The sequence below is a fragment of the Paenibacillus jamilae genome (assembly GCF_050482105.1).
In the GTDB taxonomy this organism is placed as follows: Bacteria; Bacillota; Bacilli; order Paenibacillales; family Paenibacillaceae; genus Paenibacillus; species Paenibacillus jamilae_B.
The window spans coordinates 1-216,037 of sequence record NZ_JBCNHI010000001.1; the positions used below are offsets into that span (position 1 = coordinate 1).

A 216,037-nucleotide genomic window follows, 5' to 3' on the forward strand; every position below is an offset into this window, starting at 1 on the left:
ACCAACCGAAGCTGGTTTATAGAAAGAGCGATTAGCTCATTTTTAATGCTAGCGATTCTTCTTTATAAAAGAAGTAATCTTTATTTCATCATCCATTTGTTCAGTTTTCAAAGAACTTGTCTGACTTCGTTTTGTTTAACAAGCCAGGAATTAGATCATATCATGTTAGTTGCTTTCTTGTCAAATCTTTTTTTGATCATCTCTTCTGCAACCTCGCTTCAAGAAATGTCATTCTCAAAGCAACGTCTAATAATATATCACGCCTAAAGTTATTTAGCAAGCACTTTTTTATATTATTGTTCGTTACTACATAACAGATAATAAGGCAGCCACTCCGCTCTGGAACGGAATGGCTGCCCTCATTGCACAAACTATTATTCTTGTTCTAACAGTCTGATGAATTCATCCTCATCTTCTATGGTGTCGATTCCTAGCTGTTGTGCCTTGGCCAGCTTGCTCCCAGCCTTTTCACCAGCTATGACTAGATCCGTCTTCTTCGATACAGATCCGGCAACTTTGGCTCCCAGCGCCTCCAGCCTCGATGCAGCTTCATCACGCGTAAGCTGATGCAAGGTACCTGTAAGCACAACCGTTTTGCCACTGAAAAAGCTGTCGGTCTTTTTCGCCTGTGGAGCTTCGGGAGCCTGAGCTTTCACCCCTAGGGACAGCATCTTTTCAATCCCTGCTTGAGTAAATGGATCGGCAAAGAATGCAACAATGCTTTCAGCTACAATCCCACCTACATCCGGCAGTTCTATCAATTCATCCACCGTAGCGGACATCGTCTTGTGCAAATCACGATAGTGCTCAGCCAACATGCGTGTCGTCGCTTTGCCGGTATTCGGTATGCCAAGTGCATAAAGGAAAGAAGCCAGGTCACTCTCCTTACTCTTTTCAAGTGCCGCCAAGAGGTTATTGGCCTTTTTCTCACCAAAGCGCTCCAGCTTCACAAGATCATCATATTGCAGTGTATACAGATCCGCAGGTTCACGAACTCCCAGTTCATCATGCAATTGGATGGCTGTTTTGTCACTGAACGTCTCAATGTCCATAGCATCACGTGAAGCAAAATGGGAAATGCGGGCCACAATTTGTGGCTTACAACCTAGCTTATTGTCACAAAATAAATGGGCGCCTCGCTGCTGCAGCGGAAACCCACAGGCTGGACAATGATCTGGAACAACAATTTCCTCCCCGTCATTCTCAGATGTAACTTTTCCCAAAATCTCTGGAATAACATCGTTCGAGCGACGAATAAACACACGTGTCCCCAAAGCAAACTTCAGGTTTTTACGCTCGATATCGCCAGCATTGTTCAGCGTACAATTTTGCACAGTGACTCCCGCCAGCTCTACCGGTTCTACCCTAGCCAGTGGAGTGATCTTCCCGGTTCTTCCTACATTCCACTCGACCGAGTTAAGCACTGTAGTCGTTTCCTCTGCTTCGAACTTATAGGCCACCGCCCAGCGTGGGAATTTATCGGTATATCCGAGAACCTCACGTATGCGCATATCTGTAATTTTCAATACTGCCCCATCAATAAGATAATCCAATCCAGCACGGGATTCTTCAATCTCAATCAGCTGATCCATCACATCATCAAAATTATCAAAGTAAGTCAGGTATGGGTTTACCTTGAAATGATTTTCACGCAGGAAGGCCATCATCTCCTGATGACTGTTAAACTGAATACGGTCCGCATAACCCACATTGTAGAAAAAAGCATTCAATCGCCGTTCTGCTGTTACTTTGGGATTCAGGTTACGCAAAGCCCCAGCCGCGGCGTTCCGTGCATTTTTAAGAGGATCCGTAGCAGTCTCATTATATTTAGACAGTACAGAGAGATTCATGATCCCTTCTCCCTGCACCTCAATAGTTCCATTTTGAAAAGGAATTTTAAGTGGGACGGATTTAATCGTCTTGACCTGTGCCAGTATCCCCTCACCTACTACACCATTACCGCGGGTGGAAGCCTGCACCAGCTGTCCATCCGTATACGTCAGGTTTAGTGTCAGTCCATCAAATTTTAATTCTATTGCATAGCCTGGAGACGGCAATGGCTGCTCCGGGTTCTTGGTATTATAATCATTGATCAGCTTCACGACACGCGCATTCCATGCACGCAGTTGCTCCATATTCTGAGCTTTATCAAGGCTCCATAATGGGGCGAGATGGCGATGCGGTGTGAAACCCTTGAGGATCTCCCCGCCCACACGTTGTGTTGGCGAATCCGGCAGCACAAGACCGCTTGTCTGCTCAAGCGCTACCAGTTCGTCATAAAGCACATCATATTCCCTGTCGCTGATTTGGGGCTCATCCAATGTATAGTAGTGATAGTTACATGTGTTCAGATCAGCAACAAGCTGCTCCATCCTGTGCATTGGGTTCATGCAGGCGTATCCCTCCGGGAACTTCATTAGAGCAGAGGCCTAGCCAAGCTGCCCTATGAGGTTCGAGATTTAATGACTTTTTAGGTTTATTCTACTTTTGTAATCGGCGCAAAGCCAGCCAACAGTCGTTTAACTCCTACAGGAGCCGGGAAAGCAATTTGAAGTTCCATATCATTGCCTGTACCTTTTACAGCTACAATAGTTCCAATTCCCCATTTGCCATGCTGCACCTTATCTCCAGCAGCAAAAATGGATGAACCTCCTGTCGAAGCAGTCGTAGTTGGTTTTGCCGGTGAAGAAGTGGTTACTGTGACGCGAGGCGACGCGGAAGCAGACGAACCACTACGACTCATCGTATCGAACGAGCGCTCTCCGCCAAAGTTGCTGCCGCCGCCTTTACCCAGTCCGCGACCACCATAAGAACCGCCTACATTGCCTGAACGACGGTAGCGGTCGCGCTTGATGACCGTATCCTCTTTTAACTCATCCGGAATCTCTTCGAGAAAGCGGGAAGGCGGGTTAGCTGTGGTACGTCCAAACAGAGTGCGCATCTGAGCGCATGTGAGGAACAACTGCTCCTCAGCACGGGTAATCCCGACATACGCCAATCTACGCTCTTCCTCCAGCTCTTCATTATCCAAAAAGGCCCTGCTGTGAGGGAATACCCCTTCCTCCATACCAACGATAAATACGATAGGAAACTCCAGTCCTTTGGCGCTATGCATGGTCATTAATACAACCGCATCACTCTGCTCCTCTTCATCGTCATTCATGGAATCAATATCGGCAATGAGAGCAAGATCAGTCAGGAAGGAGACGAGCGATTTGTCTTCGGTCCCTTTTTCAAATTCCATAGTTACTGACAGAAACTCATCAATATTCTCCAAACGCGAGCGTGACTCAAGTGTATTTTCGTTTTGCAATTCCAATCGATATTGGGTGGTTTCCAGCATTTTTTCGGTCAACTCAGTAACTGACAGGTAATCCACCATCCGACTTAAACCTTCAATCATATCGTAAAACTCTACAAGCGCATTGCGCGTGCGTCCAGCAAAGCCCAAATCATCAACCACTTGAAGCACACGGAAAATCGAAACCCCACGTTCCGCCGCGGCTGCCTGTAATTTGCCAACCGTTGTGTCGCCGATGCTTCGTTTGGGTACATTAATGATTCGGATCAGGCTGATATCGTCGTCAGGATTGGACAGTAGGCGAAGATACGCCAGCAAATCCTTAATCTCTTTACGATCATAGAACTTGATTCCGCCCACGATTTGGTAAGGAATATCCGATTTGATCAAAATTTCCTCGACCACCCGAGACTGGGCATTCGTACGGTACAAAATGGCATGATGGCTATAGGTTTTGCCCGCCTTAATATTCTTATGAATTTCTGAGGCGATAAAATAGCCTTCGTCATGTTCGGAGTCAGCACGATAAACCTTAATCTTGGCGCCGCCTTCTTTGTCGGTCCATAGTTTTTTTGGCTTGCGGCCTGTGTTTTGGCCAATGACTTCGTTAGCTGCATTAAGAATATTTGAAGTTGAGCGATAGTTCTGCTCCAGCAAAATCGTGCGTGCTTCCGGGTAATCCTCTTCAAAGTTCAAAATGTTGCTAATATCCGCACCCCGCCACCGATAGATGGATTGGTCGCTATCACCTACAACACATAGCCGATGATGCTTGTCGGCCAGCATTTTGCACAGCATGTACTGCGCACGGTTCGTATCCTGATATTCATCAACATGAATGTATTGAAATTTCTTCTGATAGAAATCAAGTACCTCAGGTACTTCTTTAAAGAGCTGAATCGTTGCCATGATCAAATCATCAAAATCAAGAGAGTTGTTGTTTCTGAGCCGTTGTTGGTACTTGGTATATACCTTCGCCACAATTCCTTCAAAATAATCGCCAATCTTGCGCTCATACATTTCGGGTGTGACCAGTTCATTTTTAGCCGTACTCATCATAGACTGAACCGCTTTGGGTTCAAACTTTTTGGTATCTATATTCAGGTCCTTCATACAGCTCCGAATGACAGACAATTGATCCGTAGAATCCAAGATGCTGAAATTGGAGGTAAATCCGATTCGCTCGATATCGCGGCGTAAAATACGCACACACATGGAGTGAAAGGTGGATACCCACACATCTTTCCCCTGCGGGCCAATCAGCTTGGATACGCGATCCTGCATTTCACGCGCAGCCTTGTTCGTAAAGGTAATCGCCAAAATCCCCCATGGGGCCGTTTTGCGGGTTGCGATGAGGTAAGCTATTCGGTGCGTAAGCACCCGTGTCTTACCACTGCCCGCGCCAGCCATAATCAGCAACGGACCATCTACCGCCTCCACGGCCTGCCGCTGAGGCTGATTAAGGCGAGCTACCGCCTCGTGTATATCTATTGATTGCATGCGTGCATGCTCCTTTCCCTAAACTTTCATAAAATTCACGTTCTATCCTTCACAACTACCGTCTCCAGTGCTTTCGCCAAGTCACGATAAATAATGTTTCCTACTACAATGGTGTCACAAACAGCTGCTGCTTGTAACGCGGTAGATTTATCCACGATCCCTCCTCCGTATAGGACACGAGATCGCTCTGTAGCACGATGTATTTTTTGCACCAGCTCCATATCTCCAAAGACACCGCTGTATTCCACATATATGATCGGCAGATGCATAAGCTTGTCAGCAATCTGTGCATATGAGGCGGCAGCAGAGGCACTCAGCAAAGTATCCGCACTGGTAAGCTTAGCGACGGTAGAATCACCGTTCAAAACAATATATCCTTCCGTCACAAGTAAATCCCACGGAATCATATAACCAAATTGCTCAATCGCACGTTGGTGCTGCCCCGTAATCCAATTACTGTCAGCGGTATTCAGCACCATGGGAATCATATATAGATCAAACCCCGGCACCACAGCTTCCAGATCGGATACCTCAAGCACACACGGCACCTCATAACGCCGAACCCGTGACAGCAAATCCACCGTATTTTCATAGGTTACGCCCGAAGAACCTCCCACCATAATGGCGTCCGTACCTGACATGCACACAGCATCCAGCACCTCATCATTCAGTTCCTTGTCAGGATCAAGCTTAAATACATGCCTCCATGATTGAATTGAATCTGCCAACACACATTCCTCCAGCATCCATTGCTTTTGTCATCATCCAGACGAGCCGAATTCCAATATCCAAAAGCGTTCTATGCTAAGTCTATGACAGTGCTTAAAAGGTGTCAATGTTCGTATCAAATGGGAACACCGAGTTCAGACAGCTCATGGTTTTAGCGCATACAACCAACTGCGTCTACTAAGTTCTTTTTCCGTTAAAACATCTGTATAGAAACCTCTTACACCCATCTGTTCGTACTCCGTAGCATCCTGCAACTCGTTAATCGTATTTACGTAGCACACCGCCCCCGCCTGACGCAAACTTTCCACTAAGGCACCACTTACGCGATTTTCTGGTAAAGTCACTGCCGTTATATCATATTGTTGGACAAATTGAATGATCTGGTCATCCGTATCTTCTGTAGCATAGAGCGTATAAATAATGGATGTATAAGGATAGATACTCCGCAACGTTTGCAGCATTTCTTCATTATAAATTTGAGGGACAATACGAGACAAAAGTTCGGGATTTTTCTCTTGGGTCTGACGGGTCAGTTGCGCAAACAACTGCTTGATTCGAGCAGGGTCCTGCTCTTTCGTATCGGTCACAATATAGGCATCCGGGTAGTTTTCCAATAAATCCAATACATCCTTCCAATCTATCGGAGTATAGGAACCGTGTATGGGAGTGTTTTTAAATTGATGATAGCTCCAAGGCTTTCCGCCCTGCTCTGTAGCAACAGCGTATTCCTGTTGCATTTGTTTTGTAAACGATTCTGTCCATTCATGGCGCGCCACCAAATGTCCATCCGAAGTAAACATCAGGTCGACCTCGAATACACGGCTGCCTTTTTTATAATTTTCCACAAACGCTTCACGCGCATTGGTATAGGCCAAACCATCAACGGCCCCCATGGCATGCGAAATCACACGGTGTGTGGTAAAGCCAGTATGTTCTTCTGTAGATTGTCCTTTGTAAGCCAGTAAAAATGTGCCACATAACATTAAAAGAATAATCGCAGCAATCCATCGTTTCATAGGGTGTCACATCCTTTTCGTACAGGACAATACCCTACATACACCTACTCAAAACAGTTCTATATCAACTGAATTAAAAAATCAGCTATATAGACACAAAAACACCCTCCGACTAAGCCGAAGGGTGACGCGGATTAATATGCGTTTTTGAAACCATTGCGAATCGTACGGAAAATAATTTTAATATCGAATAAGAGCGACCAGTTCTCAATATAGAAAATGTCATGCTTAATTCGTTCCTCAATAGATGTATCTCCACGCAAACCGTTACTCTGTGCCCAGCCTGTAATCCCGGGACGAACATGATGCTTCACCATGTATTTGGGAATTTCCTCACGGAACTGATCCACATAATAGGGCCGTTCCGGACGTGGACCAACGACACTCATATCACCCAACAGTACGTTGAAAAACTGTGGCAGCTCGTCGAGACTCGTTTTTCGAATAAAAGTACCAAAACGCGTGCGCCTTGGGTCATTAGCAGTCGTCCAGCCCGTATCTTCAGTTCCTGGCGGCAGTACCTTCATGGAGCGAAATTTGTACATCCGGAAGGTGCGACGGTTCAAGCCTACCCGCTCCTGCTTAAAAATAACGGGGCCTCTCGACGTGGCCTTCACACCAATCGCCACGGCCAGCATAATCGGAGAGGTTAGAATAATCGCAAATAAAGAAAATAAAATATCGAACAGGCGCTTAAACAAACGATTCCCTGCTACATCCAGTGGGATATCCCGCACATTGATCATCGGCATACCTGCAAAGTTATCAAAGTAAGGCCGTGCAGGCAAATAATCAAAGAAGTCGGGAATAATAAGCGTACGTACTCCAGCCTTTTCACACATGTTGATAATCTTGGGGTACTTATCATGGGCATCCAGCGGCAACGCCAGAATGACTTCATCAATCATCAGGCGCGACAGCGTTGCCTCCAACTGGTCTAACCCTCCAAGAATTGGGCGAAAATGAGCTTCTTCCTCTTCACTCCAATGCCGTTTATCATCCAGAAATCCCACCACTTCATAGCCTAAATCAGGGTACTGTTCAAGATTATGATAAAATCGTTGGCCCAAAGAACCTGCTCCAAGAATGAGCATGAATTGCTTATTGTATCCTTTTTGACGGAGGACTTTAAGAACTTGCTTCAAAAAATATCGATAAAACAAAATAATCAGTACATTACCAACCATATAGATCGCCAGGTAGGACCGAGAGATGTCGATTTGCTTTACGAAGAACATCACACTCAACAGCACAAACAGGCCAACAATGTGAATCTGGGTAACGCGAAATACATCATCTGCAAACCGTTTTTTTCGTTTTGGTGAATAGAGTGAAAATAACATCCCCAGCACTACGGCAATGAGACCATAAATTAAGCTCCATCCTCCATATACTTGAATAGGAAGCGGCTCTTTATAAGTAATCCATTCACTTTCAAATTTGAAAAACCAAGCGATCAGAAAGGATAACTGAATGACCGCGAAATCCGCCACAATATATAATTGGGTTAAAAAACGCTGATTTCTGCGTATCATGCTTTCACCTCAGTACGAGATTGTTCCCCGCTGTCCGGCTTAACCGGTGCAGACAACTTATTTTTAAGAAAAGCCATTCCAAACTTCACCGTAATTCCCGCATATACAGCCATGTTGGTGAACCAGCTGTACTGCTGCTTATAATGCTTACGATGAAATACCCACATAGCTCTATGAAACTCATAAATAATTTTCAAAGGACGACGGCGAGCGCTGCCTCCTTTGATATGAATAATATATGTGCGTGGGTAGTAGTAAATGCCCCAACCCGCTTGTTTAATCCGGTAACACCAGTCTATATCCTCACCATACATAAAAAAGGTTTCGTCCAATCCGCCAACCTGGTCAATCGTCTCCCGACGCACCAGCATAAAAGCCCCTACCAGTACATCTACAGGATACTCATCATCCGGGCTTAGATGCCCAAGCTGATATTGGTTGTACTTTGGGTTATCCGGGTAACGCTTCGACCAACCGAAAGCATAGTAAAAAGACGCAGACGGCGTTGGAAACCCTCGCTTACAAGCCTTGTCTAGTGAGCCATCTGGCAGGATGACCTTACAGCCCGATGCCCCCATCTCCGGGTGCGTATCCATAAACTGAATCATTGTATCCAGCGTATCCGGCTGCACCAACGTATCGGAGTTCAATAGCAATACATAACGCCCACTAGCTACTTCCATGCCCTGATTGTTCGCCTTGGCGAAGCCTGTATTATCCTGATTAGCTATCAATGTAATCTCTGGGTATGCAGCACGAATAGCCTCAACAGACCCGTCACTGGAGTGATTATCAATGACAATCACTTCATACCGATACTGCGTCTCTGACGCATACACTGACTGCAAACAATCCAGCGTCAATCGACACGTATTATAGTTGACGACCAGTATGCTTACATCCATATTTAAAACGCTCCTGACAAATTCAGTAATCTATTCTACTATCGCCTATTATAGCATACCCCGTACGCCACGGGGCGCAAAAATGCACATAACTTGTAACCTTGCATAGTTAGTGGAATTTCACAAAATTCGATTCTAGTCGCTCCAAAGTGCAAATATAGACAAACGAAACCATCTGAATCTATATATTGTTCATTGGAAGTCGATTATTGGATTTTTGTAAAATCCTCGGTTGAGGTCTAAATTTCATCGTGGTAAGATATACATGGAAAAAGGGCTGGTGCCAGCCAGCCCCGCGCAACCAACGCTCCAAGAGCGGACGGTTTTGGAACAATCAGGCCGAAAATAGACCCTTCCTTGCGGGGGCGGTCTATTTTCGTTTGCTAAACTCTAACAGTGTGACGATTAACGCCCCGAACGTCAGCATTAAACTGAGCGCCTCAAACACTGTCACAGGCTTCACCCCCCTCCTCGGGAGAGTTAGCCGACCGCCCTTGCCAGCTCTATCGGTTGCACGTTTCAATTATACTATATATTTCCAAAAAGGAACATGCATTCGATGGGTTTTTATCTAGCATTCATTTGCACCTTTGATTATTTGACGCTCCTAAATGGAAAAAAGTTTCAGTATTTTTCTTCCCATCTTCTATAATTTCCCCAGTATAAAGACTAACTTATAAATCCAGTTGTCCAACCGTGACTGCCTATAAAATGGAGACTGCCCAATGTATTTTATACGGGAAAGCACACTCTTTTGGTAGCTATCTAGGAATCGATCCGCGTCTTTATACAATGGTGAGGCGATGTCTTGTCCATATAGTTGAAGAAATTGCCGAGCTTGCCTACTTAAAATATAGCGATTTTTCCCTTCCACAAATCTACTTAGTCTTTTTCTCCACTTGCTGATCCAGCCATCCGTTGAACCTCCAAGCACATTGTTTTGATGCTGCCGATACCAAATGGACGGCTCAGGATCAAAAACGACTTCGCCAAAAGAGGCTGTGCATAGGTAAATCCACCAGTCATGCATGATAATGTTCTCCAAAGTATCCGGCATTTTCTTTTTCACGAGCTGGAGTGTTTGTTTATTGAACACCATGGTGCAACCTACACACACATTCTCGATGAGAGCATTATATAAGGATAAAGGTCTGGGAATATCAGCTGGCCATACCTTGAGAGGCTCCAAGTTTTGAGAAACCATTTGGGTAGCAGAACAGTACATCAGCGGCCGGCTCTCGTCCCTCTCCCTGAGCTGAGCTACAGCCCGAGCAAGCTTGTTCGGCATCCACACATCATCCTGATCACAAAAAGCGTAATAGTCGAATGTATCAGACGATCTTTGGATCAGATCAAAAAAGCTCGCAATAACGCCTACATTACTTTTGAGGCATAATCTAATCTGTTCAGGATAACGCTGTGCCACTGTAATCAACTTGGATACTGTATCATCTGTCGATCCGTCGTCGCGGATTAGAATCTGTACTTCTACGTCTTTTTGGTTGATGAGACTTTCTATCTGCTCGTCTAAGTAAGTTGCTCCATTATATGTAGACAATAATACTTGTATGTTAGGTCTGTTCAGAGTAATGCCCTCCTTCTTTGATAATATGGGCTACAGGACATGGATGTCCCCACCTGCCTATACATTATAATGCTCTTCGTCCTTAATCAACATAGTCTTAAATATAATAAAATCTCCCAATCGTGAAATGATGGGAGATTGTTGATAGCTATGATAAGGTTTTAATTATTCAGATTCATTAAAATACTCCTGCAAAAAGTCACGCAATCCCTTGCGCCAATCCTGTAAATCGTGAAATCCGTTGGTCCGGATCGCAATATGCTCCATCACGGAATTACGTGGCCGCGCCGCGGGTCTGGGAAACTGCTCTGTGCTGCATGGCTCTAATTTTGCAGTGATCTTTACAGCAGATAGCTCTGTGGCATCCTGCAAAATAGCTTGTGTGAACTCGTACCAGGTACAGGAACCGCTATTGGATGCATGATATACGCCATACTTCTCCGTTTTAATCAATTCCGCCAAAAAACGTGCCAAATCCACCGTATAGGTAGGTGACCCTTTCTGATCATTCACCACCTGGAGGAGCGGCTTCTCCTGTCCAAGCTTCAGCATCGTTTTGACAAAATTGTTCCCGTGCAATCCATATACCCAAGACGTACGAACAATAAAATACTTAGAGGAAAGCGTCTCGGTTAATATTTCTCCCGCACGTTTGGACTTTCCATAGATACTCTGCGGATTCGTATTATCATATTCGTGATAGGGCTGCTCGGCTGTTCCATCGAACACATAATCTGTGCTGATATAAACCAGCTTGGCTCCAACCTTTTCCGTAGCCAGCGCCATATTACGCGTTCCAGCTGCATTTACTTGATAAGCTGTATCCACATCAGTCTCCGCCGCATCCACCGCTGTATACGCTGCACAGTGGATTACAGCTTCAGGCTGATATTGACCTACTATTTTCATCGCTTGGTCCAAATCTGTAATATCCAGCTGTTCCCGGTCGTAACCCAGGACATTATGTCCCTGCTCTTGGAAGACCTTTACCACATCCTTGCCAAGTTGACCGGATGCTCCAGTAACCAATATTCTCATTTTACACATCCCCTAAGCGGGAACCATACTGCTTGGCATAATATTGCTGATATTCACCGGATTGAATGCGGGCCCACCATTCCTCATTGTCCAAGTACCAGCGAATCGTTTCTTTAATGCCAGTCTCAAAAGAGTGTTTGGGCTTCCAGCCCAGCTCGTTCATGGTTTTAGTTGGATCAATACCGTAACGGCGGTCATGGCCCGGACGATCCTGTACATACGAGATTAGAGATTCTGGCTTGCCCAGCTCCTCCAGTACCGTTTTGACGATGTGCACATTCGTCCGCTCGTTATTCCCCCCAATATTATACACTTCACCCAGCTTGCCCTGATGAATGACCAGATCAATTGCGCTGCAGTGATCCTCCACATACAACCAGTCGCGAATGTTCAAGCCATCCCCGTATACAGGAAGCTGTTGATCGCTCAATGCACGTGAGATCATTAACGGAATCAGTTTTTCTGGAAATTGGTAGGGACCGTAGTTATTAGAGCAACGTGTGATATTTACCGGCAAACCGAAGGTTTCATGATATGCACGAACTAACAGATCACCGCCTGCCTTGGAGGCAGAATAGGGACTATTAGGCTGCAACGGAGTGTCCTCTGTGAACAATCCGGTTTCACCCAGTGAACCATATACTTCATCTGTTGACACCTGTACAAATTTGGCCACATTATATTTTTTGGCGGCATCCAATAATACCTGTGTGCCCAATACGTTTGTTTTTACAAACACTTCCGGCTCCAAAATACTTCGATCCACATGCGACTCTGCCGCAAAATTCACCACCACATCAATTCCCTGTTGCATCAGCTGATCCATCACTTGTGCATCAGTAATATCCGCTTTGACAAAGGTATGCTTGGGATGGTCTTCGATCGATTTCAAATTCTCCAAGTTGCCTGCATAAGTGAGTGCATCCACATTCACAATTTCATAGTCTGGATGCTGCTTTAACATATACAATACAAAGTTACTGCCAATAAATCCGGCACCGCCGGTGACAAGAAGTTTCATAAATACCTCCTAAACGTGCATTAATACAAATCACATAGGCTTTTGAAACAGAACGACAAAACAGTCGCCTATTATCACTCTAGTCAAAGTTAATGTCTGCATCACTTAATGTTGGATGCCTCTGATCCTTCTCTGAAAGAATAGCCTGAGAAGTTGGCCAATCAATCCCCAGCGCAGGGTCATTCCACAGAATTCCCCGATCATTTTCGGGGGAGTAATACTCGTCTACCTTATACAACACTTGAGTATTTGGAACAAGCGTACAGAACCCATGAGCAAACCCTTTAGGCACCAGTAGCTGACGTCTATTGTGCTCGCTTAAGATTACCCCAACCCATTGACCGAATGTTGGAGAACTTTTGCGAATATCCACAATAACATCATAGATAGCTCCAGAGAGCACTCGAATGAGTTTGGTCTGGGCCTTGGGATTAAGCTGGTAATGCAACCCTCGGATCACGCCAGCTTCTGCCGATAAGGACTGATTATCCTGAATAAAAACATGATTGATTCCATGCTGCTTCATAATTTGCTCATTGTAGCTTTCCATAAAAAAACCACGGTGATCACCATGGACCACGGGTTCAATGATTTTTGCACCTGCAAGTACTTCCTTTGTTATCATTCACGAAACCTCCAACATCTTCTGTATATACTTTCATTTATGATTACTATAAAATTAATAAGCACACTATTTTGGGAGGGAATATGCTTTTGAATTTATCGAGAGTTAATAAAAATTTTGTTTGGTCCTATTTGATTTTGATGTGGCTACTTATCCCGATTTTCATATTGCTTAAAGTTGATTCTTACTATATTTCCATATTATTTAGCCTAAATATCGCTCAGTCGTTTGTCATAGGTGCTACATACATTTTACACATCAGTGGTATCTTAACATATGCAAAGAAAGAAATAATGGTGCAATACCTAGCTTTTGGCGGCTATCTCGTTGGGATTATATTCATTTACGCTTTCCTCCAAAGGGAACATTTTATTTATTATTGGGACTTTTCGGCCTATTGGAATACTTCCATACAATTTAATAATCTTTTAAGTACAGATTTTATAGCAGCATCTAAACAAATCTATGCAAGTATTTTAAGAGACGATTATTCCGTGTTCCCAACAGTCTTTCTTGCTCTACCCTTAAAGTTCTTAGGTACAAGCTACATGAGCTATGTGTTAGCAATCTATACCTGTTTCTTGTATCCTTCTTGTTTGATACTGTTCTTATTATGTATCAAGATTGCTGATCAAATCCAGCTAAACACAAAATTGAACGTTCTTATCATCTTTGTACTTACATTTACTTTCCCAATTATGATAGCTCCTATGTTAGGTGGATACCTGGATTCTATAGGACTTATTTTTATCTGCTTGTCCTTAGTTATTTTATTTAATAATGATTTTGAACGCTTAAATGTAAAAGCGATTTTACTTTTAGCTGCTTGCCTGGTATTGCTTACATTCACAAGAAGATGGTATGGATTTTGGATTGTATCTTTTTTTGGGTCAATCGGTATCGCTTTTATATTCAAATGGATCTTAGAAAAAGAGTTTCGCTTTAAGCAGCTTTTACAGGTTATTTTGAATTTTTTCATTATAGGAGCTTCAAGCGCATTATTTCTTATCATATTCTTCAATGAATTTATTCAAAGAGCTCTGACCAATAATTTTAAGAACGCCTACTCTGCTTATTATTTTGGTGACGTCTTAAGTAACTTGCAAAATTTATTTTATCATTATGGGGCCTTTATTTTTATCATAGCTCTTGTTGGTTTCGTAGGCTTGCTATTTATGAGTAAAACAAGGTATATATCAATCTTTTTACTTACGAACTTATTCATTACGTACTTTCTATTTACAAGAATCCAAAGCTTAGCATCTCAGCATTATTATCTGCTTACAGTGAACGTGTTAATTCTTTTTATTAGTGGCGTTATTCTTATACTAAACTATTTATCCAAGATAAAATATGCAAAAAGTATTGGCTTAGTTATTCTGGCTTATTTAGTGCTCTGTAATTTCTTAGTAACCTTTACAAATACAAATGCACGGCCGGTTACCTATTTCTCTTCTTTATTCAGTGACTTTAAACAAACACCTAGAGTAAGAACAGATATACCTGTGTTGAAGCAATTGACGGCTGATCTTAAGGAAATTTCATCAGAACAGCATAAAATATATGTCCTATCGAGCTCTGGAATCCTTAATGATGATATACTCAGACAGATCGAAATGCCTGACAATAGCAACGCTCTTCCGTTTATGAATTTGACCCATCATGTTGATTTAAGAGATGGCTTCCCAGTGTCGTTTTTTGAATCCGATTATGTCGTGATTGCAATACCTACGCAATACCATTTAGGTGAAAGTGGTCAAAAAGTTATAGGTATACTCGCAGAAGAGGTCATGAACGGATCTCTTAAAAATAACTTTAAACCTTTAAAAAGCTACACCCTTGATAATAACGTAAAAGCTATCGTATTGAAAAAGACATCATCCATCTCAAAAGAAAAAATTGATCTTATACGTTCACAATTTAAAGAAATATATCCTGATAATCCCGATCTTTTCTAATCCAATCCAGATGTCCGACGCATATAAAAAAGCCCTCGAATAAATCGGGGGCTTTTTTTAGTTAATCATTAAACATTTTTATTAGGAATTGTAGTTATTTTAGAATTACCAAAACTAAATTTTTTGCCAATCAGGAAGGGTAAAAACCTATTAAATAATTCAATAAAGAGAACACAACTTAAGAAGACAAGTAAGGTAGAAATGACAACAAATGAAATTCCATCTAAATACATATTTGTTTTAACAGAAAACATCTCGTAAAAATTCACATTCTCCCAGAAGCTAAGTATTAATCCATGCAGACCAAATATAATTAGAGAATTTTTACCGAAATAGGACAGTAAGCTAGATGACTCAATTTTCTTGGACAAGTATATATAGAACATTAGACTACATAGTACTGATAGATAAAATAAAATGTAATGATGTCCATAGTAATTCCCTGACATGCCTGGTTTATCATTGATTAGAAATAACAAAAGACCGAGGAAGCCACCAGCGTAAGCAAAGTATGGTTTATTAATTTTGATTTTGTCGATAAAAAATTGTTCATTCAATTTAAATAAATAACCACAAATAATTAAGGATGCTGCATTAATGGACGTACCAAATGACCAGGGAAGTGCATGTGTGTCAAGTTTACTTAAAAATGCCCCTAGAATGGTGAGCAATATCCAAAATACATACATATAACTTTTCTTTGAGGAAATCTTCAAAACTAAGTACGAAATAATTTGGGCCAAGAAAAGACAAGGTAGGAACCATAGAGACATATTAAGAATACCCAAGTGATTCCCATCTGCATATAAAAAGGTTTCAATAACAACCATTGGATCAAGTGTTCCGACAATTCCCATCCAATGCATCCAACCAAAGTACAATAAGGAACATATATAAAGAGTCGTATACGGTAAAAGAATTGTTTTGATTTTAGACCACAGAAAGCTACTAAACTTATACTTCTGAAAATTAGAAGTAAACCCAGAAGCAAAAAAGAAAAGAGGCATATGAAAGGAATAAAAATACCCTATTATAAAGCTTTTATCCATCGACTCGTTCCCTTTAAAACCATGGGGCACTAAATGTGAGAAGACTAAAAAAATAATTGCCAGTCCTTTTAATACATCTACCCACTTTATTCTAGCTGGAGCATGCACAATTTGCATTTATACAGTCTCACTTTCGTTATGTCATTATTGATTTTTAACCCCGCGCATCCTAAGAAAACAGTTCATAATCCATTTCACTCACTAATTTGTTAGCCAGCATCAATGAAGCATGTGTTCCTGCATCAGTCCACCAATTTTCTAAAATATCAAATGTAAGTTGGTTTCGTTGAATATAAGCGTTATTAACATCAGTGATTTCATATTCTCCTCTTGCTGAAGGGGTCAAAGTCTTGATAATACCAAACACTGAATGGTTAAACATATAAATGCCCGTTACTGCATAATCACTTTTAGGGTTCTTAGGCTTTTCTTCAATATTTACAATGTTATCACCTTGTAATTCTGGTACTCCATAGCGATTAGCATCAGGAACTTTATGAAGTAGCAACTTCGCTCCCGATTCTTGAAGCTTGAATTTTTCGACAAACGATGATATATCATCTTTAAAAACGTTATCCCCCAAAATTACAACCATCTTGTCATTACCAACAAAGTGCTCAGCTAAAAGCAAAGCCTGTGCAATCCCCCCAGCTTCATCTTGTACTTTGTAAGTCAGTGTAACTCCAAGGTCGACTCCACTTCCTAAGAGATTAACTACATCTCCCATATGTTCCTTTCCAGTAACGATCAAAATATCGTTTATGTTCGCCTTTTTAAGCTTGTCAATAGAGTAATAAATCATCGGAAATTTACCAATTGGTAGCAAATGTTTGTTTGTGACTTTAGTAAGTGGGTATAATCTAGACCCAGTCCCTCCAGCTAATATAATTCCCTTCATATCTAATTTCCTCCTATTGAAGCTCTTCTATAACAGCTCCATAATGGTTTTTGCACGAGCTTCCCAATTGTTGTGGACTATGAAGTGTTCTAGTTGCTCCTGATCATAAAAGGGCCGTGCCAGGGTGTCTATACTCGCCAAATACTCCCTTATTTCTTCTAAACTGCGATATAGATAGAGCCCTCTCTGATCTAATAGCTTTGTTTCTTCACTCTGTATGGCTAAAGTCACTTTATTTAGGCTCAAATACTCATAAACTTTAACTGGATTAATCGTGTCAATTCTATCTGAATTCCTCAAAAAAGGGTATAAACAGACATCAAAAGCGTCAATAATTGCACCAATTTCCGATTTGGGAACTGGATCATAGTATTTGATCCCATTATGCTGCTCAAAATTATAGGCCAGGTTATTTCTCCCTACCATACATACAACAAACTTCTCATCAAATTCTGTGATAGTCTTAACCGCTTCCACATCAAACCAGTGATCAATCGCTCCTACATATCCAAAAATATAGTAGCCTTCGTGCTTTAACCGTTTTAATTCACTTACAACCAAGCTAGGTACATTTATATTCAGTATAGCTGTATCTACAGCATTTTTCACCAAATAAGATTGTCTATTCAATGTTTGAGAATGCTTATGCAGATGGTTACTTGTAGAAATAACAAGATCCGCCTTGGCAAGTAATTCAAGTTCCCACTTTTTGAGTAACTTCTTCATCAATACATTATTAGTTAGAAATACATAGTCGTCCATGCGATCAAACACAATCTTCTTCTTATCTTGATTAATAAGAGGATAAAAAACGGGACTCCCCAACCAAATGATATCCGCACTGGAAACTAAATCTTTCAATTGTCTTTTCTCAAACCATTGATTTAAATGAAATATATCTAAGCTTTCAAAGCTTCTAGGTAGCCTCAGACTGCCCGAAGGCCTGAATATTTGAAGACTATCATTAATGGTTTGTTTCCTTTGTTTATAATCTGAGTTCTGCCTTGCAATACTATTGAGTATGCTAATGGAAGGTTCTACAAAGGTGATGTGAACCCCCGGCAGCTTGGCGAGCTCTTCAGCCAAATGTTGCGGACGTTGTTTTAAATCATCCCAATAGATCGGAGAGAAATATAAAATGTTCAATTTAACCGCTCCATACTAATAAAGGCGCCCCTTATTTTTATAAAAGAGGCGCCTTTAAAGTTTTATTAATTATCTATACGCTCCTGCCAACTGTCTTCGTGAGTTCATATCATTTTCCTTCATTTGTATTAGCTCTTCATACGCTTCAATTGTGTACTGTTTATACAAGATATCAATTTCAACATCTCGATTTTTAGCTGGAGTCTTTTGCAAATGATCTAATTCAGCTTTAACAATTTCAAGGTGATTCTTATCCGCCTCAATATCGGATTCCATTGGCGCATACAGATCCTTTTGCAATTGGTAATTAGTTAAAATACTATTTCGCATTGTTTTTCTAACATGCTCCACCGTATATCGGGAGGAATCCACATCATGAATGACTTTCATCTTCGGATTAAGTCCAACCTTATAACCAATTTCTCTCATAGCAAAGGATACAACAATTTCTTCACCTCCAGCGTAATTGTTTCCTTTACGCCCATAAGCGCTTCTAAAGCCCCCAATTCGCATTAGTGCAGCATGTCTAACCGCAAAGTTGGCTCCATAAGGGAACTCCCACTGAAAATTAGAATCGATAATTTCTTCGCCATCCACTATAAGCTGACTCCAGTACGCTTCAGTACCTGGTTTAACCACTTCAGGCCGTTCCTCATATAAATTGAGTATGATATTCCCACCCATAACTCCGATATCAGGCCGTTCTGAGAAGCCTCTGACGGTCTCTTCAAGCAAGTTGGAGTTTGCGATAGCATCGTCATCAATATAGAGTATGATTTCCCCCTCTGCTCCAAATAAACCAACATTACGCGCAAAGGAGAGACCTTTTAACGGAGCTTCCATGTACCGTAGGAAGGACTCATCAATATTATAGGTTGCTCTGAACTCACGAACCAAATGATGAATCTCATCATTCTGATAATCATTATTGACAACAATAATTTCATAGCTCGCTTTATCCAACGACTGCTCTATGACAGATTTAATCGCATTGGATAGTTTCTCACTCCGCTGGTAAGTGCAAATAATAACAGATAGTTCCTTTTTATAGACGGGTTCACTTTCAATTACCGCCTCAATGCGATATAAGTGATCGTTTTTAATTTTCGTATTTATAAGAGAGAACAGAACTTCCGTATCCTGTGCAAAAAAGTCATAGTTGCTATCCATCTCACCGTTCATTTTATCCTTTATTTTCAGATCCCAAGGATAATCAGCTACGAATGTATCTGTGGTATGCTCTGATTTATCTATAAGCAGTGCATACATAGACGATGAAGCATTAGAATTCATAAATTCGAAATTATGGACTTCACCTGTTTTGATATATAAATAGCAAACAGGCGTTGCCAAATTAAGGCCAATAATCGTATTTAGTTCATCTCTTCCAACCACGGTATGGCCCTTAGCCAGAACATATTTCTTAAAATCACTAACTTCAGCAGCGTCTCCCTCAATGATCCAAACTAAAGGGGTCAGATAAAAATCTCTTCTAAAATCATCGAGTACCATGAGTTTATATCTGTTGGATGTGATGCCGAGTTCTTGATCTGAAGCAGTCAATGATTTGTCATGCCAGCGATAATCATATATAGGCTCATCGAACGTCACATGTTTGAGCTCAAATAAAGAGTTTACTCTCATCCAGTAATCATAATCTTCAAGGGTATGCTTATAGCTAGAATAGTCACCTAATAAGTGAGTTACCTTGGCCCTATACATAAAGGCCGCACCAATCGTATTGTTAGGATATACATTTAGCTCTAATGCAGACTTAGGCAGCATAACATTGCCACTGAACTGTGGCTCTTCATACCAACCATGGTTGGAAATCACTTGACCGTCAGAGTCAATTAACCTCATATTCGCATAAACCATGCCAATATTTTCATCACGTTTAAGGTCAGTGACCATCTTCTCCAAGAAATGTTCAGGAAGAATGTTATCTGCACTGGTCCAGGTATGATACTCACCCTTAGCTAGTTTAAAACCTCTGGATAATGTTCTTGGTATTTTGCGATTTTCCTGATGGACGACTCTAATACGATGATCTGCTTTCGCATATGCATCAATAATTTCTGCCGTTTTATCTTTTGAACCATCGTTAATAATGATGAGCTCAAAATACTTATAAGATTGCTGCAAAATACTATCAATAGCTTTTGATACATAATCCTCACCGTTATATACAGGAAGAACGATTGATATCAGATCTTTCTCAAATTCAACCTCGAACTTATTAAGCGCCAGAGAAAATGAATTGTCTTTAGCTACTTTATAATTATAAAATTTATACTCGTACCAAGTTAATAACTGATTGTAATTTCCTTCATCTTTGCGTAGATCAACAGGCTGATTCCCTGCGTTGGTCCGTTTAAGCTTATGCGACACTTTAGATTTAATCTTTTTCAGTAAGATCGTAGTGCCATAGTTTTTCCATACTCTATATCCCTTAAGAACATATATCATTTTGGACTTGTGTAAGATATGTTTAAGTTTATTCGCCATTTTCCACCTTTTAGAGTTATAAATATTATGAAGCTCTGTGGATAGTCTTCCATTATATTCTTGCAACTCACTGAACTGGGTGTTCAGTTCATTATATTGACCAAATAATTGTCTATATTGATGATTTAAAATATCTAAGTTGTTTTTTTCATCATTATAATCCTGTGTGAGTTGAGCGTGTTGTTGTTCTAATTCATCTTTCTCTTCAGACAGAGCTTTAAAATCTGCTGACATACTGTTTATTACATTCTCCTGATGGTTACGCGTTTGAATCAATGTGTCAATCTGATCCGTATGCTCAGCTATTTGTTGTTTTTGCTGTTCTATTTCTTGGCTTTGATTTTGGTTATGAGTTTGTAATGCATTAAATTCATTTGTTAGACGTGCATGCCCTGCTCTATAAGCATGGTCTACGTCATCTTTTAAAAATCTATCAATTACATCCATACACTTATCTATCGTCTCTCTTCCTTTGACCGGAAACATCTCTAAAGTAAATTTCCTTCTTTGTTGTATTAGTTGTTCATCTAAGATTGCATTAAGTAAAGTTTGCTTAATATTGCCGTTATCGCTCACAAAAGGAACAATATTTTGCTGAACTATTTGTTCTTCCAAAGGCAAAATTCCCTCGAACGATTCCGTTTGGGGATGCTGGAATATTACAATCGGAGTGTCCGTAAACAGCGCATCAAATATAGCCCCAGAGCCGTCTGACAATATTACATCTGCTTCCTCTATTAAATTAACAAGAGAAGCTTTGTGATCAAGTACTTCAGGAACATGAGATTTAACTAGATTAACCCGATCATGCTCCAAAAAGGAAGTGCCATGATGCAATTTCACCTTCACATTAAAGGTACCTGAAATCTCTTCAATATGGTTCATAACAAGCTCAATAGACGACTCATTCCCATACGTAGGCAAATAAAGCAAATTATATTTATCTGTTTCACGCTTCATCCGTTGAAATTTAGCGTATTTAATCATACCTACGATTTCAGTCTGAGTGTAGGCTGCCAGAACCGAGGAATCATATAGCCCATTACAAAAGATGAAATCAAAATTCCGACTCCATGTATCTAAATTCCAGTTTGGTTTAGCCATTCCATACTGATATCTAAACTTATAATCAGATTTAACTTCCAAATAATAGGGTAGATAAGGATAGAAGGCTATTTTATATGTTTTGTCAGGCACAGCGCTTGTTAGTGTCACCTTTATACCGTTGTTCTTCAAATAATGATAGGTATCTAAGGACATGTCTCCCCAATCATCTTCTTCAATGTGAGGGACATAAATATCACAAACGATCTGCTTTTTTTCACATTCCTCAATTAAAGGCTTAATCGTTTCATATAAAACAAGATTGTGAATGACAAAAGCTATAGATCTGTTCATATTCACTGCAAAACCTCTTCCTTTCAGGCAAAAATCCACTTATTTTCTTAATTTCAGTAATGTCTCATTCAGTAAAGTTGATGATGTGCTCTTCGTATAAGGGAAATATATAATTTTTACTCCAACTTCCTTAAACTGCAACTCATACTGCTCCCAACGTTCATTCTGAAACCAATCATCACCAACGAACATTACGTCATACTTTAATTTTTGCCAAACCTCAAATTTATCCATTGAGTCCTGAGGAATTACAGTATCAACAAATTTGATATTTCTAACAATCTCAATTCTTTCCTCAAAAGGAATTACTGCTTTTTTGTACTTATATGAAACCAACTCATCTGTTGTCACACCCACAACGAGCTTGTCACAGAGTGACTTAGCATTTCTCAACAAATTCAAATGTCCAATATGAAATAAATCGAAGACTCCGGAAGTATAGCCGATAATCATAAGATTTCTCCTAACGTATTTAAATTGAAGTTAAACCATTTGTCGAATGTCGTCTTCCCTTCAATTTTTTTAGAAGATAGGACTCTTTCAAGTTGAACAGGAAAACCCACCTTTTTTCTGTTTATAATCTCAGCAGGAACAATATCTTTAAAAATTCTCTTGAGCGGAGCCTTAACGATGCCATCCTTCATCTTATACTGAGCGTCTACACCTGCAAGTCTTTCAATTAATCTGTAGTCCAAGAAAGGAGATCTTGCTTCTACCGAATTTAACATCGAGGCACTATCCAGTCTTTTAAGCAACCCTCGTAAATGGGCTTGTTGAAAAAATGCAGCTACGATTTTTTGAGGGTTTTTTAGCTTCATGAAAGGCGCTAATGCATCTTCTACAATCTCTAAATCCTCTTCCGATCCATAGGTGTAGTGATCACTAAAGGCTTGGATATCAAAGTCTGTGGCGCTACTAGCCCATCTAAAAATACGGTCATACCCAAAGAAAAGTTCATCAGCGCCTTCTCCACTTAATATGACTGTGTTTTTAGCAGATGCTTGTTTTGTCATATGATACAACAACACTTCGTTAGGCACAGACAGGGGCTCTTTTTTTACAGCCACAAGCTCTCGGGCTAACGATAAAAAGCGATCAGGATCAAACAATATCGGATGATGAATAGTATTATATCTTGTTGCTGCGATTTCAGACCACTGGAACTCATTATAATCTTCAAAGCCAACAGTCCAAGTATGCTCTACTCCGGCAAGTGCGGTAATAATTGTGCTATCCAAGCCTCCGCTTAGGTAACTTCCAATTTCAACATCTGCGATCTTGCGGTACTCTACTGCAGAACGAATTAAAAACTCAAGTTCCTCATCAGAAGGCGGCTCTTTCTCCGAATAATCAAGTTCCCAATATTTAATAAATTCGCCATTCTCAAAGTAATATCCTGGCGGAAACTCTTTTATTTCATTATAGACAGTTCGATTATTAAAAAAACATCTCATTTTTTTATACTGTCTTACAGCTGATTGATCTAAAGAAACATTGTGAATTAATGGGAGCAATGGAGCAATTTCAGAGCTAAAAATGTACTCTTCACCATTCCTGTTATAGTACAGCGGTTTTACCCCCATACGATCTCGCGCTACAAAAAATGATTTCTGCTGGACGTCTAAAACAATAAAACTGAACATTCCATTAAGCCAATTCAACATTCGGGGACCATATTGAATGTAAAGCTTCAATAAAAGTTCAGTATCTGAGTTTGTTCTCATTTGAATTGAATACGCAGAAGCTAATTCTTTATAATTATAAATTTCTCCATTAAATATAATCGCATATCTTCCATCATCAGAAAAAAAGGGCTGATCACTTCTCTGATCCAGGTCTAAAATACTCAATCTGTTGTGACCAAGCATAAAATTTTCATGCTGATATACACAAAGTGGGGCCGTAGGCCCCCGATGTTTCATTATATCTAATGAATTAAGAAATGCTTCCTTATTTATAGCTACATTAGAAAACAAAATCCCACACATTTTATCACCAGCCTTAATTAATGACTTGCAAATCTATTGTATTATCTACAAATATTAAACCTGGTACGTAATTATTCTCTGGCTTAGGAACTTCAAAAACAGCTGCTATACTTACGCTATCCAAATAAAGAGGCTCAAACGGCTTAGGCTTCAAGCCAATAGAAATGGTGTATTTACCACTTTCAGACAATAGATTGCGGAAGTTAAAGTTAACCTCAAGGATGCCCCCTGCTTGCATTTTTGGGACTAATTTTGCTTTGTTATAAATATTCATGCCAAACACATCTACACCTGTATGGTTTCTAACCATGTAGCCAATAGTTCCCTCGGAATCAATATCTTTATAATATTGTGCCAGCAAACGCAAAGTAACCATTTCGCCAAAAGGGACCTGGTTTACAACTTCTCCATTGACTAACAAGTCTGCTCTTATAAAACGGGCATCTCCCGTTCCGGAGCGAAACTCATTGGCACGTTTTGCAAAAGCAGGGTCCTCTTCTAACAACAACAATGTACTCTTATTATCCGTTTCAGAATTCACAAATACATCCAAAGATTGGACGCGTTTCATATCTGCAATTTCCTGATTAACAATATTTTCATAAATTTGTGCTACGCGTTTCACTGGGCCAATCTCGACCATATTCCCCTTATCAATAAGCAATGCTGTATCACAAAAACTCTTAATGGTATCCATGGAATGAGAGACAAATAAAACAGTGCTCTTTTTGGAGAGCTCTTTCATTTTGGTGATACACTTAGCCTGGAAATAAATATCTCCAACAGACAAGGCTTCATCCACAATTAAAATGTCCGGATCAACATTGATGGCTACTGCAAAGGCTAATCGGGCAAACATACCGCTGGAGTACATTTTGACTGGTTGATTAATGAAGTCCCCAATATCCGCAAAGGAGGTGATATCTTCTACCTTCTCATCCATTTCTGTTTTGCTATAACCCATAAGTGTACCGTTTAAGTAAATATTCTCCATGCCAGTTAAGTCCGGGTTAAAGCCAGCCCCGAGTTCCAGCAGAGCTGCAATTTTTCCATTCACTTTAATACTTCCACTGGTAGGCGTAATTACACCTGTAATCATTTTTAAAAGAGTAGATTTACCCGAGCCATTTTTACCGATAATACCAATTGCTTGTCCTTTCTTAATAGAGAAGGTAAGGTCATTGATGGCTTTAAAATCAGAATGATATTTCTTTTTAAAAGGATGAATAGCCTCTTTTAAACGCTCATTGGGATTATCATATATTTTATATATTTTAGTGACATTGTTAACTTCTACAGCAACTGATTCCGTTTGAGTCATACTTTTCTCCTCACAATACATCAGCAAAATGAGATTTCATTTTTTTGAAAATTTTGATTCCAATCGTACCTGCGATGATCACAATAGCCCAAAAGTAGATCGTCATGGATGGATGCTCCCAGAACCATTTGTGATTAATAAAAGTATCCCGATATCCTTCAACGATATAAAAAACAGGGTTTAGTTTAAAGAAAAATTGATACTTATCCTCAACAATATTTAAATTCCAGAAGATCGGCGTAAGCCAAAAAAATAGCTGAATAAATACCGCAACAACTTGACCAACATCCTTTACAAAAACAACCAATGTCGCTGTTATGTAAGAAATGGACAAGGAAAGAAAAATCGTGGCTAATAAATAATAAAGTATTTGAATGTTATAAAGCGAAAATTCAACATTGTATATTTTGAACATAACGAAAAGAACGATGATGAAAAACACATGGACAAAAAGAGCAGCCAAAATTTTCACCATGGGTAGCAAGCCTACTCGGAAAACAATTTTCTTTACCAGATAATTATTTTCAATAATACTATTGGTTGCAGTTGACAAGCTTTCCGAAAAGAATAACCACGGCACCATGCCTGTTAGTAACCAAAGTATAAAGGGAGTATCACCAATAGGTACGTTTTTGAACCCAACCTGAAATACGACCCAATAAACAAGTATAGATACCATGGGATGTATAAAAGCCCAGAGTACCCCCATAAACGAACCAAGATACCTTGATTGAATATCCTTTTTAGACAATTCCCAAAGTAACTTTAAATTTTTTGAAAAGTTTTGATTTAAATTCATACGAGTGTGTCACGACCTTAAACATGGTTTGGTAATTCTCTTACAATACAATAATGTAATTTTGTGGAAAGTATATTGTTGCGATATGGCTCTGACAGCTACTATATGCTAAAATGTTGACGTATCTACAAGAAAAGGAGATTGTAAACCTTGTCGAATCCAGTATACGGGAAACAGGCCAAAACGTCGACCCGTGACGATAAAAGGCCGGCTATGTTTTGGGTGTTAATTGTTGGCATGATTCTGTTTTTTGCTTGGTCTCCCTTCCAAGCTGCACTCTTTAATGGGCAAATGCTCGATTTTGAAAAACCGCTCTATTGGGCTGTCATCTTCGCCTCGATTCTATTGATCCTGGCAATCGTATCTTATTATAAGAAATTCAAGCTGGAAGAGCAAAGGGATTGGCTGGCTCTACTAGTATTACTGCTTCCCCTGTCTTATGTGCTTTCACTGACTACAGCAGCTTCACATTACCTGGCCATGAACATGGTCGTGGTACAGTGCATCTATGCCGCTCTGTTTATTATCTCAATCTATCTACTACAGGATCGCTTAGGCAATAAGATTATTCACAACCTGATTATGACTATTGCTTATATCATCGTAGGCTTTGGCTTCATTAACTGGTTTGGACAGTGGGTGCTTGCCGGCAAAATGGTAGGCTGGTTTACCCAATATGTGTATCAATATCGCTATACCAATGCGGTTATGACAGATACAAATGGTCTCCGGCTGACATCAGTGTTTCAATACGCGAATACATATGCGGCCTTTCTAATGGCTTTCCTATTCGCTGCCGTTTTCTGTCTGATGAAATCAAAACTATGGTATGGCAAGGCTATTCACGGCTTCATGTTGGTGCCTATTCTGGTCTCGTTATTCCTAACCTTATCACGGGGCGGTCTGGTTATGCTGCCTGTCGTGTTCGTGCTGCTTTTGCTTTTCTTTAAACCAGCTCGTCAAATTATATGGATTTTGCATTGCGCCATTGCTGGTGTAGCGTCAATATCTATCCTGGCGCCGATTACAAATATGGGTTTGCAACTCAATAAGACCTACAACGGCGGAGAGGCTGCCAAGGCTTGGGGGTTACTTATTGGTGTCTCCCTGGCTGTAGCTGTTGTACTGTGGCTTGTTGAACGTTATCTGGCACCAAAGCTGGAAAATGTCCTCAAAGGGTGGACCTCCCGCAAGTTATCCAACCTGTGGCTACCTGTTGGATCAGTTGTGGTGATTGGCTTGTTGGCTTTTCTGTTCATAGGAACTGGCCTGCGCAGCATACTGCCGGACAACGTTCAGGTCCGGTTAGAAAATATCAATTTCCGTCAGCATAGTGTACTGGAACGACTGGTATTCTATCAGGATGCTGCCAAATTGATTAAGGATTACCCTGTAATCGGTACTGGTGGCGGCGGTTGGGCTACTTTGTACGAAAAATACCAGGATTATCCATATACCAGCCGTCAGGCCCATAACTTTTTCATGCAGTATTTAGTTGAAGTGGGCATTCTCGGCTTCGTAATTTTCATGTCATTTATCTTATTTATTTTTTACAAATATATCCGTAGCTATATTAGACAAGATGATGAAGAACGGGATTCTCATTTCCTGTATCTCATTTTGGCACTCTCAATCTTACTTCATAGCTTACTGGACTTTAATATGAGTTACGTGTTCATGGGCATATTGGTATTTGTGAGTCTTGGCGGTATGGCCGCTACTATGGACAGCAAGCCGCTTAAACGTCTGTCCATGGGTGCTTCCGGATTCCGAATCATGTATAGTGCAGTCATCGGCATTTTAAGCATTGTGGTGCTTTTTGCAGGTCTCCGTTTCGTGCAATCGGCCAATGCTGCCACAACTGCCAAACAAGTTATGGCGGTAAGTACATCATTTGAGGAAATGCAAAGTGCCATTAATAAGGATCTTGAGCTTCGTCCTACGCACCCGGATTCAGTTATAAGATTGGCTGCACTGTACAAGAACGTGTATGATCAAACGAAAAAAGAGGAATTTTATAACGCTGCAATAGAGGTACTTAACACGGGTCTGAAGGCAGAACCGTATAATAAAATCATGTATAACACCAAAGTTAACCTTTTAAAAGCAAAAGGTGAAAATGAGCAGGCCTTCAGCATTTTGGAAAATAACATTTCCAACTTCAACTGGGACAATGACTGGTACAACATGTTGATTACTCAAGCCTACACTATTGGTAATAAGGCGCGCGAGCAGAAGGACACCGCCAAGGAACAGAAGTATTTCCAAGCAGGTCTTACTGCTTATCAGAAGGTTCTGGATGGGGTAGCTCATCTTAAGACGGTTCCACCTGAAATCGAGTTGACACGTACTTTTGAAGTAACTCCAGGTATTGCGCTCAGTACGGGCAAAATTGAGTTCATGTCAGGTAAGCCTGCTGAGGCTGCAAGCATCCTCAAAAGCGGCTTGAAGGACGACCTGAGTGATGCTACAAATCGTGAGGTCGCTCGCTATTACATTGCTGCCCTACAACAGCAGGGCCAAAACGATGAAGCATTGTACGAAAAGCTGATTAAGGCTGATCCAAAAGAAAAAGAGCAAATTGCTCAGTTAAAATCGGAGAAATAATTAATAAAAAGAGACTATCAGATGACGTTACATCATACTGATAGTCTCTTTTTTTATATTGAGAAAGCATAGTTCGATTTAGTGAGATGTTTATTTTTGTTGGTCAATCTCTTCAATAACCTGTCTCATATAAGCCAATACTTCATCTTTAATCTCGTTATGCTGTAGAGCATAATGAATAGTCGTTTCAATGAATCCCAGCTTCTCGCCAACATCGTGGCGATTGCCATCAAATTCATAAGCCAGAATAGGGTTCTTTTCTCCCAGTTTAGACAATGCGTCCGTCAGTTGAATTTCCCCGCCTACTCCTGCGGATTGCTGACCCAGGATATCAAAAATATCAGGTGTCAAGATATAACGTCCCATGATCGCCAAGTTGGATTTGGCTTCTACCTTCTTTGGTTTTTCCACTAATCGTTCCGCCTCGGAGATTTTGGAAGTGAGTGCATGGCCTTCCACAATTCCGTAACGATGCACCTCGTTCCAATCGACTTGCTTTACACCTACTACAGAACGCTGATACTCATCGAACACGTCAATCATCTGTTTGAGACATGGATTCTCAGATTCAACGATGTCATCTCCTAAAAGTACGGCGAATGGTTCATCACCAATAAACTTACGTGCACACCAGATGGCATGCCCCAAGCCTTTAGGTTCCTTTTGACGAATATAGTGGATATCTGCCATCTCTGATGGTTTGCGTACTTCATTGAGCAGGTTCCATTTTTCCTTCGAAGTCAAATTATGCTCCAACTCAAAGGAGTAGTCAAAATGATCCTCTATCGCCCTTTTGCCTTTACCAGTAACGATAATGATATCTTCTATACCAGATGCAACAGCTTCTTCAATGATATATTGAATGGTTGGTTTGTCTACAATGGGAAGCATCTCTTTAGGCATGGCTTTCGTCGCAGGAAGGAACCGAGTTCCTAGTCCCGCAGCAGGAATAATTGCTTTACGGATTTTCATAGGTAAAACTCCTTTTCGACAAATCTTACTAAATTATTCAATAGTTTGAGTAACGTTTGGAAATTGCTAATAGTTTATTATAGCACTTAGTCATTGCATTGTTATATAATTTAAGTAAATCATATTATAGACCAAAAAAGATAGAAATTTGAGTACCAGATAAGCCAAAATTTGAGGAGAGAGTTCTTTGGATTCAATAATCAGTAACCCTGTTTTAACGTTAGTTATTCCCTGTTATAACGAAGAAGAAGTACTGCCTGAAACCATAAGCAGACTTACAGTCATTCTGGAAGAGTTGGCTGAGAGCGAGCTCATTTCTAAACATAGTAAAATGTTGTTTGTTGATGATGGTAGCCGTGATCAAACATGGGACATCATCGCATCATATAATCAAAAAAATCCTTTTGTCAGTGGCCTCAAATTGGCGAAAAATGCGGGCCATCAAAATGCTTTATTATCTGGGTTAATGGAAGCTAAAGAAACCTCAGATTGTGTGATATCTGTTGACGCTGACCTGCAGGATGATCTCAACGCTATCCGAGAATTCATAATAAAATTCAAAGAAGGCAATGACATCGTATATGGGGTTCGGAAGAGTAGAACCACCGATACATTTTTCAAGCGTTCAACGGCCCAAGGTTTCTATCGTGTGATGAGTAAAATGGGCGTTAATATCGTATACAATCATGCGGACTACCGTTTGATGAGCAAGAGAGTTCTCCAGGAATTAAGCAACTTTAAAGAGGTAAATCTCTTTTTACGCGGTCTAGTTCCATTAATAGGTTATAAGTCTACTGAAGTATATTACGATCGGCATGAACGCTTTGCTGGAGAGTCCAAATATCCTTTAAAGAAAATGCTCGCTTTTGCTTTCGATGGAATCACCTCGTTTAGCGTAACCCCGATACGGCTTATTTCGGCTGTGGGCTTTGGAATGTTTGGCATCAGCGTATTAATAGCTGCCTATACCCTTATTAGTAAGTTCCTCGGTACCACGGTTTGGGGCTGGTCTTCTCTAATGTTGTCCATCTGGTTTATAGGTGGTCTACAACTCGTCGCACTCGGACTCATCGGTGAGTATATCGGTAAAATATATAAGGAAGTAAAACAAAGACCTAAATATATTATTGAGACTATATTGGAGTCCCAAAGCACCTTAGACACTGAAAACACAAAAAAAGTGAATAATAGTGAAAGGGAAGCTGTCGCGGTCCAATAACAGATGCGAACAGGTGAATAATTTGACTATATTTCAGAATAGTTTTTTCCGTTTTCTTGTCGTAGGTGTTCTAAATACAATATGCGGCATGTCCGTCATGTTCTTGCTATTTAATATTTTAGAGACTAACTACTGGTTATCGACCTTTATTGGTAATTCTGTAGGCGCCACTGTAAGCTATTTCTTAAATAAAAGATTTACCTTCAAAAATGATGAGAACCATGGACAAACCATTTGGAAGTTCATCTCTATTATATTGATATGCTATATACTGTCGTATTGTCTCAGCTATCTAATCAGTCACTACCTGATCTCAAGTTTGAGTATTAAAAATAATGAGATTCTTGGCAACGTGTCTATTCTAATCGGGAATGTTTTCTATACTTTGATTAATTATATTGGACAAAAATTTATTGTTTTTTCTAAAAAAACAAGTGCCCAAAAAGTATAGCAATAAGAGGCTCAATGGTAATTGTCTGGATAAACTAACAATTAAAAAAGGGTATGTGCTGTCAAAGCACATACCCTTTTCGCTTTTTCTATAGCAGCCTTGTTACTTCACCAGTTGCCCACGTGTAACCCCTAGCTGATTCGTCGCTTTCAGCGTCTTCCATACTTGTGTTCCGCTGATTTCTCCGCGCAAGGCACGGTTATAGAGATCAATAACCTCATGAACTTGCTCTGGTGTCTCCTCCAAAAATTCCACGCGGTAACGGGACACGCCTAGTTCCAGGAAGTTAGACAGGTATTCCGCGCCTGATTGCTCAATCGCGTTGTACACCGTATTACGGCATCCTTCATCCACGCGAACCGGGTGAGACATCCCAATACGATCACGCAGGGATGCGCGATGATCCTCACATGGACGACCACAGTTGGTGTAGTCTGTGCCTTCACTCATAAAAGTACAATACACGCAGTGTTCGGTATGGAACATCGGCAAATGCTGCTGGATGACGATCTCCAGCTTGTCGGTACGTGTACGTCCCAGCATATCGACCATCTGTTGAATGTTCAAATCATATGACGGTGTCACCAGGTCACAGCCGGAATCCAGGAACAGGTCAGCCGCTTTATGGTTGGCGATATTCAGCGAAAAGTCGCCAATTAATTGCGGATGATGTGCATCCGGGTTCTCCAAGCGATGACGCATGTAGAAATACAATGCACCCGGATTGCGTACCAGCACAGCATCCGGTTGCAGGCGTAGGATATTGTTGTGATATCCGTTTTCACCCGGCATGTGAATACGCGGAGTCACCAGCGCAATTCGGCGCCCAGCGCCGTGCACAGCCTCTACAGCTGCCGGGAATTGCTTGATGAACTCGAAGTCGGCGTAGATGAACTCCACGCCGGCCTCAAGCGCAGCCTCCACCTGAGGGAGGCTGCGGCACAGCGCGGTCAGCTCTGCCTGACCGCGTGCCACAGACGATGCCGGAGTCGCTGCATCGCCATACACCTCTACCGCCCGCTTCGTGTATACGGGTGGTTTGGGGCGCTCACCCGCGAGCAGTTCCACCGCCTGACGGCGGATACTGTTCAGCTCGCGCATAGGCACGATGACGTCCCCATGCAGATGGACGTCCAGCTCTTCCAGCTGGAACACCGTTCCGCCCAGTCGGCCGAATTGCTCTTCGAGCAGTTCATGCGTCATCGGACGCTTCTGGGCGATTTCAAGTTCCAGCTCGGAGTCCACGCGGACCGTTGTGCCTTTCTGCACGTCGGTCCACCATGTCGACAGCGGCTGTCCTGGGGAGCCGCTGACCCGCACATGTACCGGGAAGACACGGTACGGCTTTTCGGTTTCGTACGACTGGCGCAGACGCTTGTCTAGCGCCGGGTCGTTGGTCTTCCAAATACGGTCGCCCACGTGCACACGGCGCAGATCCACATCGTTGCGTCCTGCTACGATGTCAACGATCCAGCCTTCTCCGGCCTCGCCTTCAATCTTCACGCCCTTGCGGCGGATATCGTATACACGTCCGCCTTCTTCTTTTTGCGTAGGATCCCCTGCATCGAATACAATACCATCGCCACGCTTGAGCGGTGCATCGATACGGCACACTACGCCGTCACGTAGAATTTGCTCTACTCGGCCCAGATACACGCCCCGGCTTTTCGGGAACGTACCGTCCACCAGTTTTTTGTTATTCGTTCCTTCCAGAAACCCGTGCGTAAAGCCGCGTGAAAAGCTCTGCTGCAGCTCGCGGATATCTTCTTTGCTCGTTTTAGACGTATCGCCGTCAAAATACTTGTCAATGGCCTTGCGATATTTGCTGACCACATTTGCTACATATTCAGGCGTTTTCAGCCGCCCTTCGATTTTAAAGGAAACCACACCTGCCTCAATCAGTTCTGGCATTAAATCAATGGCTGCCAGATCCTTGGGAGATAGCAGGTATGTCACATCGGCCATCGGCTTTTGCTCTCCATCCACCATCAGATCGTAAGGCAAACGGCATGCCTGTGCACACTCACCACGATTTGCAGAGCGTCCGCCCCACATTTCTGAAGTCAGGCATTGGCCTGAGTAAGATACGCATAGCGCTCCATGCACGAATACTTCCATCGGGAGTCTTGCTTGATCGCCAATTTTTTGAATCTGTTTCAGATTATTTTCACGCCCCAGCACAACCCGTTCCATATTGTACGGCTTGGTGAATTCTACAGCCTCTGGCGAGGTAATCGTCATTTGGGTAGAACCATGAATCGGGAAATCCGGTGAAATGTCGCGAATCATTTTCACCAAGCCCATGTCCTGAACAATTAGGGCATCGACTCCGGCGTCAATACAGGCATCAACCAGCTCTTTAGCGTCCTCCAGCTCGTTTTCAAATACCAGTATATTGAATGTCAAAAAGCCCTTAACCCCGTAGCTATGCAAAAACGCCATAATTTCGGGTAGTTCCTCCATGCGAAAATTGTTTGCCCGTGCTCGTGCGTTGAACTTTTCCACCCCGAAAAAGATCGCATCGGCTCCGTTCGCTACCGCCGCACGCATACAATCCCAGTCACCCGCTGGTGCCAGAAGCTCGACATCTTCTCTTCGTACTGCTGATTTCATTATTGCCCTCCCTATATGCTGAAAACGAATGGTCCCTCATTGGATCTCGTTGTTTTCAGGGCAGCTATGCTGCTTATTTGGTAATCTCACGAGTGTTCCATCCTCTCATTCCAAAGCTGATCATGTTCAGTCAGGGGAATGGAAACCTACTAAGATTCGTATTTTTGAATCCTATCTTTTTCTATCATCTTGTCCGATCATTCACACGCTGAACCATCGGTCCCTTGTATGAATCGCATCCAACTCAAAAAATCCGCATTACAAACATCTGCGGCAGAAATTATTCTTATCTTGTAACTAATCTAGTGTACCAGACTGCGCCCCAAGCTTCTACACTTTCCAAGCGATTCCTTTAAAAATATAATACTAAAAACACAAAAACACCCCCAATCCCGGTCAGCGGTGTATTGGAGGTGCATCATCATACCATTAATTAGGCAAAGCTATACTTCGCAAGCATTTCTCCCCAGGGTGATATTCCTTCCTCCCTGAAACCAGATTTTCTGTATAGTTTTCTAGCTAGTTCATTGTCTGGTTTATATCCAATCATGATCATATCAGTCCGATTACTGGCTTTCCTTATTTCGTCGATAACTAGCAACATTGCATGGTAACCATGACCTTGGCCTTGAAATCTTTCGTCAATCATAAATCGGTAAATCCAGTAATTTCCGTCATCCGGGTCTAAACCAAACATCGTAAAACCAATCAATACGTCATTATTATAAATCGCTCTAGATAAAAACCCATCTAAAAACTGACATTCCGCAATTGAGTAAAGGTTAGATACCATAAACCTTTGTTGCTCAGGGCTCGGTTCAAGTTCAGCACATTCTTCCCAATTACTTTTGTCGACTGCCTTTAGCGTAATTATTTTCGGATTCCTCCTATATATCGCCTTCCATTTTTTATATTACCAAAGCTTACTGACCTTGCCGTAAGAAAAAGCTCAATGTTGAAGCTTGGTGTTCGTGTTATAGCAAAAAGGCGAAATAAGGCCTCGTAAAAGTATGCAGCCTTCGCACTTCCCTGCTTACTTCACTCTCTAAAAGATTAGGAATATTTGGCGGTGGCCAGCGAAGCGGGCCATTTGAATCCGAAGAAGCGCCAGCGCTCGCCTTTGACCTGGGATTCTTACTATTTAATCCTTACACAATCCAAGAATCCCGGGTCAACAGCGATCGTAGGATCAAATGGCATGCGTAGCCTCTACCCACTACAGTTCACTAATCTTTTATCCTCACCCTTTACTTCACAAAACTAAACGAATTCAGCGTCGAATCTAGTGCGTTGGACTGTACGCCAGTGTTGTTCGCATCGTTCAATGTCGTTGTCACGGTATATGTTTTACCGTTATGCTCCAGCACGATTTGGCGACCTGTATAACCGATGCCTTCCTCCACACGGTGGAATGTAAAGGACACTGCCGGAACTCCAGCAAACGTTACGTCCTTAACTTCCTCCACTTTGAGGTTTTTATAGTTTTTGGCTTGTTTATCATAGAAGTCTTTAAGCTGGGACACCGTTAATTCAAAGGTTTGGTCGTTGTCGATTTTGATAGAAAAACGTCCTCCGGTAAATTGATACTCTATATCGCCCAATTCAAATTGATCGCTAACCGCGGTCCAATACCGTGGGATATTTACAGTATATTCATATGCTTTAGACGTCTTTTTGATTGTTTTCGTTTTGTCCGCCAGGTAGTCATCCTCTTCCAGTTGTCCAAAGTTATTCGCTACCGTTGGGAAATCGATCTGAAGCGAGGAGATGAGCGCATTAAACTGGTCATTTCCCTTGCTTACCTTTTCAGGCACTGCGTATTCAGCCAGGTAGCGGTATCCATTTTGCTGAATCAGCACATTGTACTCCTTAACCCATTCATCCCCAAAATTATAGCGGTACTCCTGCACCAATCCCTGAACGCCTGCAACCTCCAGCGGATACGTCTTTTGTGCCTCATAAGCGGTGGACACAAATGAATCACTCAGCCATTTTTGCAGCTGCTGACCCCAGTTCTCCAATTTTCCATCCGCTGGAGCTGAGGTGACTTTCATTTGGAAGCTTGATCCGTCATTGCTTTCATATTGCATTCGCTGGTCGTCCATTTTCCAGCCTGCAGGTATTTTGAGAAACACACCATAGTCCGGGTTCCCGGCCTCGCGTGTGCCTCCTACAACAGTGGACAAGTCTTTAATACTCTTATCCTGTGCGTTAAAAGAGGTTTTAAAGGAGTTCAACAGTCCAGCATACTGGGCCAGATCTTTATAGTTCGTTGCTTTAGCATCGGAAAAATAAACGACATACAGTCGTCCGTTGTCATAGTACTGGCGATTTTCCCATAATACGCCGTCCCCATCCTTCGTAATAACGCGAGCATAGGGCACTTTGGCTTTCGGGAAGGATTTTCGGTCCACCACAGTTTCTCCCGTTTCCTTGGCTGCTTGCACCAATTGTTGCAATAGATCGTCCGCATTCAGTGGAACGGGCTGTGACGCTGTGTGTACTTCCATATAGTATGCACTGTTCTCGTCCATAAATGTGGAAATGCTCTCATCCCCACCTCCCTGACCGATGACGAGTCCTGTTGGATAGTTCATGGACCAATCGTAGTAACTATTCCCGATTTGCGTCTTTCCCTCATCGTTATCAATGTTCGGTGTATCTTCAGCTACCGTGCCCGCCTCTTCTTGGGCTTGCATCCGAATGATGATTCCTGCTCCATTCTTCTCCAGCTTACCGCCAAGCCCTTCTGCTACTTGACGCAATGGCACCATGAGAATCCCCGATGACATTTCCGGCGGAGCCGGAAGTGTCACCTTGTGCCCCCTCACCCAGGCTGTACGACTACCGATCGTCAGCGATACGACATGAGTGCCACTGGTGATCTTGACCACATTATCTTCAGCCAGACGAATTTTACTGTTAAATGCCTTTTTAAATACACCAGCCGGAACCATCAACGCTCCACTTTTGGAGTAGGGCTTCGTAATATTTGCATTTTGGCCGTTTACAATGGCTGTATTGCTGCCGCTTTGCAGACGCAATTCCAACATGTTTTTATCTTGATCTGCTGCAACTGCTGGCAAAGCGGTAAGCAGAAGGGACAATGCGACAGCGCCGACCCCCAGCTTACGCATCATTTTTCTTTGAATATGCTTCACAGTAAATCTCCCTTTAGCTTTATTTTATAGATTCATGAGTTGTTATCGTTCACTTTCCAGTAGCTGGCTCTGATACTTCCTTCAAAGGCGCTATACTGTCATCTGCAACAGTCCCCGATTCATTCGAATCTTCAAGATCTTCTCCAGACTGAATGGAATCATAGATTTCACCTGTGTCCTGTGTCAGTGCCAGCTTGCGCTTTACAATATCACCGTCCGATTGCATAAGTACACTGACCGTTTGACCTGGTTGATAGTTTTTAAGCAGCTCATTCACATCAATGGCAGAAGCTACACGCTTGCCGTTAATGCTATACAGCTCATCGCCTTCCTTGATTTTGGCCTGTACGGCACTGGCTGAGGTGACTTTGGTGACTTTCAATGGGTCCTCGGTAGGCAGCCCTACGATCGCCGACCAGCTCTCTTCAAGCCCTAGGCCAAGACTAGCACGCCGAACCTCACCATATTTGAAAAATTGATTGATAACATATTTCACTGTATCCGCCGGAATCGAAAAGCCCATATTTTCAATCCCGACCGCTGAGAATTTCATTGTATTGATCCCGATGACCTCGCCCTTGAGGTTGACCAGCGGACCACCGCTGTTACCAGGATTAATTGCAGTATCACTTTGAATCAGACGATAAGCAGCATTGACACCACGGTTTAGCCCACTAACAACACCTGAGGTTGCCGAGTTACGAAGTGAAAAGGAGATCGGCGTACCGATAGCTACTACCTGCTCGCCTACCTGTAAACTATTCGTAGAAGCTGCAAAGGTAGCAGGCTTAAGGCCGCTTGCCTTGATTTTAATCAACGCCAAATCACTGATCGGATCGCTGTAGCTGTCGATGATTCCGTAGGATTTTCCGTCGGAGGTTACAACTACGGCATCACCTAATCCTTCGATTACATGCGCATTCGTAACAATCCATCCATCTGCCTTAATGATCACACCCGTGCCATGAGCCAGGTTGTATCGGTCTCCCCCTGCCACGGTCTCTCCTGTCGCAGAACGGCCAATGATGCCGACTACCGAAGGAGATACATTTTTAACGACCTGCGGCACACGATCGGCCGATAACGTATATGTACCATTTGCGCTGTTATACGCGCCGCTGGTTCCTAATGCTTTATTCATATCACTCACATTAACATAGACCCCGCCATTAATGACCTTGGCCTTTAGCGCAGCTCCACTGCTGGCTGCACCTGCTGTTCCAGAAACACATAGAGCGCTGCCCAAAGCTAGCACAGCTACCCTTTTCCCCATCTTACGCATATACTCACCATTTCCTCTCTAACATGACCCTGTTCTATCAGTTAGTCCAAATCTACCATAGAGGGGACAAGCATACAATCGCTTTAAGCCCTATCTTTTTCTAAAATAATGCGGTTTGCTGTATCCCTATCCTCTCATACTATTTATATTATAAATTTTCCAAATCCTTATATCAAAAAAATAAGCAAAAACAATAAAAAATCGTTATACCCTTTGGACCATTCCTTCGTTTACGGGCATAACCAACTATGATACCATCACATTATATCTTAGTTATATTGTCGGAAATAAAAATAAAATCGTGAGCCCTGCATGCAAAATCTCAAGTATAAATAAGGTACCTGAAGGAGGTTAAACAGGATGGCCTATGAACCCATCTGGAATGCTCATCCCGATAAGCTTAACAAGTTTGAGTTGGTCAAGCTGGAAAAGGACGGTCTCGACGTTATACGTACGATCATCGAAAGTTATGCACACCAAGGCTATGACTCAATCTCTGCGGACGATATGGACCGATTCAAATGGGCTGGGGTGTATCAGCAAAAACCCAAAGATGGTCATTTCATGATGCGTGTCCGCATCAACACAGGGATCATGACTTCAGCCCAGGCACGTGCTTTAGCGGACATCTCCACACTGTATGGGCGCGGTCTCGTGGATGTCACCACTCGTCAGGCGATTCAATTTCACTGGCTGACCGTTGAAGACCTGCCGGATATTTTCGAACGACTGGAGAAGGTTGGCTTGTATTCCTTTGAAGCCTGTGGAGACTGCCCGCGTACTATTGTCGGCAATCCGCTGGCTGGCATTGATCCTAATGAACTGGTGGATACTCAGGAGATTGTAGATGAAGTAAACCGCTTTTTCTTATTGAATCGCGACTTCTCCAATCTTCCACGTAAATACAAAATGTCCATCTCGAGTAACACCTATAACAATGCGCAGGCTGAAATTAACGATCTGTCCTTCACACCAGCGACCAAGATCCTTGATGGAAAGGAAGTAGTCGGCTTTCATGTGATGGTTGGCGGTGGATTATCCGCCAAGCCGCATTTGGCGCAGTCACTGGATTTGTTTGTCCGTCCTGAGCAAGTACTGAAGGTTGCTATTGCTGTCACCACCATCTTCCGTGATTACGGCTATCGTGAAAAACGACACCATGCCCGTCTGAAATTTCTCGTTGCCGATTGGGGACCAGACAAATTTCTGACCAAACTCACCGAATACACCGGCGAAATGCCGGGACGAGGGGAAGACAAAACCATTGGCTGGCAAGCCGCCTATTTTGATGGTGTGCATCCTCAAGCCCAAGAAGGTCTGAACTATGTCGGTCTAAATGTGCCTGTCGGTCGTCTCAGTGCTGACGAGTTGCATGAACTGGCTAATCTGGCTGACCGCTACGGCGATGGACAGATTCGTACCACGATGTCGCAAAATATTTTGCTGAGCGGTGTACCGGATGACCAAGTAGATGAGCTACTGAAAGCTCCTGTACTGCAACGCCTGACACCACAGCCCAAGCATTTTATGAGCCGTACCGTATCGTGCACAGGCAATGAGTTTTGCAATCTGGCGATTGTGGAAACGAAAAAGCGCGCGGTTGACGTTGCTGAGTATTTGGATCAGCACGTACAATTGGATGAGAAGGTGCGCATCCATTTTATCGGCTGCCCGAATTCCTGCGGTCAAAAGCATATTGCGGACATTGGGCTGCAAGGCTCGCTCCTTAAGACACCTGAAGGCATGGTTGACGCGTTCGACATCGCTGTCGGCGGAGCGCTTGGAGCAGGTGCCCAGTTCAACAAGGCACTCAAAGGCCGCGTACGCGGTGATCAGGTTGGTCCTGTATTGGCAGAGCTTATCCTGTTCTACAAAGAAAATAGGATCGCTGGCGAAAGCTTTTATGCGTATGTACAGCGTATAGGCATTCCGTCTTTCCAGGAAAAGCTGTCTGCTATTTTAAAGTCCAGCCACGTTGCATCCTAGACATAAAGCCCATTAAACAGCCTGCTTGTATTTAATAAACAAGCAGGCTGTTTCTTATACCATTCAGCAGCTACATGCCCACTTTTTCAATTTCACACAAAAAAGATACCGGATTACTCCGGTATCAATATTTTCGCAAAATCGAGTACTGTTGGCTTCTGAGCGCCTGTTGTAGATGTCACCACTGCGTAGCCTGAAGGTATCTTGTATATCAATCCCGTATCATATCGGATGCCGAAGGAGTTATCTTCCTTATAATGAGTCTTCGTTTCCCACACCTGCGTACCGTTTGCTTTTAAGCCTGTGATGGTGATGCCATGCATCTTCGTGGTTTTACCCAGTGGATCATATTGATCACTGAACTGGACGTACAACTGCTCCTCAGGTAGATACACCCGATCAGCTGCATAGTCGTCTGTATTACTAAACAATTGCAGACCATTACTTAGCACCTGAGTACGCTTACTATTTCCTTTGAGCCCTGTTATAGCAATATGACCGCTGGGCAACTCACGTACCGTGGCAATGTCTTTACCCGATCCTAAGTCCAGATGGATGTCACGAATATTGCGACCGTATACATCTGCTTGTACCGCTACGGGACCATCTGAGCTGTTTAAAAGCGCATAATATCCATTGTGACTGCCGACTAGCCATCCTGAGATCACTCCGCTTGTCATTCGATTCCATAGCATATCGCCAGTTTCAGTGTATTTAAGGACAGTGAAGGACTGCTCCGCAGGGTTCAGCGAGGACACCAGAAAACCACCATCCTCCAGTGGCTCCAATCCTAGCTGAGTATTCTGCCCATAGGATATTAAGCCGTCAGTGGATAACGTTCTGGACCATAGGGTATTACCATCCGCGTCCAATCGTGAAGCCTGCAAATCTCGCATTCCATCCGACTGGGTATAATCAACCAGAAACAGCAATCCACCATCTGACGTCTCCCGCTGGACTCCCCTGCTGCTTGATCCTGTTTGTACATTTAGATCCTGCTGGTGTTTCCATATATTATCCAGAGAACTGTCGAGCTTGCCATACGTGACGTGTACTACACTTGCTTCTGTATCGTCTTCGACGTTCAGCATTAAAAACCCACCATCCGCTGCTGGCTGAATGTAATTGTGAGCGCTCTCGGAATCCCTAATACTACCAATCACTGCACTGGTTTCGATCTCGGCTTGTTTGGGCACATACGCCTCGGATACCTCGGATGCATAGGACGGTGCAGCACTATAACCCAACAACCATGCCGCTAAAGTAACTCCTGTTGCCCATGAGTATATACGTGTACGTAGAACTCTACTTTGCTTAATCTTCAAACGTTCCAGCTCCCTTCATGACTTCCTCAGAGATGTGGTATAAACCTTGGATGTAATAAAACTATAGACGGTTTCGCTTCAACTAGTAGCGGTTGTCACGTGGGCACGGAACTTTGTATGATGCTAGATAATCATAAGTTATATATTAACCTCTTCAAGCCCGAGCCTAAACATGAAAACTCCACAAAAATTAGAGATTACTCAGAGACTTTCTGTCGATGAATATACATATAGATTTATTATTCCAGCACTTGTTAAACTATGTGTCACATGCTTTAACGCAGAAACTTAATAAAAGTTTTCTTTTTTTACAAAAAAAATAAACCCTGCCAACAGAAAGGTACATATACGCTAAATCGTATTCTGCCTTCCTGCCTGTGCAGGGTTTTCAAGATGTACGTTAAAACAGTATTTATAGATCGACTGTCTGAAGCGCTTGGCTGCGCTGTGTATCCCGTTCAAGGATCGGCTTTAAGTATCGGCCTGTATAGGATTCATCGACTTTTACGAGTTGTTCTGGTGTCCCAGTAGCCAAGATTGTTCCACCGCCGCTTCCGCCTTCAGGCCCCAGATCAATCAGGAAATCGGCTGTCTTAATTACATCTAGATTATGCTCAATAACCAGTACGGTCTCTCCTGAATCGACCAAGCGGTGCAGCACGGTCAGCAATCGGTCAATATCGTGAACATGCAGACCGGTTGTCGGCTCATCCAAGATATAAATGGTTTTGCCCGTGCTGCGACGATATAATTCGGAAGCCAGCTTCACACGCTGTGCTTCACCACCGGACAAGGTAGTCGCTGGTTGACCCAGCTTGATATACCCCAAGCCTACATCCATCAGCGTTTGGATCTTGCGATGAATCTTCGGAATATTTTCAAAAAATGCTGTCGCATCCTCTACCGTCATCTCCAGCACATCAGCGATACTCTTCCCTTTGTACTTAACCTCAAGGGTCTCCCGATTATAGCGTTTGCCTTTGCACACTTCGCATGGTACGTATACATCTGGCAAAAAGTGCATCTCAATCTTGATGATACCGTCGCCTCTACAAGATTCACATCGGCCTCCCTTAACGTTAAAACTAAACCGGCCTTTCTTGTAGCCTCGAACTTTAGCCTCGTTCGTCTGCGAGAATAAATCACGGATATCATCGAACACTCCGGTATAAGTTGCAGGATTGGAACGCGGTGTACGACCGATCGGCGATTGATCAATCTCAACAACCTTTTCGATATGCTCTAGCCCGCGAATTTCTTTATGCTGACCTGGGCGTACTCTCGCACGGTTCAGATCACGCGCCAACGTTTTGTATAAAATTTCGTTGACCAGCGTCGATTTTCCAGATCCGGATACGCCGGTGACAGCCGTGAAAACGCCCAATGGAATTTTGACATTCACATTTTTGAGATTGTTCTCCTTGGCTCCGCGAACCTCCAGCCACTTATCCGCAGGCTTGCGCCGCTCGGTGTTAACTGGAATAAACTTGCGGCCGCTCAAATATTGCCCAGTCAGGGAATTCGGATCTTCCATAACTTCCTGCGGGGTACCCTGTGACATAATCATGCCGCCATGGATTCCGGCCCCTGGCCCAATATCAATGATATAGTCCGCTGCCATCATCGTGTCTTCGTCATGCTCCACCACGATCAACGTATTGCCTAAATTCCGCATATGTTCCAGAGCACTAATCAGACGGTCATTATCTCGCTGATGCAACCCAATACTTGGCTCGTCCAAAATATAAAGCACGCCCATCAGACTGGACCCGATCTGTGTCGCCAATCGGATACGCTGTGCCTCCCCGCCGGACAATGTACCTGCCGCACGGCTTAGAGTCAGATATTCCAGACCAACGTTCACAAGGAATCCCAATCTACTGTTAATTTCCTTTAAAATGAGGTTGGCAATCGACTGCTCTTTCTCACTTAGCTCTAGTGTATGGAAAAAGTGAGACGCCTCCCCGACAGATAAAGCTGTCACATAAGCGATATTACGCTCTTGTATGGTTACCGCCAGGCTTTCCTTTTTCAGTCGATGCCCCTTACAGGTGTTACATGGCTTTGCGCTCATAAAGCCTTCAATAAATTCACGTATTCCCTCAGAAGCCGTATCACGGTAACGACGCTCCAAGTTCGGGATAATGCCCTCAAAGGTCACATAGGCTTCCTTACGTTGGCCAAAATCATTTTCATAGCGGAAACGAATCTTCTGGTCACCTGTTCCGTGTAGAATAAGATTCATTTGTTCTGGCGTCAATTGGCTTACAGGAATGTCCTGCGGAATACCATAGTGTTCGCATACGGACTGCAAAAATTGAGGATAATAAGTGGAAGTTCCTCCACTCCATGCCTGGAACGCCCCATCTTCCACACTTTTTTCTGGATCGGGTATGAGCAGATCAGGGTCAACGACCATTTTAACTCCTAGACCATCACAATCCGGACAAGCGCCAAACGGACTATTAAAGGAAAACATCCGTGGAGACAGCTCTTCTATACTAAAACCGCAAATCGGACATGCAAAGTTGGAGCTAAATCGCAACTCCTCTTGCCCTATAATGTCTACAAGCAACTGTCCGCCTGAAAGATTCAATGCCGTCTCAATAGAGTCGGACAGACGCGCACGTACATCTTCCTTAACTACGATCCGGTCCACGACCACTTCAATCGAGTGCTTCTTGTTCTTCTCCAGTTCAATCTTCTCGGACAATTCACGCAGTTCGCCATTTACACGTACCCGTACAAAGCCCTGTTTGGCTATATCAGTGAACAGTGTCTTATGCTCACCTTTGCGGCCGGATACCAATGGAGCCAGAATTTGCAGCCGTGTCTTGTCAGGATACTGCAAAATGCGGTCTACCATCTGTTCGACAGTCTGTGAAGTGATTTCAATGCCATGTTCAGGACAATGAGGATGACCGACCCGTGCAAATAACAACCGCAGGTAATCATAGATTTCTGTAACTGTTCCGACTGTAGAACGTGGATTTCGACTTGTCGTTTTTTGATCAATAGAAATCGCAGGAGACAGGCCGTCAATAGAATCAACGTCCGGTTTCTCCATTTGCCCGAGGAATTGACGAGCATATGCAGATAGAGATTCCACATATCGCCGCTGCCCTTCTGCATAGATCGTATCAAAAGCCAGTGATGATTTGCCTGAGCCGCTAAGCCCTGTCAGGACGACGAACTTGTCCCGTGGAATCGTCACGTCAATATTTTTGAGATTATGCGCGCGTGCGCCTTTGATGATGATGCTTTCATTCGCCAAATGTTTCATCTCCTTAGCCGTAGTTCACGTCATCCTATATCGCATTGGATTATCCGATGGAAGTGATATATCGCAAAGAGAACGACCATATTGGCCGTCCTCACTATCTCTTAAAAGCAATCAAACATTTTATTATCAATATGTTGTGCTTCTAGTCTATTCTCAATGTTTAATCAGCACGTAACTCCAGCAAAGCATCACGCAACTCGGCAGCCCGTTCGAACTGTAGATTTTTGGCCGCATCCTTCATTTCTGCTTCTAGGCGCTGAGTGAGGGATTGACGCTCCTTCTTGGAAAGTTTACCCGTCTCATTAGGAAGGTAATCATTCTTGGACTCTGTCGCCTTGGTTGCTTCAATGACATCACGAATCTTTTTGCGGATGGTTTGCGGAGTAATCCCATGTTCTTCATTGTATTGAATTTGAATCGCACGGCGCCGTTCCGTTTCCTTGATCGCTTTATCCATAGAATCGGTAATCTTATCGCCGTACATAATAACACGTCCGTCACTATTCCGTGCTGCCCGTCCGATTGTCTGAATCAGAGAGCGCTCAGAACGCAGGAAGCCTTCTTTGTCCGCATCCAAAATCGCAACCAGCGATACTTCCGGCAAATCGAGACCTTCCCGCAACAGGTTGATCCCGATCAGCACATCGAAGGTTCCGAGACGAAGATCCCGCAAAATCGCCATCCGTTCCAAAGTCTTAATCTCGGAGTGCATATATCGAACCTTAATGCCCACTTCTTTTAAGTAGTCTGTCAAATCTTCAGCCATTTTCTTCGTGAGTGTGGTGACCAGTACCCGTTCTTCACGTTCTATGCGCTGCCGTATTTCATTAATGAGGTCGTCAATTTGACCTTTGCTTGGACGCACCTCAATTATAGGATCGAGGAGACCGGTAGGACGAATAATCTGCTGTACCATCGTATCGCATTTTTCCATCTCATACGGGCCTGGAGTAGCGGATACATAGATTATCTGATTTACTTTGTCCTCGAACTCCTCAAACTTTAGCGGTCGGTTATCCAATGCAGATGGCAAACGAAAACCATGTTCAACGAGCACATTTTTACGCGCCTGGTCCCCGTTATACATCGCACGAATCTGCGGCAAAGTAACATGAGATTCGTCGATGACGATCAGCATATCATCTGGAAAATAATCCATTAGTGTATATGGTGTCGCTCCCCGCTCGCGGAATGTGAGTGGACCCGAGTAATTTTCGACACCAGAACAAAAGCCAACCTCTCTCATCATCTCGATATCATAGCGGGTACGTTGCTCCAGACGTTGCGCCTCTAACAGTTTCCCTTGCTCCTTCAGCTCTGCTAACCGCTCTTCTAGCTCACGTTCGATATTGACTAGGGCTACCCTCATCGTATCCTCATGAGTAACAAAGTGAGACGCCGGGAAAATGGCAATATGCTCACGTTCACCGATCAATTCACCTGTAAGCACATTAATCTCAGTGATTCGTTCAATTTCATCACCGAACAGTTCTACCCGGATTGCATTTTCTCCATGGGAAGCCGGGAAAATCTCAACAACATCCCCCCGTACACGGAAAGTACCCCGCACGAAGTTGATATCGTTCCGCTGATATTGAATATCGACCAAGCGGGACAAAATCTGATTGCGGGGTTTCTCCATGCCGACTCTAAGCGAGAGCAGCAAGCTTGAATATTCTTTCGGTGAACCCAAACCATAAATGCAAGAGACACTCGCTACAATGATAACGTCACGACGCTCAAACAGAGAGCTTGTGGCCGAGTGGCGAAGTTTATCAATCTCTTCATTGATGCTGGAATCCTTCTCAATATACGTATCGGAAGAAGGGATGTACGCTTCCGGTTGGTAGTAATCATAGTAGCTGACAAAATAATCGACGGAGTTGTTCGGAAAAAATTCTTTAAACTCACTTGCCAGTTGAGCAGCCAAAGTCTTGTTATGCGCGATAACCAGTGTAGGCCGATTCAGCTTGGCAATAGTCTGAGCGATGGTAAACGTCTTACCTGTTCCTGTAGCACCCAATAGAGTTTGATGCTTCTTTCCTTCTGCGATTCCCTCTACCAATTCAAAAATGGCTTGGGGCTGATCGCCTTGAGGTTGGAATTCCGACTGAATTTCAAAAGTCTTATCGCTAACAACGATATCACTCATTGCCCTGCATCACCCTTATCGTCTAAAATGAAAACATCATGTTTTTACACCAATCGAGCTTTAACGTCTTTGCCTGTAATTCTATGTCGATATTTCCCGCGCAATGATACTTGGGAAATATGGTTGAATAAGAATGTTTGTTCCCGTATTATACCTCTTTCTTACCGTGGATGCAAACGATAAGTCTTGAATAGGAGTGAATTAAATTTTGGATATCACCATCGTATTGGGCATCATCGCCGGAATCATAGCATTAATCGGTGGCTTCTTATGGGAAGGCGGCGAATTCACAGGGCTGCTTCAAGGTACATCGGCTCTGATCGTATTTGGCGGAACATTCGCCGCCGTTGTGATCAGTTACCCTGCCTCCAAGCTGAAGACTATACCCACCGCTCTGCGGATGGCTTTTAGTCGTGAGGATAATCCTACGGAGCAATATATAGAAGATTTGGTTTCCATGGCTGCCACCTCGCGCCGATCCGGTGTGCTTGCGTTAGAACGTATATCATCGGAGCATCCGAATGCATTTTTGCGGGAAGGTCTTCAACTTGTCATTGACGGCACCGAACAGGAGCAGATCAAGCAAATATTAGAACTAGAGTTAGATGCTATTGGGCACAAACATGAGGGGTACGCCAAAATATTTGAATCGGCAGGCGGCTATGCCCCTACGATGGGAATTATCGGTACGGTCATGGGTCTGATCCATGTACTGGGCAGCCTAACCGAGCCTACTGCGCTCGGGCCGTCGATTGCTGTGGCTTTTATCGCAACTTTATACGGCGTTGCTAGCGCCAATCTGATCTTTCTGCCCATCGCATCCAAAATAAGAGCAGCCAGCGAAAGTGAAATAATTACGATGGATTTGCTACTGCAAGGTATCCTAGCGATTCAAAACGGAGAGAACCCTAAGCTTGTACGCAAGAAGTTGGAATTTTTTATCCGTTCAGAGCAAAATATAGATCGCAAACCGCCTCGTCGCTCAAGTCCAGAGAGCGTTTCTCCAAAGGAGGATTTCCATGAGAGTGCGCGCTAAGCGCCGTGGGCGTCAAGGTGGTGGTGGCGGAGACCAACGGGATCGGTGGATGATTACCTATGCCGATCTGATCACCCTGCTGCTCATTTTTTTCGTCGTAATGTATGCTATGAGCAGTCTGGATGCTAAGAAATACGACGTGGTAGTTCAATCCCTACAGGATACGTTCCACAAGGGAGATTCTATTTTGGAGCAAGGCTCTGGCATTACGGGAACTGCCGATCGTTATACCAGCAAGAATCCACCTGCGACCAAGCAACCGGCCTCTAATAAAAAGGAAGCAGGATCAACCAAGCTCACCGAGCGTGAACAAGCTTTTCGCAAGCAGGAACAAGAGCTGCAAAACCTAATGGGTGTCATTCAGGAATATATTACAGACAACAAGCTACAAAACCAGATTTTCGTATCCGATCAACCACGTGGCATTGTCATTACGCTGAATGACCGCTTTCTATTCGACCAAGGCAGAGCGGCACTCAAGCAGGGTTCTGCAAACACGCTCTCCAAATTAGCCAGTCTGTTCCGAGATTTGAAAACACCGATTAGCATTGAGGGCCATACGGACAACATTCCATTCACGCGTTCCTCTAACTCATCGACTTACAAGGACAACTGGGAGCTTTCCGGCGCTCGGGCACTGTCTGTGCTCCGGTTCTTTATCGACCGAGAGCAGCTATCCCCTTCAGGATTCCAATATGCGGGTTATGCAGATACCCGTCCGGTTGGCGATAATAGCACCGAAGCAGGGCGACAAAAAAACCGCCGTGTCGAAATCACTGTGTTGCGGCAGTTGCAGCAGTAAAATCCAAAAACCTCCTAAGTCACGCAATAACGTGAATGGGAGGTTTTTTTAGATGTATCATCATGTTACGTGGCTTCCGCTTTGATGTAGACGCAGAACAATAAACTGTACGAACAACGTGGATAAGGGCGGCGTACAAGATCTAATAGAGGTTATTTTGTTTATGCTATATCTCACTATGTATTAGAAGCCCAAGGTGAAGTTAGGTTTTATCTTGTCATGATGCTCGATGTTAATAAGATAAGACAAGCTCGTGTTGGTTCTCTTGGATCTGTGAACTTTGGGGTACGCTCTGTTGTCTACGATAGCTATATTTCCAATCACTGTACTTATTAAGGAGCCGATCCAACTCCATAGACTTGGTCAACACCCGTCGATCCTTCAATCCCACCTCTTTCGCCAAATCATTTAATTCTTTTCGCTTTTCTTCGATGCACTCCTCCAATTGTTGCCATTTCACATCAATAAACCTCCTGTTCGGTGTGGTATTTACATTAGTTTACAAGCTGATACCTTCCCCACAGGTTAAAAATATAATAAAACCCATTTCATCCCTTTAGCGGGATGCATCAAAAAACCAGCCTTACCAAGACTGGTTTTTTGATAACTATTAACCGCCCATCCCATGGCCAAACACAATAATGTTATGAGAGTATTCTAAAAAGCTAAACATCCCTATAATTAGAATGAACCTCAGGTTTTTTACTCGCACTTATCAAGACCTCCTCCATGATACTTTCATATTCTGATATTTGGTCTTTTGTTGCCTGCGCTCTAAATTTCCCGAATATTGCTGTGCAGATCATAAACTTTTCTTTGTTATTGATTTGAAGACATTTTCTCAAGCATTTTAAAACATAATAAATACCATTTTCATAGGAATAGCTACTAAACATATATATTGTTAGTTGATAACAAAAATCAGCATACGTATGATAACTAAATGATTGTTCATAATAACTGGTTTCCATAGATAATTCATCATTAAATGAGTTTATTTCGCGGGAAAATTGTTGGAGGATATTTTCTATTAAAAAACCATGCTTGTTAGCCGACTCTACTATCGTTAATAACCCTAATAAAATTTCAGGTGGGTTATTTTTTAGAAATTGAATATATATTGGCAAACTACCTGTATCGCCCATAAGAATTTTCAAGTTAAGCTGATTAGCATTTGCCCAAAGGGTGAACTTTTGTACTTCTTTTTGTCCAATCTCTCCTAAATTCTCAAACCAACTCAAATCGGCATAGCCAGAAATATACTTCATTGCTTCCTCATACTTCTCTTGTTTTTCCAGAGCATTTCCCTTTATTAAGTAACCTTGACCATAGTAGACCACTAAATGTCTCTCAGTTTTCAATGTAACATTCTTTTTATTAGTTTCTCTGCTCTTACAAACAATAGTTGCAAGCGCTCTTAATTCATCTGCATAACGCTCTGTTTCTTTCCATTGATGCAAGTTGAAATAAAGATTTGACAGTTTAAGCAGACCATCTAAATGGTACTCTAAGGGTACCCGATTTCTAAAGGGTACAAATCTTAGTGCAGCCTCCAATCTTTTTTCCATACTTTCACTAACAGAGATTGAAAAAATTCTATAATGACTAATTGCCAACCTCTCTGAATGTTGGTATTTTTCATTTTCTATGACACATTCGTAAAAAGGAATTGCCTCTTTTAACTTTCCTTCTTCATAAAGCTCCTCTGCCAAAGTAAAGATTGTTGGAATGTGGTTAAGATCTTCCATTAAGCGTGAGAGGACTTTCTCCACGCATCGCAGATTTCCTACTTCAACACAACGAATCAGGAACGGCTTAACCCTTTTCCAATGTGGTCTTCCATCATAAAAACATTCATCCACATACAGATCATATAACCAGCCCTCTGGATAATTAAATGCTTTGGTAATCAAGTCCATTTGTCTTACCGAGATAGGTTTAGGCGGATTGCCGTTAAGCATTGCACTAAATATGCCCCGGTTAAGCCCCGTAGCTTGTCCAAAACTATTAAAAGTGTAGCCACCTAGTTTTAATTCTTTCTCAATTTCCGAGCGGATCGTGGTTGCATTTTCCAATAAAAACACCCCCGGCATATTCAGATGATTTTAAAAAATCACCCTCCTCGACAATCAATTACAATATACTAGAAATTATATGAATAAATTGGATGATGGTCAACCCTTTATTCTACACCATTTCAATATATTATGGAATTTAATGTGTATAAAAATCTTCACAAAGAATACATATCAATTTTTCCAGGCAAGTTAACTCGATAAACGAACTAGTAGCTTTTTGCACAAAAAAAGAGCAGATGAGATACAAATCTCACTGCTCATTTCAGCAATGTTATCTATATAAGTTTAAAATGGCGGGATTCCCCCATTAGTGCAAAAAATCGGCTGATTGTACATGTCGCCGTACAATGAATATTTATCTTAGTTGGCTGTCGGTTCGGTTCCCCAAACAAGTACGCCGTTATGGTATAAGGTAGCTTTTGCATGATCGGCATATGAAGTTTGCGTGCCTTTATACGAGTAATCGTCACTCTCGTTATAGTTCGACCAGTCTGTTTTGTGAATACGGGTTTGGATTTCGCCCGTGCTTCCTCCAGGTGCTAACACACCTGCATCCGAGTTGAAGCTGACTTCCAAATAATAATCGGCACCAGTTGCAGGCTTCTCCATTTTAACCAGCTTACCGTTCAGCTTCGAGCAGCTCAGCATCGCATAGTCGCAGTTGAATGTCTGCTCACGGTCACCGTCGATTGTGTAGTAGTAGCGAATTTTCAACTCGTTGATCGGTACGGAGGTTGTACCTTTGTTTACAATTTGGAAGTGCGGATTCAGGTGATTGTCGTTCACCTTGGTATCTGCTGTGCGATACTGGAGCAGCAGTCCCGTTGTCGGCTGCTGTGTATCCGCCTTCGGCGCTGCGCTAGCCGTGTTCGACAGCGTCTGTCCTGCATTGTTCTTCGCTACGACCTGATAGTAGTACGTCGTGTCTGCCGTTACGGCTGTGTCGGCGTAGCTGCTGCCGTATACATCACTCGCTACAGTGGCGAACACGCCGTTTTCAGCCGTCGAACGCCTCACTTCATAGCTTTTCGCATTCGCCGATGCTGTCCAGCTTAGCGATACTTTCGCCGTTTCACCCGCAGCGTTCAGCGTGAAGCTGCCCGGTACGGACGGCTGCTCAGTAATGCCATACGTTTTTAAGTTCGTTGGGAGCTCATCCAGCGTAATGACGTTCGGATGATTATACACTTTTTTCAGATGCTCAAGGCTGTTTTGTTTGCCGTCTCTCACAAAATCTCCATACCATGTAGCGAACCAACTCCAATGAGCTTGATACGCCTTCATCAAATCTGGGTCTGGAATAGGTCCATTTTCGCTCATGGCAACTAGCTTTTTGTCCTTGCCCAATGCAACAAGGTCTTCGTATTTTGAAATTTGCGGGCTGTAATCACCGGCTTGCGGATAAGAGTCAAAGCTCAAAATATCCACATACTCGTCTCCCGGATACCAATCCGGAGCAACAGAATTCCATACCCAAATCAGATTGTTCAATTTGTGCACATTCGTCAAACGGTCGTGCATTAAAATATACAACTTTTTAACAGGCTCAGGACCTTTGGCGCCCCACCAGAACCATTTGCCCTCCGCTTCGTGCAAAGGACGGAACAAGACAGGAACTTTCGCATCCTGCAGCTTCTTCAATTGCGCTGCGATCACATCGATGTCGCGAATAAGTAATTTATAATCCTCAGACTCTGGATGATTCATCGCATATTCTATATCGAATGTGGTCGAATCAGCATAAAAGCCTCTCCACCATTCTTTTCCCTGCGTATCGATCAGACCTTTCGGCGCATTCCAGTGCCATGCAAAGGTAACGATGCCCCCTTGCTTATCCCATGCAATCGCCTTTTCCGCCTCTGTGGAACTAAGACCGTGTTCCGCTCTGCTTGGCGAATAGTCGATCAGGTCAAGCGCTGCAATCGCCGGCTTTTTACCTACATTGGCTTGAAGCCAATCAATTTCGTTCATTTCCTCTTGACCGGAGAGCATATTCTTTCCGTATTGATCAACCAGATAGTTCATCAATGCTTTTGCTTCTACCGTCGCATTCGGATTGGTGAGCGTTTTGGTTACCGCATGGGGTGGGCGGTCAGCGGCAGGCTCCAGCCTGACGTAGTCGATATCATACCAGCCCCAGCCTGTTTCAAAGCCGATCGTATTCGCACCTGCATTCAACAGAAGCTTGCCTCCAGAAGTTTCTTTGAAATCAGCCGTTTTCCCGAGTACCAGTTCTCCAAACGCCTTGCCATTTAATGAGAAATTCGTGCGTTTGTCGTCATGAGGAGAACGATAGCCGATTGTAAGATTGTACAAGCCTGCCGTGGGAGCCTGGACCGTCATGGTCAGAGAATCTCCTGGATTGTGGAAATTCGTTACATAACCAGTACCGGAGTAGCCGGTCCCGCTGGATTCCACAATGGTTCCTTTCAGGGTGCCATCTTCGGCTTCATAGCGAACGGGAGTGTTTGCAGACGTATTGGGAACCGCTTTCAAAACATTGGATTCGTTCGTTCCCTGATTGGTTTTGGCGGATATTTTGTAATAGTATGAAGTGCCGTTTGTTAGGTTAGTATCCGTATAAGACGTTTCGGTCAAGTTGGATGCTACAGTAGTAAAAGGACCTTTTTCATCTGCTGCCCGCTGTACACTGTAGCCCACAATTCCGCTGGAAGCTTCCCAGGACAGATGGACTTTTCCATCGCCTGCTTCAGCTTTCAGTTTAAAGCTTTCAGGACCTTCCACTGGTGGCACAGACGTATCATTCCCGGCAGTCAGCACGATATGGTAAGCCGTCAAAGGCGGTACAGTATAGGTAAAACGGTTGCCTGAAATTTGTGTGATTGGCGCTGCTTCTTTAATTTGCGAGCTGGTTTTATCGAATCCCCATACTTTACCGGAGCCGTAAGTCGTCGCACTAGCAAGATCAAATTGGGCGTCGAATGCGCTGTCCATGCTTTTATTCATGACAACGAGATGCAATTCTTTGTCGGATGCATTCGTTATAGAAGCATGCACTGAACTGTTGGCAATATCCGACGTTTGCGCGCTAACGCTGGTATTACCAAAAGTAGAGCTTTTTCCATCATAATTGCGGTAAAGCTTATAAGCGGCACTAACATAGTTGTTGGCACCATCCTGTAACTTCCAGTAATTTGCCATATAGACATCGTTTTTGCCTAAAATGCCGAGCACATCGGCCATCGCAATACCGCCGGAAATATCATTTTCGCCGCCATAGCTATACTCGGTCAAAGCCAGCTTCGTTCCTGGATAATATTTATCCACCGACTGCTGCAAACGAGGCAGTATAGGCAAAAATTCGCTGTTCCACTGGGCGATCCAGCTATCTTCCTTGTAGGTCGGGTCCCATAAGGTACGAGGTGCCTGCATTCTGGCTTTCTTCGTTTCGTCATTACCTACTTCATTCGTTATTCGAATGCCTCCGCCCATCGCTTCGGGATACCAGTGTACATCGAAAACATCCAGCAATCTCTTGCCTGCGGTTTGCGAACTGAGGCGCATTTGGTCCAGGTAATAGTCCACGAACCAGCTATAGCTGCCTTTGACAGAGTCCCAATCAGGTGCGGTTTGGAGATCTTTATAGGCGCCAAAACCATAAAGCACCGGGCCAAAAATCTCTGCACCCGCGTCAACCGCTTTCACAGCTTTGGATAAGCTGACTGAGCGGTCTACCAGTTCCTTCGCCCCAACCTTTTCAGCATGAATGCGGGGATGCGTATGCGACCAGAGAGCGGGTTCATTGTCGAGTGCATAGCCTTTCACCCCCGTCTTTGTTGAAGCAGCACCGTACTTGTTCACTAAAAAATGGACGAACTCATCCACATAGACCCGATTGTCATTCAGATCAGGCTGTAGTTGAAATGGTGCATTTTTGGCGTTTACGACCTGATTCCAGCGAGCGGACGGAGCCTTTTCGCTTTCTTGCACACTTCCGTTTCCATCCTTGGCCACATAGCCAGCCATCGGCAGCGTAACTAAAGAATAAGTGCCAAGCTTCAGCGATTGATCGTGAAACGAAGTCGTCACCGCTCCTGGCTTTTCACATTCGGCTTTTGTCAGGCCACCATTATCGCATAAATAGCTATCGCTGGATTGTTGCCAGTCACTTCCTGCATTGGACATATTGTTTTCCCAGTTGTATCCGGTCATTCGATTGCCGCCAAGTCGTCTGGCAGCCATATTTTCATCCCCTGTCAAATCCTGATTCGTGCCGTATATATAAGGACTAATCGGTTTACGTTCCTTGGATGTATCTACTTTAATGGTGATAGTTTTTGCCGTTTCACCATGAGCTACAGCTGGAGCTGGTAAAGCCCCTCCTACTATAACCGTACATGCCATGACGACAGGCAGCCACTTGGAACGTTTGAACAAAATACTACTATTTTTCGCCCTCATACCGCTCTCCTCCTTCACATTTGAATAGAGCAGCACCCATACGAGCGCGCCCCATAAGGCTTTAAGGCTCCTGATTCCTAACGAGTTTATCGTTCCGGTACAGCGTCACCTTTTTCTAATCCATAGATTCATTTTTTATAGATTCGTGCTTTAATTCCACCTTTCGAACCTCCAAGGATCTGGTTGATTACACTCTCCTCTCCGTCCGATTCAGAAATTGCTCGGATCTTCAAATGTTGTAATACAGCTGTGCTATATGTTCCACCGACCAAATCTGCATATCGAACCATTTATGGGACGTAATGTCCATATTTTTAGATTATTCCAAATGGCTATATAGCAGAACATTGACTAGAGTTAACTTATTAAATAACTTTATAGCCTGAATATAAAAAAAGCCCCTTAGCCAAGGGGCTTTTTTATCTCTACCGTACTTTGTCCTTTTGAATAAGTTCATAGTAAATCCGTGCTGGTTCGGCATCTCCAGTAGATAAAATGTATTCTGCCAAAGGTGCACACAGCTTTTGGAGATAGAAGGAATACAGCAGTTCGGCTGTGTCAAAATGAATGTTCAACACTCGTTTCATCAGTTCGTCAAATTTGTTATAATCCAGTTCTTCCGGGCTAATATTAAAGGGGTATTCTGGAAAGGCTTTTTTTTGAATCTCAACAAATTGTTCCTTAAGCTTCGGTTGATTGCCTGATCGTGCAGCTGAAAAATTCATCATAAAAAAGGATACAAAATCTGTCTCACGGTCGCTTAACCCATAATACTCACACCAGCGCATGAACATCAGCGGTTTTACCATATATAAATCTCCTTTAACAAAAGTTCAGATTTATTATGAATCCTACAAAAGTCTAACAGGTTCCAACTTATGTAATATATAGGTTAAGCCCCATTTTAAAATATGATTCCTTAAATGAATTTTGCCATTTAACATATCCCTTATCTTATATTTCCATAAAAGTGGATAATAAAAAAGACCGTTTCAACATCTTAATGATGCTGACCCAATCTTCTCATAATCATCCGTATATGGATATTCGTATTTATTCTAATCTCCTACATAGCTGAAGGGTCACAGGCTGCAAGTAAACACATAGGCTGGCGGCACATTAAAGTTTACCTTTTTAATCTGGATATCTGCAAAGAAAGTACGGAAGAAATTGTGCTTAACTTTGCTATACTGGAACGTAATAAACTTGCCTTCCTGACCTAACACCTCGGCCGTTTGTCCCAAAATGAGGCTGGATAACGCGGCGGGTAAGCTGGTGAAAGGAAGCCCCGATACGATATAATCCACCTTCGAGACGTGGTACTGTTCCATATAACGTGCTACATGCTCGGCCGATCCATGAATAATGTGTACCCTCTCCAAGTGCCCGTATTTACTTTGTAATGTTTTGTAAAACGATTCATTCGCCTCAATCACTAACAGTAGTGTTTCTGGACGCTTGTTCAAAATAAGCTCTTGCGTAAACACCCCGGTTCCTGCCCCGTATTCAATAATGCACGAGGCTTTGTCAAAGTAAATCGGTGTTGCAATTTGCTTGGCCAGCTGTCTTGAACTGGGTATAACAGCGCCTACGCTGCGTGGGTGCCTGATGTACTCTCGAATAAAGTGAATCGCGTTCATCTTTTCCTCTCCCTGCTTGACACACATGATAGGCATTCGGTTCATCAAAGGTTCCCATTTACATATTCATTGTATACCGATCAGAATATTTATTTCAAGCAGGCTACTGTCGCCATATACAAAAGAGCGTAGCCTTATTCGACTCTGATCAAATAATGACTACCCTCTTGTTGTGATATCTATTAGTCCATGGTGTCCAAATGCGTATGCTCTGCCTCGGATACCTGTCCTGCTTTACGTCGTCGCGCGCCTATGTGCATAGCCACAATTCGGTAAATGGAGGCCGGCTGTATAGACACGGCCCAGCCTGCGTCTTCATCCGGTGCAAGCACAACCCCCAGCTGATGATGATCGCCATCGTACATGCCTCGCTGTACAAACTTGCTCTCACCTTGCAGATTGCGCACCTCCAGCTTGCAAAAAGCAGAGTTGATTCGCAGGGCCTGATGCAGCTCGGCGCGGCTGTTTACCACCATGCCATTCACACGGTAAATGGCTTCGCCCGGCAGGATGCCCATGGCTGTAGCCGGACTATCTGGCAGCACGGCGAGAACACGCATCCCTTGCTCAGGATGCACAAACATCGGGCTAAGACGGCTTTCCTCTATATGGCCATACCAGATCAGCGCCTCATGGGCCAGGAAGGAGAATAACGCTGCCAGCAAGATCAGCGGGCTCCACCAGGCCGCCAACAGGCTTAGCAGAAGCAAAGCCACACTGTACAGCAGCAAACGATTCGAAGTGAGTGCTGCCTTCTGTCGTGGCAGCTGGCCGAGCGTCACACTGCTGAAGCCCATCAGGACTGGCAGAGCTGCTAACATATACCCCGTTCCGGCATCGCCACCGAACAAAGGTGTCCAGGGAAGCGTGAAACCTCCCTGAGCGGGTACCAGCAACAGCAACGGAATGGGCCAGAGGTCTTCCATACGATAACCGCCAACCAATCGCCCCCGTTTGCCCTCGACAAACAGCGGAGTGGCTGCCTTTCCTCCTTGCCAGCGAACCAACAGCGCTTCAGCCACATGCAGCACAGCAACCAGCAATAAAAGTGCCGGAATATCCAATTCGCGGATCGCTGTTACCGATGCCCCAAGCGCACCCCCAGGTTGCCAGTCACTGGCTACGTTTAGAAAAAATTGAACTACACCTAGCAGACCTGTCGAATAAGCAAGACACAGGTAGCGGACGCGTACCAGCATGAGCAATAATGTGGCTATCCACAGGCACACGATGGAAGTCGGGGTCAGATGCACGCTGACGAACATTCCTAGAGCAGATATTGCTATTCCAGCAAGCAAGCCACTCCATACGACACGCCAGGTCTCAGTAGCCCAGCTATGCATTCGAGTATGAAATAGCTTGCGCTCCAGTAGCATTTGCCGACGATAGCCAAGCGCGACAATGAGTATCGAGATATAATAAAACGGCTGCAAAAGCAGGTACAAGCAAGCATTCAAGACGCTCCATCCCCATTGTAATGCCCATTCCAAGTCCATTCACACTCCTTATGCCCCTGGTCCGCTGTATAGCGGAGCACGTACATTTCATATCCATTTATTTTATATGAAATTGCCAATGTAGGGAAGACAAACCGACAGACTGCAAATAAATCCCAATAAAAAAGGAGGCTGTTTCCAGCCCCCTTGTTGTAGCCTCACTATTATTTCGCTACGCCTGTCTTCATTTCCTTCCGAATCTCTTCAATCCCCTGCTTGAGTTGATTATCATTTTTCGGATCACGAATTTTTTCAATCAGCTTGGCTTCCATCGCTGATGCTGTCTTCGCATCAATGATGCCGTTAGCCGTCAGCTTCGCCTCTTTTTGGAAAGCCATAACAGAGCTTTCAGTCACTTTGTCAAAATAGCCGTCCTCGCGACCTGGTTTGTAGCCCAAGCCTTGCAGAATGATTTGTGCATTTTTCACATCACTGCTATTCATATTGTATTTCAAGGACTTTTCCTTGTTCAGCGGTGCTGCCGTAAAGTATTCAGGCTGGTCCACTGCGATGTCCGGCTTAATCCCTTTTTTATGAATCCATGTTCCATTTGGCGTTAGCCATTTGGCAATTGTGATTTTGAGCAGGCTACCGTCACCCATTTGCTTGTCATAGCTGGTTTGTACAGTACCTTTACCAAAGGAGTTTTCCCCGATCAACACTGCGCCAGCGGATTGCTGGAGAGCACCTGCCAGAATTTCGGACGCACTTGCGCTACCTTTGTTCATAAGCAAAGTCACCGGATAATTTTTGCGCGAACCTTTGGACTTTTCTTCCTCACGTTTCTGATTTTTATCTTCAACTTGTACAATCGTTTTGCCGGAAGGTACAAATTGCTGTGCAATATCAATAACGACAGAAAGCACTCCACCCGGGTTATTACGCACGTCAATGACGAGTCCTTTAAGCCCTTGTTTCTCCAGCTTCGCTAACTCTTCCTTGAAACGGTCAGCTGTATTTAAGGAGAACTGGGTGATCGTAATGACACCTACACCGTCACTTTCCATATGAGCTGTTACAGTTTCCATATCAATGTTGTCACGGGTAATCGTGTACTCGAGTGGATCAGGGGAGCCGTTACGCTGTATTTTAACTTTTGCCTGACTGCCCTTAGGTCCACGAATTTTGGAAACAGCCTTGTTCAAATCCAGTCCGTCCAGTGTTTCACCGTTAACAGACAATATAATATCCTTAGCGCGTAGTCCCGCCTTCTCAGCCGGAGAGCCTTTAATTGGTGTGACTACGACTACTTTCCCGTTCTCAGCCGCTACTTCGGCTCCAATCCCAGTAAAAGAGCCTTCTATGGATTGCTCGAACTGCTGTGCAGTTTCTTTACCCATATAGGAGGAATACGGGTCGCCAAGCGACTCCATCATCCCATTAATGGCGCCATCCACCAGCTTGGTGCGGTCCACATCCTGATAATACTGTCCCTGGATTAAGTCCATCGCTGTCTCAATTTTGCGGATATCACTTCTGGAGGAGGAACTACTTCCTGTCACACTCGCCAGCAGTCCTTCGCCCAAGGCGCTATTCCCTACTGTGGTTGTTCCAGTATAAGCAAAAGTGAGCAGACTGCCGCCAAGCAGCCCAATCACCATCAAGAGTACCGCTGTACTTTTTTTCAACATCTAATCGCCCACCGCCTTCTCTTTATCTTGTATCCTATTTCCTCGCAACGCATCCATTCACGAAGTATACGTCTAGCTTGTACGGAATATGTTAATTGTATCCTACTCCGTGCCTCATTGCACATGTTCTTCATTGGATATGATCTATTACAGCAAAACCCTATCCGCAACCACGTGGGTTACAAATAGGGCTTACCATATCTATTATAAATAGTTCATCGGATTTACAGGTTTGTTATTCTCGCGCACTTCAAAATGACAGTGAGGTCCTGTGGAATTGCCCGTCGAACCCACTTCCGCAATTTTTTGACCACGCTTCACAGTCTGCCCCGTATGAACCACCGTACCACCATTGCGAATATGTCCGTATAAGGTCCATAGTCCGTCTCCGTGGTCAATAACAACCGTGTTTCCATAGCCGCTCCACCATTCAGCGACAATAACAACACCGTCTTCGGCTGCATGGATATCGGTTCCTTGCGGAGCCGCCAGGTCAATACCTGTGTGGCCTTTAAGCTTGCCGGTTATCGGGTGTACCCTCATACCAAAAGTAGATGAGAGGCGATAATGGGCTACAGGTGTAGCCAAAGTGCCTGATCCGCCCGTATACGTACTGGCAGCCGCATGGCTGGAATTCGAAGCAGCACCTGAGGATGAAGACGCAATTCGCTTGGCTGCTGCTGCACGTGCAGCTGCTCTAGCGCGTGCCGCTTTGGCAGCCTGCTCCGCTCTAAGCTTGTTCTTCTCCTGCACCAGCGCCACACGTTTGTTTGCGAGGGCTACCAGCATATCGTTTTGTTCTTCACTGATTTCATCCGATTCAGCAATATCATGATCGTAGTTGGCAATCAGTCTTTGCTTCTCTTTTTCCTTCGAATTCAATTGAGCCTTGGCGTCCTGCTTGAGTGCATACAGCTTCTTGGCATTTTTATATTCCGTATCAAGCTGCTTTTTCTTGCTAACGACCAGAGCCTTATCCTTTTTATGCTCGTCCAACAAAATTTGATCCTGCTCCACGATTGTTTTCAGAGAATCCACCCGACTGAGAAAATCACTGAAGCTGGTCGAGGACATAAGCACATCCATATAGGAGACCGTTCCATCCGTATACATGAGACGCACACGCGTTTCCAGCATTTTTTCACGCGAATGGATGCGATCAATCGCTTCGGCTAAATCTTTTTTAGTCGCACGCAGATTATCTTCCGTTTGATCGATCTGAACCGCTACACGAGTCAGCTGATCACTGACGCTGTTAATTTGAGCAAGTACCGTTTTCAGGTTTTGTACGGTTTTATTTTTGTAATGTTGAGCATACTGTTTATCTTGAGCAGCCTTTTGCTGCTGTTGCTTGGCAGATTTGGCTTGCTTTTCTAATTGGTTCAGTTGCGAATTGATCTCACTCACGCTTTTGGCATATCCGTCAGAAGGCTGGATTAGCAATGCAGCTACCAACGTAGCAGCCAACACAGATCCTATTTTTTTCAACTTGCACTCCCCATCCTTTATCGCAAAATAACACCGGGCTTCCCCGTTCTATTGAATGACTACGACGTTCCACCAAATGCTTCTTAGACTTTCAAGAACTTGCGCATGGACAGGGTACTGCCAATAATTCCGACCAGCATCCCCAAAATAACCAGTAATGCACTCAGCTGAATCCAAATGCCTTCAAGTGGCATAAGCTTCAACATATTGAGAGCGATATCTCCCTGAACGGCTGTCAGCAAACGCTGATACCCTGTAAATAAAATTCCTACAGTAATAAGAGAACCAATAAGACCAATAAGCGCGCCTTCGATAAAAAACGGCCATCGTATGAAAAAGTTGGTCGCACCGACCAGCTTCATAATGCTGATTTCTCTGCGTCGTGCCAATATCGTTACTCGAATGGTATTCGAGATCAAGAACATAGACATGATCGCCAGTCCGGCGACGAATATAAAACCAACATTGCGGATCAGCTTGGTAATGGTAAAGAGCGTCTCTACAGTGCCTTTGCCGTAACGAACCTTTAAGATCGGTTTTTCGGGATGCAATGTATTCAGCTTCTCAATCTTCTCGGCCACAAATGGAACCGTCGTTGGTTCAATAACCTCTACCACAATTTTGTCCGGCAGTGGATTGCTGTCCTTGTCAAAACCCTCCAGCAGTTCCTTGCCACTGTCTCCCAAATCTTTGCGAAGCTCCTCCAAACCTTGAGCTTTCGTCACAAAGGTCGTTTTGCTGATTTCCGGCATTGCTGCGATTTCCTTTTGCAGCGTTTCACGCATGCTCTGATCGACATTGAGCTCCAGGAAAACGTTAACTTCCACCTGGCTATCTGCTTGATCAGCCAAGGAGTTGACGTTAAGCACCAGCATGATAAACACGCCCAGTATGAGCAGTGACACAATAATGGAGGTGATGGATGCTACGGACATCCAGCCATTGCGGAATATGTTTTTGAAACCTTCCCGCATATGACGCAAGAAGGTATTAAAAGTCATATCCGTACTCCCCTCTTACCTGGTCTCTTACGATGTTGCCATTTTCGATGGCAATGACGCGTTTACGCATGGAGTTCACGATATCCTTATTGTGTGTCGCCATCACAATGGTTGTACCGCGAAAATTAATTTCATCCAGTAGCTGCATGATCTCCCACGATGTTTCGGGGTCCAGATTCCCCGTCGGCTCATCGGCAATGATGACCGAGGGATTGTTCACGATGGCTCGTGCAATCGCTACACGCTGTTGCTCCCCACCAGAAAGCTGAGCAGGCTCACGATTCATCTTTTCTTTCAAGCCCACCAGTTCAAGCACTTCTGGAACCCGTTTCCGGATCAGCTTCTTGGGAGCCTCTATAACTTCCATAGCAAAAGCCACATTTTCATAGGCTGTCAAACGCGGCAAAAGTCGGAAATCCTGAAATATGACTCCGATATTGCGACGAACATAAGGAATTTTGCGTTGCTTGAGCTTTCCGATATTAAAACCATTGACTGAAATTTGTCCCTTGGTCGGTACTTCTTCTCTATAAATAAGCTTCATAAAAGTCGATTTCCCCGCTCCAGACGGACCGACTACGTATACGAATTCATTACGGTCAATTCTGACCGATACTCCTTGAAGTGCGTGGGTCCCGTTCGTGTAGGTCTTCCACACATCCTGCATTTCAATCACTCGATCACTTCCCGCTGCTTAATCATGTTACGTATAACCTAATATCCATTCGACATATTCCATGCATTTCCTTTAAAAACTTCTGTATTTCATCATACCGTTTATCATTGTAACAAATTTGTTACCTAAATAGTACCGAAAGTTTTCTGCTTTTGGCACATATATATGAATATTATGGCACACGAATACGCTATCAAGCTTATCAGACAGGAGACATCTGCATTATGAAAAAAATTCATTTATCTGTCATCTGGATATGGTCTGGTGTTCTGGCGCTGGCTATGCTGTGGGGAGGACTTCATCTGTACGCCGACAGACAAACACTGCCAGAGGGAGTAAAGGTTGGAGGCATCAACGTAGGAGGTATGGATAAAACAACTGCTCTCCAGCTCGTGGAGAAAAATCTGGATGCCTTGAAGCAGCGTCCTCTGCTCCTAACGGATAGTGACAGCAGCGCACAGGATATAAAGCTGACACTCGGAGAAGCAGGGATTAGTTATAAAGCGGAAGCCTTCCAAAACGCGGTAAAGGCACTCAGCGCGGAGCATCTATGGACTCGCGTGCAGACACGTTTTAGCTTCGCGAAGGAATGGTCTATCACACCTTTCCAGCAAGAGAAAACCTTAAAATCAAAGTTTGGTGCTGATTGGGAGCAACAGCGATATGGCATACCCATCGATGCGGTGCGTCAGATTGATGCAAACGATCAGGTTCGGTATATTCCGGGGCGCTCTGCCCGGCGCCTGGATTGGCCCAAACTGGACGTAGCAATGAACGCGGTACTCCCCAAGGATTTTACAGCTTCCGGGGAGCCGATCCGAGTAGAATTACCGTTCCACCAGTTGGAGCCGAAAATTACGGTCGACAGTCTGCGTAGCGAAGGCATAGAGCGAAAAATCACCCAGTTTTCCACCAGTCTCGGCAGTAGCTCGGAAGGACGTGTGTATAACGTTCATTCGGCGGCAAGCACCGTCGATGGTTTAATTCTTAAACCAGGTGACATATTCGACTACGGTCAGGTGATTGCCAAGGCTGAGCGCACTCATGGCTTTCGTGAGGCCCCGGTGATCGTGAACGGACGGTTGGAATCCGGTATTGGTGGTGGGATTTGTCAGGTATCCAGCACGGTCTATAATGCAGCGCTGCGAGTCGGCTTGGACATTGTCGAACGCCGCAACCATTCCTTGCCAGTCAGCTACCTGCCCAAAGGCCAGGATGCGACTTTTGCTACAGGGTCCATAAATTTTCGTTTTAGAAATAATACTGGCAAACATTTGCTCTTACGTGCCGCAGTCCAAGATCGAACGCTAACTGTTAAAATTTTCGGTACATTCCCTTCCAATATTTCGTATGAACTTGAATCTCACACCGTGCGCGTACTCCCTATACCCGTAAAGAGAATACGTAATGACTCACTATCCCCCGGCTTCTATCAAGTCATTCGTCAGGGCAAAGAAGGCTATGTGGTGGAAACATTTCGAGTAAAAAAGGTGGATGGAAAAACCGTCGAGCGCACCCGGATAAGCCGAGATACGTACCGAGCGCAGCAGCGTATTATAGCTAGTTATGGCGGTAGCACATCGTCTGAGCCGCAAACACGCAAACCGGAGAAACCAATTGTGGAAGATGGCATAAGCGAATAAACGAAAAAATCCCCCTCTACTACTGACTGGATTGGCTCCAGACAGAGTGAAAGGGGGATTTTTTTGTTCTAAATTACTCGCTGCGTTTACCCAAAACCGAGATTTCTACAGGCGCACTTTCATTGCCATCTGCATCTTCAGCTTTGATAACCAGTCTAACTGTCGCCTTTTGAGTAAGCACACTGATACTAAATTTGCCGTCATCTTTGGCTACTGCACTGCCGATAGGCAGATCGTTGGAGTAGACAGTAACTGTGGAACCGGCTTTAGCTGTCCCTGTAATTGTACCTTCACCATCATACACATCGTTGACTTTCAGTGTACTAGAAGCAACATCCGCTTCAGTGGATGTATCTGTAGTTGTATCGGTATTTGTAGTTGTCTCTGTTGTTGTAGAGTTGTCCGTAGTAGTCGTAGTCGCACTATCTGTACTTGTACTTGTGCTGCTATCTTCCGCTTCAGTTCCAGAAGTTGTGGACGTGTTACCATAAGTGGAATCTGTCACGTTACCGTATGTGGAATCCGTTACCGTTCCACCAGGAGTCGTTGTCAGATTATCCACAGAGCTCAAGTTGTAACCAGATGCAGCATCCAGAATAGCAACCGCCTCTGCACGAGTCAGCGGCTTCAGTGGCTGGAATTTACCATCCGGATAACCGTTGATGATTTTTTGCTCCGCAGCTGCTGCTACACTTTTCTTCGCCCAAGATCCGATTTTGTCGGAGTCAATGAATTTAGTAACATCTGCTGCGTTGCCCGCAGTCAATCCAATGGCTTTGCCAATGATCGCAGCCGCTTCCTGACGTGTTACCTTACCATTTGGTTTGAGCTTGTTATCTGCATAGCCGCTTATGTACCCTGCATTCACGGCACTTGTCAGTTCGTTGTATGCCCAGTGGGATGCTGGAACATCTGTGAACGTTCTGCTTCCATTACCGTTTACTTTCACACTGCCAGCATATGTTACGTCTGTCACAGCTGGAGTATCCTGCGTGAACGTTCCCAAGCTACGGTTCAGAAGAACGATAAATTCTGCGCGTGTAATCGCCGCATCCGGTTTTACCGCCCCATCCAATTGACCTGTAGCTGACCAGCGTTGCACCTGATCTCCTGCCCAATGGCCGCTGGTAGTTTGTGGAGCAGCTGCTGCTGCACTGAATGCGCTAAGAATAAGACCTGTGCTCAGTACACCTGTAATTGTACTTCTTAACTTTTTCCCCATGCTATAAATTCCTCCCTCAGATTGGATTCATCAATCTTTTTTAAACACTTTACCAGAAATCAAACCCAAATAACCCCTAAATTAAAAAAATCGTCCCATATAACCATACCCCCTCCTAATGTAGGATAAATAAGAAACGGGACTTAATGCCTAGTCATTCACTTGGATATGTATATTTGGACAGGTCACAGTATACTGAATGCATAATCAGTTGTATGCTGAAACAGGTCAATGAGGTCACACCACCCTAGGAAAAGAGGTTTACTTATGGCTCTTATTCAATGTCAGTTTTACTCGGAAGTTCTTGGCCTGAGCACATCTATGAATGTTATTCTTCCTCAGGCAACCCGCTCACAAATCGGAATGGAGGGCAAGCAGGGAACAGGGCCACATCCGACCCTGTATTTGCTGCATGGCCTGTCGGACGATGATTCAACCTGGCTGCGCCGAACCTCCATTGAACGCTACGTCGCCTCCATGGGCCTAGCTGTCGTCATGCCCCAGGTACATCGGAGTTTCTATACGAATATGGAGCAAGGATCGGCTTATTGGACCTTTATCAGCGAAGAATTGCCGGCTTTGGCGCGTTCATTTTTTCCTCTGTCCGACAAGCGTGAAGACAATTTTGTAGCCGGGCTTTCTATGGGTGGATACGGCGCTTTCAAGCTGGCACTTCTACATCCAGAGCGCTTTGCAGCCGCTGCCAGTCTTTCGGGGGTTATGGATTTACACGCAGCACGCACCGATCCTAGGCAAAATGCTATGAGTCCAGCGGAATGGCTTAACATTTTTGGACCAGATGAAATACGCGGATCAGATCACGATTTGCTGGAATTGCTACAACGTCATGCCACCTCGGGGACCTCACTCCCCCGACTCTACCAATGCTGTGGTACAGAGGATTTCTTATATAAGGGGAATCAGACTTTTCGTAAAACATGCAGCTCTCTTGGAGTTCCGCTGACCTACGAAGAAGGTCCTGGAGCCCATGAATGGGGATATTGGGACGCAAAAATCCAGGATGTACTGGCATGGCTACCACTTATAGGACACTAAACAGGCAAAAAAATCCCCGTTGCCTTCCTCCTCGCACCATGCGAAGGGGATAGCTCCGGGGATTGTTGTTATGCACATTATGGATGGGTCGTCGTCTCCGGCGATGGAGATTCTTGAGTTAGTGACTTAGGCAGTACTTTATACAGGCGCCATTCGCCGTTAAACTCACGTTCTAGCTGAACCCATGGGGCACCCTGTTCATATAAGTTCGGGTATACCATATTGATCTTACTCAGCGGCATGCCTGACATGATCTTAGGTACAAGGATATAGTCCACATGACTGTCCTGCGGATAGCTTAATGCCTTATTGAACGCATAATCACTGGTGATCAGAAAGCGTTTGGGATATTGGCTATAGACGATCATCGTGTAGGCTGAAGCCGAATCAGTCATAATGGTAGACTTCGGCAGATGCTCGTCCAGCCAAACGGCAATCTTACGATCTGATTCCTGTCTCACATAGTTCACATTCCCTGTGCGTGTGAGAAAGCTATTCTCATCCGGTGCAATATCCGGGCGAGTTAACGCATAGGAGAGTAATCCAGCGGTAAGTAGCAGACTGACGGACACTAGACCAAAGGCCGCCCTCCGCCACCGTCCCTGAAGCTGGCTCAACTCATAGGGCAACCAGGCTACGGTAATCGGGAATACATACATAAAGTAGCGAAACCAACCGTACGAGGATTGCCGCATCATAAGTAAAAATTGCAAGCCCGGTACAGACAGGAACAATAACAAAATAATCAAGGTTCCCCACTGGAACAAGCGTCCACTCAACAGACGAATGAGCAAAATAGCAAACAACGGTACAGAATACCAAATTGTTTTGGATGCAATAAACTTCAAGGCCACCAGCGGATTGGAGAAAATCTCTACAAATTTATCATCATTCAGCAGCTCTGCCGATTGGGCTGTGTTCGAATACTCTGAATTCAGGAAATAAAAAGCATTTCCCATAATGAGATAGTTAAAGAAAATCCACAACAGTCCAGAAAAGACGACAGGGAGCAGAAGCAGTAACCAGGTTGCCTCAACTTTATGCAGTTTCTCCCGCAGGACCAGCTCGCGTCTCCCCAAGTTGCGATGAAGAAATAAGATGGCCAAGACCACGCCAACAGCCATTGCCGCGCCTAGAGGAACGGCTTCATAGCGAGTCCAGAACGCCATGGCAAGCGCTAACCCAGAAACAATCAGACTTGCCGTCATACGATCCTTGAGCCACAGCGCAAATTCAATCACCGTCATCATAATAAAATATATGTATAACGAATCGCTCAAACCGTTAGCTCCAAACAGTAAAACAAACGGATTCAGAGCATACAACAAAGCCAGCAGCATGCTCATGCTAGAGCTAAGCTCTGTTCTGACACCCGCCCGATATAGCAGCATTGCGGTCAGAGCAGCAAAGGTAGCACTCAGAATAACAGCGGCCAATCCATAGGAAGCTAATGCTGGAAAGATTGGATACAGCAATAGAATTACCATTTCCAGAAGACTGGGTAGTGGATTCCAGATAAACCCGATGGCGCCCAGATGCGGATCGCGGCTGTACAGCACATAAAATGCGTTAGCTACGCGACTGAGCGCGTCTGTATGCATATATCCCAGAACATAGCTGAAATAAATGCCCGCAGACAACTCCAATGCAAGTATAAATACAAACAGACCGATAGCCATCCATCTGCTTGCAGACCATTTGCGAAAGGACATCCCTCTCGTTCCCCCTCAAACTTCTTGCGGTGGTGCAGCTGTAGGAGCTTACCTCCGACAGCTGTATCTTTCCCTCCGCTACGATGCATTAAGATACAATAAATTATTGCGGGTCTTCATGCTTTATTTTGTACAATCGCCATTCCCCGTCAAAGTCATGCACCAACGAGGCCCAGGGCGCCCCCTTTTCAAACAAATTAGGATAGTTCCGGTTCACCTGATCCAGCGGTACCCCTTCCACCAAGCGCGTGACCAACACATAGTCCGCCTTCGAAGCAGGTAGATTGGTTAAAGATTTTCCAAAATCAAAATCACTCGTTATTATAAACTTCTTCGGAATTTTACTGCTCAAGATGATCGGATAGGCCGTATAAGAATCTGTCAAAATGAGAGATGAACCATAATGCTCATCCAGCCATGACCCTACTTTCCGTTCAACAATTTGCCGAGTATAGCTTTCATTGCCACTATGCGTCAGATAGCTATGCTCATCCGCCGCAATCGCGGGATTCGTCAGTGCGTAGGATAACAAGCCTGCTGTTGCCAACATTCCTGCCGTTACCAATGAGATTCCGATTCCCCGCACCTTCCCCTTCAATAAGCTTAGCTCATACGGCAGCCAAGCAACCGTAATCGGGAATACATACATAAAATATCGGAACCAGCCAAACGAAGAATGCTTAAGCATCAGTAAAAGTTGGAGCCCAGGTACTGATAAAAAAATAGCCAGCAGCGTTAATGTGCTCCAACTCCACAGACGTTTGTCCAATAGGCGTATAAGCAAAACGGCAATCAACGGAGCCGCATACCATAAGGTCCGTTGCCCGACAAACTTTAGCATCAGCATAGGGTGAGCAAACATTTCTACAAAGCGTTGATCCTCCAGCAAAGCCGCTGATTGGGTGGAATTGGAATATTGAGAGCGTAAAAAGTAAAGCGGGTCACCCATGATAATCCAGTTAAAAAAGAGCCACAGCAAACCAGAAAAGACAAGCGGCAACAGCAATAGAAGCCATGTCGCCTCAACTTTGTACAGGCGCTCTTTTAAAGTCAATTGCGTTCTAATCTTCTCTCTGCTTATACGCCATCGATGCAGAAAAAGAATCGTCAGCAAGATGCCTACTGCCATCGCAACACCCAGCGGGACGGCTTCATAGCGGACCCAAAAAGCCAACGCAAGCGCAAAGCCGGATACGATCAGATTCGCCGCCTTGCGATCCTTAAGCCACATACAGAACCGACTCACTGTCAGCAGGATAAAAAAGATATATGGCGAATCACTCAAGCCGTTGAAGCCAAACAGAAACATAAACGGATTGAGTGAAAATAACAGCGCAATCAGCAAACTGGTTGCACCGCGAAGCCCTAACTCTTTTCCCGTTCCGTACAATAATGCTGCGCTCGCCCCAGCAAACAGGCTGCTTACAATCACTGCTGCCAGCCCGTGGGAAGCGAGTGCGGGAAACAAAGGATAGAACAACAGCACAATGAGTTCCAGCAAACTCGGTAGCGGATTCCATACAAACCCGATAGCACCCAAATGCGGGTCACGACTATACAGCACATAAAATGCATTAGCCACTCGACTGAGCGCATCGGTATGCATATAGCCAAGATGCCAGGCAAAATAAATACCTACTGCCAGTTCTAAAGCAGCAATACAAGCAAACAACGACAGCAACTTTCCATGTTTCTTTACGATCATTAAACCTCTTTCTGACGCTGTTGCGGAACGGAAAAGATCCAATAGCGGTTCCAGATATAATTATGAATGGGCACGATGATGGTCGTTAGCACTTCACCGATCAGATATGACCATCCGATCCAGTGAATGGTTACGTACATAAGACCAGCATTTAAGAGCAAGCCACAGGTACAGACCAATACATATTTAAGAAACTGAGTGCGGCTTCCTTCCCCGGTAGGCTCGAACGTCCAGTTTCGGTTCAGCACATACGAAACGAGCAGCGTAACGATAAAGCCTATGGTCGTAGCCGTTACTGCAGGTACTGCAAACAGCTCCACCAGCAGCACAAGTACACCGACGTGAATGCCTGTACCCAGTAGCCCCACAATACCGTATTTAATGATTGGATACTTTAGATACGAACGTCTGATCATGTTGATTAAACTCCCTATCCACCCACAATCGGTCAGCATTCGCCCGTTTGTCTGCAATTAGATAACGGGGTCTGGCTTTGACTTCGTGATATATGGCGGCAATATATTCTCCTACCACTCCAATCGACAGCATGAGTACACTACCGATAATCAAAAGCAGCAAAATGACAGTGGTAAAACCAGTCACAGCTTCACCCGTTATTTTGTGCATTAAGGTTTGAATCCCCAACACGACCGAAATCAGCATGAAGATGAGCCCCATTAAGCTCACTACCCGCAAAGGTACTGTCGAGAACGAAACAATCGCTTCCGCAGCCAAGCGAATCAGCCCTAACGGACTCCAGCGGCTGGGACCCTCTTCTCGTGGAGCCACCCGGAATGTAATCTGGGTTTTACGAAAACCAAGCCAGGCGGTCATCCCGCGAAAGAACGGCATACGCTCTGGCATCGCCATCCAGGCATCCACCACTCTTCGATCCAGTAGCTTATAATCGGAGGCATCCTTGAGATTAAAGCCTGTCAAACGGTTCAAGGTCGCGTAAAACAAAGAAGCTCCGAGCTTTTTGCCTACCGACTCTTCCCCCCGGAATTCTTTGACACATTCAACTAAATCATAACCTTCATTCTGCCATAAACGCACCATTTCCCCAATCATCTCAGGAGGATGCTGCAAATCACCGTCCATGACAATGATCGCATCGCCAGATGCATTTTCCAAACCTGCGCACAACGCCAGCTCCTTACCGAAATTCCGACTCAGCCGGAGCGCGAGCAAAGAGGGCATACGACGGGACAATTCGGACAGTTTGAGCCACGTATCGTCTTTGGAACCATCATCTACAATAATAAGCTCATACCGTGAAGTAACAACAGACAACACCCCATCAATCACCTTAAGCGAACGTTCGAGATGCGAGCCTTCATTGTACATAGGAATGACGACGGATATAAAAGGATTTTTGGTCTCCATTCTTGCTCCTTCTTTCTTCATATTCAGGAGGACTGTGCCGGGGCATCATCCAAGTCGTGCATATCGGTCAGACCATGCGTCGTCTTCTCCCAATAGAACGGCTTGGTTATAAGCTGCCAAGCTGCTTTTATCGCAGCTATACTCATAAGTACCCAATATAACGGCGAGAGTAGCCCATATTTGACCATCGCGTATGAAAATGTTCGTTCACCGCGCTCTTCCAGCTCCCCGATGACCCAATACATGCCGGCCACATTACTGAATACGAACAGAAAGTTACCGATATAAAATTCCGCGCTGGCCAAGTAATACACATAACCCGGGAACAGTTTGGGAATAAAGGACAACTCCCAGCCAAACCACAAAATAAGCAAGCCCCAAAAAATCGGGTTCAACAACGGCAGCATCGGAGTCGCCAGAATCATCACCTGAAAACCAAAAAAGCCTTTCCAGCCCACTTCGCGCACCAGCTTAACCGGATTGCGCATATGAACCAGCCATGTCTGCATATATCCCTTGATCCAACGTGAACGCTGACGAATCCAGTTGCCCACGCGGCTGTTTGCTTCCTCCCATGTGCGGGAATCGACAATGGCCGTTTTATAACCACCTTTATACAGACGAATGCCCAGATCCGCATCCTCGGTTACATTATAGGGGTCCCAGGCATTGATATCCTTCAATACAGATACCCGAAAATGGTTGGACGTACCGCCCAACGGGATTGGTGTATCTAACTGCATAATTCCTGGCAGCAGCAATTCAAACCACATGCTGTACTCTTGAGTAAACCAGCGGGTAAGCAGATTTTGCGTGCTGTTAAAATAATTGAGCTTCGCTTGAATACACGCATAATTCTCAGGAAGTGAATCAAACGCTGCAATGACCTTTTTAAGTTGGTCGGCATCGGGGCGATCCTCCGCATCATAAATAACGACAAACTCGCCGCGAGCGCGAATAAGTCCATAATTGCATGCCTTCGGCTTGGTTTTCGGCAAGCCGTCGGGCACGACCAGTGTCGTGTAATAGGCTGGCAGCTTCATTTCCCGCAGCAGCTCAATCGTCTCAATGTCGTCCTCTTCAATCAGCAGCCGTACATCCAGCTTGGATTTTGGATAATCCAACTGTTCCAAATTCCGCAACAACATCGGAAGCACGCCTGCTTCCTTATACATCGGGACAAGAATCGTATAAATCGGCAGTCTCTTTTCATCCATAGCGTCTACCTCTTCCTTCGTAAAGCGAAGCTGTGCCCCACGCCGGGAACCGAGATAGATAATTCCAAATTTGAAAAGCGTCATAGCAAAATAAAACAGCTGAATCATCATATTAATGATCAGCACTGTCTTCCAGCTGTTCCAGAGGAGGCCGAGCAGCGTAATCATTCCCATAGCTGCAAACACCCAGAGCTGCCCCTTGGTAAAGGTGGTCCGCGCCGAATTGTGCGGTTCTTTTTCCAGCAGACCGGTCGTGCTCTCCTGCATCATTTCCTCACCGTAGATTTTACCCCAGAGCTGCTCCATCTCTTCCTTCGTTGCAAGCACTTGCTCTACCGGCATACCCAGAATTTCTTCGAGCTTCAGGCGTCGCTCTTCTGACAACGGATCACTGACCGCTACAATATAGCGGTTCATATATTGATGGATGACGACCACACCATAAGCCATGGCCACTTGCTCGGGCAGTTTGTACGCTGCATCCAGCGCCAGCTCCTCACCAATACGCCCGATTCGGTTTTGAGTTGCAATCGCGCGGTACAAATCTGCAGGCTCCAGCATTTGCAATGACAGCAAAATGTCGCCGAGCAGCCCGCCGCTCTTCGCTTGGAACTCAAGTGCCCGCTCTAGCTGCTCTGGTGAGATATAGCCGGAACGAACCAGCATGTCACCGAGTCTTTCTTTGGACTCGTCACCATCAATCTGCTCCTGTAGCTGCTCAGTTGTAATGAAACCCATCTCAACAAGAATATCGCCCAGTCTGCCACCGTAACGCTTCTGGTTGCGGATGGCGTCTGTCAACTGATCGCGGGTGATCAACCCGCTCTCCACCAGCTGGTCTCCCAGACGGGCCTTGCCGTTTCGTCCGGTCGGCGCTCCTGCTGCAGTCTCTCCGCCTTCAGCATCAGCGATGCTGGAGGCAACGCCTATAGCAGCTCCTGCCGCTGCCTGTTCTTGCCCGGATGCATATTGGACCTGCGCCTCCTGCACCTGTCCATCCTGTACCCCTTCATCCAGCAATTGTTCCACAGCTGCTGCTGTATCATTGGCATTCTGTATAGCCTGAATACGAAGTTCTGTATCCTGAAGTCGCCGTTCCAGCTCTTCGATATGAAAATCAAGCTTATACAGTATCGGGGCCTGCTCAGAACGCTGAGCCTCTAGCTGTTGTTGCAGTTGTTCGATTCGCTGACGCTCTTCTTTTATTCTTCTCTTGGTTTGGCGAATTGAAACTCCTCCAACCTGCCACCTAAGCTTGTCACCCATGAATTCCCGCCCTTTCAATCCAGCGCCGCTCTTCTGCAAGCGCGTCCGCAAGCAACTGCTTTAACTCCGCATCCCGCTGCTTTTTCCGCTCCAGCGCCGCGTGGAAGAGCTCTCGCTCCTCACGTAGCAGCTTCTCCGCTTGGATTCGTTCCACATGCAATGAGGATACGAGTTGATCGGCGTCAGAAGCGCGATAACCGATCCAAGCGCTCTTTAGCTGACGCGTCGTTCGTTTAGTTCTCATAATACCTCCCTGGATCGTCCCGACTCTGTCTTTTGCTATGTCTCTATTTCCATATTGTTACCAGCCGTTCTCCCGAAACCAGGACACACCTGTGTTCTCATTTAAGCTCTTCATTTACACATTTATGAAATTCCCCTGGTCGAAAAAGCCATTAAACACTTGACAATGATTTATCGCATATGCTTCTCGTTCTACTAAATTGGTAATTCAATGAAAAACTTAGTGCTATTCTACCATAATCCTAGTAGGCGTAGTATACAAAAATGTAAATTCTAGAAACTTTCACACTAATGTATGAATAGGTCTATAGAACTATATGAATCAAACATCGTAGTCGATATACTTCCAATAATTCTATGTAGTTCATGATTATTCCGATCATAAATCTTTCAGCCCCCTCGGAAAACACAAAAGACACCGCGAACGGTGCCTTTGAAAACATAGCTGGCAAATATTCTTAAAATCTGATTTTACACAGCATTCCGTTGCTGTGCAAGAGAATTATTTTCTTTATGAATTAATTTTTTGGCTTATGATTTTCAAACCATGTTGACGTGTTTACTAGAAGCTGTTCACTACGTCCAATGGCTGCCTGCACCTGACCAGTGGCGGTTCCGCCATACACATTCCGAGCATTGACTACTGCTTCTGGTTGAAGCACCTCATAAATGCGCTCGTCGAACAGATCTGAAAACTGCTGGAATTCATCCAGTTTCAGATCAAGTAGATATTTGCCCTGCTGGATGCAATACAGCACCGTTTTGCCAATGACCTCATGAGCCTGCCGGAACGGAAGCCCTTTGCCGACCAGGAAGTCCGCAATATCCGTTGCGTTGGAGAAATCCTGGTTGACCGCTTGACGCATGCGATCCTTGTTCACCTTCATCGTAGCGATCATTGGGGCGAATAATTGCAGGGCTCCCTCCAGCGTAGCAACCGTATCGAACATCCCTTCCTTATCTTCCTGCATGTCCTTATTGTAAGCCAGTGGCAAGGACTTCAGCACAGTCAGCAGGCCGACGAGATTGCCATAGACACGCCCGGTTTTACCACGTACAAGCTCCGGGACATCTGGGTTTTTCTTCTGGGGCATAATGCTGCTGCCCGTGCAGAAAGCATCATCCAGTTCGACAAAACCAAATTCTGTGCTGCTCCATAGCACCAGTTCTTCACTCAAACGGGACAAATGCGTCATAATCAGCGAAGCACCGGCCAGAAACTCTACGATAAAGTCCCGATCACTGACAGCGTCCAGACTATTCTCATACACTCCGTCAAAGCCTAGTTGCTCAGCTACAAAATGACGGTCAATCGGGAAAGTGGTTCCTGCCAAAGCGCCAGCCCCTAGCGGTAATACATTAATGCGCTTGTAGCTGTCCTTAAGGCGGTCAATGTCACGCTCCAGCATGGACACATACGCCAGCAAATGATGTGCGAACAAAATAGGCTGAGCACGCTGCAAATGTGTATATCCAGGTACAATCGTATTCAGATTGTCCTTGGCCTGCCCAATTAATGCAGCTTGTACATCATGCAGCATACCTACCAGCGACACCACACGTCCACGCAAATACAAGTGCATATCCGTTGCTACCTGATCGTTACGACTGCGTCCAGTGTGCAGCTTACCGCCGACCGGACCAATGGCTTCAATCAGGTTTTTTTCGATATTCATGTGAATATCCTCATCCGAAACAGAAAATTCAATTTCCCCACGGCGGATACGCTCCAGAACGGTGTGCAGTCCTCCCTTGATCGTGTCTGCATCCTCCTGCGGAATAATACCACATTTGCCCAGCATGGCCACATGAGCCAGGCTTCCTTGAATATCTTCTTCCGCCAATGCCTGATCAAATCCAATAGAAGCCGTATACTCCTCTACCAGCTTGTTCGTTTGCTTTGTAAACCGTCCGCCCCATAGCTTACTCATTGCATGATCCCCTCTCTGCAATACAAGCCGCCCTCGTCATTTGGACAAGAACGGCCCACATCCCGTACATTTTTTTAGATTACTTCTTTATTTATGATTTTGTGTTACGCCCGCATTGACCTTCAAACGCAAAGCATTCAAGCGGATAAAGCCTGTGGCATCGCCTTGATCGTAGGCTTGTGTCGGATCAGCTTCCATGGTTGCAATGTCTGGGTTATACAAGCTAACCGGACTTTTAACACCCGCACCGATAATATTGCCTTTGTACAGTTTTACGCGCACCGTACCACTGACATTTTTCTGGCTTTCATGAACTAGAGCCTGCAAGGCAACACGTTCCGGCGCGAACCAGAATCCATTGTACACCAAGGTAGCATAACGGGTAATCAGGCTATCACGCAGATTCATAACCTCGCGATCCATTGTGATGGATTCCATTTTGCGGTGAGCTGTGAACAGAATTGTACCGCCTGGCGTCTCATAGACTCCGCGACTCTTCATACCCACAAAACGGTTCTCTACCATATCTACACGTCCGATACCATGCTTGCCGCCCAGTTCATTCAGCTTTTCCATCACTTGCAGCGGAGTTAGCTGCTCACCGTTCAAAGCGACGCAGTTGCCTGCTTTAAATTCCAGCTCCAAATATTCTGCTTCATCAGGTGCGTCCTCAGGCGCATTGCTGAGCAAGAACATTTCTTTATTTTCAGGAGCGCTCGGATCAAACCAAGGGTCCTCCAGCACGCCGCTTTCATAGCTGATATGCAACAGGTTGCGGTCCATGGAGTAAGGCTTGGCTGCAGAAGCGGTTACCGGAATACCGTGTTTTTCCGCATAGGCAATCATTTCTGCCCGGCCCGGGAACTGATTGCGGAACTCTTCCAGCCGCCAAGGTGCAATGACTTGGATGTCCGGCGTCAGCGCCGCCGCGTTCAGCTCGAAGCGCACCTGATCGTTACCTTTGCCTGTTGCGCCGTGAGCAATGGCCGTTGCTCCCTCGGCAATCGCAATATCGACCATCCGCTTAGCGATCAATGGACGTGCAATACTCGTTCCAAGCAAATATTGCCCTTCATATAAAGCACCCGCCTGAAACATCGGGTAAATAAAATCCTTGGCGAATTCATCACGCAGATCATCAATGTACACTTTGGAAGCTCCCGTAGCGAGTGCTTTTTCCTCCAAACCGTCCAGTTCTTCCTTTTGTCCGATATCTGCTGTAAATGCGATAATTTCGGCATCATAGGTTTCCTTGAGCCATTTCAGAATGACCGACGTATCCAGACCGCCGGAATATGCGAGTACGATTTTTTCTTTTGCCATTGTTGAAGTCCTCCCCGAATGCTTATACCTCTTTTTTCTTTAACAAACCTTATCCCATTAAAGCAACTAGCAACGCTTTTTGCGCATGCAGACGATTCTCCGCTTCATCAAAAATGACCGAATTAGGACCGTCAATTACTCCTGCACTCACTTCTTCCCCACGATGTGCAGGTAGACAGTGCAGGAATAAATAATCTGGCTTCGCGAGCTTAACCAGTTCCTCATTCACCTGAAAGTTGGCAAAAGCAAGCTCACGCTCCTTCTGCTCTTCCTCAAAGCCCATGCTTGCCCACACGTCTGTGTAGATCGCATCGGCATCTTTTACTGCTTCCTGCGGACTTTGGGTGATCACAATTTCACTACCTGTTTGTTTGGCAATCTCACGAGAAACCGCGACCACACTCGGGTCAGGCTCGTATCCAGCTGGACTTGCGATGGAGACATGCACTCCGAGCTTCGCTCCACCAATCAAGAGGGAATGCGCCATATTGTTGCCGTCTCCGATATAAGCCAGTTTGAGTCCTTTTAGCTTGCCCTTTTGCTCATATAAAGTTTGATAATCAGCCAGCACCTGACACGGATGCGCCAAATCGCTCAAGCCGTTAATCACAGGAACGGATGCATAACGCGCCAACTCTACCACATTATCGTGTCCAAAGGTACGGATCATAATGCCATCCAGATAACGTGACATCACTTGGGCCATATCGCTAATCGGTTCACCGCGGCCCAGTTGAATGTCATTTTTGCTGAGGAAAAGGGCATGCCCGCCCAATTGATACATACCGACTTCAAAGGATACCCGTGTACGTGTGGAGGACTTTTCGAAAATCAGTCCAAGTGTTTTCCCCTTCAGCGGCTGATAAACTTCCCCGTTTTTGTGCTTACGCTTAATTTCAATGGCGAGCTCAATTAAATGCTGGATTTCTTCTGGCGAGTAGTCGTCCAGTTCTAGAAAGTCCCGTCCTTTCAAATTTACCTGCTGCAGTGCGCCGCCCTGGCTCATGCAATCCTCTCCTTTTACACTCTAGTCTCGGATGCTTCTTCCTTTACACTAAGCTACGTGCTCCCGAATCAATTCAGCAATCCATGTTACAGCCTGATCTATTTCGTCTTTCGTTACATACAGGTTAGGCAACAGGCGAATTACGTTCGGTCCTGCTGTAATGAACAGAATACCCTTCTTCTGTCCGGCCAGAACAAGCTCTGCTACTGGCTCCGCACACTCGATGCCGACCATCAGCCCTTTTCCGCGAATATCCTGGACAAAAGGAATATCTCCAAGCTGCTTTTGCAAACTACGGAAGAGATAATCTCCCATTTCGGCAGCGCGTTCTGGCAGCTTATCATCAATAATCGTTTCAATAGTCGCTTGAACTGCGGCCATGGCAAGTGGCGTCCCGCCAAAAGTAGAACCATGACTGCCCGCCGTGAACGCTTCGCGCAAATATTCTTTGCCTAGCATTGCACCAACCGAATAGCCACTGCCCAGTCCTTTTGCCAATGTAAAAATATCCGGTTCTATTCCATAATGTTCAAAGGCAAACAACTTACCTGTCCGACCCATACCTGTTTGCACCTCGTCAATGATCAACAGCAAATCATGCTCGCGGCACAGCTTGGTAATCACGTCTACAAAAGCAGGGTCTACTGGATACATGCCGCCTTCGGCCTGCACCATTTCCAGCATAATTGCTGCTGTATTCTCATTGATCGCTGCTTCGAGCGCAGCCTGATCATGAAGCGGAACGCTTTTGAACCCTGCAGGAAGCGGTAAAAAGCCTTCTTTTACTTTGTCCTGACCCGTAGCAGTCAAGGTTGCCAGCGTCCGTCCGTGGAAGGATTGCGTGAACGTAATGATTTCATAGCGATCGTTCTGCTTCACCTTCTGGTGGTAACGACGTGCCAGTTTAATGGCAGCCTCGTTCGCTTCAGCTCCGCTGTTGCAGAAGAACACGGCATCTGCGCTGCTATTGGCTGTCAGCAACGCTGCGGCCCGTTCCTGCCCAGGAATATGAAACAGATTGGATACATGCCACAGTTCATCAATCTGTTTTTTCAATCGCTCAGCTACAGCTCGAGGCGCATGACCAAGATTGGTAACGGCAATACCTGACATGAAATCCAGATAACGTTTGCCCTGATCATCCCACAGCCAGCTTCCTTGTCCCTTCACCAGTGTAAGTGGGTATCTTGCGTAGTTTGGAAAAAGAGAGCTATTTGTCTGTGCCTTTGCCGACCCCTTTTCCGTTTGTGCTCCGCTTCCATTCGTACTTGGCATTTCCTCGCTCACCAGCGTATTCGGTTCCTTACTCATATCGTTCACGCCCCTTTATCGTTTGGTTATATAGGTTGAGCATATATTGCAATTACTGCATACGCACAATGCGTGTTCCAATCGATTCTCCGCCCAGCACACGGCTGAGTACTTGCGGTTCGCTGCCGTCTACAATGACGACTTCCTTCACTTTTCCATGAATGCAGGCAATAGCTGCTCTCACTTTCGGGATCATACCACCGTAGATTTCACCCGTGCTGATCATATCTTCAATTTCCTGTATAGTGATCGATTCCAGTACCTTCTTTTCTACACCATTCTTTTTCAATATACCGGGTACATCCGTCACAACAATCATCCGACTGACACCAAGATGAGAAGCCACCGCTCCCGCTGCTGTATCGGCATTAATGTTATAACGCTGACCGGATCGATCAATGCCAATAGGCGCAATAACTGGCATATAGTCCATATCCAGCACACCCGTAATAATCGAGGCTTGAACAGATATTACCTCTCCAACCCAACCGACCTCGGCAGCATTCGGCACAGGCTTTGCTTCGATTAAATAGCCATCACTGCCCGACAAACCCAACGCTCGCCCTCCGTGCATTCCTATTCGGCGTACAATCTGCTTGTTAATGCTGCCTGCCAGCACCATTTCCACGACATCCAGCACGGGTTCAGTCGTTTTACGCAATCCATGAATGAATTCCGTTTCGATTCCCAGCTTCGCCAAATTGTCAGAGATCGCAGGCCCGCCGCCATGTACAATGACCGGTTGAAGACCTTCCGACTGCAGACGGGCCAAGTCGTCAAAAAAGGAATCAGGCAGCGCAGCCAGCGTACTTCCTCCGCATTTCATCACAAAATTACGACGTGCCACTCCCGCATGTTTCGTTTGATCCGCGTGTCCCACTGCCGATTGCATATCATCTCTCCTTTTCTCCTCTGCACAATCTGTGCGATTTTCAAATGATGCCTGAAACTATAACCGCTCGCTTCTTCTATTAACTATTAAATATCCATCTGTATTTAAATCTAGTATCTATGTCCGATAAGCCGCATTAATCCGCACATAATCGTAGGTTAGATCACAGCCCCATGCTGTAGCCATTCCGTTCCCGTGATGCAAATCAACGATAATTTGAACCGTATCTCCACGTAAATAGGAAAGCGCCTCAGCTTCATCAAAAGCGACTGGACTTGATTGACTCAGCACCACAATATCACCCAAACGGATGTCTACCGTATCTGGATTGACCGGTTCTCCAGCACGTCCGACGGCTGCAATAATCCGTCCCCAGTTGGCGTCTGCGCCGAAAACGGCTGACTTCACCAGACTGGACCCAATTACGGTCTTGGCTATCGCCTGGGCAGAAGCATCGCTTACCGCTCCGCTTACGGACACCTCTACCAGCTTCGTAGCACCTTCCCCGTCACGGGCAATCGCCTTCGCCAGCTCCCGGCAAATATAAGTGAATGCCTCGGCAAAAGCCTCCCAGTCGGGATGCTCTGCGTTCAACTCGCTGTTGCCTGCCAGTCCGCTTGCCATAGCGATTAGCATATCGTTCGTACTGGTATCCCCATCGACCGTAATCATATTAAAGCTAGTACCCGTGGCCTGCTTTAATAATTGATGAAGAGCCGTCTGCCCGATGACCGCATCACAAGTTATAAAAGCGAGCATGGTTGCCATATTCGGGTGAATCATACCCGATCCTTTTGCTGCCCCGGCGATGTGCACGGTCACACCGTCCACTTCAACTGACACGCACGCTTCCTTTTTAACCAAATCCGTTGTCAGAATGGCTTGGCTAAATTGCTCCGCTCCATCATTCGCCTCGCTCATCCGCTCAGGTAGTGACGATATACCGCCAAGCACACGGTCCATTTTCAGATGCTCGCCAATTACACCAGTCGAGGCAACGGCTACATCGCTCTCGGCCACACCCAGTTCACGAGCAGCGGCCGAACGCATCGCGTAAGCGTCCTGCTCCCCTTGCTGTCCTGTACAGGCATTGGCATTCCCGCTGTTCACTACTATCGCCTGCAATCGACCATTTGTCAGGCTGTCGCGAGTCACCTTAAGTGGTGCAGCCTGAAACACATTGGTGGTATACACCGCAGCAGCTGTCGCCTCTACCTCACAGCGAATCGCGCCGATATCGTTGCGGTTCGTATTTTTCAATCCACAGTGCAATCCCCCGGCTGTAAAGCCGCGCGGAGTTACGATGTTGCCCTCATGTACGACTGTAAACCCTAATTTGCCCATAATTATGTGCCCTCGCCCGCAACATAAGGAATGAATGGCAACTGGACGCTTGCGTTCTCATACCGGCCCGCTGTCATTCCACTGTCCCTGTTGCGTTTACGTGCTACTTACGGATATACCGGTATGAAGCCCAGCCCGAGGTTCTCCTCCCATCCCATCATCAGATTTAAATTTTGTATCGCCTGTCCGGCGGCACCCTTCACAACATTATCAATGACAGAAATAATGGTAAGGCGCCCGGTACGAGCGTCTGCTGCAAAACCGATGTCGCAGTAGTTGGAGCCAAATACTTCTTTCGTCGCTGGCCATATACCTTCGCCACGTACACGCACAAAAGGATGACCTTTATAATAATCCCGGTATAACCCGATAAGATCCTGATCCGTATGATCACCTTTCAACGTGACATAAATGGTACTCATAATTCCTCGCGTCATAGGCACCAGCTGTGTCGTAAACGTAATCGTAACATCCTCGCCCGCAACATCACCCAATACCTGCTCGATCTCAGGGATATGCTGGTGCTTATTCACCTTATAAGCCTTAAAGTTCTCATTCATCTCCGCATAATGTGAAACAAGACTTGTTCCCCGACCGGAGCCGGATACCCCGGATTTGGCATCCACGATCAGTGACCGGTGGTCGATCCAACCCGCCTCCAAGGCAGGAATAATCCCCAATAGTGTTGCCGTGGGATAGCAGCCTGGATTCGAAATGAAAGAAACACCAGCAAGCTTTTCTGCATACACCTCGCTGAGTCCGTATACTGCTTGCTTGAGATACTCGGATGAAGCCGCAGGCTTTTTATACCAAGCCTCATACACTTCCCCGCTTCGGAGCCTGAAGTCCCCGGAAAGATCAATCACCTTCAGTCCGGCATCCAGAAGCTGCGGCACTAAATTGGTACTAACGCCCGACGGCGTCGCTGTGAAAACCAGATCAGCCTTGGCAGCAATTTCATGGATATCAACACCGTCCAAATCCTGCACCACAATATCCGTCAGATGTGGAAACCCATCACTAATCGGAACACCCGCGCTGGACGAAGAAATAACAGATACAATCTCCACCTGCGGATGATGAACCAAAAATCGAATCAATTCCACTCCGCCGTATCCAGTGGAACCGACAATTGCTACTTTTAGCTTGCTGCTCACAGACCTTCCCCCATTCCGTCCCTATGAAATATGTATTATTATACGACTCTATTCATATAAATACAACACCTCATGTCATGTTATTCCTCCAAATTTAAAATATGCACTCTTGCCCATTCTTTTGGCCGTCAAGCTGTACAGGCTACAATTAATGAAAACAAAAAAGACAGACCCCCTTGCGAATCTAGTCTTCTATTTTGCATAAGAAAAGGAACGTTCCCTTTATATATTATCTTATATATTGGTATTCATCCGGTTTATACATTTGCTGCACTTATGTATTCGTTGAACATTGAATAGGGTATAAAGAGTGAGTATGTACGAAAATAAACCTATACGTTAGGGGTGCTACACATCGAAACATATACAGCGAATTTAGTGATAGATGCTAAAGCCAAGTTAGGCGAGGGTCCCAGTTGGGATCATCATTCGCAACGTTTATTTTGGGTCGATATTGAAGGCTTTCAATTACACATTTACGATCCATCTACAGGCACAGATCGTACCATAGATGTGGGCGAACATATTAGTGCAGTTGTACCTTATCTTAAAAATAAAGTAATCGTGGCCATGATCAGCGGTTTATACTGTCTGGATATAGAGACAGGGACCAAAGTATTGATCCATGATCCTGAGGAAGGTAGAACAGGCAATCGATTTAATGACGGTAAATGCGATCCTGCAGGACGTTTTTTGGCAGGAACCATGAGTTTAAACGGCGAACGAGCGCAAGGAGCATTGTATAGCTTGAGCACAAAAGGGAATGTCTCCTTACTGATTGATAAAGCTTCCATATCTAATGGCTTAACCTGGAGCTCAGATCATCGTACCATGTATTATATTGATACTCCGACTTTGGAAGTGGTCTCCTTTGATTACGATGTGGCACAAGGTACCCTTATGAATAAGCAAGTGGTAGCTAGATTGGATGAAAGTGAAGGATATCCAGATGGCATGACCATCGATGCAGAGGGCATGCTGTGGATCGCGCGTTGGAGCGGTAAACGTGTTTCTCGTATCCATCCTGCTCATGGAGAAGTGATTGCCGAGGTGATACTTCCAGTCAATTGTGTAACTTCTTGTGCTTTCGGCGGTGAACATCTGGATGAGTTGTATATTACAACTGCTCAAGATGACGATAGCACCAGTCAACCCCTAGCAGGCGGTTTATTTATGGTCAAAACTGGGGTAAAAGGAGTGCCGACCTCATACTTTAATCAAGGACAACCAGCACATTGGCTTGATCTATTATCAAAAAGGACTTGATAAAGCTGTTCTGAAAAAGAGAAAAGCCCACTGCATCAGTGGGCTTTTCTGTATTCATTTATTTAAGTGCAATCATTCAGCAAACCACAATACGTTAGCCTTCCCTTTTGAACCCTTCACCCAATACTTCACGTGTATTACTAATAATCACAAAAGCCTCTGGGTCTACCAGGCGGACGAGCGTTTTGAGACGAGTTACCTCGTTTTGCCCAACTACAACCATAAGCACAGGACGTTCTTCGTTCGTGTAACCCCCCCGCCCTGCAAGCTCTGTCAATCCGCGATCCAAATCCTGCAAAATGGTTTGCGTGATTTTTTCCTTTTGATTGGAGATGATGTAAGCCACTTTGGAGTAGCCTAATCCCATTTCTACAGCATCAATGACCTTGCCAGTTACAAACAGGCCAATCAATGCATACAGGGCCCGCTCTGGCGATAGGGTGAAACCAGCTAGTGTGATCACTGTGCCATCCATCAGCATGACACAAAGAGAAAGACTAAAACCGGTATACTTTTGAATAATCTGCGCCAAAATAGCCAGTCCACCCGTCGAGCCTCTGCCGCGAAACACGGTGCCCAAACCTAATCCTACTCCGATGCCACCATACAGTGAAGCTAGCAACGGATTGGTTGTCGGTACTGCCCAATCCTTCGTCACATAAACGAATAACGGCAGCATAATGCTGCCCAGCAGGGAACGCAATCCATACTTTTTCCCTAATAGCAGTACTCCTGCTATAAATAACGGAATGTTCATTCCCCATTGCGTATAGGCCGGTTCCAGACCAAACAGTTCCTCACCTAAGATAGACAAGCCAGATACACCCCCGGATGCAATCCGGTTGGGAAGCAAGAACATGTTAAAGGTCAACGCTGTAATGAATGAGCCGAGCATAATCAGCAGAACATCGGTCACGTTACGCGCTGGTCCACTGGCGGCAATCAGAGGCTTACGCCTTCTTCGACGGGCAGTGGGAGAGTTCAATTGAGACATCGTTTATGTACTCCTTTTGTAAAAAAATCCGTTACACAAAAATTCCTACAGGCCGCAGCACATGGACTGCGGTTCTGTAGGAAAACATACAGACAATTATTCTGCGTCCAGCTTAATTTGGCTGCGCAGGTAACCATCGATGAATGGATCGAGATCGCCGTCCATCACTGCCCCGACGTTGCCAGTTTCCACGCTGGTACGGTGATCCTTAACCATGCTATATGGATGGAAAACGTAGGAGCGAATTTGGCTGCCCCATGCAATGTCGGACTGTTCACCACGGATTTCGTCCAATTGCTGCTGTTGTTCTTCGATCTTGCGTTCATAGAGCTTGGAACGAAGCATCGTCATTGCACGTTCACGGTTTTTGATCTGGGAACGTTCATTTTGACAAGTCACGACAATACCGGTAGGCAAATGCGTAATCCGAACGGCTGAGTCGGTCGTATTAATATGCTGACCCCCAGCACCGCTGGCCCGGTACGTATCAATTTTAAGATCTTCCGTGCGGATCTCAATGTCCACATCATCCGCAATTTCCGGTACTACATCACAAGACACGAACGATGTATGTCGACGACCGGAGGAGTCAAATGGAGAGATACGAACAAGCCGATGTACACCTTTCTCCGCCTTGAGATAACCGTAGGCATTGTAGCCTTTGATCAACAGGGTTACACTCTTAATCCCCGCTTCATCACCTGCCAAATAATCCAGGGTCTCCACCTTGAAGCCTCGTTTTTCTCCCCAGCGTGTATACATGCGCAGCAGCATTTGACCCCAGTCCTGCGACTCGGTACCACCTGCCCCCGGGTGCAGCTCCAGAATAGCATTAAGCTTGTCATAGGGCTGATTTAAAAGCAATTGCAGCTCAAATTCCTCCAGCTTGCTCAGCAGGGATTTGATACTGTTTTCAACTTCTCCAGCCAGCGCTTCATCGCCTTCCTCTTCAGCCAGCTCAACCATCATACCTGCATCTTCATATTCCTGACGCAGCTGTTCATAGCTGTCCACAGAAGATTTCACAGCATTCATTTCAGCAATTACGCCTTGGGCTTTTTCGTTATCATCCCAAAAATCAGGCGCTGCCATCTTTTCCTCAAAGTTTGCGATCATTTCCTGTTTGAGATCTAAGTCAAAGAGACCCCCTAAGGTTTGTTAGTTTCTTGCCTATTTCTCGTAAATCATGTTTTACACTTGGATCAATCATGATGTCATTCTCCTTTTAATATAGGATTAGGGGGAGTAGAAGCGTTATGAGTTACGGCTGGTGGGTATGCGCTGCGCGAATGATTTGATCTTACGATCGCTGACGCTTCTCCAGATTCAAATCCTCCGCTTCGCTGCCGACCGCCGTAAAGTCAAACTGCTTTTAAATAACAGGCTCTGGTATGTGAGCCAGATCCTGCGGAATTGACTGACAAATAAGCAGAGACTTACTTATTTGTCATAATTGTTTAAAAAGAATTGAGAGCAATCTAGCCAACCTTCGATGTTCAGACTGACCCTCCAACAGGAAGATCTATAAGTTGAAAACATCAGTCTCACCCCTGTATGGCACAAAATGGCCGACGGTCAGTGGTTGAACTGCCGCCTGCCATTATATGCATTACAGAGGATAGTGTATATCAAGACCTATCCCTTAATTTCAATCCTTTATTTTCTACGCGGACGTGAAGGAGCGGATTTCTTTTTAGGAGCCGCTGGTTCGCCACTCGTCGAGATTTTATCTTCATCAACGACAGCCTGACGCTCTTGGTTGGATTCGATTTGTGCTTTCATGATGTATGTCGCAACTTCCTCTTGGATAGTGGCGATCATAGCATGGAACATTTCGAAGCCTTCAAATTGGTATTCACGCAATGGATCAGTACCACCATAAGCACGCAAGTGAATACCTTGACGCAATTGATCCATAGCATCAATATGATCCATCCATTTGCTGTCAACTGCACGCAGTACGATAACTTTCTCGAACTCACGTACCATTTCTTCGCCGATCATCGCTTCACGGCTGTGGTATCTGTCGGTAACTTTTTCGAAGATCATATCGACCATCTCTTCTTTTTCCTTACCCCACAGATCTTCGCGTGTAAGTACATTTTCCTCAAGCAGATTGTTGTTCACATACTCTGCTACTTCGTCCAGCTCCCAGTTTTCAGGGATATCATCACCACAGTGAGCTTCCACTACACGCTCAATGACAGGCTTGATCATATCGAACACAATTTCCTTGATGTTCTCTGATTCCAGCACCTCACGGCGTTGCTTGTAAATGATAGCACGCTGCTGATTCATCACGTCATCATATTGGAGAACGACTTTACGCTGATCAAAGTTATTCCCTTCAACACGTTTTTGAGCGGATTCAATAGCACGTGTAATCATACGGCTCTCGATAGGTTGGTCTTCCTCGAAGCCCAAGCGCTCCATCATATTCAGTACGTTGTCTGCACCAAAACGCTTCATTAACTCGTCGCCCAGCGATAAGTAAAACTGCGTGGAGCCTGGATCACCCTGACGTCCTGCGCGTCCGCGAAGCTGATTATCAATACGACGGGATTCATGACGTTCTGTACCGATGATGTGCAAACCACCAAGTTCTGCGACGCCCTCGCCCAGTACGATGTCAGTACCACGTCCAGCCATGTTGGTAGCGATGGTAACCGCGCCAGCTTCCCCTGCACGGGAAATAATCTCAGCCTCTTCAGCATGATACTTGGCGTTAAGCACTTTATGGCGCACACCTTTGCGTTTCAGCATTTCAGAAAGAAGCTCCGAGTTTTCAATAGAAACCGTACCTACCAATATCGGCTGGTTCTTTTTGTTACGTTCCAGAATTTCGTCAACCACAGCATGGAATTTACCCTTCACGCTCTTGTACACTACGTCAGGCATATCTACACGCTGGTTAGGCTTGTTCGTCGGAATCTGGAGCACTTCCAGACCATAGATTTTTTTGAATTCTTCTTCTTCAGTTTTCGCTGTACCCGTCATCCCCGCCAATTTGCGGTACATACGGAAATAGTTTTGGAATGTGATTGTCGCCAGTGTCATACTTTCATTTTGTACAATGATGTTTTCCTTCGCTTCAATAGCTTGGTGCAAACCATCACTATAACGACGTCCAGCCATCAGACGGCCTGTAAACTCATCGACAATCAGGACTTCACCGTCAGCCACGACATAATCCACATCCAAACGCATAATAGCGTTAGCCTTCAAGGCTTGTACGATGTGATGGTTAATGGTAACACTTTCCTGATCGTACAGGTTTTCAAGACCAAAGAAATTTTCTGCCTTGGATACACCGTTTTCGGTCAAAGCAACCGATTTTATCTTAATATCCAGCGTGTAATCTTCTTCAACATTCAGGCTCTTTACAAAACGATCAGCCGCGAAATACAATTCCGTCGATTTCTGAGCTTGTCCTGAAATGATCAATGGTGTACGAGCTTCATCGACGAGAATGGAATCCACTTCATCAATGATACAGAAGTACAACGGACGCTGTACCATTTGTTCTTTGTAAAGCACCATATTATCGCGCAGATAGTCGAACCCGAACTCATTGTTTGTACCATACGTAATATCACAAGCATAAGCTTCCTGTTTGGCACCATGATCCATATTCGCCAAGTTCAGACCTACAGTCATCCCCAGGAAATTATAAATCTGTCCCATTTCTCCGCTGTCACGTTGCGCCAAATAGTCATTGACTGTAACCACGTGCACACCTTTGCCCAACAGAGCGTTCAAATAAACCGGTAGTGTTCCCACCAGCGTTTTACCTTCACCGGTTTTCATTTCGGCGATTTTTCCTTCGTGCAACGCAATACCGCCGAGCATCTGTACGTCATAATGACGTTTGCCCAGCACCCGCTTGGACGCTTCACGAACCGTTGCAAATGCTTCCGGCAGCACTTCTTCAGCCGTAGCACCTTGTTCAATCCGCTCTCTAAACTCCGCCGTCTTCGCTTTCAGCTCCTCATCCGAGAGCTTCTCAAAGTCAGGCTCTATTTTATTGATCAGTTCAACCGTCTTCATTAAACGTTTGACGTCACGTTCATTTGTATCTCCAAAAATTTTTTTGACAATTCCTAGCATGGTTTACCCCTTTCGCGCAAAACAATTAATAGAATCAATTTCACAATAAGAAAGGGTCCATGATGAAATTGATTCCCGATATGTTCGACAGGCCCGGCTATACCAGCCCATCATGCGATGTTCTTTGCATAAATTGTAACAGTTTGTAGGACATGCCGCAACACAAGCAGCCTCTAGATTTGCATTCGGTTAAAGATACCAAAACAATTGACGCACGAAATACACAATTAGTTCCACTTATCCAAGTTAAAATTTCCATTCGCATTTACAAAAAACATATAAAAGAGCCCTACCCCGCCAGGTTCGCAAGGATAAGGCTCGTGTTATTTTTCATTTTCCTCATATCCATGAAGCATGCTTCAATCAAAAACGTTCTATTCACTTTAAAATGTGATAAGTTCCTGCTTCACAGGCTATTCCCGTTCGATTAGACCGTATTTACCATCATTGCGTTTGTAAACTACGTTCACTTCTTCGTTATCAATATTAGCAAATACGAAGAAATTATGTCCAACCATGTTCATTTGCAGAATTGCTTCTTCCACATCCATAGGTTTCAACATGAAACGCTTGGTGCGGACAACTTCCAGCTCATCCAATTCTGCATCCTCATCTTCAGCAACAGCCACACCACCAGCCGGATCTTCCACAAAAAGAGTTTTCAAACTGCCTTCCTGCCGGAATTTTCGGTTTAGTTTGGTTTTGTGCTTACGAATTTGCCGTTCAAGCTTGTCTACCACGGCATCAATGGATGCATACATGTCATCGCTTTCGTCTTCGGCACGGAGTACAAGCCCCGGCAAAGGAATGGTTACTTCTACAGTGTGCAAATCTCTGGTTGTGCTTAACGTTACACTTCCATCAGACGTCGGGGGTGCATCGAAATACTTTTCAAGTCTGCTGAATTTCTTATCAACGTAGTCCTTCAAAGCGTCGGTAACCTCGATCTGTTGACCTCGTACTGTTAAGTTCATAGGGCACGCCTCCTTTGCTCCTTCAGTATAACACATATGTTAACGCCAAGTAAAAAAGGAGATCAACAATTCGAATATTTTTTACAAATTTCTTTACAATTCGACACAATACTTCCCTTAACGCCATTCTCTGAAAAGGGTCATGTTTAGATTTAACTCGCATACACATGTGAATAATGAGCCGATATATAAAATGTTGCTCCACTAGCATCGTGACAAACCAACTATTTTCGTGTTCATGCTAATCTAATGTATTAAATAAGGAAGGGGGCCTTTTTCCCGCTGGATTAGGTATAGGAACTTATGCAGTAAGCAGGGCCTTGTCATAAAGCAGGCAATTTATACGAAAGGATCATTACACCCAGCCTAGCTGGCTCTTCTCATCCGAAGATCCCCCCAAGATAGCTGTTTGGGAAGAGATGGAAGGTAGGAAGCTAATCCATGGCTTTTATTCAGCGTTACGTAACGAACCAGACAGGGGCTGTTACCTTTATAGGGAACACACTTGGGCTAGCACGCTCTACTTCGGTAGGTGTACCGGGTACAGCGACTAGCATTGGAGCTTTCATCACAACCAATACAACCTCTCGCTTCGGCACGTATCCCTTCGGCACGACTTCTGCCTTAACCAGTAACTCATCAACAGCATTCCTTGTGCTCCCTGCAGGCAGTACTGTGCTATATGCTGAGCTTATTTGGGGAGGAAGTTATGCCAACGGCAGTACCAATGTATTGTCCAGTGCCAGCAACCCGGTCACATTTCAGACACCTGCCTTATCTACCACAGTGACTCCTGATTCCGCTACATCAGTCAACGTCACCAGCCTTAGTACCTATGTAAGAACGGCAAATGTAACAAATTTAGTCATTCAAGGCGGTACAGGAGCGTATACAGTTGGAAACGTGACTGGCACCATCACAGTTCCTGATTCTACCAACACCAACCACGCCGGATGGACGCTGGCCGTAGTGTACAACAACCCGTCTCTGCCCTTCCGCAACCTATCGCTGCGCGTAGGCGGTGAGGGGGTCAGCAGTGCTACGGGCTCGGTCAACGTCGTAGTAAGTGGCTTTGCCACACCTGTACAGGGGACTCTGCGCGGCAGGGCGTTGATTAGCGCCCAAGAAGGTGACGTAGACATTACGGGAGATCGTGCGTTGTTTGGACCTACGACATCCAGTTTGACTGCACTGTCTGGACCCAATAATTTTTCGACTAATTTTTTCGCGTCCCAAATTAATGGGGACGACGGTACATTGGTTACGACGGGGACCTTCGGTACAACGAATGCCGTAAATGGGACACCCGGGACGCAGGTCACAGGTGGACGGCAAGGCTGGGACATTACCAACGTCGATATTTCTTCTACCCTGCTAAACAGCCAAACTACGGGTGTCCTTCAACTCACTACAAATGGCGATATTTATACCGTTAATGCCAACGCCATTCAAATTGACATTAACGCTCCGCTGGTGACCCTGACTAAAACGGCCAGCTCTACAGGCTTGGTTATTGGCGATACAGTAACTTATACCGTCAGCATTTCGAATACAGGACTCGTTAGTGCCTCTGACACCATACTTACAGACACCATACCCGCAGGGGCTACCTTTGTCCCCGGCAGCGTTGTTGTCGCGGGCACAGCTCAGCCTACAGCCAATCCTGCAACAGGTATTACAGTAGGCAGTGTAGCTCCTTCAAGCACGGTAACCATTACCTTTCGAGCAACGATCACTTCATTGCCAGCCAACGCGCAGCTAGGCAATCAGGCATCGGCATCCTTTTCTTTTCAGACCGTTCCGGGCGGTCCTGTCATTTCTGGTAATGTTCCGTCCAACACTGCAAGTACACCGATCTATCAGCCTGTCATCGGAATTGTTAAAAGCGCCAATACAACCGCCGCCACGGTTGGGGATACCATTACGTACACGTTCCAGATATCGAACACGGGCAGCATCGCTGCGAATCTCAACTTTGCAGAGAGCATCCCGGCAGGCTCATCCTTTGTACCAGGCAGTGTGACCATTGGCGGTTCTTCCGTACCTGCTGCCAATCCCGCTACTGGTTTTTCAGTAGGAACGATTAACACGGGGGCTACTGTACCGGTGACCTTCCGGACCCTTGTCAATACCGTTCCCGCCTCTGGTAATTTAACCGATCAGGCGACTTACACGTATACCTTTACACCGCCTGACGGACGTGTATTGAATGGAAGCGGGACGTCCAACACGCTCACCATTCCTGTATCCTCGCCGAATGTGACCGTGACCAAGGCATCTTCTTTGGCAACGGCGGCTGTTGGAGAAACCATTCAATTTACGATAACGGCTACCAATAATGGAATTGCAAATGTGACTAATGTAGTGGTCACTGATCCGCTACCAAGCGGAGTTGCCTTTGTACCTGGCAGTGTCACCGTGAACGGAACACCCGCAACGACAGCTACGCCTGTCAACGGGGTACCAATCGGCACTTTGGCCCCAGGCTCATCGGTAACAGTTGTCTTTCAGGCAGCCATTAATTCATTGCCTTCACCTGCACAGATCAACAACCGTGCAACCGTCAGCTTTACCTCCGGTGCCTTTACGGGATCATCTTTGTCCAATCTCGTAACCATACCTGTCGTTATTGCAGCACCGACGATTACCAAAAGCGCAAGCTCCAACCGTGCCAGCGTGGGCGGAACGATTACTTATTCATTTCTCATTGCCAATACCGGTACAGCCGTGTTGAACACGACCTTGACGGAAACTGTACCAGCAGGCTCCACCTTTATTCCAGGCAGCGTCATTGTCGGCGGGTCTTCAGTTCCGGGTGCCAATCCCAATACCGGAATTCCAGTCGGCACTGTAAATCCCGGAGCACAAATTACCGTCTCGTTTCGCACCACCGTAGACTCCCTACCACCTGGGGGCGGATTAAATGATCAGGGACTACTTCAATATACGTATCAGTTGCAAGACGGGAGGGTTCTCTCCGGCTCGCTCCTGTCTAATATAGTTTCTGTATCCATTTCTCTGCCTAGCGTAGCGGTAAACAAATCTGCGGGATTTACATCCGTTAGTGTAGGTGAAACCCTGACCTACAGCGTGACCGCAGTCAACAACGGGATTGACCCGATCACCAACACCGTCATTACCGATCCGCTTCCCAGCAGTGTGTCATTTGTACCTGGAAGCGTAACTGTTGGCGGTTCACCTGTAAGCACAGCTGACCCAAGAAGCGGCATTCCCGTCGGCAGCATTAGCGCAGGCTCATCCGTTCTAGTATCCTATGCCGTGCTGGTCAATGCCGTTCCGTCCGTACAGCCGCTACAAAACACAGCCAGCGTCAGCTTCACTAGTGGTACTTTTACCGGAACATCCCAGACAAATACCGTTTCTGTACCGGTTTATCAACCGCGTATCAGTGTCGCTAAATCTGCAAATACAACCGCCGCAACGATTGGCGACACGATCCTGTACACCTTATTGGTCACAAATAGTGGGAACTATAATGCTTCTGTAACCCTGACCGATGCTATTCCTGCTGGGTCCACATTTATAGAGAACAGCGTGATAATCAATGGTGTTAGCCAGCCTGGGGCCAGTCCGGCAGCAGGTGTTTTCATCGGAACTGTGTCACCGCAAAGTCCGATCCGGCTAACTTTTCAAACTGTAGTGACCTCCCTACCAACACCATCCCAGCTAACAGATCAGGCCTCTGCGGCTATTTCCTTTACCTTACCAGACGGGCGGGTACGAACAGGAAGCGCATCGTCTAACGTGCTATCCATTCCTGTATCTGCGCCGAATGTGTCTATTTCGAAGACTTCGAACCGTACCACCGCCATTCCGGGCGATTCGGTATTATACACACTAACTGTACTCAACAACGGCATTCAGGCAGTGAACAACGTGGTCGTTTCCGATCCGATTCCAGCCGGCTCCCAATTCACTGCGGGCAGCGTAACATTGAACGGCGTCACAGTGGCTAGTGGAGACCCGTCATTAGGTATTCCGGTTGGGAGCATTGCCCCAGGAGGAGGGGCTACGATCACTTTCAGGGTCATAGTATCCTCTCCACTGCCGAGTCCACCGCAGCTCACTAATCAAGCGCGTGTCAGCTATACCAGCGGCGCTTTTTCAGGTACTTCGGTATCCAATCCAGTGACGGTAGCCATCAACGCCCCAGTGCTAACTGTATCGAAAACTGCTAATCCCATACGGGGAACGGTAGGCGATATCGTAACGTATTCACTGGCGGTGACCAACAACGGCAATATAGCTGCTGCTGCCACATTGACGGACAATATTCCCACAGGCTCGGCACTGGTGCCGAACAGCGTGGTCGTTAACGGTACTCCTGTTCCGGGCGCCAGTCCCGCAGCAGGTCTGTCTATTGGCTCCATTGCACCCGGAGCCACGACTCAAACAACTTTTCAGGTGGTGATTACTTCCGTGCCTTTGCCTCCCCAACTCACCGACCAGGCGAATATCAGCTTTTCCTTTCAACCGCCGGATGGCCGGATTGTTAACGGCAATGTTTCGTCCAATATTGTCACAATTCCTGTATCCTCGCCCAATGTACAGGTCAGTAAAAGCACCTCGGCAACTGATGCCGTTCCTGGTGATACGATAACCTATACTATTACAGCTACCAATAGCGGCATCGAGATCGTAACAGATGTTCGTGTGACTGATACCATTCCGACAGGCTCCTCTTTTGTTCCTGGCTCCGTTATCGTAAATGGAACAACGCTGCCATCAGCCAGCCCCTTGACAGGGATTCCAGTCGGTTCTATCGCTGCCGGAGCGTCAACAACTGTCACCTTTTCCGTGACTGTTAACAGCTTGCCTAATCCACCGCAACTGAGTGACCAGGCAACGGTCTCTTTTACCAGCGGCACACTGAATTTCGTATCACTCTCCAACACCGTTGTCGTTCCCGTCTACCAACCTATCATCAACCTCGTTAAGACCGCCAATACGAGTCAAGCAACCGTAGGTGATACCGTAGTTTATACTCTGACCGCCCAAAATACAGGTAATTTAGCAGCAACAGCTACCTTTACCGATGCCATTCCATCAGGTTCCTCCTTTATACCCAACAGTGTCACTGTAAATGGCCTGCCTGTTGCTGGAGCTAATCCCCAAACGGGTGTGGCTGTTGGAAACATTGCAGCAGGGGCCTCCGTCGCTCTAACCTTTCAAGTGGTCATTAATGCTATCCCTACGGGCTTGGGACTGTTGAATCAAGGCTCGGCTACATTCACTTTCCAGCCGCCTGACGGTCGAACATTAAACGGAAGCACCCAATCCAATCCAGTATTTATTCCTGTATCCAATCCAGATGTCACCGTAACCAAAACAGTCAATCAGACTTCTGTAGCCTTTGGAGACACCATAACGTACACCATTACCGCAGCAAACGGAGGCATTGCGCCTGTAACAGGAACGGTCTTTATCGACCCGATTGCCGACGGCACTACTTTTGTGCCTAACTCCGTACAAGTCAATGGTGTCACTATACCGGGAGCCAATATTGCCACAGGCGTGTCTGTAGGTACTGTTCCCGCTGCCAGCTCGGCAACGGTCACCTTCCAGGCCAGAGTGACCTCCTTGCCAGCGTCAGGTTTGTCAACGGATCAGGCAACAGTTTCCTTTAATTCCGGGGCTTTCGCAGGTCAATCGCTCTCAAATCAAGTCAGCCTGCCTGTAGTGCAGCCCATTTTAAATGTGACTAATACTCTAAGCGCAGATCGTGCAACCGTAGGGAACACGCTTGGTTTTGTCATTACTGTCACGAATACAGGCAATGCGCCCGCAGATACAGTTGTGCTTGATCTATTATCCAGCTCGCTCAGCCTGAATCAAAATAGCGTGTTGGTCGACGGTGCGCCTATTCCCGGGGCAGACCCGATTACAGGTATTAATATCGGTTCGGTTGCCCCAGGTGCGACGGTAACCGTCTCATTTAGCGCAGTGGTCATATCAGTACCTCCAGGCTCCATACTAACCAACCAAGCCACTGTAAACTACACGTTCCAACTGCCAGATGGACGAACGCTAACTGGCACTGGTGCAGCCTTGCCCGTATCCATTCCGATCTCATCACCGAACGTTACAGTTACGAAGGCAGCTGATGTGGCTGTCGCTGTCGTGGGCGATTCTGTTCCCTACGTCATAACTGCGTTCAATAACGGACTCGATCCAGTGACTGGCGTAATCGTCACAGACACCATTCCTTTCGGAACCGCCTTTGTACCAGGCAGCGTTACAATCAATGGCACTCCTGCTACTACAGCCAACCCGCAAAACGGTATTCCTGTCGGGACGCTTGGAGCTGGTGGCGGAGCCACCATTCGCTTTTTGCTTAACGTACAATCACTGCCATCACCAGCGTCCATTACCAATGAAGCGACGGTCAGCTTTACTTCAGGTGCATTTAATGGGTTTTCGGTATCCACCCCCGTTACCATCCCTGTGTATCAACCGATTGTCACTGTATCCAAAAGTGCGGGAACGGGAAGAGCTACGGTTGGAGATACTATAACCTATACATTCTCTGTTACAAATTCCGGGAATATCGGTGCAGATACCGTCCTTAATGACCCGATTCCAGCTGGGGCTGCCTTTATCCCTAATAGCGTAGTAATTAACGGCACCGCCGCACCTGGCTCAGATCCAACCGCTGGAATTCCCTTAGGTATTATAGGCGCCGCTACGACCGTTTCGCTCACCTTCCAGGCAGTTATTACCTCACTGCCCGCATCGGGTACACTGGTTAATCAAGCGACCGCTGCTTTCAGCTATCAGCCACCAGATGGCCGTGTCCTGACCGGAAGTGCAGTATCACCGACCGTGACCGTCTCCGTCTCTTCGCCGGACGTGGACGTGATCAAAACAGCCTCAGCTACTGATGCCGTAGTCGGAGATACCATTACTTATACCGTGATCGCTACGAATAACGGGATCAGTCCAGTCGTCAACGCCGTCGTATCTGATCCGCTACCGCCCGGCACCAGCTTTGTTCCTGGCAGTGTGACCGTGAATGGCACATCTGTACCTGCTGCGTCACCAAGCGCAGGTATCCCTGTAGGCACCATTGCAGTAGGTGGCTCAGCCGCCGTTACATTCCAATTCTCTGTCGTCAGTCTGCCTCAGCCGCCGCAAATAACCAATCAAGCGACCGTCAGCTTTACTTCAGGGGCGTTGACCTCTTCTTCACAATCCGATCCGGTGACCTTGCCTGTTTATCAGCCGATCATCGGCCTGACCAAAACCGCTAATACCAACAATGCACAGATCGGATCGACATTGGTATACACCTTAACGTTGACCAATACTGGAAATATTGCCGTTACACCAGTTCTCTCGGATAACATTCCAGCAGGTTCTGAACTACTGCCTAACAGCGTAGTCGTTAATGGCATCCTTGTGCCAGGAGCTTCGCCAGTTACAGGCATAACACTCGGATCACTGGCCCCTTCAGGCAGTATCACAGTAAGTTTCCAAACCATCGTCTCGTCTCTGCCAACTCCGCCTATACTGACCGACCAAGGGCAAGTGAACTTTACGTACTCACCACCGGATGGTAGAGTGCTGAGCGGTACTGTCACATCCAATGCAGTTAATGTTACTGTGTCTGCACCTAATATTCAGGTGACCAAAACATCCAGTTTGGCAGCAGCTGTAGTTGGAGATACGATCAGATATACACTTAGCATCACAAATAGCGGTGTGGATTCCGTCACAGATACCGTTGTAACTGATACAATTCCAGCAGGCACTTCCTACGTTCCGGGCAGTGTCCTGATCGACGGTGTACCTTTCCCTAACGCCTCGCCAATTACTGGAATTTCCATTGGAAACGTCGCACCTGGAAATACATTTATCGTGAGCTTCCAAACTTCTGTCCAAAGCTTACCGCAGCCACCACTGCTCACGGATATCGCTTCCGTCACATTTACCAGCGGAACGTTCAACGGCACTGCCTTTTCCGATCCACTCATCGTCCCGGTATTCCAGCCGTTAATTACACTTACTAAAGCTTCCAGCACTCTCAACGCCTCCGTCGGCGATACACTAACCTATACGATTACAGCGGTAAATAACGGCAATATTGCCGCTGCTCTTACGATCAGTGATAATATCCCCGCCGGATCATCATTCCTTGCCAACAGTGTCAGCATCGCTGGTAGTCCGCAACCTGGTGTATCTATCGAAACTGGCGTCCCGGTTGGATCTGTGCTACCAGGCGGAACGGTATCCGTCACTTTCCAAACCGTTATCAATACTCTACCTAATCCACAGGTGCTGGTCGATCAAGCATCAGGCTCATTCACTTTCCAACCGCCGGACGGCAGAACCGTATCAGGATCAGCTGTATCCAACACAGTCAGTATCTCTGTATCCTCGCCAGATGTGAGCATTGTCAAAGGAACAGCAGCTACAGATGCCATTGTCGGCGATATCATCACCTATACCTTGGCCGTCTCCAACAATGGAATTAGCACCGCCAATAATATAGTGGTTTCAGATATCATTGCGACAGGAAGCTCTTTTGTGAATGGTAGTGTTACTGTAAACGGAGCCTCCTTCCCTGATGGAAATCCGGGATTTGGCATTGCCATCGGTACCCTCGCTCCTGGAGCCGTTACTACCGTTACATTCCAGGTTCGAGTCGTTTTCTTGCCTACACCTGCACAATTAACCAATCAGGCATCAGTTAGCTTTACCAGTGGTGTATTTACTGGCAGATCAACATCTAATATGGTAACTATTCCGGTCTTCCAGCCGATCCTGACAGCAGTCAAAACAAGCAGTACCAATAATGCCACCATAGGTGACATCATCACTTACACGATTGTCGTCTCCAACACCGGAAACATTGCTGCCTCGACTACGGTAAGTGACAATATTCCAGACGGATCTGTATTCCTTCCCAATACAGTGTCAATTAACGGCATCACTGCTCCAGGTGCAAGCCCGGTTTCCGGCATCCAGACTCCAGCCATACCACCAGGACAATCGGCAACTGTTACTTTCCAAGTGTTGGTATCCTCCATTCCTACAGCTGTACTGCTGGTAGATCAGGCTGAGGTAGGTTATCGCTTTAATGCTCCAGATGGTCGAGAGGCTGGCGGGTTCCATTTATCCAACATTGTTGAAGTTGCCGTGTCGCCGCTAGATATCACCTTAAGTAAAAGCGTAAGCTCACCTTTCGCCACTACTGGTGATACCTTGACGTATGAATTCGTGATTCTTAACGAAGATGCAGGCACCGTACAAAATGCCCGTTTGCTGGATACGCTGCCAGAGGATATCGAGTTTATTACAGATTCAGTTCAAATTAATGGATCTACAATGGCAGGAATAGATCCTGGTGATGGCATACCGTTGCCTTCGTTAGAAGCGAATACCAAGACCCACATATCCTTTGAAGTCCAAATCGCAGCCACAGAACAGCCAGGACCACGTACCAATCAGGCACGTTTGTTACTTACGAATGGTGAAGAAGCAAGTGCCATTTTATCCAATCCTGTGACGGTGGCCATACTTCAGCCTGTAGTGAACCTTACGAAATTAACCAATACAGAGAGCGCACAGCCGGGTCAAAGCGTCAACTATTCCATCATCGCGGAAAACACCGGAAATATTGGGGCCTTCGGCTTGTTGGCTGACTTATTGCCACCTGATCTCTCCTTTGTTCCCGGCTCTGTTTTGGTTAATGGAGTGGCTCAATATGGTGTCAGTCCAGAACAAGGTATTGCTCTAGGCGTTATTGCACCCGGAGAAAAAGCAACTACTGTCTTCTCCGCACTTGTCGTTCGTGTCCCTGAGTCGGGCTTACTGGAAAATCAAGCTTCGCTGACTTACTCCTACCAGTTACCAGATGGACGGAACCTGGATCAGGAGAGCACTTCGCCTTCCGTCTCGATTAAAGTAGCCGCTACCGATCAAGGAGGCCTGTCAGCTGTGCTGCGCACGACGGTATCTACTGTCGCACTGGGCGATGCTGTGCCTTATCAGCTGACCCTTGTTAATGATGGAAGCTCCGTTGATACCGACATAGTGTTAGCCGATTACGTACCAAGTGGCACCATCATAAGCCCGGACAGCTTGAAAATTAACGGTTCTTCATCTGCCTCCAGCAAGCCGGGCGACCCCCTCTTTATCGGCAGCTTACAGCCGGGACAGACCATAAACGTAACTTTCACCGTTAATGTTCAATCTCTGCCAACCGGAGGACGTCTAAATAATAACGTACGGCTTCAATATGCTGATAGCGATGGTGCAAGCGAGGTTACCAGCAATACTGTGACTGTAGCTGTTTTCGATCCACAGCTTGCCGCAAGCATCTCCACAGACAACAAGGAGGCCCTAGCAGGAGAAACCCTGACCTACACGGTACTACTAAATAACTTGGGCAACATTACTTCAGAAGTTATTCTGCAAAATTTCATTCCTGCTGGAACTCTATACATCTCCGGCAGCATCCAGCTGAACGGTCAATCGTTGGCAGAAGCCGATCCTGCCACCGGAGTTAGTCTTGGGTCTGTGGAACCTGGTCAGTCATTGACCCTGACTTATCAAGTAACCGTATCCGACACACCTCCAACTGGCTACATTGTAAATCAAGCTGCCTTTACCTACTCGTTTACATTACCTGGAGGAAGAATCGTACCGGGCTCGTTGACTACAAATACCGTTACGATCCCAGTGGTATTCCCACTGCTCGAATTAGTGAAAAAGGTGAACACCCATAATGCTTCTGTAGGAGACACACTTACCTTCACTATACAGATTACAAATAAAGGCGGAATCCCGGCGCAGTATCCGTTGTTCACGGACCTATTGCCGCATGGACTTGTTTATGTTCCCAACAGCCTGACGATTCAAGAGAAAGCACAGCCAGGCGCTAATCCTGGCACTGGCATCACACTCCCGGATCTTGCACCCGGGGAGACGCTTACTCTTACGCTCCAGGCACAAATTCGTGAAGCACCTACAGATGGAGCATTCAGCAACCAGGCCACCATCGAATATAACTCACGTCGTAGTGGTGGAGAGACTCTGAAGGAAACCATTCAAACCAACACTGTAGACGTGGCCGTCATTGCAGCTATTCCTAAACTTACACTTAGCTCCAGCGCTTTGCGTGTCGCGCAAGATGATACCCTCTCCTTCACCGTCCATGTGGATAACATCGGTAATATTCCACTGGAAGAACTGTTACTTACAGCACCATTCTCAGCTGAAGATTTCCTTGTACTCAGAACCGTCACCGTGAACTCTGTGCCGCTTCCGCATCCTAATCTGCTCCAAGGCATTCCGTTAGGCCAGCTTGACCCTAATCACAAAGCCGTCATCGTCTTCTCCTTCGATATCGAATCTGCACTCCGCGCGTACCTGATCGCCCAGGCCATCCTGCGCTATCAATTCCGTTATCCTGACGGACGTGTAGAGAAACAATCTGCCTCCTCCAATACTATTTTTGTGGAGATGGCTGACTTTGACGGTTCTCCAGAGTAAACGTTTTGGAATACTAAGCTCCTTACCATCAGGTAAGGGGCTTTTTTATATATGTAAAAAACATAAAAAAGCCCTGGAATATATTCCAGGGCAGTTGCTAGCGCGTTATCCATTGCTAACCATCTTACCAATTATGTAGGTCGGCTATGCCGGGGATGATTATAATTTGGTTACGTTAGCGGCTTGTGGTCCACGTGCGCCTTCGACGATGTCGAACTCCACGTCTTGTCCTTCTTCAAGTGTTTTGAAGCCTTCTGTTTGAATTGCGGAAAAATGTACAAATACGTCGCCGCCGTCAGCCGTTTCGATGAAACCATAACCTTTTTCTGCGTTGAACCATTTTACTTTACCTTGCATGCACTAACATTCCCTTCGTCATCAAATGAAGTGAAGCTCTCGCCCACATTTTTGACTATACCACCCAAAGTTATCCATTGTCAATTGGAATTGATAATGTTTTCATACATAGTTATTCCAATTTTATATTGACAAAGCCTTCTATTCCTATAGATTGGAATGGTATAATAGGCAAAAGAGTTTATTATACAAGTATAATAAACTCTTTATGAATGTTTGAAACTATTAGAATAAATTTTAATTTAAATTTTTTCACGACGTTAATTATAGTAAACTACCGTTGGCTGGGGCTCAATTCCTTTTGCATAGTAGTAATTTAAGTTACTTACAAAATCAATTACTTTCTTTTTATCTAGATCATAGACAAGAATGTCTGGATCTCCAGCCATATCAATAAAATCTAGACGTCTCGGCGTAGTTCTGCCACTGGTGTCAACAAAAGAGGAACTGTGATACGGTGGATTGCCCGAACTATATGCAGATTCAAAATAGGTAAAAAGAGTATCTGCATTTAGAACAATCAAAACAGCATTATCCGAGCTTGCATAATTTGACGTATACTTCACAGGCGTAGTAATATTTTTAACCCGAACATCTGATATATTATGACTCCTTGAAGAATAACTCCCACCACTGGAGAAGTTGAATTCTCTTGACCATTCCAAATTCGGGTTTGCCACCGTTGTATTGGCAATTTGGTTCCCATTCACCTTAATATCTCCGTTTGAATACTCAATTACCGTATATAACAAATTGTTAGAGTAGGATGTTAGCTTGGCCGTCTTACCATTAATCGGTGTATCCGCTGGTGAGGCCGCATTCATGTGGATACTATAGCTTTCACCTACCGTTCCTGTGGAAGTAACACGCAGGCCCCAGTCCCCTGCTTTTAAGTCTGTAGCAAACTTCAATTCAGAGGCCTTTCCTCCAAAACCCGTCAGACTTGCTGTCCCGGTGCTCCAATCAATCGAGTACAAGTCAAATCTATAATTGGGATTACTGGATTTGGTCTGAGCCAGAATGCTTCTATCCGTAGGTACGTTAAAGAACCAAAAATCTGTTGGATCAGCTGTCGTTAAAGAATCAGTGAAACTCATGAGGTCACCGTTCACATTGAAATTAGACATTAATGTAACCCGGTGATTGTTCACTTTAAGAGTCTCACCATATACAGCCTCAGTCGTGCTAGTAGATTCCAGCGCTTCAGTCGTATTAAGTGAAAGTGACGTAACAGTATCCTTCGTCGTTGAACTTGATGAACTGGCCTCAACTGAGGCTGGAGCTATTGACATACTGCTTAAAACTAAAATGGCTAATAAAATCCCAGAAAGATATTTTCCCCACTTCATAAACATCATCCCTTCTCAGAATATTTAAAATTATTCATAGATTGGAAATAATCCCTGTGGATGATGTACTATTTCTATAAAAGACTTAATTATCCTTTAATCTTAGACGATCTTACGTTGGACCATGCACAGGCTTTGATCAGCACCCTCATCCATTAATACTAACTTTTCATTTTTTGGATTCTATAGCCACACTTTATATATCAATACAATGCACTATAATTTCGACCTTGTGTTGAAACTACTAGTTATCCATTCAGCCTACTTTTGTTTAATAACTCATCCACTTTTTCTATATCAAAAATATGTGGATAACAAGAATATCTACTATTTTCAAATAATTCAGTCATCATATTTTCTATAACAGGAAAGTCATGTTTGATCGCTAATACAAGAGAACTTTATTGTGTGCATTAGTATCCACTATAAAAATTCTCTACCATATGACACCTCCATAAGTAGTTAAGCTTTTTTATACTATATTAATAGAGATGTCGAAGTATCTCGTATGTTGTCGCAACATAATAAATAACTGCCAGTTATTTAAAGACAGACCTTATTACCTCCTAAAATTAAATCCACTATTAAACTTTATTTTGAATATATAGACATAAATGTTTAGACATCCCTTTTGTTCTTTTGTATTCTTGGTAAGTAAATTAACTCAAAGGAGAATATGAATGAAAAAGATTTTTATCCCACTCTTACTTTCCATGTTTTTTGCATTATTTATCGTTTCACCCACTTTTGCTGCTACAAATATTGGGTCAGTATTAGAGCAACCCGAGCAAGGTTGGACAAGATATAATTACGACTCAAGTGAGATAACCTATTTAGGTGGAAAATGGACGCTGGATTCAAGTTCAAAATCTTATAATTCTACAATTGGTAATAAGGATACAGGTATTAAATTTAATTTTACCGGTTCTAAAATCCGATATATATCCACTACATGGTCATCTGGATCATCTAGTAATGATGTTATAATCGACGGTAAAGTCGTTGGTAAAATTAACCTTTCCGGTCCCGAAGTGTACCAGAAAAAAATGATGTTTGAAAAAACGGACTTGGGTCCAGGTGAACACTCGTTCGAATTGAAAAATAATGGTACCAACTATATTTTCTTCTATGGTGTGGACATTGAAGGAACTTTAAAACCATTCAATCTAATAAACCCGACTCCTGTGGACCCCGTGCCTGTAGATCCAACGCCTAATCCTGATCCAACACCAACACCAGATCCAACACCAACACCAGATCCAACACCAAGTCCTAATCCTGATCCGTCTGAACCTACAGATCCAACTGAACCAACCGAACCATCAAAACCAACTGGCGACCGTGCTATTTTGACTGTAACCATGGACAATGGATTCGATAAGGACTTCGATCTGAGTAAGAAAGAACTCAATTCCTTTATCTCTTGGTATGACGCTAAAGATGCTGGCAGAGGCCCTTCATTCTTTGCAGTTGATAAGCACAATAATAACAAAGGTCCATTTAGTAATCGTAAGGACTATGTAATATTCAGTAAAATACTCACGTTTGAAGTAAGTGAGTATTCAACTAAATAAATAATAAAGAGGACTCTATATTGGTTAAATACCAGTGGAGCCCTCTTTTAAATCTACTCTAAATTCAAACTGCTTACGGAAGAATAAGATCCGTTAACTTAATAGATTCCGGCGTTATTTTCTCAACTACTCCTCCGCAGTCTACAATCTCCTTCCTTTATATTCACTAAGAATTCCTTGTGCTGCATCCTTTACAACTGCCAAATTGTATCTATTCGTCAACTCTAAAATTTTATCCATATCACAAGCTCAAGCTACTCCAGCATAATGCACTGGGGCAATTACCCTTGTTTTATTTGTGATCGTATCTTCTGTAAGATCTTCATTATTTCAAGTCGAATATCCACGAATACAATCTTAGCTCCTATTAAAACAAAGGCATTGGCAGTAGATACGAATGTATAAGAAGGCATGTTTACACTAAAAATTCTTTCAAACTAGTTTGCACATAAACTCGTAAGTTCTCCATCCCCCGAAAGATGTCCACTAAAAAAAACGACTTTTCAACATACTCTCCTTCTTTTACCTACGATTTCCACTACATTGAAATTTATCATTATCATCTCTCATATCAGAAAATTATGTGGTGAAGCCTATGTCTATGTAGCTTAATAAAAGTGTGGTGATTTAGTCACAGTCTCTATAATTCGTCTCATACTTTCACTGTAAAAAATTTTATCCGTCCTGTTTATTGCTAAAGATCTTCCGCGTCCTCTAAATACAGGAATTCCCCAATTTTTTATAAATGTCTTCATCATCAAAACTGTTAATTTGATAGTACTCTCCTGCCGTGTGAGCAACATCTCCGAAGGCATATGTAAAAACGGGTAGACCTTGCCGTAAGCAATGGCAGCAGAAGTAAAGCCTCCAGATCGAACTGTTTTTAAATACGCTTCACACGGGGTATAGCCATACATTTCAATAGATCGTCTAGTTCTGTTAAAAAAGAATCGTTTAGCTCCGTATCAAGGCGATTACCCACTATGGACAGCCTCCCCCTCCCCAATACTCTCTATCAATTTAGTCTGTGGAGGCATATATTTATAAGTAAACGCACTCTCAATAATGGATTCCCGAGACCTATCTAATCTGCTGTATTTATTTTCCTAGACAAAATTGAAAATGTGCTCTATGAGATAAGAAGATCATAAGCCAATGGCAGAGTGATTATGGGCACAAAAATAGAGATAGGTCGGAGCTTAGATTGAGCCTGAGATAGACAAAACAACGAGCGGCTTTAAATGTAATATCAACTCTTATTGGGATAAAAAAACACAAGGAACCAACATAGTAGTTCGTTCCCCATTCACATCCCACAGATCACAAATACGATGATGTCCCTAGAGGAGGCAGACGTATACAGTCTATTCTGTCCATCCAAAACTCTCTATTGTCCGAAATCCCTCCTTCTCTTGTACTGAAAGCACCAACAAATCCATTCTGTACTAGAACAGGAGTTAGTTTGTCCAACATTAACTTTTGGTTGACTCCACCACCAAAAGCAGGCGTATACCAGATCGGGTTTATACCTAAAACACTCTTCATCCAATCTTTACAAGGACCGATTTCAATATCATAGAATTCCTGTGGATCGCCATTGTAAGGAATATGATTATGAGCATGCACTCCTATAGTCATTCCTGCCTGGCTCATTTCGACTATTTCTTCTGTACTTATATAAAAATCATTTATAAATTTTTGCTTATCGGGAAATAAGGACTGAAAAATAGACTCAAGAAAGATAGTTGCTTCCGTAACAGATAATTTAAAATTAAGCATAAATTTATTGTATCTGCGGAGTTTCTTCTGTTCGTATTTATAGATTTGGCTCTCCTCTTCCACACCGCTCGTATCATATGTCCCACTCAATAATTCCCATAACTCTTCATCGGATTTGAAAGAGAGTACCGTATGTACCAAATGAACTAATGGAACGTTACCCGTGAGGTGTGGACCAGACATGACTGTGAAATATGCAGGAATTCCTTTTCTTTTCAAGATGTCAAAGGCAAACGTATATTGGTCTTTTGTACCATCATCAAACGTTAGTACACACCATGGTTCCGAATTAAATCTATCAATCTCGTCTAATGAGATAATTCGATGTGTCTTGCTAATTAAATCTAGTTGTTCTTCAAAATCATGGGGATGCATGGGAACAATCCCATCCCACCCCTTTTTCTCACGTACATAGTGATACATCGCAGCAATATTACCCATTATTAATTCCACCCTTTAGGAAGTGGCCAGATGTTAGGACGATCCATATCTCCATCAGTTTTAACAAGGTACATGTTATTCACTTCCGTATTTTGAAAATAACCTTCATTATTCTTAATTCTCCACACAAAATTAATAGGATTAACACGATAACGAAAAGGCTGGAATAGGCCTGCTAATCCACATTCCTTTGGCGTGTAGTCTATATTTTGTTTTCTAAAACCAATTGATTCAAGGACATGCTCTAGACGATTTGAACTTAACTGAAAATCCGCCGCAACACACCATTGGTTTCGAGCCCATGACAAAACCCCGGATACCATCTCAATCAAGCGATGATCTGCTATTCCTTCCCAAACATCAGCATTAGCTGGGATGATTTCTATAATCCTCAACACTTTTGTGCCGTGGATACTCTCTTCTGGAGCATATACTCTATCTAGGCGTGCAACTACAATCCCTTCGGCAGTGGAATCCCCGAAAAATAAATACTTATAGCCCGCGCTATTTATATATCTCCATTCCCAAAAGGAGGCGCTACGGTACTGCGAAAGTGAGAAGCGATGTTGAATACTTTTAACGTATAATCGCTCTAACTCCTCACCCGTAATATTGAGTATTGGGCTGTATGAATGTATTAATTTTCCCTCGACATCCGATAACCATTGACTAATACTTGCTTGATCAGCCGGGTCCTTTAGTAATTTTACATAACCATTCACATCAAGTGGAATGACATAACGGTTCAAATGATCTGAATAAGAATATCCCATACGCTCATACATAGGCACCACTTGAAAATTACACCCCAAAGTCAAGCACACCGAATTGTACTTTTCAGCTTCTTTCATAAGCATAATACCCAAGCCACTGTTTCTATACTTTTCTGATACAATCCACATGGCGAAACTGATACCTTTATATTGTTCTCCGTTAGAACTATACTCACCAGGAATGACCCCAAGGAATCCCTCAATACAACCCTTGTCGATCAGTAGTAAACTTTCCGATAGACCATTTTCGTCAATCCGATACTGCCAATCAAACAATTCTTTATTATAGATAGCGTGCTCTTGGGACCAATTTATTCTCATAAACGCAACCAGCGACGCATAATTAGAATCTTTATATTTTACAATTTCCAATAGCTTCTTCCCTCCTTTTCATGCGTTATATTTCTCTACATAACTTTTCAAACAAATTATTAATTATGAATATTATTCAAAATATTCATAATGTTGTGTACGGAATCTATATTAGCTATTTCATCAATGGGAATAGACACATTAAAATTAGCTTCAAGTTCCATCACTAAATTCAATTGATTGAGTGAATCCCAATTTTCAAAGTCACTTTTTACCGATTCCAACGTTACCTTTTCGACAGACACATTCATAATTTTAGAAATTATCACTTGAACCAACTCAAATTTATTCAAAAAGAGCACTCCTTAAGTAAGATATGATGTGGTTGAAATATCTCTCCTAGATTTAATTCATTGTTTTTAGATATATCTTTATACTTCTTTGAAATAAAGTCATAAAAAGGTTTATTCTTTTCTGTTTTTATATACGTAGCCCTAATATGATGGGGAGATAGATGCTTGATAACTAAATAAAGCATTGCTTCCTCAATCCCTTTGCCCATGACACGACAACTCATAACAAAATCATGGATTTCAGCTTGACCTCCATCATCACATGAAACAGAAATCAGACCTGTATAACCTGCATTTCCAAATTTGTCTTCCACTTCAAATAAGAATGCATGATTATTCGGCTGTTCACTCCAAGTCCAAAACTCTTCGATCGTAAACCTGCGGGTTGCCATATTAAACTGATTCGTCTTATTCATTAACTGCACAGCACGTGTTAGTAAGAATTTATCTAATTTATGTGGAGTCAGCTTGATTTCAAGTGAATGCAGCCATTCTTCCAATGAATCTACGTTTAACTTTATCGACTCTCGCTTTTGCTCCTGTTTGAACCAGTCTGTTCGTTTACGATCTTCCAAAGTTATAACAGGAGTCTCAAAACAATCCAGCCTACTAATAAAAACAGGGTATTGAGTAACATCAATAGGTAGGTCAGGTACATATACTTCTGGAAGAGCCTGCTTGATACGATCTCTTTCAGATGGATTATCGTCTAGAAATACAACAGATTGCAGACCTAGGTTAAGCTCCTTTACAATTTCAACCACATTGGCAGCTTTGTCGTTCCAGTTGATTCGAATTGAAGAGAAATCCTTTTTTCTCAGTATCATATCTGGGTGCTGTTCTATCATTTCTAATGCTACCGATTCACTGTTTTTACTGCAAATAGCCAGAATAATACCTCGACTACTTAATCTGTACAATTCTTGCTGAAAAAGTTTAAAGCTCTCACCAACTGGATCTATCCCTCCTAGTTTGATGTTGTCAATGCCATCGTCACCTATCACCCCACCCCAGAGCGTATTATCAAGATCACAGATAATCAGCTTTTTACTTTGTCCATATAGTCCGCTAATGACTGATTTAAGCTCATTAGATACAAAGAGAAAAAAGTCGCGAGAGAACGGGATTTTTCCAAGTGCATACATTTTAGCATCATAGCTCTTTTGCTGAATTGCTGCATACCAATAAGAAGAATCAAGAATAATAACATGATCATGTTTTTGTAGTCGCTCTGAAAGACGTAGATTCATTTGCATAAGCACATTACTTAATCCTACATTGTGCTTTAGTGTCATCGATTGTATCCAACGGTAATGAGGCGGGAGGGACCAAGACACAACAAAAATATGTTTGGCTTTTCCCTCAGCCCCGATAATAAGCTCGCAAAATTGGTCGACTTCATTAAGGACATCACCGATATTAACTTCCTTATAATCCACTAGTTTATTAAAAGAAGGAATTACTTTCTCAGGGCTTGTCCATAAAAGCAACATATCCTTTTTTTCCGACCATACAGAGTGATCAGAATCCATAAGAACCTGGTTTACTTGATTGTAAGGGGCCTCAGTTACCTCTAGCGTGAAATCAGCAAAAGATCCCTCTAGAAAACGAACCATTGGATTTAGATTTAAATCAGAGAGGATTAATAGTTTGTTTTTTTTCATTTTATTGTCATCCCCCATAAATCAATGCTCAAATTACTTCATAATGGCGACACTACCACATAAGTCACTTATAGGTGTGTACTTAACACCATGTTCTCTACAATACTCTCTAACCGCTTGTTTTACACCATGAAATCGAGTGCTATTGTAGTCATGGACTATAATATATCCTCCATCTGACATCTTAGGATAGAAAAATTTCAATCCTTCCAGAATTGGCTGATATAAATCTACATCAAGACTCACAAATGCAAAAGTTTCATTCACATCACTTGCTGACTCTGGAAAATAACCTTTTTTCACAATACAATTTTCTTTATACATCATTTTATTCAGAACTAAGTCCACATCAGAATTGCAAAATTCTCCTGCAATCGAGTTCGAAAAATCCCCTTTATTCTCGTTATCAATATCCTTCTGGTCAAAACCGCTAAAGGTATCAAATAAATATAATTGACGATCAGGAAAAACTCGGTTAATATACTTAGAAAATTCCCCCTTAAACACACCTAGCTCTGCTACACTTCCCTTTACTCCGCACTCATTTATTTCATCAGCAATTTGCCGTAATAGGGCCAGCCTAGTATCAAATTTCAAACTCATAAAATAGTCAATAATTTTTCCCTTCTCAATCGACAACTCTTCAGTGAGCTGCTTGTACACTGATTCACCATGAATATTCGCTATAATTACATAATCGAATACAAGCTTACAGATTTCATTAGGAGCAATAACCAGTTTGGACAAAAATTTGGAGCCTTGTTTAGATACATCATTGTCTGCAAATGCAATAACCTCGAATTCATCACTTAATAGATAATGAACACGAAGTCCTCCGTCACCTGCACCAAAAATAACTACCTTTGCTTTACCAATCAAATTCTACACCTCTTCCGAAATAAACATCATAAAGATAATGTCTGAGTAAGTACTCTTTTTATGCAAAACATAGCTGTGTTAATTGAGTTCAATATTATAATTCATCGAAAAAAGCCTTCATTTGATTAATAACAAAGCTCTGCTCATCCACCGACATATTTGTTCCAGAGGGTAAACAAACTCCTCTTTCAAATAATATTTTGCTAATATCCATGCCACTTTCATGAGCAAAATACACGGCATCTTTAAAGAGTGGTTGCAGATGAAGCGGCTTCCATACTGGTCGAGATTCAATATCATCTTTTCCTAAGTACCCTATTAAATCACTAACGCTCGTACCAATAATCTCAGGGTCTATTATCATTGTTGTCAACCATCGTGTAGACTTACCCGAACCCTTTTCCGGCATAAATTGTATTCCATTAATTCCTGATAGCTCATAGCTGTACTTTTCAAAAATTTCTCGTTTCTGTTGAATGCGTTCGTCCAACACACGAAGCTGCCCTCTTCCTATACCAGCAAGGACATTGCTGAGACGATAATTGAAGCCTACATCCTCATGCTGATAATGTATCGCCTTTTCCCTCGCCTGAGTTGCGTAATGTCGCGCTCTACTTAGAGCCTCTAGATCATCTGAAACCAGCATGCCCCCGCCTGAAGTAGTAATAATTTTATTTCCATTAAAAGAAAGGACACCGAATTTCCCAAGTGTTCCACTCATTTGATTACCGTAAGTCGCTCCCAGCGACTCTGCAGCATCTTCTACAATCGGCACCTCGTAATAATCACATATTTTTCTCAACCGATCGTAATCTGCACTCTGTCCGTACAAATTGACTATCACTACCGCTTTAGGCTTCTTTCCCTTTTCTGCATAAGTCTTAAATGCTCTTTCAAGCGCTTCAGGGGACATGTTCCAGCTGTCTGGTTCTGAATCAATAAAGACAGGAACTGCACCTTGATACAAGATCGGATTAGCACTGGCAACAAAGGTAAGCGAAGAACAAAAAACAATATCATCCTTCTCCACACCAAGCAGTATCAAAGATAAGTGAATAGCTGCTGTCCCAGAACTTAGGGCAACTGCGCCTCCACATCCCAAATAACTTGCCATCTCTGATTCAAATGCGTCTACATTTTTGCCCAGTGGAGCAATCCAGTTGGTTTCAAAAGCCTCTGCGATATATTGTTGTTCTAATCCGCCCATATGCGGGGAAGATAAATAAATTCTGTCTCGGTTGGACATTTCGTTTCATCCCTTATCGTTATCAGATTTGATTACTTTGGCCGGACAACCTACAGCTGTGACGTTGTCTGGCAAATGACGGATGACACATGAGCCGGCACCGACAAGAGTACTACTCCCTACACGGATACCTGGTATAAGATTTGCACCTATTCCGATATGGGCACTACGCCCAATCTGTACGCCACCAGCCATATGTACACCTGGGGAAATATGTGCGAAGTCTTCTATTCTGCAATCATGATCTACAGTAGCCGCCGTATTCACAATGACATGCTCGCCGACATACGCGTCAGCGTTAATCACTGAATTTGGCATAATTACCGAACCCTCGCCAATAAAAGAGCTAGGTGAGACTACGGCGCTTGGGTGAATAGCAGTTCCAAATTTGGCTCCGGCGACTTTGAATTGGCTTGCCATCTTCAATCTGGTTGTATTATCTCCGATTGCCACAATAAGCAGCGCCTCGGGATACAGAGATACTAGTTGATCAATTTGATTACGGCCCCCCAAGACTGGAAATCCGTTCCACGTTTCTTCTTTGCAATGATCGTCTAGAACTCCAATGATTTCTTCACCATTAGACCGTAAAATATCCACGATGACCTTGGCATGTCCTCCTGCTCCAAAAACAATATAGCTCAAGGTCGCTCCCCCCTTAATAGGTAATAGTCTTTTGGATAAGCCGCTCTGACTTGGAGGTTCGTTTCAATATATCCACGATGCGAGAGCTTGTGTTATCTCTACCATAAATATTGTCAGCTGCTTTAACAATTTGTTGGAAAGGTTCAGACTTTACATATTCCAAGGCAGATATCAGTTCAGCCTCGTCGGCCGCGATGTCTATGGTATTCTCAGAACGCTCTCTACCTGTCTGACGAGTTCCAACATTTATGACTGGGACATGAAAAGAAGCAGCCTCAATGATCCCTGAGGAAGAATTCCCAATTAACATTTTTGCATTTTTTAACATTGTCAGATAATCTAATTGCTCAAAACTGGTTACCAAATGCATTCCTTCTCTCGCAGCAAAACGATGATATACACCAACGATCGCATCAGCGCCAGCATCCGAATTGGGCATTACACAAATAACCTCATTCTCACTAGCCAAAAGAACTTCTAACATGTTACCAAGAATGAGCATATCCGCTTCTTCTGTGGTGACAGGATGATAGGCAAACAAAACAAAGTCGTTATCTATATTCAGATCGTACTTCCGTTTCGTCCGTTCTAGCTCAGGCAGGGGTGTATTCATCATCGTTTCAATTCTCGGAGCACCGACTACATGAATTCTCCACGGTTCTTCGCCAAGCCTAATTAGGCGCTCTCTGCTTCCGTTTGTAGCCACAAAGTGAATATGAGCAAGCTTACTGATTGCATGCCGAACAGACTCATCTATCGTGCCGGATACTTCACCACCATGCAAATGAACAAGCGGAATGTTCATATGAGAGGATACAATCGCAGCAGCAAGCATTTCTCCACGATCTCCTAGTACAACGACGAAATCTGGCTCCAAAGCTTCTACGGCTTGCGTCATGCCCATAATTGCTATTCCAATAGAACGAGACATATTAGCGTGAGTAGATCCTTGTAGCAGGCAATCTACCTTAGCAGAAACACGAAACCCGTCCTTTTGGATAGTGTCTAATGTATAAGCATGCTGGGGAGATAAATGCATTCCTGTGGCCAACAGATGGAGCTCCAGTGTATGCTCTTCCTCAATAGCCCGTAAAATCGGATAATATATCCCATAATCTGCTCGCGTTCCGGTAATCACTAATACTTTTTTCATTGTACGTCATCCCATGACAACAAATAATCTACATGTACATCTTTCAGAAGCTGCTTGCCAACCAAATTAGCATAATATTTCGGCTCTATTCCCGTGCCTGGGCGCTTGATGACTAGATCCTCCTGAGTTATCAACTGGCCTGCTTTTTTCGATGTTGCCATTACAACACTTTTTCTTGCAACGGCTCTAGTGCTTTCCTCAGAGGGCATACACCTTTTAATTCCATCCCCTAAAGCTTGCTCCACATTCCGAATCGCATTTACCATCTTGGAAAAGTCAGCAGACTCTAATGAAGCCTTATGGTCAGGACCGGGAAGGGTTCGATCCAGCGTAAAATGCTTTTCAATAATCCTGGCTCCTAGCGCTGAGGCCGCTATAGCGATCTCAATCCCCGCCGTATGATCCGAATATCCTGTGACTTTATCAAACGCTGTGGATATTGTCTTCATAGCCAACAAGTTTACATCCTCCAGGGGGGCTGGATAATCGGAAGTGCAATGCAGCAATAGCACCTCGCTTTTTTGGAATGCTTGCAGGGACTCTCTAATTTCGTCCAGATTGGACATCCCAGTGGAAAGAATAATCGGACGGCCATAGCTATCTAGCTTTTGAAGGAAAGGAATGTTGTTCATATCCCCTGATCCAACCTTGAATGCATCAATCTGAATTGAATCCAGAAACTCTGCACTTTCTTCATCAAAGGGTGTGGACAGGAAATCGATCCCTTTATCCTCACAGTACTTTTTCAAAAGCACAAAATCATCAAAGCTCAATTCAAGCTGTTTTAGCATGTCGAGTTGGCTCTCAGTGGAATTGGTATTTTCCGTCTGATATTCAGCCTTCTGAGCGTACTTGGTTACCAGCTTTTCACTTTTAAAAGTCTGGAATTTCACCGCATCCGCACCGCATAAAATCGCTTGATCGATACATTCAAATGCAAGCTCCAATGAACCGTTATGATTGACTCCTACCTCTGCAATAATATAAATGGAGTGGCTCCCCTTGCTGGATAAGAAATTCTGCATATTATTTACTCTCTCCTTACTGCGAGGCCTACTTGTCGTTGGATTCTCTCAAAAAAAACTCTGCCATTTTTAAATCAAACTTGTCATCTATGTCAACAGATCGTTCTCTGGGCATAATGTATCCACAATTACGCGGTCCAACCAGAGTGCCACTGTTCATCAACAAATCTCTTTTTACGATATAAATGGCTCCATTTAGAGCATACAGTTCTTTCAAATCTTGCCTTCTCAAATGCTCCTTTTCATCTTTCAGGTAGGGCATAAGTCTTCCGTTATCCATTTCCCGAAGTAGATAGGGCTGCACTCCTGACAAAGTGACACTTTGTAATGAATCCGCCTGATTATTTAAAAAGAGTGTATACGCTTCTTTAATATCCAGGGCATTTCGTAATGGAGATGTAGGTTGAAGCAGCATAATAACATCAAAAAATTGATTTTGTGTGTGCTCATAAAATTCAACTGCATGCTTCAATACATCAATGCTTTTAGCCACGTCAGTAGCCAGCTGCGCAGGCCTTACAAATGGAACTGCAGCTCCAGCTTGACTTGATACGCGAGCAATATCCTCGCTATCCGTTGTAACTACAACTTCATCTACGCAACCACTGTTCAACGCAGCCTCAATGCTATATTGAATGAGCGGCTTATCATGTAATAATCTAATGTTTTTACCAGGTAAACCTTTTGATCCACCTCGCGCAGGAATAACCGCCAGACATTTATAATTGCCCATCACACAGCACCCATGGTAAAGCCTAAACCATTCTGTTCAATCAGTTCCCGAATAGCTTTCGGAAAAATCTGTGGCGCAGTCATCGAAGAATATTCTTGGCGAATCGCCTTTTGGAAACCAGCATATTCCTGCTCTGCGGTATGAAATAACGAAGGGATGATATACATTTGTCCATTCTCCAGCGCTCTTTCGGATTCTTCAAGCGACATCAGCTCTTCATACAGCTTCTCACCTGGGCGAATTCCGGTCTCAATGATTTCTCCACGATAGGGTTGACCAACCGCTTCTTCATACGAATCAACCAGGCATTGGGCCAAATCTGTAATTTTGAGAATTGGCATTTTCAGCACAAAAACTTCTCCGCCTTGCGAATAATGCGCAGCATCTATAACCAATTGGGCGGCTTGTGGAATAGACATCATAAAACGAGTCATCTCTGCATGTGTAACCGTCACGGGTATCCCTTTAGCAATCTGGTCACGGAATAATGGGATAACGGAGCCCCTTGATCCCATAACATTTCCAAAGCGAACACAAGAGAAGATGGTGCGTTTGCTCCCTTTGTACAAATTGGCTGCTGAAATCAAACGTTCTGATAGCAGCTTCGTAGCTCCCATCGTATTCGTTGGATTCACCACTTTATCTGTGCTAATGGCTACCACTTTTTCTACATTATGCTCAATGGCCGCCTCAATTAAATTCTGTACACCAATAACATTGGTTTTCACTGCCTCCATAGGGTTATATTCGCATGCAGGCACGTGTTTGAGAGCAGCTGCATGAAAAATATAATCCACATCCTCCATGGCGTAGCTCAGTCTTTGCTTGTCCCTGATATCACCGATCAGATAGCGGACATTCGTAAATTCTTTTAATTCTTGCTGCAGATCAAACTGCTTGCTCTCATCTCGACTAAAAATCCGTAAAGCCTTAGGGTTATACGATAAGATATTGCGTACAATTTCACTGCCAATAGAACCTGTGCCGCCCGTAACCAGTACAATCTTGTTGGTAAACATATTAACCTCCGGAGTGTAAAACGATTAATTTATATATCTTTTTGGACCAATGCATCGCTATCTGCTTTTTTATCTAAACGGCGAATCGATTCCGAAAACATTTCTTCAAGTATTGGGATTTGTGCTGTGATATCCTGTAGCAGCTTACCCAGATGCTCATAGATTAGATCAGACTTACGAATCAACTGATGTTCTGTCACAATCACAGGGAGTACCTGATCAAAACGCGCAATTTCGATAGGGATAATGGATTCAAATATAGGTGAGAACCATTCCCTGTTGGCAATCAACCCCCACATCTGTTCTATGGATTCCACCACATTTTGGGCCTTTGCCGGTTTAGTTCGGCTAAACTCGCGTAATTTATTCATTAGCTTGTGAATTGCTGCAATCTCAGAACGTGCATTGGAAAGATCCTCACGTGTCGCTATCAGCTTATCTCTGACATTCTGCACCTTATTCATATCAACAGCAATATTTTTTTCATTTATCAAATCGGCAATGGCATCAGGATCAACATGTTCAGAGGACAACAATTCATATATCTCTTCCATGGGCTTGAAAGGAGCACCCTCAATCACTGCACCATTACGGCTTGAATTGACGAATTCGATTTTCGGAAGGGCCGTAATGAGGTTTTCGAGTCCATCCCTCATTCGGGAGAAGCTCTCATCTGTAGTGTTGTATGTCCCCTTTACATTCAACACTTTTTTAGGTGCTTCCTGCACTCTCTTATCCGTAGTTTCGGCTGTAAAGTGTTCAATCCCATCTGTGTAAAATTTGTTATCCGGGAACGACAAATCCTGGCCTGCAAGTATGATCCGTTTGGCCCCCAGACAGGCTGCTGCTTGAATAGCCGTTCCTGCAACTGTTTCTGTAGGGAATACAAAGAGTTCCTCTTGACTGAGTCCAAAGAAATACTGGGATACAGCGTCACTTTTCATAATACTATGAATTTTCTCTGCACAGTTCTGGTCAGAGATTTCATAATAAGATGAGGAAGTAAACAATAAAGGCTGCTCTCTCGTTTCAGAGGAATCAAAGATTTTCTTATTGACTGAATGGCCATCCATTATTACAGCAAGGTGAGGCTTTATTCCATGCTTTATTAATGCCTGAATGCTGGAGCCTGCTGAAATAATCAGTACGTGAGGACGTAATTTTTTTAGCCATTGGATATCTTCCTGTAAAGATGGTCCTGATGATACAATAACTACCGTTGCACCCTCAAAAGCATAAAATAGTCGCTCAATGGAGGGAGTGTATAACACATCAGATAGGTGATACAGAAAATTACGAGTCCATTCTTCTCGAAAGCGATTCTCTGTATATTTATCTAACAAAAAAGTCTGACGGTAGTCTTCGAATTGTTCTTTCACTTCACGTAACATATTCATATCATCTGATAAATACTTACGCAGTGCGATAAACACCAATTCTTTCATCATATAACTACTCAACATATGAAACATTATTCTGAGCTGAGATTCCCCAACCGATAGCCAGTACAAGTTGGGATGTTCCAACAAAAGACTGAGGTCATACTCTGTCACTGCTTTTCGAAAAAGCTGCTCATTCGGCTCATACACAAAGAGCCAGTGGTCGGGGTATAATTCGAGAAGATCCGCAATGCTGAGTCCCCTATCAAACCCGTATACAAAAATAATCTTTCCGTTTCCAATAACCCCTTTGGCAGCATTAAGCCAAGCTATATCCCTTTCAAAGGGCTCTGTAAACAAAATTTCAGATAATTCATCATTCGGTGAATTATCTATTTGGTCTGCAACATGAGGAAATCTCTGCTCTAAAATTGTATGGTTTATTTGTAGTTGAGACAAGGTAATACCACCGTTTCGCATTAATATTTGTTAATTAGTATATCGGATTTACTCTTAATGGAATGAAGCTTTTCACAAAAATACCCCCATTCTTAATCGAATGGAGGTACACTCATAATGCATTTTTATTTTCGATGATCAATAAACAAACTATCTACGGAATAAGCTTGCTGGTATGCATGCTGCTGTATACGAATGGCTCCACGTTTCTCCATCCATTGACCGGCTTCATCCTTTAGCACATGCATTCGCTGCAAAATTATAGAATCATTACTTAATATGTCACGAATTTTCTGTTTGTCATTTTCCGTTAACGATGGTTGATAGGACTGCATCTGTTCTACAATGCGTTGTCTTTGATCGGCAAACTGTTCGAATTCCTCTTCACCTAAATTCAGTAGGTTAGACAACACTGCTTCTGTCATATGTTGCAATTCATCAAGGAGAGCTTGCATATTAACAGCTGTCATCACACACTACCAACTACACCAGGCATTTTCATTGCTTCCAACCAAGTTTCTCGTAAATCAGTCAAATGTTCCAGCACCTCTTGTGCCGGAGCGGCTATTTTGTGAACATTCGCCTCGATCAGCTCATGCAGCATATATTCATACACTCGCAATAAGTCATGGGATATTGGATATTCAAAATTCAACGCAGATATCAACTCGTGTACAATCGCTTGGGCTTTACACAAATTATTATTTGCTTTCTCGTTATCCTTATTCTCTATCCCCTCAATCCCCGCACGAACGAAACGAATAGCCCCATCGTACAACATAATCAGCAATTTAGGCTTGGATGCAGTTTGCGCTTGAGTCTGCCGGTATTTCTGATAGGGTGTATTGATCAATTGTAAAACCTCCTTTATGACAACATACTTGTAAGACTGGAAGATGTGCTATTGTATTTGTTAATGGATGTCTCCATCGCGGTAAATTTTTTATAATAGTTGGTTTCAATCATCGTTAAACGGCTTGTCATATCGCTGATCCGACGGTCCAGGCTCGATAATTGCTCTCCCATTGAGCTTGTAGAAAGAAATGCAGCGGTTAGATCAGAGCTAACCTTGGATGTACCCGCAGTATCTGCCATTCTTTGAAGTGAGGTATTCGAAATCTTTTTAAGTTTTGCAATTACACCATCTTGCTGTGTATATTTATTAGTTAATGCGGTACTTGGGTCCTGTTTCCCGAAAAAATTAGCGATAACATCCGGATCTTTTTCTACCGCTGCACGCAATTTGTCTGCATCTAGAATAAGTTTGCCTTTAGTATCATACGTCCCCGTAGTGATTCCTAGCTCAGACATCATTAAGGGCTTATTCTTACCATCCGTGTCAACTCGGCCGATATCTACACCTTGGATCATAGCATTACGCATTTCAGATAATGTATCCTGCAGGATAGGATCGTTTCTAAGCATGCCGCTCTTGGCCTTCGTGGTCCATAGCTTGACTTCATCATCACTCATATCCGCTTTTTGTTCCGTTGTAAGCGGAGCGTATTTTGTATATCTCTGCTCACTAATCTTGCTATTGAGTGTAGCAAGAACATCATTATACGCATCGACAAAGCTTTGAATATTTTCGACGATCTTATCCGTATCCTTGGTAGCTTCTATTCGTGTTGCAGCACCGCCTGCTGTCTTAAGTGTAATATCAACGCCATTTATTGTAAAGTTATTGGAAGACTTTGTTACGTCTAGACCATTTACCTTTAATACAGCATCAGTTCCGTTAGTTAAAGATAGTTTAAATTCACTACTAATTTGAGAATCAATATTGAATGTTTGAGAGCCAGTAGTTTTGCTCGTTAATGACAAACCGGATTTAGCATCATATAGAGCTGTCACCCCTGTCTTACTGTTATCGTTGATCTTTTTGACAAACGATTCAATGGTTTCATTCGCATCCACATCAATGGTAGAACTACCAACCTGGACCGTGCGGGCTGCCCCATCTGCGAATGCCAATTCACTACTGGCCTTTTCGGTCCATGTACTGTTCGAGACTGATCTTGCCGCAGTGGCCAAGCTCGTCACCGAAATGTCCAACACTCCACTAGCCAACGAAGAAGCCGTTGCAGATAGTGCATCACTGTTACCAGTTACTGTTACTTTCTGCGGATTTATTGCAGCGGTGCGGCTTAATGTAGTCATTTTATCTTGAAATGAAACTATCTTAGTGCTGCTTTCGCGATAATTTTCCCTTTTCCATTCCATCAATTGTTTCTGTTGATTCATTTTGTCGAGCGGTACACGCTCAGCTGTCATCAGCTTTTTAACCATTGAATCAATATCCATACCTGAGGCTAGGCCACTTATTCTAGTTACCATAATTGTATATCCCCCTATACTTTTTTATCGATAATGATTCCTGCAATTTCCATCATTCTAGCCGCTATATCCAGGATTTTCTCGGGAGGTACCTCACGGATCAGATCGCCAGTTTCCTTGTTCATCACTTTTATCATGATTGCATGTGTCTTTTCATGTACAGATATTTCAAAAGTCTTCTGTGGGCCTTGTATAGCATCAATTGCTTTCTGCAGCTCCAAAACTGCTTCCTCATGTGTCTTCTGTTTCTGCGCAGTACTACCTCTATTGGTTGTATGAACAACATCTTGTACAGCAGGATAATTGATTTCGGCATCTGAAGGAGCTTCTCGTTTTACTCCAGCTGATGGCTGAATCGGCAACAGACTCCCAGTGCTGGGGGGTATCATCGAGTCCATTGAATAACCTCCTTTATTTTTTTAACACAATAAATCCGTTCTGTGCTTGTAAATGCTAATACACTATATATCGGCAGATGAGTGTAATTATTTATGAGAAAACTAAAATAAAAACAAAAAAGATCCTGCGAGAAGCAGGATCTTTTTTGTAACTGCTGTCGTTTGAAATTAACGAAGCAACGACAGTACGCCTTGTGGTGCGGAGTTCGCTTGTGACAACATAGATTGCGAAGCTTGTAGCAAGATATTGTTTTTGGACAGAGCAACCATTTCTTTTGCCATGTCAGTATCACGAATACGGGATTCGGAAGCTGTCAGGTTTTCAACAGTCGTGCCCAAGTTGTTAGAAGTGTACTCCATACGGTTTTGAACAGCACCCAAATTAGCACGTTGTTTAGCTACTGCTTCAATTGCTTTAGTTGCACTATCAAGTGTAACATTGGATTTGAGTCCTTTGAAACCAGTAGAGCTGATACCTTTGATTGTGATTTTAAATGTGCTATCATCAGCTTGGATAGAAACTGTACCACCGGAAATTGCAATACCATTGAATTTAGTGGTGGACAGGATTGCGTCGATTTGACTACCCAATTGACCAAGCTCAGCATTAATGTTGGATTTATCACCAGCACTGTAAGTATCGTTGGATCTTTGAACAGTCAGTTCTTTCATACGAGTCAGCATGGAGGAGACTTCGTTCATAGCACCCTCAGCTGTTTGTGCGAAAGAGATACCGTCTTGAACGTTACGTTGTGCTTGTTCCAAACCACGGATTTGACCACGCATTTTTTCGGAAATGGAGAGACCCGCAGCATCATCAGCTGCACGGTTGATGCGCAAACCCGAAGACAATTTTTCCATGTTCTTGCTTGCTGCCGTGTTGTTCAAGGTCATGTTACGGTGTGTATTTACTGCCGGTAAGTTGTGATTGATAATCATTTTAAATTTCCTCCCTGAAATGGTTTGATTCCCACATCCTTGTGGTATAAGCGTCTTCACAGGTCGGCCGCCCTGAAGAATTACCGCTCTAAAATATATATCGACCCTAAGACTAGAATTGTTTATAGCATTCGAGTTTTTTTTCGAAATATTTTCTTAGGAGTTTACGACTCGGTTATATCGATTTACGTCTTCACATAATGGCTAATTGTCCAAGGCAAACCTGACAGCTTATTATGAGCCAAACAAAGGCCGACACTTTACTCGTGTCGGCCTTTATCAATGAATATGCACTACTATTATTGTTTAATCAAGACTTTCTCTTATCCATTTCCAACATTGCATTTTGAATAGCATTCGAATCCATAACAGCAATTTGATTATTTTGCTGAATAGCATCAAAGACTTCTTTTCGGTAAATATCGATATCCTTAGGGGCAGAAACACCAATTTTCACAGTATCTCCTTCAACAGAAAGAACTGTAATGACAATATCATTCTGAATTACAATGGACTCACCCTTTTTACGCGTTAATACCAGCATCAGGACTCACCACCTTTGCTGGACTCTGTTCCACTCCATAATGGATGCTTAATTTTGTAGTCAGTATTCTGCAAAACAATTTGCTTCCCCATACGCTTTTCAATGTTAAAGATTAAAGGCGCAAGCAAGTTAACCGTTGTTTTGGATTGGTCGCTATTCCATGTACAGATACATCGTACTGCTATCTGTTCTTGACTGGTAATTCCTATGTCATCCAGAGTATCATCAGATAGCTCAAACTCATAATCTTTAAAGAAATCAAATGGATTTACGGTAATAAAAATAGTTGCAGGCTGCTCTACTGCACTAAAAAGACTAAATAATTCATTATGCTCCTGTAGCTGAAATTCCCGAAGTTGTTCAAATCCTGGTATTCCTTTTGGAAACACATAAAGACTAGTATTTTTCTCTTGGTTCTCTTCATCTAATTTCTGTTCTGGGGTCATAAGTAACTCCTCCTATATATAGTAACAAAAAAGCTACGGACCACTCGTCCATAGCTTCAAATTATAAAGGTCAAAGATAAAAATCAGCTCATAAAGTCCATCAGGGATGGCTGCATGATTTTAGCTGATGATTTCAGGGCGGCTTCATAAATGGTTTGGGCAGATGTAGCTTGAATCATCAGACTAGCAACATCCGCATCTTCCGTTTTAGCTTGAAGTGTCGTCAAGTTCAAATTTCGCTCTTCCAACCGGGATTGTATCAGTTCAACCCGATTCGTACGTGCGCCCACTTCAGACAAACTTGTCTGCATTTTAGTAAAGCGGGATTCAATACTTGAAAGTTGACTCGATATTGCCGTACTATTTCCGCTGCTTAGTGCAGAAGATATAGCATCCATAACCTTAAAAACATTATCAGGATCTGTCGATTTCCCAAAAAAATCGCTACCGGACGTATTTACCCGAAATGCATCTTGGTCTCCAACTGCATAGCTGACCGCGCCTTGATCCGGATTAATCTGATCATAACTTGTTACCGTAGCAGATAGCTGATACGGCATCTGATCATAATTTTGTCCATTGAAAACATACTTCCCACGAAGCTGGCTATTACCAATATTCATCATTTGTTCCTTTAACTGATCAACTTCCAGTTTAATCGAATCCAATCCAGATTGAGGAAGTGTTTCACTTGAAGCCTGTACTGTCAGCTCTTTAAGACGCTTCATCACATCACTGGCTTGTTGCATGGTTGTATCAGTGAAATCCAACCAGCTAACGGCTGCATCTGAGTTTGTCTTGTATTGTTCATTAGAAGCTAACTCAGCTCTATACCGTAACGCATAAGTTACTCCTACTGGATCATCTGAAGGCTTATTCAACTTCCTACCAGTCGAAATCTGATTCTCCATTTTACCCATATTATTATTGTTTCGATTCAGGTTACTGAGCAGTTGCATATTAGTCATCCCTGAAGTCACTCGAATTGGCATGGCTTACTCCACCTTCTCATTATACTAGAGACCTACGCGGCCTGTACCATTAATCAGCTTTTCCAATAGTTGATCAAAAGTTGTCATGAACCGGGAAGCCGCACTGTAAGCATGTTGAAACTTGATCATGTTTGACATTTCTTCATCCAGTGACACTCCGCTGACGGATTGGCGATTCAAGTCCACTTGTTCAGTCAATAGCTGTGCATTCTGCGATTGGCGCTCTGCTTCCTGAGTTTGGACACCTAATTGCCCAACAATTGAACTGAAGAAGTCATCTACAGTGGTAGTTTGTGCTTGAGTTGTATTAAAACCAAACTTCACATTTTTTAAGCTCGCCATAGACAATGCCAAAGCATTGTTACCCACAGTTACCTTCTCGTTAGCCGTCCCAGTTCCATCTACGCGCAAAGAACTAGCAATTTTATTGGGATCATCTTGAATATCCTTATTCAGCGTAATGTTACCTGCTGTAATAGCAGCTCCATCTTTGGAGGTGAAGAACGCTCCACCTTTTTGTGGTGTCGTACCACTGAGTGTGTATCCTAACTGATGGAGTCCATTAATTCCTTGCACAGTTACTTTCAAATCCGTGGTCAAGGTTCTGTTGTTATTCGCATTTGAGTAAGTCACTGCTGCATTGTTGACACCTGAATTCAGTACCGTTCCCTCAGGTAAAACTGTACCTGCGGGTAAAGTAATCTCAATGTTACCATTTGCCAATGTATTAGCTAACTGGTCCATTTGTGTTTTGTAATCTGCTACATATTTATCTCTGGATAAAATCATACCGTACACTTCGCCACCAGTTAAAGCTCCACCTTGATATGCAGCCTCAAGACCAGCCTCTGTAATAGCAGTTACCTCTGTGCCTGCTACAGCTATCTGTCCTGCCACGGTTACCTGATAACCGTTATCCAACTGAGTTACCTGCACATTCGCAAGCTTAGAAAGCTTATCAACTGCATAATCCCGCTGATCACGCAAGTCATTTGGATTATCCCCAAGCTGCTCCAACTTGTATATATTACCATTCAAATCAGCTACAGACTGCAATAACGAATTCATCTCGGATGTCTTTAAAGTGACGTTATTAGTCAAATCAGAACTAAGTGCATCCAGTTGCTTGCTGGCTTGGTTCATTGCATCTGTCAGAGCAAGTGTAGTCTCTTTTACAATTTTACGATTCGTAACATCCTGAGGATCTTGGCTCAAATCAGACCATGCATCCCAAAAGTTATCCATGACCTTACGGATACCCGTGTCTGAGGGCTCATTCATAATGGTCTCGAGCTTGTTCAGCGTGTCATAACGGATGTCCCACCCACCTTGAGATGAACTTTCATTACGATACTGGTCATCTAGAAACGTTTGACGGACACGCTCAATAGCAGTAAATTCCACCCCTGTGCCCATTTGACCTCGTACAACAGAACGGTTTAAACCGTAGGCTTCCATAGATTCTGAGGCCTTCATACTAACCACTTGTCTGGAGTAACCTGCTGTGTTGGCATTTGAGATATTGTGTCCAGTTGTATTCAAGGCTGCCGTTTGTGTGTTTAAACTTCTTTTCGCTGTTTCTATACCATGAAATGTTGAGACCATATTTTCCTCCTTCAATTAGGCACGTGTATCAAATAGCCCCGCTCGTACAGCTGATGTGCTTTTGTCAGCCGGACGCTGATAAACTGCTTCAGATTCAGCATAATATGACATACTCTCAATGGAAAAATCAATATAGGATAGCGCCTGTTTTATGAGCTGTTGATTCAACTCATTTAATCTTTTCAATTCTACAAGCGTATCCGCCAGATTTTTTTGAATTTGAAGGAGGCGCTGCTTGTCTTCAACATCAAACACAAGACGAGACAACTCCGTAATATTGAGATTCAACTTGGACTTAATACCACGTTCCTGCAAAAAATCATACGCTGCCTGCAGGCGTTGTTCATCCAGTTGTTCAATGTGTCTGGACATCTTCGATTCCTGATTCATTACTTGTATAAGTTGCTCAACCTTATTTGATATCAGTGCTTCTTTTTTCTGAGTTCCTAATGCAATCAACTGCTCATGTGCCTCTCTAAGCTGCTCCAGCACATCCATCAAACGCTCTAAAGGCATATTCCTTCACCTAGCTTTCGGAAGACTGCTTAAAGAAAGGTAACAGCTTCTCTGCAATTTGATCGGCATCCACACGATAGGTTCCAGAAGCTACTTGTTGCTTAAGCTCCTGAATTTTCTTAACGCGGTCTGCATCGCTGCTGCGATTCAGCATTTCCATTGCTTCTGGAGAAATGGAAACCTCGTCCTTACGGCGGGACTTCTTAAGCTCCTCCTGGCGTCCTGTTTCAATATTTCGCTGATATGGATTAATAGCTCCGATGCGGTTGGTCTCGTTAATTTTCATAACTTCCACCTTCCTTAGTTATTTGATATGGTCAGAATGTATCAGACGACATAGCGTCGAACATGGTTCGTATTATGCCTTGCTTCTTTATTTTGTGCATGGTTGCTAAAATAAAAAAAACCGATAAGCTCTATAAAGATTATCGGCGGTATTTGAAACTTTTTGAATAGCTGAATGCGTATTTAATTCCCCTGTACTAGTTTCCACGAAGTTTATCAATCGCGCTGTAGGTACCTGAGCCCATATTATTACTTTGATCCTGATTACTACTGTCGCGTATGGCCTGATTCAGGTCTTTAGTCAGACGTGTTCGACAAGAATCGCACATATGCCCTTCACGAATTGGAATTCCGCATACCTCGCAAGGATACGTCATATTGGGCGCATTAGCAATGGAAATACGTCCCTCACGTATAAATGTCGTGATTTGCTTAACAGAGACACCTGTAGCTTCCGAAAGCTCATGCATATGAATACCTTTATTTTCACGTATATGTTTGACACATTGCTCATACTCAATCTCAATTTCTTTAATGCAGTTCTGACAGATTCCCCTAACATTCATAATAAACAGCTTTCCACAGCGAGGACAGTTATCCAAATTCATCCTCTGTAGCGCCCCTTTCCAGTTTCCGGTCTTTTTAATTGCTTTTATCCTTACATTACCCTATTGCGAAGAGCCTCGTCTATCAAATATTCAAAAAAAGTTTTTTAGATTTAACACAATTCTACATTTTGTTCGTTATCATAGTAAAAGTTAGTAAGAGGGGATGATTTAACAGATAAAGTTTCGCCATCTCTATGTACATTAATATGAAACAACATAAAATGCAGAGGCAAATAAGTCCTCCTAATCCAGCCTATTACATGTAAGTATTTATCGTCAAACTTCATCCCTTACATTAGATGAAAAATAAAATAAGCGCCATTCCAGTTATTTTCGGGAATAGCGCTTCATTATCATTAAATAGCTATATATGAATATGGTTAAATGTAGAAATGAAATGAGGGAAAAACCGGGCGAAACAATCCTCAGAAGAATTCATGTTCACCTGTGCCCCGAATACCATCAAAAAATACTATAAATCCGGGGGATCGGTGTCCATACGAATGCTCCGCACATGGAGTGTGGGTATTCATAAATCTCATACACCTAACATCATTTCAACTTATAAGCTATCTGAAATTAAGCTAGATGTACCATTGGAAATTTGCAGCCCAAAAAAACAAGCGATTTTACAAATAATTATTCAAAAAAGCATTGTTTTAATAGAGGCCTTCCCGTATACTATAGTCAAACGCTTGGTTTAATAAATACATTTTATAAAACAGTTTATAATGTTAATTATTTATTTGTGTTGGTTTGTGGTACTTGCAGTTCTTGACCAACTTTTACCAGGTTGTTGATTTTAACCAATTCTTCAACAGTTACACCGTATTTTTCTGCAATAGAAGCCAGTGTGTCGCCATCTTGGACATTTACTGTAATTGTTTTTACAGTTGTTGCTGGTGTTTCAGTTGTAGTTGTTGTTTGGTTGTTGTTCTCAGTTGTTGTTTGAGTCGGTGCTGTAGTTGTATTTTCAGTGGTTTTAGTTCCAAAAACTTTTGCTTCGAATGCTTTTTGTGCTGCTTCTTGCTGTTGAATGATCAGTTGTTCTTCAAATTGATCTTTATTTTGGTCTGAGTTGGATCTCGCCAATACTTGACCTGTTGCAAGTGGGCTCAACAAAGATACTGCACCTAAGCTAACTGCCAACATGCTAGAAACTGCTACTTTTTTCATTACATTTTTCATGATTTTGTTCTCTCCTCTTTTTAGCTTTAAATTTTAATTAACTGCTTTACTACTGAGCGAGACACTCCCAATGTCCGCTCTTTTGTCGTTAGCTAATCACTTATTACCAATCATGTTAGCTATCAACAGAAAGAAATTGTACTCCTCTTTTCCAAAAAAATCAACCTCTAAATTGAAATATTCTGATTTCATCCCTCACTTCCTAACTTTTTGTTCGTGTCTATATTTTTATTATATACCTCTCTCTAGCTTGTTGTCAAATTCTGCTGATTGTACGGATAAAAGGGCTTCTGCTCTATCATTTAAGCCTTCTTTCAAAAGAATTATAACCTTTTTTTCATAGTTTCAAGCACGAAGTTTTGGAAAAAAATAGATGTTTAGACTCATGATCTCGCTAAGGTGAGGCAAAAAATAGCCAATTGTACTCCTTGTTCTAATGCCTTTTCGTTCAAAACACGCGCACACGCCTGCAATGTACTACCCGTTGTATAAATATCATCTACAAGCAAAATTGTTACGGAATGCTTACTTGCCACATTACGGTGAGATCCAGCTTTTAAAATAAAAGATTTCACCAAGTTGACCATATTGGGGTGAACAGAAAATGCATTACTCATTGTATTCATACGTTCATTTTTTGATTTAAAGCTTTGCTTGCCTGTATCTTGGGGGCGAATAAGCAAGGATAGGAAGGGAAGCTTATTTTGCTTCGCAATCTCTTCTGCCAAAATTTGAGCCTGGTTGAAGCCACGCTCTGTCAGCCTTTTTTCACTTACCGGGACACAGGTCACTATATCTACATCCCACAAAGATCGCTTGAAACGAGTGCATTTATGATCTGCAAATTCATGTCTCATTGCCTGATAGGCTTGATTCATGATATCGCCCAGCAGGGGACCAAACTTTTCATTGCCACGATATTTGAACTGCCCAATCCATTCTCTTATCATCGGCGTATAGCTGGTTGCACTCCGATTGCATACATAGTAACGTACTAACCGATCAGGCCTGACGCAATCTGGACAAGGCGTCGGACGTCCACAATGAACACAACGAATGTTGTAAACCCAAGGAATTTGGGTCGAACAACGAGTACAAAGCCCAGTAAATTCAGAAAAATGACCTGCGAGAGTGCCACAAGCAACACATGTATGTGACTGACGATGGAATAACCAATTTAATAACAAACGAGTTTTTTCACTCATCCCCATACCAAAATGCACCTTTCTTGGTAGTTTACGTACCGACATTGTTTCAGGTTTCACATTTCCAAAAAAACTTTTTTGATTTAAGGCATTTCCTGCTTCATCAATTTCAGATATCCCTTTTTCCGAGCAAGTGCATTCATACGTCTAATCTGTTTAATCGCTCCCTTTTGACCGCTAGTCCATTGAGGAGATATAAAAATAACAATTCCACATGGGTCATCCTTAGATCTTCCCGCGCGCCCAGCCATTTGGACAAGGGAGGCTTCATCAAAAAGACTGCTGTCCGCGTCCAGTACATACACATCACTCCGCGGAACAGTCACACCCCGCTCCAAAATGGTAGTTGTGACCAGTACACGTATTTCAGTGGCCCGAAATAAACGCACCTTAGCGGTTCGTTCTTCATCCTGCGATGAGGTGCCGGCAATAGGTATATCAGGCAATTGTCTGTTCAACAGTTCCACAAGACCTTGAATATGTGAGATTCGGGTCACAAATAAGAAGACCTGTGCTCCACGTTGAATGGATATGTATAGGCGCTGAATAAATGAAGCGGGAAGCTGACCTTTTTGCAGCCAATGATGCACTGGAGCAGTCCCCAAACGAATTGGGACAGGTAGGGGATGACGATGAAAACGAACGGGAACCTTGGCATGTGGCAGTAGACCACGTGCAGCCTCTTTCTGCAAGGGACGTGGTGGCGTCGCAGACAAATAAATAAACTTCCCTTCCCGCTTACACACAGCTTGGGCAGCAAAGGCAAGCATTGGATCGTTGTGATAAGGAAACGCATCAATCTCGTCAATTACAACCAAGTCAAAAGCCTGGTGATAACGCAACAACTGATGCGTTGTCGCCAGTGTCAGTTGTCCCCTATGCCACCGTTCTGCACTCCCTCCATAAAGTGTCACCATGCTAACCTGGGGAAAGGCAACTGCCAAGCGAGGGGCCAACTCCAAAACCACATCGCGGCGCGGTGTAGCTACAAGCGCTGTTCCTCCACGCTCCAACACATGCTGTAAAAGCGGAAACATTATTTCCGTCTTGCCCGCGCCAGTCACGGCCCAGAGCAGAAAACGTTCGGCCGCAGAATCGGGCATTTGCCGTCCAGCGATTCCCCAAGCACGCTCGCTGGATTTGATGGAGGACTGCTCGTGGCGGGCAAGGGGGCTGCCATGCGCAGCGGTAGCATCTGAGCTGCGGCGCACAAGCATGCAGCGCCAGAAATATTCGCTCGCTCGTTGCCATTGGACTTCCGGGCGAGCGCGTTTTCGCACCCTCCGGGGTGGTGCGGCCAAAAAGCGCAGCGCTGCTTCGGCGGCGGCACGTTGCGCAGGACTCAGCCCCCAGCGGTCGAGATTCGCCGCCGAGGCTACCTCTGCCGCGCGCGGCACGGCAGGCTTCGCTGTACCGCGCAGCAACAGCGAGCACTCACGGCTACGCCCAAGCGCGAGACATGTCTCGCAGTAGGCGCACGCCTTACGACCGCACGATGCGCAGCTCGTGCGATGCACTTTTCCGCTGCCACAACGGTTGCAGCGGAGTTCATGTCTACGCGCGGCAGACCAACGCGCGCGTGGTGCTGGAGCGAGACCAGCAGCAAAGCTGAGTCGGCCCTGCAGATATGCAAGTTGCGCAGCTGAACGCCAAGTATGCTCCAAATCTGGGGCCGCCTCTGCTAGCAGTGCTTCGGCTTCAGGAACGAGCAACTGTCGTCCTGCCAGCAAATAAGTCAGCTCATTCGCTTGCCGTGTTAAACATTCCATATCCAATTCGTCTCCTGCTGTGACGAGGCTCCTGTTCTGAATTGAACGTACGGTTCCTGTTGTTTCCCATCTCTCATTTCCATGTCTAATGCAAGAAACCCACCCTTGGTGTTGGTCCCAAATGCAAATATCTCTTACTCCTTCAGATAAAATCCGTTCTCCATTAGAAGACTCAAGAACCAGTTCATTCTTTAGTTGTGCGAGAATATAAGCCCACCATTGCCGATTCTCCCATCGACTCATATCTCCTAACCCCCTAAATTTCTCCAATAGACTTACTCCCCAGGACAAGGGAAACTCCTCTCCTAGCAACACCCACCTTTCGACAGCATTCTTCTCGCCTTTATCTTGATACAACCACCATGTCGTATCTACTCGAATATCCACAGATAATCGGAGATTCCATTCCCCCTTATACCTGACTGCATATACTGCAATTTTCATCCTTGATTTCTCCTCTCATTCACATTTTTTCCTGGTTCTTGTCACTCCAGAGAACAACAAAAAAGCACACTTCCATGGCTAATAGCCTGAAGTGTGCTTCACATCAAACAGATTTCAACGAAATCCCTATTGTCTTGCATATGCAACTGTCTATAAACATTTATATCTGATTTTAACCACCATGTCCACAATTCCCTGTCATTAAAGAATAAGTGGGGCATCTGCCAACGGGTTTGCTGTTCTAAGATCAATAACAACCTGCTTTTCACCGCCTGACTTCGGCAAAACCGGGTTCCCCGGTGAAAAACGACATGAGATGACTGAAACATCCATATGACTATAACGCATCAGCCGAATCAGAATAGGTAGCGTATCGTCCATAGATTCATCATCCAGTACCGTTACATATAGCGGCCTCCGGTGTAGCCAGGCAAGTATGCCTAACGAACGCATCACCCATTCCACACGGTCTCCATCATTGGACGTAATCACAATGTAGCGAGTCGCACGGCGATCCAGCGATGTCGCATGTGCATCTTCGCCATTGTGATAAGCCTGAACCGCCTGTCGTATATACATGAGATGCACGACTGCGGCTCCTACACCGTATATAAGCAATATCCAAACCAAGTGAGCCGTCACGAGGGTTCCACCTCCTCCTATAGCGACAATATATGCCGTATATCAGGAAGAGGTGTCACGATTATGTACTGGGCTTCCGTACGAGCGGATATCTCGCTCCAGGAGAGAGGCGGTACAGCATTCATATCTACGCAGCTGCATCGTCTAATGCATGAAAAGATTACAATTTACAGCGTAACCCATCCATATTTGATGGAGTTAATAACTGCTTGTGTACGGTCATCCACTTCCATCTTTTGCAAAATGCTGCTGACATGGTTTTTGACTGTTTTCTCACTAATGAATAAATATTCACCAATCATCTTATTGCTCTTGCCTTCAGCCATCAGACGCAGCACTTCTGCTTCACGGCGGGTCAGCGGATTATTTTCACCTGCGACAAACTTCACGCCCGCTTCCTTCGTATGGCCTTCTGCCATCGCTCCTGTTTCATTCAGGTAAGTCATCCGACGGAGCTGCTGAATAAGCTTGCCCGTTACCTTTGGATGAATAAATGCATAGCCTTCATGTACTGAACGAATAGCATTAATGAGAGACTCGGCCTCCATATCTTTTAAAAGATAGCCATTGGCTCCCTTGCGCAACGTCTCGAATACATAGCTTTCATCATCATGAATGGATAAAATGATCACTTTGACGTCCGGGAACATCTCCCGTAGTTTTTCAGTTGCCTCTACACCATTTTCAATTGGCATATTAATGTCCATCAGAACGATATCCGGTTTCTCTACATTGCAGAATTCCAACACTTGAATGCCATCGCCACATTCTCCGATGACCTCAATGTCGTCCTCCATATTCAAAATACGTTTAAGTCCTTCACGGAACAACTGATGGTCGTCCGCTAACAGAACTTTAATGGGTGCATTACTCATTTCCTGATTTTCCATGTTGTTACTCCTTTCCCTTTTCCACGTTGGTTGGGATATGAATCACTATCTTGGTGCCTTGATTCTCAGCTGATTCGATCTCCATTCTCCCCTCGAGCAGTTCAACCCTTTCCCGCATACCAATCAGACCAAAATGCCCATGATCTTTGCTTTTTTGCTGAAATAGTTCTGGCTTAAAGCCCAGACCATTATCCTGCACGACAATTTTTACAAGCTGTGCCTGGTAGGTAATCTCTACAAGCACATAGGTAGGGTAAGCATGCTTGGCAGCGTTAGTCAAAGCTTCCTGGATCAGACGGTAAATGGCTGCTTCCATCGCGGAAGAGAGACGGTGTTCCTTGCCCCTTGTTTCAAAAAGCGCTCTAATTTTCGTTTTTTCCTCAAAATCCTGCACATATTTCCGGAGCGTCGGAATAAGTCCCAGGTCATCCAGGGCCATGGGACGCAAGTTGAAAATGACCTTTCGCATTTCTTCAAGACTGGAGCGAACTTGTTTCTTCAAGTCTACTATTTCGTCCTGAACCATCTTAAATTCCTGCTTGGCGATCATTCTTTCTACAATTTCCGTCCTAAGCACTAGATGCGCAAGGAGTTGCGCAGGCCCATCGTGAATTTCACGAGAAATGCGCTTACGCTCCTCTTCCTGAGCCAAAATAATTTTCAGACCAATAAACTGCCGATTTTTGGCCGATTCAATGATCCGCGTCACTTGTCCCAATTCACCCGATAAATATTCCAGCACGACCCCCATCTGCGAACCAATGGTTTCGGCCCGCTCGACTGAAGCCTCAACACTTTTGGCCCGTTTTTGAAGATCATCTCTTCTGGCCTTGAGATACATTTCCTTCTCGCGAAAAATCATCACATCGAGTTGAAGCTGTGTTGCCTTCTCATAAGCCTGCTTGATATCCTCTTCCGAGTAGCGGACGAAATCACGACTGACCTCAGTCAACCGAATTCGGGACCGCCGATAGTTCATTTCCAGCTGGTCCACCTTTTCGATCGTTTCCGCCGTTTCCTTCAATACGCTCTGGAGCTCTTGATTTAACGTGACCAGCTCGGTCCGGGCCGTGTCCAATATTTCGAACATCTGATATTTGCTGTTCTCCATCACCTGGATGGCATTTTTAATGACTCGGTCTATGATATCGGCTTGAAAGTCCACAAATGTTCTACTCCAATCCTAGCATTTCAAGTATATATCATACCATATCATGACTGGAGGGTGATGGTCTTCGTTTCTTGTTCCCATTTTACAGTCATTCCTAACTGCTCAGACACCAATCTTAATGGGACCAAAGTCCTACCACCTAGTACAATAGGTGCAACATCGCTGCTCTGACGCTTCCCGTTCAGAATCACTTCTTTTTTCCCTACAGTCAAATCCATCAGCACACCACCGCGCATAATGGTGATCCGTTGATCACCCGCATTCCATTTGGCTTGCCCGCCAAATGCATCCAGCACATACTTGATCGGAACATAAGTCGAACCATTACGAGTCATCGGAGCTGCATCAATCGTTGCTGGCGTTCCGTTGACCGTCATTGATTTTTGACCGATCGTCATCTGAGCGGTTCCCTTTTTGAGCCCTTCTGTGCCGACCGTTCCTGGTGTATTAAAAGAGATATTATCAAATGCGACTTCACCTGTTTTAGCGCGCTCATCCTGACCTTCAGCTACATTGACCACATAGAGACGTTTTAGCTTTGCAGGATACGAAATATTCAAACCACTCATATCTGCATTAATCGTTTTCCAGCCGTTCCAGTCGATCACTTTAGCGAGATCAATATATGCAGTTTTGCCTTGAGCATCCTCCAACTCCGCACGCAGCCAGTTCAGACTCTTATCCCCTTTGACATCAATCGAGATAGATGTAGCTGCCTGCTCCAGCGTCTTCCCGGCTGTACCGTTTAATTGAGCATAAGCATACATTTTACCACTGCCGTTCGTCATGTCGTAGTTTAGCTCCAGCACTTTGGAATTAGCATGGTCTCCATCCCCTTGTACAACAGCAGCTGTACCGGTAACACCTTCCACATTTGAAGTGAAATCAACCGGATACGAAACATTTTCGAAGTTTTCCCAGTTTTTTGTACTTGCCCCGCCAGCGGACAGGAAGACAACCGCACTGAAACCATCGTAGCGACCAATGGCATAGCCTGTTTTCACACCCTCATCCACTGTATTTACCGTAAGCTGATTGTCCTTAACGCTTCCCTTAAAGCCGATGAACTCCCATTTGAGAGCATCAGATGTAATGCTGACACTCTGTCCATCTTTTGTCTTGGCCGTTATCGGTACTGCGATTTTAGCTCCTGCGGTAAGCGAGCCTGTCCCACTTCCTGCAGTAAGTGATGAAATCTCATCCGCTCCAAGCACGGTGACCTTGGTAGTCGCACTGGCTGAGCCACTGGATGCTGTTAAAGTAGCAGTTCCCGGTTTGGACCCCTTCACAATACCGCCGCTCACGGATACAACAGCCGGATTGCTGGACTTCCACGTCACTTGTACTTTCGAGGTATCAAATGGATTATAGTAGTTGTCGTAGCCTTTAAAGGAGTAGCTTCCGGTCTGACCAATCAGCAGCGTTTTATTGCCCTTGACGGTAAAGCCTTTGAGCGTTCCTTTAGGAGCAGTGGTGTATACTCCCACTCCATTTACGATGCTGCGTTGCTCTGTACCATATTCAGTATTGAACGTAAGCCCCGCTGTCGTATCTCCCAGATCCCGAGTTACCATGGTGGTAGAGCCGCCCCCATCGAGGTTCATTCCCTTCCAGACACCAATATCTTTCATCAGTGTTTGCAGCTCACTCAGGGATACACCAACGCTGTTCCCGTTTTTCTCGACGGCAACGACATATGCGTATCGTTTGTCACGTGAATATCCCAAAGCCGTACGTGCACGCGTTCCGCCTATACTTGTTGTACTTCGGGAGAACGAAGTCTTCTGTCCGTCATTTACTAATATGGTATGTCCACCAATCATCATCTGAAGGTTGGCAGGATCAACTTCACTCCCTGTGGATTTGACACGAAGGTGATAGTCGGTTTCAACTGTCTGTCCCACGGTCAGATGCGCTTTGGCATAATCAGCTGCTTTACCGTGTGTACGTAATATGTAGCCATCCTGCGGAACAGTCATATTTAATGTAGCATTCTCGGAGACTTGCGTAACTACGCCATTTTGTACCAGTATTTCAGTAGGCGTTGTCGAACTGTTTTTAGGTCGCTCAATCGCTTTCCAAGCAGATGTATAAATATACATCGCATTGGAGTGGCTATAGCTGCTCCCACTCGTCTCAGGCGAGTACGAAGCCTTATTCATCCCTGCCAAAGAAAAGGAAGACCCATCTCCAGCTTTTACTGTCCCTTCAAAAGTAAATTGTTCGACCATCGGAGAGCCATCCTTCGTTACAGCAAAGGCATACATCCCTGTTAAATCAGAGGGAGTAGACATCAGTACACCCTTGGATACCTGTCCACCAATCGGAGCTCCTTCGCTAGAGGTATTAAAATAATCCCCGTTCACACCGGCAACTGCACCGGTCTCTTTTGCCATACCGCCTGTACTCTGACGGGTCGTAAATTGTCCGTTCTTCCCAGTCATGACATCCAGCTTTACATATGGATTTTGCAGGTCTACTCGAATAATATCAGCCAGTGCTGTTCCTTTGGACCCTTTAAAACGGTATTTCAATAATGTTGCGCCCGAAGTAAGGATCTCCTCACCCAATTTTACCGTTGAACCGGAGGCTGCACTCGCGATTGGAGCGGATATCCAGCTATTTAACGGGATTAGAGCCCCAGTTCCGGCAACCGGACCGACCCATAATACTCCTGCCAGCGTTAAAACAGCCCATTTTTTAGCGATTCCTTTTCGATTTACTTCCACTTTGTTCTGTTTTCTATTACTTAAAAACATTTGGATAATTGCTCCCATCTTTTTTGTATTCAAACGGATCAATCCGCACGTGTACTCTAGCAATAAACAAAAAAATCCTCTTATGTTAATAGACTTATTATAAAGGCAAAAGTTCCGAAATCCCGCCAACTAATTCATAAAATCCAAAGTGGCGAATTGACGAATGCAATATGGGCGCACTATAATACACATGAACTTATGAGTTCAATTTGAACCAAATAGTTTAATTTGACTTTACGACCCCATCGGAAGGATTGATAATCATGAATAAACAACGGGCCATCATCATACTCACTTTGTCACTGAGCCTTGCCATTGCCGGATGTTCCACCGAAAAAAAAGAGGCCGCTTTAGGCTCGTCTGCACAGCCAACCGTTGTACGCACCACAGTTGTTAAAAATTCACCGCTCCATACTGCCTATGACTTGTCAGGTACCCTTCAGGCTTATGAGGAACGTACACTAGCCTTCCAAAACGGAGGTACCGTCGCTAGCGCAGAGATTACTACTGGCACTCTTGTTCAAAAAGGGACAATCATTGCCCGTCTGGATGACGCTGACTACAGACTACAGGTAGCACAGGCAACGGCTTCTATCCAAGAAGCTCTAGCGGGTATAGATAATGCACAGGCTAATCTACAGGCAGCTGCCTCTGCGATTCAATCTGCCGATGCTGGTATTGCGAATGCTCGTGCTAATGTCAGCAAGGTCAACAAAGGTGCGCGCGTTCAGGAAAAACAGCAAACGCAAACCACCGTCGATAAGGCACAAAGCGCCTATAACAAGGCCAAGACCGATAGCGAGCGAACACAAAAGCTGTTCGAGGCGGGTGCAGCTACCGCGGCGGATAACGAGAGCGCCCGCCTGAACGCTACCGTTGCTCTTCAAAATCTGGAGCAAGCGAAAGCTTCCTTATCTCTTTTGCTGGAAGGGGCCACAGCCGAAGAGCATCAATCTGTCCAAGCATCCTTTCAGGATGCGATTGCAGGTAAAACTAAAGCTCTTGCAGCCAGCGAACAGGCTGGGGCTTCCCAAAAACAAGCGCGTGCTAACTACGAAAAGGCCCTTGTCGCCAAGGACCAGGCGGAGTTGGCACTGTCACGCACCCGTTTAACTTCTCCCGTCAACGGCGTGATCTTAGACAAAATCGTAAATACAGGCGATTTGGTCGCGTCAGGCCAAGCGGTTTATCGCATAGGCTCCATTGACCGTCTCAAAGTACTGCTTCCCGTACCAGACAGTGAAATTAAGGATTGGAAAAAAGGACAACAGGTAAAGGTAGTGCTCTACGAAGAAACTCGTCAAGGTACGGTGTCCAACGTCTATCCTTCAACCAGCACTGATACGGGGAGGGTTAACGTAGAGATTATTATTGCCAATCCACAACGAGACTGGTTGCCCGGTCAGGTCATTAAAGCCGCGCATCAGGTGACAGACAAAAATGGTATTCTTGTGCCTGCCGAAGCAGTCATCAACACGGGAAGCAAGCCTTTTGTTTTCAAGGATGTTCAAGGAAAAGCGGTTAGAACCCCTGTGGAGCTGGGCAATCAGGTTGTAGAAAATCAATTACAAATTGTATCTGGGCTTCGTGAAGGAGAGCGTATTGTCATTAAAGGGGCAGAAACCCTGTTTGATGGAAATGCGATTCAGTCAGAGGAAGGCGGACGCCCATGATTGAGTACATCGTAAAAAAACGAAAAATTACATTGCTGTTTTTTGTCATGCTGATTATAGTTGGGGCTTTCGGTTTTTTCCAGTTACCACAGCAGGAAATGCCAGACGTGACCATACAGAATGCTATGGTCACAACCGTCTACCCCGGTGCTTCACCACAAAAAGTAGAACAAACCGTAACTAAAGAACTGGAGAAACGCATCAAGGAAGTTGAAGGTGTTAAAACGATTAATTCGACTTCTGGCAACGGATTCTCATCTATTTTGATCGAGTCCAAAAATGGAGTCGATCCTCAAACGGTTTGGGATAATATGCGTAAAAAGGTGCAGGATGCACAAGCTGATCTTCCTCAAGGTGCTGAGGTGCCTGTTATAAATGATAAGCTGACCAGCTCGTTTATCGGCTCTTATGCCCTGATCGCCGACTCATCTGCACCACTGTATAAACTAAATGATTTGACCACCACCTGGAAAGATCAGCTTAACACGATTTCCGGCGTATCTAGTGTCAAGTTCAATGGTCTTCCTGATCAAGAAGTCCGTGTCCGTATCGACAACCAAAAGCTTCAGCAGTACCAATTGTCATGGGGACAAGTGGCACAAGCGATCCAGTCTCAGATTGATCGGGTTCCTACCGGTAATATTGAATACAACGGACGGACCTATCAACTTATCGTTCGCGAGACCGAAAAGGCTGACGAATTAAATCAGGTCATTTTGAAACGTACACAAGAAGGTAACCCTGTTTATTTAAGAGATATCGGTACAACCGAGCTGGCACACCCTGAGGCAGAATATCTCGCTTATGTAGAGGGTAAACCGGCCATTACGATTAGTATTGGAGCAGAAACAGGTACAGACATCCCCTCTATGAGCGAAAAGGTCCATAGCAAGCTCAAAGAGCTAGAGAAAACACTCCCTGCGGGTGTTCACTTACAAACTCTTTTTGCACAAAAGGATCAGGTAAGCCATATCTTTGACGACCTAAAGCGTGAAACGATTCTGGCCATTGCGGCTGTTATTCTTGTTTGTATGTTGGGTCTGAATATGCTCACCTCTGCTTTTGTCGCGCTGGCCATCCCTATTTCGGTTTCGATTGCTATTATCTTTTTACCGATGTTCGGCATTACTCTAAATCAAATTTCTGTTGTCGGTCTGATCATTGTACTCGGCATACTTGTGGATGACGCTGTAGTGGTAAATGACAATATCGAGCGCCGACTTACGGAATTGGGGGAACCTCCCTCCGTTGCAGCTATAAAAGGCACCAAAGAGGTCATGCTGTCTATTTTGATCGCCACATTGGCCACGATCTCAGCCTTTGCTCCATTGTTGTTCCTTCCCGGAAATGTAGGTGCTTTTATAAGGCCCATTCCCGCAATTGTTTCTCTGGCCATGTTAGCTTCTATGGTCATGTCCCTCACGATCATCCCTATTTTTCGAGAATGGTATGAGAAACGCAGACAGACTCGTCATCCTCAGAGGAAATCAAAGCCAGTAGGCTTGCTCGGTCAGCAGATTCACTCTTTAAACAAGCTTTATTCACAAAAGCTGATGCCTAAAGTCATTCAACGTCCCATACTGACGGCCATGGTTGGTCTCATGCTTGGAACAGCCGCTTATGGATTAGTTCCCTTTACATCAGTTGAGCTTTTCCCTGAATCAGAAGACCCTCATGTTGCATTAAATGTAAAAATGCCTGTAGGCACTTCCATTGCGGAAACTGACCAGGTCGTTAAAGATCTTGCAGACTGGATCAAGAAGCAACCTGAAACTTCCAAGGTCGTTTACAGCGCTGGGGGGACTGCTCCTCAACTGTTTAGTGACATTAACAGTATGGGCGGAAATATTACTTATAACGAAACCGTAGGTCAGATTGCTGTCGTCGGTAAAGAGAATGTATTCGATCTTAACTCAACAGTTGATGCTTGGGAACAACATGTTAAGAAGTCCTACCCCGGCGTTACGGTTACCATGTATGTTCCTCGTCTCGGGATTCCAGTAGGTAAACCCGTTTCTATTCGTATTTCAGGTCAGGATCTGAATGAACTGCAAACCCTTGCCCAAAAAGCAAAGGAGCAGATCGCGACAGTAGAGGGGACAACGGGTATCGTAGATGACATAGGAATTGAACGGTATGCTCTCGAGCTTGAAGTGAACAAACAAGCCATGGATCAGTATCTAGTAAGCTACACAGATTTGACTCGTACCCTTCTTTTGTTAAAAGAGGGGGCTCAAGTAAGTCAATTTGATACTGGAAGCAGTCTGGTAGATATCAAAATGTATTTGAATCATAGTAACGAAGAGCCAAGTAAGCTTTTCCAACAATTAAGTGTAGTGAATGCAGTTGGAAAGCAAATTCCATTAAACCAATTAGTACAGGTTAAGCCTTCATTTGCTATTCAGCAAATCAAGCATTACAATATGGAGCGGACGATTACGGTCGAGGCCGATTTGAACGGACGAACCGCGAGCGAAGCCATGGTAGATGTGGAGAGCAAACTGGCACAGATGAAGTTCCCTGAAAGCTATAAATGGGAGGTAGGCGGTGAAACATCCGATCAGTCCACCATATTCGCGGACTTAGGGAAGCTGGCGATCGTTGTAGTCTTACTCATTTTACTTTTGATCACGATGCAATTTTATTCACTCTCCATTCCTATTATTATTATGACGACCGTGTACCTAGCAGCAGCCGGCGGGATTATTGGTATATTCCTGACGGGTATGCCTATCGGTTTTATGAGCATCATGGGAATTATTGCACTCGCGGGTATTGTTGTGCGCAATGGGATTGTCCTAATTGAATTTATCGAGGATGCCAGACATGAAGGAATGGAATTAAAGGAAGCCGTAATACAAGCAGCCGCTGCCCGTTTCAGACCGATTTTATTGACTTCCCTGGCTGCCATTGTAGGTATGATTCCGTTAGCACTATTGGGAAGCCTGCTCTTTAAGCCACTGGCGTTCACTGTCATTTTCGGTTTGTTATTTTCGACCTTGTTAACTTTGTTTGTGGTGCCGTCTTTGTATATGATCATGGCTAAGTACAAGATGCACCGGCAACACAAGAAACAGCAGCACACAGTTATTACACGTGACCAACCTTTGTAATATATGTAGTGGTGAATTCCGCATGCTGTCGAGTTGGATCCTGAAGGGAGTATGTATGGAAAATAAAAAAAATGATATTTTACAAGCAGCCATCCGGCTGTTCTCCAGAAAAGGCTATTATTCAACATCTGTTGAAGAAATCGCCAAAGAAAGCGGGATGGCAAAAGCATCCTTCTATAAATATTTTCAGGGGAAAGAAGAACTGCCTTTAGAAATGTGTGTCATTCTGGAAAATAATATTGAACAGGACATCCGAGCTCTCTACAGTAAACCTGGCCTATCTAAACATGATAAGCTGCACGGTTTTATTGTACTCTACCTGAAAAATCTCGTTGAAAACAAGGTGTATCTCATGATGGATCTTCCTGAGCCGTCTATGCTTATTTTTCAGAATGAGCAACTTAACGGCGCGTTCGAGCAGCATGAATACAAATTGTACAAATGGGTACGTGACTGCCTAATTGATATTTTTGGAACAGGCATTGAAGATCATGCATGGGATATGACCTTTGTGCTTAAAAGTATTGTATTTGAGTATATTCGCTTTTTTGCTGATCGCATGAATGATGAAACGATTGAACGTCTGGCACAGTTTATCATTTTCTTATCCAATTCCCTGGCAGCCAGCCTAAACGGTTCTGTTCCTGCTCCCCATTTGTTCTGGAGCAAGCAAGGCTGGTTACCCGAAAGTATACTAAGTAATCCCTTTGACCAAGGTCGTCAGATAAACAGCCTTCTTCACTCCCTAGAGGACAGTATACTGCTGTCTTCGTGGAGCTCGGAAGAGAAACAGGAATGCCAGCAAATCTACGTCTTATTAAAGGAAGAAGCTCTGAAAGCGAACCCTCAGAAAGGCCTCTTAAAAGCTCTTTTTGCGTATTTGGAGCAATATAAGGAAGCTCAAAAGGTGTGTCGGTTGCTCAAAAATTTATTGGGTCTTGCCCCAATACCCGAATAGTGGAACAACATTTAAGTACATCGTAGCAAGTTCATTGTTAACAAGCGAAGCATACCAAAAGAAGACTGCCTCATGCATAGCATGAAACAGTCTTCTTTTGGTTAATACATTATTCTGGTGATATAAGAGGTTTATAAGCCTGCTTGCTCTCTCAGAATTTCTGCTTTATCTACACTTTCCCATGGCACATCCAGATCTGTACGTCCGAAGTGGCCGTAGGCAGCTGTTTGCTTATAAATTGGACGGCGTAAATCCAACATGCGAATAATGCCTGCTGGACGTAAATCGAAGTTATTTCGAATCAGTTCAACGAGTTTTTCATCACTGACTTTCCCTGTGCCGTATGTATCGACATTAATCGAAACAGGCGTAGCTACACCAATGGCATAAGCAAGCTGAATTTCCACCTTGTCTGCCAATCCAGCTGCCACGAGGTTTTTCGCTACATAACGAGCAGCGTAAGCAGCAGAACGGTCCACTTTAGTTGGATCTTTACCCGAGAATGCTCCCCCGCCATGACGTGCATAACCACCGTACGTATCCACAATAATTTTACGGCCTGTCAGACCTGCATCCCCTTGAGGACCACCGATTACAAAGCGTCCTGTTGGATTAATGTAGTATTTGGTTTGCTCGTCCAGCAATTCAGCAGGAACCACTGGCAAAATGACCTTCTCTTTAATATCTGCTTGAATTTGCTCCAAAGTAGTATCTTCTGCATGCTGCGTGGAGACCACAATGGCATCAATACGGACAGGCTTGCCGTTTTCATACTCTACCGTTACTTGAGTTTTACCATCTGGGCGAAGGTAATTCAGTGTTCCATCCTTACGCACTTCGGACAAACGTCGTGCAATACGGTGAGACATAGCGATAGGCAAAGGCATCAACTCAGGTGTTTCGTTCGTAGCAAAACCGAACATTAATCCTTGGTCCCCAGCCCCAATGTTTTCTGTTTCCTTGTCTACTTCAGCAGGATCACGGCTTTCCAGGGCAGCGTTAACCCCTTGGGCAATATCTGGCGACTGTTCATTCAAAGAGGTCAATACAGCGCAAGTATTATAGTCAAAACCATATTTTGCACGGGTATAACCAATTTCCTTAATCGTATTACGAACAATGGATGGAATATCCACGTATTCCGATTTGGAGCTGATTTCACCAATGACGAGAACGAGACCGGTAGCTACCGACACTTCACATGCTACGCGCGCATTAGGGTCATTGGCCAAAAAGGCGTCCAATACAGCATCGGATATCTGATCACAAATTTTATCCGGATGGCCTTCTGTTACAGACTCGGACGTGAACAAATGACGACCTTTTACAGACATGAATTTCAACCTCCCATAATTAAAATAAATGAGGATTTTAAAAAAATCCTAACATAGTATGCATTATTCAGTTACCTTCAACCCAACAAATGACGGAAGATATCTTTTACACCTGCTTAACAAAAAATGAACCTTTTCCGGTAGGAAAAGGTTGCGTACAAGCCTCAAATGCCATGATATCCTATTTAAAACAAGGTGTCAATTCATGTCATCCAAATAACAGAATTTAAAATTGAAGTGAGTTTACATGCGAACCAACTTAGATTCACATGTAAATAGCTTCAGTTGATACATACTATTTGTTTAAAAACTGTATCCATAATTGCAATTTATAATGTACCAAATTCAGATAAGCTACGTTCAGCAGATTGTATCAATCGTTTAGTAATTTCCCCGCCAACGGAGCCATTTTGTCTTGAAGTTAAATCGCGCCATGCAACACTTTGGCCCCTCGTAAATTCTCCCAATTCTGCTGCAAATTCGCTATCAGCATTCGAAAGTATATGTGCATATTGCGGATTATAAACAGGCAAACCAAACTCGGCAGCAATCTCATACTTCAAATCATCTAACCTGGCACGGCTTTCCGGAATTAATCGTCTTCGACCTCTTGACGCCATCGTATGCACCCTCCACCTAATGAATTATTTTTCATGAAGTTAGTGTGCAGTGTTTAAAGTCAACTTAGCCAAGAACAATTTGTTATTCCAAACAGTATTTAAGAAAAGGAGTGCCTTAATAAGAGATAGACACCAGTTATTGAACAGTATAGCCGCCTCGTACCATAACGACCAAACCAAACTTCTGGTCTTCTTTTACTTGAATACCTCTTCCTTCTCTAGGAAACGATAATAAATGATTTTTTTCGACAGCTTGGTTATGAACAATTTCCGTTCCAGAAGTAATATCAATAGCACCACTGGCATCCATGCTGTACACAACAGCATTTCCATTACGCAAAATAAATTCTGCTCCTGCTTTGGCAATCAGTTTCTGACCAGGCTTTACATCAACAACCTTCAAAGCCTCTGACTGCTCCGCTGTTGAACTTTTAGCTGCATTAGAGGTTCCTGAAGAGGTTGTATTGGAAGTAGTGGAGCTTGTTGCTGGAGCAGTCGAGCTAGTTGTTTTACTACTAGTACTGCTTGCAGTTACTCCACCTTTGATGGCCTGAGCAATTTTTTGGTCAACATAGCTTTTGGTTACGACTGGATCATCAGCTGTTCCAGGTTGTCCAGAACTGGAGGCTCCATTAACTGAACTGTTCATCAAAGAACCAGCCACAATTCCTCCTCCAAGTAAAACAACAGCCAACGATATTTTATAGCGTGATTTCATGAAATCCTCCTACTGCAGGTTATAACAAGTATAGGTTAGGCATAAATTATTGTGCGCTTGCTCCAGCAGAACCTTGCATAGCCCAAGGCTTATTGTAAGCCAGCTTCAAAGTATCAATACTTGAAACAATATCTTCCGCTTGTTGTTCAGCAGTAGTCACTTTCAAATTAGCCTCGTAAACCTGAAGCTCTGTAGCCAATCCAACATCAAATTGCTTTTTAGCCATATCAGCCGCACTTCTAGCACTCACCAAACCAGCTTGAATCTGTGAGTACTGGCTCTCCAATGCCTTGATATTGTTATAAATTGTTCTTACAGCCTCTTCCAATTGTCTCTTTGTACCTTCTGTAGCATACTGAGCCTTTTCAACATTAAGCTGTTCAGCTTCATAAGGGGTATTTCCTGGAGTACTAAAGTTGTAAAGCTTCAAACTCAATTCAGCTAAATCCACTTTTTGCTCACTCAACCAAATAGCAGTGCTGCTAGTGAGTACTTGGCTAACTTTTGTCTCTACATTATCTTTAAATTCAGAATAGACAGGCTTATCCTTTAATTCATAACGTTGCTCTGGTTTATAACCAATCACTTGGTTCAACGACACATAAGCACTGTCCAAGTCTTTTTTAGCTTTTTCCAAAGCTGCTTGATTTTGAGTCACCTGATTAGTCGCTTGGGTAACTTCATAATCACTCGACATTTGATTATCTCTCTTGATTTGTGCAACTTTAAGCTTGCGCTCAGCATCTTCAATATTCAATGCAGCCAGCTTAACGGCATTTTGCTTTTGAAGGAGCTTGTTATAAAGATCTTTCACATTATATTCAATACCCTCTTTGGTCATATCTAAGTTTTTCTTAGCAGCCTCATAATTTAGATTCGTTTGAGCATAACCTTTAAAAGCTTTATCTTGGGCTTCATCACCAGCTTCTGCAGGAACAAAGTCAATATTTTTTCCGGTTTCCTTCATTATTTTTCCTGCTTGGTCAATACTTACCTCTCCTGTTTTAACTGAAGTGCTGTCAGCAATAGCCAGTTTTACTGCATCTTCATAGGCCAAAGCATCATTATAGTAAGTGTCGTAAGTAACTTTGGTCACAGGAGCAGCCAATGGCTTACTGGACAAGCTATTGGTGTAAGACGTGCTGTCATTAGCTTGATTCGAAATGGTCACTGTTCGTGTAGTCTGATCCCAATTTACTTTGGCGCCTAATGATTGGCTCACAAAACGTAAAGGAACGAGTACTTGACCCTTTTGAATTTGAGTTGCTGCATCGAGCTGTACCGGATTACTGTTCTTATAAGCAAGTTTCGAACCAATATTTAAAGTTAATGTATCGTCATTTTTAGATGCTGTTACCTTTTTAGCTTTGCTATCCCACTCCACTTGTGCTCCCAAGCTTTCAAAAACGCCACGAAGAGGCACCAAGGTTGTATTTTGACTAACCAATGGAGACTGTGTATATTGCTGAGTTACACCGTTAATAATAACCTTTATATCACCTGACTGAGCTCCTGCAAGATTGGCAAACGCAGAAGTAAGAACCAATGTGGATAGTAATGCCACTCCAAAACGTTTCATAATTTCTCTCCTTTGTCAATAAGACTAATAAAAGAAAAGGGCTCCAAAAGGAACCCTCTTCTCATCTAATTCAATTAACTCAAAAGAGTTGCTCTTAAATTAGTTGTTGTTTTCAACAGTTACTGTTTTAGCTGTTGCATCATAGTTGATGTTTGCATCCAGCGCTCTACCTACCCAAGAGATTGGCAGTACAGTACGGTTTTTGTTAGTTACAGCTTTAACGTCCATACGAATCACAGAACCGTTAACAGTCAACAGGTTAGTGTTCAGTTTGATTTGAGCAACAGTGCTACCTTTGATCAAGGTAACTGTGGAAGTCGCTTTGTCAAACAGGATGTTTTGTGGGGATACACCCAAAGCTTCAGCTGCATAACGTACTGGCAAGTAAGTGCGTCCGTTTTCAGCATAAGGAGCTACTTCTGCTGTTTTTGTTTGACCATCTACAGTGTAAGAAGTGCTTCCCAGTGTGAAGACAGCTTTAGTGCTAGTAGCACCTGGAGCTGGAGTTCCAACAGTTGCGATTGCTACTTCAGCAGCTGCAGTGTTGTTGTCTTTCCAGTTTTGAGTGTTGTCAGTTGCGCCTTTGTATGCAGTGTAAGAAACTGCGCTACCTTTCAGCTTAGCAACAACATCACCTTGAGCTACAGTACGGTCAACAGTCAGCTTAGGAGCGGAGATTGTGATTGTACTTGGAGTAGCAGATTCGCTGTCGATGTAGAAGCTCAGACGGCCTTTGTTGCTTTCGCCGTAAGTATCAGTAGATACGCTCTTCACTTTAACGTCACCAGCTGTAACTTTTACTTCTGGAGTAGAAGCAAAACGTACGCCTGTTGGCAATTCCAAGATTACTTCACGGCTACCGTCTTTCTTAACGAAAGCTTCTTTAGCAGCTTCAGTGATTGTGATGTCGCCAACTTGTTGATCGCCCAGACCGATTGTCAGGGTTGGTTTGGAAGCAGCAGCCAAAGTAACCGCTTGTTTCACAGTTGCAACCTTAACAGTACCGCTCAGACCTTGGCTACCAGCAACATCAACGTTCAGATCGCCGGAGAAACCTGGTTGCGTAGCAACTTCAACGTTTTTCAGTTTCAAAGTACCAGGATCGTTAGAGCTGTTAGGGTTTGTAAAAGTCAATCTCAAAGTACGTTTGTCGGAGTCTGTGTAAGATACTTCAGCTCCACCCAAACCATTAGTATTTTCGAAAGATCCAGTGAAGTTGCTTCCTGGGTTGTTGCTTTCGAAAGTAGACTGCCAACGAGCGCCTTCAGGCAAACGCAATGTTACAGTACGGTTCTTAACAAAAGATCCTGCAACGCTTTCTTTGATTACAATGTCACCAATTTTTTGCTCGTCATGACCAGCAAGAATTGTTGTTGGAGTAGCTACGGAAACTCCACCACCGATTTGACCATAGTTACCTACTACCAGGGAACTAACGTCAGTAGTTGTGTTACCGGAGATGCTAGCTGTAACATCGCCTTCTTTAGCATTTGTTTCATCGTCAACGTAGAAGTTCAATGGCAGGTTGAAAGTTGTTTCTTTGCCACTTACTTTGCTCAGAGACACAGTCAAAGTGTCACCATCAACTTTAGAAACTACATCACCAGATGCGATGTCACCAAAGAGGATTGTAGCTGCTCCTGTAGCATTCCATTTGAAACCGCTAGGCAACTTCAATTTGATGTTATTGTTAGCCAAAGCACCTGCTGTTTGTTCTTTCACTTTCAATGTAGCAGTAAATTTGTCTGTATTGGAAACCGTATCAGCTACAGACAAGGATACTTGACCAGAAGATACTACGTTAGCAATTGTAATTTCGCCGCTAGTCAAACCACTTGCAGAAGCAGCATCAATTGTTGCTTTTACAGGACCGTTGCTTGGTCCAGTTACATTGATTTTACCAAAGTTCAGGTAAATATCAGTTCCATCTTTAGAATCGTTATAAGCGCTATCGAAAGTTACTTTCGCAGAATTATCAGTTAACTTTTCAACTTTAATTGGCTCTGCTGGGAATGGGGTTTCTGCTTTACTTTTGTTATCACCAGCATCAAGATTAACACCCAAACCATAAGTTGCATCAGAAGCGGATGTAGTAACTTTTGGAGCTGTAGCAAAGTTGAAGCCTTTAGGCAATGTTACTGTAAAAGAAGCGCCTTGTGCCAGGGAAGCTTGGCTAATAGAAATTCTTGCTCTACCCAGAGAGATAGGCTCAGTAGTAGCACCAGAGCCGATTGACGGAGTGTTCAAAGATGTGTAGCTAGAAGCTGCATGAATTGCAGTTGGTGCAGTCAATGCTGCGATTGGAGCTGCAACACCAGCAACCAATGTTGCTGTTGCCAGCACGTTGATCATTTTTTTGTTAAACTTTGTCATAACCTTTTTTTCTCCTCCTTGAATATAACCAAAAATATTATTTTTGTCTTTTTGTCGGATCTTGTCACTCATCAGTCGTTACACCTCCTTTCCGAGCTTTATGAGAACCCTTATAAAATGATATCTGTGACAATATCACAGAAGCTTGGAATCTAGTTGAAAGAAAGCGTCCATTTATGACGTACTCCAGTATTATACAATGTGATAACAATGCAGTAAAGATTTTTTTTAGCGAATTTTGTCTTTACGCTTTTGTACCCCTTTGTTTCATACTCACCCAATTAGACGTAGCATGGGTTCAAAAAGTTGCGTCTGTTTCAAAAAAAATTTTTATTTTTTTTGATTATGTATTCCGCTTTCCACAGTCATAATTATACTATTGAACCTGTTCCTCCGTCATCCTACAACTTTTACCTTCTCAACCTTAAATGTACAAGGGTAATTCCTACACATTAATCAGGTCTCTAAAGAAGTATATTCGTTGCGAATTATCCATAGAATACATAAAGTACATAAAGAATATGATTCCTTAGAAATCTAATACTCTAATACACTTTAAATAGTAGAAATGACGGAGAACAGTAACTTATTGTAAATAAAACGAAACAAATTATTTTACTACATTAATCTTCGCACCATCTGAAAGCAGACTTACGCCTTTAATGACGACATTTTGTCCCTCAGCAAGCCCCTTGGTAACCTCGACCTGTTTGGCACTCTCCTGGCCTGTCTGCACTTCTACCCGCTTAGCAACAGCACCTTCCACTACATATGCATACTTCTTCCCTGCCTGCTCTGTAATGGCATCTTGCGATACTAAAATGTTTTTAGGAGCTTCTGACTTCATATATACAGTTACAACCATCCCTGATTTTAATTCGCCAGAGCCATTAGGAACAGAAATCTCGACAGGATACGCCTTGAGATCATTATCCATTACCGGATTGACAGCCGACACTCTGGCATCAATGCGCTTATTTAGCGAGTCCACACCTACAGTTACAGATGAACCTACCTGTAATTTTAGAAGCTCTGATTCAGAAACGTTGACCTTAGCAATGATAGGATTGGTATTCGCAATTGTAACAACTGCAGATTGCGCACTAACCATTTGCCCTTGGACTCCTGTTACTACCGATATAGTACCGGAAATCGGAGCTTTGACTACAGCATCCACCAGTTGACTACGCGCTGTGTCTAAATTCGCTTTGGCTTGATTTACAGAAGCGCGCGCTACGTCTATGCCTGTTTTCTGTTGAGCAAGACGTAATGATTTTTGAGCATTATTATATGTTGTTTGTGCACTTTCCTTGGAGGTTTGCGCATTGTGCAGCGCAATCTGTGCATTTTCCACTGCTGTTTGAGCCTTTCGATACGTTATTTGGGACTGCTCTAACTCGGATTGAGATAGAGCACCCGCACTAAACAACTGTTGGTTGCGATTAAGCGTATTTTGTGCATCACGTACGGAATTTTGAGCATCAACCAGGCTGGTCTGAGCTTGAGTAATGGAATTGTCTTGCTGTACAAGTGCACTTTTGGCTTGATCCACACTGGACTCTGATTGTTGCACAGATTGCGCTGCGCCTGACTCAGCCTGTTTCAAATTGGCTAAGGCAACCTGGTATGATTCCTGGGATTGCTTAATCGAGTCCTGTATATCCTTTGTATCTATAGTAAACAATGTGTTGCCTTTGCTTACCTTTTGCCCCACTGTGAGGTTAATACTTTGAATCTTCCCACTAATTTTCGGAGATACTTGAGCCGTCTCTTTGGGAGCAAAACTTCCAATGATGCCTGTTGAATCCTTAATGCTACCTTTAGTCACTTTTGCCACTTGAACTGGGATTGCCTTCTGCACTGAAGCTGGTGCAGCGGGGGCCTCTCCCCCACCGCAGCCTGCTAATGCAACTGATAAAAGCAAAGTTGTGGCAATCAGAGCACTTTTTTTATTCATTATGTTTCTCCACCTCACCTTATATATGAACACTTTTTTGTAGTTTCGCTTCTTTTTTTAATTGTCTCTTTGCTTGTCTTTTCAGTTTGCGATTTTTACGTTTCTGAATGATATTATCCAGGATAACGTAAACAACAGGAATAAGAATCAGTGTAATCAATGCTGCAAAGGACAACCCGAACACAACAACAACTGCCATAGGAGCTTGTGTCTCATTACCATCACCTGTAGCAAATGCCATAGGAATCAAAGCTAGTACTGTAGCGAGCGTTGTCATCAAAATCGGGCGCAATCGCTCAGATGCTCCATGAATAATAGCTTCATCCCGATCTTCACCTTCTTTTCGAAGCTGAATAATGAAATCAATCATAACAATCGCATTGTTGACGACCAAACCGACTAGCATGATGTAACCGGTAAAAGCCGAAACACTGAGGCTTGCTCCCGTTACAACTAGACCGATAAGTACACCAATTAACGTAGGCGGAATCGAAAACATAATAACAAACGGTGTGAGCAACGACTCAAACTGTCCTGCCATAACCATATAAATCAGAACTACAGATAACAAAATAGCTATGGCCAAGTTTATAAAGGACTCCATCATTTGTTCATTTTGCCCGCCCCCCGTATCTGCACTATAGCCTTCTGGGAAGTGAGTGCTCTTCAAAAGGGCATCAATTTTTTGATTGACAGTTAGAATGTCCCCTGATCCATCAATGTCAGCAGTTATCTGTACTTGACGCGTCTGATCTTCACGGGTGACACTATCAGGTACAGCACGTTTATCAATACTTGCTACTAAAGATAAAGGTACATCAATCCCTTGTGAAGTGGTAATACGTAATGCTTTCAAATAGGACCAGTCATGTCGATCCTGCTCAGGCAGAGATATTTTCACATCGATTTGATCATCACCTGTGCGATAGCTTGTTGCAACAGATCCATTAAAGGAAGTGTTCACCGCGGATAAAATTTGGGTTGCTGATAAGCCATATTGACTAGCAAGTTCCCGGTTAACGGTAATCTCATATTCTTCGCGAACCGCATTCAAAGAACTTTTTACATTAACCGTTCCCGGTATGTTCTTTACGCCGGCAACGAGATTATCGGAGAGTTCCCTAAGGACATCCATATCGTCGCCTTTCAGATTAATGTTGACAGCCGATCCAGTCGAAAGACCCGTTGCAGACGCTAGTGTAATCTCTGCATCCGGAATACTATCGAATTTTTTGCGAAGGCCTTCAACTACAGCATCTGTTGGCTGATGCCCATCCTTCAGCGTTACACTTAGTTGTGCCGAATTGGATGGAGCCGCTCCTGAATAACCAGAAAGACCACCAGAACCAACAGCCACTGTCATTTTGTCCAGATCAGGTACTTTTAGAATTTCTTTTTCTATACCTTGAACAACTCTTTCAGTTTCCTCTAGAATTGTTCCGTTAGGAAGCTTCACTGTAACTGAGAATTCCCCATTGTCGGATTCCGGAATAAATTCAGCCTTAACCATAGGAATCAGAGCCCCTGCTGCCACAAACATTAATAACGTAATGATTAAAACAGACTTTCTATGATTAATGCCCCACTTCAATACACGTCGATAGCCACCCTTAAATTTTTCAAATCCGATATTAAACCACACAATAGGGTTAATACCTTTGTAAGTACCTGAAGAATATATGGATTCATCCGGCACGGTAGGCATCCAACGTGAGCCGAGCATTGGTACAATCATAAGGGACACCAACAAGGCTGCTATATGAGAAAAGATAACAGTTAATGCCAACGGTTTAAACATAACTCCTGCAATTCCGTCAACAAAAACAACGGGTAAAAATACTACAATCTGTGCAAGTGCAGATGCCATAACCGCATTGCCCACTTGCTTGGAACCATCAATAGCCCCTTGTAGCATGCTTTTCCCTTCATGTCGCTGCCTAAAAATATTTTCAATAATAACAACGGCAAAGTCGACAAAGGATCCTAATCCTAGAAGCAAACCACTCAGTGAGATAATATTAATAGTTTGTCCGGTAAAATACATCATCATAAACGTTGCTACGAAAGAAATTGGGATAACGATTGCAGCGATAATAGTAGAACGTATACTATTCAAAAACAACAACAACACAATGGCTGCGATAATAAGGCCTAATATAGCATGCTCTATTAGTGAGTGTACGGAATCGCTAATGGGTTTGGAAGCATCAGTTACCATCTCCAGCTGAGTTCCCGGAGGCAGATCCTTCCGTATTGACTCCAAACTCTCCTTCACAGAATTGGCGATTGAAAGAGTATTTCCACCTGTAGCCTTAGTAACAGAAATATTAATACTTGGTTTCCCATTAAAGGTTGAAATAGTGGTGACTTCTTCTACGGAGTCTTCAACCGTCGCAATATCCTTTAATTTCACGCTTCCCTTACCTACAGGGATTGGCGTTTCGCCCATTTCTGAAACAGCTTTATACTCACCTTGAACCCGAAGTTGAATTTGTGTATTACCACGATATACAGAACCCGCAGAGCCAGCAACATTATTAGCCGATAGGGCTTGGCGGATTTGATCCAGCGTAATGCCATAACTTTGAAGTTTGGCCTGATCTACAGTGATCTTTACGAGTCGTTCTTGTCCGCCTGACATGTTGGCTGCAGCGACTCCCGCAATTCTTTCAAGCCGCGGCTCGATAATATCTTCAGCAATCGGCTTCAGCTTGTTAATATCCTGGTCTCCTGTAAAAGCGAGGGTAATAACTGGCGTTGCATTGAGATCCACCTTAAGGACACGTGGCGAGTTTGCCGTATCTGGAAGAGAACCTCTGATGGTATCAACTTTATCCCTCATATCGAGGGTTGCCTGGTTCATATCTACTCCCCAGTTAAATTGAATCATGACCATAGATGATCCTTCTGAAGACTCGGACTGGATCGTATCCACATTCTCAATAGAAGCCAGACTCTTTTCAATAGGTTTAGTAACCAATTCCTCAACCTCAGTAGGCGTTGCATTTGGAATACTGGTCACCACTGCAGCGTATGGCAGCTTCATGTCTGGCATATACTCGACAGGAAGCCTTAACGCAAAAATACCGCCCCCGATTAACAAAGCAATAATTAACATAAATACTGTTACAGGACGGCGTATTGAAAACTGAGACATCTCATCACTCCCCACTCACTTCTCTATGTAATATTTAAGCACACACATCCTCTACTACGATGAAATAGGCGTAAAGTTTCAGATAAATGCGCAAAAAAAACATATAGAAAAATAATAAACACATTTTGAGATAAAATCTTAAAAAAAAGCAATTAATTACAGCTTTTTATGGCAAATCTAAAATGAAAAATGCCGTAGTGCTTATCCAAAGTTTTCATCTCTTTGATATTATGGCATAGGCCCTTAATCCCAGTCAAATAGCTGATTTATAAAAAACATCCCTCTCATGTATATGAAAGGGAATTTCCATTTCGCATGGAGGGATGTTTAATAATTACAGTTTTTTATAATTAGATTTTAGGAAGCAGTTTTTTATCAGCCATAACTTTGGCTACAATAATCGCTGCATCTCCGCGCAAGGTCAAGGATGTAGGGTTAAACATATATCCTTTTTTCAGATCACTTGCATCTACAGGCGATCCTGTGATAAAGCCTTTCTTAGCGATAGCCAATACAGATGCTTGCGCATAGTAATCAATCTTGTCGGCATCTTTAAAGGTTTTAGACAGATTCTTCATAATCTTGTCATGATCTGTTTCAAGCTTCAAATTCAATGCCTTGGCGATAATGACTGCTGCGTCCTGACGTGTGATTACATCTTCCGGCATAAAGATTCTTGGTTGTGAACCTTTAACAATACCAGCACGCGCAGCTGTTTCAATATAACGATAATCGTAGAGTGCATCTGCGGATATCGTATTTGGAATAGACACGTCATCAAAATGCTTCGCTCCACTGAAATTAAGTGGAATTTGCAGACCTTTGACAATCATCGACGTGAATTCGCCTCTTTTAATGTAGCTGTCAGGCCCAAAGCTATTAATTGGATCCATTGGGTTCATAACACCTTTGGCCAAGATCGCTTCGATGTAATCTCTGGCGTATTTGTGCTTAATGACATCACTATACGTTTCCCCAACCTTAGCAACTACATAGTAGCCGAAACGATCAAACGGTACTTTAATGGTATGTTTCTTCGGATCTACGACACCACCAATGTTCTGCCAATCTTTAAGATCTGGATCAAAAAAGAACACTGTCATTTGTTTCCCTGCATCCTGAGCAATACTGCTATCATACGTCAGCGTCAATGTAGCACGCTTGGAAGGCACTAGCTCGTTAGATGGGTCACGCCAGTAGAAGTTTTTGATCTTGCTACTGTCATTTTGCGATTTATTCGCCAATTGATATGGATCGGCACCATACGTTACCGGATCGTAAGCATCGGTTTTGATATCATCTGCTGTACCTGGGTCAATCCAGAATACTGGACTGGACTTGGTAAAGCGACTTGGAAAATCTCTGTTGAAGTATCTGCTTCCATCTGCAATCAAGCTCTGCATGTCGGACAGCGCTTTTTCAGTTTCAAATTCATGACGGTCTACCACACCATCTTCGCTATTCGCGATGGCAAAGTACAAAGTATGACCAGAGAAAACCTGGTTTTTGAATTGCTGTGGTTGATCGTAATCCCGACGTATCAGGCTCGTTCCCTTCGCGAAAGCAAGTGTAAGATTACCATCAAACACTTTGTGCGATGTTTTCATCGCTTCCATGTACTGCTCACCAGGAATATTAGTAGGCACATACTTAACAGTGATGGTCTGTTTTAATTTTTCCTTACCCACCGTAACCACTACATCAATTTTATTATCTTTGTTGGCTTTTAGACCTGTAACGATGGCTTTGTAAGTTGATGGGTAATCAACAGTACCATCATAATCTGAGTCGAATCCCTCTTGAACTGCTGTTTCTTTACCTACTGTAACACTATCTGCATTACCTGCATTTACAACAACCTGCACAAAGTTTTGATTCACGATCCGTTTTTCAGGAAGCGGACGCAAGATATCAAAAGATGTGGATTGACCAGATACTTGCAGTCGGAAAGTAGCAAACGGTCCGCTCTTACCACTGTTGTACAAGGTAATGTTATAAGCTACTGGCGTTCCATCTTGCGAAATAGTTTGGTTTTTCAATACAAAGCTGAAATACTTTTTATCCGGATGGTAGTATACGAGCAGGTCTTTCAAATCTTTGCTTGTAAACTTATCCGTAGTGGCACCAGAGTTGTATGCAGTTTTGGCGTCCTCTGCTGAGAAGAACTCGTTATTCAGCGTCCAGTTAACCTCACTGTCATCTGATCCCTTAATTTCTAGAATGTATTGATCTTTATTGGCAATATCACTTAACGAACCATTCACCTGATCCGCTTTACCCAAATCAGCAATACTGAAAGTACCAAAGATATTGATATTTTTCAGAGATGTTTTGTAGTTAGTGTCATCTACTTTAGTGAAATTTGCATCTTTTGCTTTCGGTGCAATTTCGCTATACTTCGGCGTATTGCTCAGGCCGCTAACGGGTGTAAAAGGAATAATTCCTTGTGTGTTTGGAGCAGGAATTACCGGAATATTCGTTTGTGTAAAGTTTACTTTTACCGTATTGCTATACTCGATACCTGGCTTGAACACAAACTTGATTTCATTATTTCCGTTTGCCAGTGCGTTGGCAGCCGCATCATAGGAGGAAGCAGCCAGCTTAAAGTTCGCTCCTGAGCCATCAAGATCAACTAATACGTTGTTCACATACAAAAATACGTTCCGGTTACTGCCAGTGTAGTGAATATCCGCTGCATTACTTACATCTAGCAATTTACCTTTAAAATAACCCAATTGATTCAGTTTATACGTATTCAAGTTTGCACTCGATGTATTCAACGGAATTTGTTGACCATCATAAATCGTATCGTATTTCATGAATGGACCCTGCAACAAGTTCACAGTTGCCTTAATCAATTTGCTTGAGTCAGTATTCAGGTAGAAATTCAGGACGTTTTGTCCTTCTTTAGGCAAAGTATCTACGTAAGCAACAACTTTCTTCACTTGTGTTGACTTACCATTGATTGTCCGAATCACATCTTGGGAGCCCACGACATGAACGGGTACGCCAGAAAGCTCGCTAATTGTACCAGGTGTACCATTAACAATGATAAATTCCATACCTATAGGCACAGATGGGACATCTGTTGTCTTGTTCTTCATAGAACTTCCCGTTAATTTCATGGCTTCATCTATGGCAGCAGCTTGATCAGACCCACTACCATTATATCTACTCAACAGCTGATTATTAAAATCAGGGAGAAAGTTCACGTCGTCAATATAAGGCTGAGTGCTGCTGCGCAATGTAAATTGAACCGCAGATGCATTGGAGCTTGTTCCATCTGCAAACCCTACACTCAGGGATGCACGAATCAAGTGGTCAGTTACGATACCATCAGGCACAGTTACCTGGAACGGATATACTTTGTAACCACTGGATGTAACCACATTGGCTGTATCAATCGTAGCATCAATTCCATTGGTATCCCCGATTGCGCTACCGTTATTACTTACATCCGTAAATCTAGCATTAATTTTGCTCACTACTGGATCAGTTGCTCCGGAAGGAACCAAAACATTACCTTTCAAAACCACACCGCTTGTAGACGATACGGTAAAGTCAGGCGAAGTCGTAAGATCAGCAGACACATTGCCGTCCTTATTCAAAGTCAGATCAGAAAATTCAGGTTTACCCGTATAAATCGTAATTTCACGCGTAACTGTAAGAGCCTGAGTTCCGTTATTCACTTTAATCGTCACTATATTTTTACCCGGAGTGAGTACAACACTACCTGTCAATTTATAGCCAGTATAAGAGGAAACATTATACGTGTTACTACTTTTTGTAGAAGTCAGCGTTACACTGTCAGCATTAGGCGCTGTACCTTGAATGACTACTTTCACGTCATCTGTGCCGCTATTTTTTGCATCTGTCAGCACCGCCGTCTGATTCTCTAGCAACTGCTGGGTTTGGCCATTCAGTGTAGCAGACAGATCATACAGCTTGGGTCCATCCTGATACTCAATGTAGATGGAATCCTTCATTTCAGCCGAATTTTGACTACTTTGGAATGTAATTCGGTTCAAACCAGGAAACAGTTTAATGTCTGAAATTTGAATCGTAGAGCCATTAACTGTAATTCCGCCCTTTTGACTCTCGTTTTTATTAACTACTGTAAGATTTGTTCCATTTTTAGAGAGTTGGAATACACTATACGATATAGTACTTCCATTCACTCCGTTAATCGTACCGTTAACAGTAACACGGTCAGTGTTTACCATTCTGGCCGAATCCACATCATATTTTTCATTTGGAAAAATGAAATAAGTTCCTGTCGCAGCATGAGCCGTACCTACCAGGGCCGCCGGCACCAAGCCAATGATGAGACCAACCGTCAGCAACATGGATAGCAATCGTTTCAAATCATTGTCCTCCTTTGATTCTGTCGCACCTTGGGGTACGTAATCATTCATACTTTTTTTATCGGTAGCAAACATACAAAAAATTAGTAAATTCTCAAAAAAGGAGGGAGTTTTTTTACAGCAAACATCAAAAAAGCCCTCAAACCCGCGGTATACCGCCAAGCTTGAAGGCTTACATTTAAATTAAAATTATAATTTCGATCGCGTCTGGGAATCTGGCTTAGCCAACAGCCGGATTAGTGTGTTAAGAACAGGACGTTTGGTTTTGCCAACGAGACCAATAACTTCTGCCCCGATCTGTAGGAAGAACATCATGATACATATCACAACAAAGGTAACCCAGTTGGCTTCATTAAGCGCAGCCGATGATTGAATAACGGCTAATATACCGAAAAATACAGCAATACCGTAGATAATCAACACTGTCTGTCTGTGACTGAAGCCTAGTTCGCGCAAGCAGTGATGCAAATGACCTTTATCCGGTGAGAATATCGGTTTTTTCTGCAACTTGCGACGAATAATAGCAAAGAATGTATCTGACAAAGGCACACCGATAATAATCAATGGCGTAATAAATGATACGATAGCGATTTGCTTGAAACCAAGCATGGAAAGCATAGCCAGAGAGAAACCTAAAAATAAGGACCCTGTATCACCCATAAATATTTTCGCAGGATGAAAGTTAAAAAACAAAAATCCGATAATACTTCCTAGCAGCACAAGGCAAAGCATGGCAACCATGTAATTGCCCATTAATAACGACATCACAGCGATCGTACCAATCGCAATTCCTGAGACACCTGCAGCCAGTCCATCCAGACCGTCAATCAAATTGATGGCATTGGTCACACCTACGATCCAGAAAATCGTAAGCGGAATGGAAATCCAGCTTTCTAAAGAAGAGTATGCATCTTGAAAAGGTACATTTACAAAATCCACACGAATATCAAAAGCAAACACGACCATACACGCCACGGCAATTTGAGCCAAGAATTTCAATTTTGCATTAAGATCAAGACGATCATCGAGAGCACCGATCAATGTAATCAACGTACCGCCAATCAGAAAGGCTGCAATAAAGTTAATATCCCGCGAGGACAGCATTCCGTCAGGCACAAAAGGTAACATCGCCAATAAGGACAACAGAAATGCCAAGAAAATCCCCAGACCGCCAAGACGCGGCATAATTCGGGTATGTACTTTTCGGGCATTCGGCACATCGACGGCTCCAACCTTCACAGCAAATCTCTTGACGAGCGGTGTTAGTAACAGCGCAAGTCCCAGTGCCATGATGAAACCAATAATATAGATCAATAACATTTGATCATTCGACCCCCAATTTTAAAGCAATGCCTTTTCAGATGTAACCGCATTGAATTATACTCTGATCAAAAATAAATACCAAGCCTCATATTCTGGCAAATTAGCGGGTTTTAAAGGCAGATTCAAGCTATTTATCACACTTTTGTGACGTTTTCTTTTTCACGCATCACTTTCACTGCGAATTTCGGCAACGCAAGCATTCTTTTATAACGAGTGGGCTCTTTTAGGAGTCTATATAACCACTCAGCTCGTAGCTTTTGAAACAGTTTAGGTGCGCGTTTGGTTTTGCCCGATATAACATCGAAACTACCGCCGACTCCCATCATCACTGGTACACCCAGTTGTTCCTTATATTTACCAATCCAGGGTTCCTGTGTGTCCGCTCCACGTGCTACAAACAACAAATCAGGACTCGCTTCGCGAATAGCCGCAATTACCGCTTCGTCCTCGTTAGGTCCAAAAAAACCATCGCGCTTGCCACAAACCGTAATTCCGGGATAAAGCTCATGTACCCGCTGAGCGGTCGCTTGAATCACTTCAGGTGTTGATCCAAGTAAATAAACTTTCCAATGGTAGCTTTCTCCGGCTGCGAGCAATTCATGTAACAAGTCAAAGCCCGCCACTCTCTCGGGTACGGGATGCCCCACATAATTTGCAGCCCAAACCACTCCAGTTCCATCTGGAACAATCAGCTCTGCCTGTTTCATCACATTCATATACATCGGATCTTCCAATGCAGCCATTACCATAATCGGATTGGCAGTGATTACTTGATGGGGACGGCGAGACTTCACCGCCTGAACTAATACATTTAATGTATCTTTCATATTAAGCCTTGATACCTGAACACCGAAAATCGGGACGGTAGGCACATTCGTAACCTCATTAACTGTCACTGTATCCATCATCCTTTGCGACACAAGTAATTAACGATATGCTGAGCTGGTAAGCGAGCCTCACTTTTTAACAACGCAATTGCTTCCCCTTGGCTCTCGATCCATTGACTACGTTGATCTAGCAGCCGCATAGACTCGTTAGCCAGCTTTTGCCCGTCCAATGCTTCTGTAGTACCTACAGGCTGGCTACCAACACGACTGAGGAAATGGTCAATTTTGGGATCGTAAGATATACCCAATGGAGGCACCTGATGGGATGCTGCATAGATCAGGCTGTGCAGTCTCATCCCGATCATCAAACTGCATCTGCTGACTTCTAAAAGCATCTGTTGAGGATCGGCAACTTGGTCACACATACTGACAAGGCTCCCCGTCCCCCTAATATCCCCCAACAAATCCATTACCATCCTTGAAGCCTGTTCGTCGTCAGGTAAATGGAATGGTAAAAAACGCAGGTGAACACGGCGCTCCGTAGCTAATCTTTTTAAGCCGTCTGCTATAGCCGTTAAATCGCGTTGTTCCTTATCCCAGCTACGCACTGACACACCAACGACTGGGAGTTTCCCCACATCAGCCTCAGTTGCAGTATCTAGTAGCTTGGAACCGGAGGGCAATGGAAGCCCCATTACAGGATCAGGAACAACCTCGACAACCGGGCGTTTCAGTTTCATGGCACCCAGCAAAACAGCAGATTGTTCATCTCTTACGGAAACATATTCACAGCGTTGGAACACAGACCGGATCATTGGATAAAATATTTTCCGATGTACTGGGCCCATGCCCTGAGCATATATAAACGTCGGCTTCCCAGCCCATTGAGCCAGTTTTAGAATCGCAAGATAATACGGAATGCTCTTAGGGCTTGTAGCATCCTGGAGCAGACTCCCGCCGCCACTAATTAGCCCGTCACTGTTTTTAATCGCTCTCCGCACTTCTCCCAGGCTCATACGCTGTACAGCTTCTACTCCGTACATTTTCTGTGTCCAAGCGGGATCAGAGGATAGAACAACAGGTTTGACCGTAATCCCCGCCTCACGGCTCTCCTCTTCTAAAGCAGTTAAAATTGACTTAAGCACCGCTTCATCCCCACTATTGCGAAACCCGTAATAACCGGAGATTATTATCGTTTTAGCTGTGGTGACCATTTCTTCCAACATCCTTCCAGCACTTGCCACACGACAATTGCGATGATTCCCAGCACCAATCCCAATCCTAATCCCAACAGCCCACGGCTAAACGAAAGCGCGGCTGGAGAGTGAATGTGAGCGAAGGTATCCACCATCGAGGCTTGACCAATAGCAGCAATGATCAGCAAGTAGATTGCTTTGCGATATTTCAAAGCCAAGAATATCCCTGCAATAAACAGTGGGTGAGCCATTAAAAATTCCTTATTACGCGGGCGCACACCAAACGCATTCTCAAGGAAGTTACGGAAAACCAGCTCTGTGTTCGACACTGTACCTGCATTTCCAGTACGAGTCAAATAGTAGAAGCCTGCCGCTCCGATAACAGCCAGTGCAATAACCCACAATACAGTAATTGGTGTACGCAGAAGTTTGGAAATTTCCCCCCGTATAGAAACACCACGATAAAAGAAAATATATATCGCTGCCAAGAAGATCGGCAAAATGTGAAGCAAGCTTACACCTCTAAATTGGTTTAACACCAGACTGTAGGCAATACTGTTCAACAGCGCAATAACAAAAGGCACTGCAGCTAGCGACAAGATCGCTGTCTGGACGTACAGTATAAGTGTTTGAGTCAAACGTTGACCTACAGAAAGTTCAAGTTTCTGTTCACGTTTAATCCTAATCGTACGCACGGCAATGATCATTGCAACCGTAGGTCCGCTAATCGCTGCAAGTAGCGCCAAGCCTTGCTCCATCAAGCTGGAGTTCAAAACATAAAGCCCAGCAGAACCTACCAAACCGAGTACATACGCCAGCAGAGTCAGCGCCGGAACGAAATAGGACACCATAATGGAGAAGAGCGCCAGTGCACCCAGCACGACGAGCATCTTCAGATAACGCTGAATGGATGAATCAACTACTTGGAAAGGTTCAGCTTGTCCAAGTTCAAAGCCTTTTTTCTCCATTCGCTGTACTGCGTTGCCTGGTTTGTCTAAACTGTGGATCAGGTTGTCAACCGAATCCTTCACCTTGGCCTCAGCAACACTGCGACTAGGCGCGGTATTCAGATACAACATGCGAATATTCCGATCCTTGGTGGCGAGTGCAAAACGATCGGCCAACGTTTCCACATCGAGCATTGCATCTTTATCACTCAGTGAGTATAGACGCACAACATTATAGTGGATATCGTAGGCGAGCTTATTGAAGCCTGCCTGCGGTTTTTTTAAGTTTTCGATAGCAGCTAAGCCTATATCGTATTTATTCAGCAATTTAGCAAATGCCGCCAAGCTATGCTCTTTCTCATTATCAGTAAAGCCTTTGACTGAATCACCTTCAAACAAAATGCGCTTTACACCATTTTGCTGAAAGGAAGCTAACATCTCTTCCGTCAACTCCTGGTTATAGGGAAGGCTGTCACTCATGCGTGGAACAATAAAAAATCCTTTGCTACGAAGCTGCTTCATAGCAATCGGGTCAGGCTGCATGGGCTTGAGATACGCATCCTCTGGGGATGTTTCAATAACTAGCCCTTCCTGCCCTTGATAACTCCACGGCTTAACGTTAATATCCAAACTTGTAAATGTACGTAAAATTAACGGCTTTAGCGCCTCGGCATTTTCTTTGTCGGTGAAAACAACGTACGTAAAATTCTCATTTGCAGGTGAAAGACGTTTTTCCAGATCCGCAACATTCTGAGTCGTATAAGTTACAACACGACCCGCTTTACGAAAATCATCCAGCGTACTTTCATACATCGCCATGCTGTTCACACCCGCTTGTTGCAAGCGGTCAAGCTGCTCATTCAGATAGTCCTGCGGATGAGCCTGATACGAAGCCGCCTCCGTCAAATCCCGATAATCGAATACAATCTCTACTTTTTTACTTGAGGATTCTGTCTTTACACGATCGGCGATGACTGGAATGGAAGCCAGCAAGCCAACAGCGACCAAAATCCACAACCATTTTCGAGAAGCCGTATTCCAATAATGCCATTTCTGATACACCAAAGAACCTCCTTAATATTCGGGATTTTGCAAAATTCAATGCAGCCCACGTTACCAATTCTATCCTTAGGTAGGTCACTCATTGAATTTTGCAAAATCCTCCGTTGCCGGAATAAGCCTATTTTTCCAAAGCCTCTCCCAGGTTATTCTGCAATACAGAGAAATGACCTCCACGGCGTACTACCCTTTGCCGTGAGAGGTCACCGATTACTTATTCCATATCTAGTTACCTTAACCTATTCTATTATAAAGGGAATTTTCTCAAGCGTCTACGCGAGCCATAACAGCATCGGCCAGCTGACCGATTCTTTGCTCCGCGTCTGACAGCGAGGAGCCACGTACTGCAAAGTATACTTTGATTTTAGGCTCCGTGCCCGAAGGACGCAGGCAGAACCATGAACCGTCCTCCAGTAAAAACTTGAGCACATTTTCCTTCGGAAGTCCGTCCAGGCCTTGCGAGTAGTCCAGTACTTTGTCGACCTTCACGCCTGCAATCTCTTGAGGTGTGTTACTGCGCCAATCTGTCATTTTAGCCTGGATTTGCTCCACTCCATCCTTACCCTTGAGCGTACGAGACTCCAGCTTTTCAAGGAAGTAGCCAAACTGCTCATACAGCTCTTGTAAAACATCATAGAGCGTCTTGCCTTGCGTACTGTAATAAGCAGCAGCTTCAGCAATCAGCATAGCCGCCAAGACAGCATCCTTGTCACGAGCGTAATTTCCTGCCAGATAGCCGTAGCTCTCTTCATAGCCAAACAGGTAGGTATACTCGCCAGTTTGGTCAAACTGGTTCATTTTCTCACCAATATATTTGAAGCCAGTTAGTGTGTTAAACACCGTGGCTCCAAAATGTTCGGCAATGACTGCACCCATCTCGCTAGTTACGATAGTTTTGATAACCGCACCATTATTCGGGAGCTTGCCAGTTTCTTTTAGCTGATTCAGCAAGTAGTAAACCATAATTGCGCCGGACTGATTACCGGACAATACTACATATTCGCCATCACGGTTTTTCACAACGGCACCCATACGGTCAGCATCAGGGTCTGTTCCGATCAACAAATCCGCACCAATTTTTTCGCCCAGTTCAATTGCCAACTTGAACGCATCACGTTCTTCCGGGTTAGGCGATTTAACAGTCGAAAATTCTGCATCTGGTTGCTCTTGCTCAGGTACAATATGCACCTGTTCAAAACCGATTTTCTCCAGCACACGACGAACTGGTATATTTCCAGTGCCATGAAGAGGTGTAAACACCACTTTAAAATTTTTGCCCGGTCCAGCTGCAATCAGTTCTCGGTTCACACTCACACTGGCTACCGTATCCACAAATGCTTCATCTTCCTCTTCTCCAAGCCAAACCAACAATCCCTGTGCTTCTGCTTCTTCACGTGTCAGACTTTTGATGTCAGCAAAAGAAGGGACCTCACGAATGTAGCCAATCACCTTTTCAGCCTGATCTGGAACAAGCTGACCACCTTCATTGTTGTATACCTTGTAACCATTGTACTCAGGAGGGTTGTGACTCGCTGTTACAACAATCCCTCCACTTGCACCCAAATGACGTACACTAAACGAAAGCTGTGGCGTTGGACGCAAGGAAGGGAACAACTTAGCTACAATACCATTGCCCGCCAGCACCAAAGCTGCATCCAGAGCAAACTCTGGCGAAAAATGACGCGAATCATGTGCAATGACAACCGAAGGTTTGCCTTCTTTGCCAGCATGCTGCTCTACAATATAGCGAGCGAGCCCTTGGGTCGCACGTCCAATCACATAACGATTCATCCGGTTACTACCTGCCCCAATCACCCCACGCAGACCGCCTGTACCGAATTCAAGTTCTTTGTAAAAACGATCCTCTAGTTCCTGGTCGTTGCCTTGCAATGCGCGCAACTCCTGTTTGGTTTCTTCATCAATATAAGGGTCTTGCAGCCAGCTCTCAATGCCTTCTAATGCTTTTTTACTCAACTGCGTCATACGGAATTTCCCCTCTCCATTTTTGGGTTGTCAAAACAGGATCTCTATGTACACATGCACTCGGTATAGACGTCGTGCTTATGTCTGCAGGGCTTAATTTATTGGGGTGGGTCTGATAAGGCAAACATAATCTCGCCCTCAGCTACTACTGTATCGCCCACTTTTGCCGTAGCTTTTCCTTTGCCAAAAGCACCTTTGGAACGGGTAATTTCCACTTCAAGTGTCAGCGTATCGCCAGGAACCACCTGTCCACGGAAACGGAAACTATCCAGCCCTGCCAAAAAGCCGATCTTGCCGCGATTGCTCTCTAGGTGCAGTAATGCAACTGCCCCAACTTGAGCCAACGCTTCAGTGATCAACACACCAGGCATAACAGGATAACCCGGAAAATGTCCGACGAAATGAGGCTCAGTCATCGTTACATTTTTGATGCCTACTGCTCTTTTCCCTTCCTCCAGTTCAATAATACGGTCTACCAACAAAAATGGTGGTCGATGTGGAATAATCTCCTGAATTTGATTAACATCCAATTGCAATTTGTCCATTTACCTTAATAACTCCTCCCGCTTGCAGATTTGACACTGTATCAGTCATGAGCACTGCAAGCATAATATTACCCCGCTTGCGCTGCATAAAAACAGCTCATAACGGCAACAATGTTAGATATCCTTCACCTACTGCAGAAGTGAAGGTTGAGATAAGGGGCTTTTTCCGCCAGTTACGCAACCAGAGGCGAGAAGAAGCCCTTTTGCCCGTTCTTCGTTTTACCCCGCAGTGTTATAAACTCCACATCATTATACATTTATCAGATGCAAAAAGAAAATTACGCGGAAGTACCATATTTGTCGCTTCTATTATGGGTGAAGCGAACGTTCAATTTGAGTCAAGGGGGGGAGGGCTACGTGATTTATTTGATCTTCCGATCGCTGTTGCCCCTTAATTTTTTCATTTTATAAAATCTGCAAGGTTAAAATTTAGGGGCAAAGGCGAACGCTATCGCTTCTCCAAATTCAAATCCCCCCCTCCGCCGAGTTACTTTTCGCTCAAAAAGAAAGCTCGCTTCAATAATACTTGCTTGTCGTGAAGGGCAGAGAAACAATCAAAGACTCCTGCGATTGTCTTTAAGGAGCAAGCTGTCCGTCACTACGTTTAAACGATTCTCCCCATTGAAGACATAATAAAACCCTGCGCCGCTGGCACAGGGTTTTGTTTTCTATACTCCCCACACAAATTGCGGGTCTATTTACTTTAACAAGAGTGGCCCTAATGGCGGGTAGCCAGCGGAGCGGGCAGAATTGTTCTGAAGAAGCGCAGCGTTTGCCTTTATCCCCGGATTCAAACATAGAATGTTTTAAAATCAAAATGAATCTGGGGATAACAGCAATCGGAAGAACAATCTGCACGCGGAGCGACCTATTTCTCGCCCACCACTCATTTAAAGTAAACTAAGGCGCAAATATAAGATCAATGACATGCTGCCAGGTCTTCCATTCAAATACGCCTGCCAGCCCTTGCTTACCTACAATTACATATCCTGCAATTAAGCCGCCTAACAGCGAGAACAGGAGCAACAACGGAACTACGAAATAACGAGCAGAACGCCAGCGGGACTTAGTCTTTTCAGGCACCGGACGGGAATCAGTTTGTTCTTCCTTCATCACCAAATCCTTAAGCCCTCAAATTGTTGGCCAGGTTCATCATCGTATCACTAGAGGTTAGCGCCCGTGCCGCCATTTGATACATTCGCTGGACTTGCATCATATCCGTCATTTCGCCCGCTAAATCCACATTAGATTCCTCCAGATAACCGGAACGCACAGATACATCCTTTGGAACAGCACCTGCCACCCCTGCTGCCCCGAATACATCAGCTTCTGTCACACCATTCGCTAACACGAACAGGTTATCATCGCGCTGTTGTAACCCTTCTGGACGCTGTACATCCATTAGTTTAATTCGCTGACCAGCTGTCGGAGCGCCAGTCCCATTAGCACGAATCAGCAATTCACCATCGGAAGTAATAGCTACTTTGGAACCCGCTGGCGCGGTCACAGGAACATCGTTATTATCCAGCACAGAATAGCCTTCTGCAGTGGTCAACATCATCGTTTCATTATCATTCGGATCAGGAACAAAATGAAAGCTGCCGTCACGCGTCCAAGCTTTTTGCCCATTCCCCTGGACTTCAAACAAAGCATTTCCCTGAATGGCCAGGTCAGTAGGAAGTCCCGTCTCCTTCAACGGACCTTGCTCCATATTTTTCATAACTGCGGTCGTTTTGACTCCGTAGCCCAAATTATAGCCGAGTGGCATCGCCCGTCCATTTTGAAGATACGTTGAAGGTTGTTGCTGCACATTAGCCAATACATCTTCAAAGGAACCCTGTTTACTCTTATAACCAACCGTATTGACATTGGCGATATTATCGGCAATTAAATCCAAACGTTGCTGCACACTGGCCATAGATACCATTGCGCCAATCATGGAGTTGTTCATCACTTACCCCCTGTTATACACGGCCTACTTCGTTAACGGCCTTGTCCAAGCTTTTATCATAAAATTGAATAACCTTCTGATTCGCTTCATACGCTCTTAACGCAGCCATCATATCCACCATCGACTGAGCAGCATCTACATTAGATACTTCCAGATAGCCTTGACGAACAGATACAGTATCATTAGCAGTCATCATTCTGGCTGTAGCACCATCCGTATCATTCAAGCGGAAATTGCCGTTGCCCTCACGAACGAGCTGGTAAGGCCGATCAATAACACTAATTCCTAGTGTTGTTCCGAGCAGCTGGTTGGATTGGCTGTCCACCAATTGACCCCGTTCATTTACTTTAAGCGCTGAGACAGATCCCGTCAATTGAATTGGCTTTCCATTCGTATCCAGCACTGCTGAACCCGTTGACGAAAGCAATGCTCCCGTTCCACTTACTTGAAAATGTCCATCACGTGTATAACGAATGTTACCATTATTGTCTCGTACCGTAAAAAATGCTTCTGGACGATAGGTGACTTCACCGTTAGCATTGATGAATTTCCCTGCCTGATCAAAAGCCATAGGTCGACCAGTCGCCGGGTCGTTCACACTAATATTGGACTGTATTGCAAAATCCGTAGTTTGTCCACTATCCTTCAATGCTCCCTGGATGTAAGGAGAGAGGCTTTCCTCAGCAAAAACGCCAGTATTGAGCTTACCAACCGTACGGTCCGGGTTATCAGGGTTCCCACCCGTCATGGAAATAAGCATTTCCGGGAATGAGCGCTGAACGCTATTCTCCTGCTTGTATCCTGTAGTATTCATATTAGCAATATTTTGCGTCACGGTGTCATGACGTCGCTGTTGTGTCATCATTCCGGCGGCCGCAGTATATAAACCTCTCAACATGTATCGTGCACCCCAATCCTATACTCTGCTCATCAATGAAAATGCTCGCATGGAGGCACTAAAGCCAAAACCAAAACGCTAGGCAATCTGCCTGACCGCACACGAGTCTCTTATAATCACTATCGGCAGATTAGAACTTTTTCTTAACCACATGATCCAAATTATCCAGCATAATTCCTGTACCTTTAACGACACAATGCATCGGATCTTCGGCAACCAGCACCGGAACACGCAATTCTTCAGCAAGCAGCTCGTCCAAACCGCTAAGCAATGCACCCCCGCCTGTCAAAATGACACCACGGTCAATAATATCAGCTGATAGTTCAGGTGGAGTCTGCTCTAGTACAAACTTAGCTGCAGCAACAATCGCTGAAACGGGATCTCTTAGTGCATCCTGCACTTCTTCCGCAGAAATACTTAACGTTTTGGGCAATCCAGATACCATGTCCCGTCCACGAATGTCCATCTCAGCATGCCGTCCGCTTGGATGTACAGTTCCGATAGCAATTTTGATATCTTCAGCTGTACGTTCCCCAATGAGAAGTTTGTATTTCGTTTTTACATATTTCATGATGGCAGTATCAAATTTGTCCCCTGCCATTTTAATAGAAGACGCTGTTACAACATCCCCCATAGAGAGGACTGCAACGTCTGTTGTTCCGCCACCAATATCTACGACCATGTTGCCGCTGGGCTCAAAGATATCCATACCCGCCCCGATGGCAGCCGCTTTTGGCTCTTCCTCCAAAAATACTTCTTTCGCCCCGCTACGCTCCGCCGCTTCACGAATCGCTTTTTGCTCCACTGAGGTAATGTTCGTCGGCGCACAAATCAAAATACGAGGGTGGCTGTACCAGCTTTTTCCCCCTACCCGATTAATAAAATATTTTAACATCGCTTCCGTTACTTCAAAATCGGCGATGACACCATCACGCAATGGACGGATGGCTATGATATTACCAGGAGTACGTCCTACCATACGGCGCGCTTCTTCTCCGACAGCCAGAACTCTTTTTGTATCGCTTTCTATCGCAACAACGGAAGGTTCGTCAAGGACAACCCCCTTACCTTTGACGTGGATAAGCACGTTGGCCGTACCGAGGTCGATACCGATATCATTACTGAACATATTAAAAAGGCCCCCAAAGTGATATTTTAAAAAGCTAAGATTCGACAAGAAGCGGCAAATATATGTATAAACCTACGGTTACATGTCATTTTTCGTCTTGTACCATCTTTTAACATATCATACTTCAGGGGGTCGATTCAATGGCTTTGCCAGCCAATTCACTATATATTTTTAGGACTTGCCGGAAACAAGAATTCCCCTTCTTTTCCCACTCGTTTTTTTGTACTTAATTTTCGTCGCTTCACCCCCCCGCAGATGACGGATGGATTTATGGTATTCGAGAATGTGCTTCACCTGATCAGCAAGATCCGGGTTAATTTCAGGCAGCCGTTCGGTCAGATCTTTATGCACCGTGCTCTTGGAGACACCAAATTCCTTGGCAATCGTACGGACCGTATTCCTTGTTTCCACGATACAGCGACCGATTTTGATGGTCCGTTCCTTGATGTAATCGTGCACGCTCCCGCCTCCCTACTGTGGATAGTTTGGTACATTATATGAGGAGTGTGCCTATATATTCGCGGTTTGGCGGGAAGACATGCTTCGGAAGGCCTATTTATTTGGCAAAAGCAGCTTATGTTTACCTTATGCGCTATAACTACACAAGAAAAAAGCAGGGAATATGAATTCCCCGCTTTGCATGCAAAGCTATGACATCATTTATTTTTTAGGAAGCAGACCTGTTGGATTCACTGGCTTGCCATCCTGATACACTTCGAAATGCAGATGTGTTTTCAAATCCTTTTCAAGCTCATTGCGACCTGCAGAAGCAATCACATCGTTTTGCTTCACTTGATCTCCTTCTTTTACTTTCAGATCACTCAAGCTTTGGTACACTGTTCTGAGATTATTATCATGCGTGATTTCTACGACATTACCTACCAGCGGATGTTGTTCCACACGGGATACTTTTCCACTCAGCGCGGCTCTCACTTCAAAGGCCTGATCGTCGGACCGTGAAAGATCAATCCCCGTGTTAGCCGTAAATGTTTTATCGTATTCTACCATAGCTGCCGCTTGCTCGTCAGCCGTCGCGTTTTCGTCAAAGAAAGGCTTTACGACCTTTACTGCACCAGCATCTGCCACCGGCCATGCGATATTTTCCGACTGAGCAACAACCTCCACACTTTCTGGCTGTTGTTCGTTAACATCGGTACTCACTGTGCTTGTGCTTTGTACCGATGTACTAGCTGGGTCAGGTTTGAAAGACTTCTGGCTAGCATCCTGATAGACCCACACTAAGGTTAGTATAATGGCTGCTGCGGCAATGTAGGCTGCCGGGTATGCCCACCTTTTGGACAACAGCTTTTTCCACGAAGACGGCCGTGAAGCTCTTCCACCCTGAAAGGTTTTGGGTGTATCTTCATGATTTTGGTTCTGGTTTTTATTTTGTTCACTCATTTGCTCATCACCTCAGTAACCAGTGTTACCGGGCGCAACTCTTTTATACTTCAAAGTTACGAAAAATTTACTAACTTAGAATACGAGAGGCATTCGCAAAAGAAATACCAGTATAATAGTGAAGAAGAATCTGAGTGGCGGTATGACCCTCCTTGGCCATTCCATTGGCTCCCCACTGGCTCATACCCACGCCATGACCATAACCATAGGTCGTTATAGCAATCCGATCCCCTTCGGTCTTCCATGTGAATTCAGCCGACCGTAGCCCTAGTTTGTTACGGATCTCCGGTCCCGTAAAGACCAAGCCCCCTACCTCAATCTTCTTAATACGGTGTCCTTCTGTCTTCGAGAGTATACGAATCTCTGGCATACTTCCCCTTCCAGTAGAAGCAGTGACCGCAGCACGACTCAAGCCCAATCTATCGAATACGCTCTGACGGCTCATTGTAACGGTTTCTGTAAAACGAGGGGCCAGCTGCTTGTCCCATGGACTGGACACACTTCGTAGATAGGGCACTGCCTTCGCCCATACATCCTCTGAATTTTCAGTGTAGCCATTGCTGGTAGAAAAAAAGGAAGCAGTAATGGGTTTCCCCTCATACACCATGATTGTATCCTTGGTGTCGCGTACAGCCTGGCGAATTTTAGCCAAATCTGCAGATTTACCAGAATGCTCCCATTCTCTAGTAAGTTTAGCTTTAGAAATGTAAGCCTGGTGCTTAACGGTATCTGTCACATCTGCGCCCGCTGGGGCTCCACTGGTGTCATCAGCCAACAAACGCCTCGCAATGAAGGTCCGTGCGGCAATGGCCTGCGCTTTTAGTGCTTCTTCCTCGAAGCTGGGCGGCATCTCAGCTGCTACTACGCCAACAATATATTGCTCCAAAGGTAATGTCTCCGTCCGACCAGTAGACGTAACGTACACACGTACATCCGGCTCTGCCGCGACCGGCACGCTGCGCGCTGGAGCAGCGGGTACCGCCGGTATTGGCGGAACACCCGGCAGACGCGTGACGGGCGCCTCACTCTTTGCCGCCGTATTAGGCTGCACAGGTGCGGTCGTGCGGCTCCCAGACGGCAAAGGCTGCGACGTCTGGCGAGGCCATGCCATTAGTGCGGGCACAGCCATGGCAAGCACCAGCACTCCAGCCATGGCAGCAAAGGGGAGCCATGGGCGACGGTTGCCCCAACGTGGGGCTCGCCCGGCTGCAGGCCGCAGATGCGGCTGCGGTCCCTGCCGCCTGCTTGCGTCGTATGGGTGACCAGGAGCTATTCCTACGTCAGGAAGCACCTTACCGACAGGGTGTATAGCGGAAGTCAACGCTGTGGTACGCCGCTCGGTCTTAGCGATAGGCGGCAATGCACCTGTTGTGCCTGATTGCTGCGGCATAAGTTTATTTTTGGGCAACGAAGTTGCTATAGAGCCGGGGCTTTCCTCCGCAAATGCGGCCTGGCGATTTTCCTTAGGATGATGAATGGGTATACGGATGCGAACCTGTGAATCTTTCATAGGCTGAAACCTCCATCAAAGGGCTGAGTGTCCGGCTGAAAGTACAGATATACTCCAGCAGATATTTTCAATCATATGAGGTCGTCCACTTTGATAGAACCGTTTTAAGAGAACTGAAAGAATGAAAAAGACAAGTAGCAAAAACACAAAAAAACCAAGCCCTTTCGGACTTGGTTCTAATTGTTCGAGTTTATCTATACCCATGTGCTAAAGCTTAGGCTAGAGAAGGCTGAATTTTTTTGAACAGATTCCCCGACGTTTCTTCTGGCATAACGCGCTCTGTACTGGCCGAATGATCCAGTTTGGATTCATCAACAGTCACTCTGTAAATGTCCGCTCCCAATCCAGTCAGTTTTTCAGCCAAATGAACGTAACCACGATCGATGTGATGAACGCCAGATACCTCCGTTGTACCTTCCGCAATAAGCCCGGTCAGAATTAACGCAGCACCTGCACGCAAATCAGTCGAGGTTACTTTCGCCCCCGTCAGCTTAGCATTGCCAGTTACAATCGCAGAACGACCTTCAACCTTAATTTCCGCATTCATGAGATGGAATTCATCCACATGCATGAAACGATTTTCAAACACGGTCTCTGTAATGATGCTCGTTCCTTCAGCGGCAAGCTGAAGTGCCATCATCTGAGACTGCATATCGGTTGGAAACCCAGGGTAAGGCAGCGTTTTAACATCAACAGCCTTCAATGGCTTATCCGCAATGACACGAATACCATTTTCATCGGGTTGAATCGTTACACCCATTTCTTCCATCTTGGATATAACCGGACCCAAATGATCAGATATTGCGCCTTCTACATATACGTTCCCGCCTGTGATCGCAGCAGCAACCATATAAGTACCTGCTTCTACCCGGTCGGGAATGACCGTATGTTTTACACCATGCAACTTCTCAACGCCCTCTATACGAATGACGCCTGTGCCTGCACCGCGTACTTTGGCCCCCATGCCATTCAGGAAGTTAGCGAGATCAACGATCTCAGGCTCCTTAGCAGCATTCTCAATGGTAGTAACGCCCTCAGCAAGAGTAGCGGCCATCATAATATTCTCGGTTGCTCCTACGCTAGCTACATCCAAATAAACTTTAGCTCCGCGCAAACGACCGTTACTTTTCGCTTCAATAAAACCCTGGCCCAAGCTGATCTCGGCACCTAACGCTTCAAACCCCTTCAAATGCTGATCAATAGGTCTTGTTCCAATTGCGCATCCGCCTGGAAGCGAGATTCTTGTTCGTCCCAAACGTGTAAGCAATGGCCCCATAACCAAAAATGATGCGCGCATTTTCCTAACCCACTCATAAGGGGCTTCACAGGAAATTATCTTCCGCGCGTCAACACGAATGACCTCGTCTTGGTATGTAACGCCTGCTCCTAAGGACTCCAGCACTTTATTAATGGTCATCACATCGTCTAGAGGAGGTGCATCCATAATAACACTTTCTCCTTCTTCTCCTAACAGAGAAGCGGCGATGATCGGCAGAACTGAGTTTTTGGCTCCGCTGACTTTGACACTCCCGGTCAATCTGTTGCCACCGCGGACGATAAATTTGCTCATCTATGGTTCCCTCCGCGCGTCATTTCTCTTTTCCATTTTTGAAAAAAAGAACATATTCCGCTATTTTCATGCCTTGCTTTTTCATTACATAAAAAAACAAGAATTTACTGATACCCTAACTGCCATCATACCACTAATTAAAACAAGTATACAAGCGTTTTTTGTACTTGACGACCATTGCGTTCTAACTGGTTCAGCTAACTATACATGCATGGTTCTTTTGTTAACCATTGTTAACAATATGGCACGATGTTATTCGACAATTCCTGCACATACACAGCCATAAACTCATATAACCAGCCTACTACATGTTAAAACAAATTCTAGAGCATCTGGCTCCAAGAGATATAGTTCAACAAGAACCCAGAAACCAACTGCCCCAAAATAATGGCAAGAAACAAATGCAGCAATCTGCCCTGCGGTCCTTTGGGTTGCCGAATTAACAAATCCAGCTTTAAGCTTTGTAAAGCCCACCAAGCTAACGCTATACAGATGAGCGATACGATCATGGAGATCAGCGCGGTCATACTCGCCGATTGACTTAACTGTTCAGCCAACTGCTGCTTCCCGTTCATCCGTAATTCCTCCCATCTGCGTCACAGACTTCTTTATAATACTCGGCAAGCGCCTAATATGCCAGTGCTATTTCTGTTTCCAGTACAAATATTTCGACAAAATGTGAACAATCACTTCTGTTTCGCGAATTTAAAAGGTACTAAATACCTAGCTATCAAACAAGAAATAGGACTGTACATTTGGGGAAAATAGCTAAAAAAGGGCCCGATCACAGTGATCGAAGGAAGCAAAGATATCACTCAACCTCTGCAGGCATTCTTGGGCAGAAGTTATGAAGTGGTCTCTTTGTCATTCCATCCGTATACTATGCCGAACCCTTTTAAAATTCCACTCAAAATCCAATATTAATTCCTATTGGTTCTGATACTTGTAGCATTCAATCGGTTAAGCGCCCGTTGCAGAGCGATTTCAGCCCGATGATGGTCTATCTGTTCTTGCTTGCTCTGGAGCCGCAGTTCTGCCCGCTCCCTTGCCGCACGGGCACGCTCCACATCAATATCCTCGGAACGCTCCGCACTCTCAGCCAAAATGACTACTTTATCTTTGCGGACTTCGACAAAGCCCCCATTGACCGCAATCACCTCGGTTTGACCACCGATTTTAATACGTACCGGTGCAATCTTCAAGGGAGTGACCAAGGGAAGGTGTCCTGGTAAAATCCCAAGATCGCCTTCCGAGCCGCGAACACTGATGCTGTTTACCTGTTCCGCATAGACCAGGCGCTCCGGCGTCACAATCTCTAGTAAATAGGTGCTCACTTGAATCCCTCCTGGAAGCTGTCTGCAGACAGCTCACTTCGTAAGGCTCGGCTATTATCTGCCGTATGTTACAACGTTTTAGCTTTTTCCACTGCTTCTTCGATGGCTCCTACAAAAAGGAAGGCCGCTTCTGGAAGGTGGTCATACTTACCTTCCAAAATTTCTTTGAAGCTTCGTACAGTTTCTTTAACCGGCACATATTTACCTGGGAAGCCGTTAAATGCTTCAGCAACGTGGAAAGGCTGTGAAAGGAAACGTTGGATTTTACGGGCACGTGCTACCAACATTTTATCCTCTTCACTCAATTCGTCCATACCCAGGATTGCAATGATATCCTGAAGCTCATTGTAGCGAGCCAAAATTTGTTTTACCCCTTGTGCTACATTGTAATGCTCTTCACCCACAACGTCTGGAGACAAAATACGGGAGCTGGATGCGAGTGGATCAACCGCTGGGTAAATACCCATTTCGGAAATTTTACGTTCCAGGTTCGTTGTAGCATCCAAATGGGCAAACGTCGTAGCAGGAGCCGGGTCAGTGTAGTCATCCGCAGGCACGTAGATTGCCTGAATGGAAGTAACCGAACCTTTTTTAGTAGAAGTAATCCGTTCTTGCAATTGACCCATCTCAGTTGCCAGCGTAGGCTGGTAACCTACCGCGGAAGGCATACGTCCCAACAGGGCAGAAACCTCAGAACCTGCTTGGGTAAAGCGGAAAATGTTATCGATAAAGAGCAACACATCACGGCCTTCTTGGTCACGGAAATACTCAGCCATCGTCAGACCTGTGAGGGCAACACGCAAACGCGCACCCGGAGGCTCGTTCATTTGTCCAAACACCATCGCTGTTTTGTTGATAACGCCGGAATCTCTCATTTCATGGTACAAGTCATTTCCTTCACGTGTACGTTCACCTACACCCGCAAATACAGAAATACCACCATGCTCCTGAGCGATATTGTTAATCAATTCTTGAATGGTTACGGTTTTACCTACACCCGCACCACCAAACAATCCGACTTTACCACCTTTCGCATAAGGAGCCAGCAAGTCGATAACCTTAATACCAGTTTCAAGCATCTCTGCTTGAGTTGTCAGTTCTTCGAAAGAAGGTGCTTGACGGTGAATCGGATTTCTAGCCGTTTCACTCATATCAGCACCATTATCAATTGGCGTTCCAAGCACGTTAAATACACGTCCAAGAGTAGCTTCGCCAACAGGTACCGAGATAGGCGCTCCCAGATCTATTGCTTCAGCTCCACGAACCAAACCATCTGTGGAAGACATGGCAATACAACGCACACGGTTGTCACCTAGATGTTTTGAAGCTTCGAGCGTCAGATCAATTTTGACTCCGCTCTCCAGCACAGTCCCAATATGAATGGCATTCAGAATTTCCGGAAGCTGTCCACGTTCAAACTCAACGTCGACAACCGGACCCATGATGCTCACTACGCGTCCTTTGTTCATCTTTTGGTTTCCCTCCTACAAGCTTGCACAGCCGCAAATCCGAACCATTCTGATTTGTTTTGCGCCCGCAATTTATCATAATAGTGTAGACCCTGTTATAAAACAGTCGTAAGAAGCCGCATTAAGACTGAGCGTTAGCCCCTGCGACAATTTCCGTAATTTCCTGGGTAATAGCCGCTTGACGAGCACGGTTATAGGTCAAGGAAAGCTCTCCAATCAACTTGGTAGCATTCTTCGTAGCAGATCCCATTGCTGTCATTTTCGCTCCCAGCTCACTTGCTTTACCATCCAGCAAAGCGCCGTAGATGAGCGTCTCCGCGTAACGCGGCAGCAATACTTCAAGAACCCCTTCTGGTGAAGGTTCATACTCATAGTTAATTGAGGATGAGGATGAGGATGAAGTTGTAGCTGAATCTGGTGTTGCCATCGGTAACAAACGATCAACTGTTGGAATTTGAGTCAATGCGTTGACAAAGCGGTTATAGCATAGATAAAGCTCATCAAATTCTTTAAGTTCAAATCCTTGTACTGCCTTGCTAGCAATCGTTTTGATATCTGCAAATGCAGGTGTATCTGACAGATCTGTTACCGATTCAGCGATAGGGAATTCACGACGTCTGAAATAATCCCGTCCTTTTCGCCCAATGATGAAAATCACAAATTCATCCTGTGAGCGGTGACGTTCAGCAATCGTCTGCGTAACCTGTCGCAAAATATTGGCGTTATAACCACCGGCCAGGCCACGATCAGATGTAATGATGAGATAAGCTGTCTTTTTAACCGGACGCGTCTCTAGCATTGGATGCTTGATGTTATTCGATCCAGAAGCAATGCTACTCACAACTTCTTTAAGCTTCTCCGAGTAAGGACGAGCCGATTCCGCTTTCTCCTGAGCTTTTCTCAGCTTGGATGCAGCGACCATTTCCATTGCTTTCGTGATCTGCTTCGTACTCTGCACACTTTTAATCTGACGTTTAATCTCGCGCATACCTTTTGCCATGATTTCACCACCTTCAAGCTTTGGCAAAGCCAATGCTAACTTCGTAAGATTCAAATCCAGCCGGACATATGTTAAAGGGCCTGTTATTGAGGGTAAAACATGCCAAGGAAGCCACAACCCAGAGGGTACGCTTCCTTAGGACATCTTTCATCATAAACAGGCAAATTCCAATATATTAAACCGACGTGGCGAACGATTTTTTGAATTTCTCGATAGCCGCCTTCAAAGCTGTTTCGTTATCAGCAACCAAGTCTTTCGTGTCGCGGATAGATTGAAGTACATCCTGATGATCAGACTCCATGAAAGACAGGAAGTCTTTTTCAAAACGTTTTACATCCGCTACAGGAATATCGTCAAGGAAACCTTTTACTGCTGTATACAAGCTGACTACTTGTTGCTCTACAGCAAGCGGTTGGTTTACACCTTGTTTCAAAATTTCCATCATGCGTGCACCGCGATCGAGACGGGCTTTAGTGGACTTATCCAAGTCAGATCCGAATTGGGAGAACGCTTGAAGCTCACGATATTGAGCAAGATCCAGACGCAGGGAACCTGCAACCTTTTTCATCGCTTTAATCTGAGCGGAGCCACCTACCCGAGATACGGAAATACCTACGTTGATCGCTGGACGTTGCCCTGCATAGAACAAGTCAGCTTCCAGGAAGATCTGTCCATCTGTAATGGAAATAACGTTAGTTGGAATATAAGCAGAAACGTCGGAAGCCTGTGTCTCAATGAACGGCAATGCGGTAAGTGATCCGCCACCGAGCTCATCGTTCAGCTTCGCCGCACGTTCTAGCAAGCGAGAGTGCAGATAGAAAACGTCACCCGGATATGCCTCACGGCCCGGTGGACGACGCAGCAACAGGGAAAGTTCCCGGTAAGCAGACGCTTGTTTAGTCAAGTCATCATAAACCACAAGGACGTGCTCGCCTTTGTACATGAAGTACTCACCCATGGCACAGCCAGAGTAAGGAGCAATGTACAGCAATGGCGATGGTTCGGAAGCAGATGCCGTAACGACAATCGTGTATTCCAGCGCACCGTGACGACGTAATGTTTCAACAACTTGAGCAACCGTGGATTGTTTTTGACCAATAGCAACATAAATACATTTCATGCCGTTGCCTTTTTGGTTCAAAATAGCATCGATTGCGATAGAAGTTTTACCCGTTTGACGGTCACCGATAATCAACTCACGTTGACCACGACCAATCGGAACCATCGCATCAATAGCTTTAATCCCTGTCTGCATAGGCTCATGTACCGATTTACGGGCCATAACGCCTGGAGCCTGACTTTCAACCGGACGGAATTCCGTTGTAGCAATCGGTCCTTTACCGTCCACAGGTTGCCCCAGCGGGTTAACTACACGTCCGATCATTGCTTCGCCTACAGGGACTTGCATGATCTGACCTGTACGTTTTACTTGACCACCTTCACGAATGTCGGAGAATTGACCCAAAATAACAACACCGACATTGCTTTCTTCCACGTTGAGCGCCAAGCCCAATACGCCAGTGTCGAATTCGACCAATTCACCGGCCATAACTTTTTCCAGTCCGTAGACGCGGGCAATACCGTCGCCGACTTCAACAACAGTGCCGACTTCAACGACCTCGATATCATTTTTATATTGTTCAATCTGACTCTTAATCAATGAACTGATTTCCTCAGGTTTGATACTCAAGTGTGTTCACCCCTATCTTCTATACTCGTCTGTTAAAGGATTTCTCGAGACGATCCAGCTTGCCGGCCAGACTGCCGTCGTACAGTGTATCGCCGATAACCACTTTCAATCCGCCCAGCAGACTCGGGTCCACTATATTTTCCACACGGATTGTTTTATGTTCACGGGTTCCGAATTCCTCGGCTACCGCTGTTTTTTCCTGATCACTTAAAGCATAAGTCGAATACACCTTGGCATGAGCAATACCCAGCTTGTATTCTTGAATATCGAGGTATCCGGCCAGGAGAGATTCGAACAAATCTGCTCTGCTGCGCTGAATCAACAGCTTAATCGTGTTAATCAGCGATGCAGACAACTTGCCTTCAAAATTGCTAGCCAGAACCTGAAGCTTGACTGCTTCCGTAATGTTAGGAGAATTAATGAATTTACGGATTTCAGCATCCCCCGATACAGCTTCTACAAAAGCACGTAGCTCCTGCTCGGTTTCCATAATGGTCTGTTCCTGCTCTGCTACTTCATACAAAGCTTTCGCATACCGTTTGGCAACTACCGTATCTCGGCTCATGCTTTGCCTCCTACCTCTTTAAGGTATTGGTCGACAAGCTCTCCCTGGACTTGGTCTTCCTTGATTTCCTTTTGAATCAGCTTGGAAGCAATTTGTACCGAAGCTTTACCCACTTCGCTGCGCAGTTCGGCAACTGCCTTGTTACGCTCGCTTGTGATTTCACGAACAGCTTCGTCTTTCAGGCGGACAGCTTCGTCTTTAGCCTGAGTAATAATTTGTTCCGCTTGCTTGTTACCTGTTTGTTTCGACTGCTCTATAATATCGTAGGCTTCCTTACGCGCCTGCTGGAGAGCCTGCTTTTGCTCCTCGACATAAGCAGAAGCCTGTTCACGCGTTTGTGCTGCCTCATTCATTTGTTGTAACACGAGTTGACGCCGCTTTTCCATAACGGAAAAGAGAGGGCCAAATGCATAGCGCGTCAGCAACCAGTACAAGATCAAAAATGCAATGATAGTGAAAACGATACTTGTCCAATTTAAACTCAATTGAAGTCACTCCTTTCCGGTGAACGTCGGTTCTGGATCTTTCATGTTCAAACGAACAAAGAAGGCGCGGATGGCTGTGCCTTCCCCGCCAAACCTTGCTTCCATTCAATTAAGCACCTGCGTAGAAAATGAATGCCAGAACGACCCCGATGATTGGCAGGGCTTCGACCAGACCTACACCGATAAACATTACCGTTTGCAATGTTGCTTTAGCTTCAGGCTGACGAGCAATACCTTCAACTGTTTTACTTACGATCAGACCGTTACCAATACCTGCGCCCAAAGCGCCCAAACCTACTGCGATTGCAGCTGCGATATATGCCCAAACTCCCATTTTTAAAAATCCTCCTTAGTGATGTGTATTTGTGTTTTACATGTATTTGCAGTTAAGCGCGAAGCGTACTCCTGGACTTAACTAAAAACCGGTAAAAGCGCTTGTCTAATGCTCTTCTTCATGCGTGTCAATGGACTGCGAAATATATACAAACGTCAGAATCGTGAAAACGAACGCTTGGATACTGCCGACAAAAATACTGAATCCCTGCCAGACTACGAGTCCCAATACGGAAGCAACCATACCTCCCACACCAAGTGCTGTCAATTTCAGCAGAACACTAATCAAAACTTCGCCGGCAAAAATATTACCGAACAGACGCATACCGTGTGTCAATAGTTTTGAGAACTGCTCAATCAAGTTAATTGGCAAAAAGAACGGGAATGGCTGAACGTAATGCTTGAAGTAAGCTTTGGTATTACGGAAGATCCCCAGGAAATGAACCAGGACAAAGATCATTAATGCCAGTCCAATGGATACCCCTGCATCAGCGGTAGGTGATTTCCACCAGCTGATACCTACATGGGCAGCTTCGCCCGGGTGAGACGCCTGTGCTTGTTCTAATGCTTCTTTAACTGGAATGATTTCATGTCCAAATACTTGGGCACTTTGCACATTATCGAATTCAGTCACAATCCCGAACGGTAACCCCAGCATATTCCCCACGAAAATGAACATGATCAGCGTCATTCCCAAAGAGAGGAATGGCTTCCCTTTCTTCAAATCCATTGTGCTGGAAATCAGTCCTTGAACGAATTCTACGACCCATTCCATAAAATTTTGCAGCTTGCTCGGATTGTCCACAGACAAATTGCGTGTTGCAGCAAATGCCAATCCAAATACAATCGCGCAAGTCACAATAAGCATAATAATGACGGACAAGTCAATATTAAACCCGCCCAATTCGATAATCGGTGATTCATGCAACATGTTTTCTCACCCCTTTCTCAGTTGAGCCATCATTTTTCCTGTAGCGCGAATATGATGCCTATAATTAAAAGAAGAAATTGTCCAGTCACCAGGCTTGCCATTACAGCGATCTCATGGAAATAGGCCGGAAATTCTATCGCCAGCACCACTGCCAAAATAGAGGTCCCTATTCGAACGCCAAAGCCTATGCCTACCACTCTCTTCTTGCCTTCACCGGCGGCCGCATTCGCAACCTGTCGAATTTTGTAGGCCATATACAGCACATTAAGACAGCTTACTCCCGTTCCCAGAATGATTCCGTGAGCAATGTCACGATGTTGGGGCATGAAGGCGGAGACCAGGAAACACAGAGCCATAATCATAAGCGCTACGATCCATAACATTTTTTGCATACGGGTCATCTCATTCATGGTTATCCCTCAATACCTTTCCGATCACAAGGGCAATACTTAATGCGCCTACAACCAAGCCTGCGAGAACGCTTACGCCAATCCAAATTCCGGAGCCGCCAAGTTTGGCGTCAAGCCATTTTCCGGCATAGAAACCACCCAGTGTGCATATCGCCAAATCAATGCCGATCGCGCTCACCAGTCCTATGGCCTTAAAGGCATTTCCGGTGTTGTTTCGGTTATTGTTTTGCTTGGAAGGTTTGACCACTTTTCTCATGTCACCCCTGCAATTCCAGTCCATTTTACTTAAATATAAGATGCTTTGTCAATTGAGATATTTTAGCGCCCTAAAGTACAAAAATCAGTCGACAAAGCATCTTAAATTGCTGTATCCCTTGGTAACCGTACAGTTTAACTGTATGCTTACCCTATAAAGACTAATGATTACGAACGAACGCCTTTTGTGAACATTGTGTGAAATTCTTCAGGACGTTCTGTTTGAACACCGTAATGGTGAAGAATCGCATTGACAATTCTCACTGAAGCCTGTCCATCACCGTAAGGATTCGCTGCCTGACTCATAGACTCATACAACGCGGAATCTGTCAAAAGAGCCTTGGTTCGATTGTACACATTCTCTTCACTTGTACCCACCAATTCCAAGGTACCCGCTTCAATTCCTTCTGGTCTTTCGGTCGTATCACGCAGCACCAGGACAGGTACTCCGAACGAAGGCGCCTCTTCCTGAAGGCCACCAGAATCCGTAAGAATCAGATGCGTATGCGGATAAAAGTTGTGCAGGTCCACTACATCCAGCGGATCAATCAGCTTAATACGCGGATGGTTGCCTAAAATCTCAAATGCAGGTTCCTTTACAGCCGGGCTCGGATGAACCGGGTACACAATAGCAATATCCTCAAACTCATCTGCGATCCGCTTAACCGCATTAAAGATTTGACGATGCGGTTCCCCTTGGGACTCCCGGCGGTGTGCTGTCATGAGAATCAGGCGCTTGCCCTGAGCCCACTCCAGTACCGGATGCTCGTAGTCCTCACGAACGGTATATTGAAACACGTCAGTTACTGTATTGCCTGTTACATATATTCGCGATTCAGGTTTATTTTCCTTCCGCAAATTCCCAGCTGATAAAGAAGTAGGTGAAAAATGCAAATCGGACAGCACGCCTGTGAGCTGACGATTCATTTCCTCAGGATATGGAGAAAGCTTGTTCCATGTCCGCAGGCCTGCTTCCACATGCCCTACTTCAATTTGCTGCATAAAGGCCGCATAGCTGGCCAGAAAAGTCGTTAGCGTATCGCCGTGAACCAGCACAATGTCAGGCTTAGCCTCACGCAATACGGGCTCCAGTCCTTGAAGTACACGTATTGAAATTTCATTGAGTGTTTGGCGATCCTTCATTACATCCAGATCATAGTCAGGATGAATATTAAAAACCTCCAGAACCTGATCAAGCATCTGGCGATGTTGAGCTGTTACGCATACCACAGACTCGATATGCTCCGGATGGCGCTGAAGTTCCAAAATGAGAGGAGCCATCTTAATCGCTTCCGGACGCACACCAAAAATTGTCATCACTTTGATTTTGGACATTTCCTGTTGAACCCCTTTTCATAATAAACGTCTGCTTTCAGATCTTCCGTAATTCAGATAGATGATCTGTCTTAGCATCCATAGACTGTGCCAAACTGCCAAAAGTAGTCTACTTGGTTCCGTACAAGCGGTCTCCCGCATCTCCAAGGCCCGGAATGATGTAGCCATGGTCATCTAGACGCTCGTCCAGTGCAGCAACATATATATCCACATCAGGATGCGCATCCTGCACAGCCTTTACTCCTTCGGGAGCGGCAATCAGATTCATCATTTTAATTTGAGTACAGCCTCTCTTTTTCAACACATCAATCGCTGCAATCGCCGACCCGCCCGTTGCCAGCATTGGATCAATCACGATCAATTCACGTTCAGTTACATCCGTAGGCAGCTTCGTATAATATTCTACAGGTTGCAATGTCTCAGGATCGCGGAACAACCCCACATGCCCTACCTTTGCTGCTGGCAAAAGCTTTACGACGCCATCCAGCATACCCAAGCCTGCACGCAAAATCGGAATTAGGCCCAACATACGACCAGAAATCACTTTACCTTCCGTTTCAGCAACTGGAGTCTGTACCGTAATGCTCTCCAGCGGAATATCCCTTGTAATTTCATAAGCCATCAAGGTTGCTACTTCGTCAACCAATTCGCGGAAATCTTTCGTGTTGGTCCGCACATCGCGGATAAATGTAAGTTTGTGTTGGATCAAAGGGTGATCGCAAACCACCAGTTTTGCCATAATATATTCCCTCCGGTATTATCGTCACGTTCTTCCGCACCAGCATATCGAACATCCTGATTCGAAAGGATCTATGTAACCTATTTGTACAAACCAAATAAGCACAGATGCAATGCGTGCCTGTAAATCCTGTTTATTATAACATTCCCTTGGTTGATTTAACACCTGCCACCGCAACCTTTTGTCAAGGGAAAGATATGACAAGCAAATTACTTGGCAGACCCTATCTACCTGTGACTTTTGTCATATAAAATCATATCAAAAAGGCTCTGACGGCCCTTGACCGCCAAAGCCTTTTTAGCTTTAAGTTTCCTGCTGAGGTATAGCCACTAACTCCCCATGCAACATATTTTTTATCTATACTTCAGATTGTCCCACGCGCCCTGAAATTGCTGAAGCATTTCGTCCTTCGTAATAACCCCCGCAATATAGGCTTGCATACTACTGCTTAAATCCTGATTCAGCCCTTTCGGGAAGCGCTGGAAGTTCCAGCTCCATATCTTGCCTTCCTTCACATGCCGGGATATTTCCGCGCCCAAATCGCCTGTGGTCTCGTCACTGGACGTAATGCTTTTGAAGGCAGGAACGAACTTGAATTCCTTGGTAATATAATGCTTGCCGGTTTCTGATGTAACCAGCCAATTGAGAAATTCCTTAGCCTCCTGCTTCACAGGCGAATTTTTATTGACCACCCAGTTCGAGGCCACTCCCACAGCCAGCTTGTCTCCAGTGGAGGAATCATTGTCTATAGGCGTAGGCAGAATACCCAAGTTCAAGTTAGGGTTAATTCCATCTATTTGCGGCTGCGTCCAGTTCCCCTGGTGCATCATAGCCGCCTTGCCTGTTGAAAACAGTGTCACTTGTGTATTGTAGTCCGTTGTGAGCGGATTAGGGTTTCCATATTTTAAATTCAGGTCAAGCAACTTCACCCACTGATCGAACACGGGGTTACCAGGTATGCGAGCAGTCCCTTTGTTTAAATCCGCAACGTAGCTTTCCGGGTTCGGCTGTCTGGCGAAGGGGATATTAATAAAATGATTCCCCAGAACCCACCACTCTGCGTAGCCGTTAGCAAAAGGGATAATCCCCGCTGCTTTCAGTCGCTTGGCTGCTTCCTCCAGTTCATCTAACGTCCGAGGCAGTTTGGTGATACCTGCTTTTTTGAACAAATCCTTGTTATAAACAAAACCAAATCCCTCCAGGTTCATAGGCTGTCCATAAATCTTACCGTTAACCGTCATCGGCTTACGGGCGAAATCGTCCAGGTCCTTCACCCATGGCTGATCTGACAAATCCTCCAGGTACTCAAACCACGTATCGCGGTCCTGGTAACCCTCATTCGTGAAAATGTCTGGCTGGTCGCCTGAGGCGAATTTAGCCTTCAAGGAAGCACCGTAGTCCGTACCTCCGCCGACAGATTGGATATCCAGCTTAATGCCAGGGTGCGTTTTTTCATATTCAGCCTTCAGCTTGTTCAACGGCTCCGAAATCTCCACTTTGAATTGATAGATGTGTATCGTTTTGGTCCCACTCTGTTGAGCCTTCGTATTACCACAACCTGCGAGCATACTTGTAAGCAGCAACATCAGGGAGATGACAAGCAACACTGTCCTTTTCATCCGTTATCCCTCCCATCAGCCTTTTACCGCTCCGGCTGCAATGCCAGAAACGATGTATTTTTGCATCACCAGAAAAAACACAACGATTGGCGTGATTCCGAGTACCAGTGCTGGTAGTGCCAAGTCCCATTGCTTGGTATATTGACCAAATAGCATATAGGTGGCAATCGGAATCGTACGCAGCTCAGGATCGTTCAAAATAAGTGAAGGCAACAGATAGTCATTCCAGAACCACAGTGTATTCAAAATAAGCACGGTCACGAACATCGGGAGCAGCAGTGGACAAACGATGCGAAAGAACACTCCATAACGAGAGGAACCATCCACTCTTGCCGCTTGCTCGACCTCTAGAGGCACCGTTTTAATAAAGCCATGGAGCAGAAAAACCGATAAAGGCGCCCCAAAACCCAAATAGCACAAAATCAATCCTGGTATGCTGTTGTTCAGACTCAATACGTTAGACACTTCCATAAGCGGCAACATAATGGATTGAAAAGGAACGACCATCGCAGCCACAAGCAAACCAAACAGGAGCCGATTAAACAAAGTGTCGTGTCGAACCATTTGGTAGGCAGCCATCGAACTGATAAGTAGCAAAAGCGCATTGCTGGCGATCGTGACGATCAGCGAATTCCCGAGTGCTGTGGGAAAGTTTATTTTATTCCAGGCGTTAGCATAGTTTTCAAAATGGAAGGTTATCGGCCACGAAGCGGAATGGGCCAAAATGTCTCCAAAAGATTTAACAGAGTTCACAAGCAAAAAATAGAACGGAACCAAAAAGATCAATCCGACCACAATAAGCAATATTTCAGCTATCCGTGTGCTCAAACGATAGTTTGATGTTTTTTCCATTACATTTCGACCTCCTTTTTCTTCGTGAGACGCACCTGAATGCTGGTAATGATCGCAACGACCACGAAGAAAATCATAGCCTTGGCAGTCCCCAATCCAAGTCGATTATTTGTAAACGCTTCATTATATATGTCCAACGCTACAGACTCAGTCGCCTTGAATGGCCCACCCTTTGTTAATGCCAAATTTAACTCAAATACTTTAAAGGACCAGGATATCGCCAAGAACAAGCAAACGGTCACTGCTGGCATAATAAGCGGTACCACAATATGGCGCAAAATTTGTTTTCGGCTCGCACCGTCCATTTGGGCTGATTCAATCAGGGCGTGCGGAACATTATTCAAAGAGGATATGTAAATAACCATGAGATAACCTGCGTATTGCCAAACAAACACAATGACAGTTCCCCAAAAGGCAGTCGGTCCATCACCCAACCACGGCAGTTTGAAAAAGGAAAGCCCTGTCGCCTCCCCCACCGCAGAAAAGCCGCGTACAAATATAAATTGCCAGATGAAGCCAAGCAGCAAACCACCGATCATATTAGGCATAAAAAACACAGTTCGCAGTGCATTACGGGTACGCAACGGCTTTGTAAGTGCATAGGCCAGAAAAAAGCCCACTAGGTTCGTTAGAATAACACCACATACGGTAAATCGGACCGTAAACCAGAATGCATTACGAAAATCTGGATCATCTTTAAAAATATGAATGTAATTCCCTAGCCCAAGCCATCGGACATGTTCAGATACGCCATCCCAGTTCGTCATGGAATAATACAGCCCCAGCAGGAACGGAATGACCATAATCAAGACGAAAAACAACGCCATCGGTCCCACGAATACGAGCTGCTGCAATAATTGCGCGGATTTTCTTTGACTCAATGCAATCACTCCTTTGTCGTAGATCATAAAGGAAAATGCGCATAATCCTTACTGTAATCGCTTATTACCCAAAAACGTAAGTTTCGAGTCGTCTGGAATCAAAAAAGGCTTTCTCCCCTCCACGAACGGAAGGGAAAAAGCCTTATACCATAAAGAATATGAATGACGATGTTTTAGTATTGCGTTCCTGGGTAGATCGGGAACTTATCTGTCAACTCGCCAACCGCTTGGCTTGCTTTGGACAATACAGTGTCATCCTTTGGATTTTTAAGAGTATCCGCGATGATTTTACCGATTTTAACCATGGCCTCCTCATCCATACCACGAGAAGTTGCAGCAGGTGTACCAATACGGATTCCGCTGGTAACGAACGGACTCGTCGGGTCAAAAGGAATGGCGTTTTTGTTGACTGTGATGCCTACAGAATCCAATACATGCTCCGCTTCTTTACCTGTAATATTCAAATTGCGTGTATCCAACAGCATCAAATGATTATCCGTACCGCCGGATACAATGTTAATTCCCTCTGCCAGCAGTGTTTCAGCCAGCACCTGTGCATTGCGAACTACGTTTTGCGCATAGGTTTTGAAGGATGGCTGGAGCGCTTCACCCAAAGCAACCGCTTTGGATGCGATCACGTGCATCAGCGGTCCACCTTGAGTACCCGGGAAGATAGCTTTATCAATCGCTTGCGCCCATGCTTTGCGAGTCAGAATCAGCCCCCCGCGCGGACCACGCAGCGTTTTGTGTGTCGTTGTTGTCACAAATTGGGCGTGAGGAACTGGACTTGGGTGAATTCCGGCTGCCACGAGACCTGCGATATGCGCCATATCCACCATGAACAATGCACCTACGTCATTAGCAATGGAAGCAAAAGCTTCAAAATCAATAGTACGTGGATATGCGCTTGCACCAGCTACGATCAGACGAGGGCGGTGCTTGAAAGCTGCTTTGCGAACTTCATCGTAGTCGATGCGGAAGTTGTCTTCACGCACACCGTAAGCGGCAAAGTTATACAGCAAGCCAGAGGCATTAACCGGGCTTCCGTGTGTCAAATGGCCGCCATGCGCCAGATTCATACCCAGCACCGTATCACCAGGTTGAAGAGCTGCCAGATATACCGCCATGTTAGCTTGTGCTCCAGAGTGAGGCTGCACGTTTGCATGCTCGGCGCCGAATAGTTCTTTCGCGCGGTCACGTGCAATATCTTCGACGACATCAACATGCTCACAGCCACCATAATAGCGTTTGCTCGGATAGCCTTCAGCATATTTATTAGTAAGCACGGAGCCCATGGCTTCCATTACGGCTTCACTGACGATATTCTCAGATGCAATCAGCTCGATATTGTGGCGTTGCCGTTTCAATTCAAGCCCCATTGCTTCCATCACTGCCGGGTCACTTTTACGCAGATGTTCCATCATGATTGATTACTCCCTCTCCATGGTCAAATTGTTGGGCATACAAGCAAATGCCTGCTCCTCTGTTGGGTACCTCATCATCAATGCAAAAAAATCAGTACAAACATGCCGACATGCCAAATGCTAATCGCAGTTTCCGCCGGCTTCTTGTTCCAGACTGTACACCGCCCGTTGTCCGCCAATAAGTGGAGGACGAGTGAACGCAGCCGTCACACGTGCTTCACCAATCCAGCGAAGGCTTGGTCGAAACGGAACAGCAATCGGGCGCAGATGCATGCCAATCAGCGTTTCGCCGATGTCTAGCCCGGCATGAGCCTGTACGTTCGCCGCCAGACACGCATCGTCCATAGAACGATAGGCAACGGTAGCCATAGAACCCCCTGCTGTACGAACAGGAACAGCCGCAACCTCCATCAGTCCCCATCGCTCCAGTAAAGACCGTTCAACGACTAGTGCTCGGTTCAAGTGTTCACAGCATTGAAACGCCACATCAAAGCCATACTCTCTGCGGACGGACTCTACTCCAGACAACACTTGCTGAGCCACATCAATCGCTCCTGCCGTGCCGATCCGACTTCCAGCCACTTCACTCGTGCTTGCACCAATAACCAGCAGGCGACCAGCTTTGAGACCGGCCACTTCTACAATTTCCCGCACGACAGAAGCAGTCTGTGCTTCGAGTGAAATCTCATGATCCAATTGTTCTACCATTGGAACCTCCTTTGGTTGAACAGCCTCTCAGAGACTAGGCACGGTTTCATGCCTCAAGTTCAACACACTCTCTCCTGATCACAATCTGACTATATTATAGCCGATGTTTCAGAATTCGAGCAGAAAAAATGGAAGAACAAGTAGACAACAAAAGATTTGTGGTAACTCGTATACGAAAAAAGAGCAGTCCACACCCATGTGGAATTGCTCTTTTGCCCAGGCGACCGGCCGTATATCCAATGCTCCATCGTGGTTAATCCCACTTTTGTCGCCAGTTACATTGGATTCTCATTTTTCCACCTTATCTTAACGGATTAACCGCTGAAAATCAACAGATCCCGTACAAAATAGAGGATTGGTGCCCATTTTATTCGGAATAGCCCTTTAACTTGTCCAACAACTTATGCAAAGCCGTACGTATTTCCGCAGCTGTGACATCATAGTCCTCCCGCGAACCGCCAAACGGATCTGAGATATCAAAGCCTGGAATCCGTTGATGCAATTCAATCATTCGTTCACGCTCCTGTGCCGATAGCTCTTGTCCAAGTGAAGCCATTAACTGCATCGAAGCATACAAGCCATCTAACTCCTGTACATCATTCAGCACTGCATCCCGGTCCTCCACATATTCCTTAAGCGTAAATACTTTGCCCGCCGTTTGGGGAAACCGTTGAATGACGTGCTGTTTATGCCCTTGTGTCAAGGTTAAGATCAGATGTGCCCATTCGGCAAGTCCATCGCTTAAAGGGGTTGAAGTGATCTGATCGGATATATCATGATCACGTAGAACCGCCTCTGCATGTCGGGATATCGGTGTTCCATCCATCGCAGCGACTCCAGCGGAACGCACGTCTAGCTCCAGCCCATGCTCGGCAGCCAACTTGCGCAGCATCCCCTCAGCCATCGGACTACGACAGGTGTTCCCTGTGCATACAAATAAGATATTTTTCAACGTCTTCACCCCCCGTATGTTAAAAATATATATAAACAGAGGATTACTAAAATCCTGTATTTATTTTACACTGTCTACGTTAAAATCAAAACATAAACATAAAGCCGAATGCCAGCAAAATGGCTCCGCCCACCGCTTCTCCATAATCACCCAGATTGCGGCTGACCTTGCGCCCCAGCAACAGACCCAGCATGGCCATCGCTCCCCCGCAAAAACCAAAGGCTAGGACAGTCAGCACCAGATCACTCTGGAACATCCCCAGTGATACTCCCACAGAAAATGAGTCAACGCTCACTCCAAGTGCAAACAATAAAAGGCCCAAAGGCGAACGATGATCCAACACCTGTGCGCCGTCTCCCTTGAAGGAATTATACACCATATGCCCGCCCAAAAGGATGAGTAGCCCCCCTGCGAAGTAGGTCGTCACATGGCCTAATAAAGAGCTCATATAATGGCCTGTGAACATTCCCAGCAAGGGCATCAAGATGTGAAAAAAACCAATCACAATGCTGATGCGCAGCACGTCCCGCAGGCGTATCCCCTTCATACCGATCCCTACACCCAGCGACAGCGCGTCCATCCCCAGCGCTACCGCCATGATCAGAATCGTTACTACCTGCCCAGCATCGGCAGAGGCTGCCAGCATACTCCATCCCTCCATTATCCGTCTGTTCTTGTACACGTTATGCGGACAAGGGGCAAATCAGTACAAGCAGGCACTGAAAATACCCTAAACAAAGACGAAGAGAGAGGGGAATTTAAAATAAGAGGCTTTATAATTGACGGAAGCTACAACCGGATGATTCGATGGCCGGCCGCTTTAAGCAGTCGATTCATGACGGCGTCTCCCAACCCTTTCGGCGGGCAGGCTTCCGCCAAAATATAGGTGACGCCGTCCTCATCGCAGCGGCGCAGTACGCCGTATAGGCGTTGCGCTGCCTCGTACAGCGCGTCCAGCTTGCCGAGCGTGTAGACCCGTTCTCCGGCGTAGCCGGCGGCATGGTCATCGAACGCGAGCACCGCCGTGCGCTCCCCGCGCGCGGCTGCCTCCGCTAGCGCCCCGCGAATCCAGCCCGTCACTTCAACAGACGACGGGCCTTGTACCACGCTCAAGCGGCCTCGCGGCGCATAGTGCGTATACTTCATGCCTGGCGAGCGTGGCGCCAGGCTATCGGTGTCCTGCCCCGGTGTGGCAGCCAACGCCGGGTCCAATACGACGGCGCGTGCAACCGTAGCGAGCTGTTCTGCTGTCACGCCGCCAGGGCGCAGAATGGTGACGGTTCCGTCGTCACCTGCTTGCACCACCGTGGACTCCAGCCCCACCCCCGTGGGACCTCCGTCCAAAATACCGCCGATGCGGCCCTCCAGGTCCTCCAGCACATGCTGTGCCAGGGTCGGACTGGGCCTTCCCGAGCGATTGGCGCTTGGTGCAGCCAGCGGACAACCGGCTTCTGTGATCAAGCGCAGCGCGATCGGATGATCCGGCATGCGCACACCGACCGTGTCCAATCCTGCTGTCACACGCGCTGACAGTGCTTGCGGTACTACCGGCAATACGAGAGTCAGCGGTCCTGGCCAAAATGCGTTCATCAGCGCTCGGGCTGTATCGTTAATTTCCGCTACCATGCCTTTTAATTGAGCAGCATCGGAAATATGTACAATAAGCGGGTTATCGGACGGACGTCCTTTAGCAGCGAATACCGCCTCCACCGCTTTAGTACTGCGAGCATCCGCCCCCAGCCCGTACACCGTTTCCGTAGGGAAGGCTACCGTCTCTCCAGCCTGGAGAAGTGCGGCAGCCTCGCGTATGCCGTTTTCGGCGGCGATTAGAGCCTGTCCAGCCGAAAACTCTTCAGCACCTTCCCCATCCGTGTTGTACATAGAATTAACGGAATCTGCTTTTGCCACCTCAAAAGACGTGGTAGCAGGTGTAGTTATGCTTTCTTCAGGAACCAGACATCTTACATCCCACCAGTGTGTATGAGAAGACTGTGCCACCTGTTCCTGCCCTGCTCTATCCTTTTTCACAAATCCCGCGTCCAAGTCTTGCATTCGATTCACTTTATCACTCATATCAGATCATCCCATATCTTATTGTCATAAAGGCCAGTTCATTGCTCTAATCCCCAAAAATCCATTTGAACAAATCAGTTCAATTTGCCTCTGCCCTCTGTATATCTATCGTAAGCTCCATTATAGCATATGGGGAAGTTACACTCGTTGTCCTCTTTTCCATCGCTCTGGCGAAGCATTTAGGCAAACAAGCCGCTCACCCAGCTCCACAGCCCCGCAAGGGCATCCCACAGGAAAAAACGTACTTCCGGCTCCTTGTCAGTAGCATTCGTGCGACTGTCTCCATGACTCGTTTTTGCCGATACAGTTTGTGCCGCTGCTTCACCACTGCCTGCATCAATAAAACACAGCGGCGGGAACAGCACACACCACCAATTTTGTCCTTTTCCTTGCCCCAACGTAACCCGAAGCGCCTCATAATTCCCTGCCGGGTACACAAGACCACCGTACATTTTCGTCGGAAAAGGTACACTTGCCAGCTCTACCTTATGATTATACGCTATACCACGACGAGCCAGCTCCGCACCTACCAAGCGATCAATTTCAGGTAAATGTGCATCAATCAACACTCTGGCTTGGCTTAGGCTTTGTGGATTGTCCAGTTCACCGACCCATGTATTCATCTGCTGCACAATAGCGTCTCGTATTTCGCGTTTAACCAACTGATCCTCTGGACGATCCGAATTAGCCAAAATGCGTAGTCGGATAGAATCGTGTGGAATTACCTTCAGCCCTGCGCTGGTCACTCCAGACACTAGGGTTGCTTTTGCTCCTGTAGTCATCGCAGCATCCGTTTTTTGGCCTTCCCAAGACATCATTAATATTGAAATACAAAAGAGTATCATTGCAGCTTGCTTCATCCAGCTTGTCATCTTCGTCCCCCCAAACCCAAACTCTATCATGTCTATCAGTCTGTCCGGTTTGGGAGAGTCTAAACCTATGAATCTCGTAAAAAATAAGGTTATCGCAAGCTTATCGTCACTAGGGATATAAAAAAGCCCAGATTTCACAATCTGGACTCTTTCGTTATACCGTTTTAATTCATACAAATCCCCGTCAGGATTTAGCCACAATCCACTACACTAGGCTTTTTTCGCCTTCGTCAGGCTTACTCTGGAAGGCTGCGGCAGGTCATCCTCCAGTTCTTGCCCATGCACCTTAATACTCATCACCAAGCCAATACTAGCCATGTTAATAAGCAACGAGGTACCACCATAGCTTATGAACGGAAGCGTAATCCCCGTAAGTGGCATAATGCCCAGAAACGCACCAATGTTCTCAAAAATCTGATACAGCAACATGGACACAATCCCGACAATAATATATGGTCCAGCCCGATCCCGGCATTCCAGCGAAATCAGGATCATTCGATGAATCAAAATAAAATATAGCAATAGCAGAATGGATGAGCCTACAAACCCAAACTCCTCTGCGACAACTACAAAAATGGAATCCGCATACGTATAAGGAACACGCCCGGACTGTACCGAGGTTCCTTGTAAAAAGCCTTTGCCCATCATTCCGCCAGAAGCTATTGCCAGTTTGGCATTTTTGGTATGATAAGATGCCTTCGCGGTCGCTTCCTCCGGTACCAGCCAAGGGTCCAAGCGCTCTACCCAGTGGCTACGGCCAATGCCTTTCATAAAAGAATCTATCTCATCGTGAAATGAAATATACGCTTTAATCCCTCCGCCAACGGCGACTGCAAATACGATAAATCCGATTAGCGCATGGGATGCCTTCACATTACCAATCCATAGCATACCTATGACAATGACAATGTAACCGAGCGCATTACCCAAGTCATTTTGTGCCATGACCATGGCAAACGGGACAAAGCTCACGAGCGCTACTGGAAGAACATCCTGAATAAAATACAGCTTGCTCTTGCGCTTTTTAATCAGCATATACGCCAAAAAAATGATAAGAACCAGTTTGAATACCTCGGCAGGCTGAAGATTCAATCCGCCGATCTTCAAAAATCCCTGAGAGTTATTTACCGTCCCGCCAAAAAAGCCGAGAATCAACAGGAATATCCCGCCACCATATACGTACAAAGCTTTTTTGATGAATATCCGAAAATCGACTATCGCTAAACCCAAAATCACTACAAAGCCCAATATATAATACCCGATCATCTTCTGGTAATCATTTCCATGCTCTGCTAAGTTTGTAGGGCCTCTACCAGCGCTGTATACCGTGATGATACTAATCGCCATGAGCAAAACCAGAATAAAGATAACCGGACCGTCAATTTTTTTCAATTTCTGAAGCATGATTTCCCCCTGAGCCGTTTCTCGGTCATACTCCTCTTATTCTAAAGGAAAGACTCGCAAAAAGAAAATGCAGCACTATTCCGAGACACCAAGGACATGTCGCTCGATCCCCGCTAGGTCAGGAATGACTAAAATGTTCTTCCAATGACCTGCCTGTTCTAGTAGATCAGCCACGTCCCTGGCCTGTCCCATCCCCAGCTCAAACCCAATTAACCGGGGGGGCGCCTGAAGGAGCCCCAGTTGCTCCAGCATTGCCCGATACGGGCCGAGCCCGTCAGGACCTCCATCCAGCGCCATTCGCGGCTCATGGTCGCGCACCTCTGGCTGCAAGCCAGCGATGTCAGCAGCCGGAATGTACGGCGGGTTGGACACGAGAATGTCTACCGCTGTGCCCGCAAACGGCGCCAACAGATCACCCTCGCGGAATTCTACGGCTGCGCCGTTATCAGCGGCGTTCTGGGCCGCCATTTCGAGCGCAGCGGCCGAAATATCCCCCGCCGTCACGCGCCAGCTCGGCCGCTCAGCTGCCAGCGTCACGGCAATCGCGCCGCTACCCGTGCCAATGTCGAGCGCGTGCGGAGCGCCGCTCGGCCATAGCCGGTCACCGTGCTGGAGTATCGCCTCGACGAGCAGTTCTGTCTCGGGGCGCGGAATCAGCACCGACGGTGAAACCGCAAACGGGCGACCATAGAATTCCTGCTGCCCGATAATATACTGCGCCGGTTCACCCGCAGCTTTACGGGTCATGATCCGTTCCCATGTCTCCTTAGCGGAGGAAGGGAAAGGATCGCCCAGAGCGGCGTAAAACCTCGTACCTTCCAGTCCAAGCACATGTTCCAGCAGCAAGCGGGCATTATGCTGCGGCTCTAACACGCCACAGCTTCCTAAAAAAGAAGAAGCCTCAACTAAGGCTTCTCTGACACTCATGTTCCGTTCCGGCGGCATCCGATACACACAATCGCGTTCGTTCCCCAAAACTTAAACCTCTTGTTCCATCAAATCAGCCTGCTCTGCAATGGTGAGCGCTGATACGATTTCTTCGATCTCTCCGTTCATCACCTGATCCAGCTTATGCATTGTTAGACCAATGCGATGATCCGTTACACGGCTTTGTGGGAAGTTATAAGTACGGATGCGCTCACTGCGGTCCCCGGTACCTACTTTGCTCTTACGCTCGCCTGCATATTTGGCTTCCTCTTCCTGGCGCAGCATATCCGAAATACGGGCACGCAAAACTTGCAGCGCCTTCTCCTTGTTGGAGTTCTGAGATTTGCCGTCCTGACAAGTTGCCACGATACCTGTTGGCATATGCGTTACACGCACCGCCGACTTGGTTGTATTAACGGACTGACCACCCGCACCGCTGGAGCAGAAAGTATCCACGCGGATATCCTTGTCTAAAATTTCGATATCCACTTCCTCTGCCTCAGGCATCACGGATACCGTCGAGGTAGATGTATGAATACGTCCACCAGATTCCGTCGTCGGAATCCGCTGTACACGGTGGGCGCCGCTTTCGAATTTCATTTTGCTGTAAGCGCCGCGTCCGTTAATCATGAAGATAACCTCTTTAAAGCCGCCAAGGTCATTCATATTCGCATCCATCAGCTCTACACGCCAGCCTTGGGTATCTGCATAACGGGTATACATCCGGTACAAGTCCGCTGCAAACAGTGCGGCCTCGTCACCACCCGCAGCACCACGAATTTCGATAATAACGTTTTTATCATCGTTCGGGTCCTTAGGCAGCAGCAAAATACGGATTTTCTCGTCTAGTTCCCGCTTACGGGCACTCAGCTCTTCGATCTCCATTTTGACCATTTCACGCATCTCGTCGTCCAGCTTTTCACCCTGCATGGCTTTAGCAGCGTCCAGCTCTTCAACAACAGTTTTATATTCGGTATATGCTTCATAAGCAGGCTGTAAATCAGACTGTTCTTTGGAATAATCTCTAAGTTTTTTGCTATCGTTCGCCACATCCGGATCGCAGAGCAGTTCGCTCAGTTTATCGTAGCGGTCCGCCAATGATTGCAATCGGTCCAACAAGCGATTCACCTCTTCAGTTAAATTAATATGAAACCAGCTTTAAATTCACTGGCTACAGCTCTTTATTATAACAACTATTTGATTAATTAGCTACATAAAATACTTGCTAATTTGGGATTTTGCAAAAATCTGCAAACCGAATTGAAGTCGAATATACAAAATCCCTTTTTAGCGCGTTGTATAACAAACTTTCAACTAAGAAAAGAAATGGGAATCAAATAAAAAGCCGCCGCCCGGGACAGGCAGCGACTACGTAATTAGTACATGCGGGAAACACATATACAATTACTTAATATGTTTGTACATAAACACTGATTACTATACGCCGAAATGCATACTAGACATTAAAGCGGAAATGCATAACGTCGCCGTCCTGCACCACATATTCCTTGCCTTCCAAGCGAAGCTGACCACGTTCCTTGGCTCCGTTCATAGAACCAGCAGCGACCAAATCATCGTAGGATACAACCTCGGCGCGAATAAATCCGCGTTCAAAATCCGAGTGGATTACGCCCGCAGCGCCAGGTGCTTTTGTTCCCTTGTGAATCGTCCATGCGCGTACTTCCTGCACACCTGCTGTGAAATACGTATACAGTCCCAACAAGCGGTAAGCTGCTTTGATTAGACGGTTCAGACCGGATTCAGCCAGCCCCAGCTCTTCAAGGAACATCGCCTTGTCTTCGCCTTCCAGCTCAGCAATTTCAGCCTCTACTTTGGCGCTGATTGGTACCACTTCAGCATTTTCCGCTACTGCAAATTCACGTACCTTTTGTACATATGGATTGCTGTCAGCTTCCGTCACACCATCTTCACTGACATTAGCCGCGTACAGTACAGGCTTCATCGTGAGCAAATGAAGGTCACGTATAATCAGCTTTTCGTCTTCTGACAATTCTACGCTACGTGCAGGTTTGTCAGCATACAGCGATTCCTTGATCCGTTCCAGTACTTCAACCTCTTGGGCGTACTGCTTGTTACCGCCCTTCATGTTCTTGCGGGAACGATCAATGCGCTTGTCTACACTTTCAATGTCCGCCAGAATCAATTCCAGATTAATCGTCTGAATGTCGCTGATCGGGTCAATTTTGCCGTCCACATGGGTAATATTCTCATCTTCAAAGCAGCGTACCACATGGACAATGGCATCTACTTCGCGAATATGGGCCAAAAACTTGTTACCCAAACCCTCGCCTTTACTGGCACCTCGCACAAGTCCAGCAATATCAACAAATTCAAAAGCCGTTGGCACTGTTTTGTTCGGCACTACCAGTTCAGTCAGCTTATCCAAACGCTCGTCCGGCACTTCAACAACCCCTACATTGGGATCAATCGTACAAAATGGATAGTTTGCGGATTCCGCTCCCGCCTGCGTTATTGCATTAAACAGTGTTGATTTGCCTACGTTCGGCAGACCCACGATCCCCGCTTTTAAAGCCATAATCAGAACAACTCCCGTTTATATAAAATATGCGTTATACCCTCTGTTAGTTTACCAACCCACATTATATAGGAGAACCTATACATGCGGCAAGCATACAACAGTGGATTTAAGATTTTGCCGTAGCCTATTTAGATATCTTTATTTAGATTTCCTTGCTCATCTGGATATCCGTAACCCGATAACCTGACTTGCGATATACATGCAAAGCCCGCTCATTATGCCCAAATACATGCAGACCGATGCGAACCGCGCCCAGCCTTCGAGCTTCTTGTTCCAACGCCTGCATCGTCAACGTACCCAGACCCTGCCCCTGATATGAATCGTAAATGAGAATATCCAGTAAAAAAGCCTCTTTGCCTTGCGCACCTTCTGTAATGTTGAACCAGATATATCCCGCTTCCTTCGCACCCTGACCCGTACTATCTGAGTACTCCAGCATATACAGGTGAGCATGAGGTGTACCCAGTCTTTGCGGCAAGTATGTTGCGAAACTTTCCTTTGCCCGCTCCGGTGCTTCTTCCACCGTCCACGTGCCTGCCTGGATTTTTTCCTCCGCATAATCCGCGAGCGAACGCTGCTCAAAGCGTTCATACTGCTCGTCGTTCATCGGAACCAATTTGATAAATCCACTCATCCATTCGCCTTCTTTCTTAGCCTAGTCGTGTCTTTGAGACCTTCAATCCCAGCTACTCCGATGCCAAACATGACTGTACGCAATTCCAGCTCTACTTGCTCCAATCGTGCTTCCAGTGCCTCGCTAGAGGCGACCGCCGAACCAAGCAAAGAGCGACCAAAGCCTGCCATGTCAGCACCCAAAGCAAGTGCCTTCGCAGCATCGACACCGTTTTGCAGTCCGCCGCTACCGATCAGAGTGCCATTAGGCTGAGCTGCTCTAACCTCCACGATACAATCAGCGGTCGAATTGCCCCAATCTGCAAATGCCTCTGCCGCTGCACGGCGCACAGGATCAGGATTACGAAATTTCTCCACCTGGCTCCAGCTTGTCCCGCCTGCTCCAGCGACATCAATAAAAGCGACGCCTGCATCGTACAATCTCGAGGCCGTCTCGCCATCTATGCCCCAGCCTACTTCCTTCACGCCTACAGGCACCGAAAGACGAAGACACAATTCCTCGATGCGTTCAAGCAGCCCGCTAAAATCCAAATTCCCTTCCGGTTGGAAAATCTCCTGCAATCCGTTCAAATGCAGCACCAACATATCCGCTCCGGCAATTTCTACTGCACGTTGGCAATCGTCCACACCAAATCCGTAGTTGAGCTGCACTGCTCCCAGATTGGCAAGGATGGGGATGCTGGGTGCCAGACGGCGAACCGCAAAGGTTGAAGCCAATTCTTCTTTTTCCACCGCAGCTCGTACGGAGCCGACACCCAGCGCCCAGCCGCGTCTCTCTGCTGTCTCTGCCAATCGTTCATTAATCGCTCCTGTCTCGGTGCTACCGCCTGTCATCGAACTGATAAGCAGCGGTGTACGAATAGCTCCTCCCATAAAGGTTGTATCCAGACGCACCTCGTCAAAATGAAGCTCAGGCAAAGCGCAGTGCTTAAAGGCATAACGCTCCAGCCCGCTGGTAATGCCGTGTCCGGCCACATCTTCCTGCAGACAAAGGCGGACATGCTCAATTTTCCGTTCACCTGTCTGTGCGGCAGGCAACAAAGAGCCGGATCTGTCCGAGCCGTCAGGTGATCCCTTTATATTTTCAGCATTACTCATCTATGTTCCACCTCATCCAATCACTCTGTTTATTTCAGGTTCACGAAGCACAAATAAGACCGTTCCCGAACACGGTAACCGATCTATTTACTGTCTCATATATCCAATATCAGGCTTATAAAGCAGCTATTTTAAGATATTTTCATTGTATCATGGATGAAAAAATATATACACGACCGCTAACATTTTTTTATCGCCTATGGGCTAGAAGAGCCACACTCCTGTTAGAGCAGCGGCTTTTCTGCACAATGCCCTTCCAAAAGTGCCTCCCTATCCCAACATGGCAAAGCTTATCACAACTTCCTTTACCCCTTCATCGAATCAGGTACAGGTGTAATATTTTCTTGTGGTTCCTTAGTGCGTCCTTGACCAAGCTTAAACACTAGAATACCGCCAATAATGACGATTACACCGATCAGCTTATTGAAGGTAAACGGAATTTTTTCTAATCCCAGCCAGCCTAACGAATCCCATAGCAGGGCGGTACCCAATTGCGCCGTCAATACTATGGAGATTGCATAGGTAGGACCAAGTCGCTTCATTCCTTGCACCAGACAGAACACAACCCCGACACCAATCATGCCACTGAACCAGTACCACAGCTGCATATGCTGTAGAGCAAATGTATTTTTCCCTTCAAAAATAAGACTCCCGAGTAAGGAAGCCAAAAACCCTGTTCCCAGTACCAATGTCGTTGTGGCCCATGAACCTGTCCGCTCATTCACCTTATTATTGAATATCGTTTGCAGACTGACCAAAGCCCCTGCGATAACTGCCAATATAAGCCCTAATAACATATTTAGCTCTCCCTTGAAGTCTCTTTAATGTTTTGCACCTACTCAAAGCAATATGATTACAACGATTCATAAATATTATGGCCAGCCAGTTCACTCAAACCTTTTCTGTCCCGAATGACAATGTAACCCTTTGCCCGTTCAACCAATCCCTCTTCAATCATCTTGCGAATAACACGGTTAAGGTGTCTGTAGCTGGTTCCGATCAAATTCGCCACATCTACCAGCCCGGATACACGTAGCTCCTCATGAAAGACAGAATTGGACTCGTCAAAAGAAACAGATAGCAGATAGCTCGCCAGCCTAACCTCCACCGGATACATAAGGTTAAAGTTGGAGAAATCAGAATCCAGACAAAACTTTCGCGTGACAATATCCAATAGAAATTGCAGCAAAGGTGCATAGTCTTTGCCATACTTATTCATCCATTGGTGATGAACACCTATCACATAGATCGGTGACACTGCCTCTACTGTATTGATGACGTGACTATTACGAATATATTCAACATCGCCGATGACCTCGATCGGTGTTTTGAAGCAAAGGATTAGCGTCTTTCCTTCTGTAGAGCTGGTAAAAATTTTGACCTTGCCCTGCACCAGAATATACAGATGTTCAATAACATCTCCCTGCGAACAGAGCTTTTCCCCTTGCTCCAAACGATGCAGCGACAAGTAGGGATGCAGTGGCTTGTAGAGTATGGATTCTAGCTGATGCAGATGCAAAAAATACTTTAGCTGCTCTTGATCCTGAATTTCTCTCATCTCTTGGCTCACCTTCAGTTTCTACGTTCTAAGCTTCCTCTATAAATAAAATTATTTTAAAGCTTCAGAATAATGACACCCGCGATCATCATACCGATACCTATAAATTGTGGCAGTTTCATCTTTTGCTTCACGATACCAAACCATCCCTTGATGTCTACCAGGAAGGTTAAACATAACTGAGCGATCAACAGCGCCGAGATTGTGAATGTAACCCCAATATGTTGAATAGCTGTGACCTCACTAAATATAATGATAGCCGCAAAAGCACCACCCCAAAGATACATTGGCTTTACCTGTTTCATTTCAGACACACGGCCATCCTTTGTAAACATCCAGACTAAAGCTGCCAAAATAAATCCTATTAACTGAGTAACGGTAGCCGCCTGCCATGTCCCGATATCCTGACTAATCCGTGTATTCGCTACCCCTTGTAACGTAATACAAGCGCCTCCCAGAAAAGCAAACAAAATCCCTCTCATTAGTTGTTATTCTCCCCATGTAAATGACTTTTGTATCTATTTAAGTATAGGTTAGCCTGACCATAAAGGACATATGTCCTCAATTCATAATAAAAAGTTCTTGGTTTCCTTCCGTAGCCATCCCGCTTCAACCCTGTGCACTTGCGGTAATAATTAGACAGTATCTAATCATAACCCACATGTTCGGACACGATAAAAAGGAATACAGCATTTCAATGGAGGAGTTGATCGTCGTATGACTAAACAAAATTCGCTGCATTCTGTGCCAGAAAAATCAAGGCAGAAGGGCCGTTCTATTAAAATCGCCATTCTGGTGCTTATCCTCTGGCTGATTGCCGTCATGCTGTATCAGACCCATAAACCGTTGCCTCCGTTTATCTCTTATGAAAGTCAGGAGTATACAACGCACGAGGTAAACTTTTGGACAGATTTGACCTACCCAACCGGGGATGGGAGCACAGCACAACATGAAGGACAAATTTTGAATCGTATGCTCGGGATCATTGATGAAGCCCAGCAATTTATCGTCATTGACCTGTTTCTGTTCAACGATTACAAGCATAAAGGCCAGCACTTCCCCGAAGTCAGCGCACAAATGACTAATCATCTTATCGCCAAAAAGAAGGCCCATCCTGAGATGCCTATCTTCTTCATTACAGATGAAGTCAATACCAACTATAATTCTGCTCCCAATCCGTTGTTGGAGAATATGAAGCGGGCAGGGATTCAGGTCGTGCAGACCGATGTAGACCCGTTACGGGACTCCACACCCCTCTATTCAGCGGTGTGGCGTACTTTTTTCCAGTGGTTCGGGCAGCAGGGGACTGGCTGGCTTCCCAATCTGATGGCCAGTGACGGACCTGACGTTACAGCTCGCTCTTATTTAAAGCTGTTAAACGTCAAGGCCAATCATCGAAAATTGGTAGCCAACGAGCAAACTGCTCTCATCTCTACAGGCAATGTTCACGACGCAAGTGCCTATCATTCCAATGTTGCCCTGGAGGTGAAGGGACCGATCATCGGGGATATTTTACAAACAGAGCAGGCGGTATTGAACTTCTCGGGTGGGGGGCAACTTCCTATGTATACACCTCAGGCAGAGCCAATAGTTCCATCAGGTAAGGACCGCTACCGGATCAAATATCTCACCGAAGGCAAAGTATATACCTCCGTTCTCAATGGCATTAAGCAGACGAAGCAAGGGGACAGCATTCATATGGGTATGTTTTATTTGGCTGACCGCAAAGTCTTGAATAGCCTGCTGGATGCCTCGGCACGCGGTGTGAGCATCCAATTGCTACTGGACCCCAATGAAAATGCATTTGGTCAGGAAAAAATAGGCATACCTAACCGTCCGGTTGCCCAAGAATTGTCCGATAAATCAGAGGGAAACATTCAAATTCGCTGGTATCATACCACCCATGAGCAATTCCATACCAAGCTGATTTATATTGCCAGGGCACAAGGAGAGCATTGGATTTGGGGTGGCTCTACCAATTTGACCCCCCGTAATTTGGATGATTTAAATTTGGAGAATGAATTGTGGGTGGCCGCTCCGGCGGACAGCAAGCTGACCCGACAGGTGGCGGCCTATTTTGATAAGCTTTGGAATAATCAGGGGGCTGATTATAGTCTGGATCTAGCAGCTTACGAGGATCATTCAACATTTTGGAAAGATATTGTATATCGTCTCCAGGATATTTTGGGCTTTACTACATTTTGACTATAGTGTTACGACTATAGCCCATTTAAGCACATTCCTTGAAGCTTACAGCAGCGGTGAAAGTAGACGAGCGAGTGATTCCATTAAACGTTTGAACAGACGCTTTTTCATGAATTCCTCGCGTACGATCAAACTGGCATTGTGCAAATCTCGCTCGTAGTCATTCACCATTTGCTGCACACTGTGTGTTTGAATCAACAGAGCGTTCACTTCAAAATTCAGATGGAAGCTGCGCATGTCCATATTGGCTGTCCCAATAGTCGCAACTTCCCCGTCAATAATGAGAAGTTTGGAGTGCAGGAACCCTTTTTCATATTCATATACCTTGACTCCCACCTCCAGCAACGATTGGAAATACGAATGAGATGCGAGAAAAGGCAGCCATTTATCCGGTTTCGCGGGAAACAGAATACGCACGTCCAATCCAGATAAAGCAGCCATCCGTAAAGCAGTCAGGATATCTTCATCCGGGATAAAATATGGAGTGGCAATCCAGACGGATTTGCGGGCGGATGTAATCATGGAGAAGAACAGATTTTTAAGCACTCTCCGCTCATTGTCCGGTCCGCTGGCAATAATCTGTACACCGCCGTCCGTGATCGGTTCAATATCGGGAGACAGATATTCGCTATCCAGCACCGATTCACCCGTCATATGAAGCCAATCCTGTAAAAATATAAGTTGAAGCGTCCGCACCGCTTCGCCCTTCACTATCATATGCGTGTCACGCCAAAAGCCGTAGGCTTTGTTGCGGCTGAGATATTCATCTCCCACATTTAGACCACCGATTAACCCGATATTGCCGTCGATAACTACAATTTTACGGTGATTACGGTAGTTTACCCGGCTGGAGAAGAACAAGATCCGTGCACCGCCATATGCGACAACCTCTACTCCTGCATCCTTCATTTCCTTCAGGAATGCCTTCGATAGCTGAATACTACCGACCGCATCGTACATAAACCGTACCTTAACACCCGCTTTTGCCTTCTCGATCAAAATTTTCTGAATGCTGGTACCGATATCATCCGACCGGAAAATGTAATATTCCATATGGATATGATGCTGCGCCTTGCGCAGTTCTTCCAGCAGCGTGGAGAAGGTTTCATCTCCATTATTCAGAATCTGGGTTTCAGTCGCAAAATAAATCGGAGAGCGGGCCAATCTCCGGGCCAGACGCATCAGCTGCTGCTGTTCATCTGTAAAGCAGGTCAAATCTCGTTTGACCCGCAAAGCATCCTTTTCGATACGCTCATAAGCCTGTTGGTCACGCAAAGCTTTTTTGTCGTACTTACGGCGCTTGAACACATTTTGCCCAAACAAAAAGTAAAGAGGAAGTCCAACGACTGGCAGCAACGCCAGCAGCAAAATCCAGGACATGGTGGTGGAAGGATTACGATTCTCCGAAAAAATAATTAGACTTATGGAAATAACCGTCAGGGTAGAGAAAATACTGATGACAGTTCCTTCATTTTTGCCGATGTAATTAAACAAGCCAAAATAATAAATAATAAACACCATAGCTGCGATTAATACGGCCAGTAAGCTTCGCCTCATAACTAACCTCACTTCCAATGAACTGCATTTAAACAGGTATTCTTCATTATATTGTACATGAGCCCCATATTTCTTCCCACTTTTTTATTTAAATGTTGATTAAAAAAATCCAAAAATACATCACGGAATGTCGTTGTGTTGACACTTACTTTTTTTCATGCAAAAATAAACTAACGAACGTTAGGTAGGTGATGATAATGGGAATGGAAGAGATTCGAAAGGCCGCTCTTTTTCAATTTGCCGCTAATGGGTATGAGGGAGCATCCTTAAGCAGTATTGCCGCCGAGGTTGGAATCCGAAAACCGTCTATATATGCGCATTTTCAGGGCAAAGAGGATCTGTTTTTGCAGGTGGCAAGTTATGCGTTTCAAGAGCAGAATTTGCGTATCTTTGAATACTTTACGGAACGCAAAGAGCAGTCGCTGGAGCATACACTGCATGACTTTCTCTTCTGGATGGAACAGGAATACGAGAGCAACAACTCAGCCAAGTTTATGCTTCGTTTTTCCTTCTTTCCACCTGTATCTTTATATAACGAGGTACTGAATATTGTGAATCCCTTTTTGGAACAAATGGAGCGAAAATTAACTCGTCGCCTCCGGAATATACGAAATCGGGAACCCATTGCACATATGAAGCCAGCGGATGTGGCTTTAGCCTACATGACATTGGTGGATGGAATCATGGTAGAGCTGCTGTACAGCGGGAGCACCAACTACCACCGAAGGTTGGAAGCGGCCTGGCCTATTTTTTGGCGTGGAATTACATTAACTCTACCTCGTGGAGGGTCAAGCAGTCTTGATTGTAAAAATCTAGTGAACTAAGGAGAAATTTCATCATGAATCGCAGTTGGATTTACGTTTTTGTTGGGGGCCTGATTGAGGTCGTATGGGTATCAGGTTTGAAGCATGCAGATTCTGTACTCACCTGGGCTGTAACTGTGCTGGCTGTAATGACCAGCTTTTATTTAATCATGAAGGCTGCGAAGCGTCTGCCTGTAGGCACGGTGTATGCTGTATTTACTGGACTGGGGACAGGGGGAACCGTTGTAGGCGAAATGCTGGTTTTCGGGGAGCCGTTCCAATGGTCCAAAACGCTGTTAATCGCCCTTTTGCTAGCAGGTGTGATCGGCTTGAAGTTAGTTACCGACCGTGATGCTCAGGAAGGGAGTGGTGCATAATGGCTTGGATCGCATTGGTTATTGCGGGATGCTCGGAAGTGCTTGGAGTTATCGGCATGAAGGGAGTTACGGTCGGCAAGGGGTGGAAGGCTTTGGCACTTATGATTTTATCCTTCATTCTTAGCTTTTCTCTGCTCAGCTACGCTATGAAAAGTTTGCCTATGGGAACTTCCTATGCCGTATGGACAGGTATTGGAACCGTCGGCAGTACGGTTACAGGCATGTTCTTGTATGGCGAGCAAAAAAGTGTACTGCGTGTTTTATTCATCGCCATGATTCTTGCCGCAGCATTGGGCTTAAAGCTGATTTCTTAAGGAGTGATGCCTTGTGATTACCACCGTAACGCTTAACGCGGCTGTAGATAAAATCTACACGGTTGCAGGCTTTGGATTGAATGCCGTCCACCGCATTGAAGACGGCCTGACAGTACCAGGCGGCAAGGGCGTGAATGCCGCTCGTGTCATTCGCACGCTAGGTCAGCCTGTACGGGCGACCGGGTTTGTGGCCGGACACACCGGACGGCTGCTCATCGACGGGTTGAGCGCGGAAGGCGTAGACGCCGATTTCATCGAAACGGCACAAGGGGAAACCCGACTCGCCATTACCGTGCTCGATCCAGCTGCCCGCACGCAGACCGAGCTGATTGAGAGCGGCCCGACCGTTGGGCCGCTCGAACTAGCCGCGCTGCGGCGCAAAATCGCGACCCTTGCCGAGGATTCGGCTTGGGTCGTTCTCTCCGGCAGCCTGCCACCTGGCTGCCCGCCCGATCTGTATGCCGAGTTGTGTACGCTGGCGAAGGAACGCGGCGCGCGGGTGGCGCTGGACGCGAGCGGCGAGGCGCTGCGCTTGGGCTTGCGTGGGAAGCCCGACCTCGTGAAGCCTAACGAGGACGAGGCCGCTCGCTTCGCGGGGATCGACGCCGCGCGCCCGGATGCCGCCGAAGCAGCAGCAGCGCAGCTGTTGGAAGCCGGTGCGCTGCTGGCCGTCATCTCGCTCGGCGCACGCGGGGCACTGGCGGTAACGCGTGATGCACGCTACCGCGTAAGCCTGCCGAACGCGGACATTGTCAGCGCGCTCGGCAGCGGTGACGCCATGGTCGCCGGGCTGGTTAGCGGCGCGGTGGCGGGACTGGAGCTCCCTGCCATGCTACGCCAGGGAGCGGCCTGCGGCACGGCGGCGGCTCTGCACGCCATGGCCGGCAAAATCGAGCTCCAGGACGTGGAGTGTCTGGAGCAGGGAATTATGGTGACGCTGTTATAATTCAGCGTCACTTTTTTATTACATCATTCATTCGCTTATTTAAACCTCGAATAACAGCTTTCTGAATAATTTATATTCCAAATATTCGTTGTCGGATTGGATTACAGCAAAACTCTGTTTTCCAGTATATTTTTCATACAAATATGCGATTTCGAAGGTCCCAGCTTGACTAGCGAATCCTGAAACTCTGCAATTTCCTCTACAGACGCGCTTTGTACCTTAATGAGATAATTAAATTCCCCGCTGATGCGAAACAAATCGGTAACCTCCTTCGCCTCCTTACAAAAATCAATCAACTCTTGGCAATGTTCTGTCTTGACCAGAATAAACGTTGTTGTCCCTCGATTCAGTTCCCGTAAATTAAATACAGCATTATATCCAGAAATAATCCCTCGTTCTTCGAGCTTGGTCATTCTTTCTTTAACGGACGGTTGTGACATCGAAATTTCTTTACTGATTTGGGAAATCGTTATTCGTGCATCATGCTGTAACAATGTCATGATTTTGTAGTCTATCTCGTCTATGTGATGCTGCATCTCAAGTACCTCCTGATTTGAATTTAGAAAGTAATGTTTTTCATCCAAAATAACTTAGGTTTCATAACCAATATAGTATAAAAATCTTATTTTAAATATATATATAGCACATAATTATTCATATAATAAGGTTTACTTACATATAAGGAGGATCTGAAATGAGTGTGAAGGGACTAGCTCATGTGGCCATCCAAGCCCGTGATTATCAAGCAACCATTGCATTTTATACCGAAGTATTGGGGTTTAAAAGCGGACATCACTGGAGTCTCCCGTCCTTTCGGATTCAAGAGGCTTCCATGCTGATCTCACCTGACCAAAGAACCTGTCTTGAAATCTTTGATAACGAAGCCGTCATTCCTGCCCAAGGGAAAAAGGCTGCATCCGAGCAGGATATTGCTCATGGAGCCTTATTACACCTCGCATTTTACGTAGATAATGTGGATGAAATATACCAAAAAGCCCTTGCCCACGGAGCAAAAACCTTTGTGGAACCCAATCAGCTTACACTTGGCGAACCTCCTCTAGTTGTAACCAATGCATTAGTCCATAGCCCTAATGGTGAGGTTATCGAATTTATCGAGGACGTTGATTTTGACATGTCCCTATCCAGCAAAAAGTAGTCCGCACAGCTATTAAAAAAGATCCACTTCCTGGGGAAGCGGATCTTTTTTTATATTCCATTCCTCTGCGCACATAATCTCTATGGAAAAATTAAACTAATCGTGAGTATTTCCGATATATTGATTATCGCTTGATTAAAGGAGTAGATTATCATTTCAATTGATTTCAATGTGTACTGGTTTCATTTTAGCTCCGATCTGCTCATGCCGTTGTTTAGCTTGATCGGTCTGCTGCTCATCTATTTTGGATTCAGGACGATCCGTCGCCATCGTTATCGTAAACGCCACTGGGTTCGTACTAAAGGGCAAATCGTAGATGCTCATATCGAGGTAGATATAGATGTCGTTCCCTTTGACCGTGATGATCCGGTAGATACCAGCTACACCCGCCGATTAAAGGTACGCTTCTATACCGCTTCAGGTGAAGTCGTGGAATTCTGGAATCCTTATAGTACCAATCTCAGCTTCAACCGGGTTGGCAGCAAGATTAAGGTACTATACAATCCGGCCAACCCTCGGGACGCCCGAATTGCTGGCGGTGTAAATGGTGCAGGCTGTCTGGCCTTTATGTTGTTTTTGATCGGTGTCCCCTTTGCTTTGAGCGGGGTATTCGCTTTATTGAAGTTTTTCCTCTAACAAGGATCAGGTCACATACTGGTCATAAAATTTATCGCCATATAAATGGCCAGACCCAAAATAATCAGTGCCGATATTTTGTTGAGCACAGTACCAAACTTTCCTTCTGAATCCATACGTCCTACAAGCCGGCCTGCCGTTGCCAGACCCATAAACCATATCCACGATACTGACACGGCAGCCAGACCGAAAGCCCAACGTTCCACACCGTTATATTGAAGAGAACTGGTTCCAATTACACCAACCGTGTCGAGTATGGCATGTGGATTCAGTAGCGATACCGAGGCGGCAAAAATCATCTGGCGTTTCGGCAGCATCGGCTGACTTTCTCCTGAGGAAGCAGCCTTCGATCTCCAAAGAGTCCAAGCCATATACAGCAAAAACAAACAGCCCGCTGCATAGAGCACATTCGTGAGCCATAGAAATTGCTGCAAAATGAGAGATACTCCCCCAACTGCAAGCGTGATCAGAATGGTGTCACAGACACCCGCTGTAATAACAGCAGGCAGCGCATTGCGGAACCGCGACTGGGACGCCCCCTGATTAAAAACAAATACATTTTGTACCCCTAAAGGCAAAATCAATCCCAATGCCAATAAAACAGCATGAACAATAGCTTCCAGCATGTTATGTACTCCCCCTAAAATCATGATATATCTTTTCACTCATCTTCCACTATTTCTTTCTATCCTTAGGTGAGAGCATTGTTCTGAATTTCTTATTTTTCCAGGTCATCTCTATTCTCTGTTTTTTGCATGGATGGTACGTCTTGTAAACCCTCCAATTGTTTCGCGATAAGCTGGTAATCCTGTGGATAGTTCATGTTAAACACAGCTTGCTTCCACATGTCTAAGCTCGCTCCCGGCCATTCGCCAGCTTTCTCATAACGAACATTCAAGGAGTTCAGCCAGTCGATCAGACGAAGCCGGCCACTCCGCAGGCATTGCTCAGCAGAGGGCAGCACACTTCGATGATATAGCCCCAGCAACGGATGTATACGTCCATCCACAGATGCAATTACCGCCTGTAATTCTGATTGTGTTGACTGAGGCAATAAGTCTTTTCCACAAAATGTTTTTTGCTCTCTTTGGACCTGTTGCTTCCTTTTTTCATTAGCTATCTCTTGGGTAGCTTCCCAGTTTGTTGCGTGTGCAAGTAAAGCATGGAATATCTCTGGTTGCACAAAAGGCATATCGCAGGCTACTACGACTCCCCATTCTGTTTTGGAAGCAGAAAGTCCTGCATGGATACCGCTCAAAGGACCCAAGCCTGGATATAGATCTACCGTTGTTTCCAGCCCAAGCGCCCTATACTGTTGTGAATCCCGAGTCACTACAATAATTCTTCCCGCAACTTTCTCTAGCTCAGCAGCTATCCTCTCCAGTACCGTAACTCCCCCGAACTTGAGCAGTGCTTTGTCCTGTCCCATTCTGCTAGAGCGTCCACCCGCCACAATAATTCCAGTCACCTCCACCACCATCGCACCTCCTTTTTTCTAAAAAACTATCTTGAAACAGCGATAGCTCTAATCATAGCATTTATTATAAAGCATAAAAAAACGGCGATCCCCACGGACCGCCAAAAAAGAGTACTTATTCGTCTAATTTATTGTTCTTTAGTTTGTAAATTTAATCAGTTGCAAAAACCGTTTTAATATCGAAGTTGCTTCTACCCGTGTTGCATGTTGTTTGGGAGCAAGCAGGTCTGGAGACACGCCCTTAATTAACCCTTGCTCTGTAGCCTGCGCCATAGCCTGTTGGGCCCATGGAGAAACAGTAGAAGAATCGCTGTAAACCTCTTTATATTCCTCACTAGAAGGAATGGTATTTAAAGTCTGAACGTAATCTACAGCCTTTTCAGCAATGACCGCAATTTCCTCGCGAGTAATCACCTTTTCTGGTCCAAATGACTGATTCCCGTAACCTCGGATCAGACCTGCATCTATCGCAGCTCCAACACTACCAGCATACCAGGCATCTTCTTTTATATCTGTAAAGTATTTAGGTAATGGCTTTTCCTGCAAACCCAATCCACGGACAAGCAGTGCCACAAATTCAGCTCTTGTTACAGCCCGATTTGGCTCAAAAATATCAGGCTGAACACCTTTGACAATTAGCTTGTTTGCCATCACTCCCACATCTTTTTGCGCCCAATGATTCTCCAGATCCTTAAATTTTTTGTCTGCTGAGACTACAGTATAAATACTGTTATGATTGGATTTGATGATTGCCTCCGTTTGTCCATTTACATTTCGGACCAATACGGGAACAGACGATAAAGCACCTCTCTTAGGATCGAACCATACAGCCACTACATGCTCAGGATCAACTTGAAGCCCCAGAATCAATTTCCGCTCCACGTAATTCCCGAAAAATTCAGTGATCTCTTGATTTCCAGCCATAAGCTTAAAGTCAACCGGATTCACCAAAACATCCGTTAGCCCTGTATCAGCAATAGCTTGTCTTACTTGTGTCCCGTTTTCGTCTGTTAACGACGAAATTTCGACTGTCAGGCTTTCTTCTGGATATAACGAAACCAATTTATCGATCAGTTCAGTAGAAAGAGTAAACTGAGCTACATCTGTCCGTATGCTTATCGGCAGATTTGTGTTTTCTTTCTTGTATTGTTTTAAAAAGGCGGAAGGTATACTTACTTTTGCTGCTTTACTATAGCCTGAAGCATCAACCACCAGTTCTTTCTGGTCAACATTTGTAACATTCAGAGTTTTACTGACATCGGCATTATTTAGCCCCTCTAGCTGAATCGAAGAATTCATATCGACTGTAGATTTAGTATCAGTTAATACTCTTTCTGTGTTTGTCGCAGATTCGGAATTAACAGATAGGAAATCTGATTCAGACGTTTTCTTGTCTTTCGAACGATTCGATCTCCCGCTGTGCTCAGCCCGCGTACGGAACGCCCAGTCCTCTGGCGTATGCATCCCTGCATACGGGTTCATT

At 44.7% G+C, this 216,037-nt stretch carries 171 protein-coding genes and 1 riboswitch; of the genes, 23 read left to right on the forward strand and 148 right to left on the reverse strand.

The genetic code is table 11. The annotated features are described in order from the left end of the window. A partial coding sequence (locus ABEW32_RS00005) for a hypothetical protein (protein ID WP_430183525.1) occupies positions 1-267 on the forward strand: 267 nt, incomplete at its 5' end. A 107-nt stretch (positions 268-374) separates the two neighbouring features. On the opposite strand, the gene ligA is transcribed toward ABEW32_RS00005, so the two are convergent. From ligA to rfbC, 11 genes are all read right to left on the reverse strand, one after another. Beyond that, positions 375-2,390: an NAD-dependent DNA ligase LigA gene (gene ligA / locus ABEW32_RS00010; protein ID WP_430183527.1), complete on the reverse strand. Its 2,016-nt coding sequence runs from the start codon at positions 2,388-2,390 to the stop codon at positions 375-377. A gap of 86 nt (positions 2,391-2,476) precedes the next feature. Then, positions 2,477-4,801, reverse strand: coding sequence for a DNA helicase PcrA (gene pcrA, locus ABEW32_RS00015; RefSeq protein ID WP_430183529.1), 2,325 nt, complete (start codon positions 4,799-4,801; stop codon positions 2,477-2,479). Positions 4,802-4,836: 35 nt separating this feature from the next. After that, positions 4,837-5,529, reverse strand: a complete 693-nt coding sequence (pcrB, locus tag ABEW32_RS00020) for a heptaprenylglyceryl phosphate synthase (RefSeq protein WP_488168813.1) — start codon at positions 5,527-5,529, stop codon at positions 4,837-4,839. Between the two features lie 144 nt (positions 5,530-5,673). Beyond that, positions 5,674-6,546: a phosphatidylinositol-specific phospholipase C/glycerophosphodiester phosphodiesterase family protein gene (locus tag ABEW32_RS00025; protein ID WP_430183533.1), complete on the reverse strand. Its 873-nt coding sequence runs from the start codon at positions 6,544-6,546 to the stop codon at positions 5,674-5,676. Positions 6,547-6,680: 134 nt separating this feature from the next. Then, a complete protein-coding gene (locus tag ABEW32_RS00030; protein WP_430183535.1) occupies positions 6,681-8,081 on the reverse strand; it encodes an undecaprenyl-phosphate glucose phosphotransferase in 1,401 nt (466 codons plus the stop codon). After that, the gene (locus ABEW32_RS00035) at positions 8,078-8,986 is read right to left on the reverse strand and encodes a glycosyltransferase family 2 protein (protein WP_430183537.1); all 909 of its coding nucleotides are present in this window, start codon (positions 8,984-8,986) and stop codon (positions 8,078-8,080) included. Before ABEW32_RS00035 ends, ABEW32_RS00030 begins: the two co-directional genes overlap by 4 nt. 370 nt (positions 8,987-9,356) lie before the next feature. Continuing rightward, entirely contained in the window at positions 9,357-9,449 is a 93-nt protein-coding gene (locus ABEW32_RS00040; protein ID WP_377570451.1) for a putative holin-like toxin, read from the reverse strand. 183 nt (positions 9,450-9,632) lie between these two features. Then, positions 9,633-10,544, reverse strand: coding sequence for a glycosyltransferase family 2 protein (locus ABEW32_RS00045; protein ID WP_430183540.1), 912 nt, complete (start codon positions 10,542-10,544; stop codon positions 9,633-9,635). Between the two features lie 192 nt (positions 10,545-10,736). Next, the gene (rfbD, locus tag ABEW32_RS00050) at positions 10,737-11,609 is read right to left on the reverse strand and encodes a dTDP-4-dehydrorhamnose reductase (RefSeq protein WP_430183542.1); all 873 of its coding nucleotides are present in this window, start codon (positions 11,607-11,609) and stop codon (positions 10,737-10,739) included. Between the two features lies 1 nt (position 11,610). Next, complete coding sequence (gene rfbB, locus ABEW32_RS00055; protein WP_430183544.1) at positions 11,611-12,630, reverse strand: dTDP-glucose 4,6-dehydratase; 1,020 nt, start codon at positions 12,628-12,630, stop codon at positions 11,611-11,613. 79 nt (positions 12,631-12,709) lie between these two features. Next, entirely contained in the window at positions 12,710-13,255 is a 546-nt protein-coding gene (rfbC, locus tag ABEW32_RS00060; RefSeq protein ID WP_430183546.1) for a dTDP-4-dehydrorhamnose 3,5-epimerase, read from the reverse strand. Between the two features lie 83 nt (positions 13,256-13,338). Here rfbC and ABEW32_RS00065 point away from each other — a divergent pair, with 83 nt between their 5' ends. Beyond that, the gene (locus tag ABEW32_RS00065; RefSeq protein ID WP_430183548.1) at positions 13,339-15,213 is read left to right on the forward strand and encodes a hypothetical protein; all 1,875 of its coding nucleotides are present in this window, start codon (positions 13,339-13,341) and stop codon (positions 15,211-15,213) included. A 68-nt stretch (positions 15,214-15,281) separates the two neighbouring features. Here ABEW32_RS00065 and ABEW32_RS00070 read toward each other — a convergent pair whose 3' ends face one another. From ABEW32_RS00070 to ABEW32_RS00105, 8 genes are all read right to left on the reverse strand, one after another. Then, on the reverse strand, positions 15,282-16,379 hold the full coding sequence (locus ABEW32_RS00070) for an acyltransferase family protein (protein WP_430183550.1): 1,098 nt from the start codon (positions 16,377-16,379) through the stop codon (positions 15,282-15,284). Positions 16,380-16,431: 52 nt separating this feature from the next. Beyond that, positions 16,432-17,160: a sugar phosphate nucleotidyltransferase gene (locus tag ABEW32_RS00075; RefSeq protein ID WP_430183552.1), complete on the reverse strand. Its 729-nt coding sequence runs from the start codon at positions 17,158-17,160 to the stop codon at positions 16,432-16,434. A gap of 27 nt (positions 17,161-17,187) precedes the next feature. Beyond that, complete coding sequence (locus ABEW32_RS00080; RefSeq protein WP_430183554.1) at positions 17,188-18,306, reverse strand: glycosyltransferase family protein; 1,119 nt, start codon at positions 18,304-18,306, stop codon at positions 17,188-17,190. 69 nt (positions 18,307-18,375) lie between these two features. Next, complete coding sequence (locus ABEW32_RS00085) at positions 18,376-22,212, reverse strand: glycosyltransferase (RefSeq protein WP_430183556.1); 3,837 nt, start codon at positions 22,210-22,212, stop codon at positions 18,376-18,378. Between the two features lie 39 nt (positions 22,213-22,251). Beyond that, on the reverse strand, positions 22,252-22,665 hold the full coding sequence (locus ABEW32_RS00090; RefSeq protein ID WP_430183558.1) for an FAD synthase family protein: 414 nt from the start codon (positions 22,663-22,665) through the stop codon (positions 22,252-22,254). Further along, a complete protein-coding gene (asnB, locus tag ABEW32_RS00095; RefSeq protein WP_430183560.1) occupies positions 22,662-24,188 on the reverse strand; it encodes an asparagine synthase (glutamine-hydrolyzing) in 1,527 nt (508 codons plus the stop codon). Before asnB ends, ABEW32_RS00090 begins: the two co-directional genes overlap by 4 nt. A 25-nt stretch (positions 24,189-24,213) precedes the next feature. Beyond that, positions 24,214-25,521, reverse strand: a complete 1,308-nt coding sequence (locus ABEW32_RS00100; RefSeq protein ID WP_025365949.1) for an ABC transporter ATP-binding protein — start codon at positions 25,519-25,521, stop codon at positions 24,214-24,216. A gap of 10 nt (positions 25,522-25,531) precedes the next feature. Beyond that, complete coding sequence (locus ABEW32_RS00105; RefSeq protein WP_039269204.1) at positions 25,532-26,320, reverse strand: ABC transporter permease; 789 nt, start codon at positions 26,318-26,320, stop codon at positions 25,532-25,534. Positions 26,321-26,470: 150 nt separating this feature from the next. On the opposite strand from ABEW32_RS00105, the gene ABEW32_RS00110 reads away from it, so the two are divergent. Beyond that, the gene (locus ABEW32_RS00110) at positions 26,471-28,927 is read left to right on the forward strand and encodes an O-antigen ligase family protein (protein ID WP_430183563.1); all 2,457 of its coding nucleotides are present in this window, start codon (positions 26,471-26,473) and stop codon (positions 28,925-28,927) included. Positions 28,928-29,017: 90 nt separating this feature from the next. On the opposite strand, the gene galU is transcribed toward ABEW32_RS00110, so the two are convergent. Next, a complete protein-coding gene (gene galU / locus ABEW32_RS00115; RefSeq protein WP_430183565.1) occupies positions 29,018-29,899 on the reverse strand; it encodes a UTP--glucose-1-phosphate uridylyltransferase GalU in 882 nt (293 codons plus the stop codon). Between the two features lie 187 nt (positions 29,900-30,086). On the opposite strand from galU, the gene ABEW32_RS00120 reads away from it, so the two are divergent. Further along, positions 30,087-31,118 carry a glycosyltransferase family 2 protein gene (locus ABEW32_RS00120; protein WP_430183567.1) on the forward strand — a complete coding sequence of 344 codons (1,032 nt, stop codon included), beginning with the start codon at positions 30,087-30,089 and terminating at the stop codon, positions 31,116-31,118. Positions 31,119-31,131: 13 nt separating this feature from the next. Further along, on the forward strand, positions 31,132-31,569 hold the full coding sequence (locus ABEW32_RS00125; protein WP_430183568.1) for a GtrA family protein: 438 nt from the start codon (positions 31,132-31,134) through the stop codon (positions 31,567-31,569). Positions 31,570-31,671: 102 nt separating this feature from the next. Here the strand turns inward: ABEW32_RS00125 and ABEW32_RS00130 are convergent, their stop codons facing one another. The 4 genes from ABEW32_RS00130 to ABEW32_RS00145 form a co-directional block, all read right to left on the reverse strand. Further along, complete coding sequence (locus ABEW32_RS00130) at positions 31,672-34,182, reverse strand: U32 family peptidase (RefSeq protein ID WP_430183570.1); 2,511 nt, start codon at positions 34,180-34,182, stop codon at positions 31,672-31,674. 433 nt (positions 34,183-34,615) lie between these two features. Further along, positions 34,616-35,056 (reverse strand): GNAT family N-acetyltransferase, encoded by a 441-nt coding sequence (locus ABEW32_RS00135; RefSeq protein ID WP_430183799.1) that lies wholly within the window; start codon positions 35,054-35,056, stop codon positions 34,616-34,618. 373 nt (positions 35,057-35,429) lie between these two features. Beyond that, on the reverse strand, positions 35,430-37,343 hold the full coding sequence (locus tag ABEW32_RS00140) for a stalk domain-containing protein (protein WP_430183572.1): 1,914 nt from the start codon (positions 37,341-37,343) through the stop codon (positions 35,430-35,432). A gap of 49 nt (positions 37,344-37,392) precedes the next feature. Next, the gene (locus tag ABEW32_RS00145) at positions 37,393-38,625 is read right to left on the reverse strand and encodes a S1C family serine protease (RefSeq protein WP_430183574.1); all 1,233 of its coding nucleotides are present in this window, start codon (positions 38,623-38,625) and stop codon (positions 37,393-37,395) included. A 360-nt stretch (positions 38,626-38,985) separates the two neighbouring features. Here ABEW32_RS00145 and ABEW32_RS00150 point away from each other — a divergent pair, with 360 nt between their 5' ends. Beyond that, positions 38,986-40,611, forward strand: a complete 1,626-nt coding sequence (locus ABEW32_RS00150) for a nitrite/sulfite reductase (protein WP_430183576.1) — start codon at positions 38,986-38,988, stop codon at positions 40,609-40,611. 113 nt (positions 40,612-40,724) lie between these two features. Here the strand turns inward: ABEW32_RS00150 and ABEW32_RS00155 are convergent, their stop codons facing one another. The 3 genes from ABEW32_RS00155 to uvrB all read right to left on the reverse strand — a co-directional run bounded on the left by ABEW32_RS00155 (position 40,725) and on the right by uvrB (position 47,371). After that, on the reverse strand, positions 40,725-41,936 hold the full coding sequence (locus ABEW32_RS00155) for a hypothetical protein (RefSeq protein ID WP_430183578.1): 1,212 nt from the start codon (positions 41,934-41,936) through the stop codon (positions 40,725-40,727). A 412-nt stretch (positions 41,937-42,348) separates the two neighbouring features. Then, the gene (uvrA, locus tag ABEW32_RS00160; RefSeq protein WP_430183580.1) at positions 42,349-45,210 is read right to left on the reverse strand and encodes an excinuclease ABC subunit UvrA; all 2,862 of its coding nucleotides are present in this window, start codon (positions 45,208-45,210) and stop codon (positions 42,349-42,351) included. Between the two features lie 169 nt (positions 45,211-45,379). Continuing rightward, a complete protein-coding gene (gene uvrB, locus ABEW32_RS00165; RefSeq protein ID WP_430183582.1) occupies positions 45,380-47,371 on the reverse strand; it encodes an excinuclease ABC subunit UvrB in 1,992 nt (663 codons plus the stop codon). A gap of 208 nt (positions 47,372-47,579) precedes the next feature. On the opposite strand from uvrB, the gene ABEW32_RS00170 reads away from it, so the two are divergent. Beyond that, positions 47,580-48,407, forward strand: coding sequence for a flagellar motor protein (locus ABEW32_RS00170; RefSeq protein ID WP_430183584.1), 828 nt, complete (start codon positions 47,580-47,582; stop codon positions 48,405-48,407). Next, complete coding sequence (locus ABEW32_RS00175; protein WP_430183586.1) at positions 48,391-49,209, forward strand: flagellar motor protein MotB; 819 nt, start codon at positions 48,391-48,393, stop codon at positions 49,207-49,209. Before ABEW32_RS00170 ends, ABEW32_RS00175 begins: the two co-directional genes overlap by 17 nt. Before the next feature lie 232 nt (positions 49,210-49,441). Here ABEW32_RS00175 and ABEW32_RS00180 read toward each other — a convergent pair whose 3' ends face one another. The 10 genes from ABEW32_RS00180 to ftsE all read right to left on the reverse strand — a co-directional run bounded on the left by ABEW32_RS00180 (position 49,442) and on the right by ftsE (position 63,641). Continuing rightward, positions 49,442-49,669, reverse strand: coding sequence for a Spo0E family sporulation regulatory protein-aspartic acid phosphatase (locus ABEW32_RS00180; protein ID WP_264216819.1), 228 nt, complete (start codon positions 49,667-49,669; stop codon positions 49,442-49,444). A gap of 205 nt (positions 49,670-49,874) precedes the next feature. Continuing rightward, positions 49,875-51,284, reverse strand: a complete 1,410-nt coding sequence (locus tag ABEW32_RS00185; RefSeq protein ID WP_430183588.1) for a DNA-binding protein — start codon at positions 51,282-51,284, stop codon at positions 49,875-49,877. Between the two features lie 363 nt (positions 51,285-51,647). Then, the gene (locus tag ABEW32_RS00190; RefSeq protein ID WP_430183590.1) at positions 51,648-55,709 is read right to left on the reverse strand and encodes a glycosyl hydrolase; all 4,062 of its coding nucleotides are present in this window, start codon (positions 55,707-55,709) and stop codon (positions 51,648-51,650) included. 425 nt (positions 55,710-56,134) lie between these two features. Beyond that, positions 56,135-56,518, reverse strand: a complete 384-nt coding sequence (locus ABEW32_RS00195; protein WP_430183592.1) for a hypothetical protein — start codon at positions 56,516-56,518, stop codon at positions 56,135-56,137. Positions 56,519-56,791: 273 nt separating this feature from the next. Continuing rightward, the gene (locus ABEW32_RS00200) at positions 56,792-57,349 is read right to left on the reverse strand and encodes a class I SAM-dependent methyltransferase (RefSeq protein WP_430183801.1); all 558 of its coding nucleotides are present in this window, start codon (positions 57,347-57,349) and stop codon (positions 56,792-56,794) included. Between the two features lie 182 nt (positions 57,350-57,531). After that, positions 57,532-58,845, reverse strand: coding sequence for a serine protease (locus tag ABEW32_RS00205; protein WP_430183594.1), 1,314 nt, complete (start codon positions 58,843-58,845; stop codon positions 57,532-57,534). Positions 58,846-59,009: 164 nt separating this feature from the next. Further along, positions 59,010-60,476 carry a S41 family peptidase gene (locus tag ABEW32_RS00210; protein ID WP_430183596.1) on the reverse strand — a complete coding sequence of 489 codons (1,467 nt, stop codon included), beginning with the start codon at positions 60,474-60,476 and terminating at the stop codon, positions 59,010-59,012. 204 nt (positions 60,477-60,680) lie between these two features. Further along, positions 60,681-61,964: a murein hydrolase activator EnvC family protein gene (locus ABEW32_RS00215; RefSeq protein ID WP_430183598.1), complete on the reverse strand. Its 1,284-nt coding sequence runs from the start codon at positions 61,962-61,964 to the stop codon at positions 60,681-60,683. Between the two features lie 83 nt (positions 61,965-62,047). Continuing rightward, positions 62,048-62,965 carry a permease-like cell division protein FtsX gene (ftsX, locus tag ABEW32_RS00220; protein WP_430183600.1) on the reverse strand — a complete coding sequence of 306 codons (918 nt, stop codon included), beginning with the start codon at positions 62,963-62,965 and terminating at the stop codon, positions 62,048-62,050. Beyond that, entirely contained in the window at positions 62,955-63,641 is a 687-nt protein-coding gene (gene ftsE, locus ABEW32_RS00225; RefSeq protein ID WP_007432660.1) for a cell division ATP-binding protein FtsE, read from the reverse strand. Before ftsE ends, ftsX begins: the two co-directional genes overlap by 11 nt. A 224-nt stretch (positions 63,642-63,865) precedes the next feature. Between ftsE and ABEW32_RS00230 the strand changes: the two genes are divergently transcribed. After that, positions 63,866-65,284 (forward strand): VanW family protein, encoded by a 1,419-nt coding sequence (locus ABEW32_RS00230; RefSeq protein WP_430183602.1) that lies wholly within the window; start codon positions 63,866-63,868, stop codon positions 65,282-65,284. Positions 65,285-65,357: 73 nt separating this feature from the next. Here ABEW32_RS00230 and ABEW32_RS00235 read toward each other — a convergent pair whose 3' ends face one another. Further along, positions 65,358-66,506: an S-layer homology domain-containing protein gene (locus ABEW32_RS00235; protein ID WP_430183604.1), complete on the reverse strand. Its 1,149-nt coding sequence runs from the start codon at positions 66,504-66,506 to the stop codon at positions 65,358-65,360. A 267-nt stretch (positions 66,507-66,773) separates the two neighbouring features. On the opposite strand from ABEW32_RS00235, the gene ABEW32_RS00240 reads away from it, so the two are divergent. Next, positions 66,774-67,562 carry an alpha/beta hydrolase gene (locus ABEW32_RS00240; RefSeq protein WP_430183606.1) on the forward strand — a complete coding sequence of 263 codons (789 nt, stop codon included), beginning with the start codon at positions 66,774-66,776 and terminating at the stop codon, positions 67,560-67,562. Positions 67,563-67,639: 77 nt separating this feature from the next. Here ABEW32_RS00240 and ABEW32_RS00245 read toward each other — a convergent pair whose 3' ends face one another. The 13 genes from ABEW32_RS00245 to argC form a co-directional block, all read right to left on the reverse strand. Next, complete coding sequence (locus ABEW32_RS00245; protein WP_430183608.1) at positions 67,640-69,274, reverse strand: glycosyltransferase family 39 protein; 1,635 nt, start codon at positions 69,272-69,274, stop codon at positions 67,640-67,642. 103 nt (positions 69,275-69,377) lie between these two features. Further along, positions 69,378-70,979, reverse strand: a complete 1,602-nt coding sequence (locus tag ABEW32_RS00250; protein ID WP_430183610.1) for a glycosyltransferase family 39 protein — start codon at positions 70,977-70,979, stop codon at positions 69,378-69,380. Further along, positions 70,979-71,395: a GtrA family protein gene (locus ABEW32_RS00255; RefSeq protein WP_142612363.1), complete on the reverse strand. Its 417-nt coding sequence runs from the start codon at positions 71,393-71,395 to the stop codon at positions 70,979-70,981. The genes ABEW32_RS00250 and ABEW32_RS00255 overlap by 1 nt, the downstream gene beginning before the upstream one ends. After that, a complete protein-coding gene (locus ABEW32_RS00260; protein ID WP_430183803.1) occupies positions 71,358-72,365 on the reverse strand; it encodes a glycosyltransferase family 2 protein in 1,008 nt (335 codons plus the stop codon). Before ABEW32_RS00260 ends, ABEW32_RS00255 begins: the two co-directional genes overlap by 38 nt. A 23-nt stretch (positions 72,366-72,388) precedes the next feature. Beyond that, on the reverse strand, positions 72,389-74,848 hold the full coding sequence (locus ABEW32_RS00265; protein ID WP_430183612.1) for a cyclic di-GMP-binding domain-containing protein, MshE-related: 2,460 nt from the start codon (positions 74,846-74,848) through the stop codon (positions 72,389-72,391). Further along, positions 74,841-75,092, reverse strand: a complete 252-nt coding sequence (locus ABEW32_RS00270) for a hypothetical protein (RefSeq protein WP_430183614.1) — start codon at positions 75,090-75,092, stop codon at positions 74,841-74,843. The genes ABEW32_RS00265 and ABEW32_RS00270 overlap by 8 nt, the downstream gene beginning before the upstream one ends. Before the next feature lie 517 nt (positions 75,093-75,609). Next, on the reverse strand, positions 75,610-77,022 hold the full coding sequence (gene argH / locus ABEW32_RS00275) for an argininosuccinate lyase (protein WP_430183616.1): 1,413 nt from the start codon (positions 77,020-77,022) through the stop codon (positions 75,610-75,612). 87 nt (positions 77,023-77,109) lie between these two features. Then, complete coding sequence (locus tag ABEW32_RS00280; protein ID WP_013373358.1) at positions 77,110-78,345, reverse strand: argininosuccinate synthase; 1,236 nt, start codon at positions 78,343-78,345, stop codon at positions 77,110-77,112. A gap of 49 nt (positions 78,346-78,394) precedes the next feature. Further along, positions 78,395-79,351 (reverse strand): ornithine carbamoyltransferase, encoded by a 957-nt coding sequence (argF, locus tag ABEW32_RS00285; protein ID WP_430183618.1) that lies wholly within the window; start codon positions 79,349-79,351, stop codon positions 78,395-78,397. Between the two features lie 48 nt (positions 79,352-79,399). Next, positions 79,400-80,662, reverse strand: a complete 1,263-nt coding sequence (gene argD / locus ABEW32_RS00290; RefSeq protein ID WP_430183620.1) for an acetylornithine transaminase — start codon at positions 80,660-80,662, stop codon at positions 79,400-79,402. Positions 80,663-80,714: 52 nt separating this feature from the next. Beyond that, positions 80,715-81,554, reverse strand: coding sequence for an acetylglutamate kinase (gene argB, locus ABEW32_RS00295; protein WP_430183622.1), 840 nt, complete (start codon positions 81,552-81,554; stop codon positions 80,715-80,717). A gap of 117 nt (positions 81,555-81,671) precedes the next feature. Further along, positions 81,672-82,898 (reverse strand): bifunctional glutamate N-acetyltransferase/amino-acid acetyltransferase ArgJ, encoded by a 1,227-nt coding sequence (gene argJ / locus ABEW32_RS00300; protein WP_430183624.1) that lies wholly within the window; start codon positions 82,896-82,898, stop codon positions 81,672-81,674. 107 nt (positions 82,899-83,005) lie between these two features. Next, on the reverse strand, positions 83,006-84,055 hold the full coding sequence (gene argC / locus ABEW32_RS00305; protein WP_430183626.1) for an N-acetyl-gamma-glutamyl-phosphate reductase: 1,050 nt from the start codon (positions 84,053-84,055) through the stop codon (positions 83,006-83,008). A 378-nt stretch (positions 84,056-84,433) separates the two neighbouring features. On the opposite strand from argC, the gene ABEW32_RS00310 reads away from it, so the two are divergent. Beyond that, complete coding sequence (locus ABEW32_RS00310; protein ID WP_430183628.1) at positions 84,434-85,321, forward strand: SMP-30/gluconolactonase/LRE family protein; 888 nt, start codon at positions 84,434-84,436, stop codon at positions 85,319-85,321. A 94-nt stretch (positions 85,322-85,415) separates the two neighbouring features. Here ABEW32_RS00310 and ABEW32_RS00315 read toward each other — a convergent pair whose 3' ends face one another. The 4 genes from ABEW32_RS00315 to hpf form a co-directional block, all read right to left on the reverse strand. Then, complete coding sequence (locus ABEW32_RS00315) at positions 85,416-86,315, reverse strand: YitT family protein (protein WP_430183630.1); 900 nt, start codon at positions 86,313-86,315, stop codon at positions 85,416-85,418. 96 nt (positions 86,316-86,411) lie between these two features. After that, positions 86,412-87,525, reverse strand: a protein-coding gene (gene prfB, locus ABEW32_RS00320; RefSeq protein WP_100212693.1) for a peptide chain release factor 2 whose coding sequence is annotated in 2 segments (ribosomal slippage) — positions 86,412-87,452 and positions 87,454-87,525 — 1,113 coding nt in all. Because the reading frame shifts where the segments join, the coding sequence is not laid out codon by codon here. Between the two features lie 446 nt (positions 87,526-87,971). Continuing rightward, positions 87,972-90,422, reverse strand: coding sequence for a preprotein translocase subunit SecA (gene secA / locus ABEW32_RS00325; RefSeq protein WP_430183632.1), 2,451 nt, complete (start codon positions 90,420-90,422; stop codon positions 87,972-87,974). 413 nt (positions 90,423-90,835) lie between these two features. Further along, positions 90,836-91,396 carry a ribosome hibernation-promoting factor, HPF/YfiA family gene (gene hpf, locus ABEW32_RS00330; RefSeq protein ID WP_102998475.1) on the reverse strand — a complete coding sequence of 187 codons (561 nt, stop codon included), beginning with the start codon at positions 91,394-91,396 and terminating at the stop codon, positions 90,836-90,838. 441 nt (positions 91,397-91,837) lie between these two features. On the opposite strand from hpf, the gene ABEW32_RS00335 reads away from it, so the two are divergent. Then, the gene (locus tag ABEW32_RS00335) at positions 91,838-102,913 is read left to right on the forward strand and encodes an isopeptide-forming domain-containing fimbrial protein (protein ID WP_430183634.1); all 11,076 of its coding nucleotides are present in this window, start codon (positions 91,838-91,840) and stop codon (positions 102,911-102,913) included. A 159-nt stretch (positions 102,914-103,072) separates the two neighbouring features. On the opposite strand, the gene ABEW32_RS00340 is transcribed toward ABEW32_RS00335, so the two are convergent. Both ABEW32_RS00340 and ABEW32_RS00345 read right to left on the reverse strand, forming a co-directional pair. Continuing rightward, the gene (locus tag ABEW32_RS00340; protein WP_013373372.1) at positions 103,073-103,270 is read right to left on the reverse strand and encodes a cold shock domain-containing protein; all 198 of its coding nucleotides are present in this window, start codon (positions 103,268-103,270) and stop codon (positions 103,073-103,075) included. Positions 103,271-103,530: 260 nt separating this feature from the next. Then, entirely contained in the window at positions 103,531-104,562 is a 1,032-nt protein-coding gene (locus ABEW32_RS00345; RefSeq protein ID WP_430183636.1) for a hypothetical protein, read from the reverse strand. Positions 104,563-105,299: 737 nt separating this feature from the next. Here ABEW32_RS00345 and ABEW32_RS00350 point away from each other — a divergent pair. Further along, the gene (locus tag ABEW32_RS00350; RefSeq protein ID WP_430183637.1) at positions 105,300-106,193 is read left to right on the forward strand and encodes a hypothetical protein; all 894 of its coding nucleotides are present in this window, start codon (positions 105,300-105,302) and stop codon (positions 106,191-106,193) included. A gap of 141 nt (positions 106,194-106,334) precedes the next feature. Here the strand turns inward: ABEW32_RS00350 and ABEW32_RS00355 are convergent, their stop codons facing one another. The 33 genes from ABEW32_RS00355 to ABEW32_RS00515 all read right to left on the reverse strand — a co-directional run bounded on the left by ABEW32_RS00355 (position 106,335) and on the right by ABEW32_RS00515 (position 138,791). Then, positions 106,335-106,433, reverse strand: a complete 99-nt coding sequence (locus ABEW32_RS00355; RefSeq protein ID WP_430183639.1) for a DegT/DnrJ/EryC1/StrS family aminotransferase — start codon at positions 106,431-106,433, stop codon at positions 106,335-106,337. 41 nt (positions 106,434-106,474) lie between these two features. After that, a complete protein-coding gene (locus ABEW32_RS00360) occupies positions 106,475-106,606 on the reverse strand; it encodes a DegT/DnrJ/EryC1/StrS family aminotransferase (protein ID WP_430183641.1) in 132 nt (43 codons plus the stop codon). 907 nt (positions 106,607-107,513) lie between these two features. Further along, positions 107,514-108,413: a polysaccharide deacetylase family protein gene (locus tag ABEW32_RS00365; RefSeq protein ID WP_430183643.1), complete on the reverse strand. Its 900-nt coding sequence runs from the start codon at positions 108,411-108,413 to the stop codon at positions 107,514-107,516. Positions 108,414-108,415: 2 nt separating this feature from the next. After that, on the reverse strand, positions 108,416-109,558 hold the full coding sequence (locus tag ABEW32_RS00370; RefSeq protein WP_430183645.1) for a GNAT family N-acetyltransferase: 1,143 nt from the start codon (positions 109,556-109,558) through the stop codon (positions 108,416-108,418). A 59-nt stretch (positions 109,559-109,617) separates the two neighbouring features. Next, entirely contained in the window at positions 109,618-109,851 is a 234-nt protein-coding gene (locus ABEW32_RS00375) for an acyl carrier protein (protein ID WP_430183647.1), read from the reverse strand. After that, a complete protein-coding gene (locus tag ABEW32_RS00380; RefSeq protein WP_430183648.1) occupies positions 109,848-111,515 on the reverse strand; it encodes an HAD-IIIC family phosphatase in 1,668 nt (555 codons plus the stop codon). The genes ABEW32_RS00375 and ABEW32_RS00380 overlap by 4 nt, the downstream gene beginning before the upstream one ends. Before the next feature lie 33 nt (positions 111,516-111,548). Next, a complete protein-coding gene (locus ABEW32_RS00385) occupies positions 111,549-112,394 on the reverse strand; it encodes a TylF/MycF/NovP-related O-methyltransferase (protein WP_430183650.1) in 846 nt (281 codons plus the stop codon). 94 nt (positions 112,395-112,488) lie between these two features. Beyond that, positions 112,489-113,640, reverse strand: a complete 1,152-nt coding sequence (locus ABEW32_RS00390) for an aminotransferase class I/II-fold pyridoxal phosphate-dependent enzyme (protein ID WP_430183652.1) — start codon at positions 113,638-113,640, stop codon at positions 112,489-112,491. Positions 113,641-113,646: 6 nt separating this feature from the next. After that, the gene (locus ABEW32_RS00395; RefSeq protein WP_430183654.1) at positions 113,647-114,285 is read right to left on the reverse strand and encodes an acetyltransferase; all 639 of its coding nucleotides are present in this window, start codon (positions 114,283-114,285) and stop codon (positions 113,647-113,649) included. 13 nt (positions 114,286-114,298) lie between these two features. Further along, a complete protein-coding gene (gene neuC, locus ABEW32_RS00400; RefSeq protein WP_430183656.1) occupies positions 114,299-115,438 on the reverse strand; it encodes a UDP-N-acetylglucosamine 2-epimerase in 1,140 nt (379 codons plus the stop codon). Further along, positions 115,435-116,463 carry an N-acetylneuraminate synthase gene (gene neuB, locus ABEW32_RS00405; RefSeq protein ID WP_430183658.1) on the reverse strand — a complete coding sequence of 343 codons (1,029 nt, stop codon included), beginning with the start codon at positions 116,461-116,463 and terminating at the stop codon, positions 115,435-115,437. The genes neuC and neuB overlap by 4 nt, the downstream gene beginning before the upstream one ends. Positions 116,464-116,491: 28 nt before the next feature. After that, on the reverse strand, positions 116,492-117,196 hold the full coding sequence (locus ABEW32_RS00410; RefSeq protein ID WP_430183660.1) for an acylneuraminate cytidylyltransferase family protein: 705 nt from the start codon (positions 117,194-117,196) through the stop codon (positions 116,492-116,494). Continuing rightward, a complete protein-coding gene (locus ABEW32_RS00415; protein ID WP_430183662.1) occupies positions 117,196-118,215 on the reverse strand; it encodes a UDP-N-acetylglucosamine 4,6-dehydratase family protein in 1,020 nt (339 codons plus the stop codon). The genes ABEW32_RS00410 and ABEW32_RS00415 overlap by 1 nt, the downstream gene beginning before the upstream one ends. Before the next feature lie 29 nt (positions 118,216-118,244). Then, entirely contained in the window at positions 118,245-120,053 is a 1,809-nt protein-coding gene (locus ABEW32_RS00420; protein WP_430183664.1) for a motility associated factor glycosyltransferase family protein, read from the reverse strand. Positions 120,054-120,178: 125 nt separating this feature from the next. Continuing rightward, positions 120,179-120,523: a hypothetical protein gene (locus tag ABEW32_RS00425; RefSeq protein ID WP_430183805.1), complete on the reverse strand. Its 345-nt coding sequence runs from the start codon at positions 120,521-120,523 to the stop codon at positions 120,179-120,181. Continuing rightward, positions 120,523-120,906, reverse strand: a complete 384-nt coding sequence (gene fliS, locus ABEW32_RS00430) for a flagellar export chaperone FliS (RefSeq protein ID WP_328801037.1) — start codon at positions 120,904-120,906, stop codon at positions 120,523-120,525. Before fliS ends, ABEW32_RS00425 begins: the two co-directional genes overlap by 1 nt. Before the next feature lie 14 nt (positions 120,907-120,920). Next, positions 120,921-122,390 (reverse strand): flagellar filament capping protein FliD, encoded by a 1,470-nt coding sequence (gene fliD, locus ABEW32_RS00435; RefSeq protein ID WP_430183666.1) that lies wholly within the window; start codon positions 122,388-122,390, stop codon positions 120,921-120,923. 14 nt (positions 122,391-122,404) lie between these two features. Next, positions 122,405-122,788 (reverse strand): flagellar protein FlaG, encoded by a 384-nt coding sequence (locus ABEW32_RS00440; RefSeq protein WP_430183668.1) that lies wholly within the window; start codon positions 122,786-122,788, stop codon positions 122,405-122,407. A 168-nt stretch (positions 122,789-122,956) separates the two neighbouring features. Further along, the gene (locus tag ABEW32_RS00445) at positions 122,957-123,727 is read right to left on the reverse strand and encodes a flagellin N-terminal helical domain-containing protein (RefSeq protein WP_328801040.1); all 771 of its coding nucleotides are present in this window, start codon (positions 123,725-123,727) and stop codon (positions 122,957-122,959) included. Positions 123,728-124,037: 310 nt separating this feature from the next. Further along, positions 124,038-124,271, reverse strand: coding sequence for a carbon storage regulator CsrA (gene csrA / locus ABEW32_RS00450; protein WP_430183671.1), 234 nt, complete (start codon positions 124,269-124,271; stop codon positions 124,038-124,040). Beyond that, the gene (locus ABEW32_RS00455) at positions 124,271-124,717 is read right to left on the reverse strand and encodes a flagellar assembly protein FliW (protein ID WP_430183673.1); all 447 of its coding nucleotides are present in this window, start codon (positions 124,715-124,717) and stop codon (positions 124,271-124,273) included. Before ABEW32_RS00455 ends, csrA begins: the two co-directional genes overlap by 1 nt. An 83-nt stretch (positions 124,718-124,800) precedes the next feature. Beyond that, a complete protein-coding gene (gene flgL / locus ABEW32_RS00460) occupies positions 124,801-125,709 on the reverse strand; it encodes a flagellar hook-associated protein FlgL (protein ID WP_340933418.1) in 909 nt (302 codons plus the stop codon). 24 nt (positions 125,710-125,733) lie between these two features. After that, complete coding sequence (gene flgK, locus ABEW32_RS00465) at positions 125,734-127,314, reverse strand: flagellar hook-associated protein FlgK (RefSeq protein WP_430183675.1); 1,581 nt, start codon at positions 127,312-127,314, stop codon at positions 125,734-125,736. Between the two features lie 15 nt (positions 127,315-127,329). Continuing rightward, entirely contained in the window at positions 127,330-127,830 is a 501-nt protein-coding gene (locus ABEW32_RS00470) for a flagellar protein FlgN (protein WP_430183677.1), read from the reverse strand. A 10-nt stretch (positions 127,831-127,840) separates the two neighbouring features. After that, the gene (flgM, locus tag ABEW32_RS00475) at positions 127,841-128,116 is read right to left on the reverse strand and encodes a flagellar biosynthesis anti-sigma factor FlgM (RefSeq protein ID WP_430183679.1); all 276 of its coding nucleotides are present in this window, start codon (positions 128,114-128,116) and stop codon (positions 127,841-127,843) included. A 196-nt stretch (positions 128,117-128,312) separates the two neighbouring features. Further along, the gene (locus ABEW32_RS00480; RefSeq protein WP_430183681.1) at positions 128,313-128,723 is read right to left on the reverse strand and encodes a TIGR03826 family flagellar region protein; all 411 of its coding nucleotides are present in this window, start codon (positions 128,721-128,723) and stop codon (positions 128,313-128,315) included. A gap of 738 nt (positions 128,724-129,461) precedes the next feature. Further along, positions 129,462-129,911 carry a LysM peptidoglycan-binding domain-containing protein gene (locus ABEW32_RS00485; RefSeq protein ID WP_430183683.1) on the reverse strand — a complete coding sequence of 150 codons (450 nt, stop codon included), beginning with the start codon at positions 129,909-129,911 and terminating at the stop codon, positions 129,462-129,464. Positions 129,912-130,294: 383 nt separating this feature from the next. Next, on the reverse strand, positions 130,295-131,176 hold the full coding sequence (locus ABEW32_RS00490; protein WP_430183685.1) for a ComFC family protein: 882 nt from the start codon (positions 131,174-131,176) through the stop codon (positions 130,295-130,297). Between the two features lie 23 nt (positions 131,177-131,199). Then, on the reverse strand, positions 131,200-133,329 hold the full coding sequence (locus tag ABEW32_RS00495; protein WP_430183687.1) for a helicase-related protein: 2,130 nt from the start codon (positions 133,327-133,329) through the stop codon (positions 131,200-131,202). 201 nt (positions 133,330-133,530) lie between these two features. Further along, complete coding sequence (locus ABEW32_RS00500) at positions 133,531-133,971, reverse strand: hypothetical protein (protein ID WP_430183689.1); 441 nt, start codon at positions 133,969-133,971, stop codon at positions 133,531-133,533. Positions 133,972-134,138: 167 nt separating this feature from the next. Beyond that, a complete protein-coding gene (locus ABEW32_RS00505; protein ID WP_013373401.1) occupies positions 134,139-134,861 on the reverse strand; it encodes a response regulator in 723 nt (240 codons plus the stop codon). Between the two features lie 4 nt (positions 134,862-134,865). Then, on the reverse strand, positions 134,866-136,026 hold the full coding sequence (locus ABEW32_RS00510; protein ID WP_013373402.1) for a sensor histidine kinase: 1,161 nt from the start codon (positions 136,024-136,026) through the stop codon (positions 134,866-134,868). A 47-nt stretch (positions 136,027-136,073) separates the two neighbouring features. Beyond that, complete coding sequence (locus tag ABEW32_RS00515) at positions 136,074-138,791, reverse strand: stalk domain-containing protein (protein WP_430183807.1); 2,718 nt, start codon at positions 138,789-138,791, stop codon at positions 136,074-136,076. Between the two features lie 263 nt (positions 138,792-139,054). Between ABEW32_RS00515 and ABEW32_RS00520 the strand changes: the two genes are divergently transcribed. From ABEW32_RS00520 to ABEW32_RS00530, 3 genes are read left to right on the forward strand one after another with little or no spacing between them, the layout of a single operon-like run. Further along, positions 139,055-140,464 (forward strand): efflux RND transporter periplasmic adaptor subunit, encoded by a 1,410-nt coding sequence (locus tag ABEW32_RS00520; RefSeq protein ID WP_430183692.1) that lies wholly within the window; start codon positions 139,055-139,057, stop codon positions 140,462-140,464. Continuing rightward, a complete protein-coding gene (locus ABEW32_RS00525; RefSeq protein WP_430183694.1) occupies positions 140,461-143,577 on the forward strand; it encodes an efflux RND transporter permease subunit in 3,117 nt (1,038 codons plus the stop codon). The genes ABEW32_RS00520 and ABEW32_RS00525 overlap by 4 nt, the downstream gene beginning before the upstream one ends. A 55-nt stretch (positions 143,578-143,632) precedes the next feature. After that, positions 143,633-144,535, forward strand: a complete 903-nt coding sequence (locus tag ABEW32_RS00530; protein WP_430183696.1) for a TetR/AcrR family transcriptional regulator — start codon at positions 143,633-143,635, stop codon at positions 144,533-144,535. Between the two features lie 131 nt (positions 144,536-144,666). On the opposite strand, the gene metK is transcribed toward ABEW32_RS00530, so the two are convergent. The 53 genes from metK to ABEW32_RS00795 form a co-directional block, all read right to left on the reverse strand. Further along, positions 144,667-145,869: a methionine adenosyltransferase gene (gene metK / locus ABEW32_RS00535; RefSeq protein ID WP_013373407.1), complete on the reverse strand. Its 1,203-nt coding sequence runs from the start codon at positions 145,867-145,869 to the stop codon at positions 144,667-144,669. A 329-nt stretch (positions 145,870-146,198) separates the two neighbouring features. Beyond that, entirely contained in the window at positions 146,199-146,489 is a 291-nt protein-coding gene (locus ABEW32_RS00540) for an alpha/beta-type small acid-soluble spore protein (protein WP_430183698.1), read from the reverse strand. Positions 146,490-146,625: 136 nt separating this feature from the next. Further along, complete coding sequence (locus ABEW32_RS00545) at positions 146,626-147,207, reverse strand: hypothetical protein (protein ID WP_430183700.1); 582 nt, start codon at positions 147,205-147,207, stop codon at positions 146,626-146,628. 46 nt (positions 147,208-147,253) lie between these two features. Continuing rightward, entirely contained in the window at positions 147,254-148,786 is a 1,533-nt protein-coding gene (locus ABEW32_RS00550; RefSeq protein ID WP_430183702.1) for a stalk domain-containing protein, read from the reverse strand. Between the two features lie 99 nt (positions 148,787-148,885). Next, a complete protein-coding gene (locus ABEW32_RS00555) occupies positions 148,886-151,231 on the reverse strand; it encodes a copper amine oxidase N-terminal domain-containing protein (protein ID WP_430183704.1) in 2,346 nt (781 codons plus the stop codon). 538 nt (positions 151,232-151,769) lie between these two features. Beyond that, a complete protein-coding gene (locus ABEW32_RS00560) occupies positions 151,770-153,116 on the reverse strand; it encodes an efflux RND transporter periplasmic adaptor subunit (RefSeq protein ID WP_430183705.1) in 1,347 nt (448 codons plus the stop codon). Between the two features lie 19 nt (positions 153,117-153,135). Then, entirely contained in the window at positions 153,136-156,273 is a 3,138-nt protein-coding gene (locus tag ABEW32_RS00565; protein ID WP_430183707.1) for an efflux RND transporter permease subunit, read from the reverse strand. A gap of 350 nt (positions 156,274-156,623) precedes the next feature. Continuing rightward, complete coding sequence (locus tag ABEW32_RS00570; protein WP_430183709.1) at positions 156,624-160,637, reverse strand: S-layer homology domain-containing protein; 4,014 nt, start codon at positions 160,635-160,637, stop codon at positions 156,624-156,626. A 189-nt stretch (positions 160,638-160,826) separates the two neighbouring features. Continuing rightward, complete coding sequence (locus ABEW32_RS00575) at positions 160,827-161,957, reverse strand: glycosyltransferase family 4 protein (protein ID WP_016822900.1); 1,131 nt, start codon at positions 161,955-161,957, stop codon at positions 160,827-160,829. 137 nt (positions 161,958-162,094) lie between these two features. Next, a complete protein-coding gene (locus ABEW32_RS00580; RefSeq protein WP_430183711.1) occupies positions 162,095-162,856 on the reverse strand; it encodes a WecB/TagA/CpsF family glycosyltransferase in 762 nt (253 codons plus the stop codon). A gap of 8 nt (positions 162,857-162,864) precedes the next feature. Beyond that, positions 162,865-164,001 carry a polysaccharide pyruvyl transferase CsaB gene (csaB, locus tag ABEW32_RS00585; protein ID WP_430183809.1) on the reverse strand — a complete coding sequence of 379 codons (1,137 nt, stop codon included), beginning with the start codon at positions 163,999-164,001 and terminating at the stop codon, positions 162,865-162,867. Further along, positions 163,977-165,992, reverse strand: a complete 2,016-nt coding sequence (locus ABEW32_RS00590; RefSeq protein ID WP_430183713.1) for a DUF5693 family protein — start codon at positions 165,990-165,992, stop codon at positions 163,977-163,979. The genes csaB and ABEW32_RS00590 overlap by 25 nt, the downstream gene beginning before the upstream one ends. Positions 165,993-166,253: 261 nt before the next feature. After that, positions 166,254-167,972 carry a phospho-sugar mutase gene (locus ABEW32_RS00595; RefSeq protein ID WP_430183715.1) on the reverse strand — a complete coding sequence of 573 codons (1,719 nt, stop codon included), beginning with the start codon at positions 167,970-167,972 and terminating at the stop codon, positions 166,254-166,256. Positions 167,973-168,070: 98 nt separating this feature from the next. Beyond that, positions 168,071-168,517 (reverse strand): 3-hydroxyacyl-ACP dehydratase FabZ, encoded by a 447-nt coding sequence (fabZ, locus tag ABEW32_RS00600; RefSeq protein ID WP_430183717.1) that lies wholly within the window; start codon positions 168,515-168,517, stop codon positions 168,071-168,073. A gap of 900 nt (positions 168,518-169,417) precedes the next feature. Further along, entirely contained in the window at positions 169,418-169,630 is a 213-nt protein-coding gene (locus tag ABEW32_RS00605) for a DNA-directed RNA polymerase subunit beta (RefSeq protein ID WP_430183811.1), read from the reverse strand. Between the two features lie 10 nt (positions 169,631-169,640). Continuing rightward, positions 169,641-170,468 carry a flagellar hook-basal body protein gene (locus ABEW32_RS00610; RefSeq protein WP_430183719.1) on the reverse strand — a complete coding sequence of 276 codons (828 nt, stop codon included), beginning with the start codon at positions 170,466-170,468 and terminating at the stop codon, positions 169,641-169,643. Between the two features lie 13 nt (positions 170,469-170,481). Then, positions 170,482-171,366 (reverse strand): flagellar hook-basal body protein, encoded by an 885-nt coding sequence (locus ABEW32_RS00615; protein ID WP_430183721.1) that lies wholly within the window; start codon positions 171,364-171,366, stop codon positions 170,482-170,484. Between the two features lie 130 nt (positions 171,367-171,496). Beyond that, positions 171,497-172,495, reverse strand: a complete 999-nt coding sequence (mreB, locus tag ABEW32_RS00620; RefSeq protein WP_151255490.1) for a rod shape-determining protein — start codon at positions 172,493-172,495, stop codon at positions 171,497-171,499. 171 nt (positions 172,496-172,666) lie between these two features. Further along, positions 172,667-172,954: a sporulation transcriptional regulator SpoIIID gene (gene spoIIID, locus ABEW32_RS00625; RefSeq protein WP_013373425.1), complete on the reverse strand. Its 288-nt coding sequence runs from the start codon at positions 172,952-172,954 to the stop codon at positions 172,667-172,669. Positions 172,955-173,155: 201 nt separating this feature from the next. Continuing rightward, positions 173,156-173,896: a stage II sporulation protein SpoIIQ gene (spoIIQ, locus tag ABEW32_RS00630; RefSeq protein ID WP_151255489.1), complete on the reverse strand. Its 741-nt coding sequence runs from the start codon at positions 173,894-173,896 to the stop codon at positions 173,156-173,158. A gap of 70 nt (positions 173,897-173,966) precedes the next feature. Beyond that, a complete protein-coding gene (gene spoIID / locus ABEW32_RS00635) occupies positions 173,967-175,406 on the reverse strand; it encodes a stage II sporulation protein D (RefSeq protein ID WP_430183724.1) in 1,440 nt (479 codons plus the stop codon). Between the two features lie 214 nt (positions 175,407-175,620). Further along, positions 175,621-176,976: a UDP-N-acetylglucosamine 1-carboxyvinyltransferase gene (gene murA, locus ABEW32_RS00640; RefSeq protein WP_430183726.1), complete on the reverse strand. Its 1,356-nt coding sequence runs from the start codon at positions 176,974-176,976 to the stop codon at positions 175,621-175,623. Positions 176,977-177,299: 323 nt separating this feature from the next. Further along, a complete protein-coding gene (locus ABEW32_RS00645) occupies positions 177,300-177,551 on the reverse strand; it encodes a DUF1146 family protein (protein WP_149034532.1) in 252 nt (83 codons plus the stop codon). Positions 177,552-177,896: 345 nt separating this feature from the next. Next, the gene (locus ABEW32_RS00650) at positions 177,897-178,310 is read right to left on the reverse strand and encodes a F0F1 ATP synthase subunit epsilon (RefSeq protein WP_430183728.1); all 414 of its coding nucleotides are present in this window, start codon (positions 178,308-178,310) and stop codon (positions 177,897-177,899) included. Positions 178,311-178,378: 68 nt separating this feature from the next. Next, positions 178,379-179,779 (reverse strand): F0F1 ATP synthase subunit beta, encoded by a 1,401-nt coding sequence (gene atpD, locus ABEW32_RS00655; RefSeq protein WP_430183730.1) that lies wholly within the window; start codon positions 179,777-179,779, stop codon positions 178,379-178,381. A 121-nt stretch (positions 179,780-179,900) separates the two neighbouring features. Then, positions 179,901-180,779: an ATP synthase F1 subunit gamma gene (gene atpG, locus ABEW32_RS00660; RefSeq protein WP_430183732.1), complete on the reverse strand. Its 879-nt coding sequence runs from the start codon at positions 180,777-180,779 to the stop codon at positions 179,901-179,903. 175 nt (positions 180,780-180,954) lie between these two features. Beyond that, on the reverse strand, positions 180,955-182,469 hold the full coding sequence (atpA, locus tag ABEW32_RS00665) for a F0F1 ATP synthase subunit alpha (protein WP_430183734.1): 1,515 nt from the start codon (positions 182,467-182,469) through the stop codon (positions 180,955-180,957). A 19-nt stretch (positions 182,470-182,488) separates the two neighbouring features. Further along, positions 182,489-183,034 carry a F0F1 ATP synthase subunit delta gene (locus ABEW32_RS00670; protein ID WP_016822885.1) on the reverse strand — a complete coding sequence of 182 codons (546 nt, stop codon included), beginning with the start codon at positions 183,032-183,034 and terminating at the stop codon, positions 182,489-182,491. Then, positions 183,031-183,519: a F0F1 ATP synthase subunit B gene (gene atpF, locus ABEW32_RS00675; protein ID WP_430183736.1), complete on the reverse strand. Its 489-nt coding sequence runs from the start codon at positions 183,517-183,519 to the stop codon at positions 183,031-183,033. Before atpF ends, ABEW32_RS00670 begins: the two co-directional genes overlap by 4 nt. A 109-nt stretch (positions 183,520-183,628) precedes the next feature. Continuing rightward, positions 183,629-183,853, reverse strand: coding sequence for a F0F1 ATP synthase subunit C (gene atpE / locus ABEW32_RS00680; RefSeq protein WP_007432750.1), 225 nt, complete (start codon positions 183,851-183,853; stop codon positions 183,629-183,631). Positions 183,854-183,958: 105 nt separating this feature from the next. After that, positions 183,959-184,783: a F0F1 ATP synthase subunit A gene (atpB, locus tag ABEW32_RS00685; protein WP_430183738.1), complete on the reverse strand. Its 825-nt coding sequence runs from the start codon at positions 184,781-184,783 to the stop codon at positions 183,959-183,961. Positions 184,784-184,812: 29 nt separating this feature from the next. Then, positions 184,813-185,193, reverse strand: coding sequence for an ATP synthase subunit I (locus tag ABEW32_RS00690; RefSeq protein WP_430183740.1), 381 nt, complete (start codon positions 185,191-185,193; stop codon positions 184,813-184,815). Next, positions 185,186-185,449: an AtpZ/AtpI family protein gene (locus ABEW32_RS00695; RefSeq protein WP_430183742.1), complete on the reverse strand. Its 264-nt coding sequence runs from the start codon at positions 185,447-185,449 to the stop codon at positions 185,186-185,188. Before ABEW32_RS00695 ends, ABEW32_RS00690 begins: the two co-directional genes overlap by 8 nt. A gap of 167 nt (positions 185,450-185,616) precedes the next feature. Next, positions 185,617-186,783 (reverse strand): non-hydrolyzing UDP-N-acetylglucosamine 2-epimerase, encoded by a 1,167-nt coding sequence (wecB, locus tag ABEW32_RS00700; protein ID WP_430183744.1) that lies wholly within the window; start codon positions 186,781-186,783, stop codon positions 185,617-185,619. A 109-nt stretch (positions 186,784-186,892) separates the two neighbouring features. Further along, a complete protein-coding gene (upp, locus tag ABEW32_RS00705; RefSeq protein ID WP_013312332.1) occupies positions 186,893-187,522 on the reverse strand; it encodes a uracil phosphoribosyltransferase in 630 nt (209 codons plus the stop codon). A 353-nt stretch (positions 187,523-187,875) separates the two neighbouring features. Further along, a complete protein-coding gene (locus ABEW32_RS00710) occupies positions 187,876-189,141 on the reverse strand; it encodes an ABC transporter substrate-binding protein (RefSeq protein ID WP_430183746.1) in 1,266 nt (421 codons plus the stop codon). 15 nt (positions 189,142-189,156) lie between these two features. Then, complete coding sequence (locus ABEW32_RS00715; RefSeq protein WP_430183748.1) at positions 189,157-189,993, reverse strand: carbohydrate ABC transporter permease; 837 nt, start codon at positions 189,991-189,993, stop codon at positions 189,157-189,159. Next, positions 189,993-190,874, reverse strand: a complete 882-nt coding sequence (locus ABEW32_RS00720) for a carbohydrate ABC transporter permease (protein WP_430183750.1) — start codon at positions 190,872-190,874, stop codon at positions 189,993-189,995. Before ABEW32_RS00720 ends, ABEW32_RS00715 begins: the two co-directional genes overlap by 1 nt. 173 nt (positions 190,875-191,047) lie before the next feature. Then, a complete protein-coding gene (locus ABEW32_RS00725; protein ID WP_430183752.1) occupies positions 191,048-192,298 on the reverse strand; it encodes a serine hydroxymethyltransferase in 1,251 nt (416 codons plus the stop codon). Positions 192,299-192,418: 120 nt separating this feature from the next. Continuing rightward, a complete protein-coding gene (locus tag ABEW32_RS00730) occupies positions 192,419-193,006 on the reverse strand; it encodes a TIGR01440 family protein (protein WP_430183754.1) in 588 nt (195 codons plus the stop codon). A 207-nt stretch (positions 193,007-193,213) separates the two neighbouring features. Beyond that, positions 193,214-193,295, reverse strand: a riboswitch (ZMP/ZTP riboswitch). Positions 193,296-193,373: 78 nt separating this feature from the next. After that, positions 193,374-193,958 (reverse strand): low molecular weight protein arginine phosphatase, encoded by a 585-nt coding sequence (locus ABEW32_RS00735; RefSeq protein WP_430183756.1) that lies wholly within the window; start codon positions 193,956-193,958, stop codon positions 193,374-193,376. An 85-nt stretch (positions 193,959-194,043) separates the two neighbouring features. Next, complete coding sequence (locus tag ABEW32_RS00740) at positions 194,044-194,604, reverse strand: manganese efflux pump MntP (RefSeq protein WP_430183758.1); 561 nt, start codon at positions 194,602-194,604, stop codon at positions 194,044-194,046. Positions 194,605-194,747: 143 nt separating this feature from the next. Further along, positions 194,748-196,031, reverse strand: coding sequence for an L-threonylcarbamoyladenylate synthase (locus ABEW32_RS00745; protein WP_430183760.1), 1,284 nt, complete (start codon positions 196,029-196,031; stop codon positions 194,748-194,750). A gap of 179 nt (positions 196,032-196,210) precedes the next feature. Next, complete coding sequence (gene spoIIR / locus ABEW32_RS00750; RefSeq protein ID WP_430183762.1) at positions 196,211-196,903, reverse strand: stage II sporulation protein R; 693 nt, start codon at positions 196,901-196,903, stop codon at positions 196,211-196,213. A 210-nt stretch (positions 196,904-197,113) separates the two neighbouring features. Next, on the reverse strand, positions 197,114-198,307 hold the full coding sequence (locus ABEW32_RS00755; RefSeq protein WP_430183763.1) for an FtsW/RodA/SpoVE family cell cycle protein: 1,194 nt from the start codon (positions 198,305-198,307) through the stop codon (positions 197,114-197,116). Positions 198,308-198,382: 75 nt separating this feature from the next. Further along, positions 198,383-199,282 carry a peptide chain release factor N(5)-glutamine methyltransferase gene (gene prmC, locus ABEW32_RS00760; protein ID WP_430183765.1) on the reverse strand — a complete coding sequence of 300 codons (900 nt, stop codon included), beginning with the start codon at positions 199,280-199,282 and terminating at the stop codon, positions 198,383-198,385. A gap of 3 nt (positions 199,283-199,285) precedes the next feature. Then, entirely contained in the window at positions 199,286-200,353 is a 1,068-nt protein-coding gene (prfA, locus tag ABEW32_RS00765) for a peptide chain release factor 1 (protein ID WP_430183767.1), read from the reverse strand. A 337-nt stretch (positions 200,354-200,690) separates the two neighbouring features. Further along, positions 200,691-201,791, reverse strand: a complete 1,101-nt coding sequence (ychF, locus tag ABEW32_RS00770) for a redox-regulated ATPase YchF (RefSeq protein ID WP_016822869.1) — start codon at positions 201,789-201,791, stop codon at positions 200,691-200,693. Positions 201,792-201,936: 145 nt separating this feature from the next. Next, positions 201,937-202,428, reverse strand: coding sequence for a GNAT family N-acetyltransferase (locus ABEW32_RS00775; RefSeq protein ID WP_430183769.1), 492 nt, complete (start codon positions 202,426-202,428; stop codon positions 201,937-201,939). After that, positions 202,425-203,525: a type 2 isopentenyl-diphosphate Delta-isomerase gene (gene fni / locus ABEW32_RS00780; RefSeq protein ID WP_430183771.1), complete on the reverse strand. Its 1,101-nt coding sequence runs from the start codon at positions 203,523-203,525 to the stop codon at positions 202,425-202,427. The genes ABEW32_RS00775 and fni overlap by 4 nt, the downstream gene beginning before the upstream one ends. 305 nt (positions 203,526-203,830) lie before the next feature. After that, positions 203,831-204,322: a DMT family transporter gene (locus ABEW32_RS00785; protein ID WP_430183773.1), complete on the reverse strand. Its 492-nt coding sequence runs from the start codon at positions 204,320-204,322 to the stop codon at positions 203,831-203,833. Positions 204,323-204,378: 56 nt separating this feature from the next. Continuing rightward, complete coding sequence (locus ABEW32_RS00790) at positions 204,379-205,083, reverse strand: Crp/Fnr family transcriptional regulator (RefSeq protein ID WP_430183775.1); 705 nt, start codon at positions 205,081-205,083, stop codon at positions 204,379-204,381. 56 nt (positions 205,084-205,139) lie between these two features. After that, complete coding sequence (locus ABEW32_RS00795; protein WP_167437859.1) at positions 205,140-205,565, reverse strand: DMT family transporter; 426 nt, start codon at positions 205,563-205,565, stop codon at positions 205,140-205,142. Between the two features lie 235 nt (positions 205,566-205,800). Here ABEW32_RS00795 and ABEW32_RS00800 point away from each other — a divergent pair, with 235 nt between their 5' ends. After that, positions 205,801-207,288, forward strand: coding sequence for a phospholipase D family protein (locus ABEW32_RS00800; RefSeq protein WP_430183777.1), 1,488 nt, complete (start codon positions 205,801-205,803; stop codon positions 207,286-207,288). Between the two features lie 45 nt (positions 207,289-207,333). Here the strand turns inward: ABEW32_RS00800 and cls are convergent, their stop codons facing one another. Continuing rightward, positions 207,334-208,845, reverse strand: coding sequence for a cardiolipin synthase (cls, locus tag ABEW32_RS00805; protein WP_430183779.1), 1,512 nt, complete (start codon positions 208,843-208,845; stop codon positions 207,334-207,336). Between the two features lie 197 nt (positions 208,846-209,042). Between cls and ABEW32_RS00810 the strand changes: the two genes are divergently transcribed. Genes ABEW32_RS00810 through ABEW32_RS00825 form a run of 4 tightly spaced genes read left to right on the forward strand, consistent with a single transcriptional unit; the run spans position 209,043 to position 211,285 of the window. Further along, a complete protein-coding gene (locus tag ABEW32_RS00810; RefSeq protein WP_430183781.1) occupies positions 209,043-209,669 on the forward strand; it encodes a TetR/AcrR family transcriptional regulator in 627 nt (208 codons plus the stop codon). 14 nt (positions 209,670-209,683) lie between these two features. After that, the gene (locus ABEW32_RS00815; RefSeq protein WP_430183783.1) at positions 209,684-210,025 is read left to right on the forward strand and encodes a DMT family transporter; all 342 of its coding nucleotides are present in this window, start codon (positions 209,684-209,686) and stop codon (positions 210,023-210,025) included. Next, positions 210,025-210,339: a DMT family transporter gene (locus ABEW32_RS00820; RefSeq protein ID WP_063213836.1), complete on the forward strand. Its 315-nt coding sequence runs from the start codon at positions 210,025-210,027 to the stop codon at positions 210,337-210,339. Before ABEW32_RS00815 ends, ABEW32_RS00820 begins: the two co-directional genes overlap by 1 nt. Before the next feature lie 13 nt (positions 210,340-210,352). Then, a complete protein-coding gene (locus ABEW32_RS00825) occupies positions 210,353-211,285 on the forward strand; it encodes a 1-phosphofructokinase family hexose kinase (protein ID WP_430183785.1) in 933 nt (310 codons plus the stop codon). A 101-nt stretch (positions 211,286-211,386) separates the two neighbouring features. Here ABEW32_RS00825 and ABEW32_RS00830 read toward each other — a convergent pair whose 3' ends face one another. Beyond that, entirely contained in the window at positions 211,387-211,821 is a 435-nt protein-coding gene (locus tag ABEW32_RS00830; RefSeq protein ID WP_430183787.1) for an Lrp/AsnC family transcriptional regulator, read from the reverse strand. A 158-nt stretch (positions 211,822-211,979) separates the two neighbouring features. Here ABEW32_RS00830 and ABEW32_RS00835 point away from each other — a divergent pair, with 158 nt between their 5' ends. Together ABEW32_RS00835 and ABEW32_RS00840 are read left to right on the forward strand one after the other, a co-directional pair. Beyond that, a complete protein-coding gene (locus tag ABEW32_RS00835) occupies positions 211,980-212,441 on the forward strand; it encodes a VOC family protein (RefSeq protein ID WP_430183789.1) in 462 nt (153 codons plus the stop codon). A 171-nt stretch (positions 212,442-212,612) separates the two neighbouring features. Next, positions 212,613-213,077 (forward strand): DUF3592 domain-containing protein, encoded by a 465-nt coding sequence (locus ABEW32_RS00840; protein WP_430183791.1) that lies wholly within the window; start codon positions 212,613-212,615, stop codon positions 213,075-213,077. An 11-nt stretch (positions 213,078-213,088) separates the two neighbouring features. Here ABEW32_RS00840 and ABEW32_RS00845 read toward each other — a convergent pair whose 3' ends face one another. The 3 genes from ABEW32_RS00845 to ABEW32_RS00855 form a co-directional block, all read right to left on the reverse strand. Next, the gene (locus tag ABEW32_RS00845) at positions 213,089-213,703 is read right to left on the reverse strand and encodes a LysE/ArgO family amino acid transporter (protein WP_430183793.1); all 615 of its coding nucleotides are present in this window, start codon (positions 213,701-213,703) and stop codon (positions 213,089-213,091) included. A 92-nt stretch (positions 213,704-213,795) separates the two neighbouring features. Next, positions 213,796-214,557: a molybdenum cofactor guanylyltransferase gene (gene mobA, locus ABEW32_RS00850; RefSeq protein ID WP_430183795.1), complete on the reverse strand. Its 762-nt coding sequence runs from the start codon at positions 214,555-214,557 to the stop codon at positions 213,796-213,798. A gap of 135 nt (positions 214,558-214,692) precedes the next feature. Further along, the coding region (locus ABEW32_RS00855; protein WP_430183797.1) for an S-layer homology domain-containing protein at positions 214,693-216,037 on the reverse strand (1,345 nt) is incomplete at its 5' end.

What these genes read in the sequence shown, in the direction of transcription:
- ABEW32_RS00670 (WP_016822885.1), bottom strand. Translation starts at nt 183,034, where the DNA reads ATGAGCCGAGATACGGTAGTTGCCAAACGGTATGCGAAAGCTTTGTAT.
- ABEW32_RS00105 (WP_039269204.1), bottom strand. Translation starts at nt 26,320, where the DNA reads ATGAATTTAAATCAAAACTTTTCAAAAAATTTAAAGTTACTTTGGGAA.
- ABEW32_RS00800 (WP_430183777.1), top strand. Translation starts at nt 205,801, where the DNA reads ATGACTAAACAAAATTCGCTGCATTCTGTGCCAGAAAAATCAAGGCAG.
- ABEW32_RS00810 (WP_430183781.1), top strand. Translation starts at nt 209,043, where the DNA reads ATGGGAATGGAAGAGATTCGAAAGGCCGCTCTTTTTCAATTTGCCGCT.
- ABEW32_RS00390 (WP_430183652.1), bottom strand. Translation starts at nt 113,640, where the DNA reads ATGTCCAACCGAGACAGAATTTATTTATCTTCCCCGCATATGGGCGGA.
- ABEW32_RS00610 (WP_430183719.1), bottom strand. Translation starts at nt 170,468, where the DNA reads ATGAACAACTCCATGATTGGCGCAATGGTATCTATGGCCAGTGTGCAG.
- galU (WP_430183565.1), bottom strand. Translation starts at nt 29,899, where the DNA reads ATGAAAATCCGTAAAGCAATTATTCCTGCTGCGGGACTAGGAACTCGG.
- ABEW32_RS00175 (WP_430183586.1), top strand. Translation starts at nt 48,391, where the DNA reads ATGAGAGTGCGCGCTAAGCGCCGTGGGCGTCAAGGTGGTGGTGGCGGA.
- ABEW32_RS00575 (WP_016822900.1), bottom strand. Translation starts at nt 161,957, where the DNA reads ATGTTATTGATCTATATTATTGGTTTCATCATGGCACTGGGACTTGCG.
- ABEW32_RS00350 (WP_430183637.1), top strand. Translation starts at nt 105,300, where the DNA reads ATGAAAAAGATTTTTATCCCACTCTTACTTTCCATGTTTTTTGCATTA.
- secA (WP_430183632.1), bottom strand. Translation starts at nt 90,422, where the DNA reads ATGCTAGGAATTGTCAAAAAAATTTTTGGAGATACAAATGAACGTGAC.
- ABEW32_RS00235 (WP_430183604.1), bottom strand. Translation starts at nt 66,506, where the DNA reads ATGGGGAAAAAGTTAAGAAGTACAATTACAGGTGTACTGAGCACAGGT.
- ABEW32_RS00270 (WP_430183614.1), bottom strand. Translation starts at nt 75,092, where the DNA reads ATGAGAACTAAACGAACGACGCGTCAGCTAAAGAGCGCTTGGATCGGT.
- ABEW32_RS00355 (WP_430183639.1), bottom strand. Translation starts at nt 106,433, where the DNA reads ATGGATAAAATTTTAGAGTTGACGAATAGATACAATTTGGCAGTTGTA.
- argJ (WP_430183624.1), bottom strand. Translation starts at nt 82,898, where the DNA reads ATGGGCAAATTAGGGTTTACAGTCGTACATGAGGGCAACATCGTAACT.
- ABEW32_RS00605 (WP_430183811.1), bottom strand. Translation starts at nt 169,630, where the DNA reads ATGAAGGAAGAACAAACTGATTCCCGTCCGGTGCCTGAAAAGACTAAG.
- rfbC (WP_430183546.1), bottom strand. Translation starts at nt 13,255, where the DNA reads ATGATAACAAAGGAAGTACTTGCAGGTGCAAAAATCATTGAACCCGTG.
- ABEW32_RS00540 (WP_430183698.1), bottom strand. Translation starts at nt 146,489, where the DNA reads ATGGCGTCAAGAGGTCGAAGACGATTAATTCCGGAAAGCCGTGCCAGG.
- ABEW32_RS00075 (WP_430183552.1), bottom strand. Translation starts at nt 17,160, where the DNA reads ATGAAGGGAATTATATTAGCTGGAGGGACTGGGTCTAGATTATACCCA.
- ABEW32_RS00260 (WP_430183803.1), bottom strand. Translation starts at nt 72,365, where the DNA reads ATGGAGACCAAAAATCCTTTTATATCCGTCGTCATTCCTATGTACAAT.
- mreB (WP_151255490.1), bottom strand. Translation starts at nt 172,495, where the DNA reads ATGTTCAGTAATGATATCGGTATCGACCTCGGTACGGCCAACGTGCTT.
- csrA (WP_430183671.1), bottom strand. Translation starts at nt 124,271, where the DNA reads ATGCTGGTATTAACGCGTAAAAAGGGTGAGTCCATTGTAATTCAGAAT.
- pcrA (WP_430183529.1), bottom strand. Translation starts at nt 4,801, where the DNA reads ATGCAATCAATAGATATACACGAGGCGGTAGCTCGCCTTAATCAGCCT.
- ABEW32_RS00230 (WP_430183602.1), top strand. Translation starts at nt 63,866, where the DNA reads ATGAAAAAAATTCATTTATCTGTCATCTGGATATGGTCTGGTGTTCTG.
- ABEW32_RS00315 (WP_430183630.1), bottom strand. Translation starts at nt 86,315, where the DNA reads ATGTCTCAATTGAACTCTCCCACTGCCCGTCGAAGAAGGCGTAAGCCT.
- ABEW32_RS00265 (WP_430183612.1), bottom strand. Translation starts at nt 74,848, where the DNA reads ATGGGTGACAAGCTTAGGTGGCAGGTTGGAGGAGTTTCAATTCGCCAA.
- ABEW32_RS00795 (WP_167437859.1), bottom strand. Translation starts at nt 205,565, where the DNA reads ATGAGAGGGATTTTGTTTGCTTTTCTGGGAGGCGCTTGTATTACGTTA.
- flgL (WP_340933418.1), bottom strand. Translation starts at nt 125,709, where the DNA reads ATGCCAATTCGAGTGACTTCAGGGATGACTAATATGCAACTGCTCAGT.
- neuB (WP_430183658.1), bottom strand. Translation starts at nt 116,463, where the DNA reads ATGCAGAATTTCTTATCCAGCAAGGGGAGCCACTCCATTTATATTATT.
- ABEW32_RS00555 (WP_430183704.1), bottom strand. Translation starts at nt 151,231, where the DNA reads ATGAGTGACAAGATCCGACAAAAAGACAAAAATAATATTTTTGGTTAT.
- ABEW32_RS00815 (WP_430183783.1), top strand. Translation starts at nt 209,684, where the DNA reads ATGAATCGCAGTTGGATTTACGTTTTTGTTGGGGGCCTGATTGAGGTC.
- ABEW32_RS00145 (WP_430183574.1), bottom strand. Translation starts at nt 38,625, where the DNA reads ATGCGTAAGATGGGGAAAAGGGTAGCTGTGCTAGCTTTGGGCAGCGCT.
- ABEW32_RS00470 (WP_430183677.1), bottom strand. Translation starts at nt 127,830, where the DNA reads ATGCCTTTAGAGCGTTTGATGGATGTGCTGGAGCAGCTTAGAGAGGCA.
- ABEW32_RS00130 (WP_430183570.1), bottom strand. Translation starts at nt 34,182, where the DNA reads ATGAAATCAGCAGTACGAAGAGAAGATGTCGAGCTTCTGGCACCAGCG.
- ABEW32_RS00550 (WP_430183702.1), bottom strand. Translation starts at nt 148,786, where the DNA reads ATGAAACGTTTTGGAGTGGCATTACTATCCACATTGGTTCTTACTTCT.
- ABEW32_RS00340 (WP_013373372.1), bottom strand. Translation starts at nt 103,270, where the DNA reads ATGCAAGGTAAAGTAAAATGGTTCAACGCAGAAAAAGGTTATGGTTTC.
- fni (WP_430183771.1), bottom strand. Translation starts at nt 203,525, where the DNA reads ATGAGTAATGCTGAAAATATAAAGGGATCACCTGACGGCTCGGACAGA.
- ABEW32_RS00560 (WP_430183705.1), bottom strand. Translation starts at nt 153,116, where the DNA reads ATGAATAAAAAAAGTGCTCTGATTGCCACAACTTTGCTTTTATCAGTT.
- ABEW32_RS00205 (WP_430183594.1), bottom strand. Translation starts at nt 58,845, where the DNA reads ATGGACTTGGAATGGGCATTACAATGGGGATGGAGCGTCTTGAATGCT.
- ABEW32_RS00380 (WP_430183648.1), bottom strand. Translation starts at nt 111,515, where the DNA reads ATGAAAAAAAACAAACTATTAATCCTCTCTGATTTAAATCTAAATCCA.
- argF (WP_430183618.1), bottom strand. Translation starts at nt 79,351, where the DNA reads ATGAGCCAGGGCGGCGCACTGCAGCAGGTAAATTTGAAAGGACGGGAC.
- ABEW32_RS00715 (WP_430183748.1), bottom strand. Translation starts at nt 189,993, where the DNA reads ATGGAAAAAACATCAAACTATCGTTTGAGCACACGGATAGCTGAAATA.
- ABEW32_RS00100 (WP_025365949.1), bottom strand. Translation starts at nt 25,521, where the DNA reads ATGACTCAAACGGAATCAGTTGCTGTAGAAGTTAACAATGTCACTAAA.
- cls (WP_430183779.1), bottom strand. Translation starts at nt 208,845, where the DNA reads ATGAGGCGAAGCTTACTGGCCGTATTAATCGCAGCTATGGTGTTTATT.
- ABEW32_RS00595 (WP_430183715.1), bottom strand. Translation starts at nt 167,972, where the DNA reads ATGACGCAGTTGAGTAAAAAAGCATTAGAAGGCATTGAGAGCTGGCTG.
- argH (WP_430183616.1), bottom strand. Translation starts at nt 77,022, where the DNA reads ATGAGTAAGCTATGGGGCGGACGGTTTACAAAGCAAACGAACAAGCTG.
- ABEW32_RS00410 (WP_430183660.1), bottom strand. Translation starts at nt 117,196, where the DNA reads ATGGGCAATTATAAATGTCTGGCGGTTATTCCTGCGCGAGGTGGATCA.
- ABEW32_RS00210 (WP_430183596.1), bottom strand. Translation starts at nt 60,476, where the DNA reads ATGTTGAAAAAAAGTACAGCGGTACTCTTGATGGTGATTGGGCTGCTT.
- argB (WP_430183622.1), bottom strand. Translation starts at nt 81,554, where the DNA reads ATGCAATCGGCAGTGGGACACGCGGATCAAACGAAACATGCGGGAGTG.
- ABEW32_RS00830 (WP_430183787.1), bottom strand. Translation starts at nt 211,821, where the DNA reads ATGCAGCATCACATAGACGAGATAGACTACAAAATCATGACATTGTTA.
- ABEW32_RS00030 (WP_430183535.1), bottom strand. Translation starts at nt 8,081, where the DNA reads ATGATACGCAGAAATCAGCGTTTTTTAACCCAATTATATATTGTGGCG.
- ABEW32_RS00255 (WP_142612363.1), bottom strand. Translation starts at nt 71,395, where the DNA reads ATGATCAGACGTTCGTATCTAAAGTATCCAATCATTAAATACGGTATT.
- ABEW32_RS00240 (WP_430183606.1), top strand. Translation starts at nt 66,774, where the DNA reads ATGGCTCTTATTCAATGTCAGTTTTACTCGGAAGTTCTTGGCCTGAGC.
- ABEW32_RS00730 (WP_430183754.1), bottom strand. Translation starts at nt 193,006, where the DNA reads ATGGTAGAACAATTGGATCATGAGATTTCACTCGAAGCACAGACTGCT.
- hpf (WP_102998475.1), bottom strand. Translation starts at nt 91,396, where the DNA reads ATGAACTTAACAGTACGAGGTCAACAGATCGAGGTTACCGACGCTTTG.
- uvrB (WP_430183582.1), bottom strand. Translation starts at nt 47,371, where the DNA reads ATGAGTGATATCGTTGTTAGCGATAAGACTTTTGAAATTCAGTCGGAA.
- mobA (WP_430183795.1), bottom strand. Translation starts at nt 214,557, where the DNA reads ATGGTGGTGGAGGTGACTGGAATTATTGTGGCGGGTGGACGCTCTAGC.
- ABEW32_RS00035 (WP_430183537.1), bottom strand. Translation starts at nt 8,986, where the DNA reads ATGGATGTAAGCATACTGGTCGTCAACTATAATACGTGTCGATTGACG.
- ABEW32_RS00365 (WP_430183643.1), bottom strand. Translation starts at nt 108,413, where the DNA reads ATGGGTAATATTGCTGCGATGTATCACTATGTACGTGAGAAAAAGGGG.
- wecB (WP_430183744.1), bottom strand. Translation starts at nt 186,783, where the DNA reads ATGTCCAAAATCAAAGTGATGACAATTTTTGGTGTGCGTCCGGAAGCG.
- ABEW32_RS00790 (WP_430183775.1), bottom strand. Translation starts at nt 205,083, where the DNA reads ATGAGAGAAATTCAGGATCAAGAGCAGCTAAAGTATTTTTTGCATCTG.
- fliD (WP_430183666.1), bottom strand. Translation starts at nt 122,390, where the DNA reads ATGGTAACTAGAATAAGTGGCCTAGCCTCAGGTATGGATATTGATTCA.
- ABEW32_RS00615 (WP_430183721.1), bottom strand. Translation starts at nt 171,366, where the DNA reads ATGTTGAGAGGTTTATATACTGCGGCCGCCGGAATGATGACACAACAG.
- ABEW32_RS00440 (WP_430183668.1), bottom strand. Translation starts at nt 122,788, where the DNA reads ATGGACTCGATGATACCCCCCAGCACTGGGAGTCTGTTGCCGATTCAG.
- murA (WP_430183726.1), bottom strand. Translation starts at nt 176,976, where the DNA reads ATGAGCAAATTTATCGTCCGCGGTGGCAACAGATTGACCGGGAGTGTC.
- spoIID (WP_430183724.1), bottom strand. Translation starts at nt 175,406, where the DNA reads ATGAAAGATTCACAGGTTCGCATCCGTATACCCATTCATCATCCTAAG.
- csaB (WP_430183809.1), bottom strand. Translation starts at nt 164,001, where the DNA reads ATGGTCACCACAGCTAAAACGATAATAATCTCCGGTTATTACGGGTTT.
- flgM (WP_430183679.1), bottom strand. Translation starts at nt 128,116, where the DNA reads ATGAAAATTAACGAGACCAACCGCATCGGAGCTATTAATCCATATCAG.
- ABEW32_RS00480 (WP_430183681.1), bottom strand. Translation starts at nt 128,723, where the DNA reads ATGAATTTGGATAACTGTCCTCGCTGTGGAAAGCTGTTTATTATGAAT.
- ABEW32_RS00530 (WP_430183696.1), top strand. Translation starts at nt 143,633, where the DNA reads ATGGAAAATAAAAAAAATGATATTTTACAAGCAGCCATCCGGCTGTTC.
- ABEW32_RS00695 (WP_430183742.1), bottom strand. Translation starts at nt 185,449, where the DNA reads ATGAGAAAAGTGGTCAAACCTTCCAAGCAAAACAATAACCGAAACAAC.
- ABEW32_RS00085 (WP_430183556.1), bottom strand. Translation starts at nt 22,212, where the DNA reads ATGAACAGATCTATAGCTTTTGTCATTCACAATCTTGTTTTATATGAA.
- ABEW32_RS00190 (WP_430183590.1), bottom strand. Translation starts at nt 55,709, where the DNA reads ATGAGGGCGAAAAATAGTAGTATTTTGTTCAAACGTTCCAAGTGGCTG.
- ABEW32_RS00745 (WP_430183760.1), bottom strand. Translation starts at nt 196,031, where the DNA reads ATGAGTGATAAAGTGAATCGAATGCAAGACTTGGACGCGGGATTTGTG.
- ABEW32_RS00710 (WP_430183746.1), bottom strand. Translation starts at nt 189,141, where the DNA reads ATGAAAAGGACAGTGTTGCTTGTCATCTCCCTGATGTTGCTGCTTACA.
- atpD (WP_430183730.1), bottom strand. Translation starts at nt 179,779, where the DNA reads ATGAACAAAGGACGCGTAGTGAGCATCATGGGTCCGGTTGTCGACGTT.
- ABEW32_RS00195 (WP_430183592.1), bottom strand. Translation starts at nt 56,518, where the DNA reads ATGGTAAAACCGCTGATGTTCATGCGCTGGTGTGAGTATTATGGGTTA.
- ABEW32_RS00740 (WP_430183758.1), bottom strand. Translation starts at nt 194,604, where the DNA reads ATGCTGGCAGCCTCTGCCGATGCTGGGCAGGTAGTAACGATTCTGATC.
- ABEW32_RS00245 (WP_430183608.1), bottom strand. Translation starts at nt 69,274, where the DNA reads ATGTCCTTTCGCAAATGGTCTGCAAGCAGATGGATGGCTATCGGTCTG.
- ABEW32_RS00525 (WP_430183694.1), top strand. Translation starts at nt 140,461, where the DNA reads ATGATTGAGTACATCGTAAAAAAACGAAAAATTACATTGCTGTTTTTT.
- ABEW32_RS00335 (WP_430183634.1), top strand. Translation starts at nt 91,838, where the DNA reads ATGGCTTTTATTCAGCGTTACGTAACGAACCAGACAGGGGCTGTTACC.
- argD (WP_430183620.1), bottom strand. Translation starts at nt 80,662, where the DNA reads ATGAGTAAGGAACCGAATACGCTGGTGAGCGAGGAAATGCCAAGTACG.
- ABEW32_RS00690 (WP_430183740.1), bottom strand. Translation starts at nt 185,193, where the DNA reads ATGAATGAGATGACCCGTATGCAAAAAATGTTATGGATCGTAGCGCTT.
- atpG (WP_430183732.1), bottom strand. Translation starts at nt 180,779, where the DNA reads ATGGCAAAAGGTATGCGCGAGATTAAACGTCAGATTAAAAGTGTGCAG.
- flgK (WP_430183675.1), bottom strand. Translation starts at nt 127,314, where the DNA reads ATGGTCTCAACATTTCATGGTATAGAAACAGCGAAAAGAAGTTTAAAC.
- neuC (WP_430183656.1), bottom strand. Translation starts at nt 115,438, where the DNA reads ATGAAAAAAGTATTAGTGATTACCGGAACGCGAGCAGATTATGGGATA.
- atpE (WP_007432750.1), bottom strand. Translation starts at nt 183,853, where the DNA reads ATGGGAGTTTGGGCATATATCGCAGCTGCAATCGCAGTAGGTTTGGGC.
- ABEW32_RS00495 (WP_430183687.1), bottom strand. Translation starts at nt 133,329, where the DNA reads ATGAAAATTGCAGTATATGCAGTCAGGTATAAGGGGGAATGGAATCTC.
- ABEW32_RS00200 (WP_430183801.1), bottom strand. Translation starts at nt 57,349, where the DNA reads ATGAACGCGATTCACTTTATTCGAGAGTACATCAGGCACCCACGCAGC.
- ABEW32_RS00725 (WP_430183752.1), bottom strand. Translation starts at nt 192,298, where the DNA reads ATGATGGAACATCTGCGTAAAAGTGACCCGGCAGTGATGGAAGCAATG.
- ABEW32_RS00505 (WP_013373401.1), bottom strand. Translation starts at nt 134,861, where the DNA reads ATGGAAAATCAGGAAATGAGTAATGCACCCATTAAAGTTCTGTTAGCG.
- ABEW32_RS00545 (WP_430183700.1), bottom strand. Translation starts at nt 147,207, where the DNA reads ATGAAATCACGCTATAAAATATCGTTGGCTGTTGTTTTACTTGGAGGA.
- upp (WP_013312332.1), bottom strand. Translation starts at nt 187,522, where the DNA reads ATGGCAAAACTGGTGGTTTGCGATCACCCTTTGATCCAACACAAACTT.
- ABEW32_RS00425 (WP_430183805.1), bottom strand. Translation starts at nt 120,523, where the DNA reads ATGACAGCTGTTAATATGCAAGCTCTCCTTGATGAATTGCAACATATG.
- ABEW32_RS00845 (WP_430183793.1), bottom strand. Translation starts at nt 213,703, where the DNA reads ATGCTGGAAGCTATTGTTCATGCTGTTTTATTGGCATTGGGATTGATT.
- rfbD (WP_430183542.1), bottom strand. Translation starts at nt 11,609, where the DNA reads ATGAGAATATTGGTTACTGGAGCATCCGGTCAACTTGGCAAGGATGTG.
- ABEW32_RS00280 (WP_013373358.1), bottom strand. Translation starts at nt 78,345, where the DNA reads ATGGCAAAAGAAAAAATCGTACTCGCATATTCCGGCGGTCTGGATACG.
- ABEW32_RS00070 (WP_430183550.1), bottom strand. Translation starts at nt 16,379, where the DNA reads ATGCAAATTGTGCATGCTCCAGCTAGAATAAAGTGGGTAGATGTATTA.
- ABEW32_RS00785 (WP_430183773.1), bottom strand. Translation starts at nt 204,322, where the DNA reads ATGTTATTAGGGCTTATATTGGCAGTTATCGCAGGGGCTTTGGTCAGT.
- ABEW32_RS00835 (WP_430183789.1), top strand. Translation starts at nt 211,980, where the DNA reads ATGAGTGTGAAGGGACTAGCTCATGTGGCCATCCAAGCCCGTGATTAT.
- ligA (WP_430183527.1), bottom strand. Translation starts at nt 2,390, where the DNA reads ATGAACCCAATGCACAGGATGGAGCAGCTTGTTGCTGATCTGAACACA.
- metK (WP_013373407.1), bottom strand. Translation starts at nt 145,869, where the DNA reads ATGTCTGTAAAAGGTCGTCATTTGTTCACGTCCGAGTCTGTAACAGAA.
- spoIIQ (WP_151255489.1), bottom strand. Translation starts at nt 173,896, where the DNA reads ATGAGTGAACAAAATAAAAACCAGAACCAAAATCATGAAGATACACCC.
- ABEW32_RS00820 (WP_063213836.1), top strand. Translation starts at nt 210,025, where the DNA reads ATGGCTTGGATCGCATTGGTTATTGCGGGATGCTCGGAAGTGCTTGGA.
- ychF (WP_016822869.1), bottom strand. Translation starts at nt 201,791, where the DNA reads ATGGCTTTAAAAGCGGGGATCGTGGGTCTGCCGAACGTAGGCAAATCA.
- ABEW32_RS00520 (WP_430183692.1), top strand. Translation starts at nt 139,055, where the DNA reads ATGAATAAACAACGGGCCATCATCATACTCACTTTGTCACTGAGCCTT.
- ABEW32_RS00565 (WP_430183707.1), bottom strand. Translation starts at nt 156,273, where the DNA reads ATGTCTCAGTTTTCAATACGCCGTCCTGTAACAGTATTTATGTTAATT.
- ABEW32_RS00090 (WP_430183558.1), bottom strand. Translation starts at nt 22,665, where the DNA reads ATGATTATCGGCTATACTTCCGGAGTCTTCGATTTATTTCATATTGGA.
- ABEW32_RS00250 (WP_430183610.1), bottom strand. Translation starts at nt 70,979, where the DNA reads ATGATCGTAAAGAAACATGGAAAGTTGCTGTCGTTGTTTGCTTGTATT.
- fabZ (WP_430183717.1), bottom strand. Translation starts at nt 168,517, where the DNA reads ATGGACAAATTGCAATTGGATGTTAATCAAATTCAGGAGATTATTCCA.
- ftsX (WP_430183600.1), bottom strand. Translation starts at nt 62,965, where the DNA reads ATGACTTTTAATACCTTCTTGCGTCATATGCGGGAAGGTTTCAAAAAC.
- ABEW32_RS00445 (WP_328801040.1), bottom strand. Translation starts at nt 123,727, where the DNA reads ATGATTATCAATCACAACTTACCGGCAGTAAATACACACCGTAACATG.
- ABEW32_RS00775 (WP_430183769.1), bottom strand. Translation starts at nt 202,428, where the DNA reads ATGAGTGGATTTATCAAATTGGTTCCGATGAACGACGAGCAGTATGAA.
- ABEW32_RS00065 (WP_430183548.1), top strand. Translation starts at nt 13,339, where the DNA reads ATGCTTTTGAATTTATCGAGAGTTAATAAAAATTTTGTTTGGTCCTAT.
- ABEW32_RS00455 (WP_430183673.1), bottom strand. Translation starts at nt 124,717, where the DNA reads ATGACCCCAGAACAGAAATTAGATGAAGAGAACCAAGAGAAAAATACT.
- ABEW32_RS00415 (WP_430183662.1), bottom strand. Translation starts at nt 118,215, where the DNA reads ATGTTTACCAACAAGATTGTACTGGTTACGGGCGGCACAGGTTCTATT.
- ABEW32_RS00755 (WP_430183763.1), bottom strand. Translation starts at nt 198,307, where the DNA reads ATGCTTCAGAAATTGAAAAAAATTGACGGTCCGGTTATCTTTATTCTG.
- ABEW32_RS00515 (WP_430183807.1), bottom strand. Translation starts at nt 138,791, where the DNA reads ATGTTTTTAAGTAATAGAAAACAGAACAAAGTGGAAGTAAATCGAAAA.
- ABEW32_RS00345 (WP_430183636.1), bottom strand. Translation starts at nt 104,562, where the DNA reads ATGTCAATAGCTCCAGCCTCAGTTGAGGCCAGTTCATCAAGTTCAACG.
- ABEW32_RS00150 (WP_430183576.1), top strand. Translation starts at nt 38,986, where the DNA reads ATGGCCTATGAACCCATCTGGAATGCTCATCCCGATAAGCTTAACAAG.
- ABEW32_RS00645 (WP_149034532.1), bottom strand. Translation starts at nt 177,551, where the DNA reads ATGAACGGGAAGCAGCAGTTGGCTGAACAGTTAAGTCAATCGGCGAGT.
- atpB (WP_430183738.1), bottom strand. Translation starts at nt 184,783, where the DNA reads ATGTTGCATGAATCACCGATTATCGAATTGGGCGGGTTTAATATTGAC.
- rfbB (WP_430183544.1), bottom strand. Translation starts at nt 12,630, where the DNA reads ATGAAACTTCTTGTCACCGGCGGTGCCGGATTTATTGGCAGTAACTTT.
- ABEW32_RS00025 (WP_430183533.1), bottom strand. Translation starts at nt 6,546, where the DNA reads ATGAAACGATGGATTGCTGCGATTATTCTTTTAATGTTATGTGGCACA.
- ABEW32_RS00485 (WP_430183683.1), bottom strand. Translation starts at nt 129,911, where the DNA reads ATGAAAAATGTAATGAAAAAAGTAGCAGTTTCTAGCATGTTGGCAGTT.
- spoIIR (WP_430183762.1), bottom strand. Translation starts at nt 196,903, where the DNA reads ATGACAAGCTGGATGAAGCAAGCTGCAATGATACTCTTTTGTATTTCA.
- ABEW32_RS00360 (WP_430183641.1), bottom strand. Translation starts at nt 106,606, where the DNA reads ATGCCTTCTTATACATTCGTATCTACTGCCAATGCCTTTGTTTTAATA.